Genomic DNA, 230,686 nt, shown 5'->3' with positions numbered 1-230,686 from the left:
ATACAATATGAAAGGCTCCGTGGAAGCGGGCAAAGAAGTTGCAATCATTGGCGGAGGAAACTCAGCTATCGATGCAGCCCGCACCGCCGTGAGGCTCGGGGCTAATGTTACTGTGGTTTACCGCAGAACGCAGTCTGAGATGCCTGCTTATGCAGAAGAGATCGAAGAAGCCCAGCAGGAAGGAGTGCGGATAATTGAGCTCGCCTCCCCAGACAGAATCAATACAGAAGACGGCAAAGTTTCAGGGCTTAAGTGCAAGAAGATGAAGTTGGGAGACTACGACGCCTCCGGCAGGAAGAAGCCCGTAGCAAGCGGCGAGGAATTCACGCTTGAGGCAGATCAGGTTATCTTTGCTGTAGGCCAGACGATGAACCTTGAACCGATTTTCGGTAAAGTGATTAACCCTCAGGGCGAAACAGGCTACGAATATTTCGTTGAAGTGGGCAATGAGAAGCTCCGGCTCAACGGCAAGAGCAAGATCAGTGCAGGCCACCAAAACGCTCAAACCTCAATCAACTGGCTCTTCTGCGGCGGCGATGCTGCAATGGGAGCTGCTTCAGTGGTAGAGGCTATCGGCGAAGGCGAGAAGGCAGCTGTGGGCATTGATGAATATCTCACCGGCGCCAATCACGCTTTCTGGCGAGAGGATGAGCCTGTGGATACATACTTCGACCCCGACGAAGAGCCGAAGAGCTATCCTCGCAAGAAAATGGAGCTGCTTTCAATTGAAAGAAGAGTCAACAGCTTCGCTGAGGTGGAGCAGCCATGGGATAAGGCTGAGGCCGTAAGGCAGGCTCAGAGGTGCCTCAGATGTGATTACGGCAAATATAAGTGTCCTGCTGCTAAGATGCAGGCTGGTGTTGAGTAATGCTTATCGATAAAAGCAAATAGAAAGGTGAATTTATGATATCACTAAAGATAAACGATAAAGATATTCAGGTGCAGGATGGGGCAACCATCCTCGAAGCGGCAAAGACCTGCGATATATACATCCCTACGCTCTGCTACCTCGAGAACCTCAAGCCCCGCGGGCTTTGCAGGGTTTGCGTTGTGGAGGTGGAGGGTGCGAAGAATCTCGTGCCTGCATGCAGCACGCCGGCAGCTGAAGGGATGAACGTAAAAACCAATACGAGACGGGTTCGTGAATCACGCAAGATGATTGTAGAGCTTCTGCTTTCTGAACACAACGGCGAGTGCACTACCTGCGAGAGAAACAACGACTGCGAACTCCAAAAGCTCGCAAGAGACCTCGGCATTGAAGAGCTCAGATACGAAGGCGAAAAGACCCCTTCCCATATCGATGAGAGTACGCCAGCAATATACCGTGATACGGGTAAGTGTATCAAATGCAGAAGATGCGTTGAGGTTTGTCAGGGAGTAGAGTCGGTAGGTGCGATATCGCCGCAGTCCCGCGGATTTGATACAACGATCGCCCCTGCATTCGACCACGCCCTCTCCGATGTAACTTGTGTTCAGTGCGGGCAGTGCGCAGCTGTTTGCCCGGTTGGAGCGATCACCGAACGCAACTACATTCAGGAAGTTTGGGATGTTTTAGACGACCCTGAGAAATACGTAGTAGTGCAAACGGCTCCCGCTATACGTTCTGCTCTTGGAGAGGCTTTCGGGCTCGAACCCGGCACTCCCGTAACAGGAAAGATGGTTGCAGCTTTGAAGGAGCTGGGCTTTGATGGGGTGTTCGATACCAATTTCACAGCAGACCTTACGATTATGGAAGAGGGAAGCGAGCTCTTGAGCAGGCTCACCAAGGTTCTCCGCGATGGCGGTCAGGCAGACCTGCCGCAGTTTACAAGCTGCTGCCCGGCTTGGATCAATTTCGCAGAGCATTATTACCCGGAGCTTCTAAAGAATCTCTCTACATGCAAATCTCCACAGCAGATGTTCGGCGCAGTTGCTAAAACCTATTACGCTGAGAAGATTGGTGTAGCACCTGAGAATATGGTGGTTATATCTGTAATGCCTTGCACTGCAAAGAAATTCGAATCTCAGCGCGAGGAGCTCACAGACAGCGGATACGCTGATGTGGACTACGTGCTTACCACCCGTGAGCTTGCAAGGATGGTCAATCAGAGCGGAATCGTTTTCAGTCTTCTTGAAGATCAGAAGATGGATTCTCCATTCCCCGAATCTTCCGGTGCGGCGGATATCTTCGCAAACACCGGCGGTGTGATGGAAGCAGCAGTTCGTACTGCTTATAAGATTGTAACTGGAAGAAACCTGCCTACAGATAAAATGCACCTCAAAAACATTATGGACCTTGAAGGAATCAAGGAAGCTTCGCTTAAGATTGAAGACCCGGTTAAAGAGTGGTCTTTCCTCGACGGGGCGGAGCTGAATGTAATGGTTATTCACAGCCTTGCGAATGTGAGGAAGGTGCTCAAAGAGAAGGATATTTCCAAGTATCACTTTATTGAAGTGATGGCCTGCCCGGGCGGCTGCATCAGCGGCGGCGGACAGCCGAGATTCACCGATAATAACATACGCCAGAAGAGAATTCAGGCGATCCTTACAGAAGATGAAGGCAAGGAAATACGCAATTCCTGCGAGAATCCGTTTATCCAGCAGATTTATGCAGAATATCTTAAGCAGCCGCTGGGAGAAAGGTCTCACCATCTGCTGCATACTGAATATTTCGAAAAATCTCCTGTTGAATAGAAAATAACAAGACACCCGATTCGCATAAGGGGCGCACCGCTTGGTGCGCCCTTTTTTCTGCCTGTCTTGAAAACAGTGCCCCCAAAACCTCCGAAAATATACAGCGGCCAGCTGAAAAATAACACATCTTTGGAGACAGACCAACCCCCCTGACGGGGTTGAAAACGCACTTTTTACCCCTTAAGCGAAAAATCGGGTACAGAATTAAAAATAATACGGATTTGGCAGCAGGCCATTCCGGCAAAGTCTTCACGTACAATTCAGATCCTTTCCTGCCCTTTTATGTCGATTGCAAAATTCAGGGGCTTTGCTCAAAAAAAATTGTTTTTAGTAAAATTACTTTTTAATTGCCGCCTTTAAATGGTATGTTGGATATTAAAGGTTTCGGGACATTAACGGCTAAAGGTAGTCTCAAAAAATGGAATTAAAAAAAGTATGCTTACTCTAATATTAGCCTTGACGGCAAGCAAATTTTCTGGATAATATACCTCCGTCGGAAATTGTAGGGGGAAAGATGAAGGATTTTAACGGAAATGAAAAGAGAATCCTCCTCTTATTCAAGACCCACCAGCAGAAGGATAAAATGCTTTTAATGGGGCTTGGAAGAGCTGCAAGGATTTTTGGTAACTGGTTTTTTTTAGGAAGACAAGATCTTTCGAGTATTTGTTATGATGGTATAGACTGGAACAAACTGAGAGTTGATATCCTCAAACAGCGGGTTGATGCTGTAATATCAAGAAATCCGCTTCATAACAGGCTAATTCAATATATCAATCTGCCTATTATTCTTTTTGGGGGTGAAGACAGCAGCAGACCTGATATACCCGCAGTTGTGCCGAATGCTGAGCTAACCGGCAAGATGGCCGCAGAGCATTTTCTTGCAAGAGGATTTCGAAACTTCGCCTACTGCGGCTGCGAGGCAGAATCCTGCTCAAAGTCAAGAGGAGAGAGCTTCTTAAGACATATACGCAAGACAAGCTATGATCTTTTTATATACGAACATCCCTCACGCTGCGATTACAGCTGGGATGAGAGATTCGAACACCTTCGAAAATGGGTTGAATCTGTGCCCAAGCCGGCAGCTTTTTATGCCTGCAACGACTGCAGGGCAAAGCAGGTTCTCTCAATATGCAAAAAGAACGGTATCGAAGTGCCCACTCAGGCATCCGTGCTGGGTACGGGCAATGATATGACGTTATGTTCCCTGGCATCTCCGCAGCTTTCGAGCATTCAGCTTGACCTCACAACTGCAGGGCTGAAAATGGCCGTTCTTTTAGACAGACTCCTCAGAGGCGAGCCAATGAATGGCCAGCGGGTATATCATTCCCCGCTCAGAGTTATCACTCGCGAATCCACTAATATAATTAACGTGGAGGATGATGTTGTAGCGAAGGCGCTGCAGTATATCCACAGCAACATCTCAAGGAGCATACAGGTTACAGATGTAGCCGAATATGCGGGGGTTTCCCGCTGGACACTCTCTAACAGATTCAGGAGGAATATGGGCTGTTCTGTAAATCAGCAGATCGGCAAATCAAGAGTGGAGCTTATTAAAAATATGATTGAAGACGGCTATCCAATCTCGGATATCGCAAGGCTCGTAGGATTTACCAGCGAAGCACATATATCACGTCTTTTCAAGCGGGAAACAGGATTTACTCCCCGCGAGTATAAGAAGAACGTGGAAGAACATTTGCTTCCGGAAAGATCTTTATTTTGAGCGGTTTGTTTCAGCAGGTGTTAATTGAATAATCAGTCAGGCGTTATTACCAGAATCTGCTTATTTGTTTTGATATTAGTATGTGCCGGAAAAGCCCATACACTGAGAATCGATGATTTCCTGAATAAAAATAATAACGATATATACGCATCATTCGAAAAAGCATTCACGGAGGCTCAGGAGCTGCCCGGAGAATCGATTATTGAGCTCTCTGGAAAAACCTACACTCTCCCGGAGCGTGAAGACAGCTGGTGCTGCCTGAAGCTTCATGGCATCTCTGATTTAATAATAGAAGGAAACGGGAGCACTGTTCTGCTAAAGCCCGGGAATAATTTTCTTTATCTAAGCGATTGCAGCAATATAGAAATCCGCAATCTCAAGATAGATTATTCGCCCCTTCCTTTTATTCAGGGCAGGGTTTTAAAGACGTTCCCGGAAGACGGAGTTCTGCTCGGGAAAACAGCCGATGGCTTCAGTCCGGTAACTATAGAAGAAAACCTCAAACACTGCGCACTGCTTGAAGAGAACAACTACACGCATAAATGGTTTTACCTAAGCTCAGTGGAAGAGCTTTCAAAAACAATTATAAAACTCAAGGCCAAACCAGACCACAAAGACAGGATATCCAAAGTGAAGGAGGGGATGAATTTTGTTTTTGCTGCCCCTCAGCTTTCTGAAAGCAGCAGGGAAAAGCGGTTCGACACAAAAAAACTCCGCGGAAGCAAAGTTTTCCAGACAACGCCGTCAGGAGTGATTCAGGCCTCCGGCTGCGAGAATTTGAAGTTCCGAAATATCCGCCACTACATAAGCCCCTCTATGACCTACCGCCTCACAGGGTGCAGGAAAGTCCAGTTGGAAAGGGTGCAGATACTCAAAAAGCCCGGCAGAGAAAGGCTCGCCGCTTCGCTCTCAGATGGTATGCACATAAAAGACTGCGACGGAGTTCGTATTGAGAGCTGCCATTTCGAAGCCCTTCTGGATGATTCGATAAATATCTCGTCTATGGCATATAAGGTGCTCAGGCAGCTTTCCCCAGCCGCCTATAAAGTTCGCTACAGCGATATAGTATGGTACGATGCTCCGGTAAAAGAAGGGCAGACTGCTCTAATATTTGATCCTCTCAGGGCTGAAATTACAGACCGCATAAAAATCGAGCAGGTGAAATTTACCGCTAACAGAGAGCGGATTATAACCCTTGCCCGTCCGCCGGAAAACCTCGATTTAGAGGGAATGAAGGCCGAAGGCCTGAGCCCCAGCTTTTTTATACAAACAGAAGACCCTGCAATAGTTACAAACTGCACCTTCCGCAATCAGATGAAGGTAGGGATTGTTGTGAGAACTCCCGCACGTATCAGAAACTGCGATTTCAGCAGAACAGCTATGGGCGTGCACAGCTTCAATTCGTTCAAATTTGCAGAAGGCCCGATCCCAGAAGATCTCGTAATAAGAAACAACACCTTCTCCGATATCCTCTACTGCCCGATTTCTGTAAGCAGGCTGGGGAAGGGAGAGATAACCCCCGCCGGCGGGCCGGTAACCATAGACAGCAATCAGATTACAATGCACTCAGACTGCGGAATCTCTGTGAGCGGGATTAAGGACGTTAATATTGTGCGAAATATCATATACCCCTCAGACAGGCCTCTGCCAACCCTTGAGCCGATTAAAATCAGAAACTGCTCCGATGTTACGCTTGTACCTGTGGGCAAAGGATTCTTCGAACTCTCAAAATAAGCCTGCAAGCGGTCTGCTATTCTTGCCCGTCTGATACTTTTCCGAAAAGGGTGAGCGCTGAGGTTTTCTCTATAATAATATCTGCAAATTTTCCAGTAAGCTCTTCTTGCCCGTTAAACACAACTATGTAATCCCCGGCAGTTCGGCCGATGAGCTGGGGAGATTTTTCGTTATCGGCATTGTTGAGGTGTCCTTTGCTGCTCCTGCCTTCCACGAAAACCCGCATCTTTCTGCCCTCAAATTTTTTATTGTCCTCGCTGCTGATTGATTCCTGAAGGGCGAGAAGTTTGATGTTTCTCTCCCGCTTGATCTTATCGGGCACATTATCCTCAAGCCTTTTTTCAGTGCTGGTTCCCGGTCTCGGGGAATACTTAAAAGCAAAGATGTTTTTGTATCGAATCCGTTCAACGAGCTTCTCAGTCTCGCGGAAATCTTCCTCGCTCTCTCCCGGAAAGCCTACAATAAAATCCCCTGCAACAGCAATCTCCGGAACGTGCTCTCTGGCCTCATCTATCAGGCGGATATAATCCTGCGGCGTGTATTTCCTGTTCATAGCCTTCAAAACCTTTTCAGACCCGCTCTGAGCAGGCAGGTGCAGATACGGACAAACCTTGTCAATCTCTGCGACAGCCTTGAAAAGGGGGGTGGTGTAATCCATATACGGGTAGTTGGTAACGAAGCTTATCCTATCGATCCCGTCTATCTCGGCTGTTTTCTCAAGCAGGTTGTGCAGGCGGTATTCATTGCCGTTTTCTGTATGCCTGTAGGAGTTTACGGTCTGCCCAAGCAGGGTAACCTGCTTAACGCCTGATTCTGCGAGCCGTCTTATCTGATTGAGGATTTTATCAGGGCTTCTGGATACCTCCGGGCCGCGTACAAAAGGCACGATGCAGTAGCTGCAGAAGTTGTTGCAGCCCCTCATAACCCGCACAAACGCCTTGTTCTTATGTTCTGTGAGGTTTGGCGAATTCTCAAGCTCAAACTCATCAAGCATAGCTGAGTTCTTGGCTGAAGGCGATTTCCGGATTTGCGGCGATACGTTTATAACCCCGCCTTTGCTGCCTTCCAGCTTTTCAATCACCATCTTTTTGAGCTCTGGAATCTGGCCTGGGCCGCAAACAACATCCACTTCCTCACGTTCGAGCAGTGAATTCCCGAGCCTCTGCGCCATGCAGCCTATCACGCCCACAACCACCTTCCGCCCGCTGCGTTTGAGGTGTTTTGCATATCCAAGGCGGGATAGAACGCGATGCTCTGCGTGCTCGCGCACCGAACAGGTGTTCATAAGTATAACGTCAGCCTCGGTCTGGTTATCCGTGAGCTCAAATCCTGATTTTGTGAATTCCGCCTCAACAAGGCTTGTATCCAGTTTGTTCATTTGGCAGCCGAAGCTGACTATGTAAAGTTTCATTTTATTCATATGCAGCGAAGTATACTCAGCACAGCCGAGAAATCAATTTTGCCCTGATAAACACCCTGCAGCCGTCAGCGAAAATTTGCTTTGAAGCATTAGTTTGTTGCAAAAATTAAGCTTATGTATATCCTAATAATTTTATAAACCCAACTCAGTTCTGGAGATAAAGCAATTTGAAGCTTAATATACTTTGCATTGGAGATATTGTGGGAAGACCGGGCAGGGAGGTTCTCGAGAAGGTTCTCCCCCAGCTTAAAAGTGCGCACGGAATAGACTGCGTTATAGCGAATGCGGAAAACAGCGCAGCCGGCTCCGGCATCACTCCAAAGCTCTACAAATCCATCAAGGCTTGCGGAGTTGATATAATCACCCTCGGAGACCACGCCTACAAAAGACGGGAGATCGTTCCAATTCTTGAAGAAAACCGAGATATAATAAGGCCTGCGAATCTTAGCCGGTCTGCACCGGGCTGCGCGGAGGTGATTTTCAATACGGCCAAGGGGGCCTCAGTGGGGATTATTTCTCTTATCGGCAGGGTTTTTATGCAACCTGCAAACTGCCCCTTTGAACACTGCGATAATATCCTCGGCAGGCTCAAAAAGCAGGCTGATATCATAGTAGTGGAAGTTCACGGAGAGGCTACCAGCGAGAAGGCTGCATTAGCTCATTACCTCGACGGAAAGGCGAGTTTCGTATTCGGAACTCATACCCACGTGCAAACTGCGGATGAAAGGATTCTGCCCAAAGGTACGGGTTTTATCACCGATATCGGTATGACAGGCCCGTTTCATTCTATAATAGGGCGTGATATTGAAAACGTTATAAAATCAATGCGTACGCAGGTGAATTTCCCATTTGACGTTGCAGGCGAGGATCTAAGGCTTTCGGGAGCTATTGCAGTGATTGACACTGCTTCAAAGAAGACTGAATCAGTTACACGCGTAATTGAGAAATCCTAACTTGAAATCCGCCTTTGCTAATGATATAAAAATACATTGAATATTATAAGCTGAGATTCTTATTACTCATTCAGCTTGAAGAGGTTAGCGAAATGAATGATTTTGAAGGAAAAAATCTGCCTGAAACAAGGGCGGTTATAGATATAGGTTCAACCTCCATCAGGATGGTGATTGCTGAGATCAAAATAGACGGCATCCGGCAGATAGAAACTTTGAGCAAAGATACCAACCTCGGCAGGGACACTTTTAAGAAAGGTATGATAAGCATCGAAACAGCAGAAAGCTGCGTTTCAGTGCTGAGGGGATTTAAGCGTGTGCTCGCTGAATACGGGATTGACAGCCCTGAGAGAATCAAGGCAGTGGCTACAAGTGCAGTACGAGAGGCGAGAAACAGCGAAACTTTCGTTGACCGCATCTATATGGCAGTTGGAATAAAGGTGGATGTTATAGACGGGGCAGACGTAAACCGCCTTACATTCTTCGGTCTTCAAAAGTCATTCAGTGAGGAGCCTTTTCTTTCAAATAATAAGGTGCTCGTAGTGGAGGTCGGAGGCGGTTCGCTTGAGCTTATAGGGATGGACAGCGGGAGGGTTTCCTTCTCGCAGACCTACCGTCTCGGGGCATTCCGGCTTCGGGAAAGGGTGGAAAATATTTCTGCAGGGCCTGAAGAAACCCTCGAGATGTATGAAGCTGAGATCTTGAAAACCGTTCGCCAGATTCATGAGTATGTGGGCAGAGCATCGAATCAGAAGCTCCTAGCGCTGGGTGGAGATGCAAGGTTCGCTGCCTCTATGCTCAATAAAAATTGGGACGGAGAGTCTATCTCTTCTGTTAATCTCTCGCGTCTGAACAAGCTTGTGGAGTCTGTTATAAATCAAAGCGAGGAAAGCCTCGTTCAGAAATACAATATGTCTTTTGCAGATGCCGAAACACTCGCCCCAGCTCTGAAGATCCTTGCCTGCCTTGCAGGCGAGCTGCATATACGTTCTATTCTCGTGGGCACTTCCACCCTGCGCGACGGGCTTTTGTATGAGCTTGCAAACGGGGGTGCATGGACAAGAAGCTTTATGGAGCAGGTGGAATATTCCGTGAGGAGGGTAGGGGAGAAATACGGCTATACACGTGAGCATGCTGATTTTGTAAAGGATATATCTCTGAGGCTTTTCAAAGAAATGAAATTTGAGCATAAGCTCTCCCGCCATTATGAAGGCATACTTGTCGTAGCATCTCTTCTGCACGATATAGGAAAGTATATCAGCAACAGAAGCCATCATAAACACAGTCAGTATCTAATTGAAAACAGCGATATTTTTGGCTTGAGCGATAGAGACACTTCAATTGCTGCCCTTGTTGCAAGGTATCACAGGAGGTCTTTGCCTAAGGCCTCCCATGATAAGTATGTATCTCTGGATAAAGATACAAGGCTCACCGTAAAAAAGCTCGGCTCTATACTCCGCGTTGCAGATGCTCTGGACTACAGCAGGCAGTTCAAGGCCGAAGATATTTGCATAGAAAGAACAGACAGTGAACTTTTGTTCAAAATTTCAACTAATAGAGATATAGCCGCTGAGAAGGTCGTGGTGAAGGAGAAATCTGAATGGTTCGAAAGGGTTTACGGGCATAAAGTGAAATTCGTTGCCTGCTGAACTTCGCCAAAGCTGAAGGAGCTGATTTATGAGCAGAGAGATACCTTACACTAACAGAGAACTGAGCTGGATAGATTTTAATTTCAGGGTGCTTTATCAGGCATTCGACAAGAATAACCCGCTCTTGGAGAGGCTGAAATTTGCAGCCATTACCGCCTCAAATCTTGATGAATTTATTATGGTTCGTGTGGGCGGGCTTATGTATATGCGGAAAAGGGGCAAACGCAGAAAAGACCCCTCCGGCATGACACCTTACGCCCAGCTGAAGGCGATTAACAAGCGGGTTAATCAAATGTACTGCGAGCAGTACACCCATTACACAAAAACCCTTGAGCCCGCTCTTGCAGGCAAAGGCTTTAAGCGCAAGAGATACAGTGAGCTCAGCTCGGAACAGAAATCGTTTTTGGATGATTATATTTCAAGAGAGCTTGCCCCTGTTCTAACGCCCTCTGCTGTAGAGCTGGATGCTGTTAAGCCTTTGATACACAATCTCGAGCTGAATATGCTGGTTCGTATTGAAGGAGAAAAAAAGAACAAAGATAAATATGCGGTAATGCCTCTGGGCATTGAGACTAAGCGTTTTATACTGCTCCCCTCCGATGTGGGCAGATGCGAGTTTATCCTCCTTGAAGATGCTGTTAAAGAGCATATCTCAAATTGGTTCGAAGGCTGTAAAGTTCTCGAATGCTGTTCATTCCGCCCAACCAGAAACGCCGATATCGAACTGCAGGAGGATGAAGCTCCTGATTTGCTTACGGGTATGGAAGAGGTGCTCGAAGAGAGAAAGAGCAGCGACTGCATCAGGGTTGAAATTGAAAGCGGGGTGTCAGCGAGGGCAGAGGAATTTCTGCGTGAGCTGCTTGGATGCGACAAGAAATGGACATTCCGACTGGACGGGCCTTTAGATCTGAAGGCGTTTATGGAGATGACTTCTGTGGAGGGCTTTGAATCGCTCAAGAATGAGCCTTGGCATCCTCAGCCCTCAGACCAGATTGATCCCTCTGCGGGCATATTTGAGCAGATTCAGAAAAAAGACATTCTGCTGTATCATCCGTACGAATCTTTCGATCCTGTAATTCGGTTTGTTGAAGAGGCAGCAGGGGATCCTTCAGTATTATCGATAAAGCTGGTGATATACAGGACAAGCTCAAAAAGCCCCATGGCCGCAGCCCTTAAAAGGGCGGCGGAAAACGGCAAATATGTTACCGCTCTTGTGGAGCTCAAGGCAAGGTTTGATGAGCGCTCAAATATTGAATGGGCAAGGGTGCTTGAGAATTCCGGAGTGCAGGTGATTTACGGGGTGAAGGGGCTCAAAACGCATTCCAAGGTTTGCGTGGTGGTTCGGAGGGAGGAAACTGGCGTTGTTAGATATGTCCATTACGGCACCGGAAACTATAACGACAAAACAGCCAAGCTCTATTGTGATATAAGCTATATGACATGTAATGAGGCTCTAGGCTTTGATGCCACGGCCTTCTTCAACTCAGTGAGCGGCTATTCTCAGCCGCAGAACCTCAGGAGGCTTTATATGTCTCCAATTACCCTCCGAAAAAAAATAACCCAGTTGATAGAGGCGGAAACAGAGCGTGCTAAAAACGGCCAGCAGGCTCAGATTACAGCAAAGATGAATTCTCTGGTGGATGAAAAGCTTATTGGGAAGCTCTATGATGCCTCGAAGGCGGGTGTTGAGATTAAGCTGAATGTGCGCGGGATATGCTGTCTGAAGCCCGGAGTGGAAGGGCTCAGCGAGAATATCACAGTTACAAGCATCGTTGACAGATTCCTCGAGCACGCAAGAATTTACTGCTTTTATCAGGGCGGCAGCGAGAATATTTTTATTTCAAGCGCAGACTGGATGACAAGGAATCTCGATAAACGCGTGGAACTGCTTGTGCCAATAGATTCAAAGCACTGCAAAAAACGCTTAAAGAGCTTCCTCGAAACTCATATGGCGGATAATGTAAGCAGCTGGACTCTCCTCCCGGACGGAAGCTATAGGAAAAACACCCCTCGAAAAGGCGAGAAGCGTCTCAGAAGCCAGGAGGAGCTTTATCTTCAGGCTTGCCGCAGAACAGAGAGAAAAAGGCAGAAGGTTATTGATAAGTTAACGCCTCACATGGGCGAAAATTAGTCCAAAAAATTGTTTCACTTAACAATAAGGCCTGCTTGATTAGAATATCATAAGGCTTATTACGGAAAGGCGAAAAAATGAAAAAAGCAGCATTATTAGTATTAACCGCCGCAGCGATGGTTTGGGCGGTTCCCGGAACAGTAGTACATCACAAGAAGGCCGATTCCGGTGTTTATGTGGGCTCCCCAGGGATAGCGGTTCTTCAAAATGGCGATTATATTGCAAAATGTGATAATTTCGGCCCGAAGGCAGATCCTCAAACTTTAGTTTTCCGCTCAAAGAATCAGGGCAAAACATGGCAGAAGATTTCCGAAGCGCCTTGTTATTGGGCGAATATTTTCGTGCACAGCGGCTCTCTGTATATGATGGGTACAAGCCGGCCGCACGGCGATGTGGTTATCCTCCGTTCCGATGACGGGGGGGATAACTGGACCACCCCAGAAGACGAGAATTCCGGTCTCCTGCTTACCGGGGGGAAATACCATACAGCTCCTGTGCCTGTAATATATTCTCACGGCAGGATCTGGCGAGGATTTGAGGATGCTATGGGGATCGGCGGCTGGGGCGACCATTTCAGAGCCTTTATGCTGTCAGCTCCAAACGGTTCCAATCTCCTCGATGCCTCAAACTGGAGAGTTAGCAACCGAATCGGGGCAGACCAAGACTGGCTCGGCGGGAATTTCGGCGGCTGGCTGGAAGGAAATGCCGTGGCTGGGCCTGATAACAATATCCTCAATATACTCCGCGTGGATACCGACGACCGCAGGCTCGGCAGGGCAGCAATAGCTGAATGCGGCTGGAACGGCAGAAAACTTACATTCGACCCCGAAAGCGGTTTTGTCAATATGCCCGGAGGCGGGAAGAAATTTACAATCCGCTACGACAGTGAAACAGAAAGCTACTGGACGATTTCCAATGCTGTTATGCCTGCAAATACGCACGAATCAAAGAACAACGAGAGAGTGCGAAACGCAGCTGCTCTGCTTAGTTCAAAAAAACTGAGAGACTGGCAGATGAAGTGCGTTTTGCTGTATCACAAAGATGATAAGAAACACGGATTCCAGTATTTAGACTGGCTAATTGAGGGGGATGATATCATTGCAGTTTCAAGAACGGCCTTTGATGATGCCTACAGCGGCGCAGACAACCAGCATAATGCAAATTATCTTACCTTCCACAGATTCGAAGATTTCAGAGAGCTTGAGATGGAAGATTCTGCCGATGGTGCGCGCCCGGGAGAATATGCATGGGCAGGGAAGGACTGGAAAAAATGGCCGAATTTAACTGCTCCTGAAAACCCCGCCAAACCCCCGAGGGAATCACTAAAGAGCATAACCAATATTGATGTACCCGCAGGCGAGGCGCTCTGGATCACTACATACGTTAAAATCCCCGTAGACTGGCAGGACAAAAAGGTTTGGGTTTTTGCAGGCAGGATTGATGATGTCGATGATACATACATAAACGGCCTGAAGGTTGGCAGCACCGGACGAGGTCAGCAGGCTTGGGATGTTAGAAGGGTTTATGCTGTCCCCAAGGGAGCTCTTCTAGCGGGCAAATGGAATAAGGTGAGCATCAGGATTGCAAATAACGACGGTGCAGGCGGACTTGAGGAAACCCCGTCTCTATACACAATTGAGCAAGAGATTAAGCTTACCGGCAAATGGAAGAGCTCGGATATCGATGATACAGCCAACGCAGCCAGCCAGTATTACAGCGATATAAAAGCTGAGGCAGAGCAATATATGGAAAATGTCGTTGCGGAGCGAGAAATCTCTGCGATCAGCTATTAAACTTCCAGTTATCTGAAGGCGAAATGAAAAAGGCAGGGCTTTTTAGTTCCCTGCCTTTAGTTTTTCGGTTTTGACCATTTCAGGCTATTCGGTTTGGATGGTGCTTTCGCCTTGATCCTGTTGGTCTTCACCCTGCTGCTGAGCGTTTGTCATATAAACGTAAGACATACGAAGCTGGCTTAGCGTATCATCAATGTGCTTCTTCTCGTCTTCGCTGAGATTTTCTCCGCATTTTTCCTCAAGCACGCTTATAAGGTCTATATGCAGCTTGGAAACGGGCAGATTCATTACAGGGTTACCCTTCTCATCCGGCACGAGCCCGAGCCCGTATGCCGCCTGAGTGGCCAGAAGGTTCACCAGCACCTCGAAGCTCGCTTCAGGCATCTGGTTTTGATCCTGCTCGCCCTGCTGCTGATTCTCTTCTTCCTGCTGAAGCTTTTCCTTCTCTTTCTTTACTTGTTCTTTCCAGTCTGAGTCAACGTGAATGTTTTTCTCTTCACTCATAAATTCTCCAAACGTTTTCTAAATCCAAATTTGCCCACGAATTTTCGTGAGGCAGTCATTATAATATTTTCTACTGTATTATGAAGTTTTAGTTTGCCGGCAGGGGGGCAAGCCGGAAAATTTTTCTCCAAACACCTGTATGGTAAAATCATTTGCTCAATCTGCAATATTTTTCTGTATTTTTATATTTTCCAAGCTGAGCTGACTTTAAATCAGTTTGATAAGCTCAGTTTTCTTTATGCAAAAAAAAAGGCGGCTGTTCGAAAACGGCCGCCTTTGAATTTTTGGGGATAGTATTGATTATCCGCCGCAGAGAGCGAGGAGCACGCCCGCTGCTACTGCCGAGCCGATAACGCCTGAAACGTTCGGCCCCATTGCATGCATAAGCAGGAAATTGTGCGGATTTTCTTCCACACCAACCTTGTTCGCAACTCTCGCAGCCATCGGCACAGCTGATACACCAGCGGCACCAATAAGCGGATTGATTTTGTCTTTGGCGAATTTGTTGTACAGCCTTGCGATAAGAAGCCCTGAAGCTGTACCAATGCAGAACGCCACAACACCCAGAACGAGGATTCCTACCGTCTGGATGGTGAGGAATTTATCGTATGCCAGCTTTGAGCCCACAGCGAGCCCGAGCATTATCGTTACGATATTGATAAGTGAATTCTGCATCGTATCTGAGAGCCTGTTCACAACCCCTGATTCCTTGCAGAGATTACCGAACATCAGAGCACCAATCAGCGGACATGCCGAAGGCAGAAGCAGAACGCAGAGAGCCAGCACGATAATTGGGAACACTATCTTTTCGAGCTTTGTAACGTGTCTTAGCTGCTTCATCTCAATCACTCGTTCTGACTTGCTTGTGAGAGCCCGCATAATCGGAGGCTGAATCACCGGCACAAGAGCCATATAAGAATACGCCGCCACAGCTATCGCCCCGAGCAGATCCGGCGCTAGCCGGCCGGAGAGGAATATCGCAGTAGGACCGTCTGCACCGCCTATAATTCCGATTGCCGAGGCATCAGAAAGGCTGAAGCCAAGAGGCGTAATAGCAAGAGCCATCAGCAGTGTTGAGAAAATGCCGAACTGAGCAGCAGCGCCGAGTATTGCCATTTTCGGGTTTGCTATAAGCGGGCCGAAATCTGTCATAGCGCCCACACCCATAAAGATGATAAGCGGGAAAAGCCCGTTTTTCACGCCCATATCGTAGATTATGTACAGAAAGCCGTCCGGATTGCCCGGAAGCCCGGGCTCTGCAATCCCCGCGACGGGAATGTTGGCGAGTATGCACCCGAAGCCTATCGGCAGAAGGAGCAGAGGCTCGAATCCCTTGTTTATCGCAAGGAATATAAGAACAAGCCCCACGATTATCATAAGAAATCTTCCAAGCCCTTCCCCGCAGAAGCTTTCCTGCTCTTCAGCGCTTTCTGCCTGCTGCTTCCTTTCAGCAGCCGCAGCTCTTTCCTGAGCCTTTTCTGCATCTGTGGCAGGATTGAAGAATCTGTAAATCCCTGTTTGTTTCCAGAGAAGGCCGAGCTTTTCGCTGAAGCCCCCGGATTCTTCGGGAGGTTCCGAAGCAGCTTTTTCTGATTCAGTTTGTTCAGCAGCTTTCAGCACATTTCCCGCTTCTTCCTGAACGGATTCTTCGGCCTTTTTAAGGGCATTATCTGCGAAAGCAAAACCGGCTGTGATAAGCCCCGCTGCAATCACAAATATAAAAGCCCTCAGGCCGGTCTTTTTATTTTCGTTAAGTAATTTATTCACTGACCACCCCTTACATACTTATCTTCACGAGTAACTGGTCTGCCTTAACGCCGTCGCCTACTGATACTGCGATTTCTTCAACAGTTCCGGCGACATGTGATTTAACTTCCGTTTCCATCTTCATCGCTTCGAGAATCATAAGGGTCTGCCCTTCATCAACCTCATCGCCCTCGGAAACGAGAATCTTCACAACGTTGCCCGGAAGCTTTGCATTTACATTGTCCGTCTGTGCGGTTGCGTTAGAAGAGCGTTTGAAGCTTGCCTGATCAACCTCGCCTTCGGAGCAGTCGAAGTTGTAGGTCTTGCCGTTCACTACCGCCTGAGAACCCTTGACAGTAACGTTGTACTGCTTGCCCTCAAGGTTTACGCAGTATGCTTTAGGTGCGTCTTTGTCATCTGAGCCGCTCTCTTTCTTTGGCTCGTTCTTCCTGATATTGAGCTTCGCTTCGCCCTTGAGGAATGTAACGCCCTTATCCTTGCAAGTTGCAACGATGAATACGTTCTCTTCTGTCGGCTCTAAGCCTTCAGCCTCGCAGGTTTTGCGTGCCTGTTCAAGACCCTTGCTAGTGTCGCGGTCGTTGATGTCAACGGGCAGCTCTTCAGTTGGTTCAAGGTTGAGCTGCTCAGAGGCCTTCTTGATTACCTCAGGGTCTGGTTTGCAAGGGGTTTTCCCGAAGTAGCCGAGAACCATCTTGCCGTAGCCTTCTGCTATCTTTTCCCAAGGGCCGAACATAACGTTGTTGAATGCCTGCTGGAAGTAGAACTGTGATACGGGCGTAACTGAAGTGCCGAAGCCGCCTTTGCGAACTGTTTCGCTCATAGCTTCGATAATCTCTGGATACCTGTCCATCAGGCCGTTATCGCGAAGCATCTGTGTGTTTGCAGTAAGAGCTCCGCCCGGCATTGGAGACCACGGAATAACCGGCTCAACCCTGCCTGCCTCAGGCGGGAAGAAGTAGTCTTTCATGCAGTCTTTGAATACTCTTTCAGCCTCACGTACCTTCTCAGCGTTAAAGCCCAGCTCGTACTCTGTTCCGCGAAGAGCATGCCACATTACAAGGGCATCTGTCTGAGCTGTGCCGCCGGAAACGGGAGACATCGAGAGATCCAGGGCGTCTGCTCCGCCGTCGAGGGCTGCTCTGTAGCACATTACGCCGTTGCCGGCCGTTTCGTGTGTGTGCATGCGAAGCGAGATCTCCTCGGGAAGCATCTTCCTTGCAAGTTTCATCGTGTCATACACCTTAGCCGGTGTCGAAGTTCCCGAGGCGTCCTTGAAGCATACTGAATCAAACGGTATGCCCGCATCAAGTATCTTCTTCAAAACCCCTTCGTAGAATTCCGGCGTATGAGCGCCGCTGCATCCAGGAGGAAGTTCCATCATTGATACAACCACTTCGTGCTTGAGCCCCGCATCGTGAATGCACTGGCCTGAATATACCAGATTGTTCACGTCATTAAGGGCATCAAAGTTTCTGATTGTTGTGATTCCGTGTTTCTTGAAGAGCTTTGCATGAGCATTGATAACATCCCTGCTCTGCGATTCAAGCCCCACAACGTTTACCCCTCTTGCGAGGGTTTGAAGGTTCGCATCAGCTCCTGCTGTTTCGCGGAACCTGTCCATCATATCAAAAGCACTTTCGTTGCAGTAAAAGAAAAGAGACTGAAAGCGGGCTCCTCCACCTGCCTCAAAGTGCGTGATTCCTGCCTCTTTTGCAGCGGCTACTGCCGGCAGGAAATCCTCTGTTAATACTCGCGCTCCGTAACAGCTCTGGAAGCCGTCGCGGAATGCAGTTATCATAACTTCAATTTGCTTTTTCGCCATTTTATTGCTTTCCTGTACCTTTCTTAAAGTTATTGCCTTGACTTTGCTATAGCAATTACAGCTGCCAGTTTCGATTTTTCGTTTACGCTTCCAGCAGAGCTCTCTTCAGCGGCCTTCTCCGGGAAGAACCGGCTGATAACACCTGCTGATAAGTTCATTACTAAAATCATCAGAACAAGGAATATAAAAACCATCCCCATCCCGACGAGCATAAAGATAAATCCTTCGCCTATGAGATTCACAGAATTCCCCTTATCTTATCTAAAGCATAATATATATATAAAAAATGCGCAAGCGCACATTCCCCGTATTTTTAAATTCCGTGGTATTAAAGTGATATTATTGTGAAAAGTCAATACTTATTCGGCCGATTTTGGAATTTAATCAAATTTTAATGAAATTAAAAAAGCAAAATATAAAAACACCGGCAGGGTGGTTTTTGCGAATTTTTGAATAAAAAATTGTCGCACACATCTTAAATACTATCAGCCTAATGAGAAAAATGGAACAGAACAGCAAATGCGTGTCGTATATAGCCAACTATTTTACGTAATTTGTCATTTTTTTTGGTGCTCTCAGGATATACAATTAGAACTATAGAAAGAATTAGTTTTTTGAGGTTTCTGAATGAAATATGGATTTGCCGGAAAATCCATTGCTTTTCAGGATATAAATATTGAACCACAAGGCACATAATCTTAAAATTGGTTATTTAAAAATTATTATTTCATAGGGATAATCACAATGCAAAGACGTACCTTTTTCAAGTCTGCAGGCCTTGCAGCGGTTTCACTTGCCGGCCTTGGCAGCGGAAACTTATTAGCAAAGCCCGCAAAAAAGCCTAATTTCCTTTTTCTGCTTATAGACGATCTCGGGTGGAAAGATTTAGGCTGTTTTGGAAGCGATTTCTACGAAACACCGAACATAGATGCTCTGTGCGGAGAAGGAATTAAATTCACAGATGCCTATGCAGCTGCTCCGGTATGTTCCCCCACAAGGGCGAGCATAATGTCGGGAAAGTATCCCGCTCGCCTTGATACAACCGAATGGTTTGGCGGTCCGGGTGGGGAAGTGCCGCTTGAAAAATACAGATGGGCGGTTAATAAACCTCTTTTAACTGCTGACTTTAAGGAGTCTCTGCCTTTGAGCGAGCTTACTGTTGCTGAGGCTCTCAACCAATCTGGCTACTCTACGTTCTTTGCTGGAAAATGGCATTTGGGGGCAGAGCAGCGTTACTGGCCGGAACATCAGGGGTTTGATATAAATAAAGGTGGATGGGAAGTTGGAGCGCCGAAAGGTGATGGATATTTCCCGCCTTACGATAACCCAAGACTGGAAGACGGACCCGAAGGCGAACATTTGCCTGACCGGCTGGCGGATGAAACCATAGAATTTATCCAATCTAACAAGAAGAATCCCTTCCTTGCGTTTCTTTCTTTCTATTCTGTACATACCCCTTTGATGGCCCGAGAGGATCTGAAGGAAAAGTACGAAAAGAAGCGAAAGGCTCTTGGATTGAAAACAGAATATGGAAGCGACAGAAATCGCAACATTCGGCTGACCCAAGACCACGCTGTTTATGCCGGCATGGTTGAGGCAATGGATACTGCTTGCGGCAAGGTGCTTGATAAACTTAAAGAGATGAATATAGATGATAACACTATCGTCTTCTTTATGTCGGACAATGGAGGCCTCTCCACGGCTAAATGGCATCCTACCTCTAATATCCCTCTGCGAGGGGGGAAAGGCTGGATTTACGAAGGCGGGATTCGTGAACCGATGATAATCAAATGGCCGGGCGAAGCAGAGCCCGGAAAGGTTTGCAAGAAGCCGGTAATAAGCACTGATTTCTATCCAACAATTCTCGAAATGGCGGGTTTGCCTGCCCGTCCTGAACAGCATAAGGACGGCAAGAGTTTGGTGCCTCTGCTTAAGGGAGAAAATATGGACCGCGGCCCGATTTTCTGGCACTACCCGCATTACAGTCCTCAAGGATGCTCACCTGCTTCTGCAATTCGCGAAAATGAGTGGAAACTGATCTTGTGGTATGAAGACAGCCGGAAGGAATTATTCAATCTCAGAGAGGATATTGGAGAAAAGAACAACCTTGCAGATAAAAAGCCTGAAATCACTGAAAGATTATTTAATAAGCTGTTAAATTGGTTCAAAGAAGTTGATGCTGAGATGCCGCAGCTGAATCCGGGTTATAAGCAATAATGCTCAAATAAAGGATAAACATAATGCAAAGACGTACTTTTTTCAAGTCTGCCGGCCTTGCAGCGGTTTCACTTGCCGGCCTTGGCAGCGGAAGCTTATTAGCAAAGCCTGCAAAAAAGCCTAATTTCCTATTCCTGCTTATAGATGATCTCGGCTGGAAAGATTTAGGCTGTTTTGGAAGCGAATTTTACGAAACGCCTAACATAGATGCTCTGTGTGGAGAAGGGATAAAATTTACAGATGCCTATGCGGCCGCTCCGGTATGTTCCCCCACAAGGGCAAGCATAATGACAGGAAAGTATCCTGCAAGGATGGACACCACAGACTGGTTCGGCTCACCTCAGCCTTACAAAATTAACAGGCACTGGGCGGTGAATAAGCCGATCTTAACTGCAGCATCTAAGCACAATATGCCTTTAGATGAGCTGACAGTGGCTGAGGCTTTAAAACAAAATGGCTACTCTACGTTCTTTGCTGGAAAATGGCATTTGGGCGAAACGGCAGATTACTGGCCGGAACATCAGGGGTTTGACATAAACAAAGGCGGTTGGCGTTTAGGCGGACCATACGGGCCAGGAAAATATTTTGTCCCATACGGCAATCCGCGTCTTGAGGATGGCCCGGAAGGCGAGCATTTGCCTGACCGGCTGGCAGATGAAACAGTCAAGTTTATGAAAGAAAACAAAGACAAGTCGTTTATGGCATATCTGTCTTTCTATTCTGTACATGTCCCCCTCGTTACCCGTGAAGACTTAACCGAAAAGTACAGAAAAAAGAGGGCTAAGATGGGCATTGAAACCAAGTGGGGCAAAGAGGGTGAATACAAAGCCCGTCTCACCCAGGAGCATGCAGTGTATGCCGGTATGGTTGAATCTATGGACTTGGCTTGCGGCAAGGTTCTTGAGAATTTAAAGAAGTTGGGGCTGGATGAAAATACGATCGTCTTTTTAATGTCGGACAACGGCGGGTGTTCTACTGCCGACCCAGGACCGACCTCCAACCTGCCCCTGCGCGCAGGGAAAGGCTGGATTTACGAAGGCGGGATTCGTGAACCGATGATAATCAAATGGCCGGGCGAAGCAGAGCCCGGAAAGGTTTGCAAGGAACCGGTGATAAGCAATGATTTCTATCCAACAATTCTCGAAATGGCGGGTTTGCCTGCCCGTCCTGAACAGCATAAGGACGGCAAAAGTTTGGTGCCTCTGCTTAAGGGAGAAAATATGGACCGCGGCCCGATTTTCTGGCACTACCCGCATTACAGCCCTCAGGGAGGTTCGCCCGCTTCTGCAATTCGCGAAAATGAGTGGAAACTGATCTTGTGGTATGAAGACGGCCGGAAGGAATTATTCAATCTCAGAGAGGATATTGGAGAAAAGAACAACCTTGCAGATAAAAAGCCTGAAATCACTGACAGATTGTTTAATAAGCTGTTAAATTGGTTCAAAGAAGTTGATGCTGAAATGCCGCAGCTGAATCCGGGTTATAAGCAGTAATAATGATATTCAAATAAAGGAGCATTACAATGCAAAGACGAGTTTTTCTCAAATCTGCCGGCGTTGCGGCGGTTTCACTTGCCGGCCTTGGCAGCGGAAACTTATTCGCAAAGCCTGCCAAAAAGCCTAATATTGTTTTCTTCCTGATAGACGATCTCGGCTGGACAGACTTAAGCTGTTTCGGAAGCGAGTTTTACGAGACACCTCACATAGATGCCCTCTGCAAAAGAGGAATGAAATTCACAGATGCCTATGCCGCCTGCCCTGTATGTTCTCCCACAAGGGCGAGCATTATGTCCGGCAAGTATCCGGCAAGGCTCAATACCACAGACTGGTTCGGAGCCCCGCAGCCTTACAATGTTCAGAGGCACTGGACAAGAAACAAGCCTCTCCTGCCCGCAGAGTACAAAGAGCGTCTCCCGCTTGAAGAAAAGACTATGGCAGAGGCGTTTGATGAAAACGGCTACAACACATACTTCCTCGGTAAATGGCATCTCGGCCCTGAGGGCTTCTGGCCGGAAGACCAAGGGTTTGATGTGAACGTTGGCGGAGGCCATGCCGGCAATCCGGGAAGCTATTTCGCCCCTTACACTAAAGTGAACGACCTTCCAGCTCCCAAGGGGGAATATCTGCCCGAAAGGCTGCGGAAAGAAGCAGCAAAGCTGGTGCGCAAAGACCAGAAAGGCAATCCCTTCCTTCTCTATTTCTCAATGTACTCTGTCCATACGCCCCTTCAGACAAAGCAGGTGCTCAAGAAGAAATACAAAGAGAAGAAAAAGAATATGGGAATTTCCAACGAATGGATTACCCAGAGCGGAAGAAGAGTCAGAGGAGTTCAGGAACATGAAGTGTATGCCGGCATGATTGAGGCGATGGATAATTCTGTGGGCAAAGTTGTGGAGGCTCTAAAGGAAGAAGGGCTCTACGAAGACACTGTGTTCGTTTTTATGAGCGATAACGGGGGGCTCTCCACCTCCGAAGGACGCCCAACCTGCAATCTCCCGCTCAAATGCGGAAAGGGCTGGATGTATGAAGGCGGGATCAGAGAGCCGATGTTTGTAGTATGGCCGGGAGTTACAGAGCCCGGGTCTGTTTGCGATTTCCCAGTTACCAGCACGGACTTCTACCCCACGCTTCTTGAGATAGCCGGCCTGCCCCTGCAGCCCCGGCAGCACGTTGACGGCGTTAGCTTTGTACCTCTTCTCAAGGGCGAGAAAAAGCTTGAGCGCAAAGCAATCTTCTGGCACTATCCCCATTATGGAAATCAGGGCGGTTCGCCTTCCTCAGCGGTTCGCTGCGGCGACTACAAACTCATCGAATGGTTCGAGAGCGGAAAGCTTGAGCTTTTCAACCTCAAAGAAGATATCGGCGAGAAAAACGACCTCGCTGATAAAATGCCCAGCAAAGCAAAAGAGCTGCATAAAATGCTCGTTGACTGGCGAAAAGAGGTGGATGCAAAGATGCCTATGCAAAACCCGAGGCATAAAGGCTGAATTTGAATAACAGTTAGATACATAGCAGCTGCTTTCACAGGCGGCTGCTTTTTTTTTGCCGGTTTTCTCTTTTGACAATTGAAAATCATCTGCTAAAATATTCAATATATAACAACAAAGTTCATATATGAATAATAGCTCGGTTTTATATGACCGCAGGAATAGGCTTGTATGTCAAGAACAGACCATTTCAGAGAAAGTAAAAGCCGGAAGCTAAAGCCTTCCGTTGCAGTTAATAAATTACATTTTTTTAAAGGGTGGAAGAAATGAGACAGCTAACTATCTTTTTGTTTGTTTTTATTTCAGGGTTCTCTATTGCAGCGAGCTCTCAGGATTATGTGAGCGTAAGCGGCAGCGGCGGCTGGTGCTGGTTCGGCGATCCTCGAGGAGTATGCTATAACGGCAATGTCTATACCGGCTGGGTGTCTGGAGACGGCTCAATATTTGCCGGCAAATATAACATCGAATCCGGCATTACAGACACTTACAACCTGCACCCGAAATTCCAAAAGGACGACCACAACAACCCCTCAGTGCTTATTACCCCTTCCGGAAAGATTGCCATGTTCTACACAAAGCACGGCGGAGGCCCGATGTATATGCGGGTAACTCACAGGCCGGAAGATATAAGCGTTTGGGATGTCGAGCAGGAAATCAAGAATTTCAACCATCCGGAAAACAGGGGAATAACATACCCGAATCCCTATATGCTCTCAGAAGAGGATAACAGGGTGTATATGTTCTGGAGAGGCATAAACTACGAGCCTACAGTTTCTTACAATGATGATGTTTATAACGTTAAAACTTGGAGCAAGCCGGAGCAGCTTTTCAAAAGCGGCCCTCACCCTGAACACGGCAGAAATGTCCGGCCTTACACTAAAATAGCTTCAAATGGAAAGGACGAAATCCACTTCGTCTTCACCGACGGCCACCCAAGGCAGTGGCCGGAGAACAGCATTTACTATATGTATTACAAGGCTGGAAACTTCTACAACGCCGAGGATAAGAAAATAGGCTCTATAGAAAATCTGCCTATTGAAAAATCAAAGGCAAGCGTTGTTTACAAGGCAGATAAGCAAAAGGGCAGAGGCTGGAACTGGGATGTAGCTCTGGACAGCAGTGGCAATCCGGTAATTGTTTACGCCCGTATGCCCGAAGAAACAGACCACAGATACCATTATGCCCGCTGGGACGGCAGCAAATGGGTTGACAATAAGATCTGCGATGCAGGCAAATGGTTCCCGCAGACACCGAAGGGCAAGAAAGAGCGGGAGCCGCATTACTCCCCCGGAATTGCCCTCGACCATTCTAATCCGAATGTGGTTTACCTCTCAAAAAGGCGGATTAACGGAAATCTCGAGATATATCGCTATGAGACAGAAAATTTGGGTAAAACATGGAATACCGAATCGGTTACCGAAAACTCGGCCTACGGGAATGTCCGTCCGTACGTTATCCGCAATCACCCCGAAGACGGGCCCGCCCTTATGTGGGAGCAGATACATTACTACCAACATTACACAAAATTCAATGCAGCAATAAAGATTGATGTTTTAAGAGATGAAAGAAACCTCTCGGCTGAAAAGCCTTCTGCAAGGTCTGTTCGAAACTATATGAGGCGCGTTGCAGATTGGCAGATTAAAAATCCCTCCCGCCATCACACCGCCGACTGGACACACGGCGCTCTTTACGCAGGTATGACAGAATGGGCGGAAATGGCCGCAGACGATAAATATTTTGATTATCTGATAGAGATGGGCGAGAGAAACAACTGGGCTCCCCACCGGAGAAAGTATCACGCCGATGATTTTACCGTATGCCAGATGTATCTTAAGCTTTATGAGAAATACCGCGAGAAAAAGATGATTGAGAAAACCCGCCAAAGGCTCGACTGGATCCTCAAGAATCGCTCAGATGTTGAGATCGTTCCGTTCAGCGGAAAAACTCAGGAGAGATGGAGCTGGTGCGATGCGCTGTTTATGGCCCCGCCTGTTTGGGCGAAGATGGCAGCTATTACAGGCGAAAAGAAATACGAAAACTTTATGATTGAGGAGTGGAAATATACCACCGAAAAGCTCTTTGATAAGAAGGAAAATCTTTACTACCGAGACTCCCGCTACTTCGACAAGAGAGAGAAAAACGGCGAGAAGGTCTTCTGGTCTCGCGGGAATGGCTGGGTAATGGGAGGCCTCGTGCGCACAATGGAATACCTCGGCAAAGACCACCCGCAAATCGGCTACTTCGAAAATCTATACAAGAAGATGGCCAGGAAGATTGCCTCAATCCAGCAGCCCGACGGTCTCTGGCATTCGAGCCTTCTTGACCCTGAAACATACAGCACGCCCGAATCCAGCGGCTCAGGCTTCTATTTATACGCCCTCGCATGGGGCGTAAACCACGGCCTGCTGGAGAGAGAAGAATACCTGCCCCATATTATGAAAGGATGGAACAGCCTCAGCAGCAACGTTCATTCAGATGGTATGCTCGGATACACCCAGCCAATCGGGGCAGACCCAAGAAATATCACCGAAGAGCAGACAGAAGTTTACGGCGTAGGCGCGTTCCTTCTTGCAGGCTCCGAGGTGTATAAGATTGCCGTTGAAGAGAAGATTTCTGAAGCCCAGGAGCTTCGGGTTTCCAATTATGCGAATGTTGATGTGAGCTATGGGGCTGTTTCCATTGATCCGGACGAAATTAGAGGGATAGATCTGAGCAAAGCGGGAGTTATCTCGGCGGAAAACTATAAAATCTCTCAGACTCAGCTTGTGGATAATGATCTCGACGGGGAAATGGATGAGTTTCTCTTTCAGGCCAGCCTTGATGCCGGCGAAAGCAAAAAATACTTCATCATCAAAGACGCTAAAATAACTCTTCCAAACCTAAGAACTTACAGCAGATACGTGCCTGAGAGAAAAGATGATTATATGTGGGAAAATGACCTGATCGGTTTCAGGGCGTACGGCCCGAAGCTCGCAAAAGAAGGAGCAAACAGCGGCTTCGACTGCTGGCTCAAAGAGGTTGAATACCCCACTACAAACAATCGCTATTTTACCGCCCAGCACGGCAGAACCTATCACTCCTACTTCGGCGAGGGCTACGACCCGTATCACGTGGGCTCATCAGCCGGCTGCGGCGGCCTATCGCTCTGGGAAAACGGCAGACGAGTTCATTCCAGCGTTTACGATGAATACAAACGCATTGCAAACGGGCCGATTCGCTCAATCTTCGAGCTCACCTACGATGATTCGTGGAAGAGAAACGGAAAAAGCCTGAAGGAAATTAAAAGGTTTACCATTGATCTAAATTCATGGTTTACGAAGATTGAAAGCTCTTTTTCCGGCGAAGACGCAAGCTCTCAGCAGTTTGCTGTAGGGATTACCACGCACAACGGCAAGGCTTCCGCTGAGCTTGGAATAGCCAGCATCCTTTGCTCTGAGATGATTGACGGCACATATCTTGGCGCCGGAGCTGTGCTTGCAGAGCCTCAGCCTGAAAAGACTATGGAAATCAGGGTTGATAAACCCGATCAGAGCCATGCATTTATCATCACTGAGCCCACCGATAAACCCATAGTTTACTATACAGGCTTCGGCTGGGAAAAGCAGGGAATTGAAACAGAAGAGCAGTGGCAGGAAGAAATTAACGAGCTTAAAGAAAGAATAAAAAATCCTTTGAAAGTTGAGATTCATAAATAAATCAGCCTTTCAATGATTAGCAGATTGTTTCTATGAAAAAATTATGATAAAAAATTGTAAAAATTTCATTGCTGATGCTATTTAATATAAAGATGAGTCTGTCAAAATTGAAAGGAATATAGATGAATAAGATATCAAGGCGAAAATTTCTTCAGCGAACCTCTGCTGCTGTTGCAGCAACAGCAGCGGCGAATTTCGGCTATGCTATGCCGGAGAACAAACCGAATATTGTTTTTCTGTTCGCTGATCAGCTCAGATACGCTTCCTGCGGATATGCAGGCGACGAGAAGGCGCATACTCCAAATATCGACAAGATGGCCAGAGACGGGGCGAATTATCGTCAGGCGGTTTCAAGTATGCCGGTATGCTCGGCTTACAGGGCTTCGCTTTTCACGGGGAAATACACCTCCTCGACCGGTATGGTGATAAATGAGCTCCGGATGAACCCCAACCACAGGTGTATCGGCCACGTGGCCACAGACGCCGGCTACAACACAGGCTATATCGGCAAGTGGCACTTGTATGCCAACGAACTTGGAGACCATTACAATCCTGACAATTCATTTATTCCCCGCGGCAAACACAGGCTCGGCTTCGACGGCTACTGGGCTGCCTACAACTTCCACCACGACTACTACGGCGGCGCCGCATATTACCATACTGAATCTAAGGAAAAGATTCATTACGAAGATAATAAATTCGAGCCCGATGCCCAGACGGATATGGCCATAGACTATATCAAGAAGAACTCCAAGAGCAATAAGCCCTTCTATCTTACCGTATCCTACGGCACTCCTCACGACCCGTGGCAGCCAAACAATGTCCCTGAGGAATATATGGATATGTATAAGGATGTCGAGTTTGATCCGCCCAAGAACTATTCTCAGAAGAAAGACCCATACGGCGACGGCTGGTCTAACGTAGATCAGAACCCCGAAAAGCTCCAAAACTGGATGCGCTGCTATTATGCTATGACAGCCAACCTCGACTGGAACATAGGCAGGATTATGAGCTCGCTGAAGGATCAAGGGCTGCTTGAAAATACGATTGTAGTTTTCACAAGCGATCACGGCGAGATGTTCGGCGGACACGGCCGTATGAAGAAGAATATATTCTACGAAGAAGCCGCACGCGTTCCGTTTTTGGTTTACTGGAAAGGCAAAACAAAGCCTGTTGCCACAGATGTATGTATGAACACTGTTGATATTATGCCCACCATCCTCGACCTTGCTGGCCTCAAAACTGAGATCCCTGATGAGGTAGAGGGAGTGAGCCTTGCGAATGCTGCTCTTGGTGAGAAATGTCCGGCAGAGCCGGAAGCTGCGTTTCTTATGAACACAGGGGCATGTGCAGTATGGGCAAACGGCCACGAATGGCGGGCAATGAGAAGCCCGAAATACACTTACGGCGTATTCAGGGGCGGCGGAAGAGACAATCTTCCAAGAAAAGAAGTTTTCTACGACAATAAGAAAGACCCTTATCAGCAGAACAACCTTGTCAATGACCCGGGGCACAAGAAAGAGGTTGAAAGGTTCAGAAGAATGATGATGGCCAAGATGATAGAGCTCAACGACGATTTCCCCGCCTCCACATGGTACAGAGAACATTGGACTCAAAACAGGATTATCAAGGCCTCTGCAAGGGGTAAATTCAAGACTATATAATTTTCGCAAAAGCCCTATTTTAGCCCCGCCATTCGAACAGACGGGGCTTTTTAATGTACTCATCTAAAAGTAAATCAAATTTTCAGGACTATTATGAAGCAAAAATCCTTTTTCAAGTTGGCCGTTTCGGCATTTGCCTTGTGCGGCGCATTGCATTTGTTCGCAGCTGATTACAAACAAACATTTGTAAACCCGATTTATGAAGGGGCAGACCCGTTCGTATATAAGCATACCGACGGATTTTATTATTTCTGTCAGTCTGAGGGTGATAAGGGAATCGCTGTTTGGAAATCCCCCAAGCTTACAGACAAAGGTGTTAAAAGAGTGGTCTGGAAGGCCCCGGACACCGGATGGAACACAAGCCAGGTCTGGGCGCCGGAGCTGCATTATCTTCAGGGCAAATGGTATATCTACTACGCCGCAGACAGCGGGAAAAACATCGACCACAGAACCGGCGTTCTGCGCAGCAAAACTCAAGACCAGCAGGGCGAATATGAAGATATGGGGATCGTTTACACAGGCGATGAAATTGAAACGAAGAAGAATAATCGCTGGGCGATTGATGCAACCCCGCTTCAAATGAACGGAAAGCTATATCTGATATGGTCTGGCTGGGAAGGCTATGATGATGATATTCAGTCGCTTTATATTGCCGAGATGAAAAACCCATGGACAGCCGCGACAAACCGCGTGAAGATGGCCGAGAACGATACATATGTATGGGAGAAGGTGTCTGAGAAGGCAAATCAGCGAGGGCTGAATGAAGCCGCTCAAATCCTCAGAAATGAAGATAAGATTTACGTTATATACTCGTGCAGCGGCTCTTGGGAGCCAACCTACAAGCTCGCCCAGCTTTCTATAGAAAAGGGACAGGACCCGATGAACCCTGAAAACTGGAAAAAGAAAGACGAGCCGGTTTTTCAGGGAACAGACGAAGTTTACGGCACGGGCCACTGCTGCTTTACCAAATCGCCGGATGGAACAGAGGACTGGATGATGTATCACTCCAAGATTTCCAAGCGGCACGGATGGCAGCGAAATGTGCGGATTGAGAAATTCGGCTGGAATCCAGACGGTTCTCCGGACTTCGGCAAGCCCACTCCCGAAGGCACTGTGCTGCAAAAGCCCTCAGGCGAGAAGCTGCCCGAATCGGCAAGCCATTTCACCGATTCATTCAGCTCAGGACGCTGGGATAACTGGGTTTACTACGGCTACAATCGCTTTATCGATGTGCGCAGCGAAAAATTAGTTCTCGGAATCAATCCGGGTTGGGGCATAGCCAACAACTACCGCAGCGGCGAAAAGGCGGTAATCAGGGATATGCTCTGGGATGATTTTGTCTATTATGCAAAGGTGAAGGTGGTTAAAGGCGGAAGAGATGCCGGGCTCATATTCAGGGTTAATCATCCTGCAGTGGGCTATGATGCGATGAAAGGCTATTTTGCCGGAATAATCCCGCAGAATAATATAGCAGTCCTCGGCAAGATGGACGGGGAAAACTGGAAAGAGCTTGCCCGCAAAGAAATCCCCCTAAAGCAGGGGAAAGACTATCACCTGAAAGTAATGGCGAAAGGCGAAAATATTGAGTTTTTCATCAATAATGAAAAGCAGATTGAGGTGAAAGACGATGACTATTCCAGCGGCTTGGCCGGCGTTCGGGTTATAGACAGCGAAGCAGAATTTGACAATATTAAAATCAGAAGAAGATAGAAACGCATAAAGCCTCCTCAGATAATTGGGGAGGCTTTTTCGATATCGAACTGTTAGGTATTGAGATTCTTCACATATACAATTAAAGCTTCTCTCATTTTGTTTGCCCTTAATCTATACCATTACCGACCAGTACTTTTTGACGGCCGCAGTAAAATCAAAGGTTTTTTAGAAAAACTACTGGATTTACACACTTTTTTTTTCTCGAAACAAAAAAAACCCAATTTTTTTAAAATTTTGTTGACTTGAATTTTTAAAGTGGTATAAGAGTCAAATGTAGTGAATAATATTTAACCATGTTGTTAATTAAAGGATGTGGAAATGAAAAAAATTATCAAAAAAAACAGGAGTGGTTATCCTACTGGCAGTTGTTGCACTGCTTTGCAATGTTGCTCATGCAGAGTTCATTGAGATAAACTTAAACTTTGGCGACACAGTACAGGATACTTTCCCAGACTCAGACGACCTTAGAATGGAATTTGGGCAGGTTGGCAGTTACACTAATGGATCAACAATCGATATATACGCAACACTTGAAGCAGACGCTCCGTGGTCAAGCAACAATCCATCCAATAATGGCTCTGTAAGCGACGACATCAGGGTTCAGGTAGAAAACGGTTCATCTGTAGAGCTTACGTTGAATCTATGGTCGGATGATACTTACGAAACAGCATTCTCTCCCAGTGGTGATTACGAATGGATGCTCGGATTTTATGACATTGACGGAACGAGTAGTGGAACTGCTGATATATTAACCTTGAAAACGGCGGGTACTTACACAGTTACGCAAGATACCTTTTTGGCTATAGATGACAGCGACCCCGCTCAGCCCATATTCGATGGCTCAGACGCTGAAGGAAATATACCTGGAGAGTTAGGGATTGTGCCTCCCCTCACAGAGGATCAAGCAGATGTTGCCGTACTCTACACACTGCAGAACACAAATTCAGTGAGCTTTGCATATGAAGTAACAGAGGGTGGAGATACTGGTAGAAATCTTCTTGTTGACGGAGGTTCTTTGAGAGGAGCATTAGATGCTTTTGACCCTGTTACTGTAACAATTCCCGAACCAGCAACAATGGCCTTGCTTGGAATCGGCGGATTGTTCTCTCTTAGAAGAAAACGCTCAAGCTGATAACTATTCGGCTAAATAAAAGATAAATAAACCGCCTTAATTGTTTAGGGCGGTTTTTTTGATTTGCCCTGAATGTTCATTAACCTTGCGGCGTGAAAATTCTTCGAAAAAAACTTAAGCCTATTGCTTTCTCACTGCCTTTTGTCCACTTATTTCGTCCCGCCTGCGGCGGGCCTACATGGGTGGCTCGGTTTAAATATCTCGTTTTGTGAAATCGCTGCGTAATACTAATGACAATCAGAGCCGTGCGTGGAGGTCCGCCTGCGGCGGATTGCCCGTGGCAAAAATCATTAGCGAAAATTAGTGGCTTTAAAAGCTTTGCCAAAAAATAATGCCGCACACCTTGCCTTCACCGAATCCTTATTTCATTTGGCAATTCTGCGGGGATTGCTAAAATACCCCTTATGCCAGAAAAACCAAACAGAAAGAAAAGCAAAAAGCCCGTTTTCGAGAAGCCTGCTCTGCAGAGGGAAGTTACCACGCTCTGGGACTACCCCTCGCAAAACTACGCCGGCCCAGAGCAGGGCGATACCAGCTTCGTTGGAGCCACACCAAGCTATGTAATATGGAATCTGCTCGAGCGATATACGAAAAAGAATGATCTCGTCGTTGATCCGATGTGCGGCAGCGGAACAACGCTGGATGTAGCCCGAGACCTCGGCCGAAAAGCCCTCGGGTATGATGTAAGCCCAACTCGGCCGGATATATTCAATGTGGATGCACGCAAGCTCCCGCTGGAAGATGAGAAGGCCGATTTCGTTTTCGTAGATCCGCCATATTCCACTCACATCGACTACAGCGAAGATCAGAGGTGCATCGGCAAGCTGCACGCCGGCGAAGATGAATATTACCAATCAATGCGGCAGGTGTTAGCGGAGATTCACCGCGTTCTAAAGCCCGGCAAATTTATGGGGCTGTATGTCTGCGATTCATTTGAGCTGAAGAAGGGCTTCTTCCCGATTGGCTTCGAGCTTTTCTCAATTATGCGGGAAAAATTCACGCCGGCAGATATAGTATCCGTTGTCCGCCGAAACAAAACCCTCGAAATGGGCAACTACAGAAAATCAGCAGACGAGCAGAACTTCTTCCTCCGAGGCTTCAACTACCTCTTCATTATGCAGAAGCCCAAAAAGAAAAAATCCCCAAATCCGGGCAAATCTGCAAAACGTAAAAGACCTGCGAAGAAAAAATATGCAGGAGAGAGAAACAATAGAAAAACAAGGCATAAGTATCGCAGCAAATAGGATTAGCTGCCCCGATTAAAAGCCGAAAAAGAGGCTCAATTCGGGATTTGTGTTTCGATTTCATTAACATATAATAGAAACCAAAATTGTACATAGTTATTAGTTAAGCAAGGTAATTGATGGATTTACAATCAACTTGGGGCACATATAAGCCTGCCGGTGGAAGCCGTTTATTAAGAGCGTTTGTTAAAATTGGCTTAAGCAGAGGCAGCATCAGAAAAAAAATCGTTAGCAAATGGATTAAAGATTTCGGCCCGATTATTGATATTGAATCTGGAGGCATTAAATACCGCTTAAACTTGCAGAATAATGTTACCGACAGGAAGATATATCTTTCTTCAACCAAATACGATCCCGAAGAGCTTGATTTTCTAAGGAAATACTGCAAAGGCGGGGTTTTTGTAGATATAGGTGCTAATATAGGATTCTATTCTTTGGAGATTGCTAAGAGCGGTGCGAAAAGTGTTGTTTCTTTCGAGCCCAACCCGCCAACTTTAGAAAGACTGAACTACAACATATCCCTCAACGAGCTTCAGGATAAGATAACCGTTATCCCTGCGGCGGTGGGGGAAGAAGGGGAGCTTGAGTTGCATTACTCAGTGGGATCGCTTGGCAGTGCAACTGTTTGCGAAGGCGACATAAATCAAGATATAAGCACCAAAGTGGTTGTTAAATCTTTGCTTAAAACTCTGAAAGAGATGGGCGTTGATAAAATTGATGGACTTAAAATTGATGTCGAAGGCTTTGAAGATAGGGCTTTGCTGCCTTTCTTTGAAAAAGCTCCAGTAGAGATGCTCCCTAAATGCCTTATAACTGAACACAGTAGCAGGGAGCAGTGGGATACGGATTTAATCAGCAGCCTGAAGGCTATAGGCTATAAAGTCGCCTGCATGAAGAAAAATAATACGGTACTGATGATTAATAATTAACTCTTTGTAATATTGTTTTGTGGAATTTACGTTGAATATTTGGATTGTAAATGAGGGCAGCCCAGGGCATATATCTCAATCAAGGGGTATTGCAACGGAGATAGCTGAAAAGCTTAATTCTGGGCTTTATGAAGTAAATGCCAGAATGACTTTGCCTGGCATCCTAAGGCCTCTCATAAGATTTATGGGTAATCTTGGTTATTTGCCGTGGCCGGTTGTGAAAGCTTCTTGCAATATTGGCTTGCCAAAAGGAACACCCAATCCCGATATTATAATTTCAAGCGGCGGTAAAAGCGTTGTTCCGGGAAGATACTTTGCAGAAAAGTACAAAGCTCACTATATTTATATAGGAGAGCGAAAACATTATCCGGCGTCGTGGTTCCATACTGTGCTTACCCCGGTACAAAGTGAGCGAAGCCATAACAGTATTATACTAGATGTTATACCTTCAATGGTTTCCCCTGATACGGCAAAAAAAGCTGCTGATAAATATGAACTTCCAGATGGTCGTTATTGGACGCTTATAATAGGAGGCCGTTCCAGAAGTCACTGTTTTGAAGATGAAGACTGGCTTAATATTGCCGAAGGTGCGAACCGACTTGCTCAAAAAAACAATATAAAATGGCTTGTTACCACTTCGCGTCGTACGGGCGAGAAGGCTGAAAAAATTCTGCGGAGCAATATAAATACGCAGCATATTCAAAAAGCGGTTTGGTGGTCAGAGAATCCTGAAAAATGTGTGCAGGCATTTTTGGGAAAAGCAGAATTTGCATTCGTTACTCAAGACAGTGTAACAATGATAACGGAGGCCGTTTCTTCAGGAACACCGACGGTTGCTATAAGGCCATTAAGGACAGCTTTTGATAGCCGGAGCTTTTTAGTGGAATATTATCATAATTTAGATGAAAAAAAACTGATAATCCCAAAAAATTGTTCAGATTTCGGGGGCTACAATTGTGATATTGGCGATTTTGAAATATGTAATCCTAAGGTAATACAGGAAAAAATTTCAAAAGCAGTTTTAAAGAGAATTTCTGCTGTTTGATGTACTATTACTTCTTTTTTGCTATGCAAACTATTGTCTTGCCCTCTTTTCCCTGTTTTTTTTCAATTTTATCGCCCGGGTACTGGTACAAAATATCGACAACTTTGAACCCGCAGGTTTCGAGAAGGTTGCGAATATCTTCAGTGGTATAATGCCTGAAATGATATTTATTAACATCCCTGCTCCATGGCCGAATGTTCTGATTGGGCACAGAACAGATAAGTGTGCCGCCGTCTTCCAAGTGGTTATAAAAATTCTTTATTAGTTTCTTGTCGTCTTCAAGATGCTCTATCGTCTCAAAAGATACTATTTTGTCAAACCTTTCTGGCCACTTGAAAACGGAAGCATCTCCTTGTTTGAAATCATTGTTGTCTCTCTTGAAAAATCTATTAGCCCATTCAATACTGCCTTCTGAAAGATCGACGCCTAAAACGATTTTCACTTTCTCTGCAAGAATGAAAGAGCCATAACCCACACCGCAGGCGCAGTCCAGAATAGAATCGTTCTTTTCAACAATTTTCTTCGCAAACATATATCTTGTCAATTGGCTTTTTGGTGCCTCTTCAGGCCTGAATACTATCTGTCTCTCAAGTTGGAAATCGCTGTCAGTTATGGAAAGACCAGCTTGGTGCCTGAAAACGCAGTTGGTGCAGTAGATTATTCTGTCGAGTTTCTGGTTGATTTCTCTGATATCTTCTTTTGAGGCCAGACGAAGTTGTCTGCTGATTTTTTTAAGGGCTCTTTTGAATTTTGCGAATGCGATCTTCATTTTGACAATCCCAGCATGGTTTTAATTAAGGGTTTATTTCCAATGTTTTTTTACAAAAGGTGCCTGTCTCCACCTTCCATAATGATTATCTGAAACTTGCTCAGGAGAAGGCTCACCGTGAAAAGAAACTAAAGCGGCTCCTTTTGGAGGCTTAGCATTTCCGAATTTTGCAGTATTAAAAAGTTCAAAACTGCCGATTTTCCATATGTGTCCTTTTGATCTGCAGTGTTTTTTGAAGGATACCACTTTATCTAAAGGAAAATAATTGAAAGAATTATAATGAGCATTGAGCCAATTTTGCTCTCCAATTAAACGGTTTTTTCCGTGATATTTATCTATAGCCTTTTCAGGGTTTGAAATAAAATTGTTCCATATCTCGCAATGCGAGCCAACTCTAAGACGATATAAACAGCCGCTTGCTTTTGCACCTTTACGGCTCCAGTTTTTGGCTACAATAAAATCTTTATCAGGTTCGTTTGCTAAAAAATCAAGAGAGCCAATAACAACAACATCTATATCAATACTCACAACAAACTGATTTTGAAGCCCTAAGAAATTTGGTTGAAAAGTCATTAATTTGCGCCAAATTCCTTCAATACCGTAATCAGGCAATTTGTGAACAAAAATTCCGTCAGAAATTCCTTCAGGATCGTCTGTTATACAATGGAATTTGTGAGGTGTGCTTAGATTTCGTTTTACCATTCTGTATAATATATTAACATAATATGGCGAATAAAGATCCCCCCATTTATAGCAAATTATATTCAAATTTTTTATTTTTTCAGCCATTTTATTTTCCTAGTGCCAGTAATCTTCAATCCATTTAGCTGGTCTTGAAAAATGGTTCAGTTTTCTGCCTCTGTATCCGGCTAGTGCTTCGTGCGGGTCGGGTTTGCCGTGAAAAGCAAGTATAGATGCATTTTCTGGGATCTTTGGGGTAAGAAGCAAATTGAGAGGGAATACAGGCCGGCAGTGTCTCTTGAAACTTCGTACCCATTGCTCAGGCCAATAAATCATTTTCGGCCTTATGCAGTGGGTGAGATAAGTTTGAGGAGGTCGAAAATTCTCTAAAGCCCATTCTTTCTCTCTTAAAAACTGTTCATAAACAAAGGTGCATTTATTAGCCTCAAATCTGAAAACTGAAGAGTTTCCTATTTCTGGCCTCTTTCTGAGGATTGTTTTGTAAGGTTCAATCCAATTGTGAATTATAGGTATCTGATCATCTTCGCCGTAATCAAAGAATTTATCAATTGAATTCAGTATAAGAATGTCGAGGTCTAAAAAAAGGCAGATTCCCTCTATAGGTAAATCCGGCCTGAATAGGCAAAGCTTTCTCCAACCTGTAACCTTAGGCTGCGGGGGAAGGTCTATTTCTGGTATTGGGTAAGGCTGAATGCTATTATTCAATCCTGTTTTGTCGTCTGTGAAACAGATAAAATTATGCTTTATGGATAAGTTCCTCTCAACAGCCTTTTGGAGTCTGTTTACATATTCATATCCGTAAAGATTACCCCATTTCAGGGTAATTATATTTACCGGCTCTTTAGGAGTCATAGTGTTCCTATTCGACTTTTTAATCTTAAAATTATGATTGCAGAAAAATATTACCTTATTAACTGTCAATGTCAAGTAAGTATATCAGCGGGTCCTCTAAGGAGTTCGTGATAAACCTCAAGCTCTTTATCGACCATAATCCTGAGGCTGAAGTTGTCATCAATATATTCCCGCAGGCCGGTGAAGCTCATATTCGCCGCAGTTTCAATTTTCTCTGCGAGCTCATCGGCATCTCTGGGGTTGAAGAGCAGGCCGGTCTGGCCGTCTTTAATGATATCGAGCGTTCCGCCGTGCCGGCTTCCTACAACGGGCGTGTTCATAGCCATCGCCTCGGCTGCTACCCTGCCGAACGATTCGGGCTTGCTTGATGCCGCTGATACTGTTAGATCGCTCATTGCGTAAATCTCACGCACGTTCGCCTGAGGGCCGGCGAATTTGAACGCCTCTTTTCCACCGAGCCGTTCGGTCATACTGTGAAGCTTTTCGAAATAGTCTCCCTTATTTCCTGCCTTACGCCCAACGATAAGCCCCACTGCCTCTGGGTGCTTTTTCCGGTATCTGGCAACTGCGCTGATAAAATCCTCGTGGCCTTTCAATTCAGTAACCCTTCCCACAATCGAGATCACGAATCTGCCGTCAAGGGCGTACTGTTTTTTGAACGCCTCGATAAAATCCGTGTCCAATTTCTCAGGATCGAAGTAGTCCATATCCACGCCGCGGGGAACGTATCTTAGTTTTTCGTAATCGAATTTATAATTCTTTACCACAAAATCCCTGATAGCGCTGCTGCCGTAGATAACCCTGTCGCCGCCGGTCATAATCTTGCTGTAGGCGCTTACGCTGTTGAATCCGTGCACGGTTGTAACGAACGGAATCTTCATCCCCCTCAGGGCAAACCAGCACATCCACGCAGGCACGCGGCTCCTCGCATGCACGATATCAGGCTTTAGCCCCTTGATAAATCCCCGCAGTCCCCATGTTCTAAGCGGGGCTGTGATCGGGTTTTTTGAGCATACGTCCATTGTTATATGCTTTCCGCCCTCTGCGTTTATTTTGCCCGCGAGTTTGCCGCCTGCGCTTATCACGAAGCTTTCGTGCCCTCGGGCAGCGAGCTCACGGCTCAGCTCCACAACGCCCCGTTCAACGCCGCCCTGATTCAGCTCTGGAAGTATTTGGAGAATTCTCATACTGTTACACCAGCCTTTGCGTTTGTGATTGTCATTATTTCTCGCCCCGCGTATGCTGATTCTGTGAATATTTCTTTTCGTATATATCCGATCTTGAGAAAACGCCGGCAAATGTTCGCAGCAGGATTTTCAAATCGGTAATCAGTCCTCGTGTTTCGATATACTGCACATCCAGCTCAAGCTTTTCCTCGATCGTAAGCGAACCTCTGCCGGAGATTTGCGCGAGGCCTGTAATCCCGGGCTTGGCCTCAAGCCTTCGTTTCTGCCTGTCGTTCCATTCTGCTATCTGGGAAACATAAAGCGGCCTCGGCCCAACCAGAGACATATCTCCCTTGAGCACGTTCACAAGCTGGGGCAGCTCATCAAGGCTCGTTTCACGCAGAAATCTGCCCGTCCGTGTTACCCGCGGGTCGTCGCTTGTTTTGGGCGAATTGCCGAAAGGATCCACATCGGCTCTCATTGTGCGGAATTTGATCATCGTAAAGGGCTTTGCGTTTTTGCCGGCTCTTTCCTGCAGGAAAAAAGGATTGCCCCTGCTCTCCAGCCGAACAGCCGCTGCAATAAGCAGTATCACAGGCCAGAGCAGAAGCAGGGCGGCAAGCGAGGCGAGCAGATCTATGAGTCTTTTGCAAAAATCGCTCAATTTTCCTCCGCTTTGGTTTTCCGCCTTCGTTTCACGTCTTCCGGCCGCGTCTTCCAGCGGCGATGTATCCACCAATACTGCTCTGGAGCCTTGCGGATAAGCTTCTCCAGCTCACTGGTATATTCCTGCGTGAGCCATTTGAGCGGCTCATCTTTATCCTGCCATTCTGCAGGCATAATAATCCGCCCGCATTCGATCTCGAAGAAAAACTCACCCATCCGCTGCCGGCATACGCCTACAACAATGGGCAGGTTTTCCGTTATAGCGAGCAGGCCGATGCTTTTGTATGTGCTTGCGGGCTTGCCGAAGAAATCAGCGAATATGCCCTTCCTGCCGGCGTTTTGGTCTGCAATGAAGCCCAGCGTGGCCCCTTTCTTCACCAGCTCCGGCATCACCTTTGCCGCTCCCTTTTTGTTGATTATGTGCTGGCCGTGCCTCTCACGTACCGAATAGAGCCATTTATTTACATATGGGTTGTCTATCGGGCGGGCAATGCTGTACACCTCGAAGCCGAAAAGTCCCATCAGATAGCCCATAATCTCGAAATTTCCGTAATGGCCGGTGAGCATTATAAGCCCCTTGCCTTCGGCCATCATCCACTTTGCCCGCTCTGCGTTGATAAACTCTGCATACTCTCGCCAATTATCGCGGCGGACGAGCTTCGTTGTGAAGAAAACGTCTGCGGCAAGCATCACAAGATGCTGAAAGCTCTTGATGCAGGTTTGCTTGATCCATTCATCATCCTTCTCGGGGAAACTGCTGCGAAGATTCTCCACAGCCTTTTTCCTTCCTTTGGGGTAATGGTCCCACATAATCTCGCCAATCTTCATAGCGAGCTTCAGCGAACGGCGAACACCGAGGGTATGCAGCACCCCCGCGGCAAACCGAACACCGAGATATTCGATATAATGCTCAGCAGCGCTGCGCTTTCTCTTGTTCTTTCTTTTGCTTTTTCCGGGCATAGACGGGTATTTTAATAATTCCAGTACAATTGCCAAATGAAATTAGGCTTCCTATACATTATACCTGTCCAGCCGATTTTATTTGAGAGCCACAAAACAAAAAAAGCTTTTGAGGAAAGTCAAGCTTATTGGAGATTTTAGAGGCTGGTTTAATTCTGTAAAGCTATCAGAAAAGCCCAATTTTATTAAAAGCCTTGAAAGGGTTGTCTATCCTTGGTTGCGAATAAGTCTAAAGGGTTTAATTTTGATTATGTTTCTTTTAAGTAAAGTTAAGTTGTCCGTAAGATAAATGTATGTTGTTTTAATAATTTTGTGCTTTTTTAACGTTTTTATATGTCAATGCTTAATTTTAACAACATCCCTTCCCTTTTGCTCGCTAAGATATGTTTAATAATCTGCGATCCTGTAAACTTTTAGAAAACGAGGTGTTTTTTTTGGGCTTAATTGAAAAAACTTAGAAATTTTTTTTAAATTGCTTGACTTGCAAGAGCTTAAAAGATAAACTTAGTTTTACAATATAAGGTTAGTAAGCTTAGTCTTTGTAATTTTGAGATTTAATTATGACCAAATCGAAAAAAGGGTTTACGTTAATTGAGCTGCTTGTTGTCATTTCGATAATAGCTCTTCTGATGGCGATTCTTATGCCTGCTCTGGGAAGAGCACGTGAAAGCGCAAGGATTATCGTCTGCAATTCTAATTTGAGGCAGTATGGCTTTGCAATACAAATGTATGCAAACAGTAATGACGGATATTTTCCTTACGTATATAACTGGCTCTATTCGCAGGAGAATCTAAGCAATATAAGCAAGGGCCAGTATCTCCAACCCGACGGTTCTTATGAATCCGGCCCAGCTTGCCCGCCCCAATGCGTTTGGCATAACAGTTTGGCAACTCCTGATGGAGGTCTTTGGCCTTATCTTGAAAATGAGGCAGCGCATTTATGCCCTTCATTTCCTTCTTTCGCCAAAACCTACGGCTCAGATCACCATCCTGGCCATCAGCCTGCAATACCTATTGAACCGCAGTACAGCTACAGCATGAATTATTGGCTGGGGGTAGAATCGAATAAATGGAATCCGTGGGTTACATCTGTACCGCCCCCTGCTTCACATCCAGACAGCTTAGAGGCCAGCGGGAGAACCATAAAGATGCTGAGTGTCGATAAGCCTGCTGAGATTGTGGCTTTTGCAGATGAGAACGCATGGACTATTCAGGGGGTTAGTGATTACGGCTTGGATGACAACTCATTGTATATTCTGCGGTCAAGACCTGTGAATTATTTCGGAACTTTCCATAAGGTTTTCGGAGAAGAAAAGAATAGGGGTGAGGGGAATGTGGTTTTTCTAGATGGCCACTCAGAGACCATAGGTTTTGGTGAAAAAATTTCGAGGAATGATTCTCCTTCCGATGTGAGAGAAGAGGCATTCAGACTTGTCTGGCCAAGATGAGATTTGGAAAAAATGAGCAATGGGCTCAGAAAATAATTGTCGTTTAATTTGGAGTGCAAGAAAATGAGAATTCTAAAAAGAGAGAATCACTTGCTGATGTTATTGATGATTGTGTGCGTTATTAGTTCCGCTGCTCCGGCTGCCTATGTCCACCACTGGAAAATGGATGCGTGGGCAGATGGGCTTTATATAAACGGGAGTACGGATACCCACGGCATACTTGACAGTGCTGATGGGGCAGGTCAGGGAACCATTGCAGGAAACTCGGGTGATCCAAATCCTGCACACGACCCCTTGTATGTATGGGGTGATATGGAGAATCCTGACTCAGGGGGCGGAGAAAATGCTTTCAGCTCTGATGCTGCGCCTTCTAACCTGCGCAACGGGATTTCATCATCCCACTCCTTCAATTTTAATGCTGTCAGGGAAGTTGGAGGAAATATGTTTTATGCTGCTGATCAGTATGGAAATGAATATGATTCTGGGAGTTTTACCGCCGAACTGTTTTTCAAGCAGATAGGGGATACATCAGGAACTCAGACTCTGCTCTGGGCAAAAGAAGGGCACGCCGCAAGCCATCTACAGCTCAACACTGGAGCCTCAGGCGATGGAGGACTTGAGTTTTGGGGATATGACGGCAATGGTTTTGTGAACCTCGTTTTGACAAAAGACGACAGGGCAGCCGGTTTTCAGGATGGTATGTGGCATTATGCCGCTGCAAGGTATGATCAGGTGGCTAATGAAATGAGCCTGCTTGTTTACAGTGAAGACGGCAACGCCTATTTTAAAGACCAGACTCTCACTAATGATATACTCATCAGCGGAGGGACCAATAATATTATGATTGGACGCAGGGAAGCTGAAGTTGAGCGTTTTGCCGGTTTGATTGATGAGGTAAGGCTTTCAAATGAAACGCTTAGCAATCCTGATCTTATAGGTGTCCCTGAGCCGACTACCGCCGTTTTGTTTGGTATTGGCAGCTTGCTTTACACGAGAAAACGCAAGGCTTGATTTTGTTGAAATTGATGAAACACGGATGCAGTTGTCTGCACCAGTTGTATTCGTTAATAATTCTATGTGCATGTTAGAGGTTTTATATATGAAAATTAATAGATTAGTTTCATTACTGTTTCTGCTTGCGGCGAGCATTATGGTTTCCGCTGCTACTCCAATAAGTCATTGGAGTATGGATTACACCGGAGCAGTTAATCCTGTGGTTAATGATTCCGCTACTGAGACAGGCCAAGGGAACTTGAGTGGTGGATTGCCTGTCGAAGAATCGGAAGATCACCTTTATTTCTTCCCTGAAAACGGATATGTATCTGGTTATGATACACCGCCCGCTAGTATGTTCAACGATGGATTTTCTGGCGGCGAAGAATCGTTTTATGCTGGATATATGCAGGGTCAGGACGGCGTTTTGTTTTTTCCTCAGGACGGCTACGGAAATGAATTCGATTTCGCTGATTCTTTTACGATTGAAGGATTTTTCAAAACTGATGGAGACCAGTCTCAAAATGGATTTCAGCAAATTCTGATTCAGGATGAAGCTGGATTCAGTTATAACATCACGCTTAACGAAGGCGGTGAAGGAGCTTTAATGTTTGCTGTAAACACGATAGCCTCTGGAACCGGCCAGATCACCACAGTATATGCAGGGGGGCCGGGAGTCGCGAACTTCGCGGATGGTACATGGCATTATTTTGCAGCCCGTTTCGATGACCGCAACGACCGTTTTTCTTTAACTGTAATGAAAGAGAATGGTTCGGTTTACTCCGCAACACAGGCCCTTCCAGGCGGTTCTGAGCTCCTTCATGAAGGAGCGGGGAATATGCTTATCGGCAGAGAAAACTTTACAGGCGGCCGGAATTTTAACGGGTTTATAGATGAACTTCGTTTCAGCTCGGGGATTGTATCTGATACGCAGCTTATGGGTGCAGTGCCGGTTAGCGTAAGCGTGATCCAGCCTCAGGACGGTCAAGAGAATGTTGTGGCTGAGGATGCCTATCTTGAGTGGTGGGGTGATGAAGAGGTTATCGCTTCTTATGATGTCTATCTTGGAGAATCACAGACCAGTATGTCCAAGCTTGATAATGTTTCTCAGAGCTTTTATGATTCTCTCTCAGGCCTTCAAGAAAACACCACTTACTACTGGAAGGTTGATGGTTTGGATGCCTCAGGGAATGTTGAGGTTAATGGCCCTGTCTGGACTTTCACGACACGTCAGGCTCCTCAAAAGGTTCTTGAATGGAAAATGGATGAAAGCTCAGGCCAGACCGTACAAGACACTTCTGGAAATGGTAATGACGGCAACTTTGACGGATGGGCAAATCCAACATGGACAGAGGGCTTTGAAGGGAACTGCCTTGAGTTCAACGGGGGAGGTTCTGTAGTGAATCAGAGCCCTGTTAATCTGCCTCTGGGAAGCGAAGATTCATGGACAATGAATATCTTTGTGTATATCGATCAGCCTCTTGATGAAGAAACCATCATTGCTGGAATGGGCGACCAGATGTTTACCTCAAGCGAAAACACAGAAGACCCTTCAGCAGATCCTAATATGTTCGGTTCATTGCGCTATATTTCTTCTTTCCCATGGAGCGGGATTACGTTTTACGGCAATCGGACAGATGTTGAATCGGGCGTAGATTTTACCACAGGCACATGGCAGATGATTACAGCAACCTATGACGGATGGACTAATCAGTGCGTTCTTTATAGAAACGGATCTGAGTTAGCTTCAGCACAGTTTGATTTGAATGATTCCAGTTCTCAGGTGAAGGCCTCTACTTATCAGAATATATGGTCAAATACTTTGAATTTTGTCGGCAAACTTGATGAGTTCAGCATCTACGACCAGAAACTTTCGCCGGCGGAAGTGGGTGGTATGTCTCCATGGGCATACAGCCCGTATCCTGCAGACGGGGCTCAGGGTATTGATATTGATGTCGAACTGAGCTGGAATGCAGGGAAAGATGCAGTAAGCCATGATGTGTATTTCGGCACCGATCCCAATAACCTTACATTCCAGGGGAATCAGAGCTCTACAACTTACGACCCTGGCAGTCTTGACTGGTCTGCCACATATTACTGGAGGGTTGATCAGGTTGACAGTATGTCCAATACTCTTCAGGGTAAAGTTTGGAGCTTCACCACTGTTATTCCTCAATGTGATCCGCCATTACCGGGCGATGCTGACGGAAACTGCTATATTGACTTAATGGACCTTGCTGTGATGTCATCGAATTGGCTCAAATGCAACCTTGTGCCATCCGAAGCTTGTCCATAGAAATTAAGACTTAAACAGCAGGGGAACCCCCTGCTGTTTAAGTTTCCACAGAGGTGATGCAAAGTTGAAACTCTAATGTTTCATATAAAACCTCACTCTCACAACACTGAGGACGGCTCTAAGCTGCGATTCTGTCGGAAAGGCGGGAAATTACATTTCTGTAAATGGAAAAAATTTTAATAATCCAACTGATAAAATTGAAAAGCAATTCGAAGGGAGAATGTTTTTGAATCGTTTGTTAGAGAAAACAGCTTTCATTGCGATGATAATTGCAGTATCAGTTTGTTTTGCCCAGACAACTGCACGCTGGTCTATGGAGTGGACTCATCTTGCAAATCCTTCTGTTTATGATATCGCATTTGGGCTTGGCCAAGGCACGATCGGCGGGTCGGGGGAAAATGTTGTCGAATTCGACCATCTCTGGTATTTCGGTAACGCAGGCTTTACTGAAAATTCTCTGCAGCCTCCGCAAACTCTCTTTTCCGATGGTTATTTCCCGAGAGGCGCTTCCTATGATTCAGGTGCGCAGTTTGGTGATGGGGTGCTTTTTTTTCCGCAGGATCAATATGGTAATGAATTTGATTATTACGACTCCTTTACAGTGGAAGGTTTTTTCAAGACTCACGGGGATCAATCGGAAAGCGGTCCTCAGCAAATTCTTCGTCAGGCTGAGAATGATTACAGTTATGGAATATCAATCAATGAAGGTGGAGCAGGCTGTCTAAGGTTCGCAATTGATTCGACTATTGACGGAATAATTTTTGCGGATACGAATTTGGGCAATTATGCTGATGGGCAATGGTATTATTTTGCTGCCCGTTATAATGACCCCTCCGATGAAATTTCTTTAACAGTTTTGTCGCAGGACGGGCAGGTAGAACAGAAGAATGTGCAGCTTGCTTCAGGTTCTGAGGTGCGAAGAGGCGGAAGTTCGAATATGCTCATCGGACGTAAAAACTACAGCGGAAGTTGGCAGTTTGCGGGCCTTATTGATGAATTAAGGCTGAGCGGGGGCTTTGTTTCAAATACCAATCTTATTGGCAATCTCCCTGCTTCTAAGAACCCGCAGCCGAAACCAAGGCAGGATGATGTTGATTTGGACGTGCAGTTACAGTGGGAATCAAGCCAAGATATATACGCTTACAATGTGTATTTTGGCCAAACAGACCCACCTGCTTTTAAGAAACAGCAAACACAAACTGTTTATTCTCCGGAAACATTAAATCCGGGCACAACCTATCTCTGGCGGGTTGATGATATCCTCAAAGATGGGACTATTGTAAAAGGAGAGGTTTGGTCATTTACTACAAAACGGCCTTCTTGCGATTTTTTTACAGTTCATGATTATAATGATGACTGCGTTATAGATACAAATGATCTTGCTCATTTTGCTGCGGCTTGGCTGGATTGCGGAATAGTTCCTGAAAGCGACTGTTTATAAGATTTTCTGAGGTAATATTATGCATAGATTGGGACTGGTGATTTTTATATTAGTTTTTGTTGAATTTGTCTGCTGTTTAGGCTGTGCTGAGACGGTTGGATTTTGGTCTATGGATCCTTTATCCGGAAATCCGGTAGTAAAAGATTCAAGCGGGCATGGGAATAATCTCTGGTATATGGGAGTAGCAGGGTACACCACGTCTAACCAGACACCGCCCGCTGAGATGTTCAATGCCGGTTTCAGCGGCGGTGTTCATTCTTATGCCCCCTCACAGCAGTCAGGATACGGGGTACTGTTTTTTCCACCTGATCAATATGGAAATAATTTGGACTTCTCAGGTTCATTTACAGTTGAGGGGTTCTTCAGGACAAATGGCGAGCAGTCTCTTGCCGGCCCAATGCAGATTTTTCTACAGGCAGACAGCGATTTCAGCTACAGTATGGTGCTAAATGAGAGCGGAAGAGGGGCTGCCGACTTCAACATCAATATGCTTCCTGGAGGTATCCAGTCTGTTACTCTAAACAGCAGAAATTATGCCGATGGAAACTGGCATTATTTCGTTGCGAGGTACAATAATGTATCCGACAGGCTAACCTTCGGTATCCTAAACCCAGACGACAGCTTTGATACCAGTATGAAGCAATTTTATGACGGAAGCCGTTTGAATCAAGGGAATGACGAATCAATGTTTATAGGCAGGGAAACTTCCGGCGGCGCAAAAACTTTTAATGGCCTGATAGATGAGCTGCGTTTCAGTTCAGATATTCTCACTGACGATCAGCTTCTAGCCGCATTGCCTAATAAAAATGCTGCCCTTAAACCTTCCCCTGCCCATTATGAAAAGGAAGTTTGGATAAATAAATCTCTTCAGTGGATACCTGCTGCTGGTGCAGAAAGCCACAGGGTTTACCTCGGCAGTGAATTTCCTCTGCAGCTTCGTTCTGAACAGCAGGGAACTTCCTATATTACAGGAGAACTTGAAGCAGGAAGAACGTATTATTGGAGAATTGACGAAGTCTTTGAACAGGAAGTTGTTACGGGCACTACTTGGCAGTTCTCAACGGTAACCTCGACCTGCAAATTTCCTTCAGTTCACGATGAAAATGGAGACTGCTATGTAGATTATGTTGATTTTACTGGTTTTATGGGTCATTGGCTAAACGGGTTTGATGTAACTCCCTATCGAAATGATATGAATTATGATGATGCTCAAGTGGTCTTGGACTTTGAAGAAGCTAATGGATACCAAACTTACGACAAAGTCTCGGATTCAATGCTGAGAATAAACAGTCCGTTTTATGAGCCTGAATGGGAAAAAGGTGTTTATGGGAATGCTCTTCGCTTAGACGGGGGAACAAACTGGATAACAAAATCTATAACTCAAGACAAACTTCCCGACGATGAGCTTACGGTTGAGTCTTGGGTAGCAATTGAATCTTATCCTGTAGATGATGCTGCGATTGTAAACCAATATACACATCCAACAGCCGGCTATTTTCTTGGCCTTACTAAGTATGGAAGATGGAATTTTTCTGTTTCTGTAGATGGGAATTGGTACACATGCTGGGCGACGATGGAGCTGCCGAAATATAAGTGGAATCATATCGCAGCTTCCTTTCATAAAAATAACGGCCTTAAACTTTATCTTAACAGCCGCCTTGTTGGTACAGCGCAAACCCCCTCAGGCGTGCCCCTTACGCCAAATTCAGAGAATGATCTTATGATAGGCAGAGACATCAATACTCAATGGTCTGGCCCTTATGCCCATGGCGCTGTAAATGGCATACTTGATGAGCTCAGGGTATACAACAGAGCCCTTTCTGCCAAGGAAATCAGAGCAAACTATTCAAAGGCCTTGCCTCTGGAAAGCGAACCAGACCTGATTCCTTCAAAAGAAAGGTTTATATCTGATTCTCAAGCACGCCCGGGATATCACGCTGGCACTTCAGCAAACTGGACCAATGAGCCAACAGGATTGGTTTACGACCCAGAACGCCGAGAGTGGCATATTTTTCACCAGAAAAATCCTTCAGGAAGTTTCTGGGATCATATACATTGGGGGCACCTGAAAAGTCCTGATCTGGCCAACTGGGACCATATGCCTAATGCTATAGCCCCTGAGCCCGGCATAGATTCAGGCGGGTGCTGGTCCGGCAATGCGGTTTATTACAACGGCACACCCACTTTAGTTTATACAGCAATTGAAGGTAAGGCGCATGTGGCCCTTGCCACGAGCGTTGATGGATGGAAAACTTGGCAGAAGCAGGGGCATGTGCTTAGTGATGTTCCCCCAGGATATATGGATTATCGTGATCCTTACGTCTGGGAGGAAAACGGTTGGTGGTATATGGTTATAGGCTCAGGTGTAGATGGTACAGGCGGTGCAGCACTGCTGTACAAATCTACCAACCTCAGAGACTGGCAGTATCTCCATCCTCTGTACAGCGGAAATATCGACGTTTCAGGTTTTTACTGGGAAATGCCTGTTTTTCTGCCGATTGGAAATGGCAAGCATATCCTTCTGATTACTACGCTGGAATCTGACGGACCGGCAAGAGAGCTTTATTGGGTTGGTACATGGCAGAATGAGCACTTCATTCCTGACCACCCCGAGCCCAGGCAGCTTGATGTGTTTAACTGGATGCTTGCCCCTGCGGCTTATGTTTCCCCTCAGGACGGGTTGCCGAGAATAATGGGGATTGTGCCGGAGCAGAGATGTCCTGCACTTATTGAAAATGCAGGTTGGCGCCATACCTTTTCGCTGCCTCGCAAATTATATGCAGCTTCTGATGGTACTCTAAGACAGCAGCCTGCCCCTGAGCTTGCAAACCTCAGAGAGTATCACCTGAATATAGAAAACCAAACGCTGGCTACCGGCATCGGAGATGAAACGCTTCGTCCAGCCTACGGCAAGATGGTTGAAATTAAAACAGAAATAGACCCTCAGGATTCTGCTATTGTTGGTGTGAAAGTATTAAGAAGTCCTGACGGCGCAGAAGAAACTTTAATATACTATGACCGTCTGGCAAGTACAATAAATTTAGATAAGAGAAACTCAACCCTTGATAAGACTGGTTCGGAGACAAACCTATTAAGCGCCCCATTTGATGCCTCTGGCGAGCCGGTTAGATTCCATATTTATGTTGACCACAGTATTTTAGATGTTTTTGTTAATGACAGGGCTGTTTTCAGTACTCGTGTTTATCCAACTCGGGCAGACAGTGAAGGTGTGCAGTTGTACTCCATAAGCGGGACTGCTCATATTAATTATCTCGATCTTTACAAGCTGCGTTCGGTTTGGGATGATTAGAAGATAAATACCGTTTGCTTAACTTGTTTTGCACGTGAATTCCTGTCGTCTTGTATTAATTGTCTTAAATTAAAAGAATCAATTGTTAAAGTATTGTTTGTTAGGATATTTGTTTGTAAAAATACGAGACCGTCCCAATTAGTGTGTCTAAAGAAAAAGGGATTCCTTTTCTAAGCTATATGCTTAGTATGTTAAAAAAAAGTCAAATTAAACAAAAAGGAACCCCTATGAAAAGGAATTATAACACAATTTTGGAAAAAGCGGTTGAAGATTTTCTTGCCCACAGCGGGAAAAGTTTGGAAGATGCAATTCGGATTACATTCGAGACTATTCTCAAAGCCGAGCAGGATGAATTTTTGGGTTACGTCAACGGCTGCCGGAAAGACAAATCCACGAGCAACAAGCGTAATGGTTACCGTCAGGCTTTAGTCCAGGGATTGCAATCCACTTTCAGGATAAACATTCCCCGAGATCGTCTTGGTAATTTTCAGCCATTTTTTCTTGATCTGTTAAATTCTCAGAGAGGCAAATATGATAATTTAGCCTTTAGGTTATACAGCAAAGGCCTTACGACTCGAAAGATCGAAGAGATTTTCCAGGAGCTTTTCGAGCAAAATTACTCCAAGAGCAGCATATCTCGCATAACCTCGAATTTCACAGAATACCGCAAGCTCTGGCAGAACAGGCCGCTGGATGAAGACTGGTACATCATTTACATTGATGCGGTAAAGGTAAAGCTTCGCAGGGACAAGGTTTCCAATGAATCGATGTACGTTGCTTTAGGGCTAAAGGAAGACCTAAGTCGAGATGTATTAGGTGTTTACAATATACCAGAAGAGAGCAGCGAAGGCTGGCATTCAGTTCTTAAAGACCTCAAAGAGCGTGGAGTAAAGAAGGTTCTTTGCTTTGCTGCAGATGGTCTAAAGGGTTTGTCGGAAACTGTGAGCAGGGTTTATCCTTCAAGCGATTTTCAACGTTGTCTTATTCATAAGCTTCGCAATGTACTCAGCAAGGTTCGCCAAAATGACAAGAAGGAAGTTGCCTCAGATTTCAAAGCGGTCTTCAAGCTTGAAGATGGCAGCTACCGTTTAGAAGATGGTAAATGCGAGCTGGATAAATTTGTGAAGAAATGGGCAAAGAAGTACAGCAGTTTTGAGAATATTTTCCCTGAGCAGGAGAGGGATGATTATTTCACATATTTGAAATATCCGACTAAACTGCATCGTATGATGTACACCACCAATTGGATAGAGGCTCTTAACAGGATAATCAGGAGAACCGTTAAAATACGCTGCAGCTTTCCTACAGAAGAAAGTGCGTTGAATCTGATCTGCGCCCGTTTAATGGAGCACAGTGAGACGAAATTGATGAGGTATAAAGTTACGAGTCTGTTTGCATGCAAGGATGAACTTGATACAATGGCAAAAGAAAGGCGGAAAATTTCACCTCAGGGTACCCTGAGGTGAAATAAGGAGCTAAGCATAAATGCTGAAAAGATCCTTCAGACACACAATTTGGGACACTGCCAAAAATACTTGTTTTTTAGCTTCAAGAAAACTTTTTATTTTTTTATCTAATCATTCGCAATGCGAAGAAAAAACTGTTGTTTACGCTTTCAAAACGGCCTTTTTGATAATTTAATAAAGCCCTAAAGCGGGTTTTTGAGTTGATAATCGGCTGCTGAGTTTCAATAAAAAACTTTACAACTGAAATCTTTCGTGTTATAAATACTGTTTAATCTGCCCATTATTAGCGGTAGTTAGTGTTCTGACAGGCTCAATTTGCAGTCGTGTCAGTTATTTTTCTGAGGATATCGTGCGGCTTTGCCGCTGAATTGTGGGCGAGTATTAGCTTAGCACGTTTACTTTGAAATTGGAAAATTAAATTAAGAGAGACAGGTATGTCAGTAATTCAAGTTAAAAACCTTTTCAAGGTTTTTGGAAGGAATCCCTCAAGGGTTTTCCCTCTGATTGAAAAGGGAATGAACAAAGAAGAGATTCTGGCCAAAACCGGCTGCACCATAGGCGTTAATGATGCCTCTTTTGAGGTGCAGAAGGGAGAGACCTTCGTTATTATGGGTCTTTCCGGAAGCGGTAAATCCACGCTGGTTCGCTGCCTGAACCGTCTTATCAGTCCGACAAGAGGTTCAGTAATAGTTGACGACAAGGATATAATGGATCTCGACCAGAAAAACCTCAATAAGCTCAGAAGCCAGAAGATGTCGATGGTTTTCCAGCACTTCGGCCTACTGCCTCACAAGAACGTGTTGAATAACGTTGCTTTCGGGCTTGAAATCAGAGGTGTTGAAAAGAATAAAAGATACGAGCTTGCTGAAAAGGCCGTTAAGCTTGTTGGCCTTACAGGCTATGAAGACAGCAAAACCGCAGAGCTCAGCGGCGGTATGCAACAGAGAGTGGGGCTTGCAAGGGCTCTGGCCGCTGATACCGACATAATCCTTATGGATGAGGCTTTCAGTGCTTTGGACCCGCTTATCAGGACTAATATGCAGGATGAGCTGCTTGAGCTTCAGGCTAAAATGCACAAGACGATTGTCTTTATTACTCACGACCTCGACGAAGCACTCAAACTCGGCGACAGGATCGCTATTATGAAAGACGGTTTCATTGAACAGATCGGTACGCCGGAAGATATACTTATCGCTCCTGCATCTCAGTATATCCGTGATTTCGTTGAGAATGTTGACAGGTCTAAGGTGATTACAGCCAAAACTGTTATGAGGAAGCCGGAAGTGATTGCTTCTCATAAAGACGGACCCGCTCAGGCTCTCAGGCAGATGGAACGCTCCGGACTTTCAACTCTGTTTGTTGTTAATGAAAACAGAGAATTCATCGGTCACGTGAAAATTGATGATGCAATCAGGCTTTCTAAAGAGAATAAGAAAAAGCTTGATGAAATTATCATAAAAGATGCATACACAAGCACGCCAGATACCGCTATTGCCGAAATGATACCGGCAGCCTCTGAAACCGCTCTGCCTATTCCTGTAATAAGCGAGGACGGACACTTTGAGGGGATTGTTACCCGCGCCAGCATTCTGGCAGCAATGTCATCGGAAGGAGATAATAATGAATCTTAAGATAGGCGATACATTTGAAAAGGGAATAAACTGGCTTACCGACAACTTTGAGGGGTTCTTCGACGGAATCAATCAGGGCGTTGGTACGCTTATCGATACTCTTGAAACCACATTTACCGGAACAAACCCTTGGGTTCTGATAGGTATTCTTGTGGTATTGGCGTGGTATCTTAAGGGCTGGAAACACTTCCACTACCCCATTATGACTCTTATCGGCTTTGCTGTAATTGTCGGAATGGGGCTCTGGGAAGCTACAGTGCAGACTCTCGCCCTTGTTCTTGTAGCTACATTTATAGCCCTTCTTATAGGTATCCCTGTGGGGATATTTGCAGGAAGAAGCGAAAAGGGCGAAACCGTTATCCGGCCTATTCTGGACTTTATGCAGACAATGCCCGCTTTTGTTTACCTGATTCCTGCCGTGCTTTTCTTCGAGCTCGGTAAGGTTCCCGGCGCTATGGCAACGGTGATTTTTGCTATGCCCCCGGCAGTAAGGCTCACCAGCCTCGGCTTGAGGCAGGTGCCTGAAGAGGTGATGGAAGCGGCAGTTTCCTTCGGTTCAACAACAACTCAGCAGCTTGTTAAGGTACAGCTGCCCTCCGCTCTTCCGAGTATTCTTGCAGGTATTAACCAGACGATTATGCTTTCATTATCTATGGTTGTTATCGCTGCAATGATTGGCGCCGGCGGACTTGGAAAACAGGTTCTTTTTGGAATTACCCAGTTAAAAATTGGATTAGGGTTTGAAGCCGGGCTCTCAGTTGTTATACTTGCTATTTACTTGGACAGAGTAACCCAGGCTATGGGTGAAAAGTGGGGTAATCGTTAGAATTATTTTTGAAAGGAGAAATCCGAAATGAAAAACAGACTACTTAAACTCACATTACTATCGTTTGCAGCGGTATCGCTGATCGCATTCAGCGGCTGCAAGAAACAGACAACCGGCGGCGAAGAGTCGCAGGGCGCTTCTTCAAGCAGCTCTGAGTCTGCTGAGGCACAGTCCGGCAGCGGCGGCGAGTCAAAGGTTGTGAAAATCAGCTACGTAAACTGGGCCGAAGGCGTTGCTCTTTCGCAGCTGGTAGAAGAGATGCTCACAAATATGGGCTATGAAGTAAAGCTTACTATGGCTGACGTAGGCCCGATTTATGCATCTGTTGCAAAAGGCGATCAGGACGTTATGCTTGAGACATGGATGCCTGTAACCCACAAAGACTACTGGGATCAGTACAGCGATGATTTCGAGCAGCTCGGCGTTTGGTTCGAAAATGCAAAGATCGGCCTCGTTGTCCCTGAGTACATGGAAATCAGCAGCATAACAGAGCTTAACTCAATCAAAGATAAGCTCAAAGGCCAGATTACTGGTATTGATGCAGGTGCTGGAATCACCAAGACTACCGAAACAGCTATTGAAAAATACGGCCTGGACTATACCCTTCTCACTTCAAGCGGACCTGCTATGACGGCCTCTCTAAAATCAGCCATCGATAAGAACAATCCTATCGTGGTTACTGGCTGGGCTCCGCACTGGAAATTTGCTAGATACGACCTCAAATTCCTCGACGACCCGAAGGGTGTTTACGGAAGCGCTGAAGAGATCCGTATGACTTGCCGTGAAGGTTTCAAGGAAGATATGCCGAAGGTTGCTGAGTTCCTCTCAAGCATCAAATTCAATAATGCCCAGATTGGAACACTCATGGACGCTATGGCTAATGCCGATGGCGACAAAAAGGCAGCTCTCAAGGCTTGGATGGCAGAAAATCAGCAGCTGATTAACAGCTGGAAGTAGTTAATTTAAAAAAAGTGAATATTGTTACAAATTGGAAAGGATTCATTGATGAAGACCCTAAAGACTCCTTTAGCGGCCGCACTGATGGTTGCGTTTCTGGCTGCAGGCGCGTTTGCTGCGAGTGAGCAGGATATTGATTCTGCTTTCAGCGGCATCAAATTCGGGGAGACTGACGATGCTAACGCCTCGTTTGACAAGCAGGTGCTCCCTATTACCGCAGGCCCTCTCAAGATTGGCGGATTCATAAGAGCAAATTACGCTTACAAGAGCTGGGCAAAAGATTACGAGCATGGCGGCGAGCTCGCGCTGGACACAATTGGCGTTAATGTTAACCTTCAGGGAACTGACCCGATTATCGGTTCATTCCAGTACAGGTATTACAGAACCCACCACGCTGATCCGGGGCACTTCTACCACTTCCTCCATCACGGATGGCTGGGGTATAAGTTTGATGACACCAAACAGATTCAATTCGGTGTTCATCAGGTGCCTTTCGGTATCCAGCCTTACGCATCTCACAACTGGTTCTTCCAGCTTCCCTACTACGTAGGCTTTGAAGACGACTACGACCTTGGTGTTAAGTGGATTCAGGACATGGGCAACACAAACCTGAAACTTGCCTACTACTACGGCGATGAAGGAAGCTACTACGGCGACAGCCGCGATTCTTCAAGGTACTCTTACGATCTTGTAAAGGGCGATGAATGGCCTGGTGTTGAAAGCTATAATACTGAGCGCAATCAGGTAAATGCAAGAATAGCCCAGACACTTGACCACGGCGACGGCGACAAGACCGAGCTCGGCCTTTCTCTCCAGTATTCTCAGATTCACAACAGCAAGACCAATGATGATGGCGATCACTATGCTATCGGTACTCACCTCGACGGGTACTACGGAAAGTGGAACGCCAAGCTTGAAGCTATCAGGTATGGCTACGATGCAGAAAATCCTGCAGGCGTGAGCGATGACTACGTAGTAATGGGTGCTTACGATGCTCCGTATCAAGTAGCAGCGGATGGCACAATGCTTGTAGCTGGTATCAGCAGAGATCTCGACGTAAACTTCGGCCCGATCAAGACTGTTACCGTTTACAACGACTATTCTATTCTTCTGAAAGACAAGTCTGACTACAACGATACTCAGCAAAACGTTCTCGGTATGTCTTTCAGCGTTGGAAGGTTCTTCACAATGGTTGACCTTGCAATGGGTAAGAACCACCCGTGGTTCCATACTGCCGGCCAAAATTGGACTGATGGACTATCAGCAGCTTCTGAAGATCAAGGCTGGCACACGAGATTTAACGTAAACATTGGCTACTACTTCTAAAAACTAAACCTTGCATCTTAATCATCCGATAAAAGGATTTCGGGCAGCCTTGTGAGGGCTGCCCTTTTAATGCGCAGGGAATAGAAAATGTTTCAGCCTTTTTAATCCTTTATCGGGCTGCCTTGGAGCAGTTAGATTTTAATTTAGAAAGGAATGTTATGAAGAAAAGATTAATTAGTGTTATGGTGATTTCGTTTTTGGCAGCGGCTTTAACAGCTTTCACAGGCTGCAAAAAACAAACACCCGCACAGGATGACGGCCAGCAGGCTCAGCAGCAGGAAAGCTCGGAGGGCTCCAAAGAGATAAAGCTCAGCTACGGCAACTGGGCTGAGGGTGTTGCATTTGCTCATCTGATGGAAGTAATGCTTACGGATATGGGCTATGACGTCCAGATGACTCTCGCAGACCTCGGGCCGCTTTTTGCCTCTGTGGCTGAGGGGAATCAGGATATTATGGTAGAGAGCTGGATGCCCGCCACCCATGGACATTACTGGGAGCAGTATGGCGAGGACTTCGACGAGCTGGTTACGTGGTTCGATACAGCGAAGATCGGGCTGGTTGTCCCTGATTATGTGAAAATTGACAGTGTTGCAGATTTGAACCAGATCAAAGAGGGCATCAAAGGCCAGATCACAGGCATTGATGCAGGTGCGGGGATTATGAAGAAAACAAAGCAGGCTATCCAGGATTACAACCTCGATCTCGAACTGCTTACTTCAAGCGGCCCTGCGATGACGGCCTCTCTCAAATCAGCAATCGACAAGAAAGAGCCGATCGTGGTTACAGGATGGGCTCCGCACTGGAAGTTTGCAAGGTACGACCTCAAATTCCTCGAAGACCCCAAAGGCGTTTACGGAAGCACCGAGAGGGTTGTGGCTATATGCAGGAAGGGATTCAAACAGGATATGCCGGAAGTGGCTGAGTTCTTCTCGAAGATCAAATTCAACACCGCTCAGATCGGCTCGCTGATGGACGTTATGGCAAACGCAGATGATAAGGAAGAGGCCGCAAGGCAATGGATGATGGATAATCCCGCTCTTGTAGCAACTTGGACAACAGTTCAGTAAGATTATACCAGAATTGAGTATTAAAAATTTAATGCTCAATCTATTAGAGTCTGAAGCTGAATTCAATAAGATAGCATCAGGATTCTGAATTAAAAACCCGCCTGATTTTTCAGGAGGGTTTTTTAATCCTTCCGCCGTAATTCTACAGGTGTAAACCTGTAGATGGAAGTATCCGCTGTCTTCGATTATAATGCTCTTATGGAATACAATAAGCAAGGACACAGCGTATATTATACCAGATACCACTTGGTGATGTCGACCAAATACCGTCGAAAGATATTTCGAAGCGGTATTGGCGAATATTTAGAACAAGTGGTTGAAGGGATTGGAAGAAGGGTTTCCGATTTAGAAATAAGGGAAATTAACACAGATGAAGATCACGTTCATATATTGCTCTCAATACCGCCGAAATATTCTGTGAGTGAGATTGTAAATAAGCTAAAAGCCAATACCGGCAGAGTCCTGAGAAGGAAATTCACGTGGCTTGATAAGGTATACTGGGATCAGGACGGTATTTGGTCGGTAGGCTACTTCGTTTCAACAGTCGGAATTAATGAAGAAACAATAAGGAAATATATTGAACATCAGGGTAGAGAAGACAGCGGGGAAGCGAAGCTTCTATTCTGAAAATGCCACGGGCGTAAGCCCGTGGTAGTTTACTTTGCGGCAGTTCAGAATCTTTTCTGTAAATTCTGTTCAAAGTCATTATTTGTGTGAATCCTTGCAGCCCCGCAGGGGCGACCAATGCATGCGTCCATCTTTGCTTTTACCCTTCTGCCGTTAAAATACTTAGCTGTAATAAATCCGCAGGCGGGTTAACCAAAAACGGCGCTGAGCAGTTTATCGAGATCCATAGGCACTTCATTCTCCCAAACCTCCAGCACGGTGCCGTCTTCAATAACTATAACCAGCGGGGTAGCCGTGAGCCACTGCCTCTCATTAACAATCTCGCCTGTAAGGCATGTTGTATCCTGCGGAACCGGATCAGGAGCAGAGCTCTCATGGGAGGGCAGATGAATGAATGCGATCTTCACATCCTGCCCTGAAGCCTGCATCACTTGATTAAACTCCTCGTAAACCGGAATCGCCTCGCGGCAGTTCGGGCAGTCGTTGTGGTAGAAGAGCATAATTGAGAGCCCTTCAGCTAGTTTATCTGCTATGCTTATATCGTAGAGGTATTCGAAATACTCCCCTTCCCACTTCTCCTCTTCCACGAAGAGATAATCCTCGGTTTCGGCGGGAGGTTCGAAATGCACCATCGTCCAGCTGATAGAGGCAAGCAGCAGTGCTGTTGGCAATGCGGTTGAAACCAGATGTCGGATGTTCGGCCATGGCGGTGGCAGAAGCTTCTCGCCCCGAGGCCTGAAAACCACAAGCAGAATCACAATAGGCACATCAATCGCAAAGACCGTAATCCATGGATTAACTGCCACCTCCCCGAAACATCCGCAAGACGCTGCCCCGCTGAGCCCTTTGTAGAGGCTGTCGAGCGTGAAGGCGGTGAAAGCCAGAACAGCGAGCAGCCAGCCAGCCTTTTTGAATATCCCGCAAATAAGCCAAATCGCAAGCCCTGTTATCAGCACCGTCTGAATGATTACAAATTCCCGCGTTTCAAATATATTCGCAGGCACAATCGGTTCGCTGAGAACCATCTTGAATTTTGCAGCCGCTGAGAAAATCAAAACAGCGCTTGTGAGCCAAAGGGTTATTTCGCTGAGGAGATTCCTGTTTTTTTCGTTCATTTAAGATGTCCAGTGATAGTGTTTAATGCCCTTGCTGGTGATAACTCTTTCATCTCTGCAAGTTTTCGGCAGTCGCTGAATTCGGGTTTGCAGAAAACCTGCTCTCCGTTATAGAATCCTTTTTTGAGCCTAACCTCGCAGCCTTCAATCTCTGCTGTTTCAAACTCCCTCTGGAGGGTTATCCTGTCCATTGTCTGGTATCTTATTCCGAGCGTGATCCCGCTGCGAAAGACAATTTCAGCTATCTTGTCGAGGTCTTCGGCTCGGCAGAGAACGCAGAACTTCACCCCGGGCCTGCCTTTCTTCATATACACAGGCTCTGTCCAAACATCTAGGCAGCTTTCGTTTCCTGCAAGCTCGCCTGCGAGTGAACCAACAAGCTCGCCTGTGCTGTCATCAACATTTGTTTCCATCATCACAGCCTTCTCCATAAGCTGCTCATCGCCCGAGCTGCCCTCTGTAAGGCGGATTATATTTGCCATTTTAGCAAACTCTTTGCTGCCGGCGCCGTACCCGCTGCGCACGTTGTTGTAGGCGGGAGGCTCGCCCGGCAAACAGAAGTATTTCAGAATCGCTGCGCCGGTGGGCGTTAGCAGCTCGGTATCTGCCTCGCCCCTGAACACATTGAGCCCTCTGATTAAAATTTCAGTTGCTGGGGCTGGAACGGGCATCACGCCGTGAGCGCACTGGACGGTTCCGCTTCCGATTGCCACTTTCGGGCAGTACATCTTCTCGAATCCCAGCAGGTATATACCGAAGCAGCAGCCTACGATATCCGCGATGGAATCGGCCGCCCCAACTTCATGGAAATGCACCTTCTCAGGCGTTGTTCCGTGAACCTGAGCCTCTGCCTTGGCTATCATTGAAAACACCGCTTTGGAATCCTGCTGAACCTTCTCAGGCAGATCAGCTGCATCAATCATCCGCTCGATATCCGGAAGATGACGATGCTGGTGATGATGATTCTCACCCTGGCTGTGGTGATGGTGGTGGCCGATTAAAGGCTCAAACTTCACCGCTCTTACGCCGCTGCGGAATACCTCTTTTATCTCAACCCCTTCAAGCTCTTCTACCCCAAGAGACATCAAGGCAGATTCTATCCTCTCAGAATCCGCCCCGCAGTCTATCAGTGCGCCGAGGATCATATCTCCAGCGGCTCCTGACGGGCAGTCGAATATACCAATTTTCATTCCCTTTTTCCCTCCTTACATCTCTTCATATTTTATGTTTTCAGGAAGCTGTTTTTGTATTTGCTCGGCCCTGAATTTGTCTTCTTCAATTGGGTCTGCTGCGAAGATGCGGTTTTGGATGTATGCAGGAGTTGATCTGCTGAAAATAGAATCTGCTTTCTTAAGCGAAAGGCCTTTAACAATGCCCGCTTCAATCCCGAGACGCAGAAAGCTCAAATGCCTTTCAGTTTCATGGAAGGTAATAAGCTTTGCGTTTTTAAGCACTGCACACGCCCTTTTTATGCCGTCTTCTACAACAATGCTTTTCTTTTGAATCACCTTCTCACGCAGGAATCTCTCACGCTCGGAGATCTGAACGGCCGCAGTTTCCATTCGGACTATTATCTCATCTTCGCTTATGCCGATTTTCTGCTCGTTTTCGATCTTGGAATAATCGGAGATTCCGGAAGAATCTCTGATTGAGTTTTCGATGGAGAGTTTATACTGCTCGCAGAAGAAGTCGAGGTCTTCATCCTCCGCCTCAGCGGTGAGCATTGGTATATGCAGGAAGTAGGTAACGGTAAAACCGGTGCCGGCGTTTGATATTTTACTGCAGTGGTAGCCGTATTTAGGCCCGAATGAGAACCCGAGCCTTTTTTCAAGCTCATCATCAATATCAGAGAGTGTTTCCCAGCTCTCGAATATGTCGTCATCCTGGCCGTTTATGAAAAGGCTTATGTGGTCTTCTCCGTTTATCACGAGAGTTATTTTGCGGTTTCTGCTCACGAGAATAACGCCGAAGCCGCTTTCCTTAAACTCTTCATCTATAAAGCCCTTCTCGAGAAACATTTCTATGGCATCGAAATCGCAGTTTTCCATGCTGAAAACTGTCCCGCCTTTGAAGACATCAAGCTCAAGGGCGGCATTGAGAACCTTTTCCTTAATATCGTTCAGCTCGGAGGTGCAGGCAGACTTCCTGAAGCGGTGATTGATTAAATTTCGCCTCAGATTTAGCTGCGTGCCCATTACTACATTGGGCATTTGATACAGTTTGTACATATTTTCTTTAAGCATCAAAGGCTCCTGAGCCTGTCTCTGATTTGAGCAGCGCTTTCGTAGTCTTCATTTTCAAGTGCTTTTTCAATACGAATATTCAGTGTCTGCCTGATATTCTCATTTACAGTATCTTCAAGGCTTTTTGAAGGGAGTTTACCAGAATGAACTGGATTTTCTATTTCAGAATTGCTCAGCACATCATTGATGCTGTTATTGAATACGAAATAATCTTCCGGGCAGCCGAGAAGAGTGTTTTTGAAAAAGCCCGAATATGTTTCCCCGCAAACGGGGCATTCGTAGGTTTTTTCCGCTTCCGGTGTCTTGTTTTGTTCATCTTCGCCGTCAGACTGGCTCACTGAGCCTATCAGCTTGCCCATCATTTCGCTTAAAGACCCCTGATTGAGGGCTTCTGAGAGGGTTTCCTGAACGCACTTCTCGCAGAAATGCACTTCTCTCTGCTGGCCGTTTATATATTCGGCCATATGCACTGAGGCCGGCCTCTTTTTACATCTCTGGCATAACATTTTTTCACCGCCTTTGCAAAAAATCAATCTTTGCTGTAACGAACTAAGCAGCCCTTTTCCTCTTCAATTTCCACATACTCAAGCTCTGCCGAATTCAGCAGGACCTGCATTTTATCGTAGAAATGCTTGCATACAAGTTCTGTGGTCGGGTGCTGCCCGTTTAATTCAAGTTCGTTGAGATTCTGCCCGATATTGCTTATAACTATATTGAGGGCTTTTCTGAAATCCTTAAATTCGAAAGCAAATCCGTATTCATCCAGTTCTTTCGCTGCTGCACATACCCGAACACGCCAGTCGTGTCCGTGGCTCGGCTCAATCTCGCCTCCGGGCATCTTAACTGCATGCTCTGCGTAAAATGTGTCTTCAACAGTTACCTTATACATATTACGAACTTTCGCTGGTTTTAGTTTGAAGCCTCTTGAATACATTATGAGGGATCAAATTGGACACGTCCCCGCCGAGGCTCGCCATTTCCCTTATTAGTGTAGAGCTTACAAAGCCAAATTGTTCACTCGTCATTACAAAAACTGTTTCAATACCCGCAACTGAGCGGTTGGTCATGGCAAGCTGAAACTCATACTGAACATCGGTAAGGTTTCTCAGGCCCCTCAGCATTACGTCGGCCTTGATGCTCTTTACGTATTCAACCGTAAGGCCGTCGTATTTCTCCACGACCACCTCAGGACGGCCCTCAAAGAGCTCTCGGATCATCTCAACCCGCTCATCGCCCGTGAAAATCGGAGTTTTTACAGAATTCTCGCCTACCGCAACCACAACACGCGAGAACATCTTCAGCCCTCTCTCGATTACGTCTATGTGGCCGTTGGTTATCGGGTCGAATGAGCCCGGAAATACCGCAGTGATGTCTTTTCTATACACGTCTATTATCCCTTTTAGATATTATCCTCTTCAATAATCCATTGTATAATGTTAATTCGAAATATCAATCAATTCGGTTGCTTGGATTATAAAAGGGTGTAGAATTGAAGGGAGTTTGAAATTAAATATTTCAGGACGATAAATCCAAATAGATATAAGCTAACTTTTCCGGCTTACAGCAATGGGGCTTGAGGCAGATTCATATCCTAAAATCAATTGAATGGAAAGTAGCCTTTCACAACCAATGCTTCCTGTAAATGTGTAAAAATAATCACTGCATATGTTGGAACTCGTAAGCCCCCGCATCAACTTTATCCCCTGAAGATCTTTTGTTTTTGCGAATATCTTTCTTGGGTGCTTTTTTGCTCGAACCTGCATTTATTGCAGGAGATGTTTCGGCAAGTCTTAAGTCGTATTCAGAGGCATTCACGAAAAGAGTTTCCAGATTTTCAGCTATTATGTTATGGTCTGCCTTTGTTCCGCTGTCAGGCCTTATCCTGCCGGCAATATTATTTCGTATTAAACATTTTGAAGAAGGCCTTCCATCTTTGTGTTTTGTGATTTGTATCCATGGAGGTCCATGTCTTTTATTATTCGGGTCTATAACTGTATTGTTTATTATCGTACAATTCTTTGCCCCCATCAGAGTAATTCCGTGCCAGTGGTCTGTTATTATCACATTATTTTCTATGCGCCAGTTGACATACATCCCGTCAAAGCAGCCAATAGCCTGTAAATATCCCCTGTGAGGCTGCTGCGGGTCTTCATAATTTATAAATGTATTTCCCCTGAGTACAACATCCCTAACTTCTCCGCCGCCATCTTTCCGTGCCCAGCTCTGAAAACCATCATCGTGATTGTTGTTTACATCGTAACAGTTCTTCACCACATTATACTGAATTACGTTTCCGTTTCCGAGAGAGCGGAGCCCGTCTCCTGAAAAGTTTTCTACAACATTGCCTTCTACAAGACAATCTGAACCGACGGCGTTTATCCCAAAATCAACGTTCTTTAGCTTATTGCCCCTAACTGTTATATTCTTCCCTTCCGCAGCAATGCCCCTGCGGCTGAGATTGTTCCAGTCTTCAGCAGTCCATTGCGAGCTGTCCAGTGTGGAACTGAGCGTGCAATTTTCTACTAAAACATCCTCTACATGCCCTCTGAAGCCGTGAGATTGAATGCTTATAAGATGATTGGCGAGCTTCTTATCTTTTCCATATTCAGGGCATACGTAAAGCCCTTTAAACGCCCATTTACTGCTCGAACGAATAAGTATTCCGGAGAATTTCGGTTTGTGGCCGGCTTTCGCTGCTATTGTTATGAAGCCTGAGTTGTAGTAGTCTGTTATATAAAGGCTTCCATAGAAACCGTCCATAAGCCAGATTGTATCTCCGGGGGCAATCACGGCTCCTGTGTTTTTGCTGATTAAAGATTTCCCCTTTTTGTACGGCAGGGATTCCCAGCATCTGGTTTCAATCATACCTGAATTATTCTCGAATATATGCGATAAGCTTTTCCAAGGCTTTTGCTTACTGCCGGGATTGCTGTCTAAACCGTTTACAGGATCAATAAAGAAATTTTTAGCTTGAGATATAATTGTCAGAAGGCAGACAAGGGCTAACAAAGTAAGTTTTGGTTTGAGTTTGTTTTCCAGTAATATGTGTAGCATTCTTAAGCCTCTTAAAAAAGTGTTTGCTCTTTCTTGCAGGATTTTTTAGCCCTCAAATCACCCGAGAGCTAAAAATCCTGTAAAACAGAAGGCAATTTTGTTATCATCTACTTTTAAACTAAAAAAGCAATGCTGTTTTGTTTTCTGCTCAGGGGGCATAAAATGAAAAAGATTACAATTGAACAATTAAATACTATCAAGGGTATATTCCAGAGGATTATGCCGGAATGTGAAATTCGGTTCTTTGCGGAAGAAGACGGCCTCCCCGAGCTTTCACCGGGTATTGACGTGGTTTTAATGGGAGACAGCGAGCCGGATAAAAAGAAACTGAGGCAGATTAAAAAAGAACTTGCCCAAGAGATGCCTTTTAATGTAGATATATGTATCTGGGCAAAGCTGCCGGACGAGCTCAGGCAGGCTATGATAAAAAAAATCAAAAAAATATGATAAAACACCTGCACAGGAGAAAAATATGTGGGACTATACAGAAAAGGTAAAAGAACATTTCCTCAATCCTCGAAATGTGGGCGAGGTGGAAAATCCCGACGGCGTTGGAGAGGTAGGCTCGCTTGCCTGCGGGGACGCACTGAAGCTTACGTTCAAACTCGATGAAGAGAGCAGGATTGAAGACGTGAAATTCCAGACATTCGGCTGCGCTTCTGCGATTGCCTCCTCCTCAGCCCTCACTGAGCTGATAAAGGGCAAAACGCTCGAAGAAGCAGAGAACATCACCAACAAGGATATAGCCGATTATCTTGGCGGCCTTCCAGACGAGAAGATGCACTGCTCTGTCATGGGCAAAGAAGCCCTTGAAGCGGCAATAGAAAACTATCGCACAGGCGAAACGGTTACCCACCAGATGGAAGGGAATGTGGTATGTACGTGCTTCGGCATAACAGACACCGAAATTGAAGACGTAGTTCGCGAGAACAAGCTCGAAACGGTGGAGCAGGTAACAAACTACTGCAAGGCCGGAGGAGGCTGCGGCGGCTGCACAGGCGAAATTGAAAGGATAATCCAGCAAGTCCGCGGGGAGAAAAAAGAACCCCGAGAGCAGCAGAGCAAACGCCCCAAAAACCTTACCAACATCCAGAAGATTCAGCTTATTCAGGAGATTATCAATGAGCAGGTTCGCCCATCGCTCAAGGCAGACGGCGGAGATCTGGATCTGATTGATGTTGTGGGAGATGATGTGATTGTCGCTTTTCGCGGGATGTGCGCAAACTGCAAAATGGCAGAGCTCACGCTTACCGACGTGGTTCAGGCCAAGCTAAGGGAGTATGTAAGCGAGGATATTAACGTTTACGAGAATAAATAAACCGTTTTTTAAGCTTGAAAATTCGCTCCCGAAGGCAAGCAATAGGAGAAACATTATGGATACTATATACCTAGACAACAACGCCACAACCCGAGTAGCTGAAGAGGTGTTTGAGGAGATGAAGCCGTATTTTACAGAATACTACGGCAACCCCTCAAGTATGCACACATTCGGCGGTCAGGTGGGCGGAAAATTAACAGAGGCAAGGGAACGCTGCGCATCGCTTATCGGCTGCGACCCGTCGGAAATAACCTTCACTTCAGGCGGGACAGAAAGCGACAACTGGGCGATTAGCGGAATACTCGCCGCCACTCCGAACAGAAGAAAGCTTATAACAAGCAGGGTTGAACACCCCGCAGTACTTACTATGTGCCGGTCTATGGCTCCGCACGGATACAATGTTGTGGAGATTGATGTTGACGAGAAGGGAAGGCTCGATCTCGACCAGCTCGAGAAAGAGGTTGACGAAGATACTGCCCTCGTTACGATAATGTGGGCTAATAACGAAACCGGAACAATCTTCCCTGTGGAAAAAATAGCGGAAATAGCCCATAATTCGGGTGCTGTTTTCCATACAGATGCCGTTCAGGCGGTAGGAAAGATCCCGGTTAATATGGCCGAGAGCAATATAGATCTATTGAGCGTTTCCGGCCATAAGCTCCACGGACCGAAGGGCGTTGGCCTGCTCTATGTGAGAAAGGGTGTTATGCTCAGGCCGTTTATAAAGGGCGGCCATCAGGAGAGCGGCCGGCGAGCCGGCACTGAAAACACCGCAGGGTTAATCGGGCTTGGAAAGGCCTGCCAGCTTGCTGAAGAAAATATAGACCGAGAAAACAGAGAAGTGAAGAGGCTGCGCGATAAGCTTGAATCCGGCCTGCTTGAAAAATGCTCCGATGCCTTTGTGAACGGAGACAGCTCGAAAAGGCTTCCGAACACAACCAGCATCAGTTTCGAATACATTGAGGGCGAGGCAATCCTGCTTATGCTGGATAAGTACCAGATATGTGCCAGCAGCGGAAGCGCCTGCACGAGCGGGTCTTTGGAACCGAGCCACGTGCTCAGAGCTATGGGTGTGCCCTTTACAGCCGCACACGGATCTATAAGATTCAGTCTGAGTATATACAACAAGGAAGAAGAAATAGATAAAGTTATTGAAGTTATGCCGCCTGTTATAAAAAGGCTCAGAGAACTCTCACCTTTCGGCAGGCAGCAGAAATAGGAATTAAAAATTATTTTTCCCTGGTAAAAGCCGGGGAATGTTTTGCCAGAGTTTAATCAGGCTCAATCCCTAAAGCGTATGCTAAAAAGAGCAGAGGCTCGGAGTATGCGCTGAAGTGATAGTCGTTCGTTAATATTGTTTAACCGAAGGAGTATAATTATGAGAGAAGCCTGGGAAGGTTTTAAGGGAGAAAGATGGAAATCGCAGATAGATGTGCGGGATTTTATCCAGTGCAACTACACTCCCTACAAAGACGGCAGCAGTTTCCTCGAAAAACCAACGCAGCGCACGAAAGACCTGCTTAGTCAAGTAGAAGAGCTTCAGAGGCTCGAGCAGGAAAAGGGCGGTGTTTTGGACATTGATACTGAAAGGGCATCGAGCATAGCGGCGTACCCGCCGGGGTATATCGATAAGGAAAAAGAGCTTATATTCGGTCTTCAAACTGACGCTCCCTTGAAGAGAGGGGTTAGCCCTTTTGGCGGCATCCGGATGGCTCAGCAGGCCTGCGAGGCCTATGGCTATGAGCTCAGCGATAAGCTTGAAGACATCTTCAATAACTATCGCACTACCCACAACGACGGTGTGTTCCGTGTGTATACCAAGCAGATGCGTACAGTACGCAGGAGCGGGCTGATAACAGGCCTGCCGGACGCATACGGCAGAGGCCGGATTATCGGTGATTACAGAAGGCTCGCACTCTACGGCCTTGAATTCCTTATGAACGAGAAGCTCAAAGACAAAGACCAGATCGGCGAAGGCCCTATGACAGAGCAGAGGATTCGTCTGCTTGAAGAGCTATTTAAGCAGGTTGATTTCCTCCAAAAACTCGGCCAGATGGCCAAATCTTACGGATTCGATATCAACAAACCCGCAAGAAACGCTAAAGAAGCCATCCAGTGGACGTATTTTGCATATCTCGGGGCTATTAAGGAGCAGAACGGCGCTGCGATGAGCCTCGGACGCACGAGCACATTCTTCGATATCTACATTGAACGTGATCTTGCTAAAGGACTGCTCGACGAAAGCGGTGCTCAGGAGCTGATTGACGATTTTGTTTTGAAGCTTCGCCTTGCCCGCCAGCTCAGAACACCTGAATATAACGAGCTCTTCGCCGGCGACCCAACTTGGGTTACAGAAGCCGTAGGCGGCATGGGAGAAGACGGCAGGACGCTTGTTACAAAGAGCAGCTTCCGCATACTCAACACCCTCAACAACCTAAACCCCTCGCCAGAGCCGAATCTTACCGTTCTCTGGTCTGATAAGCTCCCCGTGGAGTTCAGAAAGTTCTGCGCTAGGATATCGGTTGACACAGATTCTATCCAGTACGAAAATGACGACCTTATGAGAAGAGGGTTTGGCGATGATTACGGCATAGCCTGCTGCGTTTCAGCGATGAAAATCGGCAAGCAGATGCAGTTTTTCGGTGCCAGAGCGAATCTTCCTAAGGTGCTGCTTTGCGCTCTCAACGGAGGGCGAAATGAAATCACAGGCGATTATGTGGCCCCTGAGAGCGAAGCGATTGAGGGTGATATCCTAAATTATGATGAGGTTATGCAGAAATTCCTCAGCTATATGGACTGGCTGTGCGAGCTGTATGTAAACACAATGAACGTAATCCATTATATGCACGATAAATACGCCTACGAAAAGCTCCAGATGGCGCTGCACGATACCTATGCAGAGCGGTTTATGGCGTTTGGCATAGCGGGAATGAGCGTTATTGCCGATTCGCTCAGTGCGATTAAGCACGCTGAGGTTAGAGCGGTTCGTGATGAGAAAGGCCTGATCAGAGATTTCGAAATCAAGGGCGATTTCCCTAAATTCGGCAATGATGACGACCGCGTGGATTCAATCGCTGAGCAGATTGTTGAAGGCTTCTACAACCGCCTCTGCAAGCACGAAACCTACCGTGACGCAAAACCAACGCTCTCAATCCTCACAATCACATCGAATGTGGTTTACGGGAAGAAAACCGGCTCCACGCCGGACGGCAGGAAAGAAGGCGAACCCTTCGCTCCAGGAGCAAATCCCATGCATAACAGAGACAGCCAAGGCGCTCTTGCCTCGCTGAATTCTGTTGCCAAGCTGCCATATGAGGCCTGCCTTGACGGAATATCCTGCACCTTCAGCGTTACCCCGCAGGGGCTCGGAGCCGAGGAGGACGAGAGAATCTCGAACCTCGTTAATATTATCGGCGGATACTTCAAGCAGTACGGCCATCATATGAATGTCAATGTCCTTAACAGGGAACGACTCGAAGACGCCATGGAAAATCCGGGCAAATATCCAAATCTCACTATAAGGGTTTCCGGATATGCGGTGAACTTCAACCGCCTTTCAAGGGCGCAGCAGGAAGAAGTTCTCGCCCGAACTTTCCACGATAAGATTTAAAATTTATTAAATAAGCGGCTCTGAAACGGGGCCGCTTTTTTAATTTTCCATTTCTGTGGCTGCAAGGGCGATTTTAGGCTTGTATTTGTTTGGAAGGCGCTTATATTTCTCGGCCGTTGATTAACAGGAACTCGGAAATGAACAATAAGAAAACTCTTCTGAATATAAAAGCCGGCAAAACGGCGATAGTAAGCTCTATCAGCTCCGGCCACAGGCTCCAGAGAAGGCTCTCTGAGATGGGTGTTGTTCCAGGTACAGCAATCAAGGTGCTGCAGAACAGCTCTGCGGGGCCGCTGCTGTTAGAAATAAAAGGAACTAAAACTGCTCTTGGAAGAGGCGCCTCAGATGCTATAATTGTAAGGGAGATTGGTGTTTGAAATTTAGGTGGCAAAAATGGAAGAAAAGAGCAGACAAAAAATTATTGAGCTTGCAGAAAATGCCGTAGAGGCGGAGATTACAGGAAAGCCTTTTTCCCCCGTAAAGCCGGAAGATACCGAGCTTTCAGCTCGCAGAGGCTGTTTTGTTACGCTCAAAACCGGCGGAGAGCTCAGGGGCTGCATAGGCTGTTTTACCTCGGATGAGCCTCTCTACAAGACTGTTTGCAGTATGGCAAGATCGAGCGTAAGCTCTGATCCGAGATTTGCTGGCAGAAGGCTAAAGCCCTCAGAGCTTGAAGAGCTTGAGGTTGAGGTGAGCGTGCTTTCAGAGCTCAAGGAAACTGATAACCCGCTCTCGCTCAGGCCTGGTATAGACGGGATCTACATCACAAGAGGTTTCGCTTCAGGCTGCTTTCTCCCGCAGGTGATAAGCGAAACAGGCTGGAGCAAAGAGCAGTTCCTCTCATACTGCTGCTCGCACAAGGCCGGCCTGCCCGCTGATGCTTGGAAAGACAAAGACACAAAGGTGTATCTCTTTACCAGCGAGATTATCAGCAACCGCTCGTGATAAGCCTTTGCTTAAGGCCTGAGATTTTCAAATTTCAGAGAAAAAGGTTTGACAACTGCAAGCTTCGTGTTACCCTTAAGTCCTGTCTGTATTGTGATTTGCAGTTTCTGTGTCCAGCAGACGGGCGTAAATAGTTTATAGAACTGGTTTATAACTGGAGACGAAAAAATGAGGCAATTAAGTTTTCTCGCTGCACTTATTTTCGTTTCTGCGGCCGTTATGGCCACAGGGCACGATTTCCCTTATAAGGCAAAAGTTGCCGGCGAAAATGTATTCGTGCGATCAGGCGCAGGAATGAACTACTACCGTTGCGCAAGGGTTTCATCGCCGGAGGAAGTAACTGTAACAGCAGAACGGTTCGGGTGGTCCAGGATTCAGCCGCTGGATACCTGCTATTCCCTTATCGCAAAGCAGTATGTGAAAAAGAGCGATTCCGGCAGCGGAGTCGTTGAGGCGAGCAATGTAAATGTATGGGCAGGTTCACCTTACGTTTCCCCCGTGCATTCAACAACCCGCCAGCTAAAGCTCAACAGCGGGACGGAAGTTCAAATCATCGGCATAGACGGAGACTACTACAAAATCAGACCGCCAAGAGGCGCTTCATACTGGATCAACAGCGCATACCTCGAAGCTGCTGAATCAGAAGAAAAACAGCAGAGTTCGGAAGAAAGCGGCGAGCAGGCAGATGAAAGCCAAGCCTCCGCTGAATCCTCTCAAGACCAGCAGAGAAGCTCTGCTGAATACGACAGTGAAAATGGCGCTGGAGAGGTGAGCGAAGGTGAAGCCGGCACCAGCAGCGAAGAAAAAGACCAAGACAAAGAAGCAAAGCCCGAGCCACAGAAGCCGCAGCTCACTCCCGAGCAGGCAAAAAAACGCAAGCAGGCATACCAAGAGTATCTACGCTGCGCAGAGCTTGTTTCAAAGGAGAAGGAAAAGCCTATCGAAGTGCAGGATTACAAGCCTGTTAAGAAAAGGCTCAAAAAGATCATAGAAGGCGAGCAGAGCGGCAGGGCAGCAGTTTATGCAGAGGCTCTTCTTGGCGAGGTAAATCGCTATGAAGCGGCCAAGCTTGCTGATGAGATGCTCAGAGATCAGGATTCAGAGCTTGCAAGAAGAAGAAGCGAAATTAGAAAGAAATACAGTCAGAAGGAAAACCAAATCACCCGTGAAGAGGGTTATGCCTATACAGGCGTTTTAGCAAAGAGCTATGTTTACACTGGAGAAGATAGGGATTTCCGCTTTGCTGTAAAGGATCGCAGCGGCTCTATCAAGGCTTATGCCGAGCCAGCAAACAGTTCAGTGAAAGCAAGGGCTATGGATATGCTTGGGAAAACGGTCGGTTTCAAGGGCGAGATAATCGCAGATCCCGCTACATCCAAAGTGGTTGTGCATTTCTCTCAGGTGTTTGAGATATGGGAGCCCAAAACCGGCAGTGATTCCGGGGAGGACTCTTCTTCCGAACAGGAGAACGGCTAAGTTAAAAACTGATAACTTCAATTCTCCAATCCCGTTTCAAACTCGGGCAGAGGGGCTCTTTTTGAAAAATTATTTACGGATACCATTATGCCAAGCCATATGCTCAGCACAGTAAAGACCGATAAATACAATATTTTCGGCTATTCGGTGGCTGGTGAGGAGTCTATTGTTGCAGTACCTGAGCTGGGCGTTTGCTTTGATGCGGGCAAAGCTCCCGAACATATTATACCTATAGACAATCTCCTGCTAACCCACGGTCATATAGACCATTCAGCAGGGATTGCCTACTACCTCTCGCACAGGCAGTTTTCTGACCAAACTCCGGGCACTGTTTTCGCTGAGGGCTCTGTGATAGACAAGCTCAAAAAGCTAGCTGAGATTTGGTCGGAGCTCGACGGAAGCCGGATTGAGGCTAATTACATCAAGGTTCAGGCGGGAGAATACTACCCGCTAAAGCCGAGGCTTTATGTTGTGCCGTTCAAAACTCGCCATAATCGAGATTCATACGGATATACCGTTGTGGAGGTGAGGCATAAGCTCAAAGAAAAATATCTGGGGCTCAGCTCTCCGGAGATTGTGGAGCTCAAGAAAAAGGGCATAGAGATTACATATCAGCTCGAAATACCGCTTGTCAGCTACACCGGCGATACCGCATACTCCGATTACGCCTCAAACGAACTGGTGAGGAGAAGCGAGGTTTTCATAACTGAATGCACCTTCTTCGAGCAGGACCATCTGGACAGGGCAAAGGCAGGCAAGCATATGCACATTTCCCAGCTTGAAGAGATGCTCGCCCCGCTGGAGAGCGAAAAAATCATTCTTACCCACTTCTCACAGAGAACAAACATCGGCGAGGCAAAGAGCATACTCAGAAAGATGCTTCCGGAAGAGATTTACCGGAAGATTATCATACTTATGGACGGATACAGGAATAACGGTTATCAGAAAGTTTAATAGAGGAAAGAAAAATGCCGCAGGTAAGCAGTAAGGAATTCGGCAAAATTGAAGGAAAAACGGTTGAGCTTTATACGCTCGCTAACGACAGCGGTGCTAAAGCTGAAATAATTACTCTCGGCGGAACGCTTGTTTCGCTTTATATGCCCGATAAGAACGGTAAGTTCAATGATATTGTTCTCGGTTTCGATAATCTTGAGCAGTATCTCAAGGAGTCTCCTTATTTCGGGGCCAATATCGGCCGAGCAGCAAACAGGATTGCCGGGGGCAGGTTTACACTTGAAGGAAAGGAGTATCAGCTTGCGGTTAACAACGGCCCGAATGCCCTCCACGGAGGCGAAGAGGGCTTCAATATGAAGATTTGGGATGCAGAAGGCTTTACCAGCGGCGGTTCTGCCTGCCTCAAACTCACTTACACCAGCCCAGACGGCGAGGAAAACTATCCGGGCGAGATGAACGTTGAAGCTGTTTACTCACTCACAGGCTCAAACGAGCTTAAGATTGACTTCAAGGCCTCCTGTGATAAAACAACCATAGTAAACCTAACTCACCACAGCTACTTCAATCTTGCAGGGCATAATTCAGGGAAAATATACGACCATTCGCTTAAGATTGAAGCGGATCAATATACGCCAGTGGATGAGAACCTTATCCCCATCGGCGAGCTGAAGTCTGTTGAAGGAACTATTTTTGATTTCAGGAAAGCAAAGCGAATCGGCGAGGATGCAGAAAAGGCCGCTAAAGACTATACCAGCGGATTTGACCACAATTTCGTTTTGAACAATCCGGAAAATCAGTACGGCCTTGCTGCAAGCGTTTATGAGCCGAAATCCGGCAGGAAAATGGATGTTTATACCAATCAGCCCGGCCTGCAGTTTTATGCGGCTAATTTCGTTGAAAACCTCAAGGGCAAGGATGGAGCGTTTTACAACCCGCACTGCGGATTGTGCCTTGAGCCGCAGAAATTTCCCAATGCGGTAAACACTCCGAACTTTGCTTCACCGGTACTGAAGCCGGGAGAGGTTTATAAACACAGCATTTCGTATTCCTTCAGCACTGAATAGCTTTTAACGGCCGGCAATGCCGGCCTTTTTTAACTCAGAATTTATGATTTATCTTATTGCAGTATCTTTGATCTGGTCTTTTTCATTCGGCCTTATCAAAACAAATATGTCCAGCCTCGACCCTGCATTAGTGGCCTTTTTGCGGCTTCTTCTCTCGGCTGCTGTTTTTCTCCCTTTTTTGCGGGTGAAGGGCATGAGGCCGAAGATGAGTGTGCAGGTTTTTCTTATCGGGGCATTGCAGTTTGGGCTTATGTATATTGCATACATTTATTCGTTTCAGTACCTCAAGGCGTATCAGATTGCCGCTATGACAATTTTTACACCGCTGTATGTAGAGATTATCAGCGATTTTGCAGAACGCCGGTTTGTCCTGCGGCCTTACCTGTTTGTGCTTATGGCTGTGTTCGCCTCTGCGCTTGTAACGTGGGATAGTCTGAACGTGTTTGAGTTTCAGAAGGGCTTTTTCCTCGTTCAGCTCTCGAACCTCTGCTTTGCAGGCGGTCAGGTGCTCTACAGGAAACTGCTCAAGCCTGCGAACGTGAAAGACAGGGAGATTTTCGCTGCCGCTTATTGCGGGGCAGCAGCGATAACATTCATAGCAGTTCTTATTCGGGGAAGCCTGCCTCAGATAGCTCAGATAAGCGGTAATCAGTGGGCGGCGCTGCTTTATCTCGGGATAATCGCCTCGGGGCTCTGTTTCTTTCTCTGGAATAAAGGCGTTCGAATCGCAAACATCACAAACGCTGCGATCTCAAACAACCTCAAGATGCCGCTGGCTGTGGCGGTTTCTTTGTTTGTATTCGGGGAGTATGAGTCCCAGAGCCCTGAAACGATGATTCGCCTCGGGCTCGGGATAGTATTGCTCGCAGCGAGCCTTATCCTCAATTCAAGGCAGAAACCTGCCGGCTGATTAGAGCGAATTCTCTTTCGCCCATTCTCTTGCCCGATTAAAGATCTTCAGGTTCAAATCAATCAGTTTCTCTTTTTCTGCAAAGCTGTCCTTTATTGCCTGCTCGTATTTCTCTGGCGAGATTCCCGTATCGCATACCTCTATCATAACGCCCAGCATAAAGGTATTTGCTGCTTTTGCGCTTCCCAATTCTTCTGCTGTTTTAATCGCTGGAACAGCTATGCCCCTTGCATTTTCAGGCAGCTTCGGTCCTTCTGCTGTGGAGTCGTACAGGATGTAGGCGCCGTTATGCACGTCTGATGCGAATCTCTCAAGCGAGGGCTTGTTCATCGCTATGAGTATATCGGGATGATAGACCACAGGCGAGGCTACAGCCTTTCCTGCTGCCACTACTGAGCAGTTGGCCGTTCCGCCGCGCTGTTCAGGACCGTAAGAGGGGAACCACGATACGTGCCTTCCGTCTGCGCAGGCAGCCCTTGCCGCCATCACTCCCATGCTCAAAACGCCCTGCCCTCCGAAGCCTGCTATCTTCAGCCCAAAGCCTTCAAAGCTGCTGTCGTCTGCGGGGTTGGGGGCGTTTTCGGTTTCGAGGTTGAAAAGGGCGTCTATTTTGGATTTTTCGAAACAGCTTTCCATCCGTCCAAGCGGCGGTGTCTCTTCGATTTTGTCTCTAAAGCAGCCAAGCGGGAACACCTTCTCCATCTGCTCATCCACAAACTTCATGCTGGACTGCGCATCCTGCCTGAGATTTGTGGGGCAGTTAGAGAGAATTTCAACAAAGGCATAGCCCTTTCCGTCCCGCTGGATTTCAATCGCTTTCCGGATCGCCTTCCTTGCCTTGCGGATCTTTTTGATATTCGAAACAGAAACCCTCTCAATGAGTACAGGTGCATTTAAACTGCTGAGAATCTCGCACATCTTCAGCGGATATCCCGCTTGTCTGGGGTCTCTTCCTTCAGGGCAGGTTACGGTCTGCTCGCCTACAAGGGTGGTTGGTGCCATTTGGCCGCCGGTCATTCCGTAAACCGTGTTGTTTACAAAAAACACCGCAAGCTTTTCCCCGCGATTAGCTGCCTGCATAGTTTCGTTCAGCCCGATCGAGGCAAGATCCCCGTCGCCCTGATATGAGATCACAACCGAATTATCCTCAGCGCGGGATACGCCCGTGCCGACTGCCGGTGCTCGCCCGTGAGCAACTTGCAGATTGCCCGTATCGAAGTAGTAGTATGCGAAAACTGAACAGCCTACAGGGCTGATCATTACGGTTCGCTCCTGCACGCCGAAATCGGAAATCGCCTCTGCGATAAGTTTGTGTATGATTCCGTGTCCGCAGCCGGGGCAGTAGTGAGTTGCTGTGGGAGCTGCTCCGCCTTTGCGATCAAAAACGTCGTACATTGAGGACGGTTTTTTTATTACTTTTTCTGCCATTTTTATACCTTCAAGCGGAAAGCTCCGCAATTTTATCCATTACCTTTTCCATAGTTATCAGATTACCGCCGAGCCGGTTTACAAGATGAACAGGGCGACGGAATTCAACTGAGGACTTTATGTCCTCGGTCATCTGGCCGTTGCTCATTTCCACTGAGATAAATTTAACGTCTCGCTCAGCGATTCGCTTCAGCTCATCCTTTGGGAATGGGTAAAGGCTTAGAGGCCTTAAAAGCCCCGCTTTGATGCCTTGCTTTCTTGCCTGCTCAACTGCGCCTTTTGCTATCCGGCTGCTGATTCCGTATGAAACAAGCACAACATCTGCGTCTTGAGTATCGATAAGTTCGCAGCTCTGTTCGTTCTGCTCGATTTTTTTGTATTTTTCCTGAAGCCTGTAGTTGAATTCTTCAAGCTCGCTGAAATCGAGGAAGATGGAGGTTATAAGGTTTTTCATAGTTTCCTTATTGCCGGAAACCGCCCACGAATTGTCTATCTTCGGCTCCGCTGCCTTCTCAGGGAATCTCACTGGCTCTATCATCTGCCCCAGAACACCGTCTGCGAGCACGTAAGCTGGATTTCTGTACTTAAAGGAAAGCTCGAATGCCTTCATTGTAAAATCGCACATCTCCTGTACGCTGTTTGGAGCGAGTACGATCGTTCGGTAGTTCCCGTGGCCTCCTCCTTTGACCACCTGATTATAGTCTCCCTGCTCCGGACCTATATTTCCGAGTCCAGGCCCAGCACGCATAATATCCACTATCACAGCAGGCAGCTCTGCCCCAGCTATGTATGATATGCCTTCCTGCTTGAGGCTTATGCCCGGGCCGGAGGAGGCTGTCATCACTCTCCTGCCTGTTGAAGCGGCTCCGAAAACCATATTTATTGCAGCCTCTTCGCTCTCGGCCTGTACAAAATTTCGCCCGAGCTTGGGGAAATAATGTGAGGCCTCGTGGAGGATTTCGCTTGCTGGTGTTATAGGGTAGCCGAAGTAGCAGTCGCAGCCGGCATAAAGCGCCCCTATGATTACTGCGGTGTTGCCCTTTGCAAGTTGTGTAGCCATTCTTTATATCTCCCTAACTTATGACTCCTCGCCGGAGCCTTTATTGTTATCATTTTTATCCGGCAAATGAACTTCGATAGCACTCGGTTCAGGGCAGGTATAAAAACAGTTACAGCAGCCGATGCATCCGTCGCCTTTGTATTTTACGAAGTGGTAGCCTCTGTCATTGAGCTCTTTGCCCATTTCAAGCACGTTTACCGGACAGTCGAGTATGCATCTCCCGCAGGCCTTGCATTCAATTGCCCGAATTACGGGGTAGGGCTTCTTGCCTTTATCTTTTTGCATTTAGATTCCCTTAGTGTTAAAAAACAATAATCAGGCATTTTCCGCCTGATTTCAGATGCACCCTCTCCTCCGAATGCATATTTCCGTAATTATAAATTTTCCTCAGTTCTTTTCAAGATATGCCGGCAAAGAAAAACTGCCAAGATTAAATTGACAAGAAACAAAAATGACTGAAATCAAAGAAAGATACAACCTATTTTTCGATTTGCCTGCACTGTTTTGTCCAGTCTTCGGCGAAAGCATTCAGGTCGCAAAAGTCTATCTTAGCCTTTTCTTCCACAAAGTCTGGAATCCCGTTATCCCCCGAAATGTTTGCTGTTGAGTGCCGAGAGCCGGTGGGGCTCTGATGATTCATCCAGTTGCGGGCAAGTATGGAAAAATCCTCCATATCTGCTTTGTTGTTTTGATTGAAGTCTGCGAGGATGCGGTTGCCGATATACAATACTCCGCTCCCGTATGGCTCTGAATGAATGTACTGCCCGGGAGGCAGACTCTTAAGCGGTATAACCCCCTCATTTTTCTCGATTGCAGCCCGAACATCATAAACTGGATAGAATTCATTCAATCCGTTCGGGTCTTCTGATGTGCCTCGGCATCTTGTCTGCTGGAATAAAATTGAACTGCCGCCGAATGCAGGGGCCTCTCCATGGAATGTGAATTTCAGATTATTGGAAGTTTGCTCTGCAAAATTTCCCTCGCTGCTGAGTTTGAGGTAGTATGGGGCTGTGCTGCCTTCTGAACGCACGTCAAGCGATAAGCTGTTGGGCTCGTTGGGGTCGTTGTAATGAGTAACATCCGAGTAAATAACTGCCTCCTCAGTTGTATCGCATAAACACTTGTCTGAGAGGTCGTATCCGTCTTTGGCGTTTGGGTATCTGTCGTCTTTCCTGCTTATATCCATCTCTCTGGAAATTATCTGAGAGTCTGAAAGGCTTAAATTGTTTTTTATTCTCAGTCTCTGCGGCAGGCCTGCATAAAAGTTATCGAGCATAAAATAACTCTTGTAAATACGGTCGTTTCGGTCGTAAACCCCGCAGGTGAGGTAGTATTCCCCGGCAGTATCTTCGGTGAATTCATATTCGAAGGTGTTCCAGTTTTCCATAGACCGAAAATCACCCACAGTTTGCACATCTATCTCAGTCTTTCCGTTATGGAATTCAATTTGGATGGGTGAAAGCTCAGTTTCCCTCTCCCTGCTTGCAGGGTTGAGTGTTATTTTTGCATAGTCGTTCCAGCCGAGATAATCGCCTGTCGCAAAAAAATATGCCCCTCCGAACACCTCTCCGGGCTCAAATTTAATTTTCTGGCGTATCTCTGCCATAATTGAATCGTTGTCGCTTGAGCCGGTGTCTCCGGTTGAAAGAACCGCAAAGTAATCGCCATGCACAGCATATGCAGGGTTTAAAGGCCACTCCACCTGCGAGTTCTGACTGTGCTCGAAAGTTACGTTCTCAGTCCCGAATGAAGAAACGCAGCGCACTGAATTGGTGGTTTCCCATGTTTGCTCGAACACGTTTGGGTCGTTTTCATCAAAAGTCTCAAAACTGCCGTTTAGAAGTTCCGCACCGTATAAACAGAGGCTGCACAAAACAAAAAGGGAAAAGACCAATTTATTTGTTGTATTTTTCTCGGAAAAATTCAATTTATTTATTAAATAATAACACAATTTGTTACGATAACATATAAAAAAGCTACGCCTTTTTGGCTGTCTGGTTCATTAAAAAGCCAATTATATTTCCTGTTTCGAGCTCAACAACTCATTTCTGCCCAATTGCGGCATTTTTTGAGTACGTCCCTGTAAAATCTGCGTATTATCTAAATTGTACGGATTTAATCCTTGTTTTTGCGATTACATCTTAACAGCTCACGAAAATTTGTTTGAGATTCGTTGGTTTAAGCTGAGGCTCTGTGTGGGAAGTGGGGGCGAAACATTGCGTTCGCACAGATTTGAGCCTGCAAATAAATAAAAAAGAGCACGAGACGAAGGCTTTAGCTATTAAACGCATAAGCGGTTTTTTATGCAAGTTTCTTAATGACGTATTGTTTTTGAAGTTTTTATGATTATTATTTGAAATACGGGAGTAATACTCGCTGAGCTGATTTCTCAAGTTTACTTCAGGCAGGAAATGTTTTACTATTACGACGACATAATCCCTCAGGGCAGGGGGCTGATACTCCATCCGGGAGCCTTGGGCGACTGTATATTAACCCTCAAGCTTGCTGATTTTCTAAAATCTCAGCTTGGCCTCTCCAGCATACACTTCTGCGGGCAGATGCAGAACATCTCTTTCTTTCCGGGCAGAACAAGCATAGACAGGATAAGCGATATCGCCTCAGCGAACATATCGAGGCTTTTTCTCCCAAGCAAAGACTTCGACCCCTCAGTCGAAAGCAGTCTTGCAGAGAAATTCAGCTTCTACGACTGGATAATCAGTTTTATGGGCGAGGAAGGGAGCGATTTCGAGGCAAATCTTGCGGTAACTGCCTGCCTAAGCTGCACGCCTGAGATATCGATTATTCCTGCCGCCGCACCGGGCGATTATGAAGGGCATATAAGCCATTTTTATCTGGAAAGTTTCTTCAACCGCAAGCTGGTGTCTTTAGAGGCTTTCGGGATTGATAATCCGCATAAATACCTCCATCAGCAGCACGAATCGCTTATATCGCCAAACCTGAACGACGTGCATGCCGGCCGTGAGATACTCCATGCCAGCAGAGTTGAGCTGAAAGGCTCGGAAAGGCTTGCCGTGATTTGTCCGGGCAGCGGCGGGGAGTTTAAATGCTGGCATATTGAAAACTTTATTCAGGCTGCGAAAATGCTTGCCGCAGAGGGGCTCAAACCAATTTTCCTTCTCGGATATGTTGAGCAGGAGCGGCTTTCCAGCTCCGATATAAACCGCCTTGAACATGCAGGTGCTGTGCTTTCTGGTCTTGATATAGATCAGGTAGTAAGCCTGCTTACTCATACAGACATTTTTCTCGGGAATGATTCGGGAGTAACTCATCTGGCAGGGCTTATGGGTCTGCCGGTGCTCGCTGTGTTCGGCAAAACAGAGCCGAACAGATTCTCGCCGCTGGGAGGGCGGGCCGAGATAACGGTTCAGCCGGAAAAAAGCTTTGCGGAATTCAGCGAAGAAAGCGTTATGGATGTATGCGGAAGGCTCAAGACGATGCTTGATTAAGGTCTTTTATCCGCCAGCCTGCTTTACTTTGTATCCTTTTTCTTTGAGGATTTTCTCAAGCTCGTCCCTCTTATCGCCCTGAATCTCGATTTGCCCATCCTTCAGGCTTCCCCCGCAGCCGCATTTTTTCTTGAGTTCGCTGGCGAGGTCTTTAAGCTGAGAATCAGTTAGTCCGAGCCCTGTAACCACGCTCACTCCCTTGCCTTTGCGGCCTTTGGTTTCCCGTTTTATACGAACGATTCCGTCTGTTGGGCGGGGCTTTTCTATTTCAGAGCAGATGCATTCATCCAAGGGCTTGCCGCATTCCGGGCACATCCTGCCTGAATCTGTAGAAAAAACTATCCTGTCTTTCATTTGCAGCCTCCTGATTTACTTAAAAATTCATCCAAAGCACTTCCGTTCTGGCCTGCCCTGAATTCTTCATATACGATTTCGTTTCAAGCTCATCTTTTCGCCAGTTACTGAGCTTTTCTGTGTAAAGCTTCGAATTGTATCCGCTGAGAATAACCTTGCCTCTGCACTCTCTGAGTTTCTCAAGAAGCTGGGTATGCTCTTCAACGCTCATCTCAAAGCCGTAGGTGTTTGTGTTTTGGTTTCTCGTTTCAGGCAGGTAGGGCGGGTCGCAGTATATCAGGCTGTCCTCACGGTCGTATTTGGTGATCAGCTTTACGGCATCTAAGTTTTCAATTACCACGCTCCTGAACCTCTCTGCGATTGGTTCGAGCCCTTCAATAGTTGATAGATACTTCGATACCGGCTCAGCCATCTTCCGCCTCGTTCTAAGGCTCATCACCCAGCTTGCAGGACTGAGCTTGCTCATTCCCGTGCCCCCCATGCTCTGCCTGCATTTTATGAAGAAGTTGTATGCCCTGTGTACCGGCTCTTCGGGTTCGGGCTCTGCAATAACCTTCTCGAAAACCTCTCTTGAATATGGGGTTAGAGCAAGTCTTCGTTCCAGCTCTGCGAAAAGTTCTTTTTCCCTGAGCACGTAGTAAAAATTTGTGATCCGGCTGTCCAAATCGTTAAATATCTCTACTTCGCTCTCGATTTTGTTAAGCAGTATGTTGCCAGCGCCCCCGAAAGGCTCAATAAAGATGCGGTGTTCGGGGAAGTTCTCTAATATCCACTGTGAATAGTAATACTTCCCGCCGTACCATGCAAAAGGAGCCCGCCTGCTGCCTGCGTAATAATTTGTATCTCCGCTGAGAGGCTGGTCAAAGAAACCTCTGAAACTGCTTTTAGTTTTAGACATATTCATATTTCCTGAAAAAGGTTTATTTGAATACTCTAAGGCTGATGAATATTAATTCAAGAGATTTGTTTTTCAGGGATGAAGGAGAATTGAAAGCGCAGAAATCTCCTGCCGCCTCCCTGAATCTCAATAAACACTCAGGAAGATGGTAGCAGCGGTTATTTGCTCAGGAATCGCTGAACAGTCTTTTTGCTGAGGATATAGAAAAGTTTGCTCAAAAACAAACCAATAATTATCCCTGCCAGATTAAAGAGCAAATCCAGCCAGTCTGCATTCCTGCCCACAAGAGCCTGCGTCCCCTCATCCACTGCCGTAAAAACAAGCAGTGCTGCCAAAAGGCGGTGCAGGGCCTTTCGCGAAAACTCCGCGAATCTCGCAGCTAAAAAGTATAGAAATGCAACCCCGCCGTAGGCAAGCAGATGAAGTGCCTTATCCCCCAGAGCATGGATAAATCCCCCGTAATCTTGTTTGAGCTGCTCCATTGGAGCGTGCGTAAGATACACAAGGAGTATCGTTGCCAATACCGCAAGCGAAAATACCAATCTGGAGATAAACAGGGTGCTGAGCTTCATGGAGTAGAAAAAAAGCGGAGCAAATAAGCCCCGCTTTTAAAATTTTGATTAAAGGTCCTGAGGCTTAACAGTGCTTCTGTTGTTAGAATCTGTTCTGCCCATAGCATCATCAAGCATAGCGTAAATCTTTTCGTTGATAGCATCAAGAGTTTCTGATGCCGTCATCTTTCCGCCCTCTTTGATGTAGGCCTTAACCTTGCTCGCTACAATAAGCGGCTCTTTTGGTGCTGATTTCTTTGCTGGTTTTTTCTTGGTTGTCTTCTTCTTGGTTGTCTTCTTTGCAGCACTTTTCTTGGTTGATGTCTTCTTTGATGTCTTTTTGGCAGTTTTCTTAGCAGTCTTCTTTGCCATAGAGTAAACCCCCGGTTTTAAATAAAGTTAATAAACACTTAACAACCCTAAACACATGTTTAGCAGTTTTTTAACGTATGTTTTAAAGAACGTATGCACAGACAGCACCGGCCCTCTGTTCATTCCGGCCAATGCATAAACTACTTGAATCCCTCTACCTGGTTGTCCAAATACTTAGATATGACGCTTTCCAAGTCAACGCCGTTGATGTTTGCCAGTGTGCAAAGCCATGCAAACACGTCAGCGAACTCCTCCTGCTTGTTTTCAAAGTCGTCGCCGGAGAGCGCGGTAGCAAGCTCACCAACCTCTTCTATAAACCAGAGGAAGGTGGCGTTAGTGCCGCGCTTCCGGTCAACTTCGCCATACTTTTCTTCAATAAATCTTTGGAAGTCTGATATTTCCATCGAAGAAAAGTATTAACCTTTGATCACTGCAGAAAGCTTAACATTTACCAAGACATTCTTTGTCTTGTCAACTGCCTCTTTGCAAGCATCTGTAATGTGCTTCATATATGGAAGCTCATCACATCTTTCCGGCAGCTGAATCTCGCTGTTAGCTGGGCCGTCAACTGCTTCGATAATTTCGAGCAGGTTGATATCGCCCGGCTGCTTTGCCAGATAAAAACCGCCTCTCGGACCTCTCTTGCTTCTGAGAACATTTGCTCTTACAAGATTCTGAAGAATCTTAAGCAAATACTCGAGAGGAATGTCGAATTCTTTGGCAATGCTTGATGCAAGAATAGCCGTCTTCGGATCACCATTCTTAGCAATGTAAGCTGCCGCAATTAAACCGTAACCTGTAGATCTGCTGAATTTCATTTAGTAACCCTCCGCAAAATCTAAAAACTATTAACAATAACGGGAACCGACCGGCTAATCGATTCGCCTGGTTTCTCAAACGTCAATTTATAATACACTTCCTACGTAATATTTCAAGTTTATTTTGTGTTTTAACAAAAAAAAATAAATATTTTCTGCAACGGTATAAATATCCGTTAATTCTGAAATCCCTCGTCCCAGTCTTTCCATACCGGCTCAAAACCCATTTTGCTTATCACCTTGGCAACATCCTCAGGCGTTCTGTCGTCGTCTATCTCAAACTGAGATACAGTTTCATCTTCGCTGCCTGCATACCCTCCCGGGTTGGTCTTCGAACCAGCGCTAATCCTTGTTACACAGATATTTAGAGTGTTTTCTCTGAACTGGGGCGTCTCTCTTGTGGAGATGGTTATCCCGATATCCGGGAAGCATAGCCTCAGAGCAAGCATCATCTGAACGGTCTCTCTGTCGGAGACAAAGCTCACAAAATCCTGCGGCTCCACCTGCTCAGCAGGCCGGATTCTCGGAAATGAAATCGAAACCTGAGACTGCCAGAAATTTTTTATAAAAAAATTGCTGTGTTCTGCCATCGCGAGGGTTTCTCTTCTCCAATCGCTTATCCCAAGCAGTGAACCGAGCCCTATTCTTCTAAAGCCTGCTTCAGCTGCACGCTGGGGGGTATGAAGCCGCCAGTGGTAATCTTTTTTCGGGCCCTTGGTGTGCAGTTTGGAGTATATATCGGGGTCGTAAGTTTCCTGATATATCGTTATTCCGTCTATGCCTGCATCGTAAAGCCGCTGGTAGCTCTCCACGCTGCATGGGTAGATTTCGATATCTATCGCTGCAAATAATTTGCGGATTCTGCGTGCAAGCTCCTCAAAGTATTCCACAGACGCATAATCAGGATCCTCGCCGGAAAGCAGAAGGATATGCCGAAAACCCATTGAGCGGATAGCCTCGGCCTCCCTTACCGCCTGCTCTATGCTGAGCCGCGTACGTTTGATCTTATGTGTACAGTTGAATCCGCAGTATGCGCAGTTATTTTTGCAGTAGTTGGATACGTACAAAGGTGCATAAAGCTGCCTTGCCCTGCCGAAACGGCGTAGAGTAATATCCCTTGCCTGCCTTGCCATCTCCTCCAGATAGCCTTCAGCGGCAGGAGAAAGCAGTCGGGCAATTCTTACAGCCGAATACCCCGCAGGCCTTTCCAGCTCAGAAACCACCTCGCTGTCGCTGGTATTTTGCAGAGTTTGCGAGATTTTGCTTTCTGGATTGAATATTTCTTCCGGCACGCTGAATTTCTTGTTCTGCATTTATCTCTCCTTTAGTCCCTGAGGAAGCCGGTTAGCGGGCTTGAGGCGTTAGCTGTTTCGCTAACACACCCCGGGCCTGCAAGATAAGCCTGCCTCCCGGCCTCCACAGCCTTCCGGAAGGCCTCAGCCATTGCCACAGGCTTATCGCATACTGCGATTGCCGTATTCACGAGCACTGCATCTGCCCCAATCTCCATCGCATCACCGGCATGGGAGGGAAGCCCGAGTCCCGCATCTACCACCACAGGCACAGAAGCTTGCGATATGATTATCTCTACGAGATCGCGGGTTTTTATCCCCTTGTTTGAGCCGATCGGCGCCGCCAGCGGCATAACCGCAGGGCAGCCTGCATCCTCGAGCTTCTTTGCGAGAACTGGATCCGCATTTATATAAGGCAGAACTATAAAGCCCTCATCAATGAGCTGTTTCGCTGCCTCGAGCGTTTCCACAGGATCCGGCAGGAGGTAGTACGGATCTGGAGTTACCTCAAGCTTAACCCATTCAATCCCGCTTGCCGCACGTGCAAGCTTTGCAAGACGAACAGCCTCTTTCGCATCCCTCGCTCCAGAGGTGTTTGGCAGGAGCTGAACGTTCTCCCGCATAATCGCCGAGAGCATATCGTCGCCGCTGTCTTCTATATTCACCCTGCGAAGCGCAACGGTTACCATCTCAGACCTGCTTGCCTCTATCGCATTGCTCATGAGCTCGTTTGAAGCGAATTTCCCTGTCCCGATAAATAAACGTGAATCAAATTCTTTTCCTGCAATTACAAGTTTATCTTTCATTATCCGCCTCCTACGAATCTGATAAGCTCTATTTTTTGTGAATCTTTTATAATGGCGGTTTCGAAATTGCGTTTTTCCACAATCTCCCCGTCCACTTCCGCTACTACTGCCTCGCTGTTGAGGCCGAAGAGGTCTATAAGCTCCTTCACAGTTGCTGGAGCCTCATTTTCGGGAAAATCCATATTTTCGCCGTTTACTCTTATTCGCATAATCTCTCCTCTAAAACTTCTAAAACGCAGTTTGCCTGATGCGCCGCTGCTAAAGCTACCCTTGGAGCCCAGAGGCTGCCCATCTGCTCCACGCTGCTTTCCAAATCGCCGGCTACATACATCCTGTCAGAGATTTTGGTTGTTTTTACCATATTGCTCTTGCCAAAACCGGCCGCTCCGCTGCCTGCGATTACGGTAAACCTGCCGGCCTTCAGGAGCGTTTCGATCAGTTCCTGCTTGCTTTCTGCCTTATCGAGGCATTCGCATACAATATCGCACTCGCTGAAAATCCCGCAGGCGTTGGTGCTGTCTATGCGGACGTTATGTTTCTCTATCAGGCAGTTCGGGGCGATATCCGAGGCAAGCTGCTCTATTGCATCTGTTTTAAGTTTGCCGACATCAGAAAGCCGGTAGCATTGCCTGTATAGATTCGACCTGTCCACTCTGTCAAAATCGGCCGCTTTAAGCCTTCCGGCACCCGAGCGAATCAGCATCTGCGCAACATTGCTCCCCAGCCCGCCGAGGCCTGCAATACCTATGCAGCAGTTCTGCAAAACTGTTTTTAATCTTTTGTTTCTTATGGCCTGTCTTTCGGTTATGTTTGCCATATTCATTTTTCCCATAAAAAAAGCACGCCCGCAAAGGACGTGCAAATTTTTCTTATTTTTGCCTTCCTTCGCTGGTCTTAACCAATCAGGTTCGAAGGGTCGCCGCTGATGCGGCCTCTCAGCTCTAATAAGAGCTCCCCCGGCCAATTTCCCATTCTAACATTTCTCCCGCTGATTTCAAACACAATTAGCTGAAAATATTGCAGCACCAAGCTGAGCAGCGGTATCTTTTTATTTTTCCCTGAATTTCTAAGTTACTTAACTACCGCTTTTTTACAATTCACAAGCCACTCGGCGTGCATTGATTTCAATTCCTTAACAACTTCCGGATAATTTGCCGAAAGGTCGTTGGTTTCTGTCTTATCGTTTTCCATGTCATACAGAGACCACTTCTTTTCCCATGCGACAAGCTTCCACTTGCCTTTCAGCACTGCTTTGCCCTTGCCCCATTGCCAGAATATCGGTTTTCTGCGGCCGGCAGATTTACCCTTGAGAACCGGCAAAAGGCTTTCGCCTTCGTAAGGAGTGATGGAAAAACCATTGTGTTCGGTCGGATAAGAAGCACCTGAAGCCTCTATAAACGTAGGCATAAAATCAATAAAGTGCCCCGGGTGGTCAGTGATGCTTCCGGGCTCTTTTATAACTCCAGGCCACCAAGCAATCATCGGCGTACAGATGCCGCCTTCATAGCTGTAGTTCTTAAACATACGGTACGGCACATTGCTTGCATTAGCCCAGTTGCCGCCGAGCGATGTCCAGCGTGTCATACTTCCGATCTTACCGATTTGGTTCTCAAGCCGAACTACTTCAGCAGAACAGCCATTGTCGGAAGCGAACACAATTAGCGTATTTTTGTCTTTGCCCACTTCTTTAAGCTTAGCAATCAGCTTGCCGATGTTCCTGTCCATACAGTCAATCATTGCTGCATAGACTGCCATCTTACGTGCTTCTGTCTTTTTCTCTTCATCACTCAAAGAATCCCAATCTTCATATGTAGGTTCAGAAAGCGGCATTGACTCATCCACAAGGCCAAGCTTAATTTGCCTTCGGTATCTTTCCTTACGCAGAACCTCCCAGCCATCTTTATATCTGTCTTCGTATTTCTTTATATCCTCCGGCCATGCCTGCAGCGGGTCGTGAGGAGCGGTATAGGCCAAGTAGAGGAAGAAAGGCTTTTCTTCATTTTTATACTCTTCAAGATAATCGAGAGCGTACTTGGTAAAGTAATCTGTCGTGTAGAAATCTTTTTCTTTAGGAGTGTAACCAACTATGGTCTTATCATCGATAACCCACACGCGTTGGCCGGGCCTTTTCTGAGCGGGTACACCTTCGCCGGCCCTTTGCCTGCCCGGATTAAAATAGTTACAGCACCCGTCGCGCAGGCCATAGTATCGATCAAACCCCTGATCGTATAGGCTGTCAAGGCTGTGATGCTTGCCCGCCGCCAGTGTTCTGTAGCCGGCTGCTTTAAGCACATCGCCAAGGGTTACACTGTTTTTGGAGAAATGAACCGGCCTTTTATCCATGCCGCATTGCTGAGCGTAGAGTCCCGTGAGCAGGCACGCACGTGAGGGCATACATTTTGCGGTGTTGTGAATTTGCGTAAAACGGATTCCGCCCTTGGCAAGGGCGTCAAGATTGGGTGTCGATATCTCGCTTCCATAGCACCCGAGATCAGACCAGCCCATATCATCAGCAAGGATAAAGATGATGTTTGGTTTTTTAGCGGGGCTTTTAATTGCGTTTTCAGCATAGCCGGGCACAAGCGACGCCACAATACCTAATGCACCTGCCTTTAAAAAATTCCTGCGTTTCATTATTATTGCTCCTTTATTTAGTTGAGCCGGCATTTCCTTGGATTTTAATCCCCTTTAAAGCGCAACGCTTTGCTGCGCTAATTGTTATTTACTAAAATCCTCAGCGGAGTTTTTTAAAGGGGAAATTCGGGTCTTTTGTCCTGCTGGATTCCATAAGTTTTACCATTTGCTTTGCCTTTTCAGGGTATTCAGCGGAGATATCATTATTCTCGCCCGGGTCTTTGCTTAAATCATAAAGCTCAATGGGCTTGCCCTTATAACGAACCGCCTTCCATTTATCCTTACGCACCGCCTGAACAGGCCCCTGCCGCTCATTAAATTCCCAATACAGGCAGTTATGACTAAGCTGAGCTCTTGTATTGCCCTTCAAGGCCTGAAAATATGAGATTCCGTCGGTTTGAGCCTTGGGCTCGATCCCCGCAATATCGCAGGCAGTTGGAAGGAAATCCCAAAACGCTGATATATGCGAAGACTTTGTTCCCGGCCTTATCATTTCCGGCCAGCGTGCTGCAAACGGAATATGGATACCGCCCTCGTAGAGGTCTCGTTTTTTGCCGCGATACACCCCATTGCTGTCGAAAAAGCCCTTGTCGTAGTGGTGGCCGTTATCGCTTGTGAAAATAACGAGCGTATTTTTATCAAGCCCCTTCTTCTTTAGAAGCTCCATCAGAGAGCCAATATCCCTGTCCATCCTTGAAACCATACCGGCATAAGTAGTATGGCCTTCTTTATCGTGGTAGTAATGCCCCTGTTTCATAGGGCGTTTTTTCCAGCCGAGTTTCTGGTAAGGCTCTTTTGAATCTTCGGGCACTGTAAGCTCGTAATGAGGTATGGTATATGCAAGATACAGGAAGAACGGATTGTTTTTGTCCTGCTTGCTTATGTACTTGAAGGCCTCTTGCGTGAACAAATCGTGTACATAAAGCCCTTCTTTCTCCTTTGTCTTATTCGGCAGGCTTACCTGATGTTCATTGCGCCAAACCTTTTCGGGGTAGTAATGATGGGCGGGGCCGTGCCTCATAAATCCGAAAAACTCATCAAATCCCTTTTTAGTGGGCATTGCGTGGCTTAAGTTTTCAGCAAGCCCCCATTTGCCGATTGCGCAGGTGTTGTAGCCGGCACGCTTGAGCTCCTCTGCAACTGTAGGCTCCTCTTTTCTGATATCAACAGGCTTTCCGTCTGAAGTCCAGCGGGGATTCCCGCGAACTGAGGCATGCCCTGTATGCTTGCCGGTCATCAGGCAGCAGCGCGAAGGGCCGCATACCGTGGAGCCGGAGTAATGATTTGTAAAAACCGCGCCTTGCTTTGCTATATTGTCAATATTAGGTGTTTTGATCCTGCTCTGGCCGTTAAAGCCCACATCTCCATAGCCAAGATCATCTGCCAGGATAAAAACTATATTAGGCTTTTCACTTTTGCCCGCAAAAACTCGGCCTCCTGAAGCGGCGAGAAAGCAGCCGGCCGCCTTCAAAAAATTCCGTCTATTCATAATCACCTCTTAGAATTATTTAATCTTGTTACTAATAGTATCTCTGAAAGGCAAAAATTACATAAATATTTTTTTTTGTGTTGAAATTTATGGTTTCGTATCAGAAGCAGAACGCAAATATCCCGGTTGCGCGACAATTTTTCCTGACTTCGGCGGTTGTATTGCGGAAAACTCATCGAAAAGTGCGTTTTGAGGCTGTTACGGGTGGTGTTTTGGGCTGGCTTCCTTGTAGTGCCTAATTTTATTTTTATATTGACATAATATTTTTATTTCGTATAATCTGTGTTTATGTTTATACGAGTAAAAAAATCAAAAAACAGCCCAAAGAGATCTGTTCAGATTGTTGCGAGCTATCGCAACGAGAAGAATCAGCCTCGCCAGCGTATAGTACGTCATATGGGCACTGCCTTCACAGAAGAGGATGTTACCCGTCTCAAAGATCTCGCCGAATTCGAGAAGGCTAAACTTGAGGCGGAGATAACGCCGGCACTTTTCAAGCCTGAGCAGCTTGCAGAGGCTGCTATAGAAGCCCGCAAAAAGATCGATGATGAGCCTATAAACGTAAATCTGAAGGATATTAAGGAGCAGGCACGCATCACCACCGGCATCCATGAGGTGTTCGGAAGCATCTATGACGAGCTCGGATTTAACAATCTTTTTGATAAACGCAAAGAGGCTGCTCGCAGAAACCTTCGCCACATTACCATGGCAAGGCTTGCAAATCCGGTCAGTAAGCGAGGCAGTGTTCAGGATCTATCTAAAGACTTCGGCATCAGTCTCTCTCTTGACAGCGTTTACAGGATGATGGACAACATCACAGATGATATTATCAGCAAGGCTCAAAACCACGCTCACAAGGCTGCTAAAGGGCTTTTAGGCGAAGAGATAAACCTTCTGTTTTACGACTGCACCACCCTCTATTTTGAATCATTTACAGAAGATGAGCTCAAAAAGAACGGCTACAGCAAGGATATGAAGTTCAATCAGCCGCAGGTTGTGCTTGGCCTTCTCTCAACATCAGAGGGGCTTCCAGTTGGTTATGAGGTGTTCCCCGGCAATCAGTATGAAGGGCATACTCTGCACACTGTTATTCCTAAGATCAAAGAGAAATACAACCTCAAGCGTGTTATATTTACCGCAGACAGCGCAATGCTGAGCAAGGCTAATCTGGATTACCTTGAAGAGCAGAAAGTGGAATATATCGTAGCAGCGAGGCTAAAAAGCCTCACTGATCAATGGAAAGCAAAGATTACAGAATCCGTTGCTCCTCTCAGAAGCTTTGATTACGGCAAGAACAGAAGGCTAATTGTTACCTACAGCGACAAGCTCGCCAAAAAGAATAAACACGACAGGGACGAAGCTATAAGAAAACTTCGTGAGAAGCTTGAAAAGAGCAGTAACCCCAAATCCCTTATAAGCAACTACGGCTACAAGAAATTTATGCGAGTTACCGGCGAGGTAAACTGCGAGATAAATGAAGAGAAATATGCTCAGGCAGCGAAATTTGATGGCCTTCACGGCGTTATAACGAATGTTAAGGATATGGATGATTCGGCAGTAGTAGAGCATTACAAGCAGCTCTGGCTAATTGAGGAGTGCTTCAGGATCAGCAAGCACGAGCTGAAGATACGGCCGATATATCACTGGACACCGAAACGAATCAAAGCCCATATACTGATATGCTTTATCGCTCTAACCTGCGCGAGGAATCTGGCATACAGGGTTAGGCTAAGATTCGAGGCGATGTCTGTGGCAAGAATGGTAAATGCGCTAAACCACGTGCAGCTTAGCATCCTCTGGGATAAGAAAAGCGAATGCAAATATGTGCTGCCATCAAAGATTAACGAGGACGCAAGGAAACTCTACAAAACAGTTAATCTGAGCGCAGATACCACACCCTATAAGATGTAACACAGACCCTGAAAAAACTCAAAAAAACAGGGTTGTAGTGCCTGCGCAAAAAATCGAGTCCTTTATTGACAGGCACTTATGAAAATTTACCGCCGAAGTCAGGAGATGATGTTTGGTTTTTTAGCGGGGCTTTTAATTGCGTTTTCAGCATAGCCGGGCACAAGCGACGCCACAATACCTAATGCACCTGCCTTTAAAAAATTCCTGCGTTTCATTATTATTGCTCCTTTATTTAGTTGAGCCGGCATTTCCTTGGATTTTAATCCCCTTTAAAGCGCAACGCTTTGCTGCGCTAATTGTTATTTACTAAAATCCTCAGCGGAGTTTTTTAAAGGGGAAATTCGGGTCTTTTGTCCTGCTGGATTCCATAAGTTTTACCATTTGCTTTGCCTTTTCAGGGTATTCAGCGGAGATATCATTATTCTCGCCCGGGTCTTTGCTTAAATCATAAAGCTCAATGGGCTTGCCCTTATAACGAACCGCCTTCCATTTATCCTTACGCACCGCCTGAACAGGCCCCTGCCGCTCATTAAATTCCCAATACAGGCAGTTATGACTAAGCTGAGCTCTTGTATTGCCCTTCAAGGCCTGAAAATATGAGATTCCGTCGGTTTGAGCCTTGGGCTCGATCCCCGCAATATCGCAGGCAGTTGGAAGGAAATCCCAAAACGCTGATATATGCGAAGACTTTGTTCCCGGCCTTATCATTTCCGGCCAGCGTGCTGCAAACGGAATATGGATACCGCCCTCGTAGAGGTCTCGTTTTTTGCCGCGATACACCCCATTGCTGTCGAAAAAGCCCTTGTCGTAGTGGTGGCCGTTATCGCTTGTGAAAATAACGAGCGTATTTTTATCAAGCCCCTTCTTCTTTAGAAGCTCCATCAGAGAGCCAATATCCCTGTCCATCCTTGAAACCATACCGGCATAAGTAGTATGGCCTTCTTTATCGTGGTAGTAATGCCCCTGTTTCATAGGGCGTTTTTTCCAGCCGAGTTTCTGGTAAGGCTCTTTTGAATCTTCGGGCACTGTAAGCTCGTAATGAGGTATGGTATATGCAAGATACAGGAAGAACGGATTGTTTTTGTCCTGCTTGCTTATGTACTTGAAGGCCTCTTGCGTGAACAAATCGTGTACATAAAGCCCTTCTTTCTCCTTTGTCTTATTCGGCAGGCTTACCTGATGTTCATTGCGCCAAACCTTTTCGGGGTAGTAATGATGGGCGGGGCCGTGCCTCATAAATCCGAAAAACTCATCAAATCCCTTTTTAGTGGGCATTGCGTGGCTTAAGTTTTCAGCAAGCCCCCATTTGCCGATTGCGCAGGTGTTGTAGCCGGCACGCTTGAGCTCCTCTGCAACTGTAGGCTCCTCTTTTCTGATATCAACAGGCTTTCCGTCTGAAGTCCAGCGGGGATTCCCGCGAACTGAGGCATGCCCTGTATGCTTGCCGGTCATCAGGCAGCAGCGCGAAGGGCCGCATACCGTGGAGCCGGAGTAATGATTTGTAAAAACCGCGCCTTGCTTTGCTATATTGTCAATATTAGGTGTTTTGATCCTGCTCTGGCCGTTAAAGCCCACATCTCCATAGCCAAGATCATCTGCCAGGATAAAAACTATATTAGGCTTTTCACTTTTGCCCGCAAAAACTCGGCCTCCTGAAGCGGCGAGAAAGCAGCCGGCCGCCTTCAAAAAATTCCGTCTATTCATAATCACCTCTTAGAATTATTTAATCTTGTTACTAATAGTATCTCTGAAAGGCAAAAATTACATAAATATTTTTTTTTGTGTTGAAATTTATGGTTTCGTATCAGAAGCAGAACGCAAATATCCCGGTTGCGCGACAATTTTTTGTGGCTTGTGGCAAAATTATTAGTGAAAAATTAGCGGGGATTAGCGGCTGAAAATTCTCTGTGTAATCAGTGGATTATATTAGAGCAGTATCGCAGTTTGGGGCGAACGCCCAAGCCCGCCCCTGCACTGCGAATGCTTAATTATCTGCGTTTTATTTAGCGAATTCCACGCATCTAACCTCACGCAGGAGTGTAACTTTAATCTCTCCCGGGTAGGTCATTTCGTTTTCGATCTTATTTGCTATATCTCGTGCGATCTTCTCAGCGGAATTATCATCAATCTCGTCGGCATTAACAATTACCCTAATCTCTCTGCCTGCCTGAATCGCATAGGTGATTGAAACGCCCTTGAAGCTGTTTCCAATCTCCTCGAGCGAACGCAAACGCTTGATATAGCGTTCGAGGGTTTCGCGTCTTGCACCGGGCCTTGAGGCGCTTATGGCGTCTGCCGCAGCTACAAGAGGCGTGTATGGATTGTCCGGAGCGATATCTCCGTGGTGTCCCGCTACTGCATTGAGAACCACGGGGCTCTCGTTGAATTTCCGCAGGAATTCAGCACCTATTGCCGGATGGCCGCCATCGTGTTCGTGGTCTATGGCCTTGCCGATATCGTGCAGGAAGCCTGCCCGCCTTGCCATACTTCCATCAAGCCCGAGCTCATCAGCCATCACCTGAGACAAATACGCCACCTCGATACTGTGCTGAAGGGCGTTCTGGCCGTAGCTTGAGCGGAACTTCAAAACGCCGATCTTTCCGAGCACTTTGTTCGAAAGCCCGCGAACATCCAGCTCTGTGGCTGTTTCCTTGCCTATCTGGAGCATACGCTGATCAACGTCCTTCCTCGTCTGCTCAACGAGCCCTTCAATATGGGTAGGATGGATCCTGCCGTCCTGGATGAGCCGCTCCATTGTGAGCCTTGCCACTTCCCTGCGAACCGGATCAAAACCGCTTACTACAATAACCCCCGGGGTGTCATCAACGATCACATCCACGCCGGTAGCCTTTTCGAATGCCCTGATATTCCGGCCTTCTCTTCCGATAATACGGCCTTTCATATCATCGTTGGGGATGTCAACAGTGGATACAGTGGATTCGCAGCACTGCTCAGCAGAAAATCTCTGGATAGCGGAGCTGATAATCTCCCTGCTTTTTCTTTCAGCAGTTTCGTTTGCTTCCTCAACCTTCTTGCGTATCACAACATTCATATCGTGTTCGCACTCATCTTCGAGCCTTTGCAGGAGCAGCTCTTTCGCCTCCTGAACATTCATCCCCGTAATCTGAAGAAGCACCTTCTTCTGCTCGGCAATAATGTCTGTGAGGGCTGATTCCCTTGCGGAAAGTCGTTTCTGCCTTTCCTGAATCTCGTTTTGGGAAACTGCTATCTCTTTTTCCTTCTCGGCAAAGAGCTCAGTCTGTCTTTGGTTTGCATCTTCTCTTTTGCTGAGCCTTTTTTCCTGATCACGCAGTTCTTTTCGAACCTGATTGCATTCCTTATCGAATTCCTCCCGCCTTTTCATAAATTCGGAGGAGGCATCGATTCTTGCAGTTTTAAGGATTTCTTCAGCTTCTTTTTTTGCTTCTTCGGTTTGTCTGTCTAATTTATGCTTTAAAGTCTGCTGTTTTGCAACAGCGATCGAATGAATTACGGCAAAAGTTGCAATTGCCGAAACAACTGCAGCGCCGCCGCCAACTAATATTGGCGAGACTGCTAATATATTTATTAACATACCAGATTACCTTTCAATTGAAAATCACTCAAAAGTGCAATAGACAATCCGGCGTGGTGAAAAGTATAATAGACCCGCAGGGCCTATTGAGAACACAATTCCGCGCACAGCGGCACTAAGGCCTGCGGAAAGGCTTCAAATAGAAGGATGAAAAACGTATATTTGAACAGTTATTCAATATTTAGTTCCTGTAGATACAAATTTTCTGCCTACTTTTGATTTCAACTATTATTACAGACCACCACAAGGTCTGAATGCTATTACACTTATTAAATTTATGTAAACTGTTTCCCAACAAAGGGAAACGGTTAGATAATAAATTTGAGGAATGGAAAAATCAAGTAAAATGTTTTGATTTTCTTTCAGAAAGTTAAGCGAAGTGTGAAAAAATCGTTTTTATCGAGAGAAACAGCGATTACTGCTTTTCTGAATCTTTCTCGTGTATGCTGTCGTACACTTCCTGTCTGTGCACAGAAACATCCTTTGGGGCCTGAACTCCCAGCTTCACCTTGCCGCCCTTAACATCAACAACTTTTATTACCACATTGTCGCCGATAACTATAGATTCATCTTTTTGTCTGCTCAAAACCAGCATCCGGGGACTCCGTTCACCGTAATATTATACTTTAAGTTGCAAGCATTATAAACTATCGGTTAATGAGAACAAAGAAATTATTTAAACTAAATAACTTTTTTATTCATATCCGATAAAATCAGGCCGCCTCAAGCCTTGTAAAATCAAAACTGATCAAGAAAACGAAGGTCGTTTTCGTAGAGCAGTCTTATATCGTAAATCCCGAACTTCCGCATTGCGAGCCTCTCGATGCCCAAACCGAAAGCCCAGCCCGTATATTTCTCGCTGTCTATACCGACAGAATCAAACACGTTTGGATCTACCATCCCGCAGCCGCCGATCTCAATCCACTGCTCCGAGCCGTCTTTGTTGTGGAAAAGAAGGTCTATCTCAGCGCTTGGCTCAGTGAATGGGAAAAAACTCGGTCTGAAGCGCCATTCGGTATCCTCGCCGAAAAACGTGCGTACAAACTGATCGACAGTTGTTTTGAGGTCTATCATTGAAACACCCTCATCAACAACAAGCGCCTCAATCTGGTGGAACATAAACATATGCGTTGCGTCCACCGTGTCCGGCCGATAAACCCTTCCAGGAGCCACAACCCTTATCGGGGGCTTCTGAGACTCCATAACCCTGATCTGAATTGTGGATGTCTGGCTTCTGAGCAGGGTGTTGTCGTCTATATAGAAATTATCAGCGGGGTCTCTTGCGGGATGCTCTTCGGGGATATTCAGGGCGATGAAGTTGTGCCATTCATCTTCAACCTCCGGACCGTATGCGATCCCGAAGCCCATTCTTCCGAATATATCCAGAAGTTCGTTTACAGTGCTCGAGATTACATGCTGCTTGCCCACCTCCGGCTTCAGCCCGGGGAGGGTAACATCTTCAACAAGCTTCTCGGACTTGCCCGAACCGCTGCCGAGGCTCTCCTGCTTATGCTTGAAGGCCTGATTCACTTCGTTCTTAATCTTGTTTGCAAGCTTGCCGGCCTCTGCCCTGTCCTCCGGGGCCACCTGACCAATCTTGCTGAGAAGCTTGGTAATCAGTCCCTTTCTTCCCAGATATTTAATTCGGTACTGCTCTAAGGCTTCGCTGCTTTGAACCTTTTCAAGCTCCTGCAGGGCCTCTTTACCGGTGTTTTCAAAATCTTTAAGCATAAAATGGCTCTGGGCTTTATTAACTAAAGAGCAGCTTTTGCCTCTTCTGCAATCTTCTTGAAAGCTGCCGGATCATCAATAGCTATCTCGCTGAGCATCTTTCTGTTGAGGTTTATGTTTGCCTTTTTCAGCCCGTTAATGAAATGGCTGTATGAGATATCGTTGTTTTTGCAGGCGGCGCTGATACGTGTTATCCAGAGCCTGCGGAAATCACGTTTCCTGAGCTTTCTGTCGGTTGTTGCCCTTGCTCCTGCACGAACCGAGGCCTCCTTTGCAAGTCGTATCTGACGACCTGAAGGGCCTCTGTATCCTTTAACGCTCTTTAGAATCCTTTTGTTTTTGCGCCTTTTTGCAGCGCCTATTCTTGTACGTGGCATTTCAGCTTTCCTTTCATTAAATTTTCGCTGCTGGCGGCAAGCTGTAGGAGCCGAGAAGCAGCATTTCCCCGCCGGAAAAACGCCGGCAAATAACTATTTCGCTTTCTTCAATCCAAGCATATCGCGGCATTTGTCTGCATACTCATCGCTGATATATCCGTCCTTGCCGAGCTTGCGGCGCCTTTTCGGGCTCATCGCACTCATAAGGTGGTTGCTGCCGGCACGCTTATACTTGAACTTGCCCTTCGCTGTGATCTTCACACGCTTGGACAATCCCTTGTGGGGTTTCATCTTAGGCATAATAATCTAACCTGTTTCCGATTAAATAATTCAACCTGCCCGAACGACCGCCGCTCAGGCAAATGGAAAACGTGATTATCTGAAAAAAAGACTCAAGGTCAAGTGATATTTTTTTAAAGGGGCAAACGCAGAAATGCAAAAACAAGTTACCCCGTAAACCCGATTAGGATTTACGGGGCAAGAGCCTGCGCAGTACTAAAAGTACTACTTGTTATGACAAGACTCACAGACTCGGATCAGTTACAATAATTGAATTATATTGAATATATATTATAATGTCAAGATGTATGTATAAATATATTCAATTTTTATCGCAGGAGATTTAAGTATTATGATTACGCTTGGATTGGACATTGGAACGAACAGTGTTGGATGGGCTCTTATTGATGAAAAAAACAATGAAATTTTGCGTACAGGTGTACGGGTTTTCCCTGAAGGAGTTGACCGAGATACAAAAGGGGCAGAAAAGTCCAAAAATGAAACTCGGAGACTTGCAAGGGGAAGCAGAAGAAACAGGGCTCGTATGAAATACAGGAGGGACAAGCTTGTAAGAATGTTAAAGAGAAACGGCCTGCTGCCCGCTTCAGATATAGAATTTTCAGAGCTTTTAAGAGAAGACCCTTACAAATTGAGGGCTAAGGCTATACAGGAAAAAATATCACTTCACCAGATTGGGCGAGTATTATTCCATATAAACCAGCGAAGAGGCTTCAAGAGCAATCGCAAATCGGGCGACGAAAAACAGGGCAAGGTGATAAAAAATGCTAATGAACTCCAGGATGAAATAGACAAATCGGGGCTCAAAACCTTAGGGGCATATTTTGCCTCCTTGGACACTTCAAAGAAACGAATCAGGGATAATTACACACTTCGCTCAATGTATGAACACGAATTCGAGGAAATCTGGAAATTTCAAAGCAGGTTTTATCCTGAGATTCTTACTGACCGCCTTAAAACAAAAGTAAAAGATGAAACTATATTCTACCAAAGGCCGCTTAAACCATGCGATGATTTAATAAAAGATTGCGAACTTGAGGAAGATGAAAAGGTATGCCAGCGGGCAGACTGGTTCGCTCGCAGATTTCGCATACTCCAAGACGTGAATAACTTAAAGATACACAATCCAGAAGGCACGATTAAAGAACTCTCTCAAGACCAGAGAGATACTATTACCCAAATTTTATTATCCAAGGAGAAAGCAACTTTCGAGAGCATAAGAAAAAAGCTCGGGCTAATTGATTCTCAAAAATTCAACACAGAAGAAGGCAGTTCAAACAGGAAAAATCCCCATTTAAAAGGCGATGTCTTTCAGGCCAAGCTTAAAAATATTAACAAGAAAATCTTTGCAGGCCTTGATGAGGAAGCAAAGATCGATATCAACAATATTCTTATCGACCAGACAATTGATGATGAGGAATTCATTTCAGAGATATGCGAAAACTATAACTACAGCAGGGATGAAGCAATCAAAATATCGAAAATCCCCTTGCCCAACGGCTACACCAACCACTCAAAAAAGGCAATACTCAAGCTTTTACCTTATATGGAAAAAGGATTCTTAACATCAGATGCGGTAAAAGAAGTTTATGGAAGATGGCCAAGCGAGCAGAAAACGGAAATTTTAGACAGGCTCCCCCTCCCGCCTGATTTCAGAAACCCAATCGTAAATCAGGGCATAAATGAGGTTAGGAAGGTTGTGAATGCTGTAATCTCCGCATACGGCAAGCCGGACAAGATAGCAGTGGAGATGGCAAGAGACGTAAAGGGCTCTAAGGCAGAAAGAGATGAAATAAGAAAGAAAAACTGGGAAAACGAGCAGAAAAATGAAGAGGCAAGAAAAATACTTGTAGAAGAATTCGGTTTCTCAAGGCCTGCAAGAGAAGACATAATAAAATACAAGCTCTGGATCGAATGCAGAAAAACCTGCCCCTACACAGGCAAGCCGGTTCCCCAGCATTTACTTTTCAGTCCTCAGTCTGGAGTTCAGATTGAACATATCATTCCATACTCAAGATGCCTGGACGACAGCTACATGAACAAAACGCTATGCTATGCAGATGAGAACAGGAGAAAAGGCGAAAAGACACCATACGAATATTATTCCAGCAAACCAGAGCAGTACGAAGAAATTCGGCAGCGAATTGCGCCTCTGCCCTTTCCGAAAAGATCTAAATTTAACCAGAAAGAAGTTAAGCTCGACAACTTCATCGAAAGACAAATCAACGACACCAGATACATAAGCAGAGCGGTAACATCATACCTTAAGCAGCTCGGGTGCACGGTTATTGGAACTAAGGGAAAAATAACCTCAGATCTGAGAAGAGCATGGGGGCTTAATTCAATACTAAACACAATCGGCAGCACGAAAAACAGAGATGACCACCGCCATCACGCAGTTGATGCGGCGGTTACTGCGCTTACCAATCAGCAGCATCTTCGAGACCTTGCATATACAAAGAAAAGGACAGAAGATTTGGCAATGACTGAGCCATGGAAAGGTTTCAGGCAGGAGCTTAAAGAGTCTATTAATTCTATAAATGTTTCCCATCGGGTGCGCAGGAAGGTATCAGGCAGGCTCCATGAAGACACGGCTTACGGGCCTACGGGTATAACAAATGAAAACGGCGATGAATATTACGTGTACCGAAAACCCCTCGAGAGCCTTACTCTGCCTATGGTGCATAAAGTGGTTGACCCGACAGTGCGGGAGATACTTCTTGAAAGGCTCAGAGAAAACGGGATACACACTGAGGGCAAAACTAAATCAATACCCAAAAAAGTCTGGGAAGAGCCTGTGTATATGAAGAGCAGGAAAGACGCCAGAGTGCCTATAAAAAAGGTAAGGATCAGGACAGTTTACAACAATGTTGCAAAAATTAAAGATGAAGAAGGCAAACCATACAAAGCCGTTACTCTTGGCAGCAACCACCATATCGAGATATTCGAATTTACGGACAAAAAGGGAAACACCAAAAGGGAGGGGAAAGTTGTATCGTTGTTCGAAGCCGCAAGAAGAAACAAAGAAGGCCGACCCATTGTATGCAGGGATTACGGAGACGGGAAAAAATTTATCTGCTCGCTTGCGAAAAATGAGATGTTTATGATGAAAATGGATGACGGTTCATTTAAGCTCCATAGAGTACAGGTGGTGTCTCTTATCGTTAATCAGCAAGTAATAATATTAAGACCAGCAACATTTGCCGGAGCAGGAAAATCTTCGGACAGCCCTCCAATTGTGCAAAGAAAAAACGCTAACACTCTGAAAGGATACAAGGTAACAGTGGACCCGCTGGGGAATATCAATCCCGCTAACGACTGAGCAGTTATGATTAAAAGGATAATAGAGATATCTGAGAGCCCATGCTCTTTGAGGATTAGAAACGGCCAGCTGATTGTTGGAAGGAATGATCTGCCTGAAAAACAGATACCCTGTGAGGATGTAGGGGTGCTGCTGATAGATAATCAGGCCACAACCTACACCCACAGCGTACTTACAAGACTGCTTGATTTCGGGGCTGCGGTGGTTTTGTGCAATGGCGAGCATCATCCGGCAGGCATGCTGCTTGCCATAGATTCCAACAGTATCCAGACAGAGAGACACCGCCACCAGATAGAAGCATCACTGCCGCTTAAGAAAAGGCTTTGGAAGCAGCTTGTTCAGGCCAAAATATCTCATCAGGCTGCGGTTGTTAAAACAGAAAATCCCCGTGCATCCAAATCAATAGAGCAGCTCGCTGCAAAGGTGCGTTCGGGCGATAAATCGAATGTTGAGGCAAGGGCAAGCAAGCTCTACTGGAAATATTTTCTGGGCTCTCGAAATTTCAAAAGGCTAAGAGGCGGAGCACCGCCGAATAACCTGCTCAATTATGGATATATGATATTAAGGGCGGCAGTGGCAAGGGCTATCTGCTCTTCCGGCCTGCTTCCCTCATTGGGCCTTCACCACTGCAACAGATACAACGAATACTGCCTTGCGGATGATATTATGGAGCCCTTCAGGGGTTTTGTTGAGAAAGAGGTGAGATTGATGTGGCGGGAAAATCCTGATGAAGAATATTTTGCCAAGCTTTCTCAGCTTCATAAAGCTAGGCTTCTGGAAACACTTCACAAATCGGTAACAATATCGCAAAGCTCCGGCCCGCTAATGGTGGGTCTTCACAAAACGGCAGCCTCTCTCTATAAGTGTTTTGCGGGCGAGGAAGATTCTTTGGAGCTTCCTGATTTCTAAGGACTAACAATGGAATTAAGCGGGTACAGGATGATGTGGATTTATGTTTTTTTTGATTTGCCTACTGATACAAAAAAGGCAAGAAAAGATTACTCCGAATTCAGAAAAAAGCTTTTAAAAGACGGCTTCACAATGGTACAATATTCGGTGTATGAAAGGCACTGTTCAAGTGAAGAAAATGCAGATGTACACCTTAAAAGAATCAAATCATTTCTTCCCCCTGATGGAGAAGTTCGAATCCTCACCATCACTGATAAACAGTATGAAAGGATGCACATTTTCTGGGGAAAAATGCGCAAACCTGCACCTCCAGCCCCAAAGCAGCTTGAATTATTTTAACTGCCTATCCTGCCTAAAAGCTTGCTGCACAGATTCTTATGAAAAATGTATTGTAACTGATCCGAATCTGTGAGCAAGCCACAACGACCAGATTCACGTTTCTCTAAGTCTGCGATTGTAACTGATCCGAATCTGTGAGCAAGCCACAACATATTCTGCCCAGCGTTCTTGGTAACCAAATTGTAACTGATCCGAATCTGTGAGCAAGCCACAACAAATAAAAGCAATTGACCAAATCGAAAATTATTGTAACTGATCCGAATCTGTGAGCAAGCCACAACAATTTTAGTTCTTTGTACATTTTGATACCTATTGTAACTGATCCGAATCTGTGAGCAAGCCACAACTTGATAAAGGTAGTGAAGCTGCTGGATTTATTGTAACTGATCCGAATCTGTGAGCAAGCCACAACCACGGTGTCAGTCGGACCAGTTAACATCAATTGTAACTGATCCGAATCTGTGAGCAAGCCACAACTTCTACCCCTTTTTTTGTTATTGGAATGTTATTGTAACTGATCCGAATCTGTGAGCAAGCCACAACCGTGAAGCCGAGAAAGAAAAGCAAAAATCTATTGTAACTGATCCGAATCTGTGAGCAAGCCACAACTAACAAAGCGGCTTAATGTTTGGACGACTCATTGTAACTGATCCGAATCTGTGAGCAAGCCACAACAGAGAACTCGCCGGATTCAGCTTGACCAGCATTGTAACTGATCCGAATCTGTGAGCAAGCCACAACAAAAACCTCCTCATCAGCTGAGCTCCCATCATTGTAACTGATCCGAATCTGTGAGCAAGCCACAACGCGACATTTAAGGTGTCTGGCTTACCTACAATTGTAACTGATCCGAATCTGTGAGCAAGCCACAACTTTTAACGCCGATGGAAAAGCTCAATAAGATTGTAACTGATCCGAATCTGTGAGCAAGCCACAACACGGGCTGAACAAGAAAATATCTGATAAAATTGTAACTGATCCGAATCTGTGAGCAAGCCACAACTGTGCAGCTATTGCAAACAGAAGCTTCCTGATTGTAACTGATCCGAATCTGTGAGCAAGCCACAACATATTTTTCGTTCCTTATTGCTACCACACCATTGTAACTGATCCGAATCTGTGAGCAAGCCACAACCTGCCGGTGGTGCGAGTTTAACCGATAGGCATTGTAACTGATCCGAATCTGTGAGCAAGCCACAACTGTCTTGCTTTTGCTGCCCACTACAACGTGATTGTAACTGATCCGAATCTGTGAGCAAGCCACAACGTTATTTTTTGGGTCGCTGTAAAAAGCTTATTGTAACTGATCCGAATCTGTGAGCAAGCCACAACTCCGGACTTATCAAACCACTGTAAAAAGCATTGTAACTGATCCGAATCTGTGAGCAAGCCACAACGCGGACAGTGGTCTTTGGCGGGTTTGGTCTATTGTAACTGATCCGAATCTGTGAGCAAGCCACAACCTGGGATATAGTTTTAATCTCAGTCAATGCATTGTAACTGATCCGAATCTGTGAGCAAGCCACAACATCCGACTCCTGCGGACTTTCCATCTCAGGATTGTAACTGATCCGAATCTGTGAGCAAGCCACAACCGACTGATGTTGTAGATACAAGCGAGTCCGATTGTAACTGATCCGAATCTGTGAGCAAGCCACAACAAAGATACACCTGGAAGCTTCCCGATTGGTATTGTAACTGATCCGAATCTGTGAGCAAGCCACAACCCAAGCATAGAACGAGAAGGACCTTTTATATTGTAACTGATCCGAATCTGTGAGCAAGCCACAACGTGAAGCTTTCCAAATTCAGAAGCTTTTAGATTGTAACTGATCCGAATCTGTGAGCAAGCCACAACAGGGAAGCCATATCTATTGATATATTGTGTATTGTAACTGATCCGAATCTGTGAGCAAGCCACAACAAGGTTGGCGTGAGCGTCTCGGCGGTAAAATTGTAACTGATCCGAATCTGTGAGCAAGCCACAACCGATGGGCGGAGATTTCGTTTCCCGCTCTATTGTAACTGATCCGAATCTGTGAGCAAGCCACAACCCAAGCATAGAACGAGAAGGACCTTTTATATTGTAACTGATCCGAATCTGTGAGCAAGCCACAACGTGAAGCTTTCCAAATTCAGAAGCTTTTAGATTGTAACTGATCCGAATCTGTGAGCAAGCCACAACTGGTCATCGCTCATTTCGTATTTACTCGAAATTGTAACTGATCCGAATCTGTGAGCAAGCCACAACCAGCCGAATTCTTCAGCTTCCTTGCTGTCGATTGTAACTGATCCGAATCTGTGAGCAAGCCACAACTGAATAATCTACAAGGTTATAGATACCTTGATTGTAACTGATCCGAATCTGTGAGCAAGCCACAACCGGCGATATGCAGCTTGTGATAATACTATGATTGTAACTGATCCGAATCTGTGAGCAAGCCACAACTGGACTTCCTCTGCCACGTTACTATACCATATTGTAACTGATCCGAATCTGTGAGCAAGCCACAACTCAACTCTGTCCATATACTTGAACGATTCAATTGTAACTGATCCGAATCTGTGAGCAAGCCACAACAACAGGCACAGTGTCCGGCACTTCTACTTATTGTAACTGATCCGAATCTGTGAGCAAGCCACAACGCAGATGTATAACTTCGAGATATAAGTCCTATTGTAACTGATCCGAATCTGTGAGCAAGCCGCTAATTACTATAAATATCTTAATAAAATTAGCGGTTTTTCTGTAAAATGCCCAGCTTATTGCAAATAATAATTTTTAAGCAAAATCTGCGAATATCAGCTTACGATATTGAAAAACAGATACGCAAACGGGGCGGTGAACACGAGGGAATCTACTATATCGAGGATTCCTCCAAAGCCCGGGAGCTTATCGCCGGAGTCTTTAATGCCTGCGTCTCTTTTAAGCATAGATTCGGCGAGGTCTCCAAGCTGACCTGCAAAGGCGAATATTATCCCGAAAATCACCCCTTGCCACCAGAGCATCACAGAGAATATAACGGAAAATGCAGCACCTGAGACAGCAGAAAAAATGCAGCCTCCAATCATTCCTTCCCATGTTTTCTTAGGGCTCACTGCAGGGGCAAATTTTGTATGCCCGAACATCTTTCCGAATGTGTATGCCCCCACATCGCACATCTTCACCACAGCAATAAACACAATCAATGCCGAAATGCTGTGTTCCACTCGTATTGCCAGGAAGAATGAGCTGAAAAACCCCCAATACATCACAGTGAGCACGGTTGCCCCGCAGTTTAGTATTGTTCCTTCGTTGCTTTTTGTTCTGCCCTGAGCAACGAAAGAGAGCAGTACAGCCGAAAGCACAGCGGCAAACATAATGATAAGATGAAGGTATGCCTGAGAGATGCCGAATGCAAAACCGAACTGCTTGAGGAAGTAGCTCAGGCAGAAAAGGGTTGCCCCTGCCATTGAAGCAATGGGAAACACCCTCGCACCCTTGCCTTTTACCAGTCCTGAAAATTCATTAACCGCAGTGATTAAAACTGCCTCTGCGATAAGAGCCCAGATAAACCCCTGCACCTGCTCCCCGCCTGTTCGCCAAATCAGCACGCTGTCCAGCCAGCAGAGGAGCATAGCTGCTGCGGCCATAATTATGCCGAAAATAATGCGCTGCTTTACCATACTCGCCTTCTTAGAATACCCCGCCGGAGAGGCGGGCTGAATAAAAGTTTATCTCAAGCTTCTCAGAAATCCATAGCCTCTGCTATCTGCACGGCGTTCAAAGCAGCTCCCTTGCGTATCTGATCGCCGCAGACCCAGAGATTGATTCCTCTGCCCCCCGAGATAGACTCATCGCGGCGGATTCTTCCCACGTAGATATCGTCTTTACCGTCTGCGTCTATGGCGGGCATCGGGAAGCGGTTTTTCTCGCGGTCGTCGATTACTGTAACGCCCGGGGCATTTTTCAGCACTTCACGAACCCATGCAGGGTCTGCCGGCTTTTCAAACTCGAGATTGATGCTTTCGCTGTGAGCCCGCATTACCGGCACACGCACGCAGGTGCAGGTGATCCCGATCTGCGAATCATCGAATATTTTTCTGGTCTCGTTTACCATTTTCATCTCTTCTTCGTTGTAGCCGCTTTCGCCAATTTTGGAATCATGGCAGAAAACATTAAACGCAGCCTGATAGGGCAGGGCCTCGCATACCGGCTCTTTGCCTTCAAGGATATCGCCGCTTTGCTTCTTGAGCTCGTTCATTGCTGCAATTCCCGCTCCGCTGGCTGCCTGATAGGTGCTTATCACCATACGCTTAACTTTGTTCTGCCTGTGCAGCGGCCATACCGGCACAAGGGCAATAATCGTAGAGCAGTTTGGGTTTGCGATGATCCCCTTGTTTTCCCTGATTGCCTCGGGATTAACTTCCGGAACAACGAGCGGCGCATTTGGGTCCATACGGAAGGCCGAGGAGTTGTCTATCATTACAGCTCCGCTCTGCACGACCGCATCCGCAAATTTTTTGCTCTGCGAACCGCCCGCGCTGAAAAGCGCAACATCAACACCCTTGAAGCTGTCTTCTGTCAGTTCTTCTACCGTATATTCCTCGCCCATAAACTGAATCTTCTTGCCGGCCGAACGTGAGCTTGCAAGCACCTTGAGCGAATCGAATTTGAAGTTTCTCTCTTCTATGAGTCTCAAAAATTCCTGGCCTACAACGCCTGTAACACCAGCTATAGCAATATTGCGGCTCATAATATTTCTCCGTTTTCTTTAAATGATAAAATGCTGAGTTCCTGCGGGTGCGGGATTATAGCAGAACAAGCTCGATTAAGCAAAACAATTCGCCAGCTAATGAGCGGAGGGTGTGCGACAATATTTTTGGGCAAAGCTCTTTAAAGCCGAATCTATCCGCTTGCTCCGTCCGCCTTCGGCGGACTCCACGCACGGCTCTGATTGTCTTTAGTATTACGCAGCGATTTCACAAAACGAGATATTTAAACCGAGCCACGCATGTAGGCCGCCGCAGGCGGGACGGAATAAGTGGACAAAAGGATGCAGAGGAAAAAGATTTAATCCACAATAAATGGGTAACTGTCCCTATTTAAACTTGGAAGTTAATCGAACGGGCAAAGGCAAATCTAACACATATAAAACCGGTACAAAAATGAGACCGGTTCAAAAACCAGACTGGTCTAAAAACTGTACCGGTAGTGGTCTAAAAAATAGACCGGTTTAAAAACCAAACTGGTCTAAAAACTGCACCAGTAGTGGTCTAAAAAATAGACCGGTTCAAAAATCGGACTGGTCTAAAAACTGCACCAGTAGTGGTACAAATATTAGACCGGAACCGGTTCAAAAATTAGACCATAAAAGAATAAGAAAAGAAAAGAGTAATGTGGACGAGCCTTCCGGATATGCTTTTGTGCTGAAGGGAGGAAAAAATTACTCACTTCCAAAAGCCAAACTCGAAGAGTACCAAAAAACGTTCACAGCATTGTGGGAGAAAATTCCACACCCCCAAAGTCTGACTGTGGGAAAAACTTCCAAGGCAGTGTGGGAGAAAATTCCACACCCCCAACGCTTGACTGTGGGAAAACCGTTCACAGCAGTGTGGGAGAAACTCCTACACCCCCAACGCCTAACTGTGGGAAAAACTTCCCAAAGGTGTGGGAAAAACGTTCACAAAAGTGTGGGAGAAATTCCCACGTAAAAGAAAAGAACTATGAAAAGAGTAATGTGGACGAGCCTTCCGGATATGTTTTTGAGCTGAAGGGAGGGAAAGATTACTCACTACCAAAAGCCAAACTCGAAGAGTATGAAAACACCTTCGCAGAAGTGGATATTGACAGCGAGTTTCGCAAGGCTCAGCAGTGGCTGCGGGATAATCCGGCCAAACGGAAGACCGCAGCGGGGATGCCCCGTTTCCTCGGCAGCTGGCTTTCCCGAGCTCAAGGCAGCCTGAAGCCAAAAGCTCAGCCTGCCGGCGAAATCTTCCAGCGCCGAGATCCTACGCCGGAAGATCTCGAGATTGCCTTCGGAAAGCGAGGGCTGGACTGATGGGCTTTGCAGACCTTCGCAAGAGGGACCGGGCGGCGTTGGCCGCAGAGCTTGAGGCCGCCGGGGCTCAGCTTAAAGGCGATTCCTGCTGCTGCCCGTTTCACGAAGACAAGCACCCCTCAGCGGGCATTTACCAGAACGAGGCTGGCTTCTGGATGTACAAATGCCATTCCTGCGGCTTCTGCGGCTCTGTGTGGGACGTTGAAGCGGAGAGCAGGGGTGAGGCTGCCCCCGAGCTGATTAAGGCTGCACAGCGAAACTCAGAGCCCCTGAGAGGCAAGCGAGAGAATAGCCCCGAGCCGAAGCTGGCAAAGGCATATCCGGACATCGAGAGCTTAAAGGCAGCCTGCCGGCGAAATCTTCCAGCGCCGAGATCCTGCGCCGGAAGAAATCGAGATTGCCGCTGGAACTGTTTGCAGCTCCATAAACCGGCTGGAATCCGCTGGGCTTCTGGAAGTTCAGCAGCAGTGTATCGGGAAGTCAAACATTTACAAAACCTGCCCGAAAACCCGACCGGTAGGAAAATCCGACCAGTCCAAAAATCAGGCAGGTACCTGCCCGAAAACCAGACAGGAACCTGTCCGAAAATTAGACCATAAAACAATAAGAAAAGAAAAGAGTAATGTGGACGAGCCTTCCGGATATGCTTTTGTGCTGAAGAGAGGGAAGGATTACTCACTGCCAAAAGCCAAACTCGAAGAGTATGAAAACACTTTCACAGCTGTGGACACATATAATCCACAGGTTACACAGAGGTTATTAAATATGAGAAGCAGCCGCTAAATTCCGCTGAGATTTATAAGCCACTAAGCAGCGCTAAGCAGCACTAAGGATTTACTAACCACTAATCAACACTAATTTTTCACTAATGATTTTGCCACTCGCCATCCGCCGCAGGCGGACTTGCAGCTCTGCCACTCGCCACAGGCCATATCTTTATCTCATCCTGTAAATCCTTGCCCCGCAGCCAAAGCGGTTCGGGGTTGTTAATCCTGTCTAATTTATCACATCCCTCCCCCTCTGCGGCGGACACTCTAAGCATTCTCTGCGAAGAGGTTTTTCATTTGCCGATACAATCTGTCTTTGAATCCGGCCAAAAATATGCAAGAAAAAAATGATGAAATCAGTGAGTAGTTTTATATAATCGGACTCTCAGAGAAATCAAAAATAATTACAGAGGTATAAAAATGGCGAAAGCCCACGTTTACAAGCGAGACCACATTAATACAGACGAAATAATCCCCGCGAGATATCTCAATACAGACAGCCGCGAGGAGCTTGCAAAACACTGCATGGAAGATTTGGATCCTGCATTCGTTAATAAGGCGGGAGAGGGTGATGTAATTGTAGGCGGACACGACTTCGGCTGCGGGTCGAGCAGAGAGCATGCCGTATGGGCGATTCAGTCTGCCGACCTCGGAGCGGTTATAGCCGAATCATTTGCAAGAATCTTCTACCGCAACTGCATCAACTGCGGATTCTACCCGATCGAGCTGGAAAACGCTTCTCAGCACATAAACGACGGCGACGAGCTCAAGATAGACTACGAAAACGGCAAAATATTCAACAAAACTCAGGGCAGTGAGATTGATTTCAAGCCGCTTCCGGATTTCGCACTTGAAATCGTTCGCGACGGCGGGCTGCTCAACCATATAAGCAAGAAAGTTTAGAGCCTGCAAGAACGTTTTTTCAGGGAAATCAGCTTTTTATTGCTGAAAGCCCCAAAAAAATCAAAAAAAGCAGCAAAAGCCTGATAAAATTGTTTGACATTGAAACGGGGAAGTGGTAAAAATATATTTGGCGAATGAGAGAAGAGAGATGTGCTAAAGCATTTATTTCCAAAAGCCATTATATTAAAATCATTATTTTCTATTATCTCACCTCTCTTGCTCCTCATATGCCCCGTTTGCTTCGTGCGGATAATTGAAGCAAAAAACATAAAGGGCGTTCCATTCTCTGACGGGCGTTTAAAATGAGTCTGTTTTACTGTACGCCAGGAATTTTTTGTAAAATTTAGTTTTCGCCAGAGAATGATTAGACAGATTCAGTACATTTTTAATGTAAGGAGCAATTACAATGAAAAGAAAAGGTTTCACATTGATTGAGCTTTTGGTGGTAATCGCGATTATCGCTATGCTCATGGCAATTCTTATGCCTGCATTGGGCAGGGTAAGGCGTATGGCACAGCAGCTTGTGTGCGGTACGAATCTCAGCGGTCTGGGCAAGGCCTGCGTTCTCTATGCCAACGACAACGATGAGGACTACCCCATCGCCGGCGGCAAAGGAGACAACTCATGGACATCTCAGGGCTACATGAACGACTGGAATCAAGTTGACAAGAACTGGACCGATGATGACGAGGTTACAGTTTCTGCTTCTCTCTATCTGTTGATTCGTGAAGCGGACGTATCGCCAAAGCAGTTTGTATGTCCTTCAAGCAACCAGTTTGAATTTACTGGTGAAAAGATGGACGAAGGCGCAGGTTCCAACATCGTTGAACTTACAGACATCTGGGACTTCGGCGACGGCGACGGCAACCTGAGCTCAAACAGCACAGAGAGCCCGAGAAACTGCTGCAGCTATGCTTATCACTATCCATATCAGGATGCAGCGAACTACTCTTTCCCTCTTACTGCAAGCAGCAAGTCCGGCAAGGCAGTTCTTGCAGACAGAAGTCCATGGTACGATAACAACCTTGAAGAAGGAAGCAGCCCGGACAACGACAACTACATCACCATGATTGACGAGCTCAACCTCGGTCAGAATCCTCAGGATGACGACTGGTCAAGCATCACTAAGTGGAAAAGGGAAATCAACAACTCTAACGCTCACCAGCGTGAAGGCCAGAATGTTCTCTATGCAGACGGCCATACTTCCTTTGAGAAGAGGCCGGACGTTGGTATCCAGAGTGACAATATCTACTGTGCGTTCGACGGCGGAAGCCCTGATGAATGGGATGCGGTAGGAAGAAGAATCGGCGCTGACTGGTCTGGCAAGAGACTTTCTCCAGGCGAGAATAATATCAGGGTTAAAAGCGAAGAAGACAACGTTCTCGTGAACGACATCAAAGAGCTTTAATAAGCTGATTAGCTTTTAAGCACGATTATCAAAAGGCTGCGGGCATTAAGCTTGCAGCCTTTTTTTAGGTTTTGATGAAAAATATTTGAAAAACTACTCAGATCATAGTCCATAGGCAGCATAGATATTACACGGATTTGCTCTAATTTTTTCCTCCAAGATAGCGGGGATAATGGAAAGAGAAGGGCACAATCAGCAGGTTGCATAGGTTTGACAGATTTATGCATCTTTTCAGTAAGTGCAGGATCCCCGCACTGCAATGGATGCAGGGCAAGGATTAACAGCATTTCTGCAAACGACTATTGCGCAAAAAAGCAGGGGCGAACCTGACCGGCCGCCCCTTGATTATATTTTTCTGAGCATTGCTCTAAGCGATTGTTACGTTATCATCCAGATAAACATCCTGGATTGCGTGGAAAATCTTCACTCCTTCATCCATTGGCTTCTGGAATGTTTTCCTGCCGCTGATAAGCCCCATTCCGCCTGCACGCTTATTGATCACAGCACTTTTGACCACCTGCTGGAGGTCGTTTTCGCCTGAAGGGCCGCCGGAATTTATCAGGCCGGCTCTTCCCATATAGCAGTTGGCCACCTGATATCTCGTGAGGTCTATCGGGTTCTCGCTTGTGAGCTTATCGTAAACCAGATCGCTGGTTTTTGAGAAGCCGATATCCTTAAACCCGCCGTTGAGCGTTGGCTGTTTCTGTTTGATAAGGTCGGCCTCTATTGTAACGCCGATGTGATTAGCCTGACTGGTCATATCAGCGGAGGTGTGGTAGTCTTTTCCGCCGGTTTTGAAATCGCTGTTCCTCAGGTAACACCAAAGCACAGTGAACATCCCGAGGCTGTGGGCGATTTCGAATGCGTTTGCAATCTCTTCAATCTGCCTGTCAGACTCTTCCGAGCCGAAGTAAATCGTAGCTCCAATGCCGGCAGCGCCGAGATTGTAAGACTGCTCCACGCTCGCAAACAGCCTCTGGTCGAATGTGTTTGGATAGGTGAGCAGTTCGTTGTGGTTTATCTTAACTATAAACGGAATCTTATGGGCATATTTCCTTGAAACCGCCCCAAGCACCCCGAACGTTGAGGCTACTGCATTGCAGCCCGCCTCAATTGCAAGCTTAACGATATTCTCAGGGTCGAAGTATATCGGATTCGGTGCGAAAGAAGCCCCCGCAGTGTGTTCAATCCCCTGGTCAACTGGAAGGATCGAAAGATAACCCGTTCCGCCCAGTCGCCCGTGATCGAACACATTTTGCAGATTTCTGAGAACTCTCGGGCCGCGGTCTGTCTGAGAGACCACCCTGTCAACAAAATCAGGGCCGGGAAGATGGAGCATCTGCTTATCAATCGTTTTGCACTGGTGTTCGAGAAGCCCCTGCGATTCGCTTCCGAGAATTGATTCTAAATTATTACTCATATAACTCTCCTTTTTGTAAAAAACTTGTTAATTTCAGCAAACATCTTATTTTGAGATATTAACATATAAACCTGCAAATCAAACCTTTAAAAAATAAAAAACTTCAAATTTCATACTTATTTTTCTTTGACAAGTTCATACTTACGTTATAATTATCTGTGTTTCAGTCTGTAAACAGGCAGTCTGAGACGCCTGATTCACGAAACCGGATGTGATAAAAGGCTCAGCGGATTTGGTCTTGCGGGCTTGCGATGCTCTGTTTGCTTTTAGAGAGGCTTTCAGGGGCGCAGGCTGTCGGCCGTGCGTACTGCTGGGCTGTATATAGCTAAAATAAAGTTAGTCAGGAGAATATAATGAAAAATTCTTCTAATGCCCCTGAAATGCAGGGAGCGCAGATTATTGTTGAGATCCTCAAGGAGCAGGGTGTAGATACTATGTTCGGCTATCTTGGGGGTGTAGTCCTTCCTATATTTGATAAACTTTACGATTCAGACATAAGGTTTATCACTCCCCGCCACGAACAGGGCGGAGCTCATATGGCCGATGCTTATGCACGGTGCACAGGGAAGACCGGCGTTTGCATTGCAACCTCCGGCCCGGGAGCAACAAACCTCACCACGGGAATCGCCAACGCTATGATGGATTCTGTGCCAATGGTTGCCCTTACCGGGCAGGTTCGTACTGAGCTTATTGGAGGCGATGCCTTTCAGGAAGTTGACACAACGGGCATAACCCGTCCGATCACTAAGCACAACGTTATAGTAAAAGACGTAAACAACCTTGCCGAAGAGCTCAGGCAGGCCTTCTACATAGCCTCAACAGGCCGCCCAGGACCTGTTCTGGTTGATATTCCGGTAGATGTTTCTGTGGGCACAGGAAGGCTCAATCCCCCCTCCGACATTGATATGCCGGGCTACAAACCGAGAGTTGAAGGGCATAAAAAGCAGATTGAGGCGGCTGCTGATGCGATAAACAAGAGCAAAAGGCCTGTTCTGTATATCGGAGGCGGAGTTATTATTTCTAATGCTTCCCGAGAGATCACAGATTTAGCCGAGAAGGCCAACATACCTGTTACAACTACGTTGATGGGCATGGGAGCTTTCGACCAGAACAGCCCGCTTTCGCTGGATATGCTCGGTATGCACGGAGCGGCTTACGCAAATATGGCGGTTCAGAATTCCGATCTGCTCATCGCTGTGGGTTCGCGCTTCGACGACAGGGTTACAGGGCAGCTAAAGAGGTTCTGCCCGAATGCAAAGATCCTGCATGTAGATATAGACCCCGCAAGTATATCCAAAAACGTTCAGGTTCACGTTCCGGTGGTAGGAGATGCCAAGCTCGTTCTCCCCGAGATAACAGAGCTGCTTGAATACAGTGACCGCGGGGAATGGTTTGCCCAGATTAGCGAATGGAAGAAGGCTCATCCTTTCACCTACGATAAAAACGCTACTTCAATAAAGCCTCAATACGTAATCGAAGAGCTCTGGAATCAGACAAAGGGAGAAGCCACAATCACAACAGGCGTAGGCCAGCATCAGATGTGGGCAGCTCAGTTCTATAAATACAAGTATCCCCGTCAGTTTATAACCAGCGGCGGGCTTGGAACTATGGGCTTCGGCCTTCCTTCAGCTATCGGCGCTCAGGTTGCAAGACCAGACAGCACAGTTATAGATATTGATGGAGACAGCAGCTTCAATATGACGATGACAGAGCTGTCAACAGCGGTAATGTACAAGCTGCCTGTGAAAGCAGTGGTGCTGAATAACGGATATATGGGGATGGTAAGGCAGTGGCAGGAGCTTTTCTACCAGAGAAGATATTCCCACAGCCACCTCTTGAATCCAAACTTTGCGGATGTGGCAAAGGCTCTTGGGGCAGGCGGAATAAGCATCGAGAAAAAGGATGAAGTGCAAGGAGCGATTGAAAAGATGCTTTCCTACGACGGGCCGTTTGTCTTGGACTGCCGCATAGAGCCCGAGGAAAATGTGTGGCCTATGGTTTCGCCGGGCAAAGCTCTCGACGAAATGGCAGGTCTGGAAATTTTCGAAAAAATGCCTTAATTCTGGGAGATTGAAATTGAAGCACGTAATAAGCGCTCTGGTTCAGAATAAGCCTGGAGTACTGGCGCACGTTGCCGGTATGTTTGCTGCAAGGGCTTTTAATATAGATTCCCTCGCAGTTGGAAGAACAGACGACCCGAACCTAAGCAGAATGACTATCGTGGTAGTTGGCGGAAACGAAGTGCTTGAGCAGGTTAGAAAGCAGCTTGGAAAGATTGTTTCTGTCGTGAAAATTCAGGATTTTGCCGGAAGAGATATCGTGGCAAGAGACCTTATGCTCATAAATATCCATTGCCGGCCTGAAAAGAGGGCCGAAATTCAGGCTCTTGTTTCAATGTTTGAAGGCAAAGTGGTGGATATAGGGCCGAAAAACGTTATGGTTGAAATTTCAGGTCCTGAGAGTAAAATGGAAGCCTTTATAGATGCCTGCCGGCATTACGGCATAAAAGCTACTGCCAGAACGGGCACTATCGCTATGCCCAGATATCGCAAGGGCGAAAAAAATTAGCAATTAAGAAAAAATTTGTTTACAGGAGATAACAATGGCAAAAGTATTGTATGAAAATGATGCACCTATTGATGCCCTCAAATCGGGCAAGGTGGCGGTTATTGGCTACGGAAGCCAGGGGCATGCCCACTCGCAAAACCTCAGAGACAGCGGGATTGAAGTGGCAGTGGCAGAGGTTCAAGGCTCTGATAATTATAAGCTTGCCCAGGAACACGGATTTGAACCAAAAGACATTCCGGGAGCAATGAAAGGCGCAGACCTTATCATTATGACCCTTCCTGACGAGATTACAGCTAAGATATTCAACGAAAACATCAAACCTAATCTCGAGCCCGGCCAGACAATCGGCGTATGCCACGGATTCAACATCAACTTCGGCCTTATCGATGTGCCGGTGGATAACAATGTGGTAATGATAGCCCCGAAGGGCCCGGGTCATCTTGTAAGGAGCGAATTCGTTAAAGGCGGCGGAGTTCCGTGTCTTGTGGCGGTAGAGCAGGATAAATCAGGCAAGGGAAGAGAAGTGGCTCTTGCGTGGGGCAATGGAATCGGCGGCGCACGCGCCGGCATCCTCGAAACCACCATCAAAGAGGAAACAGAAACAGACCTCTTCGGCGAGCAGGTAGTCCTCTGCGGCGGCCTTACATCGCTGATAAAAGCAGGCTTTGAAACCCTTGTGGAAGCGGGATACCAGCCTGAAATCGCATACTTTGAATGTATGCACGAGGTGAAGCTCATCGTTGACCTTATGTATGAGGGCGGAATCAACTATATGAGATACAGCATCTCAAACACAGCTCAGTGGGGTGATATGATCTCCGGCCCGAGAATCATCACAGACGAAACCAAGAAAGAAATGAAGAAAATTCTTGGAGAAATTCAGTCTGGAGAGTTTGCAAAAGAGTGGATTGATGAGTACAATAACGGCCTGAAAAGATTCAAGGCCCTGTATGAAGCCGATCATGACTGCCAGCTTGAAGTAGTAGGCAGAAAGCTGCGTAAAATGATGAGCTGGATTGATTCTAAAGAAGTTTGAGTTTAACTTTACAGGAGCTGAAAAATGCTCCTGTATTTATTTACAGCAAGTTTTCCTTGTAAAAAGAAAGGGATTGCTTTGAGATTATCGCTTAGCGTATTAGCCTTATCGGTTATGGTTTTGTTTGCAGGCGGCTGCGGCAGCTATAACAACGCCTCTGCACCGGCAGATGAGCTTATTTTCGACCGTTTTCAGGAGATGCAGATCAGCTTTGATACCTCCACAGACATCCTTCCCGAGATAAAGAAGGACGAGATGGGAGAGTATGTATCTGAGAATCAGAACTCCATCGCTTCCTGGGGACAGAAAGATGACGGGGAAGCAATTTGGATGAATGCCGCAGTGTTCGGGCAGGATAACAACCGCCTTGCACGCAAATATGCCTTTGTTTTTGAAGAAAAACAATCAAACTTCGGCCTATACGGCGGAACAGCAGGCAGAGGAAGGGTTGAAATGGAATACTCCCTCCCGGGCGACTTCGATGATATAACCTACGCAAATGAAGCTGAAAGACGCAAGGAAATCATCATTACCGGAATCAATATGTTCATTGGAGATATCGACCCCATCCGTCTGGACAGCGATTACGTGTATTCAGGAGCAATGCTTGTGAAAAAGGCCTTCTCGCTGATGATGTATGAGATTGAGCAGAATCCATCAAAGATTGCTATGCTCAAAGAACCCAGAGGGCTCGATTTCGATTTCCCAACCTTCGGCCCTGCAAGGGCGAGAATGCTTGTTAATGATGAATACAGGGTGAGGGTGAAGATCAAGATCGGCAAATACACTAAGGACTTCGAGAATCATCCTGATGTGGTAGAGATGGATAAATTCGTAAGGCCGAACGAAATGCTGACTCCTCAGCCGCAGGCTCAGCCTGCTGAAGAAGCAGAAACGGGCGGCTCGAATTTCTTAACTGATTTCTTCAGCAATCTCTTCGGCGGCGGAGGCGGCGAGCAGCCGGCACAACAGCAATCTGCCCCAGAGCCTCAAACCGGCGAAACACCTGATGTTTCCACGGAGATTGGCGAGGTGGAAAACGAACAGGCAGCTCAGCAGCAGGAGCAGACTGAAGCTGAGGCCGAACCCGAACCTGAAAATGAGCAAACTCAAGCTGAAGCTGACGACCAGCAGACCCAGCAGAGTGAGCCGGCCGAGGCCGGAAATGCTCAGGAAGAAAATGCCGAAGAGCAAACTCAGGAGAATGCTTCCGAGCAGGAATAATTTCAAATTTGACTAACAGAAAAGGTCGTATTGGGAGCATTTTTTCCAAGCGGCCTTTTTTTATGGTGTTTATTCCAAATTAGTTCTTTGCAAAAAGCCGGTTAGAAAGTAAATTAAGATAGATGGCAAAAGAAGAAAAGAAATCACGCTGGCCCAGGATAAAAAACAAAAAAGCATTTCACGATTACGAGATTCTTGATAAAATCGAGGCAGGCCTGGAATTAAAAGGCAGTGAAGTGAAATCGCTCAGAAAGGGAAGCGCCGATCTAAACGCAGCTTATGCAAGGATTTACAATAATGAATGTTTTCTCATAGGCTGCAAGATTGAGCCCTATAAAGAAGCTACATACAACAATCACGATCCAGAGAGAAAGAGAAAACTGCTTCTTCACAAGGCTCAGATTAAGCGATTGCACACAAAACTCGAGCAAAAGGGCTATTCGCTGATTCCTCTTGCGATTTATTTCAACGACCGCGGGACAGCAAAGCTTGAACTCGCCCTTGCAAGGGGAAAGAAGAAGTACGATAAACGCGCTGCTATCAAAGAAAAAGACCTCAAACGGGATATGCAGCGGTATGCGAAATATTAAAATTAGGTTCAGCAGGAGAAATTATGGAATGCAAAAAACAAGATAATCTGAAAAACTGCAACTGCACCTACGAACCCTGCCCTAGAAAGGGAGTTTGCTGTGATTGTATTCAGTATCATCTGCGGATGAAGCAATTGCCCGCATGCTGCTTCCCTGATGATGTGGAAAAAACCTACGACAGGAGTTTCAAGGCCTTCGCTAAGGCATGGAATCTATAAAAATGTTTTTAAGGAGCAAAGATAATGGATGATGATTACAAAAACGAAAATAACAATGAGAACCAGCCTTTCGAAGAGCAGGAAGGCCGGCAGGGGCAGGATAATTCATCAGAAAATGAAAGATTAAATCTAACCCCTGAACCTGAAGAAACCCAGCCTGAAGGACCTTCCGGTTCTGTGCAGAAGGAGGAGGCCGCAGCTGTTGGAGCAGGCGTTGATGCCTCTGATTGCAAGCAGGAGCCAACTTCCGGCGGCAGCAAAAAGACCGGAAAGAAGAAAGAAAAATCCGGGGAAAAGAAAAAGGGTTTCTGGGGCAGGCTCTGGTCTGCGCTGAAATTCATCTATATGGTGATTACAGTGCCGTATTTTATTATGGTGGTGCTGTTTATCGTGGCATTTCTTGCCGCAGTGTTCAGTCAGGATGATTTGATTGATATTGAAAAGGGTTCAAGATTCGCAAGAGGCGGCTTCAACGAAACTGTGGTCATTGAAGGCGAGAGGGACGAAAGAATCGCACTTATAGACGTGCAGAACCTGATTACTTTCCAAACCAGCCAGCAGTTCAAGAGCAGAATCAAAAAGATTGAAAAGGATGATTCTGTCGCCGCTGTGATTGTTAGGGTAACCTCTCCGGGCGGTTCTGTATCAGCGAGCGATCAGATCCACCATTACATCCAAAGCTTTAAAGAAGACACCGATATTCCCGTATATTCTTATATGTCCGGTGTGGCGGCTTCCGGCGGGTATTATTTATCTGCTGCCTGCGACCAGATATACGCCGAGCCCACAACGATTACCGGCTCTATTGGCGTTGTGCTTCAGTCTTTCAATCTGGAAACCCTTATGAACGAAAAACTCGGGGTTAAGAATATCACCGTAAAATCGGGGGAGAAGAAAGACTGGCCCAAGATGTTCGGAGAGCTTACGCAGGAGCAGCTTGATTATGTGCAGAACAAGCTGATAAACCCGCCATACCAGCGTTTTGTTTCGATTGTGGCCGAAGGACGCGATAAGCTTTCAAAAGAGCAGGTGCTCAAGCTTGCTGACGGAAGCATATATTACAGCGAAGAGGCGGTGAACAACGGCCTGATAGACGGAATAAGCTATCTTGAAGACCTCAGAGATGTGATTGCTGAGGAAAACGGGCTTGAGAATCCCGAGGTCTTCGGGTTCAGAGAAACCTTCAGCCTTGATTATCTGCTTAGGAATACCGCAGAAGAAACAGGATTTTTCCCAAGGGCAGAAGAAACCTTGGAGAAAATCAGCAGACCTGAGCTTATGTATCTCTGGAGGCTTGATAATTAACGCTGAGAAGAGATATTTGCCTAACTTAAAATAACAAGATATTTAATTTGTTCTCCTTAAATTAAATAAAACTTGAAACAGGCCGGAGCGTTTCCCTGCCTGTTTCTTTTTTGGATTAGCTGTGGATAACTTTACCGTAATTACAAAACTCCCGGGAAGGCTGGTCAAATTCAGCTCGCCGGAGGAAGTGATAGATTTGAGCTCTGAGAATTTCGCAGAGGCCTTTAATTTTGCGCAGGAATATGCGGAAAAAGGCGGGTATGTGGTTTCGGTTTTGAATTACCGGCTCGGAGAATATTTAGTTAATCAGGCGGGAGGTACGAACCTCGGCACCCTGCTTTTCTACAAATCATACTCAAGGCCTCAAATAAGGCCCTGCAATGATTTTGCTGTTACGGGGATCAGGCTTTCCCAGTCTCGAAGTGAGTATTTCAATGCCATTGCGGAGATTAAATCCGAGCTTGAGGCGGGAAGAACTTATCAGGTGAACTACACAACGAGCGTTGAGTTCAATTTCTTCGGCTGCCCGCTCGCCTTCTTCATTCATTCACTGAAAACCCAGCCAACAGCCTACAACACCATCATAAAACTGCAAGACAAACACATCATCTCGGCAACGCCTGAGCTTTTCTTCTGTGCAGAAGGCCGCAGTATATACTCAAGGCCGATGAAAGGTACTTGCAGGCTTGACCAGGGCGAAGATTTCCTCAAGAATGATGAGAAAAATATTGCCGAGAACGTTATGATTGTTGATCTGCTCCGCAACGACCTCAACAGGATATGCGATAATGTGCACGTTCCCGAGCTGCTTGAGGTGGAGGAGTATAAATCGCTCTATCAGATGACGTCCAAAATTTGCGGAACACTGCGGGAGAAGTCTTTCCGGAAAATAATCGAGGCGCTTTTCCCGTGCGGATCTATAACAGGAGCCCCTAAAAAAAGCACGATGGAGATTATACGCCGTGTGGAAAGCTTTGAGAGGGGGCTGTACACAGGCTCAATCGGACTCAACAGCAAAGACCGAATGCTCCATGCAATCGCCATACGAACGGTTGAACTGGAAAACGGCAAAGGCCGGATGGGGGCTGGCAGCGGGATAACCGTATGCTCCGAGCCGGCAGAGGAATATGAAGAAACGCTTCTGAAAGCCAAATTTATCGAGACAAAAAGCGAATTCTGCGTATTTGAATCAATCCTCTGGGACAGCAAAAAACGGGAGTTTGCCCGCCTGAATGAACACCTTGAAAGGATTGCAGAATCTCTTGGCTTTTTCAAGATCCCCTGCAGCAGGGAGGCTCTCAGAGAAAAGCTTATCTCAGAAGCACCAGGCCCCTCCTGCGATAAACGCGTGCGGCTTTCGGTTAATTCAATAGGCGAAATTGCTGTGCAGGTTTTCCCGTTTATCCCCTGGCAGCAGGGGCGGATTGGGCTTCGTGAAGTGCGGGAAAGGCCGAAGGCTTTCACTTTGCACAAAACCTCCAGAAGGCTCAATCTCGATTTGAAAAATTTTTCCGAACACATACTCCATACACGAGCCGGCGAGCTTCTGGAGGGCTCGATTTCGAATCTCTTCCTGCGATTTGGAGAGGAATACTTCACGCCTCCCGTTGAGTCCGGACTCCTGCCGGGGGTTGAAAGACAAGTTTATATCAAACAGAGAAATGCGAAGGAAAAAAGGCTTTACCTCCAAGACCTCCTCAAGGCCGATGCGGCGGTGTTTACTAATTCTGTACGCGGTCGGATTGAGCTGAAAATTCCCGATGCAATCCAGCCCCGTTCATCCGCTCTCCCAGCCTCACTGCGAGGAAGTGGGTTGTAAGCAATCTCAAAGATTAAAGCCTTTTCGCAGAGTTATCCTGTTAGCCGGTTTTCTCGTTCCGCTGCCGCAAGCGGATTTTTCACCAGAGCAAACCGAGTTCGCTGCGTCCAAAGGGTCTAATCGGCAATCTCAAAAATTCAGTTTTTATAAAGCTTTTACAGTAATAAAAAAGGGTGGGTTTAGCCATAGCAGGGAGGCGATGCGAAAATTAAATTCAGGATAATTTCAAGTTTCGTTTTCCTGACTTCGGCGGTTGTATTGCGGAAAACTCATCGAAAAGTGCGTTTTGAGGCTGTTACGGGTGGTGTTTTGGGCTGGCTTCCTTGTAGTGCCTAATTTTATTTTTATATTGACATAATATTTTTATTTCGTATAATCTGTGTTTATGTTTATACGAGTAAAAAAATCAAAAAACAGCCCAAAGAGATCTGTTCAGATTGTTGCGAGCTATCGCAACGAGAAGAATCAGCCTCGCCAGCGTATAGTACGTCATATGGGCACTGCCTTCACAGAAGAGGATGTTACCCGTCTCAAAGATCTCGCCGAATTCGAGAAGGCTAAACTTGAGGCGGAGATAACGCCGGCACTTTTCAAGCCTGAGCAGCTTGCAGAGGCTGCTATAGAAGCCCGCAAAAAGATCGATGATGAGCCTATAAACGTAAATCTGAAGGATATTAAGGAGCAGGCACGCATCACCACCGGCATCCATGAGGTGTTCGGAAGCATCTATGACGAGCTCGGATTTAACAATCTTTTTGATAAACGCAAAGAGGCTGCTCGCAGAAACCTTCGCCACATTACCATGGCAAGGCTTGCAAATCCGGTCAGCAAGCGCAACAGTGTTCAGGATCTCTCCAAAGACTTCGGCATCAGCCTCTCTCTTGACAGTGTTTACAGGATGATGGACGGAATAACAGACGATATTATCAACAAGGCTCAAAACCACGCTCACAAGGCTGCTAAAGGTCTTCTTGGAGATGAGATTAGCCTTCTGTTTTACGACTGCACCACCCTGTATTTTGAATCATTTACTGAAGATGAGCTCAAAAAGAACGGCTACAGCAAGGATATGAAGTTCAATCAGCCGCAGGTTGTGCTTGGCCTTCTCTCAACCTCAGAGGGGCTTCCAGTTGGTTATGAGGTGTTCCCCGGCAATCAGTATGAAGGGCATACTCTGCACACTGTTATCCCTAAGATCAAAGAGAAATACAACCTCAAGCGTGTTATATTTACCGCAGACAGTGCGATGCTGAGCAAGGCTAATCTGGATTACCTTGAAGAGCAGAAAGTGGAATATATCGTAGCAGCGAGGCTAAAAAGCCTCACTGATCAATGGAAAGCAAAGATTACAGAATCCGTTGCTCCTCTCAGAAGCTTTGATTACGGCAAGAACAGAAGGCTAATTGTTACCTACAGCGACAAGCTCGCCAAAAAGAATAAACACGACAGGGACGAAGCTATAAGAAAACTTCGTGAGAAGCTTGAAAAGAGCAGTAACCCCAAATCCCTTATAAGCAACTACGGCTACAAGAAATTTATGCGAGTTACCGGCGAGGTAAACTGCGAGATAAATGAAGAGAAATATGCTCAGGCAGCGAAATTTGATGGCCTTCACGGCGTTATAACGAATGTTAAGGATATGGATGATTCGGCAGTAGTAGAGCATTACAAGCAGCTCTGGCTAATTGAGGAGTGCTTCAGGATCAGCAAGCACGACCTGAAGATACGGCCGATATATCACTGGACACCGAAACGAATCAAAGCCCATATACTGATATGCTTTATCGCTCTAACCTGCGCGAGGAATCTGGCATACAGGGTTAGGCTAAGATTCGAGGCGATGTCTGTGGCAAGAATGGTAAATGCGCTAAACCACGTGCAGCTTAGCATCCTCTGGGATAAGAAAAGCGAATGCAAATATGTGCTGCCATCAAAGATTAACGAGGACGCAAGGAAACTCTACAAAACAGTTAATCTGAGCGCAGATACCACACCCTATAAGATGTAACACAGACCCTGAAAAAACTCAAAAAAACAGGGTTGTAGTGCCTGCGCAAAAAATCGAGTCCTTTATTGACAGGCACTTATGAAAATTTACCGCCGAAGTCAGGAAAAAGGGTGGGTTTAGCCATAGCAGGGAGGCGATGCGAAAATTAAATTCAGGATAATTTCAAGTTTCGTTTTCATTGCGGCGTATTTGTCTTGAATCTTCGGTTCTCTTGCATATACTTCTGAAATTCGCTAATTCGTAGCGAAACGTGATATAAGCTGTCTGATTAAGCAAATATCGGAGTCAAAAGATAAATGAATATCGTAAGATTGTTTAAGAAAAGACGCCATACCATAATGGTTTGGCTGCTGGTGTTAATAATGATAGCCTTCCTCGGCGGAACTGCGCTTCAGCAGGTTCTTTCTGCCCGCGGGCCGAGCAATAAGGTTGTCGCCACGTTTGACGACGGCACGGAAATTCGTGCCAAAGACAGGGTGTCAGCGGCAAATGAGCTTGAAGTGCTCCGTGCGGTAGGCGGGGGGCGTCTGCTTCAGCAGACAGGCCTGAACGGGCTGATAATAGCGAACCTGCTGTTCCCGGATGGCGGCACATCTTCAATGCTCGAAACACAGCTCAAGTATGCTGCAATGCAGGGCAACCTCACGGTGAGCGAGAAGGTTGTCGATGAGTTTTTCAATGCAGAAGAGATTGATCCGATCTCCGCATGGATGATGCTCAATAAAGAGGCCTACAAATACGGGGCTTCTGTTTCATCCAGTAATGCATTGGAACTTATGAAGCGTTATATGGGTGAAAATGCCGCAACGATGATAAAAAGGGCAAGCCGAAAGATGCAGACCCCTCAGGAAGACATTGTGGAAGTGTTTGCTAAGATGCTTTCGGTTGTGAATTATGTAGATATGTCCGTTAGAAACAGCAATGTAACGGCAAAAGATCTGCAGGCAGCGGCAGGTTTTAAAAACGAGAAGTTTTCTGCCCAGTACGTTCATTTTCCAGCAAGCAAGTACACTGACCAGACGCCAGAGCCTTCTCAGGAGCAGATGAAAGAGCTTTTCGAGAAGTATAAGAACTTTACCGACCAGAGCTTCAGCAGCGATAACCCATATGGTTTCGGCTACAAGATCGAAGATACAGTAAAGCTGGATTATCTTGTTGTTCAGAGCGATGATGTTAAGGCTGTCGTGGATAAGCCTACTGAGAGCGAAAAGGAAGAGTACTACTCAGATAACAAATCCAAATATACCCGTGAGCAGCCGAAGAATCCCGAAGATGAGAATTCAGAGAAGGTTGAGGTAACTCAGCCATATTCCAAGGTTATAAGGCAGGTTGAAAACGATATTATCAACATGCGCAAAGACGCTTTAATGAAGGATATCTTCAACGACCTTACAGATATAATCGAGGCCGGCTACGAAGACAGAAACCTTGATAATCTTTCCGGCGACCAGCTCAAGGAGCTTTCCGGAAGCTACAAGGATGCCGCTGAGAAGGTGAGTAAGAAGTACGGCATAAAGATTTATTCCGGACGTACAGGCTGGCTCAACAAGGAAAGGCTCACCTCAGACCGCAACCTCGGCAGGCTTTCGCTTTCAAAAGAAAGAAGGCTGCCTGTGAATATCGTAAAGCTCACCTTTTCTGTGAAGGGGCTTGAAGCAGAAAATCTCAGCGAATTCGACCGCAAAACACCGAAGGTCTATGAAAATATCGGACCGCTTGAGAATATGTGGCCGCAGAACAAGGCTCTTATAAGGGTTGTAGATTTCAAAAAATCTTACGTGCCTGAAGATATAGAGGTTGCCTTCGAGATAACCGGTTCGCTTATCAACGAAACTGATGCCCAGAAAGAATTCTACACAGTAAGAGAAGAGGTAAGCGAAGACTATAAAACACTCGCTGCTATGGATACAGCAGAGCAAAAGGCAAACGCCTTTCTTGAATCTGCCGGGGATAAGTCTTGGGGCGAGTTCTTGAAAGAATTCAACGAGAAAAACAACGCAGGGCTTACGATTAAGAAGCTTTCGGATAAATCGCGTATTTCTCAGCTCCAGCTCTACGAAACAAAGGTTAAAAGCGGATTGCGTGCTGCAGGAAGACGGGCTTATGTAAGCCTTCTCAAAGACCACAATCTCTACGAAGCAATGTATAAAATTGCCGACGGGGATCTGCCTGCAAAGGTTAAGGTGCCATCGAAGGAAACGGTTTATGCTGTGCAAAGCGTTGATATAACACCTGCTCAGCCGCTTGAGGATAAGATGAGCGAAGCAGACCGCATTAAATCTGTGTATTCAGGCGAGTCTGCCCTTGTTTTCCTTAATCCGGAAAATATCGCTGCAAGAACGGGATTTGAGTTTACAGAAGATCAAGAGCAGCAAGCCCCAGAAGCTCAGGATGAAGGCTGACGGAGGCCTTTTCTGAACGCGGTCTTTAATTCAGGAGCGTAAATTGGCTCAGAAAAATTCAACATTCACCGACAGGATTATGTTTGCAGCCTCAGTTGCACTGGTGGGCTGGGTAGTCCCGGGCGGCGGCTATTTTCTGGTAAGACAGAAGAAGAAGGCCGCAGCGGTGTTTGTGAGCCTTACTGTCCTGTTTATTGCAGGCCTTTATATCGGCTCTATCGGCGTTGTTGACAGGGTGAATTCAATATGGTGGTATTATCCGCAGATGGTTTTTTCGCCCGTTGTGGCGTTTATAGGCAATATCACTGCTTCAGGAGACTTCCCTGTTTACGGAAAGCCCGCTGAAATAGGCCAGCTCTATACCGGCCTTGCAGGGCTCTTAAATCTGATATGCATATTCAAGGCCTCAGCTGTTGCCCTGCACGGCGACGGCGTTTTCGATGAAGAAAGCAGTAAAAACAGAGCCGCCGGAAAGGGGAAAAAATGATAGCTTCTTTCACTGCCCCTATCGATATAGGCTGCAATCCGCAGCAGTTTCTCTGGGCTATTCCCCTGTTGATTATCGTTTGCTTTATTGTGAGGCTCGAGAAGAATCCCGTTTTCGACGGACCTAAGATTTTCAGGGAAACTGTGCGTCTTTCGCTATGCGCAGCTGGGGTAATGGTGCTTCTGGCACTGATAATCTTCGGGATAGTGGAATTTTTCTGCTGATTCGGATTTCTTTCGGAGAGTCCGTGCGAAAATGAAAACAATCGATAAATACATATCCCGCAATTTTTTCGCCGGATACATCATCTCTGCGGCTGTCCTTGTAGGCCTCAGGATGCTGATAGACCTTTTTGTAAACTTCGATGAGTTTGCAGAAACCGAAGGTCTCCTGCCCATGCTCAATAATATATTCACCTTCTACGCAGTTCAAAGCGCCGTTTATTTCCGTGATTTTGCGGGAGTGATAGCGGTTTTCGCTGCCGCCTTTACCCTTGGGCGAATGACAAGAGACAATGAGCTTGTGGCTATAATGGCCTCGGGGATAAGCCTAAAACGAGTTATAGCTCCAATCCTTGCCGCCGCTGCCCTCATGACAGGGCTTTTGATAATCGACCAAGAGATAATCATTCCGGGCTATGCCAATCTGATTGTCCGCTCTCACGACAGCATAAATCAAGCCAGCGAGATGAGCGTTGAATGCCTTACAGACAGCTCGGGGAATATTATTTATGCTGGCAGTTTTTCAGAGGCAGATAAGAATATGAAAGATCTTACTGTAGTATTAAGCGACGAGGATGGCACCAGAAACACAGCAGAGGGCTGGATTAAGGCTGATATGGCTGTTTATAAGGGCAAAGGCGAATGGAAGCTTTACTCTAAGGCAGGCAAAGACAAAGAAAATAAGCCTCTGTACAAGGCCGGAACTGAAATCGAGCTCTTCAGCAAGCAGTCCGGCAGCAGGCTTGATACCACAAAGAAAATGGTTTACAGCTACAATACCGACCTAACCCCGGAAACCATACCCGTGCGGAACAAGCAGAAGAATATAGACCTGCTCAGCTCTGCTCAGCTTGCAAGGCTTGCTGAGAGCGGAGCGAGGGTGCGCGACAGAGCGAGGCTATATGTGCAGAGGTATTCAAGGTTTACCGACCCGATTATCAATTTCGTGATGCTGATGGTCGCCCTGCCTGTGCTTGTTTGCAGAGACAAGAAGCAGATGAAATTTGCTGCACTAAAGAGCTTCAGCATAACCGCAGCTTGCTTTATATTCACCTTCGCTTGCAAGATAGTGGCAACAGAGCCGATTATGGGAAAAATAATGCCTGATTTCTGGGCAGCGCTTCCCGTGATTGTGTTTATGCCCATAGCTGTGGTAGAGATGAGCTCAATAAAAACGTAGAAATTTGGTGAGCGTTTTATCTTAATACAGTATGCTTAACAACAGAAATGTTTTGTTGACAGGGAAACGGTTGCTGGTTATCTTTATCAGAATAATTTTCATATAATAATTTAACAGCATTTCCAATTACGATTAGGAGCAAAAGTGAAGATATCAGTTGTCGGTGTCGGATACGTAGGGCTTGTAGCGGCGGCCTGCCTTGCAGAAGGCGGGAACAACGTTATATGCGTTGATAAAGACGGAAACAAGATCGAGGGGCTAAAGAAGGGCATTATCCCGATATACGAGCCCGGCCTCGAGGAGCTTGTAGAGCGGAACAGCGAAGCCGGCAGGCTCGAATTCACCACGGACATCGCCTACGGCGTGCAGAATTCCGGCGTAACGTTTATCGGCGTTGGAACTCCGAGCAGCCCGGACGGCTCGGCGGATATATCTGCGGTGAAGGCGGTATCGGAGGCTATCGCAAAGTATATGACAGGCCGGCATGTAATCGTTACCAAGAGCACCGTGCCTGTGGGCACGCATAAGGTGGTTTCGGATATCATCAAGGAAAACACCAACCACCCCTTCGATTACGTAAGCAATCCGGAATTCCTGAAGGAAGGCTCCGCTGTGCAGGATTTCCTCAAGCCGGACAGGGTAATCATAGGGACAACCAAAACTGAAATCTTCGAGCTTATGACGAATATCTACGCCCCGTTTATGCGTAAATCCAGCAGGATGATCTTTGTGGATCCGGCCAGCGCGGAGATGGCCAAATACGCCGCTAACGCAATGCTCGCCACGAGAATTACCTTTATGAACGAGCTTTCCGGCCTGTGTGAGCAGTTTGGAGCGGATATCGAGAAGGTGCGGATCGGCATCGGCTCGGATTCAAGGATCGGCAAGGAATTCCTCTTTGCAGGTCTCGGCTACGGCGGGAGCTGCTTCCCGAAAGACGTGAAGGCTCTTGCGTATATGGGGGATGAGCAGGGCATTGAGATGACTATCGCCAAATCTGTGCAGGCTGCAAACTACCGCCAGCAGGACAGATTCGCTGAGAGGATAATCAAATACTGCAGAGAAAACGGTCTCAGCCAGATATCCGCTTGGGGGCTCGCTTTCAAGGCCAAAACAGACGATATCAGAGAATCGCCGGCAATCAGAAGCCTGAAGAAAATCACCGAGGCAGGGCTGAAAGTGAAGGCGTTTGACCCGGAGGCAATGGAAAATGCCGCAAGAGAGCTTGGTGAAGCGGTTGAAATGTGCGAGGATGTATACCAGACGCTCGAGGGATCGGATGTGATGGCAGTGCTTACCGACTGGCAGGAATTCAGATCGCCGGACTTTGATACGATTAGAGAAAAGCTTTCAAGGCCTGTAATCTTCGACGGCCGAAACCTCTACAGCCCGGACTTCGTCGCCGGCTGCGGCATCGAATACCACAGCATCGGACGATAGATAAACCCGATACCGAAAGTTTCCTGCCCACTTTCGCATTTTTAGGGAGCTGAAATGGGCAAAAATGGCAGGGCAAAAAACGTTCTTGCAAAGACCCTTCTAAATGAATACAAGGTTAAAAGCAGTCTCACTTAGCTTGTCCCATACAGAACCGGAAGATTCTGTCTTGCAAGCTTATAGCTGGTGAAGATTGGTTTTCTTGCTTTTATTCCCAGTCAACCTTTTGCTTCTTTGATTCCTCTACGAGCTCTTCCATGCGACTTTTTATCAAGGAGTCCCGCTGGTCATCGAGGGTTTCGAGGTCGTTTTGCTGTTTATTTATTTCTTTCTCAATCTGCTTGAGTTTTTCTTTCAGGTCTTCAAGCTTCAGACGCCTCTTTTCAAGTATCACATTGAATCTCATTGAAACAATATCCCTAAGCTCATTCTTGAGCTCTTTCTTTTCCTGCTCATCCTCGCACGAGCGGAGCTGTTTTGTGATTTGATCTCTTCGCTCTTTTAGCTCCAGATCGTTTTTCATAAGCTCTGCCATTTCAGGATGTCTTTTTTCAATTTCAAAGATCCGCCGATACTTGTTTCTTATATAAGCTGTGTTTTTGAAGGCTGAGTTAGGGTCTGCTTCGAATGCCTTTTCCATCTTTTCGGCTTCTTCCGGGAAGTTTTCCTCGAGCCATTCAATAAATTCATCGTTGCGTTTGGCAAATCTTTCCTTGAATTTTGCTCTGAACCTCTCGCCCGGCTCAAAGCGGCGTTCACCTGGCCGATGGTGATCATCATGGCCGCGGAAATCCGGCCTGCCCATTTTCCCCTTTAACATTTCCTTCATTTCTTCGTGAAATTCCTTGGGATTTTCTTCTCTGAGTGTTCTGAGCTTTTCTGCTCGAGCCTTATCTTCTTCGGCGATCTTCTCGAGCATTCTGTTATACATTTTGCCAGTCTGCTGCTTTTGCATTCTGCCTCTTTGTTTGCCGCCGTCGGGCTCATCAAAGACCTCATCAGCCGCGATCAGCAGAGATGCTGTAAGAATTAGAAATAAAGCTGTTTTTCTCATTTACCTATCCTTTCCAGAATTGCTCAGAGCTGAGCTGCTGTTTTATCGATTCAATTTCGCCTTCTATTTTTCCGGATGCTCCGTTTTTATCTGCAAGGCTGTATTCTATGTTTTCCAGTTTTGTTTCAAGAAGGCTGAGATCGCTGTCTGCCTGCCAGAATTCATTAGCGGGAGCTTCCAGAGCCACCTCTGCTTCTGCTGCTTTCTCCGGAGCGGCACTGCCTGGATGCATAAGGCTTACTGAAACGGAGAATACAACAGCGAGAATCGCTGCTGCTGCCCAAACGCTTCGAGTGAATAATCTTGCTCTCCTCTCTTTCGCCAGCCTGTCTGCAATTTTATCTTTCAGCGAAGATTTTACATCTTCATTGAGAGGGAAGTCTGCCGCCTTGCTGAACTGGGAAGATTCGAAAATCTCCCGTTCCAGCGGCTGAATCTCGCCGATTTTTTCGAAATCTGTTTTTTCGTTATCTGCTTTCATTTTCTATCACCGTCTTCATTTTCTTAAGTGCTCTGTGGATTTTCGTGAGAACTGTTCCCACAGGTCTGCCTGTTGCCTCTGCTATCTCCTTGAAGCTCATATCCGAATAATACCTGAGCATTACAAGGTTTCTGCTGTCTTCATCAAGCTCCGAGACCGCCTTATCTACATCCGTCTCCGGCTCGGCTGAATCCTGCCGGCGGTCTAAGTATTCTTTTTCTTCGCAATACCTGCTGTAGTTCTCTCTTTCTCTGATGATTTTTCTTAAATAATCGTAGTAAACGCTGCCGGCAATCTTAAAAATCCACGCTTCAAAGGAGCCGTTTTTATAGCTTTTGATGCTTTTAAGCAGTTTAAGGTAAAACTCGCTCAAAAGCTCTTCTGCCGCCTCGGGATTTCTTGTACAGGCCGCAAAGTACCCATATATTTTGTCGGAATACATATCAACAAGCTGCCGGTAAGCATCTTGATCACCTTTTTTGCAGCCAGCTATTAGATTTTCTTTGTTGATATCTCCGGCGTTCACGGTTATAAAGACGTCCTTAGGAAAAAAATTATTTCAAAAAAATCAGTGTTATCAGAAATCATATTTTTCGTAATCTTCCTCATCCCAGTCTGGTGATTCAGGGTCATCTTCTTGGTCATCAAGGTATTTCCAGCCATCAGCGTCTTCCATGTCGTCTATTTCACGTTCCACATATTTAATGATTTTGTCCTGTATATCGTTTAGCTTGGAATTTGCCCTTGCCTGCGAGGTCTGTATTGAAAGCAGCTCATTGAGTTTCATAATCTGCCATTTCTGCAGGCATTCCGGCTCTACGATATACTTGAAGGGGTTGCAAAGAAAAATCATTTCCCCGTTTGCCCCTTCTTTGCAGTATTTACAGTCTTTACATTGAATCATAACCTGCTCCTTTTAAAATTAAAAAAGTTCTTGCTTTTTAAAGTGTAACCGATATCCTCCCAGTTCTAAAGATAAAATAAGAAATAATTGCAGAACGATAAACTGGAGCGATAAATGAGCAAGCCAAGACGCAGGCGTAAAGTCGGCAGCAAGAAAAGAAAGGCTCGCTGGAAGGTAAGAAACAAGGTTTCATAGCCGGCCGGCGAAAAAATAAAAAGCCCCGCGGGAATAAGGCATTCTTCGGGGCTTTTTAATTTTAAGACGTAAGTGTTCATTCCGAGGGCAAAATCAGGCCTTGCTTCTCCTTCGGATAAGCCCCGCTGAAAGCATGGCAAACAGGCTGATTGAGGCTGGCTCGGGAACTATAGTGCCATATCCGCTTGCAGAATCAATGGCAATCCCCTCCGAGCCTTCAGCCTCGTAAAAGCTCCACTGCATCTCAGTGCTGCCGGCGGTTTGGTAATCTGTTTGCGCATTGCCTATCTTCTGGCTCGTCCCGTTATCATACGTGTCCGATTCATACTCATACACATCACCATCCAATGAGTCAGCGATTCCCATCATCAGCTCAACATCCTCTCCTACAATCACATCAAGTATGATATCGAAAGAATAAGTTTCATATTCGCTGCCCTGGCCGTTTCCGTACTCAGTGTAGTTATCCAGTACCTGAGTTCCCTGTACTTCCGCCTGTTCGGTGAATCCGTAAGAGCTAACCTTAAACTTCGCATCGAAAAGCTTATCTCCATAGGTATAGCCGAGATATCCGGGTTCAGGATTTCTGCGGTAAAGGCAGTAGTTGAATTCTGTGAGGCCGGTTTCGGCTTTGAGGGCTTCTGAAGACGCAGCGGCAGTGATATCCAGTCTCACACCGATCTGCGCTGATGCGCCTTCAGAAAGGCCGCTGTTTCCAGCCTCAATACTGAATGTATCGTAGTTGGCAGCGCTGTAGCAGGTATCAAGGCCAACTCCGCTGCTTTCCCAGCCGGCATAAACGCTGGATGTGGTAAATTCAATTTTCCCCGAACTAGGGGCAATGTCCCATTGTGCTGCTGCTTCTGCCCGGGCGAGCTCTCCGTTTGCTTCTACCTCCTCGGCTATAGAATTGTACCCGTCGAGTCTTCCCTCCTGAGCTTTTCTTTCCATATCTCCGGAAGGAAAATTTAGATCTACCACTGAAAACTGTCTGAAGGCTGCCAACGAGCTGACACTGAAAATGCCTAAAATAAGAACCAAAAATAAGAACAGCTTTACCGAACGCATAAACTCTCCGTAATTTAAAACTAAAAAATTTTCACAGCCAATAATTTAACATATAATCTTACGATTACAAATAGAATTTAAGGTTTTTCAATTCTTCACGACTAAAATTATTCGCCTGCTGATGATAAAAAATATTGAAACTTTGGCTTAAGCAAATTAAAGTGTTTTGCTGATTACAAAAATCTGCTGCTTGTTTTTTTTCTTTAATTTGGTTTGCTTTATCAGAAATCATAAACTTGAGCCTGGCAGAAGTGTATTTTCCGCATATATTCGCCGCAAAAAAAGAAAAAATGCTGGAAAGGTATAATCTTTTTTTTAGAATCTCTGAGATTATGAAGTTTTCGTTAATAGATAAAATAACAGATATAGATTCAGGCCGGCGTCTGGAAGCGGTGAAGAACGTAGCTCTTGCAGAGGAATACCTCCAAGACCACTTCCCTGCATTTCCCGTACTCCCCGGCGTGTTTCTTCTGCAGGGTATGATTGAATCTGCCTCGTGGCTTGTGAGGGAATATCAGGGCTTCACCAACAGCATGGTATTGCTAAAGAAGGCCAGAAACGTAAAATACAAATCCTTTGCGGCTCCCGGGAGCACGATAAGATACAGCGTTGAGGTTAAGAGCCTGGAAGATAAGACCAGCAGCTTCAAGGCTTCCGGCGTGGCTGGGGACGAGGCGGTGGTTGAGGCAAGGATAGACCTCAAGCACTTCAACCTTGCTGATGATAATCCCGAGATGGGGTGTGCGGATAAGGAAGTAATCGATAATTTGAAGAAAAGATGGCAGCTGCTTACGCAGTAACAATAAACAGAAAGTAAGGAGATTTAGAAATGGCGATGAGTCGTGATGAAATTTTTGAGAAGGTGCAGGAAGTTCTCGCTGATGCACTCGGGCTCGATGACGATGAGGTAACACCTGAAGCTACTCTAATGGGAGACCTCGGAGCTGAGAGCATCGATTTTCTCGATATTACGTTCAATCTTGAGAAGGCTTTTGATATAAAGATTCCGAGGGAAGAGCTTTTTCCTGCCGATTCAATCATGGAAAACGGCGAGTATGTGCAGGACGGCAAACTGACAGAAGCCGGCCTCGCTGAGCTCAAGGACAAAATGCCGCATACTGATTTTAGTGAGTTTGAGGCAGATCCCGATATCAACAAGCTTCCGGATCTTTTCACCGTTGAATCAATTGTGAAATTCGTAGAAACCAAAGTAAGCTAAGGTTTAAGCTTACAAACAAAATTATCAGCAGAAGCTTCTTTAGGGGAGCTTCTGCTTTTCGGTTTGCCCTGAATGTTTATTAACTTGGCTGTGAGAGCCCAATGCAGGCTCGGCAGCAGGAACTCTCAGCAGATGGCAGGGGTGTCCTTGGTGAGATCGAATCTGAGGTATGCCTAATGCAAAGCATCGGCCTGACAAACAGGAACCCAGAGAGTAATATTAAACACAATTTACAGAAAAGATTTTACCCTACTGATATAATTCAAGAATTTCCCCGAAAACTTTGATTTTCAGGGACGACTAAATATTTTTCCCTGAGCTTCACAACGCTTATTTAATTTAGGTCTGCAAGAGCCTTCTAACGGTTATGCCGCTGCTGATATATCTCTCATTGTTTTATAAGCGTTTTTTATATTACAACGACTGGAGGCGGAGGGAATTGAACCCTCGTCCCGTGATACTTCATCCCAAGCTTCTACATGTTTAGTTTCTCATTTAATTCTCGTTTCCGCGGTAGGCTGAGAAACAGGCCTTCGCAGAAACCAGCCCTCTAAATTTCACCTGAGAACCGAAGGCAGCTTTCTCAGGCTATCCCGTAAGTTTTGGCGCCAAGACCTTCAAGCACGGGCAGCTTTCAGGTTGACGGGCTGCAATTTTTTAGGCAGCCATAGCAAAGTTATTTTTGCCATATAAAAAATAGTCAGCAGATTTTTTACCAGGCCAACTGCCATCCTGGACATGCCGCTTGAGAGTCAACTTATCCGGTCGAAGCCAGTCGCCCCCAAGAGTTATTGTATTATACCGCATTTGCGGCACATTTCAATTACTCAGTTTCTTGAGAAATGTTCGGCTGAGCTCTGTCCTCGTGGAGCTGCCATATCTGTTCGGGGGTGAATAGGATAGAGTATGAATTGAGCTCCTTGTCGAGGGCCTTTGCAGATCGCTGCCCGCAGCAGTCATCCAATAGATGCCAGAATTTCTTGCAGTGCGATTTAACCTTTGTATGGGCGAGTTCGTGGAGGATAAGATAATCCTGCAGGTATTCAGGCAGAAGAACCATATTGATATTCAGGCTGATATTGTTTTTCGATGAGCAGCTTCCCCACCTTGTTTTCTGGCAGCGGAATGTGATTTTGCTGTAATCAAACCCAAATCGGTCTGCGAGCCGCTGTGCTTTGCGGAAGATCTCCTCCTGCTGCTGATACAGATCGAGCCTCGGCATCTCTTTCAAACGAGAATTGAGGTTCTCCTTGCGTTTTTCTACTTTCGCAAACGATTTTCGGAGCCAGTCCCGTTTTGTTTTGAGAAATTCAATCGCCCGCCGGCTGGAAACGCCTCGAGGCACACTGAGCCTCGCCCCGTTCTGCGAAACAGTGAGCCGGAGATGCTTGGCACGCGGGGATGTTACCACCCTTATCTCAATCCCTTCAAGGTTTGCTGTGAAGTCCATTATTTACCGCTGAAGTACTTGATTATCCAGGAGATAAGCGTAAGCAGGAGTGATATAACAATGCAGCTCACCACCGGAAAGTATATCTTCCAGCCCTTCCCGCTGATGTTTATATCGCCCGGGAGTCTGAAGAGGTTCAGCCTCGGGGCAAACACCATAATCCCGCCAATTGCGGCGATTATAAGGCCTGCGATAATCAATATTTTTCCGATTTGAGTGTACCCTTCCGGCAAGATATCCCTCCGCTTATCAAACCTTTGAAAGCTCTTCGCTTCTCTGCTTAGCCCGTGATACGGCAAGCATAACCAATGCCCCGAGCTGATTGTTTTCCAATTCTTTCAGGGCAGCTTCTGTAGTGCCTCCCGGGGAAGTAACCTTCTTCCTCAGGTCTTCAGGGGTTTCGCTGTCATTATTGCCCTGTCTTGCAAGCATTGCGGCGCCGATCGCAGTTTGTATCGTAAGATCTGAGGCCAGTTTTTCGTCAAGCCCGAGTTCGATCCCTGCGTTTATCATCTCCTCCATAAGCAGGAAGAAATATGCAGGCCCCGAGCCGCTCAAAGCAGTTACGATATTCATATCATCCTCGCTTGAAAGCACAAAAGCCTCGCCTATTGCAGAGAAGATTTTTTTTGCAAGCGGGAGGTGTTTCTCGCCCTTTTTGTTAGCGAATATACCTGCCGCTCCCCAGCCGGCAAGGGCGGGGGTGTTCGGCATAACGCGAATCACCGGCCTATCGCCCAGCAGTTTTGTGATTTTCTCAATCCTCAGCCCAGCTGCGATGGAGATAACGGGCTTATCGACAGGGAAATCGTCGAGAGCCTCCATCACTTCCCCCGCCACCTGCGGCTTAACCGCCAGCACTGCAAGATCGCTTGAACTTACCAGAAGATTGTTATATTTGAATGTATTTATGCTGTAGGCAGACTGCATATATTCGAGGCGGTTGTCGCTGATATCGCTGATATTGATCTCATCGCAGTTGTAAACCTTATTAGAGATAAGCCCCTTGATTATAGCCTCAGCCATATTTCCAGCACCGATAAAACCTATAGCCATTTCTCGCTCCGTTTTGATTTAACTGAAAACTGTCAATTGCAAACGATAATATATTTTATAACAAAAAGGGCTTAATAAAAGAAAAATCAGCGGCTTGCCTTTACGAGGTGTGCAACAATATTTTTTGGCAAAATGCAAATCATCATGCTGCAATGCTTTGCAGAATTTATTGCTGTTTATTTGCTGCGCCAGTCCGCCTGCGGCGGAAAACTCGCAAAGGATTTTTTGTTTGCGGGTTTTGTTGGCGAGCAGGGGCGAACCAGCGTTTTCGCCCGGCTGGGCAGCGTGAAAATTCTGCGAAAAAAAAACTTATGCCTTTGTCTTCTGCATATTCTCAATTGGTCTGTATCCACTTATTCCGTCCGCCTTTGGCGGATTCTTGCGTGGCTCTGATTGTCATTAGTATTCCGCAGCGATTTTACGAGGCGAACATTTAAACAGAGCCGCACGTGGAGGCCCGCCTCAGCCGGTCCGTCCGCTTGTCTTCGCCTTCGGCGGACTGGCTCGGTTTAAATATATATTTACATTGGAGGGGACAGGTACATAAATGAGGGAAAGCTCTATGCCGGCAAGTACGCTGCCACCGCAATACATAATCCTGCTCTGATGTGGAGAATGTTTTTTCTACACAGATAGTCCGCCTGCGGCGGAGAGGGGAGATTTTTTGACAAGGTTAACAGCCTCGAATCGCTTTGGCTACTGGACAAAAATCCTTAGAGCATCTCAGTGGTGCTAAGTGTCTTATAAATCTCAGTGTTTCTCAGGGGCGAGAATCACAGAAGCGTTTAAAAAAGCAGAAGAGGCTCACCTCACGCGAGGCGCCTCTTTTGCCTGTCCGAATTAGTTTTATGTAACTTAAAAGAACGAAGGTTCTTTTGGTATGCTTTTTAAGGGGTGAAAGAATCAGAATCCTTTCAGATTTTTTCACCCTTCTGCCTTTTTATTATTCAGCAGTCTCCTCTTCTTTAACAGCCTCTGCCTCATTATCCTCTTCAAGGAGGCCTTCCTGCGAGATTATCTTGGTTTTAATTTCGTCAATCATCTCGGGGTTCTCCAGCATAAACTGCTTTGCATTGTCTCTGCCTTGCCCGAGCTTTATGTCGCCGTAATTCAGCCATGCCCCGCTTTTTGAGATGATGTCTTTATTCACCGCAGTATCTATAATATCGCCTACCCAGTTTATCCCGCCGGTAAACAGGATATCAAATTCTGTCTGACGGAATGGCGGGGCCACCTTATTCTTCACCACCTTAACCCTCGTGCGGTTTCCGTACGCCTCGCCGCCGGAGTCTTTAAGCGTGGCGATTCGCCTTACATCAAGTCTCACAGAGCTGTAAAATTTTAGTGCGTTCCCGCCGGTGGTGGTTTCAGGATTCCCGAACATAACGCCGATTTTCTGCCTTATCTGGTTGATGAAAACGAGGATCGTTTTGCTCTTGCTCATAATCCCTGTAAGCTTTCTCATCGCCTGGCTCATAAGCCTTGCCTGAAGCCCAACGTGATTATCGCCCATCTCGCCTGTGATCTCCGCCTCGGGCACAAGCGCTGCCACAGAGTCCACCACGATAATATCAACGGAGTTGCTCTTCACCAGAAGCTCTGCAATATCCAGAGCCTGTTCGCCTGTCTCCGGCTGACTCACCAGCAGCCCTGATACATCAACGCCAATCTTCCTCGCCCATGTGGTGTCCAGAGCGTGTTCGGCATCAATAAACGCCGCTACACCGCCTTCTTTCTGCGCTTCTGAGATCATATGCAGAGCGAGGGTGGTTTTTCCGGATGCCTCAGGACCGAACACCTCTACCACTCTGCCTCTTGGAATCCCCTTTCCTCCAAGGGCGATATCCAGAGAAAGCGAACCGGAGCTGACGCTGCGTACGTTAAGGTGCCGAGATTCGTTCATCTTCATAATCGCACCCGCACCGTACTGCTTTTCGATCATTTCTATTGTGCGCTGCAGATTTGGATTACCCTCATCCTGCTTTTCTTTCTTGGTATTTTTCTTTGATTTAGCCATTTGCTGAGCTCCTGAATTATCAAGTTTTCATTAACCAACTGAAGGGTATTATAATACCGAACAAAAACCGAACAAGAAAAAAATCAAAAATTTTGAAAATTTTTTCAAAGCTTTTTCTTTTTTCCTCTCTCAAACCCTTAAAACACAAGATAATCTGCTTGTATATTGCAAAACAGGGGCGTTAGTTTATACTAATGCCTTTGAATAATTTTACTGCAAAGCCAAAGTTTCTGCCGGCATAATTTTCGGGCTTGATAGAGAATGCTGTACCCGCTATTTTGCCGGCATAAAACTTCCGGAGAATATATAAATCGATGAAAGACAGAGGCATAACAGTTCTTATAGTTGACGAAAACTCCAGACGCGCCGAACGCGTTGGAAGTCTTCTTGAGGGGCTCTGCGAAAGGGTTTACTACGCCCAGAGCGCAGAAGATGCGGCTAATGTGATGAACCGCGTGAAGGCTCCGCTGGTGCTTACGGATATGATGGCCGGGGCTGAGATAGACGGTTTTGAGCTTATCAAGGGGCTTAAGCGTCAATACAGGGCAGCGAGGTTTGTAATGCTTGCCTCATCTGCCTCAATTGATGCCTGCAAGCAGGCGATTTGGCTCGGTGCTTATGATTTTCTCGAAAGGCCAGTAACTCGTGAATCTCTCGAAAAGCTTTTTGAAGGGCTCAATAAGAGTTTCAGCCTCAGCGCGCCCGATCCAATTCAGGCCGCCCGATCCGGTCAGGCAGGTTCAGACCGCAGCTTTTATTTCGAGGGCGTAAAGAGCAAATCCCCCGCAATGCGGCATATTTACAAGGTGATAAGCAAGGCCGCCCCCACCAATCTCAGCGTTTTGATAGAGGGCGAATCGGGAACTGGGAAAGAGCTTACTGCCCGTGCTATACATATGAACTCAAACCGTGCGGGCAACGAATTCCGCCCAATAAACTGCGCTGGGCTGAATGAATCACTGCTAGAAAGCGAGCTTTTCGGCCATGTAAAAGGTGCTTTCACCGGCGCCGCCACAGACCGAAAGGGACTATTCGAGGTGGGCGATAAAGGCACTTTATTCCTCGATGAGATTGGCGATATGCCGATGAGTATGCAGGCAAAGCTCCTTCGCGTGCTTGAGGATGGGATAATCATTCCAGTCGGTTCGAACAAGCCTGTGAGAGTGGATGTAAGGGTAGTAAGCGCAACAAACTGCGACCTTTCCAAGCTCGTAGAGCAGAAAAAATTCAGGGAAGACCTCTACTTCAGGATCAAGGGGGTGAGCATTGTTTTGCCTCCGCTTCGTTCTAGGCAGGAAGACATCCCTGATTTATTGTATTATTTCCTCGAACAGGCCTGTTCTGAGCTGGGAGTGGATACCAAGGACATCTCGAAAAACTGTATGGATATACTTCTGAGCTACCCCTGGCCCGGAAATATAAGAGAGCTTAGAAACGTTGTTAGGACGATGGCTCTGATGAGCGAGTCGGACGTGATTGAGCCCGGGGATGTTCCGCCGGAGGTTAACTCAATGCCCAAGCTCAGCAGCCCCAAGCCCGAGGCAGAGCCGAAGCTGCTGGCAGGGCAGTCTCTTGAGGAGATTGAAAAGCAGGCAATCCAGAGCACTCTCGAAATGACCGAGGGCAACAGAGAAAAGGCCTCCAGTATCCTCGGCATAGGCGAGAGAACGCTTTACAGGAAGATAAAAGAGTACGGACTAAATTAGATTTCGAAGGAGATCTCAGATGCAGCGAAAAGCGGATAAAGATATAAATCCAGTATTTCTGGAGAGATGGTCGCCAAGGGCGTTCTCAGATGAACCTATAACTCAGGAGCAGATCCTCACTATCCTTGAGGCTGCAAGGTGGAGCCCGTCTTGCTATAATGAGCAGCCTTGGCGGTTTGCAGTTGCCCTGAGCGAGGAGAAAAAGAAGGCCTTTGTGGAAACTCTTGTAAAGCCAAATCAGGCATGGGCAGGCGGTGCGGCCGCTCTTATTTACATTGTCTATAAGAAAACATATATGCAAAGCGGAAACCCGAATGAATGGGCGTTTTTCGATGCGGGCGCAAGCTGGATGGCAATGGCTCTTCAGTCGCAGATGATGGGGATAAGTATGCACGCAATGGCTGGCTTCAAACAGCAGAAGGCAGCAGAGCTTCTTGGGCTAAGCGATGATTATGCAGTTGCTGCTGCGGTTGCAGTGGGGCGGAAAGGCGATAAAACAAGGCTTCCCGAGCAGATTCAGGCGATGGAAGAACCGTCCGGAAGAATGCCGGCTGAAGACTTGCTGATTGATTTTTAATTTTAACGAGGATTTGTACTATGTTATCACGGAGAAATTTTATTAAAACTGCTGGCGCAGGCGTATTAGCCGCTTCGATCGGAGGCGGAAATCTATTTGCAGAGCAGAGCAAAAAACCAAACATACTTATGATTCTAATTGATGATTTGGGCTACAGCGATGTTTCCTGCTACGGCAGCGAATCTTACCATACCCCGAGCGTTGACAAGCTCGCAAGGGAAGGGCTGAGCTTCAGCGATGCCTATGCAGCCTGCCCAGTATGCTCGCCTACAAGGGCAAGCATACTCACAGGCAAACACCCTGCAAGGCTTCATCTTACAGACTGGATACCCGGGCATAAACACCCCCACGAAAAGCTGCAAATTCCAGACTGGCAGAAACGCCTTCCCGACAAAGAGATAACCATCGGAGAAGCCCTCAAGGAAATTGGCTATAACACCGCTTGGCTTGGCAAATGGCATCAGGGCGGCAGTGCGCACCCTACAGAAATGGGATTCGACCGCGGCGGTGAAAACTGGAGCCTCAACAAGAAGAGAACAGACAAAGACCCCAAAGGCACAGTAACTCTCACCCGTCAGTGTCAGGACTTCATCCGAGACAGCAAAAAGCAAAACAAGCCGTTCTTTGCCTGCCTCTCGCACTACACTGTGCATACGCCGGTTTACGGCTCAAGCGATACTAAGGAGAAGTACAAAAAATACTTTGACCGTCTCGAGCCGAGGTATCAGGACAGAGCGGACTATGCTGCGATGGTGGCCGATATGGACAAGAGCGTTGCAGATATGCTAAGATTCCTGAAGCACGAAGACCTTGAGGATACAATCGTGATATTCTTCTCTGATAATGGCGGTCTTTTCGGCAAGACGCATAATTATCCCCTCCGTGCCGGCAAGGGAACGCTTTATGAAGGCGGAATACGCGTTCCGCTTATCTTCAAATGGCCTGGAGTAACAAAAGCCGGCGAGGAAACAAAAGAAATCGCAACGAGCCACGATTTATACACTACAATCCTTTCAATGGCGGGGATAAACAAAGTTGACAGAACACTCGACGGCGTTGACCTCTGCCCGCTTCTAAAGGAAGGCAGGCCTATTGACAGAGAGGCAATTTACTGGCATTACCCGCATTACCACAAAACCAAACCTGCAAGTGCAATAAGAAAGGGCGACTACAAGCTCATTGAATATCTCGAAGACGGCAAGAAAGAGCTCTACAACCTCGAAAGGGATATCTCCGAGAAGAACGACCTTGCAGAAAAGATGCCGGAGAAAACAAAAGAGCTCTACGAAGATCTCTGTCGCTGGCGGGATGAAGTGGGTGCGCAGGAAATGAAGCCCAACCCAAACTACAAACCAAATAAAGCGAAAAAGAAAAACGTTAGTCTTTAATACAGAAGGCAGAAGATAACTATTTTTAATCTGGAAATTTTTATATGAGAGTTTATTCGGGAATAGATTTAGGCGGTACCAACGTGAAGGTTGGTTTAATTGATGATAATTTCAGGCTCCTCTGCAAGAGCTCTATCGAAACAATGCCGGAAAAAGGGCCGGAAGATGTTTTTGAAAGAGTTGCAGAAGAGCATAACAGGCTCGCCTCAGAAAACGGCTTGCAGCTTGATGATATCTGCATAGCAGGTATGGGGCTTCCCGGGCCTGCAAACCTGAGCGAAGGGATTCTGATAAATCCGCCTAACCTTCCCGGATTTGAAAACTGCCCTGTACGCGATATTTTCAGCAGCAAGCTCGGGCGTGAGGTGGTTATCGAAAACGACGCCAACGCCGCCTGCTGGGCGGAGTATGAATGCGGCAAGGGCGAACAAAGCGAAGATATAGCCTTCGTAACCCTCGGTACAGGCGTGGGCGGAGGGATTGTCTGCGACGGCCACCTCCTTCACGGATTCAGGGAAAGTGCAGGCGAAGTTGGCCATATCATAATCTATCCCGACGGCAGGCTCTGCGGCTGCGGACAAAGAGGCTGCGCTGAGGCGTATGCCTCTGCATCAAATACTGCCGAGCGGGCGAAGGAATTCGTTCAGGCAGGGGTAACCAGCTCGCTCTCGGCTTATGACCAGATCACCAGTGAGGCCGTTTTTACAGAAGCTCAAAAAGGCGACAGGCTTGCCCTGAGCATTGTGGACGAAACGGCGAAGGTGCTTGCTTTGCTCGCGATAAATCTGCAGAACGCTGCCAACCCCGAGAGGGTGATTTTTGCAGGCGGGATGATTCAAGCGGGCGATTTCCTGCTCGATAAAATCAAATTCTATTTCGATAAATATTGCTGGCCGAGCAGAAAAGGCGAAACAGACCTCGCCTTCTCAACCCTCGGAACAGAGTCTGGGATGATCGGAGCTGCTGCCGTTGCAAGACGCCATTTTCTGGCTTGAGATAACTGCGCCGGCGCTGCGGGGCGAAGCTGATATAATCCAAACGTCCCGCTGATTGCAGGGATTCTAACCTGAAGCGAAAAAAAAACGGCAGAGCGTGTTTGCCCTGCCGTTTGGTGTTTGGTTATATTTTAGCCGCTCAGCCCTTGAGGATGGTCTTCGCTGCATCGTCCTGAGCTTCGCTCATAAACTTGATGCCTGTTTCGTCTGCTGTTTCCTTGTTGGCTGCCATAAGGTCGTCGCGGTCTATCTCGCTGATGTTAAACTTCCTCGCACCTGCCATAAACTGCTGAAGGCCGCAGCCGAGTTTGTCTGCATATCCCTGCATAGCGATAGCGCCGAATGGAATATTCTTCATCTCATTCGCACCCACTTTGTCCTTAACGGCTTCCCAGCCGGCAAAAATCTCTTCAGGTTTTGTTCCGATGTCTTTTACATTCTTAGGCAGTTCGTCCCAGTGGCCGTTGAGCTGCTTCTTCTTCTCGGGATAGAAAACGCCTTCGATATTGCTTCCCAGATACCCGGGAATCATCGGAGCACGCCCCATACATACCAGCTTGGTAAACGGAGCGCCCAGAGCGATTGCCTTGAAGAGGTGGTCTTCTCTTGCAAATCCGCCGGCAAATGATATATCCGGCACCTTCATACCCTGTGCTTCGAGGATCTTGCAGTATTCGTATGCCTTGGCATGCAGACTCAGAGACGGGATGCCCCAGTGGTCCATCATATTCCACGGGCTCATACCGGTACCCCCGCCTGCGCCGTCGATCGTAAGAAGATCGAGCTTGGCTTCTGATGCGAGCTTGATGCTCAGAGCCAGAGCTTCCATTCCGTAAGCGCCTGTCTTAAGTGAGATTCTCTTGAAGCCGAGCTTGCGGAGGTATTCAACCTTATCCATAAAGCCCTTGCTAACGCCTTCAACTGAATCGATATCTGTAGCTCCGAGGCGGCTGTGCCTTGCGAAAGAACGCAGAGACCCGTCGTTGTAAGAAGCCTCTACAACAGGGTCGTACGGATTCGGATCTACAACATAGCCCCTGTCTTTGAGGAACTTGGCGTATTCAATGTCTTTCACCTGAATCTCACCGCCAATATCCTTTGCGCCCTGTCCCCATTTGAGCTCAAGGATCACTTTGTCGCCGTATTTCTCAGCGATGTATTCGGCTACGCCGTTTCTGGTGTCTTCTACATTCATCTGAACGATAACAGCGCCGTAGCCGTCGTAGTATCGCAGGAATGTGTCAATTCGTCTTTCAAGCTCGGGGGCTGATCTGATGCGTCCGTCTGAGTAGTCTGATTTTCTGTCAACGCCTACAACGTTCTCGCCGATAACAATTGGAAATCCGCAGAGAGCAGCGCCCACAGCAAATGAGTCCCAGTATTTTGCGGCGATAAATGTTGAGCCAAGAGCACCTGTCATAATAGGCAGGCGGCATTTGGTCGTTATTTCATTGCCGAACTCGGTTTCGATGTTTACATTCGGGAAGATGCAGTCGTCAGGATCTTTGGTGAGCCCTTCTGCAAGTCCCCTTGAACCGTATGCATACCCCTGAATCCGAAGGGAATGATAGCCCAGCCCGAGGCTGGTTACATTTGCTGAACCTGATGTGATATTTCCGAATTCCCTTGGGTAAAGCAGTTTCCTGCCAACCAGAGAAGACATCCAGGTTTCGCATTTGCCTTTGCATGAAGACAGACACAGAGTACATAGACCCGACTCGCACGGGTTGCCGCGGTTTACGGTGCCCAGTGCGTCATTAGATTTTGGCCATTGAATCATAAAACAATCCTTTCACTTATTTGTTTTATCTTATAACTGCCGGTTCCGCCCAACCGGCTAAGATTTTTTTCTTGCGCATACTGTGAGACTGTAACAAGATGGATTAACCCTAAGCGCAGGTAGGAAATTCTAAGAAATCAAACCCGTTTGTAAACAACTAATATGCCTCTCCCCTGTTTTTGTGTGCGATAATTCTTTTTGGCAAAGCTCTTTAAAGCCGAATCTATCCGCGTGTTCTCCGCCTGCGGCAGGCCTCCACGTGCGGCTCTGTTTAAATGTTCGCCTCGTAAAATCGCTGCGGAATACCAATGACAATCAGAGCCACGCAAGAATCCGCAAAAGGCTTCAAGCCCAAGGCTGTGAACACCAGGGCAGGGAAGGTGAGCGGGGCATTCCAAATTTTTTCTCAGAGCCTGATTCCCCTTGCTGGGGCTTAAAGTGAAAGCTTTGCTCAGTTCAAAGATTCGCAGCTCTTTAGTGAAAATACCTTTTTGCACAATCTGCAGTTTTTATCGCTGCATGCCCCAAGAATCAGTTCAAAAAGCCGAAAAAAACGAATAGCTTTTTAAGGCAAATACGTTTTTGCATTTACTGTAAATTCTTGTAATGCCTTGATTTAGGCCTTAAAAGTGGTTTTTACTTTTGAGCAGGCAATAGAAAATTGAAGATAATTAGAAAATCTGCTTGACAGCAAATACGTTTTAGCATATATTGTTATAAAAATCAGATAATTGAGTTTTGAATATAATGCAGGATTTGCATTATTGTTAGTAAAAACAGGATTTAATTTTAAAGGGGGCTTTGGCAATGCCATTTATTAGCACAAAAAACACTCGCCCTACATTTGGGTTCACTCTGATCGAACTGTTGGTTGTAATTTCGATTATCGCGCTGCTTATGGCAATCCTTATGCCGGCCTTGTCCAAGGCCAGAAAACAGGCACGCTACACAGTATGCGCATCAAACCAGCGGTCTATCGTTACTGCCACGCTCACATACGCAGCAAACAACGACCACAGCTTTATGAAAAACCAGCTGTACTACAGAGGTGAGTGGATAGATTATACCATCCCGTATGAATGGTCTGTGACGCTTGTTGACAGGCTTCTGCCCTACATTGGGGAAGACAAGGATGTTATCAGCTGTCCGGGGAACAACTCGATCTACCAGAAGCCAGTTCGACCTGTATGGGATCAAAGCGGAGAGCAGAGGATGTGGGCTACAAGCCTTCTGTATCTGCCCGGCCTTTACGACCCGCAGGACCCGGAAGGCTGGAACGACAGGAACCCTAAGGCTGCTCTGCCGAAAGTGGAAAAGAACGATTCAGACGCCCTTATCACAGCAGACTGGAACATCTTCAACAAGCAGGAAGGCTGGGGGAATGTCAACCACGCCGAAGGCGGGAGCAAGTTCGGCTCTATCGAGACATCAAGCGGAAATTACAGACTGGAAGATATACTTGATGCTATGGAAGGCGGAAACCGAGGGTATGTCGACGGGCATGTTGAGAAGGTTGACCCGGAGGTTATGGGTAAAAACGATATGCCGGTAACGAGCGAGGAAGGCCGTGACGGACATTATTCCCATGCATCCGGAAACAGCCGTCCTTATTTCTGGTGATTTTAGAAGAACGTGTTTGGGTTGGCTTATTCGGTCTATCCTGCGTGTATGAATAGTATTGTTAGCTTTAATACGGAGAGTGATGCCTATGGAGAATTCTTTATTCCAGTAAAATGGAATGTTGTTATGCATGTTATGTAATTAATGTATTTTTAAAGGAGTCAATTATGATGACAAGAAAAAATTATCTAATGATCGCGTTAGTTGTTTTTGCAGCAGCAGGCATTACTTTTGCCTCGCCGCACTGGGAAAACAACACTGGAGACTACCTGTGGAGGACATGGGAGAATTGGAGTCAGCCTGATGACATGGAGGACTACAGTGACAACGCCTATATAGACATTGGCCAGGACGAGGATTACGACGAATATCTGCCTGTTCTGTGTACGCCAAGCGGCGATCCCGCTGTCTATTGCGGTACAGGTCGGTTCCGCCTTGGAGATGATTGCGACGAAATGGGCGAATTGATTGTAAAGCCCGGAGCCTATCTGGAAATTGATGACGACTTCCGCTTTGGAGACGACGGCGACTTTGACCCTGATTACCCCGGCGGAGTTATAGCAATTTGCACGATGGAAAACGGAGAGATTTATGTTGACGGCGAGCTTCGCATGCTTCATGAAATGAAGGCAGGTCAAGCTTATTTAACTCTTGCCAACGGTCTTATGACGGTTAATAACGATGTTAAAATCGACTCAGCCGTACCTCAGGACGTTGCAGATCAGGGCGGATACAAGGACATCAATATCGATATTTCCCTTGCAACTCTCAAGATTGCCCGAAACTACACAGACGACGGCGAGGGCGACGGCCAGGCTCAGGACTGGGTTGATGAAGGTATTCTTACCGCTTATGAATACTTCAACGTACCAGGCCGCATTGTGATTTCTGAATGGGACGGCGCTTGGTTCACAATTACTGCCAAATCTTACTATGCTGTAGCAAAGAGTCCTGCCGACGGCGACACTCAGGTGCCGATTGATACTGATCTGAGTTGGCATGTTCCTACTGAGGAACTTGCAGACAGCCACTATTATGAGGTTTTCCTCTCAGATCAATCAGATCTTACAGGTGTTTCACCGATCGTTGTTGACGGTCCTGATACAACACCTGGTGAGAACGGGAGAATTAAACTTGATCTTGCTGAAGACCTTACCGCTAATGAGGAATACTACTGGCGTGTTGACGTTGTTGACCCAAATGAGACCACAGGAGACGAAACTGTTTATACAGGCAACGTTGCAAGTTTCCATAGCTTCATCTACAGGGAAGATTTCATTGATCCGAATGGTCTGGCCGAGGATGATGTTGATCCGGTCGATGTTACGCTCCAGTGGACAAATAACTACTCTACGGAAAAATATGAAGTTTACTTCAGCAATGATGAAACACTCGTAGAAAACGCTGATCCAAGCGTGAAAGTTGGCGATGTTACAGGAAACAGCTTGAATATCGGACGAGTCGATTACAATGAGACATACTACTGGAGGGTTGATGCCGTTATTGACGGTGAGATTTACCCGAACGTGGTTTGGTCGTTTGATACCATTGAACCGATTTGTAATGAAGGAGACCGGCTGCCCGGCGATGAAAACGGAGACTGCCGCGTGAACCTTGAAGACCTTGCTGTTCAGGCTATGGGATGGCTGGGCTGCGGCTATGTTCCTGAAGATGCCTGCGATTACTACAACCTGTAAATAAAAAAGCTGCATTTATATGCAGGCTTAAATAATAACTAAAAGATTATGGCTTATTGCGGCGAGCTGTTCAGCCCCGCAATAAGCCATTTTCATTTGTTATAAAACTTTGAATAGTCTCAGTTTTTTTTGCCTTGGAGCCAGAATCCTTCCCTTCCACAGCTGCAAATCATCAATTCACGCTGAATTTCCACTAATGATTCTTATTCGATAAGCAAGCCAGAGCGAGCGCTCTGATTACATTCCATACCTCCCGCAGGAAATCAGAGACAGGTATGGAGAAACTCAGGGGGAATCGGTTATTCAATAAAAAACGGATAGTCCTGCAGGCCAGGGGATTTGCCGTCAAGTGGAGTTTTTCGGAGGGTTAAAAGCCTCTCAGACGCAGATGCGCAGCGAAAGCTCCAGTCAAGTCTTTGAATAGATATAAGCCAGTTCAACTGCGGGATATTCTCGAAGCTTATGCTGATTTTCCCGGGCTCCGAGGAGTCCCCAGCAGAACGATGATAGTTTTTTCTTTCTTTGTAAATACGTTTTTGCGATTCCCGCTGGTTTTCTCGATTCACACCGCATCAGCTCGGTTTAAAAAACTGCAAACAAAAATATTTTTTAAAAGCAAATACGTTTTAGCATTTCTTGTAAATTCTTATAATTCCTTGTGTTAGGGCTTAAAAAAGCCTGCTTGCTTTTGGAAAGTGAGAGAAAATCAGGAAAAAATTGAAATTTTGCTTGACCGCAAATACGTTTTAGCATATGTTATTATTCAAGTCAGATAACTGAGTTTTGAAAATATGCAGGATTTGCAAGATGGATATTAAAAAAATAAATTTCATTTCAAAGGGGACTTTAACAATGTCATTTCTTCGCACAAAAAAAACTCGCCCTACATTTGGGTTCACCCTCATCGAACTGTTGGTTGTAATTTCGATTATCGCTTTGCTTATGGCTATTCTCATGCCGGCATTAGGCAAGGCGAGGAAGCAGGCACGCTATACAGTTTGTGCTTCAAACCAGCGGTCTATCGTTACTGCCACGCTCACATACGCAGCAAACAACGACCACAGCTTTATGAAAAACCAGCTGTACTACAGAGGTGAGTGGATAGATTATACCATCCCGTATGAATGGTCTGTGACGCTTGTTGACAGGCTTCTGCCCTACATTGGGGAAGACAAGGATGTTATCAGCTGTCCGGGGAACAACTCGATCTACCAGAAGCCAGTTCGACCTGTATGGGATCAAAGCGGAGAGCAGAGGATGTGGGCTACAAGCCTTCTGTATCTGCCCGGCCTTTACGACCCGCAGGACCCGGAAGGCTGGAACGACAGGAACCCTAAGGCTGCTCTGCCGAAAGTGGAAAAGAACGATTCAGACGCTCTTATAACTACGGACTGGAACATCTACAACGCAAATGAAGGCTGGGGTAATGTAAATCATGCCGAAGGCGGGAGCAAGTTCGGCTCTATAGAAACTTCAAGCGGCGATTATAGGCTCGAAGATATCTTGAGGGCAATCGAAGGCGCCAACCGCGGGTATATTGATGGTCATGTCGAGAGGGTTGACCCGGAAGTAATGGGCACAGACAACAAACCTGTAATGAGCGATGAAGGAAGAAAAGGACACTACTCCCATTCATCAGGGAACAGCCGTCCGTATTTCTGGTAATCTCACATTTACGCATGTGAACTGGCGTATGCATTCAATCTTGTGGATTCGAAGGTAATGAAGTTTTTTATAAGGAGAGTGATGCCTATGGGGAAATTTTAATGTCAGGAAAATGCGAAGTTTATTTACGCATGATTTAATGTTAATTTTTAAGTAAAGGCTAAGAAAATGTTTAATCAAAGATATGTATTGATTGCCCTTGCGGCAATAATGGCTCTTTCGTTCGGTGTTTACGCTGAAACAGTTATCAATACTGATGTAGTATGGACAGAGCGGACAGCAGTACAAGATGAAGCCGATCCGGCAGACGGTATTTTGAGGATAGCTGCAGGCGGTTCGATAACGACAGATGACCGCACTGATCATGACCGTATAGAAACTGACGTACCATCCAAACTTATTCTTGACGGCGGCACGTTTACCAGTACTAATGAAAGCGATGGATATAAGTTTCCTGATAACGACGGCCCGGCTGAGATCTGGCTGAATGAGGGAACTTTTACAACTTATGCCATGCAGGCGAAAACAGATGAAGGCTGCAAGATATATGTCGGCGGCGGTGTTATGATAATCCAGAGCGGCTTTGGTGAAGGCGGGGGTTCTCCCAGTTATGATGCCCAGGATTGGTACGACGCAGGTATGTTTGAGCTTCAGAGCGGATATGACGCTCTGGTATTAAGCGATTTGGGCGATGGTGCAGTGCGGATTGAAGCAGCAACCGGCCCTGTAAACCCATCGCCTGGGAATAACGCTGAGGTTGCCGACTTGAATTTATCGCAGCTTTGCTGGGATAATTATAAGTATGGGTCTGCTGATGTATATTTTGGAGCAGGCGATGCCACAGTGAACAATTACAGCACCATGCTCACAAAGATCGACTCAACCGGCACCATTGCAACAGACGGTACGCAGGTTTGTGTTGATATTCCAGCCAGCTTCCTTCCCCTCCAGGCTCCCCAAACTTATTCATGGGCAATAGAAAAGACCAGCGGCGGGGATCCGAACACTGTTGTTTATCAGTTTGAAACTGTCTCTATTCCGGTAGTTGACAGTCAACCAGCTCCGGCAGTTCAGTCTGTTCAGCCGGGCGAGACGGCAGAATTTACCGCAATTTTCACGTCGAATGCGGGCGTAAGCGGAGCTACATGGTATTTGGATGGTGATGCGTTAAGTGCATCTCCTGTTATTACATCTCTTGGAAACGATCTCTATGAGGTTGCATTGACCATTAACAATGCTGCGGCCGGCGATGATGGGGCTTACACTTGCGTTGCAGAAAACAGTGCTGGTTCTTCTTTAGAAACCGAACCGGCATACCTCACTGTTGAGCGCTTGATTGCTGAATGGAAATTCGACAACGACCTTACCGACACCACCGGCAACTACGACGGATTTATGCCAGTGATTGACCCGCCGGTTTACGTAGAAGGTGTGAATGTAGGAGACGCTGCAGGACGCACTGCGCTGGAATTCCCAGATACTGAGGGCTTAGGCCAGATCGTAGAAGTGCCTGAAGGCTTTAAGAATTTTACTTCAGGGATGACTCTCTCTACATGGGTTTACTTAGACGGCGAAGCTTCAGACCGTGATGCACGAATCTTGCATCTAACCGGCGGCGTGGGTGATATCGTAATGCGTCGCTACAGCAGCGACCAAGACCTTCGCGTCTATTTCGGCAACGAAGACATAAGAGTCGATAATTTCTTCGAAGAAAAATCTGACCAATGGGTTCACATCGTGGCTACGCTTGATCAGGATCTGAACTGGAAAATTTATGCAGACGGGGAGGTTATCGAAGATGGTGATTTCGACGACACCGAGCGTCCTGATTATGGAGAACGCAATGATAACCTGATCGGAGCCAGCGATACATTTGACCGTGATGATCAGTTTGTGGGACGTATAGATGAGATTAAAATCTTAAACTATGCGATGAGCTATGAAGATGTTCTTGAGGATTACCACGGCGTCATTGGCGGCTGGACATGCGTTTATAACGCTGAATATGACCTCGCAGGCGATGACTGCATCGTTGATGTGCAGGATTTAGCTGCATTGGCAGCAAAATGGCTTAACTGCGGCCGTGTTCCAGCAACGGAATGTCCGTAATATCAATTTATAAGAACTATGCTTTGAAATGACAGCGATGAAGTTTGAATAAGTAACCCTGCTGGGAAGGTCAGAATCATATCCGGCCTTCCCGGCATTCTAAGGCATCACTGTTCTTTTGTGAATACAACAGCTCTTGCATTCATATGCAGGCTTAGAAGAAGATCTAAAAAATCAGGGCTTATTGCGGCGAGCTGTTCGACCCCGCCATAAGCCCATATTAAACAAAAAAAAATTATGGCGCACTGCAAAGCTGCACGGGAAAAAGATTAATTTCTAATTGAAAGGCTTTGCACGGTTTTATTGCAAACAAGAAGAGCGGAAGGAAGCTGGAATTATATGTTCATTGTCTTAGGGAGATATTCTCTTGCTCAGCAGCAAGCAAATAATCGAATTGCAAAATTGGGTGCTGCTTTGCCTTTATTCCTGTTCTTAAATCGAACTCCCCTTTTCAATCTGCCGCTTTTTTTACATCAAAAAAGAATATTCGAGCATTGTTTGTTAGCAATGTATCCAAGGCGGTCTGCAGCGAAGGCCTCTTTAGCATTATAAAGAAAAAAACATTTTAGACTTTAGTCGGGAGAAATTAAATGTTAAGACATACTTTTAACTCAGTCTCATTTGCAATTTTATTTATTTTTATTCAATGTTTTTCACCGTCATCGCTTGCTGAATCAAAAACAGCAGCCAACTCAATTGATATGGAGATGGTACGCATTCCCGCAGGTACATTCCAGATGGGAAGTGATTTGCCGAGGGATTACTGGGATGAATGGCCTGCCCATGAGGTTACCATCAGCGAGCCCTTCTATATTTCCCAAACGGAAGTAACCGTTGAGCAGTACAAGCAGTTTGACCCGGACTGGGATATTGAGGGCAAATTCGGAGATTATGTTTGCGGCGTGAGTTGGTATGATGCAGCTGAGTTTTGTGAGTGGCTTAGCGAAAAGGAGGGCAAGCCCTATCGTTTGCCCACTGAGGCGGAGTGGGAATATGCCTGCCGCGCAGGGACCACAACGCTGTATGCCAGCGGTGATGATGAGCCCGAGCATGAGTGGAGCAATGCTTGGGGCGTTAAGAATATGCATACAGGTGCAAGGGAGTGGTGCTACGACTGGTACGGTGATTATCCCAGAGACCCGCAAATTGATCCAGTAGGCTCGGAGAGCGGGATGGCTCGTGTAATCCGCGGCGGCTGCCCTGATAACGACAGCCGCTATGAAGAGCGAGAGATGTTCAATACCTCCAGCAGCCGAGCTTCTATTGCCCCTGCATTTGGAGTGATTGAAGGCAGCAGTAAAGACGAGCAAGACATAGATTTGCAAGAGGGGTATAAAACCGGCCTTATCGGCACGTGGTACGGGGAGTCTGATTTAACCAACCCTAAGGGTGAGTCGATTTTGAGCCGTCCGGATAATAACTGGATTAACGATAAAAACAAAGGGCGGAACTGGTCTGCCTGCTGGCGCGGGTACATTGAAGCCCCATACACCGGCGAAGTAACTTTTGCCATGCGGGTTGCAAACGGCGGAAAGCTCATCATTGACGGAGAGGAAATTATCGATGAGTGGGACGAAAAAGGCGATTACCGGGCAAAAATGGATATGGTGGAAGGCGAGAAGTATCCAATTGAGCTTTCCTACAACCGCGATCGAAGCAGGACTTATCTGCGTTTGTCTTGGAGCTGGCCGGGCGAGGATTTACATGTAATCCCTGAAGATGCATTTTCATACGGACAGGAAGAGGCAGCGATGGTGGAAGGCCCTGAAGAAGAGATCCCGGGGAGTCACTGGATCGGATTTCGGGTTGTGCAGGCTCCGATGCCCGACACAAAGCCGATGCCTGTCAAAGAACCTTATGTGCGGGAAGGCATTCGCAAAAATGAGGGTATTGCAAAGATCGGACCTGATCCTTCTGAGCCCTATTTCCGCAAACGTTATCTGCTGCCGGTACCTTTCGACAACAGCTCCAATGAGGAGATCGACAGCGCGGGGATGCATCCGTCCTTCAGAGGCCATAATCACAGCCCTGCGATGGAGGTTTGCCCGAACGGGGATGTTCTGCTTATCACATACACCTCTTATGATGAATACGAACCGGGCGTAACACTTGCTGCAAGCAGGCTTCGCTTCGGGGCGGATAAGTGGGATATGCCGGATCCGATGTTTGATTTTGCCGCTGTTAACGACCATGCCCCGATGCTTTGGACAGACAGCGATACGATGTACTTTTTCTGGGGAGGCCCGAATCTGGAAGGGGCGTTTCCGTTCCAGTGGAGAACCTCTAAGGACAGCGGAGCCAATTGGAGCGAAGTTCATTTTCCACATTTCAAAGGAGAAATCGGCGCTCATTCCAAACAGCCTATAAATACAGCACTGCGTGATAAGTACGGCACGATGTACGTTGCCAGCGATGGTTCGGGCGGTCGCTCAGTTTTATGGGCAAGCTCAGATAAAGGCAAAACATGGTACGATACCGGCGGGCGCAGCGCAGGACGCCACACCACATACGCCCTGCTCAGCGACGGCGAAACGATTCTCGGGATGGGCGGAAAGAACACCGATATCGATGGATATATGCCCAAGGCCGTTTCTTCAGACGGTGGGAAAACTTGGGAAGTGAGCAAAACACCGTTTGCTGCTCAGGGTACGAACCAAAGGCCGAGCGTTTTGCGTCTGGAGAGCGGCAGGCTGTTTTTTGCGGGGGATTATCAGCACTTCGACGGCCACAAACCAGACGGCATCAAAGAGGATGGTTCGTATGTGGCCCTGTCTGAAGATGATGGCGAGAGCTGGATAATCAAACCGCTCGTTGGAGACCAGCAGCACGAGAGATCCAATAAACACGGCGGTCATGAAACTCTTGGGTATTCAGTAGCTCGTCAGGCGCCGAATGGTATGATCCATCTGATCGCCACAATGACTGAACCGTGTCTGCATTTCGAGCTGAATGAAGCTTGGATACTCTCGGATGAAAATGAGAATCAATCTTATTCTGAAGAACAGATTATGTCTTCTTCCGCCGAAACGATTGAGGATGTGAAAAAATACAAAGAAACATATCCCGACGGAACGCTGAAGCTTGAGTATTCCGGCGGAATTGCCGATGACGGCCGCTTCCTTCTGCACGGAAAGGAAATCTGGTACTACCCAAGCGGCAGTAAAAAGCGTGAAGCAAGATACGAATTAGGAAAGAAGATTGGTCAGGAAACATACTGGTCTGAAGATGGTCAGGTATGTTGGCGCTGGGACCATCAGGCCGACGGCACTAGCTACTGGACTCAGTACTGGCCGAATGGTCAGATGAAAGCCCGCTCCGAATGGCGTGATTTCAAATGCGACGGAATCGCTGAACGCTGGAGCTCTGACGGTGAGCTGATTAGCCGCGTTGAGTTTGAGAACGGCGAAATTGATGATTAGAGCTGATTAAGCATAGAGATTAAAGACAGGATGGTTAATGGATAGTTCTATTGAGAGAATTGTACAAACTGCGCACCCGCAAACGCTGGTATTCGGCAGCGGGTGCGCCTCTCAGCTTGCAGATATGCTCAGCAGTCGCGGCTGCACGGGAATACTTTTGGTAACGGCGAAGGCAATTCGTCCGATGGTCGAATCGATAGCAGCTTCAGTCAAACAGGCGGGGATATCTGTATTGATTGACGATTCTGTTAACACAGAGCCCACTATCGATATGTTTGAGCGGCTTCTTGAAGACGTTACAGACCATATTGATGCGGTGATTGGCATCGGAGGCGGAAGCGTTCTTGATGCAGCCAAGCTTGCAGCCGCAGTGCCGGGATCTGGACAGCAGATTGATGAGCTTTTCGGAACCGGTAAGATCAGGTCAAGAAAGAAAATGCTGATTTGCCTTCCGACAACCGCCGGTACCGGCAGCGAGGTTTCCCCGAATGCTATTTTGCTTGATGAAAAGGCCGACCTGAAGAAAGGGGTGATAAGCCCGTATCTTGTGCCAGATGCTGTTTACGTTGATCCCGAACTAACGCGTTCGATTCCTCCCGAGATTACAGCGGCTACCGGTATGGATGCTTTGTCTCATTGTGTTGAGGCATACGCTAATCTGCATGCACATCAATTTGTTGACACCTATGCCATCAGGGGCATTGAGCTGATCGGAAAGAACATAGAAACTGCCTTTTCAAACGGCGAGGATATGGATGCCCGAAGCGCTCTTTCGCTTGGAAGTATGTATGGCGGGTATTGTCTTGGGCCGGTAAACACGGCAGCAGTGCATGCCTTATCTTATCCGCTTGGAGGGAAATTCCATATCGCCCACGGAGCGGCAAATGCTATATTGCTGCCGGAGGTTATGCAGTTCAATCTAACCGCTGCGCCGAAGAGATATGCTGAAATTGCAGTAGCTCTTGGCTGCCCGGCGCAAAGCTCTGATATGGAAACGGGGCTGCTTGGCATTGAACGCGTTCGGGAGATTTGCCGCAGATGCAAGATTCCTGATTCACTTTCGCAGTATGGTATTGCCAAAAGTGATGTGCCGGCTATGGCGAAATCTGCTATGTCTGTAACGAGGCTTCTCAAGAATAATGTTCGAGAGCTAACACAGGAGGATGCGGAAAAAATCTATCAGCATCTTTTAAAGTATTAACCTTCAGCAAGTCAGAGATTCGGCAGATTAAATAACAAATTGATATTCATTAACCACAGGCAGATGAAACTTGACAGGGAAAAATATGAAAACAAATGCTAAAGAAAAATATTCAGGAGTTATAGTTCCAATGGCAACTCCCTTTACAGAGCAGGGGGAAGTTGATCTCTCTGCAGCGCGGAGAATTATCGATCACCTTTGCGAGGGTGGTGTATCGGGAGTTTTTGTGCTGGGAACAACAGGGGAGTCGGTATCAATAGCGCAAAGCGAGAAAGAGAAGCTGGTGGATACTGTTGCTAACCACACAAACGGCCGTGCAGTCGTTTATGCGGGGATCTCGGATACCTGTTTTGCCCAGTCCGTTCAGGCGGGGCGGAGTTATTTGGAATCGGGTGCTGATGCAGTGGTTGCTCATCTGCCGTGGTATTATCCACTCGACGGCGGGGAAATGTGCAGCTATTTTTCCAAGCTGGCTGAGGAAGTGCAAGGTGCGCTGATGCTTTACAATATCCCTAAAACCACCCATATGTCTATTCCGGTGGAGGTTGTTGAAAAGCTCAGCACTCATCGAAATATCGTGGGGCTTAAAGATTCTGAGAAAAATCCTGAACGCATGGAAGAAATAATTGGCATGCTCTCCGGACGGGACGACTTTTCATTTGCAGTTGGCTGCGCTCCCTTGAGCTCACAGGCCGCAAGGCTTGGTGCAGATGCCATAGTTCCCAGCTCGGGCAATTTAGTACCTAAGATGTATAAGGATTTATTCGATAACGCCCGCCAGAGCAATGACTCTGTCGCAGAAAATCTCCAGGAGCAGACGAATATGGTTTCTGCGATATATCAGAAAGGGCGGTCTTTGGGGCAGTCCCTTGCGGCTCTTAAAACTATGATGAGCGTGCTCGGCCTTTGCAGCCGAATGGTGCTTCCGCCCCTGGAGATGCTAAGCGACCATCAGAGAGCCGAGATTGAAGAGCAGATGAAAAGTGAAGGTGTTTTTCAGCCTATTTCGGGAGCAGCGGAGAAATGAGCAGCAGCACAAAACCGATTCTTGGGATTACCATGGGAGACCCTGCCGGCATAGGGCCGGAAGTGATCGCCAAAGCATCGGCTCAGCAGTCCGTATATGAGCTCGCTCGGCCGATAGTGGTGGGGGATGCCGCTGTGATTCGGGAGGCTGTGAAAATCGCAAATGTTGATACGGCTGTTAATCCGGTTGGCAAAGTGAGCGAGGCACGTTTTGAGTTTGGTGCTGTTGATGTACTTGATTTGAAGAATGTAGATATCGCATCGCTCAAGCTCGGCGCTGTTTCGGCAATGGCAGGGGAGGCTTCTTTTGATGCAGTTACCACTGTAATATCGCTGGCTATGAACCACGAAATTGATGCTACAGTAACAGCACCGATAAACAAGGAATCAATAAATAAGGCAGGGCACCACTTCTCAGGCCATACAGAAATTTACGGTGAATACACCAGCACAAAAGATTATACTATGCTTCTGGTTGACGGGAATTTGAAGGTCGTGCATGTTTCCACCCACGTCTCGCTTCGCAAGGCATGCGATCTTGTTAAAAAGGAAAGGATTCTTAAAGTCATTCAGCTGGCCAATGAGGCTTGTTTGCGTTTTGGCATTAAGTCGCCTTTGATTGGGGTTGCCGGCCTTAACCCGCACGCAAGCGATGGAGGCCTGTTTGGCTGGGAAGAAGAAAAAGAAATAGCTCCGGCTGTTGAGCTGGCAAGGCAAATGCACATTAACGCTGAAGGGCCGATACCTCCGGACACATTATTTTCCAAAGCTCGAGGCGGGCAGTACGATATTGCAGTGGCGATGTATCACGACCAGGGACACATCCCGCTGAAGGTTTTGGGCTTTCTCTGGGATGAGAAGATGAAGAAGTGGGAGTCAGTTAATGGCATCAATATCACGCTCGGGCTTCCTATAATTCGAGTGTCGGTAGATCATGGAACGGCGTTTGATATTGCAGGGCAGGGCAAGGCCAGCGAACAAAGCCTGCTGCATGCGATTGAGTATGCAGCGAAGATGGCCGAAGGAGGACAAGTGGAATGGTGATTGCGATAGCAGACGATTTTTCAGGAGCCGCCGAAATTGCCGGCATTGGACGGGAATACGGTATGAACGTTGAAGTGCAAACGCATTTCGCTCCAACCGAAAATGCTGAGCTTATAGTGGTTGATACAGATTCAAGACTGTGTTCAGCCCATGAAGCCGCAGCGAGAGTGAGGGAGATTGCTTGCCGGATAAAGGAGGCTGATCTGAGTATAGACTGGATTTACAAAAAAACCGATTCGGTTTTGCGCGGGCAGGTTAAAGCAGAATTAGAAGCGCTTCTGGAGGCATTTGAATATAGAAGGATTCTGCTCTCCCCTGCCAACCCTTCAAGAGGGCGGGTTGTAAGCGAAGGGGTGTATTATATTAACGGCAGGCCTTTGAGCGAAACAGGATTTGCCAGAGACGATGAATATCCTTTCATCTCCTCGAATGTTGCTGAGCTGTTGGATTTTCGAACCGCTTCACAAAATGGACTGCTCCGCAGAGGCAAGTATATCCCCAGCGACGGGATTTGGATTGCTGAGGCGGAAACTGATGATGATTGCCGCTGGTGGGCTAGCAGTGTTGATGAACAAACGATTCCTGCCGGCGCTGCTGATTTCTTTTCTGCCCTGCTCAAAGCAAGAGGTATGCAAGCCAATCCAATTCAGGAGCAAACGTTCCACGGCAGCGAATTTCCGGCATTCTTTGTTTTCGGAAGCAGTTCGGACTACAGCCGAAGAATGCTTCGCAATGCCGAAGAATCCGGCTGCAAAGCAGGAAGAATGCCTTTAGACGCCTTGCGGTTTACAGGGCATGTAAGAACTTATATCGAGCAATGGGCATCTGAAATTGAAACTGCCCTGAGAGAAGACAGTATTGCGATTGCAGCCATTGATCAGCCCGAATTAAAGAGAGCTGAATGCGCCCGTCGGCTGACAGCTCTAACTGCATTGCTGGTTTACGAGGTTCTTTCTGATATCCCAAGGATTCATTTGTATATTGAGGGGGGAGCAACCTCTTCTGCGATTGTTCGAAAAATGGGCTGGCAGCAGCTCCGAGTTTCGCATCAGGAAGCTGGAGGTGTTGTTGAAATGCGCGTGGAGGAAAGCCCGAATCAAATTCTGACAGTTAAGCCGGGAAGTTATGCCTGGCCTCAAAAAATAAGCGAGATTCTTATGAAAGGTAAATCTTATGCCAACTGAAACACTACATTGGGTTGACTGGTCAATTATTATTATTTATATGGCTCTGATTGCCTATTTGGGCAATATATTTGCCAAGCGAGGCAAATCTACGAGTAATTATTTTAAAGGTAATAAGTCTATACCGTCCTGGGCGATAGGGATCTCCGTACTGGCCACTTTGATCAGCAGTGTTACTTTTCTTGCCTACCCGGGCCAAGGGTTTGACGGCAACTGGATCCTATTGGTTCAGGGGTTGGCTGTTCCTATCACGTTGATTGTTTCGATATGGTTTATTGTTCCTTTATACCGGCGATTTATCGGACTCAGCGCTTATGAATACTTTGAGAAACGTTTCGGTTTCTTCGGTCGTATTTACAGCTCTGTGGGATTTTCCGTGATGCACTTTACGAAAATGGGAACCGTTCTTTACCTTATGGGTCTGGCGCTTGCTGCAATGACAGGCCAGAACACATATCTGGTTATCATCATCGTTGGTGCTGTAACAATTATCTATACCCTTGTGGGCGGAATAGAAGGCGTTATCTGGATGGACGTTATTCAGGGGCTGATTCTTTTCGGCGGCGGTATTGTTTGTTTTCTTGTTTTGCTGTTCAAGCCCGAGCAGGGGCCAATCGGGGTTATGGAAACTGCATGGGAGAGCGGAAAGATGAGCCTCGGCCCATACGCTTGGGATTTTACCCAGCTTACATTTTTCGTAATGGCTATTAACGGCGTGTTCTACGCACTCCAGAAATACGGTACAGACCAGACAATCGTGCAGAGGTTCTTAGTTGCCAGATCAGATAAGGAAGCGGTTAAGGCTGCCCTCACGGGAGCATTCTTGTGCGTTCCGCTTTGGACTCTGTTTATATTGATAGGCACTCTGCTCTGGGTTTTTTACGGCACTCCTGCAGGGGCATTGCCGGAGGGAATTGCCGGCGATGAGGTATTCCCATATTTCATTATGACGCAAATTCCGGTGGGTGTAACCGGTTTGATCATAGCTGCATTATTTTCAGCGGCTATGTCTAGCTTGAATTCAGATTTGAACTGTCTGGCAGCGGTAGGTGTTGAAGACTACTACAAGCGATTCAAAAAGAATCTCACAGACAAAAAGAGCCTTAGAATGGGTAAGCTGATTATCCTTGTATGCGGTATTCTGTCAGTTGGTTTTGCCTGTCTTTATGTCCTCTTGGGAGGTCAGGCAATTCTCGGCACTGTGTTTGGATTGTATGCAATCTTTTCCGGCGGTGTTGTGGGTATTTTCCTCTTAGGCATACTCACCGAAAGAACCAATCGAAAGGGGCTGAATATCGGAATTATTGCCTGCATCCTTTTTACTGCTTATGCCCTTCTCACCTCTACTAAATTTGATTTAGGAGGCCATGAGAAAACACTTCTTCTTGATTTAGGCGATTTAAATTTCAATCAGCATAAGTATATGATGGGTGTGTACAGCCATCTTGTGGTGATTGTTGTGGGGTATTTTGCAAGCTTCTTCTTTAAGCCCGATAAAAAAATCCGACATATGACCATTTACGGGTGGTCTAAATACAGGAATGAAAGCTATCTGGAAAGCGATGAATAGCAGGGCTGCTGCAAACTGTATTGATGAAATTTGATTTCTTTGGAGAACGATTAAAAATGAAGATTAATATTATTTGGCTGTTTGCTATCGCAGGTTTACCGGGACTGCTCACAGCAGGACAAAACGGCTGGGAGCCGGTTTTGGATAAAATCGAAACCCCATGGGCCAGTGAGGTGAACCCAAAAAATGTTTTGAGTGAATACCCCCGGCCGGCAATGGTGCGGGAAGAATGGAAAAATCTTAACGGGTTGTGGAATTATTCTATTACCTCAGCCGGTGCTGAGAATCCTGGGGAATATGAAGGCAAGATACTCGTGCCCTTCCCTGCTGAATCTGGATTGAGCGGCGTCTGCGAGCACCCGGGGCTTGAGAGATGTCTTTGGTATGAGCGTACTTTTGAAGTGCCGAAGAAATGGGATGTTCAGAACCAGCGGATACTGCTGCATTTTGGAGCGGTTGACTGGCATGCGCAGGTTTGGGTAAACGGCCGTTTTGCCGGCGAGCATAAGGGCGGATTCGATCCGTTTACGTTTGATATAACAGATTTTCTCAGCGGAGGTGGCAGTGAGAAGATCGTTGTTAAGGTGTGGGACCCCACCGACCAAGGCTCGCAGGCGCGGGGCAAACAGGTAACAGAACCCGGAGGCATTTACTATACGCCCGTTACAGGAATCTGGCAGACCGTATGGCTTGAGAGCGTTCCCAGCAGCTTTATCGAATCGCTCAAGCTTACCCCGGACATTGATACAGGGCAGTTGGCGATTAGCGTAGAGGCAAGCGAGCTTAATAACAATGTGATAAAGGCTGATGTTTATATGGATGGCCAATGGCTCTCCAGCGCTGCGGTTGCGGCGCAAAGCGGGGATATGAAAATCTTTTCTGTTTCTGTTCCCAAGATGCGCCTTTGGCGCATAGATGACCCTTTCCTGTACGACTTGAAAATTACCCTGCGAAAAGACGGGAATATTGTTGATAAGGTCTCCAGCTACTTCGGAATGCGTGAGGTTGGGATGAAACGCGATGAAGACGGCTTTATGCGCCTTACCTTAAACAAAGAACCCATATTCCAATACGGTGTTCTCGATCAGGGATGGTGGCCGGACGGATTGTACACAGCTCCAACAGATGAGGCCTTGAAGTATGATATTGAGGTGCTCCAGAGCATGGGCTTTAATATGCTTAGAAAGCACGTGAAAATTGAGCCGGCACGTTACTATTATCACTGCGACCGGATGGGTATGCTCGTTTGGCAGGATATGCCAAATGCAAACCCCGATGGAGAATTGCGGGTTGGCTCAGGAGACTCTGAAGACGCCGTGCGGGATGATGCTTCAGCAGCGCAGTTTGAAACTGAGCTTAAGGCAATGGTGGACAACTATTACAATTATCCTTCTATTGCTGCATGGGTGCTCTTTAACGAAGGATGGGGACAATACCAAACCGAATCAATGACCGAATGGCTTGAAAACTATGATCCCACGCGCATCTGCAATGCCGTTTCCGGCTGGGCAGACCGTGGTGTTGGCGATGTGTACGATATCCATGTTTATCCGGGCCCGGGGATTGAATCGGATCCGGACAGGGCAGCGGTGCTTGGCGAATTTGGCGGGCTCGGATGGCCTGTACCCGGGCATCTATGGAGAGACAAGAAGAACTGGGGATACAGGAATTTCTCAAGTCAGCAGGAATTATGGGAGCGTTACCGTTCTCTGATGGATGATACATGGGGCTTGAAAGGCCAGGGCCTTGCAGCAGCGATATACACGCAGACTACGGATGTGGAAGGCGAGGTCAACGGCCTGCTCACATACGACAGAAAGGTGATTAAGCTGGATCCGGAAAAAATGACAAAACTGCATCAGCGTTTTTATGAGCCGGCAGGGCCTTCTGTAACGATTATGAAAGATTCGGAAGAAAGGCGTCAGCTTTGGAAGTATTCCCGCTCTTCAGAGCATGAAGGCTGGCATAAGCCTGATTTTGATGATCGAAGCTGGTCGTCTGGAGAGGCGCCGTTCATTGAGCGAGAGAATACATACATCCCGAAAGGAACAACATGGGAGGAAGGAAACCTGCGTTTGAGGCGAACCTTTAATCTCGAAGAAGTGCCGTCAGATCTGCGAATGAAGGTGTTTTACAACGTGGGTCAGGCAGACGTTTTTATTAATGGGATAAAGGTAAAACAGCTCCGCGGACGTTGCAAACGGCACTATCAGCATATAGCAGTCCCAGAGGCTGTTGGCGCTTTGAGGGAGGGAGAGAATATCGTTGCAGTTCAGTGCAGCGCGCCCGACCGCCGAGCAGCCTTCGACCTTGGGCTGTATTATGTGGCAAATGAAAAATAGCCTGAAAGGGTTTTTTATGAAAACGAAAAAACAAAAAGCAATTTGTCTTTTAGGACTGATTTTGAGTGCGGGCTTGGTGTTTGGATCGGTGCAATTCGATTCAATGGCCTGGTATCACTCGCATAACCCCCAGCGGCTGGAATTAAACGACCGCGGGCAGTTGGTCTGGTATCCGGGCAAACCCCACCAGCTCACAGCTCATCTGCCTGAGCAAAGCCTTGAAGAGGTGGGAGATTCTCTAACTCTGCGCTACTTCTGGCAAAGCCGCGGCGATAAGCTGGGCTGTGATTGCCATGATAATATCTCAGGCGGGGGAGACTGCGATTTCGATGACGACGTTACCTGCCTTGCCGGAACGGGAGATTTCCGGATAGGCCTGTTCGACTCAAATAGTCAGGGATACATCAGCAGCGATAATTACGGCGAAGAAAACGGCATATTCACCGGCTACCTTGGATACCAGTGGCGCTTTCATCCACACATTTGCGATACGGAGCGGTTTTGGGAACATAAATCCGACGGCTCTCGTGAATCCCATACCAACGTAAGCTGCTGGAAAAGAGATGAGCCTTTCATTGACGAAATTGATACTGAACCCTGGCCTTGCAGCCGTGAACTGCTTGGAGATTGCGATCCTCGATCATGGACACGAATTTTTGACCCTGTTCCGGCGTGCTTTGCGCTGGGGTTCGATCAATGGGCTGAGCTGGTTTTGAAGATTGAGCGTGTCAGCCAGGGGATTAAAACTACGTTCTCTTTCAACGGCCTCAGCTACAGCGTTACCGATACCAGCAGTTCCTATCAGCCCCAGAAAATTGACACCTTGGCAATACATTTCTCCAACGCTCGGCCGTATGATTATGTAGTTCTCGCTGCAGAAGAACCGCTGAAGGCGGATATCAATGATGACTGTGTTGTGGAAAATGGCGATTTAATGAAATTTTCAGAAGGCTGGCTTGAAAAAGGCGACTGTCTGCTGCCTTCCCTCAATTCGGACAACTTGCTTTTACGGTATAAATTTAATGAGTCTGCTGGTGAAACTGCCGCAGATTCTTCGGGGCGAAATATGGATGGCCAAGTCAGCGGTAATGGAGATTGGATCGATCAAGGCTGGGAAGGAAACTGCTTGCAGTTTAACGATGACACGTCAGTCAGCCCGCCGCCGGAAACGCTGAGCAATCTCGGTGAGGCGGTAGTTTTCACTTGCTGGCTTAAAGGTGGAGATGCAAGCGGGCGGGATAACTGGGTCTTTGATGTTGGAGATGACCCATATATCAGCGCAAGAGTGCCTGATGCTTTGGGCAATGTGGTTTGGCATGCGGCTGGAGACACGCTCGTCTGGAAAGACTCCACCGCCGCGGACTGGCGTGGGAGCTGGGTGCATTACGCATTTGTGAAAAATGCCGCTGCGGGACACATGGCCATTTACCGCAACGGTGAGAAAGTGGCAGAGAGAACTGACGCAAACGGTTCTCTGGCCAGTATCCCCAACACCGGCTTTGATATCGGCGCAAAACGAAGCCACGCAAATGATTATATTGGCCTGATTGATGAATTCAGAGTGTATAATTTAACCATAGACGACCCAGGCCCAGATCCGGATAAACTGATGCTGTGGTATAAATTTGATCAATCTGAAGGAAACATTGCTGCCGATTCTTCCGGGCATAATATGGATGGCAATATCTCCGGATCTGGCGATTGGAGCTCAGAGGGCTGGAAAGGGAGATGTCTGAAGTTTGACAATGACACTGTAGTAAACCCTCCTAACGCCACGCTAAGCAATATTGGAGAAGCGGTAACATTTACCTGCTGGGTAAAAGGAGGAAATTTCTTAAGCCATAACAACTGGCTGTTTGATGCAGGCCATTATCCGTACGTGAATGCAAGGGTGCCTGATTCTTCAGGGAATGTGGTCTGGCATGCGGCTGGAGATACGCTGATTTGGGAGGATGCAGCCTCTTCTGACTGGCAGGGCTCATGGGTACATTACGCCTTCGTGAAAGATGCTGATGAGGGTTTTATGGCCATCTACCGCAACGGGGAGAAGGTTGCCGAAAAAAACGATGCCTATGGTTCACTTGCCGGCGTTCGCAGTACAGTATTTGACATCGGGGCAAAGCGAAGCCATGCGAATGATTATATCGGGCTTATCGATGATTTCAGGGTGTACAATTATGTTTTAAGCAAAAGCGAAATTAATTCACTGATTTCCAATAGGCGATTTTCAAAGATTGATCTTACCGGCGACGGCCGCATAAATCTGAATGATTATGTCTTGCTTGCCTCTCACTGGCTTGATGAATGTTTTGAGGTGCAGGTTGATAAATTTTTAGCCAGAGATTCATAGCGTGGAGGGAGCTTTGCTGCCCGCTTCGCTGAAATTGTGAAAGTTAAAAAAGTATTCACGATAAATGAAATAAGAAAGGGTTAAACGAAGATGAGAAATGCAAAAAGATTGAACAGAAGGATGTTTCTCCGTCAAAGCGGTGCAGCAGTTGCGGGCGGGCTTTTTGTTCTGCCGGCAATGAGCCGTTTGGAAGGCGCCTCTATGCATAGCATGGAAAAGGGCTTTGAGCAAGGGCTTATCGGAACTTGGTATGGCGACCCTGATCTGTCGCGTCTGAAGGGCAGGTCAGTTCTGAGCAGCCTTGATAACGACTGGAGCGATAATGAGGAGAAAGGCAGCACTTGGTCTGCCCGCTGGCACGGCTATATCGAGGCCCCTTACTCAGGCGAGGTTACATTTGTGATGCGTGCTGCAAACGGAGGAACGCTCAAGATTGACGGTAAAGAGCTGATTGACGGATGGGATAAAACCGGCGTTCACCGCAGAATGATGAAGATGGAGAAGGGCAGGAAGTATCCGATTGAGATTACCTACAACAGGAGCCGCGGCAAGTCTCATCTGCGTTTGTCTTGGAGCTGGCCGGGCGAAGAACTGCATATCATACCTGAGAAGGCCGTTTTCCATGCTCCCGTTGTTTCTTCGGATATAAAGCATGTGGTTGTGGCAAGCAAGCGCGGCCGCTATTACGGCTGGCCGGCAAACAACGGCCTTTGGACTTGGGACGGCGGAAAAGAGATACTGGTCGGATTAACCGACGGTCCTCATAACAAAGAAGGCGGTTTTCATGATATCGGCGAGCCGCAGTTGAGCCGCCTTGCAAGAAGTATGGACGGCGGATATACGTGGAAGAGTTACGATCCTGATAATTACGTGGGTGACGGGAAAGAACCCGAGCCTTCTCCGGGCGGCATCCATTTCGGGCATAAGGATTTTGCAATGCGTGTGGCCGCTACGGGCTACCACGGGACAAGCGATTCGAAAGGACGGTTCTTTATTTCATACGATCGGGGCAAAACATGGACCGGCCCTTACAGATTTAACGGCTTGAATGAAGATGAAAATCTTGATGACGTGCAAATCACTGCCCGAACGGAGTATTTAGTTACCGGCCCGATGTCTGCCCAGATCTTTATGGCAGCGAGAAGAAGAGGAATTCCCAATCATACGCGCAGAGACAAGCCGTTTATGGTGGAAACCAGAGACGGCGGGAAGACGTTCCAGTTTGTTGCTTGGATTGCACCGTGGGCAGATAATCCAGAAGAGGAGGAATGTTATCGGGCTGTTATGCCATCGACGGTTAGAACAAGCAAAGGTACACTGATTACTGCGGCTCGTCGTCGCAATCCGTTTGATGGAGACCAGCACTGCTGGGTTGATTCGTATATATCCCATGATAACGGCAGGTCTTGGTCGTTCCGCAGTGAGGTAGGGCTTACCGGCCTTGACAACGGTAACCCGCCTGCGCTTGCTCTCTTGTCTGACGGGAGATTGGCCTGCTGCTACGGAAACAGAACGCTGCGTCAGTTGATCGTTCGTTTCAGCGAAGATCAGGCAGCAACTTGGGGCGAAGAGATTGTGATTCGCGATCAGCCGCTGAGCCATGATTTTGGATACCCCCAGCTTACACAAAATGCAGACGGGGATATGGTGGCAATGTATTACATCGCAACAAAAGAACGTACGCATTCATATATTGAAGCGGCAATATGGACCCCTTAACCTATTAACTAAAGCCTTAGGCATCCTCCGCTGTAATATCAGCAGCGGATGGATGCCTTTACTGTCCTCTTGGAATCGCCGGAAGAGGCAGTCTGATTCTGGATTTATACGGCTTAGGAGCATTATGCTTAAAAGAATTCTATCGATAACAGTTCTGCTCTTATTGCCTGTGCTTGGGCAGGCGCAGCAGTTGAGTATCGAATTCAAGAAAGGCCCTTATCTAATTCTTCCCGAGAATGCCTCAGGGATGAAGGTTTGCTGGCAGATGGAATCAGCCGCTGCCTGCTCGCTGAAGTGGGGCAGGGATAAAGCCTTTTCAGAAGGCAAAGCAAAGGTGCATCCATACGGAGATAATCAGTATCAATATACTATCTCTAAACTTGCTCCGGGGGCAAAGTATTACTACACCGTTTACGGGCAGAACAATCATCGAGAGGGAAGCTTTCTTACCGCTCCGAAGGAGAACACAAACAAGTCCCTGAAGTTCATCGTTCATGGAGATATCCAGAAGTCTGCGGCGAACTATGACCGGCTTTGCAGCGGGATCTTGGAAGAAATAGAAAAAGACGGCAGCTTTCAGACGCTTTGCCTTATGACAGGAGACTGGATCGAAGACGGCATATACAGCGGATGGCAGGAATTAGTTTTCAATCAGGATTATGATAACACAGCTCGGCTGCAGGCTCTTTTGCCAATAATGGGCTGCATGGGGAATAACGACAATCTGGCTTCTCTCCGGAAATACTGGCCGTATCCTTATCAAAGAAAGGGCTATTATTCATTCACCTACAGCCGAATGAAGGTGTGGGTGCTTGATTCAGAGCAGAGCTTAAGCGGAAAGCAGAGGAAGTGGCTTGAAGAGGGGCTTAAAAATTGCAAGAAGCCTTGGCGGATATTGGTGTATCATAAAAACGCTTATTCTGCCGGCAGCGGCAATTCCTCGGCGAGACGAAATATACACCCGCTTGCGGTGAAGTATGGTGTTGCGGTTGTGTTTGGGGGCCATTGGCACACCTATGCCGATCAGGCAGTTGATGATGTGCTCTATGTTAATACAGGCGAGGGCGGAACAAAAAAAGACGGGCATTACTGCCTTGCCGAAATCAAAGGGGATACAATAAAAATAACAGCAAAGAGGCCGCTCAGCGGTGAGGTGCTCGCGGAGGTTGAGAAAAGTTTGCCTGAATCTGCAGGCAGCGGGGCAAAGCAGCCGGACGAATAATTTGCCTAAATAAAATGAGAAAAAGTGATGTTTTATTGAACATTAATTAAAATTTTTTACAGGGGTATAAGATGATGTTTTCAAATCAATTTTCCTTCTTGCTGTTTTTGATTACAGCTTACTTAGCGGTAATTACGCTGAGCTTTGCCGGGCAGGATAATGGCGAGGCTTTTGAAAACTCTCTGGGAATGGAGATGGTGTCCATTCCGGAAGGTTCTTTTATGATGGGCGAGGGTAAGGGCGATTACGGCTGGGACGAGCTGCCCGTGCATAAGGTGAAGATTTCATCTTCATTCTATATGTCTGCCACAGAGGTAACCAATGCTCAGTATGAGCAGTTTGACCCATCCCACAAGAAGCTGCGCGGGAAGAAAGGATTCTCTACAGAAGATGATGAAGCTGTGATATTTGTAAGCTGGGAGCAGGCCGGCGAGTTTTGTGAATGGCTCAGCGAAAAGGAAGGTAAGCCGTATCGTTTGCCCACAGAGGCTGAATGGGAATATGCCTGCCGCGCTGGAACAAAGACCTCTTTTTCCACAGGCAGCAGTTTGCCGAAAGCTTATCATAAGAACCAGCAGCATATGAGAACTTATAAGCCCGTTGGACTTGAAGTTGGGCAAACTCCCGCAAACCCATGGGGGCTTTATGATATGCACGGAAATGTGGAAGAATGGTGCTGGGATTGGTATGGGGAGTATCCGGAAGAAAAGCAGATTGATCCGGTTGGACGTGAAGGCGGGATTATGAAAGTAACACGAGGCGGGAGCCACAGCACTGATCCTTATTATCTGCGCTCCGCAAACCGCATGGGAACGCTCCCCGAAGACACAAGCTGGCTGATCGGATTTCGCGTTGTGATGGCAGAGTTTCCCGGCAGCGAACCGCTCCCGCAGACGGAGAAATCGCGCTGCTTGAAAACGGATTCTCAGAAAGATTATGACTGGTCTAACGGGCCTGATCAAACCGAGCCCTACTTCGAAGGGCCGATTCAGTATCTGCGCAGGCCGGCTGAAAACGACGGAGAACCCTTCTACAGCCACAATCACTGCCCCAGCATTACTTGGTGCGATAACGGGGATTTGCTGGCAGTCTGGTTTTCGACGAAATCCGAGAAGGACCGCGATATGGTAATCCTCAGCTCACGCCTGAGGGCGGGAAGCAGTCAGTGGGAACGTGCCTCGCTTTTCTATAAGGCCCCGGATCGGAATATGACAGGTTCGTCCCTTTTTAACGACGGAAACGGAACGCTCTATCATTTCAACGGGCTGGATGTGGCGTATCACTGGCGTCATCTCGCCATAACCCTGCGAACCAGTACCGATAACGGAAGCACATGGTCTCGTCCGAGGCTAATCAGCCCCGAACACGGATTCAGAAATCAGGTAATCAGCGGTACGATAATGACCTCGGACGGGGTGATGGTTCAGGCCTGTGATGCCGGCTCGGGAGGCAGCGACGGCACTGCTGTGCATATCAGCACAGATCACGGGAAAACATGGACAGACCCTGCAATACCCCAGATGGATGGCAGGGAGCCGGAATATAAACAGGGCAATACCGGCTATAACATTGCCGGCATACACGCAGGTGTTGCAGAGCTGAGTAATGGAAACTTAATGGCATTTGGCCGAAGCAACAACATCAATGGATATATGCCCTGCAGCATCTCCGAGGATATGGGCAAAACGTGGAAGTATTCGGCCAGCGAATTTCCCCCGATAAGCAGCGGGCAGAGGTTGGTTTTAATGCGGTTGGATGAAGGCCCGCTTCTGTTTGTTTCCTTTACTGATACACGCAAAAGCAAAGAGGAGGGTTGGCCTTGCCTTAAGGGAATGCTTATGAAGGACGCCGAAGGTAATGAGCATTGTATGTGCGGGATGTATGCTGCGCTTTCATTTGATGAGGGCAAGAGCTGGCCTGTGAAGAAATTGATCACCGCCGGCGACCCGCCCCGCGAGATCTACGGCGCAGGCTGGACAGGCAAGTTCACTATGGACCAAAGACATGCCGAGCCCGGCGGTTACCTCGCTGCCACACAAACGCCCGACGGCGTTATACATCTTATTTCCAGCGCTCAGCATTACCGCTTCAATCTAGCATGGCTCAGAGAGCCTATGGTGATTGATGAAGAATAAAGAGAGCAATAAATCGCTTAGATTTTAATGCGTTTGTTTTAACCAGACTTAATGATTTTACGATTGGCCGGCAAATGAGACGAGAAAATAGGATTAACTTAAAAGGGCAGGATTGATGTATCGCTTTCTGATCCTCATATTGTTTCAAATATTGCCTCTAACGCTTCCGTGCGAGGGAGGGGCCGCTCCGCGTCTTTGGTACAAATTCGAATCCTCATCTGGCTATGTTAAAGACGCCTGCACCGGCAGACAGGAACCCATAGAGGGGTATTATCGTTATGAAGAAGGCGTTTACGGAAAGGCCATAGTTTTTGACGGCCAAACGACGAAAATTCTCTGCGAGGCCAAATACGCCCCAAAGCTCGCTGATGCGTTTACAATTGATGCATGGATAGCTCCGCAGACGTATTCATGGAATTGGGCTGGTATTGTTAGCCAAAAGCCCGCTCCCGCCTCTGATTCTAATGATGAAGGCTGCCAAAGCCGATTATTTCTGGGCATAAATCACGAGGGCAGGATTGGTTTCCGGCTGAATCTCGGCGGCGAAGAGCAAAGCTGCGCAACAAAACAGCCTGTTGATCTTTTGAAATGGGTTCATATTGCAGCAGTATATAGCCCCCAAAGCGGAATGAAGCTTTATATTGATGGGAAATTAGCTGCTGAAAATGCTGCGGACGGAAGGCTTTCTGCTGGCGGGGGCGATCTTCTGGTTGGGCAGAATCACTGCCGGATGTCTCCGGTGCAAAGCGAACGCGAAGCAAGCGACCGGCTCAAATCCCGAATGGTTTTTGACGGCCTGCTTGATGAGGTTCGTATCTTCGATTATGACTTAACCGAGGCTCAAATAAAAGCTTATTACAGCCGCTCAAAGCCTGATGTGAAGCAGCCGCTGCAATACCGCCAGATGCCTTCCGGCGCAAATTCCGGCAATAACAAGTTCGGCGCATTTTACACCACCCTATCCTACAGCCCCGAATGGGACGCCCATTGGCCGATCGGCCCTTATGCTGATATTGTTGTGGCGTTTGATAAGCATCCCGCTGAAATGCTTTTCTGGCACGGAACCGGTTACGGAGCTGTATGGAGCAGCGAAAACGGCAGATTGATGGCAGATCAAAGCCTTGAACGCGTTGGAGGGGATAAGAGCCCGTGGGGTTGTTCGGAGCATATGAGCGATAAGCAATGCCGCTACTCTCACGTGCGGCTTATTGCAAACAGCGATGCAAGGGCGGTGGTTCATTGGCGATACGCCATAAGCGATATCAAATACAATATATTCGGTATGGAGGATAATGATCAGTCGTTTGGTGAATGGGCAGATGAATACTACTACATCTACCCCGACGCCGCTGCAACGCGGCATCAAAAGCTCTGGACTGATCATCTAAGGCATGAATGGCAGGAGACGATAGCGCTGAATCAGCCCGGGACAGCTCCGGAGGATAATATCGAGCTGGATGCGATGGTGTTTGCAAACTTGAAAGGTGAAAGCTGCGTTTATTCATGGAGGAAGCGGCCGGATAGAAAAGTCTCAAAGCCTGAAGACTCTGTTATCCAACTGGTGAACCTGAAGAGCTGTTATAAGCCGTTTATTATTTTCCCGCCGGAGAATAATCTAAAGCTGTTCTCGCCGGATGCGATAGTAGAGGGGCAGCATTTTCCGTGGTGGAATCATTGGCCTGCAGCTCAAATACCAAACGACGGACGCAGAACTCAGATTCCAGACCGTCCGAGCCATTCTTCGCTGAGCCAGTCTTTGGAGGATTCTGATGCTATTAAACAGACATCGGAAAACACCTTCGAAGCGGTAACGCTAACCGGTATGACAAATCAGGGAGTTGAGGGGCTTGTGCCCCTTGCCAAGAGCTGGAATAATCCCCCAGTGATTGGGCAATTGAGCGATGGTTTCAAAAACGAAGGATACAGCCGCAAGCAGCGGGCGTATATTATTCAATCGCTAAAAGAATCGCAGACCTCTACGCTTGAGTTTACGCTTGCCGCAAACAAGGACAGGCCTGTTTTTAATCCGGCCTTTTTGATTCGAGGCTGGGGAGCAGAAGAAGCTGTTGTGCATTGTAACGGCAAAAAGCTCGGCTCAAGCGTTCTTCGCACTGGGTTTGAGCCTCACCCGGGCAGAACCGATTTGGTTGTGTGGGTTGAGAAAGAATTTCGAAGCTCTGTGCAGTTTGAGATTGAACCTGCGAAGAATGAGGCTCCTGGGTCTTGCCCAAAACGGAAAAATTTCGGCGCATTTTATACAAAGATAGATTCAGGCCAAAATGAGATGTCTTGGCCGGTGAGCGGCGAGCCTGATGTGGAAATCCTTTTCGATAATTCCGCAAGCCGGTTTATTTTCTGCCGAGAGAACAGCTTTGTGCCCGCCTTTTCAGTGAAAGAAGGGTTGTGGTATATCAATGCATTTATGCAGGAGGGCTTAAATCAGAAGCCTGCGGAGAGTTTTTATTCGCCGCTTTTAGATAAGCGCTGCCTGTATTCTCGGGCGAGAGTTATTGAAGACAGTGATGCCCGTGTTGCAGTACATGTGCGGCATGCGCCTGTTGATGAAGATTCCCTGCTCACTGAAGCAAACCCGCTGACGGGCTGGTCAGACTGGGTGGATGAGTATTATACCTTTTACCCCGACTCGATAGGTGCTCGAAAAGTTGTTTTCCACTGCCGCTCGTCGCTGAGCGGAAGGCGGGTCTATCAGGCTGGCATACTGCAAAACCTCCCGCAAAAGGATGAGTCTGATTTTCAAGACGGCTCATTTATGCTGGCGAATCTGAAAGGACAATCAGCACAATTCAAATGGGCAGCAGGGCAGAAGGATTTTGAAAGCATTCCGGAGCGAGCCTTTTTGCAGGCTTTCAATGTGAATAACGAGGCCTCTCCATTTATTATAGCTGATCCGGAAAAGGGTGAGTTTGCTTTTCATCATCCGCCCGAGCAGCCGGGCTTTGAGGATGGGGCGTTTTCGTCTTTAATTTGGCAGCCTCACGAGATTCGGGAAGGTAGTAATACGTGGAGTAATACGTGGAGTATGTTGTTTGGAGCGGCCAACTGCAGTTCTGATGAGCTTGCTCGGCTGGGCAGGTCTTGGCTGAATGCCCCAAAGCTTGAGATCGTGAGTACCGGCCGGGCGCATCAGAACGAAGGCTACGACCCATCTCAGCGGGCATACATCATTGATTGCCGAAGCGATAAGCCTGAATCTGATTTCTGCTGCAAACTCTTGGGCTCGAAAGAAAGCCCTATATTTAATCCTGCGCTGGTTTTGAAAAACTGGGGCACAGATAATGCGCAGCTTTGGCTTGATAATCAGAAGATGGAAGAAGGGAAAGATTATCGCTTGGGGCATCAGCGGAATAAAGAAGGCAATAATCTTACTGTCTGGCTGGACATCGCCAGTTTCAAAGAGATTGAGATAAAATTAAAACGTTTGTGAATATAATTGAACAAAACTGATAAATGATTTGAAATTTAGGAGAACAATTCTTATGGACAGAACGACGAAAAAAATCTTAGCTTGGCTGTTGTGCCTGATCCTCGCAAATGCCGTTTCCGGAAAAACGGCGTGTATCGACGATATGGGCTTGGAATTTGTACCTGTAAAGGCGGGCAGTTTCGTTATGGGAGCTGATTTATCCGCCGACTGCATCACCGCAGAGCGGGCGATTTTCATTCAGGATGAACTCCCTGCACGAAAGGTTAGGATTACAAAGGATTTCGAAATCGGCAGGTATGAGGTTACCAACGCCCAATACGAGATGTATGACCCGGGGCATGCTGCTATGCGGGGCAAGGCATACGGGCTCAGCGAGAAAGATAACGAAGCAGTTGTTTACGTGAGCTGGAATGAGGCGTCAGCCTTCTGCGAATGGCTTTCGGCTAAGGATTCTGAGTATGATTATCGTCTGCCGACAGAGGCCGAATGGGAGTATGCCTGCCGCGCAGGAACTCGTACGCCTTACAACGACGGCAGGGAGGGCGATATTTACGAGATGAATCCGGTTGGTAAATTGGCCGAAAAGCAGCGAATCATAACAGACTGGCTGATTACCCGCGGCAACCGCAACGCAGACGATATCGCATGGTCAACCCCTGAGGATGTAGATTTGACGGTGGGGCAGGAAGGCCCTAACGCTTGGGGTATATATGATATGATGCTCGGGGTTCAGGAATTGACGCTGGACTGGTACGGCCCTTATGACCCTTCAGATACTGTTGACCCTGTCGGCTATAAGAGCGGTTCTTCCAAGGCGGTGCGCGGAGGCTGTCATAACGTGCATATCCAGACTCTTCGTTCAGCAAACCGCTCTTCCTCTAACCGGACAGACAGCCATTTTTTGATGGGATTCAGGCTTGTCCGCGTGCCTGAGGGGCGTTCTCTGCCTTCTCCCACCCTCACTCAGCCGGTAAAGCGTTGGGCTGAGGATGTATCTCAGGAAAAGCATCACTGGGATTCAGACACCCCCAACCCCTATTTCGAGATGAAGTCTTTATACGATATGCACGAGGAGTACGGCTCGGACGAACTCGCAGAGCAGTTCAGTATCCCGCTCTACACCCACAACCATTCCCCAACCCTTACGTGGATGGAGAACGGTGATCTTCTTATGATTTGGTTCACTGGCGAGAGCGAAAAGAGCCAGGCACTCACAACCCTTGCCCTGCGAGGTCGCAGACAGGAATCAGGGGAGCTGGTTTGGGATGAGCAGCTTGCAGAGTTTTATAAAGAGGCAGACCGCAATATGCACGGAACTCAGGTGTGGAATAATAAGGTTCGATTAGACAACAGCTTCCAAGAGCCTTTCACCCTCTATCTGCTCAACGGCATCTGCACCGACGGACGCTGGTCTAAGCTGGCTATGTCTTTTCGGAAGAGTACCGATAATGGAGCAACATGGACAGAGCCCAGGGTAATCAAGAAGGGCAGAAACTCTTTCCATCTGGATAATGACGGCAATCAGCCTCAGGGCAACGCCTTTACAATGAAAGACGGCACTCTGCTTTCATTTACCGATGGAGGGTTTGATGAGGGAACAAGAACCACCGCAAATATCAGCCTTGACGGAGGCGATACGTGGTTTGTGAGTACACGTCGAAACGGGCCTCCGGGGATTCATACAAGCGGCATTGAGCTTGATGACGGCAGGATTCTGGCGTTCTCCCGAGATAAGGGCGAAACCTTTGGCGCTATGCCTGTGAGCGTATCCACAGACCACGGCTCAACCTTCATTAATCAGAAATCTGAGTTTCCAGGGATTGGTACTGTTCAGCGATGTGAGCTGATTAGATTGGATTATGCCTGCCGCGAGCTGGATCCCAAAGGGCTCGGACGCAAGCCGATTGTTTTGATCAGCATTGCCTCAGACGGGATCAATGGCAAAGATGCCAACGGTAATGAGACGACCATTTACGGTACGTTCGCTGCAGTTTCTTGGGATAACGGCAAAACGTGGCCGGTAAAGCGGGTGCTCAGCGATGTTCGTGAAGGCGAGGAGAAATATTTCGCCGGCCCATGGAACGAGCAGATAACATTGGACGCTGCCCACGGACAGAACAAGGCCTACTGGGCGGCTGCGCATACGCCGGATGGGGTGATTCATTTAAGCGACAGCCGCTTGTATTATGCGTTCAATCTGGCTTGGCTTGTAGGGGAATAAGAAGGCATTTTTCGATTGGCGGATTTATCTCAGAAAGCAATGAGATTCCGCTCGATTGCAATATTCTGCAGCTTTAAGCCTGATAATAAACCTAAAAAATGAAAGGTTAGAAAAATGAAAATGCGTTTATATTGTGCAGCTATTTTTGCCCTTGCTCTTTTTGTATGCAGCGCTGAAGCTGGGTTTGAATTGGAGCTTAAAGGCAGCGATCAGAAGCTGCAAATGAGCTTCTCGGGAGATAAACTGAAATCTGCTGTTGAGATAGAAGAATTCTTTGTCAGAATCGATGATATCAACTACGACATTGAAGGCGAGCCTTTATCCCTGAGGGAAGATAAGGGCGGCTTTACGGGGGTTTGGAAGCTGGGCAGCCGTAAAGGAACGGTTTCGGTAAAATCTTTATCCAACCGCTTCAAAATCACGGCAGACCTTGATAACGACTACCGCCTTCACCGCATTGGTATGAAAATACGTGCAAGTGAGAAAGAATATTTCACCGGTATGATGGAGCGCGTTGTTGATGGAGATCAGGGGCTGTCTTGGCAGAAGGGCATCACTCAGGCTATGAACCTGCGGGGCGAGTCTGTAGAGATGCGGGTGAAGCCGTCTCTGGGGCTCTACGCCCCGTTTTACATATCTTCAAGGGGCTACGGCCTGTTCGTTCACGGCACATGGCAAGGGCGCTGGAGCTTCCCAGACAAGGGCGACGAGGGCGAGGTATCGTTTTATTTTTACGGCGAACCCCTGGAGGTTACTGTCTATACCGGAGGGGTGCGCAAGGCGGTTGAAAATCATATGATGGATACTGGTCCGCAGTTTTTGCCGCCGAAATGGGCATTTAAGCCTTGGCGGTGGAGGGATAACCATCACCACAGGGACAGCTATTTCGACGGCTGCGAGGCAAACGCACCGTATAACAGTGAGCTGGTGGAGGATGTGCTTATGTGCGAGGCGCTGGATATTCCCCTCGGTGTTTACTGGGTTGACAGGCCGTGGGGAGAAGGCCCTTGGGGATACGACGAGCTCGAATGGGACAGGCAAAGACTCCCTGAGCCGGGAAAAATGATACAGTGGCTTAGCCGGAAAGATATTAAGTTTATGCTCTGGCTCTCACCTTGGACAAAGGGGCCTGTTATGGAAAAGACGGCCGACGAGAACGGCTGGATTGTGCCCGGAACTAACGACTGTATTGATTTTTCGAATCCCGAGGCAGCGAAATGGTGGCAGGAGAACTACATCAAAAAACTGCTCGAAGACGGCGTGGCAGGCTTCAAGCTCGATAGAGGCGAAGAACGAGACCATGCCCAGCGCGGCTGCGGTACAATAGACGATGGAAGAGACTGGTTCGAGGCATATAACGACTACAGCCGTATGTATGCAGAGGCTGTTTATGAGATTAGTAAAGAGGTGCGGGGAGATGATTTTTGCCTGCTCCCGAGAGCCGGATACACCGGCAGCGCAAAATATGCTGCCTTCTGGGGCGGCGATACCGGAGAAGGCCCATGGGGGCTTCGCTCAGCGATTGTGGCTGCTCTTCGCTCTTCCGTGATCGGCTATCCAATCTGGGGCTCGGATACAGGCGGCTACCGCTACGATGAGGATCAGCCCGATACAATGATGAGATGGCTTGCATTCAGCTGCTTTACGCCAATTATGGAAGTTGGGCCGAGCGATGACAAGGGGCTTTGGGACTTGAAAAACGGCAGAGAAATCACAGCGGTATGGCGGTTGTATGCAACTTTGCACGATCATCTGGCCGACTATACCTACGAATCTGCAAAACAGACACAAGAAAAAGGAACGCCTGTGATCAGGCCTCTGTTTCTCACCTTCCCGGACCAGCAGGATTGCTGGGACGACTGGCAGAGCTATATGTACGGCCCTGATATTCTCGTTTCGCCGATTTGGAAGGCGGGGCGTGAGGTTGCCCGCAATGTTTATCTCCCGGCAGGCGAGAGCTGGGTAGATGCGTGGACAGGCAGGGAATATGAAGGCGGAAAGCGGGTTGAAGTGCGGTGTTCTGTGCATCAGATTCCGATCTTTACTCGCTCCGGCGCAGCGGTTGAATTGCCGAACTTGAATCAGCTTTGGGAAGAATCGCTGGAGAAAGTTGAAAACTTGCCGAAAATGAGCGAGCTGGAAAAGGGGGCGAAGTGGTGAACACCAAATCGGGCTTTGATTAAGCCTGACTCTGATGCAGAGCCGTCGATAGGATTTTTGCCGGCAAATGATTTTGAAGCTGGCTGAAAATCAAACTGGGGTGAAAGCGGATTTGCTTAACTCTTGTTGTTTTTTCGGCTGTTTTAGGCAAAATGTATCCGACTGATTCGAATGCCTTAAAAATAATTAACAAGGGAAAGGAAAGATATGATTATCAATACGTTAGAGCAGGCAGATTCTTATTACTCTGTGAACCCGTTTTTCGAGCAGGCCTTTGCTTTTCTGAAACAGCCCGGTTTGGCTGAACTATCCACGGGCAAGTATCAGATTGATGGGAATCGCTTATTCTGCAACATTGCAAAGGAATCCGGCCGCACAAGAGAAGAGGCGAGGCTGGAGGCGCATCAAAAATATATTGATATCCAATATGTGATCAGCGGAACCGAAGAGATGGGATGGAAGCAGATCTCCGATTGCAGCGTTGTTCGCCAGCCGTATGACCCTGCAAAGGATGTTGCTTTTTTCAAAGATGAGCCCGAGATTTGGGAAACGGTGAGGCCTGGGTCTTTTGCTATATTTTTTCCCGAAGATGCCCACGCTCCGCTTGTGAGCAATGGGGAGATTCACAAAGCGGTTGTTAAAGTTTTGATGAATTCTTAACTCCGAAAAGATTGTGGTTTTTTCAGTTAATTCTATGAGGATTTGATTATGATTTTCAGCCGGCGAAGATTTTTGAAAAGTTCAGGTGCAGCAGCAGCTTCATTCCTTTTGGCAGGCGGAAATTGCGGCTCTGTTTTTGGCAGTCAGAAGCTGCGGGGCAAGCCCAACATCATTTTCTTCCTCGCAGACGACTTGGGCTGGCATCAGGCAGGCTGTTACGGCAGCACTTTTTATGAAACGCCCAACATTGATAAGCTCGCTTCTGAGGGGATGAAATTCACAGATGCCTATGCAGCGGCTCCGGTATGCTCTCCCACAAGGGCAAGCATTATGACGGGCAAATACCCCGCAAGGCTCCATCTTACTCAATATATCAAGGCGAGCAGTCCGTCCGACGAAAAGCTGCTTACGCCCGATTGGACAGCCTGTCTCCCGCTTGAAGAGGTAACAATTGCCGAGCTGCTCAGGAAGGCCGGCTATGCCTCAGGCCATTTCGGCAAATGGCATCTGAACAAGGATAAAGATTACCGGCTCGGCCGGCCGGGCGATCCGGGGTCGCAGGGCTTTGAGGATGTGCTTACTACCCATAAACCCGGAGCAGGCCCTGAGAGCCCCTATGAAAACGATGCCCATCACGTTCGCCAGATTACAGAGCGGGCAGTTTCCTTCATAGAGGCAAACAGGGAAAATCCCTTCTTCTGCTATATCTCGCATAATTCAATTCACGACCCCGAAATCGAGCGAAAGGAATTGATTGATAAGTATCGGGCTAAGCCCGGGGCAGATAATGATACGGGCCATGGCCATAATAATCCTGTTCAGGCTGCAATGCTCGAAACCCTTGACAAGAGCCTCGCTTCTGTGTTAAAAAAACTCGAAGAGCTTGATTTGCAAAACGATACGCTGGTTGTCTTTTACAGCGACAACGGCCACTTAGGGCCTAAAGATTGCAGACCTTTGCGAGGCAGCAAGGCCGATCTCTATGAGGGCGGCATACGTGTGCCGCTGATTATTCGCTGGCCTGATGTGATTAAACCCGGCAGCGTATGCAGTGAGCCGGTTATCAGCACAGACTTCCTCCCAACTTTTGCAGAAATCGCCCGCTCATCAATCTCCAGCCTTACCGTTGACGGGGAAAGTCTTATGCCGCTGCTAAAGCAGAGCGGAATGTTAAAACGCGAAGCAATTTTCTGGCATTATCCGCATTACCACCACGACGGCGTTGCCCCTTCAAGTGCGGTGAGAAAGGGAGATTACAAGCTCATTGAGTGGTTCGAAAAAAGCATTGACGGCATACATACCGAAGCGGCCTTTGAGCTCTATAACCTAAAAGCCGATCTCAACGAAAAGAACAATCTTGCCGAGAAGAAGCCCGAAAAGGTTAATGAGCTTTATGAGGACTTAAAAAACTGGCGGAAAAATGCAGGGGCGCAGAAAATGCGTCTAAATCCAAAATATAAGCCTGCCGATGAGACAAAATCTTCATCTGCTGCCTATGATTCTGGACAAAATCGGGCTGACAGGACTTGAACCTGCGACCTCTTGACCCCCAGTCAAGCACGCTACCAAACTGCGCCACAGCCCGATTAGAAGCGGGGATTGTAACAAAAAGCAAATAATTTACAATCCGAAAATCTCGTTGCTGACCGAAAGTGTGCGACAATTTTTTGTGGCGAGCGGCGGATTGCCGCAGCAAAATCATTAGTGAAAATCAGCGCAGATTAGCGAGTGGACAAGGTGGACTCGGTCAGCGGAAATTATAGAAGCAAAAAAACTTTTGCCTTATCATTGCCTTTTGTCCACTTATTTCTTCGCCGAAGGCGGATTCATGCGTGGCTCTGATTGTCATTAGTATTCCGCAGCGATTTTACGAGGCGAACATTTAAACCGAGCCGCACGTGGAGTCCGCCGAAGGCGGAAAACAAGCGGATAGATTCGGCTTTAAAAAGCTTTGCCAAAAAATATTTTCGCACACGCCCGAAATTAGAGGGGGCAGTCTTTCCCGAGTGTCTTATGGGTAAACTGTCTCTGGCCGGAGGCGTATTCGCCTGCGGTTTGTCCGTTCCCAAGGAGCAGCCATTTGTATATCAGCAGCCCTTCCAGCCCCACTGGTCCGCGTGCGTGAATCTTGTTGGTGCTTATGCCCACCTCAGCCCCGAGTCCGTAGCGGAAGCCGTCGCTGAAGCGTGTGCTTGCATTCCAGAAAACATCCGCCGAATCCACGAGCGAGAGGAATTTCCTCGCCGCCGCCTCATCAGAGCTCACAATCGCATCGGTATGGCCGGAGCCGTACTTATTGATATGTTCTATCGCATCCTCCATCCGGCTCACTGCCTTAATCGAGAGCTCATAATCGAGATATTCGGTTTGCCAATCGTCCTCGTCTGCCGGCTCGCATTCGATAATCTTCTGCGTTTTTTCGCATCCCTTGAGCCTGCAGCCGTATTCATCGAGCGCCTTTTTCGCTGCCGGCAGGAACTGCTCTGCGATATCTGTATGCACAAGCAGGGTTTCCATTGCGTTGCATACCGCCGGATACTGGCATTTCGAATCAGCGGTAATCTCCGCCGCCATATCCAAATCCGCCTGCCGGTCAACGTACACATGGCAGATTCCGTCGGCGTGCCCGAGAACGGGGATATTCGTGTTGTTCATTATAAACTGCACAAACTCATTCGAGCCGCGCGGCACGATAAGGTCAACGCAGTTATCCAGCCCCAGCATCGCCGAAACATCCTCCCTCGTTTCCAGAAGGCCGATCCAACCATCCGGCAGCCCCGCCTCCACGCTCACCCTGCTGATTATATCGGCAAGGATGCGGTTGGTTTTCGCTGCCTCAGAGCCGCCCTTGAGAAGTACGCCGTTCCCGCTCTTCAGGCACAGCGAGGAGATCTGCACGAGCGCATCGGGGCGGGATTCGAATATCACCCCCACAACCCCCAGAGGACAGGCCACCTTGTACAATTCGAGCCCGCTGTCGAGCTCTGTTGAGGCGAGCGTCTTGCCCACAGGGTCTTCCAAGGCGGCAAGGCTCCGCAGCCCGCGGCATACGCCGGCTATTTTATCCCCGTCAAACTTGAGCCTCTTGAGCAGAGCACGGGCGAGATTTCCCTTCTCTGCTCGCTCTAAATCTTCCTTGTTCGCCGCAGTGATTGCATCTGTATTTGCCTCGAGGGCCTCAGCTATCTTGCCGAGGGCATCGTTTTTTGTGTTTGTATCCACAGCGGCCATCAGCTTTGAAGCCGCCTTCGCTTTTTCTGCTGTTTGCTGAATGCTCATTATCTAACCTCGCATTAAATCTTTCATTTTCCCCGATTATAATGATTTCAGCCGGCTTTGAAATCCCCTCCCCGCAGCCTGTTAATTATCAGCGGGCGCAAAAACCTCCGAATACAGGCAAATGGAGTGCCTCTCTGCCTGCCGCCTTTTGAAATCATATTTTCAGCTTTGAGCCTTAATCAGCAGCGCCCTGCATGCTCTCGCCGGCACGCTCTATATCTTCGCCTAAGCCCTCGAAGGTATTGCAGCCCGATACGCTGACAATGATCATCATCGCTGCGAGGATTGTGAGAATCTTCTTCATTTCTGTTTCTCCGCGTTGTTTGAGTTAATGTTTTATGCTTGCCGGCAGGAAGCTCCAAGCTCCCCGCCACGCAACGCTGTATATTACCAAAAACCGCAAATCTGCAAAATAAAATTTACCCGCTCAATCTGCGTGTCCAATATTTTTTAAGCTGCATTGAGATATTACAGCCGCTAATCTTCCGCTGAGATTTATTAGCCGCTAAGCAGCTCTAAGATACACTAAGGATTTATTAGCCACTAAGCAGCACTAATTTTTCACTAATGATTTTGCCACGAGCTATCCGCCGCAGGCGGACTTGCAGCTCTGCCACTTGCCACGAGCAACGAATCTATCCGCTTGCTCCGTCCGCCTTCGGCGGACTCCACGCACGGCTCTGATTGTCGTTAGTATTTCGCAGCGATTTCACAAAACGAGATATTTAAACCGAGCCACGCATGTAGGCCCGCCGCAGGCGGGGCGAAATAAGTGGACAGCAGAACGGAGAGAAAAGATATATATTAACCACAGAGAGGGGCACAGAGGGGAGATATTTTTTTTAACCACTAATCAGCACTGATTTTTCTCTAATGATTTAATTGCTCGCTACTCAGCTACTTGCCATCCGCCGCAGGCGGACTTGCAGCTCTGCCACGCATCAATAAATGGGTAACTGTCCCTATTTAAATTTCCCGCTGAAAAAATAAAAAACCCCGCCATCCCACCAAAAAACCCACCTAACACCCCCACTTGATACCCAAAGCAGTTGTTAAACTTTGGGTATTATGAAACTGAAAAACATAAACCAAATTGCAAATGAGCTGGACTTGCCGCTCAGCTGGATCAAAGAGCAAGTGGAGGCGGGGAAGATTCCTTGTCTCAGGATTGGACGCAAATACAAATTTGAACTGGAGGCAGTTAAAGCAAGCCTCGCTGAAACGGCAGCGGAGGCGAGGCAAAAGCGATTCAGGCTGATAACACCAGACAGATACGATTTCAACCTCTGCTTTGCAAATGCTGAGCTTCAGCAAAGACAGCAGAGAATAAAAAGGAGGCGGATTGAAGATGTTCTTTAAATTAGATGCCGATACAGCAGCACGGAAAGACCTGCGGGCAAGCGATAAGATAATCCTTGCGATTATCCAAAATTATGAAAATCAGGGCGAGGCTTGGCCGGGCAGAAGGAAGCTTCAGGAAAAAAGCGGGCTTGCCGGATCTACGATTTGCGATTCTATTCAGAGGCTGAAAAACGCAGGACTTCTGGAGGTTCAGCAGCAGGGTATCGGGAAGTCAAACATTTACAAAACCTGCCCGAAAACCGAACCGGTAGGGAAAACCGACCAGTCCGAAAATCAGACCGGTACCTGCCCGAAAACCCGACCGGTAGGGGAAACGGACCAGTCCGAAAATCAGACCGGTACCTGTCTGAAAACCCGACCGGTAGGAAAATCCGACCAGTCCGAAAATCAGGCAGGTACCTGCCCGAAAACCAGACAGGAACCTGTCCGAAAATCAGTCACTAAAAGAATAAGAAAAGAAAAGAGTAATGTGGACGAGCCTTCCGGATACGCTTTTGTGCTGAAGGGAGGGAAGGATTACTCACTACCAAAAGCCAAACTCGAAGAGTATGAAAACACTTTCACAACTGTGGACACATATAATCCACAGATTACGCAGAGGTTTTTTGACAGGATTTACAGCCCCGAACCGCTTTTGCTGCGGGGCAAGGATTCACAGGATAAATATTTAATATGGGAATGGCGGAGAGGAATTTTTCAGCCGCGAATCTGCGATATTTTTTTCGAAACTCAAAATCCGCCTGCTTCAAGCATTAGAATATCTAATACCAGAGGCGGAGCATTCAGCAGCGTAATAGGAAAAAAAAGAAAATTGTCAACCTTAAACCGGCACTTGACATAGACACATAGTCTGTTGAGCTTTATAATTTGAAATAGTATGAGGCTGCCAAAGTAAATCAATGGATAGAGAAGTGAATGGAAGATTCTGTTTGACGAAATTTTTTTATGGGAAACAGGAGTATGAGAAAATATTTATTATCAATACTTTCGGTTTTGTTGTCTGTTGTAACTGCATCCTTCGGGTCGGCGGTTATCAATGTGAATGGTGCCAGTGAGGGCAGGAGTTTCGACGGAATGGGTGCGTGGAGTTCCGGTGGTAATTCGCGGCTTTTGATTGATTACGAGGAGCCATACCGCAGTGATATACTGGATATGCTTTTCAAACCTAATTTCGGTGCATCTCTGCAGCATTTGAGGGTGGAGATCGGTTCGGGGTTTAATTCGACCTCTGGTGCGGAACCATCTCACGCAATAACCAGAGATGAGCTTAGTGATCCTGTTTCGAGAGGTTATGAATTCTGGCTGATGAAAGAGGCTAAAAGCCGTAATGCCGATATCGTGCTGGATTGTATGCTGTTTGCGTTTCCGTACTGGTTTACCGGCCAGTTTTCACAGGATACGGCTGATTATATTGTTGCGTTCTTGGATGAAGCCAAAAATGAATGGGGTGTGGAGCTGGACTGGATAGCTCCTACGAAAACCGAAACGATAAATGATTACGATGAGATCGTGGAGAACCTTTCGTGGTGTAAAAATACCTTTATCCCTACCATGAACTCTCATGGCTATGACCTTAATATTCTGCTTCTTGACGGGGGCTGGTGGGCATGGAGGATATTCGAGGTATTCCAGACGCATCCGGAGTATGAGCCGATGGTCGATGCCTGCGGGGGACATAATATCGACCAGAAGCCAAGTAACGCTCCGTGCACATATCCTTCACAGGAAATCATTGATACGGGCAAGAAGCTGTGGAGCAGCGGGGACACTGCCGGACATGGTACATGGAATGCGGCTACCGGCATCGTGGAGCGGATGAACAGGCTTTACATTAAAGGCAAAATAACCAATATGCAGGTTTGGAACGTTGTTGACGGATGCGCTGAGGGTGTGAATTGGACTAAGTCGGGGTTAATAAAAGCGGACCGACCCTGGTCGAATCATTATGAAATTTACCCGGCAGTTTGGGGTGTCGCTCATTATACCCAATTTACCGAAATCGGCTGGAAATATTTGAAAGACGGGTGCGGGTATTTGTCTGGTTCGGGTAATTATGTTACTTTAAAAGACCCGGATACTGATAACTGGAGCACGATAATTTACAGTGAAAATCCTGAAACTTTAGAGTTTAACCTAACGGGAGTTTCGGCGGATACCGTTCACGTGTGGAGAACAACATCGAGCAGACACTTTGTAAAGACGGCGGATATTACGGTAACAAACAACAGTTTTACCCTGAATACATTACCTGACGCGATGTATTCGGTAACAACTGCTGCGGGACAGCGCAAGGGTGAGCCTTCAAACGCAATACCTTCTTATGAACCTTTTCCGATGCCCTACAGCGAGGACTTCGAGGAGTATAACGACGGAGCGACAGCAAAGTATTTATCGGATATGCAGGGAACATTCGAGACGGCAGCTTGTAAAGGCGGTCGAGAAGGCAAGTGTTTGGAGCAGATCGTGCCGAGGGTGAACGAGAGTTATCTTTGGTGGCCGCAGGTGAATCCGTCAGCGGCGATGTCCCTGTTTGGCGATATGACTTGGCGGGATTATGAATTTAGCGCGGATGTTTTTATCGAGGATGGGTTTGTATATGTTGGCGGCAGGAAGGGCGATCATCAGGTTAAGAGCGGGTATTGTTTTGTGATCAGTGAAGCCGGCAGCTGGAAGGTAACGTATGATGATGTGGCTGCGGATGATAATGTTTTAGAAAGAGGCAGTAAAGGCGGGTTTGACAGCAGTAAATGGCACAATCTGAAAATTCGATTTATAGACGGCCAGATCAGGTGCTATCTTGATTCGGAAAAAATCTGCGAGATAGAGGATACCAGGCGAAAGGCTGGTCAGGCCTGCTTTGGCAGCAGTTTCGATCTCAACCAGTTTGATAATTTGAGTGTGAAACCGATCGGCAGATGGTCTATGGTTGATGACAAAGACCAGAGTGTTTACTGTCCAGGATGGAGGAGTTTTAACAGCGATGAGCTCTACGGGAACAGCGCGATGTACAATGATCAGGCTGGAGGTACTCTGAGTTTCAGCTTTGAGGGCAGTGGTTTTCGGATATTCGGTTCGAGGAGAGCTGACGGGGGGATAGCGAATATTTATGTTGGCCCGCATAAAATCGACAGTGTGGACTGTTATAATCCCAGTATGAAAATGCATGAGCTTTTGTATGAATCCAATAATCTCAGCTTTGGCAATCATAACGTGAGCGTGGTTGTTTCCGACCAGAAGAATTCTGCGAGCAGCAACAGTATGCTGGTGATAGACGGGTTTGCCAAAAGTGAAATTTCAAAGCCGATCAGGCCTGAACCCAAGGTAAACCTGGCGACCGGTGCGATGACGAGCGCTTCAAGCAGCTGGGATTCGGATTACTCACCAAAGAAGAGTATTGACGGAGATCCGGAAACAAGGTGGAATGCGGGCGCAGGTGAGCTCAATGGTTCGTGGCTTTCTTTGGATTTTGGACGGAAGGTAACGTTTAACAAGGTCAAAATAAAAGAGTTCAGAGAGCGGATTCAGGGCTATAAATTGCAGTATTATGATGGGGGCTGGAAAGATGCCTTTTTTGGGGGGTTGATCGGATCTGACAAGACAGACATCTTTCCAGCAGTCTCATCAGATCGCATGAGATTGTATGTAATAAATGCTCTGCTTTCGCCGAGTATTTACGAAATAGAGGTATATTCGACACAGGAAGATCTTGATAACGACGGACAGGTAGATATGGATGACATATTTTTTTTAGCTGCCAGTTGGCTTAACGGCGAGTGTTCGACTTATTATGACTGTTATAATGCTGACCTGAACAGCGATGAGAGGGTAGATATTAAGGATTTTGTTGAGCAGGCAGAAGAGCTGACTTATTAGAAACTGCTCAATTTGTATATGCTAAGGCTGTTGCGGAATATATGGCGGCGTTATACCTTGAATTGAAAATCATAATACTTTTTTTACAGTTGTAATTGTCAAAATTGTGCAAAGTAAGGGAAATTTTGGGGTATGTCCGGAAAACTGAGCATACAAACTGCTTTAGCTTTTTTTTTGGATTAAACAGGAGCAGAAAGGCGAACAATTAAGCCTTATAAAGGTATAGAAAATGGTTGAGATATTTTAGGCTTACAACGCTGGTACTATAAAATTCAAAGCAAATAAGGTTTTCTATGTGGTTGAAATGGTTTCCATGGAAATTTCTAATATCATACGCAGCTAAAAGACACGGATTTTTAGACCCTGTAGTTTTGTGGTCTTATTTTCAGAGGTTTTCTCAGCCTTCTGAAGTGGCCGGTCCTATCGAGCTGATAAGAGATAATATAGTTTTTCATTCACGCGGTCTGATCAACAGCAGGGCGATCCCGCAGAATTCAGACTGGGTATGGCCTTACTGGATTCAAAGGCAGTTTAATCCCTCTGATAAGTCATTCGTTCCAAGCGCGTTTTCTCTAACGTACATCAACCTAACCCATCGTAACTGGACAGCAGCAGGCCTGCCCGGGCTGGGGCAATTGCCCATCGTAGATCCGGCTGGTATGGTAACACCCCACTGGGACGGCTGGTCTCTGGATTTTTGGCTTGTCGATAAACAGGGCAATGTGCTTTCGTCTTCAAAGACTGACGGGAAAACAATGCAGAGGCTCTGCTTTTTCGGCAACCTCGCTGTGGTTACAAAGTCCGAGTTTGATTCGGGCAAAATTATCTCCGCTGTTCAGGTTCGTCAGAGAAAGGGCGAATATGTTTGCGATGTGAAGCTGCGTGTTCGTTCTTCTGAAAGGCTTGCAGTTTCCCTTCGTCCATACAATCCCGAAGGCGTGAGCTTCGTGCATACGGTAAAGCTGGATGATTCATCCCGCAGATGGGAGGTTAACGACAAAACCTCAGTCCTGTTTGACAGGCGGGTTGATAACAACTATATGCAGCGTTATGCAGACGGCGATGTCTCAACAAGGCTTGCCGGCAAGTCCGGCGAAACTGAAGACTCAGTTAAATGCAAGGTGGGCATGGCCACAGCGGCCGCTGTTTTCGAGCCGGATGAAGACGGCCAGCTCGATATGAATCTTTTTATCCCGCTGAAAAAACAAACCTTCTTTGGCGACAGGTCTTCCCCGAAAGGCAACAAGCCGGCGGGCAAGGCTATTTCATGGAAAGATTCGCTCAAGGGCAGGTGCAGGATAGTTATTCCCGATAAGAAGAAGCAAAGACTTTACGAAACTGCCTTGAGAAGCGTTGCACTTCACGTTGCAGGCGAGGATGTTTATCCTGGCCCGTTTACTTACAAACGCTTCTGGTTCAGGGATGCCTCGTTCATTCTGGATTCCCTGCTATGCGCAAACCTCTCCCATCTCGCTGCTCCGGTGCTGAATTCATACCCTTCAAGACAGAAGACAGGCGGCTATTTCCGCTCTCAGGACGGCGAATGGGATTCCAACGGTCAGGCAATATGGATCATCCACAGAAACTGGAAGATGACCGGCCGGCCGCTTTCAGCGGATATTTTCGAATCGGTATGCAAAGCCGCAGACTGGATCTGCAGGAAATGCACCAACCCGGATAAAGACTCAATGCACGCAGGCCTGCTGCCGGCAGGTTTCAGTGCAGAGCACTTCGGCCCGAACGACCATTACTACTGGGACGATTTCTGGGCGCTTGCCGGTCTGCACTGCGCTGCTGAGATTGCAGAATCTTCGGGGATGATAAGCAAAGCGGAAAAGTATCATCAGCAGGCACGTACACTCCGCAGGGCAATAGATTCAAGCATTGAGAAGGTGTGTGCAAAATTGAATCAGCGGGCGATTCCCGTATCGCCTTACAGACGGCTTGATGCAGGTGCAGTAGGCTCTGTTGTATGCGGATATCCCCTCCAGCTTGTCGATCCAGAAGACTCCCAGCTTCTTGCTACGGTGGAATTTCTAATGAACAGCTGCAGGGTAAAGGACGGATTCTTCCTTGATATCTCTCATTCGGGGATAAACCCATACCTAACTCTGCACATAGCTCAGATTCTCCTGAGAGCCGGAGATAAAAGGCATTTCGAGCTCGCTGAAACGCTTGAAAGGCTTGCCAGCCCCACAGGGCAGTGGCCGGAGGCGGTACACCCGATAACCGAAGGCGGCTGCATGGGAGACGGCCAGCATATCTGGGCGGCAGCTGAATGGGTGAACTATATGAGAAGCTGTCTTGTTTATGAGCAGAAAACAAATAATCAGCTTATTCTCGGAGCCGGCATCCATCCTGATTGGACAAAGGCAGGTGAGATTATCAGCGCAGGGCCTGCCCCAACTCTCTGGGGAACAATCAATCTTACGCTGCATTTTGAAGAGAATTCAGTTTCTGCTGAATTCAAAGCAAACTGGAACGGAAAAGCACCTGAAGTTGTTTTGAAGATTCCCGGATTCGAACAAAAAACAGCAGATCCGAACGCGGGCGAGATCTCTGCGGAAAGGATGGATTGAAAGCTATGCGTATTCTTATGGTAACCAACAGCTATGCCCCTTATGTGGGGGGGATTGAGAAATCCATACAGTCCTTTGCTCAGTATTTCAGAGCGAAGGGGCATTCGGTTTTGGTTATTGCTCCAAAATCTGATAAGCCTGTAGAAGACGAGCAGGATGTGATGAGGGTTTCAGCTATAAACAACTTCAACGACACAAACTTCCCTGTAACCATCCCCCTGCCCGGGGAGATACGCTCAAGGATAAAGGATTTCAAGCCCGATATCGTTCACTCACACTTCCCCTTCATTATCGGCAGCACAGCCCTGCGCATTGCCGCTGCAAGAGAGATTCCGCTCGTATTTACCTACCATACGATGTATGAGCGGTATATACATTATATCAATGCAGATTCTGAGCGTGTGAAGCGATTTGTCCGTTCAGTTACCAAGGGCTATTCGAACCTCTGCGATAAGATAATAGCCCCGAGCAGGGCGGTGAAAAATATGCTTCTCAACAGGGGAGTCAAAACTCCGATCGTCGTAATCCCTTCGGGTATTGAAGTTCAGCAGTTCAAAACGGGCAGAGGGCAAGAGCTTAGAGAGAGCTGCGGCCTGCCGAGAGACAGCTTTCTGATTGGCCATATTGGCCGTTTCGCTCCGGAGAAAAATTTAGACTTCCTGCTCAGCTCTGTGATAAAAGTGCTCAAGGCAAATTCTAATTCCCGTTTCCTCGCTGTTGGAGACGGCCCGCAAAAAAGCGAGTTAGAGAAGAAAGTTCGAGAGGAGGGCGTTTCGGACAGGGTCGTTTTTACCGGTATGCTGTCAGGGCAAAAGCTGTATGATGCCTATGATGCTATTGATGTGTTTGCATTCTCATCCAAAACAGAAACTCAGGGTATGGTTCTCGCAGAGGCTATGGCCTCGGGGACGCCCGTTGTGGCCTTGAATGCCCCGGGAGTTGATGATATCCTTGAGGACGGAAAAAACGGGCTTATGGTGCAGAATGAAAATGCCGATTCATTTGCCGGAGTAATAAGCGAATTCAAAGAGCTGCCTGATACTGAGAAGAACGATATGCGGAAAAACGCAGAGAAAACAGCCGAGAAGTTTTCGATTGATGCATGCAGTGATGCCGTTTTGCAGCAGTACACCGAGCTTTGCAGCAACCGAAAAGACGCGCTTACCGAAAAACATCAGGACAGCTGGCAGAACTCCATGGAGCTGATAAAAGCCGAATGGGAGATTTTCCGCAATTACGTCAGTGCTGCGGGGATGATGTTTTATTCACGCCGCAGCAAGGGGCAGTTTAAGGAATAATCATTACGGCTTGAAGTCGTCTGCGTTCTTGAGCCAGTACGGGCTTTCAGAAATCGTGAGTGCGGTATCTATCAGCGAGATATGGGAGTAACCTTGCGGAAAATTCCCGAGCAGACGCTTGCTTTGAAAATCTATATCTTCGCTGAAGAGCCCGAGATGATTGCCGTAGCTGAGCACCCTTTCGAAGTTTTCAGTTGCCTCTTTTCGCCTCCCTATAAGGAAAAGGCTCTTAATCATCCAGAAGGTGCAGGTGGTGAAGCTGGATTTCGGAGTGCCGAAATCGTCGGATGTCTTATATCGATACATCAGCCCGTCTCTGCATAGGTCTTTATGAGTTTCAAGCACAGTATTTACGTAAGTTGGGTCGCTGGCCTGAAGAAAGCCGTATTCATTAGCGAGAAGGTTAGCCGCATCGATAGAATTTGAGCCGTAAAACTGGGTGAGAGTGTTGGTTTTCGGGTCTCTGCCTTTTTTGAGGATGTCTTTCTTTATCACCTCACGCAGTTTTATGTAGCTGTTTGCTTCTTCGCTTTTCCCGAAGAAGTTTGCTATCCTGGCAGCCCTGTCCATTCCAACCCAGCAAAGGAGCTTTGAGAAGGTGAAGTGTTTCTGCTCGGTGCGGAATTCCCAAATCCCTGAATCGAGCTTTTGCCAGTTGTTTTTGATATGCCTTGCGAGTGTTCTGGTAACTGTCCATAGGTCTTCTTTGTTGTCTATGGAGTCGTGGAAGAATACGAGGCTTTCCCATATAGCATCGAGCACAATCCCGTAGATATCGTTCTGTTTCTGCCTTGCTGCAGCGTTGCCTATGCGCACCGGCTTTGAATTCTCATACCCGTCCAGCCAGGGCAGCTCTTTTTCTTTCAGCACGCCGCGGTGGTTTATCGGATACATTATCTGAATCTTTTCGTTTTTGTACGGGATTATGTCAAGCAGGAATCTGAGGAACCGCCTTGCAACGTTGTAGTGTCCGAGCCTTGTGAGAATGCTGATTGTCATCGAGGCATCTCTGAGCCAGCAGTAGCGGTAGTCCCAGTTGCGAACCTCGCCGATTGATTCGGGGAGGCTTGTCGTGGCGGCTGCGAGAATCGCCCCTGTTTTCTGATATGCTAGCAGCTTGAGCACAAGCGAGCTTCTCTCAACCTCTTTCTGATAGTTTGTGTAAACCTTTGTCTTAGAAACCCAGCCCATCCAGTAAACTCTCGTTCGCTGGTATTCCAGTTCAATCCAGTCTAAGTCAGGGCGGAAAAGCTTCTGATTGTAGCCCAGCAGAAGGAAGTGGTTTGTGGTTATCTTTACAGGCTTGGAGGCGATTACATCATCAAAGCTGAAATCCGTGTATAAATAAACAGACTCGTATGCACCTTTCTTTGTGGAGTATTTTATATATTCGCCGTTCTTGCTTACTACCGTTTCGTCCTTGGCGTAGGCGGGGCGAGGGTCGCATTTGATTACAACCTCAGGCTGGCCTTTAATATGCCGGATGAATCTGACAACCTCTGGCGGACAGTGATAAAATCCTGCCTCAGTTTTGTATCTGGGCATAAAATCGTAAACGCAAAACGCATCTTCACCGTTGCTGTATTCGGTGGCCAAGACGTTTGTTTTATCGATATATTTTTGGGTTATCTGGTAGTTGTTTGAAACTTCAAAAGAAAAACTCCCTCCGATATTCTTGTCGAGTATCTTCGCAAATACCGAAGGTGAATCAAAATCCGGAAGGCAGCACCAGTCTATACTGCCGTCTTTGCTAACTAATGCCGCGCTCTTGCAGTTGCCTATAATTCCGTAGTCGAGATTCTGCATTGATTCCTCAAATGGTTGTGTTGTTATTTAAGATTTTTTAGAAATTCACGAAGCTGCTGGGGCTTATTGAGTTTATATTTCGCTGCAGATATGCCTTTGCCGATCTTGCAGGAAACAGCTCCTTCAGGCATAGCTTCAAACATATCCTCATCTGTGCAGTCGTCGCCTGCACAGAAAATGAAAGCCCAGTCTTCCTTTGCTATCCAGTATCCTGCGGCCTGACCTTTATTCACGCTCACCGGCTTAACTTCAACGATCTTGTTGCCCTCGAAAACCCCGATATTGAGATTCGCAGCCATCATCATCAGCGTATCCTTAAGCTCCTGTGTACGCAGCTTTGCAAGATCCGGCTCGCTCTTTCTGAAATGCCATACAAGCGAGGAAGACTTTTCCTCTATAAGCGAGCCTGGGGTTCTGTCAACAGTTAGTTCCAAAATGGGCTTTATCATCTCTTTCCAGTTGTTTTCAGCATTCACGGCTGATTCCCAGTCTCCCCCTGCGCTCTTATAGAATGCCCCGTGCTCTGCAACGAGATTCAGGGGCAGCTTGCCGAGCCAGTTGGAGAGCGTGTCTTTATCTCTTCCGCTTATTACCACAACGGTGTTCTTCTCATTCGCGCAGAGCCCTTTGAGCGTTTCTATTATATCTTTGCAGGGCATTGCGTCTTCGGGCAGTCTTGAGAATGGAGCGAGGGTGCCGTCGTAGTCGAGCATAATGAGCCGTTTTTCAGCTTTGTTATACTCCTGCACAGCCTTCTGCTGATGCTGACGAGTGAAGTATTTGGTTCTGAGCCTTCCCTGCTCTTTCTTTATCTCCTTCAGGCTAACTATGAACTCTGTTGCCCACCGGCCGACTGTGTATCTCGAGATCCTTCCCTGCATCATTTTGTTTCTCTTTGCCCTCTCCTCCTGGGGCATATCGAGAGCGGTTTTTATCGCTTCCACGATCTGGTCTTTGTGGTGCGGATTGATCACTATAGACTCTGAAAGCTCGCTTGCTGCCCCTGCCATCTCGCTGAGAATCAGAACAGCCTGATGTTCTTTGTTCTTCTGGGCGGCTATAAATTCCTTCGCCACTAGATTCATCCCGTCTCGCAGGGGGGTAATAAGCCCTACATCCCCGCGGTAGTAGAATTCCGAGAGCTCTTCAAAAGGAAGGCTGCGGAACATATAAGAAATCGGTGTCCAGTCAACAGTGCTGTACTTGCCGTTGATTCGTCCAACGTCCTTTTCGATTGTTTCCCTTAGGCTTGCATACTCCTCTACCTCCGTCCTCGTGGGCACGGCAATCATAACAAGACGCACCTTCCCGTGATATTCGGGGTATTTGCTGAGAAAGCTTTCGTATGCCTCGAGCCTGTTTGGGATGCCTTTTGTATAATCAAGCCTGTCAACCGAGAGTATTATCCTCGGCTTTTCTTCCTCAACCGGCTTGTTTTTGAATTTCGCGGGGATTGAGGCGTATTTCTCGTAGTCTATCCCCATCGGGAATGCATCCACCCTTATTTGGCGGTTGTCAATCTGAAGCTTGCTCAGGTTGTGCTCGCAGCCGCATATCCTGTAAACACTGCTCAGAAAGTGCCTCACATAATCATACTCATGGAAGCCGATTAGATCTGCCCCGAGTATGCCGTTGAGCAGCTCGCTTCTTCTGGGCAGCTCCCTCATAATCTCGAATGAGGGGAACGGTATGTGCAGAAAGAAGCCTATCTGCGCCTCAGGCAGCTTTTCCCTTATCATCTCCGGCAGGAGCATAAGCTGATAATCGTGAACCCAGATGAAGTCGTCCTCGCTTACGTGCTTGATCAGTTCATCGCAGAAAAGCTGATTGGATGATTTGTATGCCTGCCAGAACGATTCATCATATATCGAAAGCTCTGAGAAGTAGTGGAAAAGCGGCCAGATCGTCCTGTTGCAGAATCCGGAGTAGAAGTTGTCTATCTGGCTTGTTGACAGAAATACGGGATAGCAGCCTTTCTGCGAGAGCGTTTCAGAGGCCTCTTTCTTTTCTCTTTCAGTTAGAGCTTCTGCCGGTATGCCCGGCCAGCCGAACCAGATCTTCTCGCCGTGGTCGGTGAGAGAAGAGATCCCCGTAGCCACGCCGCCTACGCTGTCTCTGTATCCGAATTTCCCGTCTTGCTTGGTAACATTTACCGGAAGCCTGTTTGATATTATTACTAATCGGGACATATTTACCCCTTTCTTGATTGAGCCTTATTTTACATACATTCAGTTTATCGGATTTAGCGATAATATCAAATCAGATGTTCACAAACTTTCAAATTATCTATGACCTTGGCGCCCTGCCCGAAGCTCACAGTACAATTTTCATCCGCTGACCAGCACTGAGATATCTCAGCCACTAAGCAGCGCTAAGATTCACTAAGGTTTTTTAATGCGAGAATTTTCAGCCGCTAATCTGCGCTGATTTTTCACTAATGATGATTTTGCCACTCTGCCACTCTGCCATCCGCCTCAGGCGGACTTGCAGCTCTGCCACTCGCCACAGGCCATATCTTTATCCCATCCTGTAAATCCCGTCAAAAAAATCTCACCTCTCCTCCGCAGGCGGACTCGCCACTTGCCGCCCGCCGCAAAATCGGTGGGTAATATCTCCTTGCAATCTGCGTAATGAATGTATTCCTGTGGATTTTGGTATGGTTAAAAATGCAATTTTTGTTAAAATATCCGTCTGTGCAGGCTCATAAAGAGCTGATTAGTATTATTAGCGAAAAAGAAAGGGTGCTGAATTGAGTATTTGGCGTTTTGAAATATCCAGCAAGATAGGCTGGCCGGACGTACACGGGAAGGCAGTTCTTGAGGAGATAAAGGAGCTGGGCATAGAGGGCGTTGAAAATGTGGAATGCACAAAGGTATTCCTTATTGATGCGGATTTCGATGAGTCTTTTGCAGGGCGCGTGGCAGATGAACTGCTCACCGATACTGTCTGCGAAGACTGCTTTGTGGGCAGGAAGGCCGAGAAGGAAACTGCAAACCGCAGGGTTGTAGAGGTTCATCTCAAAAGCGGCGTAACCGATTCGGTGGCCGGCTCCGTAACCGCAGCCCTTGCCGATATGGGGGCGGAAGCCGCCGGCGTGCGCACAGCAAAAAAATACGCCATCACCGGCTCGCTCAGGGACGAGGATATAAACGTTATCACAAGAAGAGTGCTTGCAAACGATTGTGTGGAAGAGGTAATCTATGGCAGCGATTCCGAGCCTCCTTCCCCTCATACCGATGAATACCAGCTCAAAATAACAGAAATAGAGCTCCTCTCGCTTAGCGCAGAAGGGCTTATGAAGCTCAGCAAAGAGATGGACTTGTTTCTCGATGAGAAGGAGATGAGCGAGATCCAGCAATACTACCAGCGAATCGGGCGCAACCCCACAGACGTGGAGCTGGAAACAATCGCCCAGACTTGGAGCGAGCACTGCGTTCACAAAACGCTGAAAAGCAGCATTGATATGGACTGCGACGGCGAAAAGATCCACTTCGATAATCTGATCAAGGAAACCGTTTTCAAGGCCACAAAAGATCTCGCAAAGAAATGGTGCGTTTCGGTGTTTGAAGATAATGCAGGTGTTGTAGAGTTCGATGAGGATGATGCGGTATGCTTCAAGGTGGAAACTCACAACCACCCCTCTGCTCTCGATCCCTACGGCGGCGCTTCTACCGGTATCGGGGGGGTGCTGCGAGATCCAATGGGCACAGGGCTCGGGGCAAAGCCCGTAGCCAACACTGACGTATTCTGTTTCGGGAAGCCTGACACAAGGCTTGAGGACGTTCCGAAAGGCACTCTGCACCCAAGGCGGGTGATGAAGGGTGTTGTGAGCGGCGTTCGAGACTACGGCAACCGTATGGGCATCCCAACCGTGAACGGGGCGGTATATTTCGACCAGCGATATATGGCCAATCCTTTGGTATTCTGCGGGACAGTAGGGCTTATCCCGCGGGATAAATGCTTCGGCGAGGCGAGTCCAGGCGATTATGTGGTTGTAGTGGGCGGAAAAACCGGACGCGATGGAATTCACGGAGCCACATTCTCCAGCGGCCAGATGACCCACGAACACGAAGACATATTCTCGCACGCCGTGCAGATTGGTGATGCGATAACTGAAAAGAAGGCTCTGGATACAATCCTCAAGGCAAGAGATGCAGGGCTGTATGATGCCATCACAGACTGCGGCGCAGGCGGGCTCAGCTCGGCTGTGGGAGAGATGGGGGAGAAAACAGGCGTGGATGTGGAGCTGGAGAGGGTTCCGCTGAAGTATAAGGGGCTTTCCTATACAGAGATATGGATCAGCGAGGCGCAGGAACGGATGGTGCTTGCTGTGAAGCCGGAGAACCTCGAGAAGATACTGGAAATCTTCCGCTCTGAAGACGTTGAGGCAACGCATATAGGGCGGTTTACCAGCGACAAAAAGCTCACCCTCAACTACAACGGAAATCAGGTGGGCGAGCTTGAGATGGAATTTCTGCATAACGGCATACCGCAGTATTCAAGGACAGCCGAATGGAGGACACCCAAGCTCAGCGAGCCGGAGGCAAAGAATAAATTTGACTATAATGAAGATTTGAAAGAGATCCTCAGTTCATACAACGTTGCGAGCAAGGAATGGATTATCCGCCAGTACGACCACGAGGTCCAGGGCGGCAGTGTTGTCAAGCCGCTGGTGGGCGTGGCGTTAGACGGGCCGTCCGATGCAGCAGTCATAAGGCCGAAGCAGGCCAGCGATAAAGGCGTGGCGATTGCCTGCGGGATGAACCCGCTATACGGCGACATAGACCCATACTGGATGGCACTTTCAGGCATCGATGAGGCGGTACGTAATGTGGTGTGCGTGGGCGGCCGGCCGGACAGAATCGCACTGCTGGACAACTACTGCTGGGGCAACTGCCGCAAGCCGGAAATCCTTGGCGGGCTCGTGCGGGCATCGCAGGGCTGCTATGCCGGCGCTATGGGCTTTGAGGCCCCGTTTATCTCAGGTAAAGACTCGCTCAACAACGAATTCAAAACCGAAGACGGCACAGAAATAAACATCCCGCCGACCCTTCTCATAAGCGCCCTCACTCAGGTGGATGATGTGCGGGAGTGCATAACGATGGACCTCAAGAAGCCGGGCAATGCGGTTTACCTCGTGGGCAAAACCTTCAACGAGCTCGGCGGCTCGCATTACTACAGCATAAACGGCAAGCTCGGGGCCAATGTACCGAAGGTGGATGCCGCAGCAGCTGTTAAAACCGCAAAGAAAATGCACACAGCAATCTCCTCCGGCCTCGTTCGCAGCGCACACGACTGCTCGGAAGGCGGATTCGCCGCTGCCGCTGCTGAGATGGCCTTTGCAGGCGGGCTCGGCCTGGAGTGCGATGCAGGACTTATAAAGAGCGAAGAAGGCTTAAACAATGAGGCAAGGCTGTTCAGTGAATCGAATTCACGGTATGTTGTAGAAGTGCAGGCGGATAAAACTGCCGACTTTGAGCGTGCCCTTGAAGGCTGCGTGTTTGCACGGGTGGGCAAAGTAACAGATTCAGCTCGCCTTGTGATAAAAGGCGGGGATAATGAGCTGATAAACGCCTCCAACGAATCGCTCAAGAAGGCTTGGCAGAAGCCGCTTGCATTTTAGGCGGGCTTATGAATTAGGGATTCAGCGTGATATTGTCTATAAGCCTCGCCGGACCGATTTGAACCGCTATCGCTGCAAGTGATTCGGCGGTTATATCCTCTTCTGACTGGAAGGTGTCTTTACGCACGATTTCGATATAGTCTATATCTGCTGAAGGGCAGGTCCGGATTGTTTCACGGATTTTGCTCTTAAGGCGGGCAGTATTCCGCTCGCCTGAATCGAAAAGCTCCCTGCAAAGCTCCAGAGATTCGTAAAGCACGCCCGCTTGCTCTCTCTGCTTCTCGCTGAGATAATCATTCCTGCTGCTCATCGCAAGCCCGTTTTCCTCCCGCACAATTGGGCAGCCTACAATCTCCAGAGGCATATTGAGCTGCCTTGCCGCTGCCCTTATCACTGCAAGCTGCTGGGCATCCTTCTCACCGAAATATGCCCTGTCCGGCTGGACGATATTGAAAAGCTTCGTGCATACCGTAGCCACGCCGCGGAAATGTCCGGGGCGGCTCGCCCCGCAGAGAGTTTCTGTGAGCGGGCCTTCAACATCCACCCAAACCCTCTGAGGCTCGGGATACATACTGCTTACCAAAGGGGCAAACACCACATCCGCTCCTGCCTTTTCGCTGCGTTTCAAGTCTTCCGATAAATTTCGGGGGTAGCTCTCAAGGTCTTCATCCGGTGCGAACTGCGTTGGATTAACAAAAACGCTCACAACAACAAAATCACATTCGGAATTTGCTTTCTTTATAAGCGAGAGATGCCCTTCGTGCAGAGCTCCCATAGTGGGCACAAGGCCTGCGGTTTTCCCTTCAGCCTTAACGCTCGAAACAATTTTGCGAATCTCGCTTATTGTTTGAACTTTTTTCATTTCAGATAATACCTCACTTTCAATGCAATATCCTCCGCTGCTTTCTGATCTGTGAAATCAACGTGATCGCTGTTTATCTCGAGTACAGGCGATTTTTTCCAGTTTCTAATGAGCCTTAAATACTCAGAGTTCAGTTTGTAAACCAGATCTTCCGGGAGCCGTGATTCCATTGGCCTTTGCCTCTGCTCGATCCTCTTAAGGCAAACCTCCGGCGGGCCTTTTATATGCACAAGCAAAGAGGCAGGCCAGAAGTTTATCGCTGCCCGTTCAAACTGTTCGTAGAAGATTAGCCTTTCCTCCTGATTGAGCCAGAACTTCGGGAAGATAAGCGATTTCTCGGGCAGGTAGTCTGTGATGTATATGTTATCCGGCCGCAGGCTTGTGCGGCTGAGCTGCTGGAGCGATTTGTCCAGGAAATAGAGCTCGCTGTTCAAAGCGAGATCATCCCTGCCCTGATACACAAACGGCAGGAACGGATTGTTCTGATAATCTTCAAGCAGAAGCTCAGTTTCGAGCTTTGCAGAGAGAATCTTGGCGAGCGTGGTTTTCCCGGCACCGATAGTTCCTGCTATGCAGACAAGGCGGGGGTTGTGGTTTTCGTTGAAAAAGCTCCCGCCCCGTACATTCACAAGCATTTCCAAGGTATCCAACCCCAAAACAGGATGTTTGAACATTGGGGCTATCTGGGAAAGCGGAGAGAGAACAAAGCTTCTAAGGTGCATCTGCGGATGAGGCACTTGAAGCTCGGGGGTGTTTATCACATCCTCGTTATAGTAGATAATATCCAGATCGATTGTTCTCGAGCCCCATTTCTTCTGCCGTTCCCTGCCAAGAGAATCCTCGATTCTCTGGAGAAACTCAAGCATTTCTGAAGGTGTAAGGCTTGTGGAAATTTTTGCAGCGCAGTTGCAGTAGTCTGGCTGATTGGAGCTTGAGAGCGGGGAATTTTGGATTATCCGGCTTGTTTTCTCAAGCTTGCAGGACGGGCTTGCAGCAATCTTCTCGAGGCTCTTGCGGATGTTTGCCTGCTTATCTCCGAGATTGCTTCCAAGAGATATATAAACCGTATTCTGCATAGCTTCTGCGTTTTTCACAATGAGCTACTGGGTTTTAATAACGTTTTTCTCTTCAGATTTGGGGTTTTGCGGCGTGCCGAAATCGGTGATGTCTGAGTCTGTTCGCTGCCAAATTTGGCCGTTGCGTGTGTCTAAAATAAAAACCGCCTCGGCATCACCCGAAGAAATCTGGTAAGTTCCCTCTCGCGGGGCAACCGCCTGACCCATACATACTGCAAGGCCGATGCCTATGCCAAAACCGATAAGTAAATTTTTGATTTTTGACTCTTGCTTCATTTTTATTCCTTTTTTTATCTTAGTTAAAAATGCAGAGCCCGCTACAGCGATGCCCTGCATATAAATTCTCTAAAATTTTGCGGCTTTTGTTGGTTTTTCGTTTATTAAAGAGCGCCTTCAAACACCTTTATGCCATCGACAACCTTGCATACATGCACAGCATACTTATCAGCAAAGTCCGGATGGCTTCTGGGGTATCCGTTATCCACGGCCTTTCTCAAATCGTCCACTGCTTCCGCCCTTGCCAGAGCTCCTGCAGCGCCTTTATCGCCTCCGCCGAGCATCCTTTCGCCGAGTACGCCGTCAACGGTTCTTACAGTATCGCACATCGTTTCAAGCTCAGGGCCGGAAATTACGTAGTCATCGCGAAGCCCAATCCCGTCTTCGCGGAATATCTTGCCCACTGTTTCAATGTCGCCATCTCTCCAAGCATTGAGCATCTGATAGAAACGCTTCTGGGCATTGTATATATAAACGAGCCTTTGAACAAGCTCGGGGTCTGTTACGATGAAATGATTGTAAATACGGTTGAACAGGCTCTCTTCTTTTACGTCTGCAAGGCAGCTTATCTCGAAGCCCGCTTCCTGTGCCTTCTCTACGAGCTCCTCGCATTCAGCCCGCCTGATCTTGTATGTGGATTTCTCGAGCCCAGGCCTTACAGTTCCTGTGTCGAGCCCTACAATCCTGAATTCATCGGTGTCTCCGCCCATCGGTACATAGCTGATAGACCTGTCTGCAGGGTTGTAGTGGGTGCCCATGCCCTCTTTGGCGAAAAGGATCATAATCTGATCGAGCTCCCCGCATGGCGAGCCGATATATTCATTCTCTATACCCACAGCTATATCAATTACATCGAGCTGGTTTTCAATCTTAATCCCGCTTGCATCGCACATAGAAAGGATCAGATTCAGGGCAAGTGAGGCAGACCGGCTCATACCTCCGCCAGGGATATTCCCGTAGATCACTGCATCAAAGCCTTCCTTGAGCTGATAGCCCTTCTGCCGGAGCATATAATCCGCTCCGTAGGGGAATCTGCTCCACGAATCACGAACCGAATAAGGGCCGGGTACGCTGCCGATTTCGAATTCCACAATCCCGTCTTCGGGGAAGTTGCCGCTGTAAAGACGGAATTTGTTTGTTCCATTTGGTTTGTAGGCCATCCAGATGAACCGATCTGTACCAACGCCGAACAGCTCTGTTCCGTTGTAATCGCCGTGTTCTACTCCGAGACAGAAACGCGAAGAGCTCCGGCGAACCTTACCGCCGCTGATATCAAGCCCCTGCTCCTTGGCCATCTCGTTGAGATTTTCGACTACCTGCTTATCCTGTTGGGATAAATCCATAATTTCACCTCGTTAGTTTTTCAAATGAGAATACGTTCCAATTAGTCTTTGTTAATACCGGACGTAAGCTTGCAAAGAATCTTGAAGGCGTGAGTATAATTACTATGCTCATTTCAGCAAGCAAAAAGCTCCCCGCTGAGCCGCTTTGTGTGCGACATTATTTTTTGGCAAAGCCTTTTAAAGCCGAATCTATCCGCTTGTTCCGGCCCGCCTACGGCGGGCCTCCACGTGCGGCTCGGTTTAAATGGTTCGCTTTGTAAAATCGCTGCGGAATACTAACGACAATCAGAGCCACGCATGAAGTCCGCCTACGGCGGACGAAATAAGTGGACAAAAGGCAATGAGAAGCAATAGGTATAAGTTTTTTCCGCCGAATTTTCACGCTTCGCAGGCAAGACGATCGCGCAGGTTCGCCTCTACTTGCCAACAAAACCAGCAAACAAAAAATCCTTAGCGAGTTTCAGGGTAATATAGATAGCAATAAATTCTACAAAGCATTGCAACATAATGATTTGCATTTTGCCCAAAAAAATTGTCGCACACGCCGCTTTTCACTTCGGACAAAGGGGCTTCGCGAAGCTCCTTTCGTGATTAAAAGAGGGCTAGATAAATACAATCCTTGGGAATATGGTTGTGCAGCCGTAAAGATTACGGACAACACCTTCTTGACGCTTTATAGAAAGGCTTTGAGTAATGCCGCCTTCAAAAGACAGCATAAATATTACTGCTGCTTTACAGCTCTAAAACCTGTATCGCTTATTGTATTCTCAGGCGAATCGCAATATGTGTTTGCTGCAGAGCAGCTTTTCCCGTCGTAGCTGAACCAGCCTCCGCCTGCAGCAATTCGCTTATCGTCTGCGCAGCTTGTCAGCGTCCATTCCCAAGCGTTCCCAGCCATATCGCACAGCCCGTAGCCGTGAGCCGGATAATGGCCTGCGGGGGTGGTATAAGGATAGTGTGATAGTCCGAGTGGGTTTTTGCGGGCGTAGTTGGCTCTTGAATGGTCTATTATCTCTCCGCAGCCGAAATCGAATGTGCCGTCGTAATCTGCTGTACCTTCCCACTGGCCTAAAGTGGGCAGGCTGAAGCCGTAAAAGTTGCAGAATGCCTTAGCTCCGTACCAGCTTACCTTCGTAACTGGATGATCGGCCATATTAAAGCCGTTACGGGTTTGGACATAAAAATAGCCGGAAGAAAAATCTATTTGAGCATTTGAATCGCTCATATCATAGTAGATTTTACCTGAATAATTCCCGCCGGCAGCGAAAACCTGCTCTTCTATAATCTCCACCTTTCCGGCAATATAAGCATCGTTGAGAAAATCGCAATACTGCTGGTTTGTGGTTTCGTATTTACTCATATAGCCGGTAAAGTTTGGGTCGCTGATGTAAACCCAGGACATACCGCTAACCCTGTTTTGATCTCTCGTAGAGACGGTTAGAGCTACTGCTTCGCCCGAGGAAACTGTTCTTCCCGCAAGGGGATACTGGCTGATTACTGTCCCATCTGGAAACGACAGGCTGTGCTGCTCGGATAATGAGCCGATCCTCAATCCTGCATTAAGAATTACGTTTTCCGCCTCGTTCTTGTCAAGCCCAAACACCGCCGGCATCTCTAAATAGGGCGTTTCAAGCCAGTGAAGAGCAAGCTGGGAAAAATCGCTTAAGTCTACAATCTCATTGCCGTCGAGGTCGTATTTTGAATCCCACTGAGAGAACGAAGATACGCTCAGAAGAAGGAGCATAATAAATAACGGTATCTTTTTAGTTAACTGCATAGCCTTTCCTTTAATAGGATATAACAACTTAAAAATCTGTTTTTCAAAAACAGAATTGACAGCTCTTACTTAATATAATACTTCTCGAGGATGGATTTTTTCAAAAAATATTTCTCACCCTTTAGAAGCATACTATATTTTTGTGATTGAATTTACAGTTCAAAAATTCATAATGCTCTCTCAATTAATTGAAACAGCAAATAATAGCTGAGAAGCTAATAGGAGCAGAAATGGCAAAAGTAAGACTTCAAAAAATACTTGCTGATGCAGGTATAGCATCAAGACGCAAATGTGAGGAGATTATCCTTGAGGGCGATGTACGGGTTAACAGGGAGGTAGTTGATGAGCTGCCGGCCTTTGCCGATCCCGAGGTTGACCGAATCACTTATATGGGCAGGCGGATAAGCAGCGAAACGAAGGTGTATTTCCTGCTGAACAAGCCGAAGGGCGTGTTATGCACAAACAGCGACCCCTTGAACCGGAAAATAGCGATAGATTTTGTGCCCGTAAGGCAGAGGGTGTTTTGCGTTGGCCGGCTCGATAAGGAAACTACCGGCGCAATCATCATCACAAACGACAGCGAGCTTGCCAACCGGCTCACTCACCCCAGATACGAGCTCTCCAAAACTTATGAGATCCTCGTTAAGGGGCAGCTCGACGGCGAATCAATCGAAAAGCTCAAGAAAGGCATCTGGCTGAGCGAGGGAAAGACAAAACGCTCAATAATAAAGGTGCTCCATCGCGGCCCGAACGAAACTCTCTTGGAGATGACTATATTTCAGGGGAAAAACAGGCAGGTGAGGCGAATGCTTGCAAGGCTTGATTTCAAGGTGAAAAGGCTCAAAAGAACGAAGATCGGGAATATCAGCCTGAAGGGGGTTGGCATCGGCAATTTCAAGCAGCTTACAGGCAAGCAGATTGCATACCTCCGCAAGGCAACAAGGCTGGAGGGAGGCAAGGACGGAAAATGAGAACTTTCGTTGCTGTTGTGCCTTACCCTGAGGTCCTCGATAAGATAGACAGGGTGCAGAAGAGAATCGCTCCTGAGCTGGGACATTTCCGCAGGGATATAAAATGGGTTAAGCCTGAAGACGCCCATATCACTCTCGCTTTCCTTGGAGAGGTGGCAGATAACAACCTCCAGAGTGTTTGCGATATCGTTAGAAACAGCGTAACCGGCAGGGCGGATTTCACGATGTCCCTTCGGGGCACGGGAACATTCGGGAAAAATGCCCATACTTTCTGGGCAGGCGTAACCAAGGGAGCTGAAGAGCTCAAGGCTCTGCGGGAAGCGGTTTGCAGACCGCTCGCTGAGAAGGGCTTTTTCAGTCCGTCGAAAAGATTCGAGCCGCATATAACTCTTGCAAGAATTAAATCGCCTCGTCCTGCGAGAATCATCAAAAGCATAGATCGCTCCCTGAAGAAGCAGTCTTTCGGGAGCTGTCCGGTGGAAAGCGTATGCGTATTTACAAGCGAGCTGACAAAAAAAGGGCCAGAATATACCCTCGCTGCTCAGTACTTCTTTGCAGGCCCGCAGTAAGAGGAGATTTCAGATTGCTGTTAAAAACTTGAAAACGATAACGCAAATTCAAACAGAAATCAAATTTACAGAAATAATCTTGCATTATCACTTGCTCTTTCAGTTGTAAAATGCGGCAAGGGATATACCGTGTTCAGCTGGCGAATCAGTGATCTCTAAAACAGCTCCTCACCCCTGAAAAATGGAAATGAAAAGCGGCTGGCTTGAACTTCAGCCGACAAGCTCATTGCCCACTTTTCGCGCTCTTTCCGCTTTATCAAGATTTATGTCAAGCTTCATACCAACTTCGACAAGTATGTTCCAGCCGGCGGCAAGATACGTATAGCCCTCTGCTCCCTGTACCGGCGATACTCTGATGGTTGGGAATATTGTTTGTTCGTCTGAAACCGCTATAACATTAAGCCCAACACCGTCGGCAAGTGTTTCTTTGATCTTTTCAAGCTCTGATTTGAAAGGATTCATAAGGATAACAACATCACCCTTATTCATCACTTCCTCGATTCCATGGACGGCATAAGTTCCTTCAAGGTAGTCGCTTTTCTTTCTTGTAATCTCGTTTGTTTTGAGCGTAAGCTCTTCAGCAACACCATCATTTCTGCCGGCAAAATATACGGTTCCGGCATTTGCAATCGAATCAGTAATCTGTTCCGGTATTTCAGTTTCCAGAGCATCCTGCACCGAGTCTGCAAGTTCTGAAAGCAGGCCTGAAATGCTGCTTCCTTCAACCTGAGAGAGCAGTTCCTGATAGAAGAGTGCCTGTTCAGCTACGCTTTTAGTTGCCGCAACAGCTTCTTCCCAGCCGCACGTCAATACAAAGGTGTCATCAGAGATTTCAGAAAGTTTTGTGTTCTCTCTTGCTGTAAGACCGAAACAATGCGTATGCCCCTTTGCTTTTAGCTGGTTCATAAGACAAATAACTTCTTTTGTAGAGCCGCTGTTAGAGGCGCCAAACACAATACTTTTCGAGAGATCATATTCGCTTGCCTGCCTTGCTCCTTCAGTTGAAATCCTTAAGGGCGAACCTTGAACCATAGAATGATATACAGCATTTTTAGCTGGGAAAATTCGGCTCGAGCCCTCACCGGTAAGAAACAGGCTTCCGATTTCTTTTATAGAATTTACAAGGTCCCTGCACCCTAAAAGTGAGAAATTTCTTATTATTTCAGGTGTTTGAAGCATTTCGCGGCAAAGCGCGAATTTGTCATATTTTGTTTTATAATCCATTTATATATATCCTTTCAAGACACCAATGAGACTGAAGTTGTCAATATTTTTTGATTTCAAAGCGTTTTCTATAACGCCGGAAAGAGAGGCGTTTATAACTGATGTTGGACTGCCGGACTTGCCAATAATTGCATTTCCTTTTATCATAACTGTTCCTTGACTATCATATTTCTTTCGTTAGCCATTTAAGAATATTGCTGAAAAACTGTGTGTAATAATTTCCAACTTCAATAGCTTCAGCGCCATCTGCCTGCGCATTCACGCGGGCATCCCCCCAGTCAATCAGCGGTCCAGCCCAGTGCGGGGCAACATCAGAAGTAAAGGCAGCCGTTCGGCTTTTGCCGCAGAAACCTGTAATAAGGAGCGGATAGCTTTCGCCTTGAGTGAAGGTGTAAGAAGATTCTGTCTTGCTTGCGGTAAACTTGACACCCCTGAGGATTACCTCTGAATTCGGTTTAGGAGTAACTCTGTTGAGTCCGCCTATTACGGGAGCCTGCTTATCAAATGGCAGTTCAGAGATTACAGGATGGGGCAGCTCCCTTGAGATCAATAACGGGCTGGAAACATTCATTCTGTCATCACTGTCTGAAATGTTTACAGGCAGAATGTCCGCAAGGGGGGTGCTGCTGTAATTGCCGTCCAGTCCCTGAAAAGACTCCCATCCTCCTATCATTATCAAGCCAGTCCCGTCTTTTACCATTTCCGCTAACTTTTCTAATTGGCTTGCAGTGAAATTTGAAGAAGGGTAATCGCTTAATACAACAGCCTTGTAACTGTTTTTCAATAGCTTCTCATCGAAAGATAAGTTTGAGGGAAGGTAATCGAAACTAATCCCGCTGCAAGACATAACACCTGCAAGGTATCCTGCCTGCTGCCTGAGATCGGTATCGCCTAAATATAGAATATCCTTTATGCTCATCTCTGCCCCTGCAAATAATAATGATGGCTGCGTTCAAACATAGCATAGTAGGCTTCAGGGTGATACAGTTTATACTTTAATTCACGCAGATATTCGTAGGGACCTGATTTCCTAACTATTTCAATAAGTGAGCTTACCTGCCTTTGTGATTTGAACTTCTCAGCTGCCTGAACCTTTTTTTCGAGCATAGAAAATGGAGCCTTAACCCTTAAATGAGGCGGCGTTGGGAAGTCGCAATACACACCCATCTCATGGACGTAAGGAACCTTGCTTACCGGCTCTCCAAGCTCCGGCCAGATATCGCCGGCGGCATGAAAAAGGCTTATCAAAAACTCTTGATGTACGATCTTGTGGTCTGGATGAATATCACTTGAGGTAGGCAGGAAACACTGGGTTGGTGCGATTTTTCTAATCCAATGAGTAAATGAATTCTGAAGCCCAACTGCACCCTTAAGCGACATCTCGCTGTTATCAAATCTGCGCCCCTGAAAGCTGTTTAATCGACAATCCTGAAATCCGAGCCAGATTATATTCTCGCGAGGTATGCCGAGAGACATATAGCAATCATAGGTCTCTTTCTTTCTGAGTTCTGTAATCGAATTTTTCTCATTCTCATCACAATAACCCATTGAACCGTCTGTAACGATCATTATATATACAGGCACTTTTTCTTTAACAGCAAGCTGCATAAAAAGGCCTGCACCTAACAAAACATCATCATCATGAGGACTTATAAAAAGAAACCGCTCTCTTTCACCCTGCCAGCTCCTTGAGACATCGGCAAGGGTTTCCCCTGTTCTTCTCTCATCGCCGACAAGACGGACATACTCTGTTTTAGTTTTAAACTTTTCGCTGTATATCATATAGCCCCTTTTATCTTTCAGTCTTCCATAATCTCTATTTAATTATCTCATGATTATTCTTGACTTCCATAGAGCCAAGTAACATAATGATGGATATAAGTAACTTTAAGGAAGGATATGAAAAAGAAAGAGCAAATAGAAAAGAAAACGCATCTCGCACTTGAGGGAAGCGTAAATGATGAGAAGTCAAAATATTTCTTTTTTGACACAAGGCCGGATACAGAAGAGAAGCTGGCTGTTGTATTTGGTGGATATGAACAATGCGCTCCTGACTTTGAGATACAGAGGAGAACCTATCCGTATTATGTCTTAGAGTTACCAATCAGAGGCGAATGCTTTTTTGAAATTGGTTCGCAGAATTATAATCTTAAAAAGGGCACGATAGGTGCTTTTGCTCCGGGTACCCCTCACCACTACCGTTGCAATCAGGATTATCCGATGGAGCATATCTTTATAGCATTCACCGGAACTTACGCAAGTGAGCTGTTCGAAACCGCAGGATTCGGCAAAGGAAAAGTAGTCAAAGTTACAAACTTTTCCCGAATCGACTTTCTAACGGAAGTGATCCTTGAGAAGGGGTTAGAAGAGATGGAACTTTCGCCAAGACTATGCAGTTTGTATCTTGAAGCTATCATCCTTGAGCAAGCGTTAAGCTTTTCCCCCTCCGAAAAAAAACAAACTTTAGCCCTTGAAAAATACAGGAAGTGTAAAAAGTACATTGACAGCAGCTTCTCTGAAATCCTTTCCCCTGTTGATGTCGCTGTTGCGTGTTCTGTCAACATACGGTATATGTCGAGATTGTTCAGGAGGTACTCAAACACTACGCCCCAGCAATACATTATGAGGCTCAAGCTGAACAAGGCTGCAAGCATACTGTTAAAGTCAAACCTGACAGTTCGCGAGGTGGGGTATGAAGTAGGATTTGAAGACCCTTACCACTTCTCAAGAAACTTCAAAAAGTTTTACGGGATCTCCCCGCTTCATTTCAGAAACACCCACATCGGAGACTTGTGATAAAATTCAGCTCGAGCAATAATAGATTACTCAAAAATCAGCGTTCCGAAGTATTCAGGCCTGTGGAAGTCTGGCTGCGGCTTGTCAACATAAGACCATGTCAGCCAATGCGGATTAGAAGTATTATCAGCGCATTTGTAGAAGTTAGCTTTCCATTTTGCCCCTGATTTAGGCTTGGTTAATGCAGAATGGCTCTCCAGTATGCTCAAAGGCAGGCGATATTCCAATGTCCATGTTATCGGCGTCTTTATCTCTTCCTTTACTAAGCCCGGCATTGAATGGGCTATTTCTATCTGATCGAGCTTTGCTTCGCTCATCGGCTTGGCCTTTACGCCGCGTTCGAGCTGGTGGTACATCAGGATTGTGCCTGCGCAGTTGGCTTCCAGATTGAAATAGCCGTCTGCGATTCGCTCGCCCGGAGTGAAAAAGAATTCCACACAACTGTCCAGACAGACGGGTTCGTTATAACTTTCAGCCACGGCCTTAACGTACTTGTCGTCAACTTTGAATATGACATATATATTATCGTTGTCATAGGCAAGCTTTGCCTTCACAGTTGGGAAGTATTCAGGCTTCTCACCCATATAAAATCCAAGTGTAAGCGGCTTAATATCCTGCCATACAGACTTATCCCAGTTTGCATCAATTTGCAAAGGCTCGTCAATGCGTTTAACCAAATATGACTTTTCTTTAACTGCGGATATTTCTGACACAGTACACGAAGCTCCAAATAAAAGTATTGAGAGAAGCAGAACAAAATTTACTGTCTTTTTCATACAAGTTCCCTGTCAAAATTTTCAATTAAGCATTAAGGCCAATGCATCAGTCCCCTCACAAGTTTGCGTTAGTTTTATTGTGTTTAATATGACTAATCTCCGTGCTAAACTTGCCGTGAACAGGCTGCTGTATTTCTTGCCTTATGCAGTAACTAATTAAGCTTTGTTTGACTTAACAGCATTACTGACCTTGGCTGCCATCATTCGAAGTTGGCTTGGCTTCATCGCTCAAATTATGACTGTTTATTACCCTGCCGTCATCCAGATCATTTCTCTTAAGTGTTTTGAGGTCGGAGAACATCTCTATCATATTTTTAATTCCGCCTATAAGAAGCCATATACTCACGATTACGGATACTGCAATTAATATCCAGAACTGAAGCTGCCAGAATTTTGCCCAGCCCATAGTCGTTGTATTGCCAGAGATCAAAGCGTACGCTGTTCCAACTAGAAATACTGCCATCCACCCCATAGACCAGAATATTGTTATAAAGTAAATAAATTTATCTGTTTTGGAAAATTCTTCTGTGACACCAAAAATTTTCAGGCCGCGTTGAGGTTTTTCTCTGGTGGACTGGTCAGATTCTATTTTGTATTTGCCCCTGTGGAGCATCTTTTCGAGATTGAAATTCCCTTTGCAGGTAAGAAGAGAAACCATAATATATGTAAGTATTGCCGAAGCCATTGCCACAGCAAACATCCATTGGCCGTTAATTGGAATCCTGAGCCAGCTCTCGAACATGCCGTGTTTTTCAATTATATCAGGGAAATGATTTGAGACATAGCTGTTGATGCTTGAAACAGTGGCAGGCATTTTAGAGATCATATAGTCTCGAAGTTTTGTGAAGAGAGCTTCCTGGTCCAGTATTATTTTGCCAAGAGAAAGCACGGCTCCAACTATCATTGCTGAATAAGCTGCGGGAGTTGTGCCTTTTCGCCAGTACAAACCACCGATTATTACTGAACCTGCTCCTCCTAAAACTATAGCACCGGTGAGCCCGAAAAACAGAAGTATGTCTTCTGTCTGCTTGTATAACATCCCGAAACAGAATACAAACAGTGCTACAAAAAGTATTGATCCCCTCAGAGCCCAAATATGTTTTTTGGCATTGAAAGGTTTGTTTCTTATCGGAATAAGTACGTCCTGAACAAAAATACTGCCCCAAGAATGCATGTATGTATTCAGGGTGCTGATTGAAGCAAGCATCATTGTGGCTGCGAACATCCCCATAAGGCCTGTTGGAAGCATTCGGGATATGGCAAGGGTAACTTTTACCTGATTTGTCAGTGCTTCGTTATCGACGTTCTCAGACACAGATTGTTGTATAACCTCAGCACCTTGAGAAAACTCAGGGTTGTTCATATATACAAATGCACAAATCGGTAATACAGCAAAGAAGACCATGTTAGGGACACCTCGCCAGTTGGCTATAATACGTGCCATTCTGGCTTCATGAGGGCTTTTGGCTGAGGCGTTATATCCCTGCGAGCCCTGCCATGCCATGTGATTGTAAACGAGGCTGAAGCCTGCGATAAGATAGAACCAGATATTAAAATCTTCGACTTTGTTCGTCAGCATCGGGTTTATCATTTCGGGGTTATCATCAATCAAAGTATCAACGATAAATGACCAGTCGCCGAACATGAAGAAGAAAAAGAAAATTGTAAGGCAGACAAACCCTATGTTTGTAAAAGAGCCCTGAACAAAGTCTGTTACAAGCACACCGATCTGTCCACTGAACAGAAGCAGTGTTAATGCAGAAATCAGCAGGAAAAACATTACCAGCCAGTAAGTTGGAAATGTAACAGAGCCAAGAGTGAGCTCTAAAGGCAGGTTGCAGAAGTAAACGAAAAACCGTGCCGTTACAGCAGGGAAAATACCCATGTTGATAATGCCTGCAACCCATTGCAGAATTCCGGCAAATATTCTGAAACGTCTGCTGTATCTCATTTCAAAGAACTGGGCAAGAGTCAGAGCTCTTGTTTCCCTGTATCGGTATATAATCCAGCCCGATAATGAGATCAGCAGTAATATTGGAACGTGAATCTGCTGCCACCACAAGGATGTAAAACCGGCTTTGTAACCAGTCTCAAATCCAGCTATAATTGAAACAGCTCCAAGCCATGCTATTCCTTCGGCTATACACAGCATATATCTGCCGCCTACTCTGCCTGCGGCAAGAAAGTCTGCAACGCCCTGCATATATTTTCTAGTTGTACCTGCGATTAAAAGTACGGTAAGAACTGATACAATAATTATCATCCAGTCAATTAGATGCATTTGGAGTCCTTGTTAAGAATAATATTTTACTAACTTCAAGCCTTGTCAAATCAGCCAGATGCCCGGCTGCATTTTATTTGAAAAGAGATTCCCCGTTCGTCTCAATTAATTCTTTGTACCAGTATGCCGAATCCTTCGGAATTCTTTGCAAGGTGGTATAGTCAGTGTAGATAAGGCCGAGCCTCTGTTTTACGCCTTCTGCCCATTCAAAGTTGTCCATCAAAGACCATAAGAAGTAACCTCTTATATCCACCCCTTCTTCGATTGCCCTATGTAATTCAAGGATGTATCTTTTAAGGAAATCAATCCTTTGAGTGTCGTGGACTTTGCCGTCGAGCATAACCCAGTCGTTATTCGCCATACCGTTTTCAGTGATGTATATGGGCTTATTATACTTTTCATAGAAAAACTTCGGCCCCCAGTAAAGGCAGGATGGTGTTACCGGCCAGTCGAATGAGGTAAGGCCGTAACCCATCTCTCTTTCGGCAGGCTGTGGTTTTGAATCCGGACCCATTTCTGTTTCTCTCCCGTTATAAATATTAAGACCCAGAAAATCTATGTCTTGTGAAATGATTTCCATATCCTTTAAGTCAATATCAGGCAGATATTCCTCGAAAGTTTTCACTCCGTCCTCTGGATATCTGCCTGTTAAAACCGGATCAGTCCACCATGAGTTGTTCCAGTATCCGATTTCTTCAACCGAAAACATGGCCTGTCTTGCTGCTTCAATATCTTCTTTGCTGTTAGTTGAAGGAATTTTTATTATTCCTACAGGCGCATATCCGACATTGGGTGTTTTTTTAGCAAATGATCGTATAACCTGCACGGCTTTGCCATGGGCAACAAGTGTATTATGAGCTGCCTGAAGGAATTGAGCAAATCCGAGTTTATCGCCCGGTGCATTAATTCCATCAAGATGCCCCTTTCCCAAAAAGATTTGAGGCTCATTCATTGTAATCCAATTGCTTACTCGGTCCGACAATCGCTCTACAACTGCTTTGGCGTATTCAGCGAACCAGTCAGGGCTCTGAGGGTTTAGCCATCCGCCGCGGCGGTAGAGTTCATAAGGATAATCCCAGTGAAAAAGGGTAATATAGGGCTCAATGTCCTTTGCGAGAAGTTCGTCAACTAATCTCTCGTAAAATGAAATCCCTTTTTCATTCAGCATCCCAGTGCCTTCCGGAAAAACGCGCGGCCAGGAAATGGAAAACCTGTAAGATTTATACCCAAGTTGATGCATTAGCGCAACGTCTTCCTTGTAGCGATTGTAATGGTCGCAGGCCACGTCGCCTTTCTGATTTTCCCAGATAGCATCTGGTTTATTGCAAAACATGTCCCATACAGAATCGCCTTTGCCGTCTTGTGAACGTGCTCCTTCAATCTGATAAGAAGCTGTGGCTGTGCCCCAGACAAAATTGGCGGGGAATTTTTTTGTGTTTTCCATGAAGATTCCTGTATTAGTTTCCTATAATATTTTTACATTTATGCTTTTCAAACAATTCAATCATTTCAACTTTAACCGGTTTTGGTATTGATTTTCCAAAAGGCATTTCGATATTGAGTTTCCCTCTTGATGTTGAACGGTAAAATTCGTGTGTTTTATTTTCCTCTCCGTAAAGAATTATTTTTACAGGTACAGCGGCATCAAATATTCCTTCGTTTTCTGAGTATATCTCAGCGGAAATATTTAACTTGTCGCCTTCAATATCTGCCTTTTGTACCTTTAAAGAGCCTATTTGATTTTCGCAAAGAGCAAAAACTTTCCACCCGCCGGGAGGCAGTGAAAGGCTGAAACTAATTGGATTCTGGCCTTCGGAAACTAATTCAGATTTTTCTATATCATAGACTACATTTGGCAGATTTCGGCATGTAACATTGAAAGTGTTTTGATTTCGCTCATCGGCATTGTATACAAACAGATATTTGGCTCTTCCATTAGCCAATAGGGTGTAGGCTGATTCTGTGCTGTCAATTTCAATATTTGGCGATACTTGCGGGGTTACATGTTCTTCTAAAACATCTACTGCATTGCTAATGTGTTCTTCACTTAGTTTTCGCTGTTTCTTATAATTTTCTTCGGTAGGCCGCTGGGTAGGTCGTTTGCCCTCGGCTATATCCTGATGCCATTTGGAGAAGTCCACTGGCAATGTTTCGGCGCCGGGTATCTCTATTTCTGCTGATTGATCAAGGTAAACCTTTCCGCCTTTTTCGATGTATTTATTAATGTTGTCAACTACACCCTGTCTGGAATAAATTGCCCCGGGCAGCATCACGGCTTCTTGTTTGAATAACTCTTTACTCATAAGCTGCTTTTCAGTTACAAATTCTGGGTAAATGCCTGCTCTCATTGCAGCTGGTCCGGCGATTTCCGAAATATGTATATTCCACCAAGGTGTTTCCTTGTTGTAATTGGAAGTTTCCTCTGGCGGTATGTGCAGGTAATTATCGAAACTGTTCACCCAAAACCATCCTGATAGAATCCACATATCTGCGGGCTCTTTTTCTAATTCCAGAAACATTGGGCCGAATTTATGCAGGTAATCGCCTATAGCTTCCGCTTCACTTTCAAGCCACGCATGTCCCGGATGCTGGAAATACTGTCCCCAAAGATTGACGTAATTCCAGAGGATTATCCCTTTTGCACCGCTGCCGAGGCAAACCCCTGTGGTGAGTCTCAATGTTTCGGGATAGATTGATTTATCCTCAGGCATCCTGAATATCCCAACCATTGCCCATACAGGTAATTCTGTCCTGCTTGAGTCCATTCTGAAATTGCTTCTCACGTCCATACGTTCAATTGCCAAAAGGGGGCTTTCCCGCCAGCAGTCGAGGTAAACCTCCTCAATCATCAAGCCGGTGTTTCCTTCAAAGCCCCCAGGGTAGTTACTTACAAGAAAATCCTCACGGTAACTTCTTGCCGTTTGAGTAACCATTTCATTATATTCTTCATAAGCGTCCTGACGAATCAGCTCGCACCATTTGAGCCATAAATCGTCTTCCGGGGCAATATACCCCTTTTCTTTGTATTCAGGGGCAGGGGCTTCTTTTCCGGTCAGTTTCTTGAAACGTTTATTTACCCAAGGGCTGTAACATCCAATTCCCTGACCGCCTTCGTAAGGGTTTCTATAGCCGAGAGTCCAAGCCCATTCATCCTCTGGTACAATTCCCCTTATTCTCTGGAATTCAGAAAGTACAGGCATGTACTGTTTCATTTGCTCTTTTGCGTATTTCTGTACATATTTGTTGTAGGGGCATGGTTTGTAGCCTCCGTAATGGGAAGCAAATTCTCCGGAAGGCAGAACCTTTTGAGCCCATTGATTTGGGTCAGGTATGTGAAATTTGACAGACTCTGCCATTGCCGGCCTTGCTATCATACTTAAATTGTTTTCTTCAAGGGCTCTAGTATGCTCTTTGCACCATTCCAAAAGAGACTCAGGGGTATCCTGATAGTCGAGCTTGCCTATAGAATGGTATCCCTGCATCACAACATTGTTAAAGTTCAAGTCATTGATGTATTTATAGTTCAGATTAAGTATATTATCAGGCATTGCAGCGTCTAATACGTGAGCAATATAAGGGTATTCGCCAAGGCGTGCCCCAAAGGGCAGTTCCTGAGGGCCTGATGCAAGATTTTTGTACTTTTGGACTAATTGAGCTTCTTTTTCTGAGGATTGAAAGGGAATACCCATTGCCCATCTTATAATTCTGTCCCAAAGCACAGCTTCTTTAGACCATATAGGATTCAGAGCATTTTTTTCATTTTTCACCAGTATGTTTGCTCTTGGAGCAGCAGTTACAGCTGCTACACGGCCTTCGTTTACCTGCCATCTGCTTATTAAGGGGCGGTTGTCCAATAATGCAAGATTTTCAGCTCCCTTCTTTTTACGGGTTTTGTGATAAGCATTAGCGGGCCAGTTTTTTAAGTTTATTGAGCCCAACAGCTCTGAATTGCATGTTTTTTGGATTTGCTCTCTGTCCATCGCGGCAATAGTAACATCGTCTCGAATTTCCAGAGGAAGAACAGCCCTAAGGGGGGATTCTCTGTATCCAATGTACTTCCTTTTGCCTTCCCCTGCATCAGTACTTGCACCTGTCAAAGGGTGGCCGTTTCCATAATTAACCACGCCTCCAGCCACTACTAATGCCCCGCCGTTTTTTACGTAATCAACAATCTTTTCCGCTGTTTGTTCATTTATTACGTCAACATCCTTGTGGTAAGGGTCATCATTGCGGGAGTCTTTTATATAACAGGGAGCCTCCCATAGGATTACAGCATCATAATTTTCGCATTTATTAAGGTGCTGCTGTGCTTTAGACCAGTTAACTTGCGTTACATTGAAACATTCGTCAAGTATTCGCTCTGGAGAGAAATATCTTTCCATCAGGTACATATAAGCACCTGCATCGTTGTAATAATATCTTTTTGTCGTTTCTGTGGTTTCACTTATGCAAAGAACATTTTTAGCCAAGCTGAAATTGGCTGCGATAAGAGAGAAAGTGCAAATTATTAAACATAGTTTAATATTTTTCATTTTTTAGAAACCTCGCTAATCTGAAATATTAAAATCAACAGGTGCTCTCAACGGATAAAAATCTATTTTCATTCAGTTCAAATTTTCTTAAATATGCTGCTTTGATTATCATCCAATTTTTGGTATCATAATGATTAGCAGTGCATTTAACAAGGCTAAAATTAATTTTATTGCATTTCAATGAAGTAAAATAATTTAATGCAATAAGGCGTTTAATGCGACAAATAGCGGTTTTTTGTTTAATTTAGAATAATTTAGCAAGGTAAAAAAAAATTTTTTTGCTTGACAATCAGTTATGTTTCACGATATAGTAATAAAATGAATTGTTTCTTAGAGAGGTAATTAAAATGGATCAGACTTTAACACAAGATGGACACCAAGAGGAATTGAAATCTTCAAGGACTCTGCAGGATCGTGTGCAAAAATATCTTATCGAGGAGGTGAGAAGAGGTAATCTCAGAGAAGGCGATAGAGTGCCTACCATCAAAGAGGTTTCCAATATTCTTAACGTGAGCACCAAGGTGGCTTTTCTCGCTGTAAAAGATATGCGTGATAAGGGGTGGTTTGAAAAAGTCTCCGATCGTAAGCAAGTAATAGCACGGGGTGTTGAGCGGCTTTTGCTAAACCAGCCGGTTAAACTGGCTTTTGCAAGCTGCGGAAACGGCCATATCCTCAGAGGGGTTTATCAAACTATTTTCAATCATTTGCAGGAAATGCTTGATGATTCAAATGCAGAAATTGAGTGCCTCCTTGAGATGGACCCTCATTCAAAGGAAATTCCGGAAAAGCCTTTTGATGCGATGATCGTTTCAGATTGGGAGCCCAACCAATTACGAGATTATGTTAGCGGTCCGATTATCGGCCTTGATACTTGGGAAGAGCTTGAGTTGGATTACCTTGTAAAGACAGACCACTTTCACGGCGGCGAAATGGCAGCAAGACATTTGTATGAAAGCGGCAGACGAAGTGTTGTTTATTGGGATCTGGTGGAAAAAAGATCACGGATCTACAGCGGTACTGATTATCGTCGTCTTGGTTTTCAAAAGGCCTGGATAGATTGCGGCGGGCATTTGTCAGATATAAAAGTCCTGCCTGTTCTGGCTGGTGATGAAAAAGTTTCTTCGTATGCCGATTACGCAAAAGAGGCGGATGCATATTTCTTTACTTGTGATTTCTGGGCGTTACAGGCCTGGGAGGAATTTAAAGAAATAGGAATACGGGTGCCGGAAGATGTAGCATTTATGGGTTTCGACGGCAGCTATGAAGCATTGAAGCATGACCCTCCATTGAGCACGATGGAGCAGCCATGTGAAGATATTGCCAAAAAGGTGCTTCAGATTGTCAACAGCACTGTTTTGAAGGGCGAAGAAATCCCTAAAGAAGAAGTTCTTGTTCCGCCCAGGTTACGTATTGGCGGCTCTACATAATTGTATTTCTAAAGCAAAAGGCATAATGCCGAAACAAGTATTTTAACTTTTTTAAGGAAACGCGGAATGAAATTTAAGACTTTTAAGCTCTCAGTTGCGATGTTATTCTCAGTGTTGTTTACCGTTTGCACTTCGAATTGCTTCGGTGATGTTGTCAGTGTTAATTTTGGATTCAGCAGTACCGACGTCGCTGGTGCAGCCGGAGCTTACCCGTATGCTGCAAACAACTGGAACAATGCCACTTCGGGCGCAGCCGGTTCAATGACCGATTTGATTGATTCCTCTGGCGTCTCTACTGGAATCAGCATTAGCTGGTCTGCCAATGAAGTCTGGCACAGAAGCTCTTCCGCTTCTGATGACGATGAGAAGCTTATGAAGTCTTTCCTCAATGATACTCCTCCAGGCGGGGATCGCAGTCAAAGTTCAACAGATCCTTCAACAGTTACAGTTTCTAACCTGCCGGGCGGGGGTTATGATCTAGTGATATATTCCGACGGCGACGAAACTAATATTGAAAAATCAACGATTTTCAATGTCAATGACGGCTCTGGCGTTATCACCAAGACCGCCAATGATTTAGTCCAGTATCCAGATGACGGCTATGTGCTTGATTCAGGTTTGAATTATCGTTCTACAAACAATGATTCCGATTACGGCAATTATCTTGTCTTTGAAAACCTTCAAGGCACTTCTGTTCAGATAGAATTTCACGGTGAGAATGATATATCATGGCGAGGTCATTTAAATGGTATTCAGATAGTTTCTAATCTCGGTATCGTCCCGCCTCAGAATTTATCAGCATTTGACATTTCAAGCAATAAGGCCCATTTGAGCTGGGAATCAGCGGGAGCCGGCTCAGCAGTTGATGGCTATAAAGTATATCGCGACGGGGTAAATATAGCGGATGTAACAGCAGCCGAATATGTTGATTATTGTTTGAGCCCTGATACCCAGTACAGCTATCAGGTAAGTGCCTATAATTCAGAGGATGAATCTGATTTAAGCCCTTCATTGGCAGTTGAGACAATGAGTTTTGGTGATTTAGCCGGCGACGGCGCAGTAGATACGAACGACCTTAGGGTTCTTCTCTTTAACTGGCTGGAAAGCGGGATGTGCATTCAGGGTGATCTGAATAACGACAGCATAGTTAATTTGGTTGATTATTCCGAGCTGCTTTCTCATTGGACTTACCCTGATATTACAGCCCCGAGTGTACCCCAAAATCTATCAGTATCGGATGTAACAAGCGCCAGCGTCTCATTGACCTGGCAGAGCTCAGCGGACGATACAGCAGTAGCTGGTTATTATGTATATCGTGATGGGGCACAGGTAAGTTCAAGTGGGGATAACGTCCAAACAGATGCTCCGCTCGATGCCCAAACCTCATACAGCTATCAGATAGCAGCTTATGATGAAGCCGGTAATGTCTCAGATCTCAGTGATCCTGTTGATGTTACCACTACAAACGAAACATACAGTGTAGCTGGTGTACCACATAAGGAGCTTGATTTTTCCAAAGAAGTCAAAACTTGGTGGTCTGAATTAAGCTACAACCCTGATTCAGTAAATTATGACCCGACAATCCCTTCACCTGAGTTTGTTCTTAATGCAGGTGATTTTGATGGAAGTATCCAAGATGCAATTGACGCCCTGCCTGAAGAGGGCGGCACAGTATTTGTTCCAAACGGCGTGTACACTGAGAATTTCGGTATTATAGCGCGGGATAATGTGCATATTGTTGGTGAGAGCAAAGAAGGTGTTATAATTCGTGCCCCTGCATGGGACCCAAATCAGTCGAATGAATACCACAGTGATGATCACCATATGATTAAAGTGGCAGGTCATGAATCTGCAATACTCTACCCTGTATTTGACTATCACTCATCGCTTAACAAGGGTGATTTCAGAGAGGAGGAATGGAATGCACTTGTAAACAAAAAACGCAACATTGCTTTTCGGAATCTGACTTTTGACGGGCATGGAACTGTCAATGGTGCGATTGATTTTGCAGCAGTGATGGATATCTTAGTTGAAAATTGTGAATTCAAAAACTTCACTCATTCTGTTGGTTACCATGAACCGGCTATCACAGGTCATGCCCATATTGATAATATTATCGTACGTAACTGTACTTTCCGTGAGGCTATAGATACTCCGCTCCAATTCTACATGGACGGCGTTCACGGCTGCTATATGATTAATAACGTATTTGAAGGGAAATTGCTGTTCCTCTGCAACGATGATTTTACCGAGGACCTCAACGAGAATGGCGTTACGGATGAGTATGAAGAGCGTGAATCAAAATATGTTGTCATCTACGATAATGAGTTCGTTAAGGATACATGGGATCCGATGTCGTTTACTGGTTCTAACCTTCTCTTCAAGAAGAATCATCTGCCTATCAATATAGTAACAATTGCTACATGCACTACCCGTTACTCACATCAGGCCCCTGATCTTGTTTATGAATTTTTCAACTTAAATTTCCTCGAGAATGATATAAAGAGCGTCGGCACCACTCTGGTCAGGCTGAATAATAACTCAAACCCGGCCCCGGAAGAGTATTCAGATCCGCTCATGGGCTATATAAACATTGAAGACAACTACGTAGGCAGCAATCCAACTGATGATGCATATCTTATAGTTGAACCTCCGGTTATGGAAAGCACTATTACAGTTAATGGTAACATGTATGGTCAGCCTTGGCCTCCGGTTGAGCCTGATACACAGGCTCCAACTGCACCATCTGGTCTGAGTGTAACGAATGTTTCTAGTTCAAGTGCTGCACTTTCATGGAGTGCTTCGACAGATAACATCGCTGTAGAAGGTTACAAGGTTTACCGGGACGGTGTTTATATTGATTCTACAAGCTCTACAAGCTATATAGACAGCTCTCTAAACCCTGAAACCGCTTACAGTTATTCAGTTTCAGCATTTGATGCAGCAGATAATGATTCCAATCTGAGTAATTCAGTAAATGCTCAAACCGAATCTGCGGATACCCAAAAGCCGCGGGTAGTCGTGATGACAGATTTTGGAAGGCTTACGAGTGAAGGTGATGCTTGGATAGGCGATCCTGATGATTACCAGTCTATGACGCGCCTTTTGCTGTACAGTAATATGATAGATTTGCAGGGGCTTATTTGTGTAACAAGCACAAGTGTGAAATATGATTTATATCCTGATGAGCTCAAAACGCATATTGATGCATATGGTCAGGTGAAAGACAATTTACTGCTTCATGAGAGCGGTTTCCCAACTGCGGGATATCTAAAGAGTATAGTAAAAAGCGGTAATGTTGATTCGAGTGTTTACGGTATGGATGCCGTAGGTTCGGGAAAAAGCTCAGAAGGCTCAGACTGGATAATTTCTCTTGTAGATTCGGATGACCCGAGGCCGTTGTACATTTTGGCATGGGGCGGCACTAACACACTTGCGCAGGCCCTTTGGGATGTGCAGGCAAACCGCAGTCAAGCTGAGCTGAATGAATTCCTCAGCAAAATTCGTGTTTATCCTATTGCAAAGCAGGACGGTTCTTATAACTGGTTAGTAAGTAACTTTGTTCAAGCCGGCGATCCTGACAAGCAGCTTTTCTGGATTGATGGCGCTGCGGGTGCATGGAAAGGTATTTCAGCCGGTCCGAGTACTATTTTTGATGTCCAGGGAGGCGATGAGAGCCTGGTTTCTCATCAATGGATTGACGATAATATAAGAAATAAAGGCGCTTTGGGTGTTCCGCAAAGATACCCTTATCATACCTATATAATGGAAGGTGATACGCCCTCGTTTATGTATATGCTGCCTGTAGGGATTGGTGATCCTGAGCGTCCTGAGCTTGGAGGATGGGGCGGAAGATACAGCTCCGACGGGCCTTTGCATACCGCCGAGATCGATACCGTAAATGGAATATCTGAAATCTACGCCAGCGTCTGGCGATGGAGGCAGGCTTACCAGAATGATTTCTCAGCCAGGATGGACTGGTGTGTTGAATCATATAATCTTGCTAATCATCCGCCGGAGGTAGAGGTTGAGGCTGCTCTGGAGAGGACAGTGAACCAAGGGGATCTGGTAGCTTTCGATGCCCAAAACAGCTACGATCCGGACAGCGACAACTTAAATTACCAATGGTACAGGTACTCTGAAGCAGATACCTATTCCGGTTCAATCAATATAAGCAATCCTGATACTGCGACTGCAAGTTTTACTGCCCCCGGAGTCAGCAGTACTGAGACAATTAATATCATTTTGGCCGTAACTGATAATGGTTCGCCAAACCTGACGAGATATAAACAATTCGTAATAACTGTTAATCCTTAATATAGAATCTTTCTGAAAAGACTTACGATGTAACATGTATTTTTTGGGCTTGCTTGCGTTTTGGCTCAACAAAACTCTGACCAGAAGAGGCTCATAAGAATTATATAACAGGCATACACGCTAAGTAAGAGTATGACGTATGCCAAAAGGTATAAATTAGAACTAAAAGGTATTACTGAATGAATCCTGAAATACATAAATTGACAGTTGCGTTTTTATTTTCAGTGCTTGCTGTATTTACTTCAAACAGCTTCGCTGAAACCATCAGCTTTAATTTTGGATTCAGCAGTACCGACGTCGCTGGTGCAGCCGGAGCTTACCCGTATGCTGCAGGCAACTGGAACAATGCCACTTCGGGCGCAGCCGGTTCAATGACCGATTTGATTGATTCCTCTGGCGTCTCTACTGGAATCAGCATTAGCTGGTCTTCCAATGAAGTCTGGCACAGAAGCTCTTCCGCTTCTGATGACGATGAGAAGCTTATGAAGTCTTTCCTCAATGATACTCCTCCAGGCGGGGATCGCAGTCAAAGTTCAACAGATCCTTCAACAGTTACAGTTTCTAACCTGCCGGGCGGGGCTTATGATCTCGTGATATATTCCGACGGCGACGAAACTAATATTGAAAAATCAACGATTTTCAATGTCAATGACGGCTCTGGCGTTATCACCAAGACCGCCAATGATTTAGTCCAGTATCCAGATGACGGCTATGTGCTTGATTCAGGTTTGAATTATCGTTCTACAAACAATGATTCCGATTACGGCAATTATCTTGTCTTTGAAAACCTTCAAGGGACTTCTGTTCAGATAGAATTTCACGGTGAGAATGATATATCATGGCGAGGCCATTTAAATGGTATTCAGATAGTTTCTAATCTCGGTATCGTCCCGCCTCAGAATTTATCAGCATTTGACATTTCAAGCAATAAGGCCCATTTGAGCTGGGAATCAGCGGGAGCCGGCTCAGCAGTTGATGGCTATAAAGTATATCGCGACGGGGTAAATATAGCGGATGTAACAGCAGCCGAATATGTTGATTATTGTTTGAGCCCTGATACCCAGTACAGCTATCAGGTAAGTGCCTATAATTCAGAGGATGAATCTGATTTAAGCCCTTCATTGGCAGTTGAGACAATGAGTTTTGGTGATTTAGCCGGCGACGGCGCAGTAGATACGAACGACCTTAGGGTTCTTCTCTTTAACTGGCTGGAAAGCGGGATGTGCATTCAGGGTGATCTGAATAACGACAGCATAGTTAATTTGGTTGATTATTCCGAGCTGCTTTCTCATTGGACTTACCCTGATATTACAGCCCCGAGTGTACCCCAAAATCTATCAGTATCGGATGTAACAAGCGCCAGCGTCTCATTGACCTGGCAGATCTCAGCGGACGATACAGCAGTAGCTGGTTATTATGTATATCGTGATGGGGCACAGGTAAGTTCAAGTGGGGATAACTATTTCACTGACTTCCCGCTCATCTCTCAAACGTCCTACAGCTATCAGGTAGCGGCTTATGATGCAGCAGGCAATATTTCACAAAGGAGCGATTTATTGAATGTAACCACTGATGATTCTGATGCCGAGAGTCTCATGACATCTGAACTCCTTGATAATCCCTCATTCGAAACAGGTGGGAGCTCTCCGGATAACTGGGTTATGGCTGGTTCAAAATCTGTGTTGGACTCTTCTGTATCACATACAGGCAGCCGCAGCATAAGGCTTGAAGGCTCTGCCGATACCCAGATTCGTCAGACGGTTGAGCTAAACTCTAATTCTTACTATCAGCTCAGCGCACACGTTAAATTAAACGGGCTGCTTGACAAGGCTACCTCAGCAAAAGGCGTTTCGATAAGGATTCGAAGAGCGGATAATTCGGTCTTGACTTTCAGTGAATGGGATACCACGGACATGAACTGGGAGAAAAAGAAAATAGCTTTTGTAACCTCATCCGGCGGTGATCATTATATCGAAATAGCATTCAATCTTGAAGATGGGGAATACTTCCATATTGATGATATCTCGCTTAGAGGGATTGTTAATCCCAGTTCTCCTTCTGCGCAGACATCTGGCTTATCTGCTGATTATTCAGGTTTCCCTGAAAACCATTTCTTTGATTATGCCAACCCTTTGACGGTTCCTGTAAAAGTAACAAACAGCGGTGATTCAACGCTTCAGCTTATCGCAGTTGTAACGTTGGACCACTTCTCAACACGCAAGAGCCTTATAGCTGATACGCACAGCATTCTCTTTGAGATTGAGCCGGGGCAGACAAAAACACTAAATGCGGCTTTCGAAAATGTATCAGCAGGCGGCTATGAAATCACTGCAAGTCTGATATATAATGGTGAGGTAGTTCTGGGCGATGTGAGGACTCATCTTATTTTCGACCCCTACAACTATGATCTTGTTGATTACAAACCAGCAGATTTTGACCAGTACTGGTCGCAGGCAATGGCTGATGCCAGGGCAGTGCCGCTTAATCCGATAGTTGATTATAATCACAATCGCCCGGGTGTATCCAGTGAATGGGCGGTTGTAGAGTTTAATGCTAACAGCAATCGCAAGGGAAGGGGCTTTCTTTTGATACCACCTCACAACCCCGGCGATAAGCTGCCCGTTAAGATCAGCTGCCCGGGAGCCGGCTACTCAGCTTCTCCCCTCGATACTTCCGGTTTATATGAAGGCTATGTCTATCTTGCGATGTCCGTGCATGATTTACCTTTTGACCATCCAACTATAGGCCGCGCACATAGTACAGAACACTATAACACAAGCGATGCCGGCGCATATATGAGAACAGGTCTTGAGTCGAGAGATACCTATTTTTACCGAGATGCCTATATAGCAATGGCACGTGCAGTGGATTTTGTACGCACTTTGGATATGGTCGATCCGGACAGGGTAGCGGTAGGCGGCGGAAGCCAGGGCGGCGCGTTAGCCTTTGCTGCTGCGAGTCTTGTCCCGGATGTGGCTTTAGTAACTGTGAACAGTCCGGGCAGAGCGAGATGGGATAAATGCACTTGGGATCCGGCTTATTATACGCCTCACCAGTCTTATACACCTCCGGAAGGAATGTCCAAAAGAGACCTGTTCTTAAACGTCTTGGCTTATTGCGATTCAGCCATTCATGCATCAAGGATAACCGCACCAGTTGCTGTTGGAATTCCGCTTGCCGATGAAATTGATTCGTCAGTCCTGCAGTGGAAGGCGTTCGATTCGATTGTTAATTCCCCAGACAAACGCTTTGTTGTGAATCCTTACGGACCACACCTTGATGTTGATATGAGCAGTCTCGTGCAAAGTATGGAGACGCTATATTTATTTAATGAGGATAATTGATCGTTGTAATAAATATATTAAATGGTTTTTGTGTTTTTAAGACTTAATATGAAAGGATGGATTATGCGTAAATTACTCTGTTTCATGGCTTTAATGTGAATGTTATCAATTTGTATGGTGATAGAATTACTGAATGATTAGTTATTTTTAGAGAAATAAAAATTTAATATGAAAGGACAGATAATGAAAAAGATATTCTGTTTTATGGCTTTTTTGATTGTTACAGCAACATTGCTGGCAGTCCCAGTACCCGAACCCAAAGTTATTTATGAAGAAAATTTCAATGACGGTACTATGTCTGATTACTGGACAGTATTTAATGGTGATATCACCGCTGACGGTACAACACCTGGTGTACATTTTGGCGATGACCCCCAGAGCGGTTACGGCAAATTGTCTTTTGGAACAGCTGCAGACACCCAGATTTTATTCGATCTCTATGAGCTGATCGTTACAGATTTGGGGTATCCTGAAAGTGAACTCGCTAATATGACCTTAAGCTATGACCTAGCGCAAACAAATGGCGCAGGAGGCTGGTATCCTTTTAGTGGCGGGTTTGTCAATGGTGGACAGATGAGGCACTCTCAAATGTTTCCTGCAGGCGGTTCCGATGGCTTTAGAGGTTCCGAAGCCGAAGCTAATGGTGACACAGACGGTTGGATGTTTTCAGGCGAAACAAGCTTTGGAAGTTCTTGGGGCGGCATTCCGGTTAGCCAACAGGGAGCTATACATCAGGGTATTGAAAAATACCATCGTTTGAACAGGGCTCCATGGAAATGGCAGAGGCTCAAGCACGAATTTGATGTTGATGAATATGTAACTATGAAGCTTTACCAAGACTATAACTTGGATGGCGAATACGTTTACGTAGCCGGCACTGAAAATGTACATCCCAGTGCGGGCAGCCCTTGGCAGTATCCTGAACAATATACAATGAAAATTGGAAATACTGGCGTAAGCTGGTTTGTTGACAATGTAACCGTACAGCTGAATAATCCATTTGTTGACTGGAACCTTATCTTTGAAGACAATTTCAACTCAGACTCAATTGACCCTCAATGGACTACAAGCGGAAACTGGACTGTGCTCGGCGCCGACGATCCGAATGCTGTGAATCCACCATGGGGAGCAATCTCAGGCAGCATGGCTGCTTCTGAACCAAATGCATTTTTTACAACAAATATCCCTGCAACCAATGCAGGCGAGCTGACAGCATTATCGTTCGACGTTGAACAGTCCAACGGCAGCGACGGCGACTTCCCTATCTTCTTCGGCTTTGGCGATGCAGAAAGCGATGAGTATTATGTTGAGTATGCAAGCCCTGCTTTGGTTTACAGCGATACTTCAGGCGCAATGGTAATGCAGTCCAGCACTGAAGGAAACGGCTCAGATCCATTCGACCTTACAACAGACAGCTGGTGGAGCTTTGGAGCCGGTGTTGAGGGCATGGCGATCAACCATGAGACATCTACACATATTGATATGATAATTAACCCATGGGAGAATTATCCAAACGGATCTGTAAGCGTTTACTTCGATGGAGAACTGGCCGCTAAATGGGAAGACTTCAGAGGTATTTTTAGCTTTGATGAAATATTCTTTGGTATTAGAAATAATGTTTGGGAAGAAGGGCTCAATGAAGGAGCCGGCGGCTATACACCCACATGGAATTTCGATAATATCAAGGTTTATACCAGAGAGTCCAAATGCGGCGATGTTGGTTATTACAACCCGGTTGACTTCAATGAAGACTGTGTTGTTGATATAATCGACTTTGCAGAATTTGCTTCAGAATGGATGTCTTGTACATTTCCTAATATGACTTGTTTACAGTAAGTGTATAATAGCAGCGGGCGGTCCTTTCGGACCGTCCGCATTAAAAACGAATGAGAGTATATAATGAAAAAGAAAGCTTTTACATTAATCGAACTGCTTGTGGTTATATCCATAATTGCACTATTGATGGCAATACTTATGCCGGCTCTTAACAAAGCTCGTCAAATGGCCCGCAGAGTAGTATGCAAAAATCAAATGAAACAAATAGGCCTTGCGTTTTCGATTTATGAAACCGAAAATGATGATAAGCTGCCGCAAAGCATTGATGGTAATCCGGCAAATGTAGAAGATGCCCTTAATAAGACATGGTGGGGCTTGCTTGGACCTTCCTTAGGCCTTGAATCAGGAAGTATGAAAGATATGGATAGATTCAGAGAAGCCAGTGTTGGTACGGTCGGAAACTGTCCTTCCCATGGAAAGATTTCCAAAGACCCTGCTGCAGGCGGAAAGGAAAGCTTCAGCTATTGCGCAAACGCAAACTTAGTAACAAGGTGGAGCCAAGATAACGGCAGTCTTGGTGGAGCTAGTTTAAATCCAGTGAAGTCTGCTTCAATAAGAAGACCGCACTCAAAGGTCCTTGTATATGAGATATTTCATGCTGCGGATTGGCCTCTTGCTCAGTTTGGGAACTGGCGAGGTTCTTATCACACTGGTTTAGAAAGAAACAGTCCAGGTCTCCTTGCATACGATGCTTATGGCGAACTTGAGGGTGCAGGCTGGGGACCGACTCATATGGATTCCTTGAATTATCTCTTTGCCGACGGCAGCGTTGATTCTGTAGATCATATGGAAAAGATGCTGGACGGACATTTTAAACCTTAATTGCAGTTATTATTAAGCTTGAGTGATTTTACGATGAATATTAAAACTGCTGCATTGTGTTTGTCAGTTTATCTGACTCTATCTTTGACGGTTTTGGGTCAAACCTTGATAATTGAAGCCAGACCTACGATTTCGGACAATCAATTTGTCCAATCTGGCGAAGATTATTACCTTTTGTCTGAAATAGAGGACATCAAAACAAAAAGTACTCAGTTTGATCGGGTAAGCTCGAATGAAGCTCAGTATCAGGATTTCTATTTCATACGGCCGAACGGATATGTGGAATGTCAAATTGACATTCCGGTCTGTGGCAATTATAACATTTTTACCCGTCTTTATCAGCACGGTAATACAGGGCCTAAGGCAGAAGTTTATGTCAACGGCTCATGTAAAAATGAAATAAGCGGCAACAAGACGTGGGCCAAGACAAGTGTATATCTTGAAGCAGGCATCTGCACAATAAGATATAAAGAATCCGGCAGCGGCAGTACAGAATGGCCATTAAGGATGGTCGGCTTGGATGCTGCAGCTGTTACCAATGACCTTGATTGGAATCCGCCCGAATGCCTGAGCACCCATCCCTACAACGGCAACCAATACTGGTGGGAGAGACCAAGTAATGAGGTTGACCAAATACAGGTAACCGCAGGCAGCAAAACTGCCGAATTTGACGGCAGCTGGGGTTATACGGATATTCTAATGATAGACGACTCGGGTCAATATCAGGCAACTATTGATGATTTGAGTGTTGCTGGAGATTCTCTGGCAGGTGAAGATCTTTCCGCAGCGAATGTTAGTTCAGACACTCAAAAGAGGATGCATGATACGGCTGTTTTGGCTGAGCGGGATAATAATAGAATCAGTCCTAATTATGATTTAATCAAAGATGAAGTAAGTGTTTCAGTGCCGGAGGAAGAGTCGGGATATATCAAAATCAAAAGATTCAATAATACCACCATCCGCCAGATGCCTGAGGGGCAATATGTTTGGGATGGTCGGCTTGAAAATGAAATATATTCAGATTTCGCGCAGAAGAACGGCTACATATTGGAGTTTACGCCCGTTTCAGGCGGGTCGAGATCTTTGCTGTCTTGTGTATATTCAGACCCATCTGTTGTTTCAATGGTGAGCCCGAGATGTCTTGAGTTTAGTCCAAACGATGATGATGTTTACGATACTGCTCAGGTGAATCTGAACACTCAGTCCGGCTTCAATTTCAATTCCTCAGACAGCGTTGTAGTTAGAAACAGCAGCGGAGAGACTGTTAGAAATCTGCCAAAAACCGATCCGATCCAATGGGACGGTAAAGATAATA

180 protein-coding genes, 1 tRNA gene, 1 other RNA gene, 1 pseudogene, 1 CRISPR repeat array and 1 riboswitch (2 of these 185 cut by a window edge) are annotated in these 230,686 nt (G+C 46.7%); of the genes and pseudogenes, 106 read left to right on the top strand and 77 right to left on the bottom strand.

Annotated features, from left to right (window positions below):
* From STSP1_RS12770 to STSP1_RS06295, 4 genes are all read left to right on the top strand, one after another.
* On the top strand, window positions 1-868 hold the final stretch of the coding sequence (locus STSP1_RS12770) for an NADH-ubiquinone oxidoreductase-F iron-sulfur binding region domain-containing protein (RefSeq protein WP_118158587.1). The gene continues 2,336 nt to the left of window position 1, outside the view; 868 of the gene's 3,204 nt are visible here — the last part of the coding sequence; the start codon falls outside the window, past its left edge; the stop codon is at window positions 866-868.
* Window positions 869-903: 35 nt separating this feature from the next.
* A complete protein-coding gene (locus STSP1_RS06305) occupies window positions 904-2,673 on the top strand; it encodes an NADH-dependent [FeFe] hydrogenase, group A6 (RefSeq protein WP_085755538.1) in 1,770 nt (589 codons plus the stop codon).
* Window positions 2,674-3,187: 514 nt separating this feature from the next.
* Window positions 3,188-4,393 (top strand): AraC family transcriptional regulator, encoded by a 1,206-nt coding sequence (locus tag STSP1_RS06300; protein ID WP_085755537.1) that lies wholly within the window; start codon window positions 3,188-3,190, stop codon window positions 4,391-4,393.
* A 24-nt stretch (window positions 4,394-4,417) separates the two neighbouring features.
* Window positions 4,418-6,127, top strand: a complete 1,710-nt coding sequence (locus tag STSP1_RS06295) for a right-handed parallel beta-helix repeat-containing protein (protein ID WP_085755536.1) — start codon at window positions 4,418-4,420, stop codon at window positions 6,125-6,127.
* 16 nt (window positions 6,128-6,143) lie between these two features.
* On the opposite strand, the gene miaB is transcribed toward STSP1_RS06295, so the two are convergent.
* Window positions 6,144-7,538 (bottom strand): tRNA (N6-isopentenyl adenosine(37)-C2)-methylthiotransferase MiaB, encoded by a 1,395-nt coding sequence (gene miaB, locus STSP1_RS06290; RefSeq protein ID WP_161491640.1) that lies wholly within the window; start codon window positions 7,536-7,538, stop codon window positions 6,144-6,146.
* Between the two features lie 176 nt (window positions 7,539-7,714).
* On the opposite strand from miaB, the gene STSP1_RS06285 reads away from it, so the two are divergent.
* The 4 genes from STSP1_RS06285 (at window position 7,715) to STSP1_RS12610 (ending at window position 14,070) form a co-directional block, all read left to right on the top strand.
* Window positions 7,715-8,500, top strand: a complete 786-nt coding sequence (locus STSP1_RS06285; RefSeq protein ID WP_085755534.1) for a TIGR00282 family metallophosphoesterase — start codon at window positions 7,715-7,717, stop codon at window positions 8,498-8,500.
* Between the two features lie 92 nt (window positions 8,501-8,592).
* Entirely contained in the window at window positions 8,593-10,146 is a 1,554-nt protein-coding gene (locus STSP1_RS06280) for a Ppx/GppA phosphatase family protein (protein ID WP_085755533.1), read from the top strand.
* A gap of 28 nt (window positions 10,147-10,174) precedes the next feature.
* Window positions 10,175-12,277: a polyphosphate kinase 1 gene (gene ppk1, locus STSP1_RS06275; RefSeq protein ID WP_085755532.1), complete on the top strand. Its 2,103-nt coding sequence runs from the start codon at window positions 10,175-10,177 to the stop codon at window positions 12,275-12,277.
* Window positions 12,278-12,354: 77 nt separating this feature from the next.
* Entirely contained in the window at window positions 12,355-14,070 is a 1,716-nt protein-coding gene (locus STSP1_RS12610) for an exo-alpha-sialidase (protein ID WP_193432575.1), read from the top strand.
* Window positions 14,071-14,154: 84 nt separating this feature from the next.
* On the opposite strand, the gene STSP1_RS06265 is transcribed toward STSP1_RS12610, so the two are convergent.
* The 4 genes from STSP1_RS06265 to STSP1_RS06245 form a co-directional block, all read right to left on the bottom strand.
* Entirely contained in the window at window positions 14,155-14,574 is a 420-nt protein-coding gene (locus STSP1_RS06265) for a DUF1844 domain-containing protein (protein WP_085755531.1), read from the bottom strand.
* 300 nt (window positions 14,575-14,874) lie between these two features.
* Entirely contained in the window at window positions 14,875-16,086 is a 1,212-nt protein-coding gene (locus STSP1_RS06255; RefSeq protein ID WP_418314534.1) for a sodium ion-translocating decarboxylase subunit beta, read from the bottom strand.
* A 265-nt stretch (window positions 16,087-16,351) separates the two neighbouring features.
* Window positions 16,352-18,163, bottom strand: a complete 1,812-nt coding sequence (locus tag STSP1_RS06250) for a biotin/lipoyl-containing protein (RefSeq protein WP_085755529.1) — start codon at window positions 18,161-18,163, stop codon at window positions 16,352-16,354.
* 29 nt (window positions 18,164-18,192) lie between these two features.
* On the bottom strand, window positions 18,193-18,405 hold the full coding sequence (locus tag STSP1_RS06245; RefSeq protein WP_204845081.1) for an OadG family protein: 213 nt from the start codon (window positions 18,403-18,405) through the stop codon (window positions 18,193-18,195).
* Window positions 18,406-18,907: 502 nt separating this feature from the next.
* Here STSP1_RS06245 and STSP1_RS06240 point away from each other — a divergent pair.
* From STSP1_RS06240 to STSP1_RS06195, 10 genes are all read left to right on the top strand, one after another.
* Entirely contained in the window at window positions 18,908-20,380 is a 1,473-nt protein-coding gene (locus STSP1_RS06240; RefSeq protein ID WP_085755528.1) for a sulfatase, read from the top strand.
* Between the two features lie 23 nt (window positions 20,381-20,403).
* Window positions 20,404-21,873: a sulfatase gene (locus STSP1_RS06235; protein ID WP_085755527.1), complete on the top strand. Its 1,470-nt coding sequence runs from the start codon at window positions 20,404-20,406 to the stop codon at window positions 21,871-21,873.
* 29 nt (window positions 21,874-21,902) lie between these two features.
* On the top strand, window positions 21,903-23,366 hold the full coding sequence (locus tag STSP1_RS06230) for a sulfatase (protein WP_085755526.1): 1,464 nt from the start codon (window positions 21,903-21,905) through the stop codon (window positions 23,364-23,366).
* A gap of 266 nt (window positions 23,367-23,632) precedes the next feature.
* Window positions 23,633-27,061, top strand: coding sequence for a glycoside hydrolase family 88 protein (locus STSP1_RS06225; RefSeq protein ID WP_085755525.1), 3,429 nt, complete (start codon window positions 23,633-23,635; stop codon window positions 27,059-27,061).
* A gap of 122 nt (window positions 27,062-27,183) precedes the next feature.
* Window positions 27,184-28,725 carry a sulfatase family protein gene (locus STSP1_RS06220; protein WP_085755524.1) on the top strand — a complete coding sequence of 514 codons (1,542 nt, stop codon included), beginning with the start codon at window positions 27,184-27,186 and terminating at the stop codon, window positions 28,723-28,725.
* 93 nt (window positions 28,726-28,818) lie between these two features.
* Entirely contained in the window at window positions 28,819-30,435 is a 1,617-nt protein-coding gene (locus tag STSP1_RS06215; protein WP_085755523.1) for a family 43 glycosylhydrolase, read from the top strand.
* A gap of 349 nt (window positions 30,436-30,784) precedes the next feature.
* Window positions 30,785-31,570 carry a PEP-CTERM sorting domain-containing protein gene (locus STSP1_RS06210; RefSeq protein ID WP_085755522.1) on the top strand — a complete coding sequence of 262 codons (786 nt, stop codon included), beginning with the start codon at window positions 30,785-30,787 and terminating at the stop codon, window positions 31,568-31,570.
* 404 nt (window positions 31,571-31,974) lie between these two features.
* Complete coding sequence (locus tag STSP1_RS06205; protein WP_085755521.1) at window positions 31,975-32,814, top strand: TRM11 family SAM-dependent methyltransferase; 840 nt, start codon at window positions 31,975-31,977, stop codon at window positions 32,812-32,814.
* A gap of 119 nt (window positions 32,815-32,933) precedes the next feature.
* Entirely contained in the window at window positions 32,934-33,743 is an 810-nt protein-coding gene (locus STSP1_RS06200; RefSeq protein ID WP_085755520.1) for an FkbM family methyltransferase, read from the top strand.
* A gap of 31 nt (window positions 33,744-33,774) precedes the next feature.
* Window positions 33,775-34,788: a mitochondrial fission ELM1 family protein gene (locus tag STSP1_RS06195; protein WP_161491639.1), complete on the top strand. Its 1,014-nt coding sequence runs from the start codon at window positions 33,775-33,777 to the stop codon at window positions 34,786-34,788.
* 7 nt (window positions 34,789-34,795) lie between these two features.
* On the opposite strand, the gene STSP1_RS06190 is transcribed toward STSP1_RS06195, so the two are convergent.
* From STSP1_RS06190 to STSP1_RS06165, 6 genes are all read right to left on the bottom strand, one after another.
* Entirely contained in the window at window positions 34,796-35,557 is a 762-nt protein-coding gene (locus STSP1_RS06190) for a class I SAM-dependent methyltransferase (RefSeq protein WP_085755518.1), read from the bottom strand.
* A gap of 33 nt (window positions 35,558-35,590) precedes the next feature.
* The gene (locus tag STSP1_RS06185) at window positions 35,591-36,346 is read right to left on the bottom strand and encodes a hypothetical protein (RefSeq protein ID WP_085755517.1); all 756 of its coding nucleotides are present in this window, start codon (window positions 36,344-36,346) and stop codon (window positions 35,591-35,593) included.
* 9 nt (window positions 36,347-36,355) lie between these two features.
* Window positions 36,356-37,111 (bottom strand): glycosyl transferase, encoded by a 756-nt coding sequence (locus STSP1_RS06180; RefSeq protein WP_085755516.1) that lies wholly within the window; start codon window positions 37,109-37,111, stop codon window positions 36,356-36,358.
* 71 nt (window positions 37,112-37,182) lie between these two features.
* Window positions 37,183-38,298: a glycosyltransferase family 4 protein gene (locus tag STSP1_RS06175; RefSeq protein ID WP_085755515.1), complete on the bottom strand. Its 1,116-nt coding sequence runs from the start codon at window positions 38,296-38,298 to the stop codon at window positions 37,183-37,185.
* Between the two features lie 34 nt (window positions 38,299-38,332).
* Complete coding sequence (locus tag STSP1_RS06170) at window positions 38,333-38,941, bottom strand: sugar transferase (RefSeq protein ID WP_085755514.1); 609 nt, start codon at window positions 38,939-38,941, stop codon at window positions 38,333-38,335.
* On the bottom strand, window positions 38,938-39,939 hold the full coding sequence (locus tag STSP1_RS06165; RefSeq protein WP_123807001.1) for a lysophospholipid acyltransferase family protein: 1,002 nt from the start codon (window positions 39,937-39,939) through the stop codon (window positions 38,938-38,940). Before STSP1_RS06165 ends, STSP1_RS06170 begins: the two co-directional genes overlap by 4 nt.
* A gap of 524 nt (window positions 39,940-40,463) precedes the next feature.
* Between STSP1_RS06165 and STSP1_RS06155 the strand changes: the two genes are divergently transcribed.
* From STSP1_RS06155 to tnpA, 12 genes are all read left to right on the top strand, one after another.
* Window positions 40,464-41,351 carry a type II secretion system protein gene (locus STSP1_RS06155; RefSeq protein WP_085755511.1) on the top strand — a complete coding sequence of 296 codons (888 nt, stop codon included), beginning with the start codon at window positions 40,464-40,466 and terminating at the stop codon, window positions 41,349-41,351.
* Window positions 41,352-41,414: 63 nt separating this feature from the next.
* Entirely contained in the window at window positions 41,415-42,362 is a 948-nt protein-coding gene (locus tag STSP1_RS06150) for a LamG-like jellyroll fold domain-containing protein (protein ID WP_085756672.1), read from the top strand.
* Between the two features lie 88 nt (window positions 42,363-42,450).
* Window positions 42,451-44,640: a LamG-like jellyroll fold domain-containing protein gene (locus STSP1_RS06145; protein ID WP_161491638.1), complete on the top strand. Its 2,190-nt coding sequence runs from the start codon at window positions 42,451-42,453 to the stop codon at window positions 44,638-44,640.
* A 226-nt stretch (window positions 44,641-44,866) separates the two neighbouring features.
* Complete coding sequence (locus tag STSP1_RS06140; RefSeq protein ID WP_161491637.1) at window positions 44,867-46,081, top strand: LamG-like jellyroll fold domain-containing protein; 1,215 nt, start codon at window positions 44,867-44,869, stop codon at window positions 46,079-46,081.
* Between the two features lie 19 nt (window positions 46,082-46,100).
* Window positions 46,101-49,391 (top strand): LamG-like jellyroll fold domain-containing protein, encoded by a 3,291-nt coding sequence (locus STSP1_RS06135; protein WP_085755508.1) that lies wholly within the window; start codon window positions 46,101-46,103, stop codon window positions 49,389-49,391.
* A gap of 227 nt (window positions 49,392-49,618) precedes the next feature.
* Entirely contained in the window at window positions 49,619-50,857 is a 1,239-nt protein-coding gene (locus STSP1_RS06130) for an IS256 family transposase (protein WP_161491560.1), read from the top strand.
* 434 nt (window positions 50,858-51,291) lie between these two features.
* Window positions 51,292-52,488: a quaternary amine ABC transporter ATP-binding protein gene (locus tag STSP1_RS06125; protein WP_085755507.1), complete on the top strand. Its 1,197-nt coding sequence runs from the start codon at window positions 51,292-51,294 to the stop codon at window positions 52,486-52,488.
* Window positions 52,478-53,314, top strand: coding sequence for an ABC transporter permease (locus STSP1_RS06120; protein WP_094759732.1), 837 nt, complete (start codon window positions 52,478-52,480; stop codon window positions 53,312-53,314). The genes STSP1_RS06125 and STSP1_RS06120 overlap by 11 nt, the downstream gene beginning before the upstream one ends.
* A gap of 27 nt (window positions 53,315-53,341) precedes the next feature.
* Window positions 53,342-54,271, top strand: coding sequence for a glycine betaine ABC transporter substrate-binding protein (locus STSP1_RS06115; protein WP_085755506.1), 930 nt, complete (start codon window positions 53,342-53,344; stop codon window positions 54,269-54,271).
* Between the two features lie 48 nt (window positions 54,272-54,319).
* On the top strand, window positions 54,320-55,597 hold the full coding sequence (locus STSP1_RS06110) for a hypothetical protein (RefSeq protein WP_085755505.1): 1,278 nt from the start codon (window positions 54,320-54,322) through the stop codon (window positions 55,595-55,597).
* Window positions 55,598-55,755: 158 nt separating this feature from the next.
* Window positions 55,756-56,664, top strand: coding sequence for a glycine betaine ABC transporter substrate-binding protein (locus STSP1_RS06105; RefSeq protein WP_085755504.1), 909 nt, complete (start codon window positions 55,756-55,758; stop codon window positions 56,662-56,664).
* Between the two features lie 162 nt (window positions 56,665-56,826).
* The gene (gene tnpA / locus STSP1_RS06100; protein ID WP_085755503.1) at window positions 56,827-57,291 is read left to right on the top strand and encodes an IS200/IS605 family transposase; all 465 of its coding nucleotides are present in this window, start codon (window positions 56,827-56,829) and stop codon (window positions 57,289-57,291) included.
* Between the two features lie 188 nt (window positions 57,292-57,479).
* Here the strand turns inward: tnpA and STSP1_RS06095 are convergent, their stop codons facing one another.
* The 7 genes from STSP1_RS06095 to STSP1_RS06065 form a co-directional block, all read right to left on the bottom strand.
* Entirely contained in the window at window positions 57,480-58,406 is a 927-nt protein-coding gene (locus STSP1_RS06095) for a MauE/DoxX family redox-associated membrane protein (protein WP_085755502.1), read from the bottom strand.
* A complete protein-coding gene (larC, locus tag STSP1_RS06090; protein ID WP_085755501.1) occupies window positions 58,403-59,596 on the bottom strand; it encodes a nickel pincer cofactor biosynthesis protein LarC in 1,194 nt (397 codons plus the stop codon). The genes STSP1_RS06095 and larC overlap by 4 nt, the downstream gene beginning before the upstream one ends.
* 15 nt (window positions 59,597-59,611) lie before the next feature.
* On the bottom strand, window positions 59,612-60,649 hold the full coding sequence (locus STSP1_RS06085; RefSeq protein WP_085755500.1) for a hypothetical protein: 1,038 nt from the start codon (window positions 60,647-60,649) through the stop codon (window positions 59,612-59,614).
* Window positions 60,649-61,155: a UvrB/UvrC motif-containing protein gene (locus STSP1_RS06080; protein ID WP_123806999.1), complete on the bottom strand. Its 507-nt coding sequence runs from the start codon at window positions 61,153-61,155 to the stop codon at window positions 60,649-60,651. The genes STSP1_RS06085 and STSP1_RS06080 overlap by 1 nt, the downstream gene beginning before the upstream one ends.
* Window positions 61,156-61,178: 23 nt before the next feature.
* Window positions 61,179-61,538 (bottom strand): 6-pyruvoyl trahydropterin synthase family protein, encoded by a 360-nt coding sequence (locus STSP1_RS06075; protein WP_161491636.1) that lies wholly within the window; start codon window positions 61,536-61,538, stop codon window positions 61,179-61,181.
* A gap of 1 nt (window position 61,539) precedes the next feature.
* Window positions 61,540-62,034 carry a pantetheine-phosphate adenylyltransferase gene (gene coaD, locus STSP1_RS06070; protein WP_204845079.1) on the bottom strand — a complete coding sequence of 165 codons (495 nt, stop codon included), beginning with the start codon at window positions 62,032-62,034 and terminating at the stop codon, window positions 61,540-61,542.
* 271 nt (window positions 62,035-62,305) lie between these two features.
* Window positions 62,306-63,703 carry a right-handed parallel beta-helix repeat-containing protein gene (locus tag STSP1_RS06065; protein ID WP_085755497.1) on the bottom strand — a complete coding sequence of 466 codons (1,398 nt, stop codon included), beginning with the start codon at window positions 63,701-63,703 and terminating at the stop codon, window positions 62,306-62,308.
* 162 nt (window positions 63,704-63,865) lie between these two features.
* Here STSP1_RS06065 and STSP1_RS06060 point away from each other — a divergent pair, with 162 nt between their 5' ends.
* The 10 genes from STSP1_RS06060 (at window position 63,866) to STSP1_RS06015 (ending at window position 73,980) form a co-directional block, all read left to right on the top strand.
* A complete protein-coding gene (locus STSP1_RS06060) occupies window positions 63,866-64,150 on the top strand; it encodes a hypothetical protein (RefSeq protein ID WP_085755496.1) in 285 nt (94 codons plus the stop codon).
* 25 nt (window positions 64,151-64,175) lie between these two features.
* Complete coding sequence (gene nifU, locus STSP1_RS06055; protein WP_085755495.1) at window positions 64,176-65,021, top strand: Fe-S cluster assembly protein NifU; 846 nt, start codon at window positions 64,176-64,178, stop codon at window positions 65,019-65,021.
* 55 nt (window positions 65,022-65,076) lie between these two features.
* Window positions 65,077-66,240 carry a cysteine desulfurase NifS gene (gene nifS, locus STSP1_RS06050; protein ID WP_085755494.1) on the top strand — a complete coding sequence of 388 codons (1,164 nt, stop codon included), beginning with the start codon at window positions 65,077-65,079 and terminating at the stop codon, window positions 66,238-66,240.
* A gap of 159 nt (window positions 66,241-66,399) precedes the next feature.
* Window positions 66,400-68,631: a formate C-acetyltransferase gene (gene pflB, locus STSP1_RS06045; protein WP_085755493.1), complete on the top strand. Its 2,232-nt coding sequence runs from the start codon at window positions 66,400-66,402 to the stop codon at window positions 68,629-68,631.
* A gap of 137 nt (window positions 68,632-68,768) precedes the next feature.
* The gene (locus STSP1_RS06040) at window positions 68,769-69,008 is read left to right on the top strand and encodes a FeoA family protein (protein WP_085755492.1); all 240 of its coding nucleotides are present in this window, start codon (window positions 68,769-68,771) and stop codon (window positions 69,006-69,008) included.
* Window positions 69,009-69,024: 16 nt separating this feature from the next.
* Complete coding sequence (gene amrA / locus STSP1_RS06035) at window positions 69,025-69,576, top strand: AmmeMemoRadiSam system protein A (RefSeq protein ID WP_085755491.1); 552 nt, start codon at window positions 69,025-69,027, stop codon at window positions 69,574-69,576.
* Between the two features lie 168 nt (window positions 69,577-69,744).
* Entirely contained in the window at window positions 69,745-71,052 is a 1,308-nt protein-coding gene (locus tag STSP1_RS06030; protein ID WP_085755490.1) for an SH3 domain-containing protein, read from the top strand.
* A gap of 87 nt (window positions 71,053-71,139) precedes the next feature.
* Complete coding sequence (locus STSP1_RS06025) at window positions 71,140-72,006, top strand: MBL fold metallo-hydrolase (protein WP_085755489.1); 867 nt, start codon at window positions 71,140-71,142, stop codon at window positions 72,004-72,006.
* A gap of 14 nt (window positions 72,007-72,020) precedes the next feature.
* Window positions 72,021-73,070, top strand: coding sequence for an aldose epimerase family protein (locus STSP1_RS06020; RefSeq protein WP_085755488.1), 1,050 nt, complete (start codon window positions 72,021-72,023; stop codon window positions 73,068-73,070).
* Window positions 73,071-73,113: 43 nt separating this feature from the next.
* A complete protein-coding gene (locus STSP1_RS06015) occupies window positions 73,114-73,980 on the top strand; it encodes a DMT family transporter (protein WP_161491635.1) in 867 nt (288 codons plus the stop codon).
* Here STSP1_RS06015 and STSP1_RS06010 read toward each other — a convergent pair whose 3' ends face one another.
* From STSP1_RS06010 to STSP1_RS05995, 4 genes are all read right to left on the bottom strand, one after another.
* Window positions 73,981-75,408, bottom strand: coding sequence for a 2-oxoacid:acceptor oxidoreductase family protein (locus tag STSP1_RS06010; RefSeq protein ID WP_085755486.1), 1,428 nt, complete (start codon window positions 75,406-75,408; stop codon window positions 73,981-73,983).
* 10 nt (window positions 75,409-75,418) lie between these two features.
* The gene (locus STSP1_RS06005; RefSeq protein WP_085755485.1) at window positions 75,419-76,468 is read right to left on the bottom strand and encodes a 3-methyl-2-oxobutanoate dehydrogenase subunit VorB; all 1,050 of its coding nucleotides are present in this window, start codon (window positions 76,466-76,468) and stop codon (window positions 75,419-75,421) included.
* A gap of 18 nt (window positions 76,469-76,486) precedes the next feature.
* Window positions 76,487-76,753, bottom strand: a complete 267-nt coding sequence (locus tag STSP1_RS06000; protein ID WP_085755484.1) for a 4Fe-4S dicluster domain-containing protein — start codon at window positions 76,751-76,753, stop codon at window positions 76,487-76,489.
* A gap of 193 nt (window positions 76,754-76,946) precedes the next feature.
* Window positions 76,947-78,362 carry a hypothetical protein gene (locus STSP1_RS05995; protein ID WP_123806998.1) on the bottom strand — a complete coding sequence of 472 codons (1,416 nt, stop codon included), beginning with the start codon at window positions 78,360-78,362 and terminating at the stop codon, window positions 76,947-76,949.
* A 517-nt stretch (window positions 78,363-78,879) separates the two neighbouring features.
* On the opposite strand from STSP1_RS05995, the gene STSP1_RS05990 reads away from it, so the two are divergent.
* Complete coding sequence (locus tag STSP1_RS05990) at window positions 78,880-79,935, top strand: glycosyltransferase family 9 protein (RefSeq protein ID WP_085755482.1); 1,056 nt, start codon at window positions 78,880-78,882, stop codon at window positions 79,933-79,935.
* A gap of 6 nt (window positions 79,936-79,941) precedes the next feature.
* On the opposite strand, the gene STSP1_RS05985 is transcribed toward STSP1_RS05990, so the two are convergent.
* From STSP1_RS05985 to STSP1_RS05930, 12 genes are all read right to left on the bottom strand, one after another.
* On the bottom strand, window positions 79,942-80,289 hold the full coding sequence (locus STSP1_RS05985) for a translation initiation factor Sui1 (protein ID WP_085755481.1): 348 nt from the start codon (window positions 80,287-80,289) through the stop codon (window positions 79,942-79,944).
* Window positions 80,290-80,308: 19 nt separating this feature from the next.
* A complete protein-coding gene (locus STSP1_RS05980; RefSeq protein ID WP_161491634.1) occupies window positions 80,309-81,187 on the bottom strand; it encodes a DNA adenine methylase in 879 nt (292 codons plus the stop codon).
* A gap of 158 nt (window positions 81,188-81,345) precedes the next feature.
* Window positions 81,346-81,759 carry a VanZ family protein gene (locus tag STSP1_RS05975; RefSeq protein ID WP_085755479.1) on the bottom strand — a complete coding sequence of 138 codons (414 nt, stop codon included), beginning with the start codon at window positions 81,757-81,759 and terminating at the stop codon, window positions 81,346-81,348.
* Between the two features lie 48 nt (window positions 81,760-81,807).
* The gene (locus STSP1_RS05970) at window positions 81,808-82,110 is read right to left on the bottom strand and encodes a hypothetical protein (RefSeq protein ID WP_085755478.1); all 303 of its coding nucleotides are present in this window, start codon (window positions 82,108-82,110) and stop codon (window positions 81,808-81,810) included.
* A 140-nt stretch (window positions 82,111-82,250) separates the two neighbouring features.
* Window positions 82,251-82,514 (bottom strand): MazG nucleotide pyrophosphohydrolase domain-containing protein, encoded by a 264-nt coding sequence (locus STSP1_RS05965; RefSeq protein ID WP_085755477.1) that lies wholly within the window; start codon window positions 82,512-82,514, stop codon window positions 82,251-82,253.
* Window positions 82,515-82,526: 12 nt separating this feature from the next.
* Window positions 82,527-82,928 carry an RrF2 family transcriptional regulator gene (locus STSP1_RS05960; protein ID WP_085755476.1) on the bottom strand — a complete coding sequence of 134 codons (402 nt, stop codon included), beginning with the start codon at window positions 82,926-82,928 and terminating at the stop codon, window positions 82,527-82,529.
* 176 nt (window positions 82,929-83,104) lie between these two features.
* The gene (thiH, locus tag STSP1_RS05955; RefSeq protein WP_085755475.1) at window positions 83,105-84,241 is read right to left on the bottom strand and encodes a 2-iminoacetate synthase ThiH; all 1,137 of its coding nucleotides are present in this window, start codon (window positions 84,239-84,241) and stop codon (window positions 83,105-83,107) included.
* A gap of 11 nt (window positions 84,242-84,252) precedes the next feature.
* Entirely contained in the window at window positions 84,253-85,026 is a 774-nt protein-coding gene (locus tag STSP1_RS05950; protein WP_085755474.1) for a thiazole synthase, read from the bottom strand.
* Window positions 85,026-85,235, bottom strand: a complete 210-nt coding sequence (thiS, locus tag STSP1_RS05945) for a sulfur carrier protein ThiS (protein WP_085755473.1) — start codon at window positions 85,233-85,235, stop codon at window positions 85,026-85,028. The genes STSP1_RS05950 and thiS overlap by 1 nt, the downstream gene beginning before the upstream one ends.
* Window positions 85,226-85,858, bottom strand: coding sequence for a sulfur carrier protein ThiS adenylyltransferase ThiF (gene thiF / locus STSP1_RS05940; protein ID WP_085755472.1), 633 nt, complete (start codon window positions 85,856-85,858; stop codon window positions 85,226-85,228). Before thiF ends, thiS begins: the two co-directional genes overlap by 10 nt.
* Before the next feature lie 31 nt (window positions 85,859-85,889).
* A riboswitch (TPP riboswitch) is annotated at window positions 85,890-85,994 on the bottom strand.
* A 103-nt stretch (window positions 85,995-86,097) separates the two neighbouring features.
* Complete coding sequence (locus tag STSP1_RS05935; RefSeq protein ID WP_085755471.1) at window positions 86,098-87,660, bottom strand: arylsulfatase; 1,563 nt, start codon at window positions 87,658-87,660, stop codon at window positions 86,098-86,100.
* Window positions 87,661-87,760: 100 nt separating this feature from the next.
* Complete coding sequence (locus STSP1_RS05930; protein ID WP_085755469.1) at window positions 87,761-89,149, bottom strand: arylsulfatase; 1,389 nt, start codon at window positions 89,147-89,149, stop codon at window positions 87,761-87,763.
* Window positions 89,150-89,437: 288 nt separating this feature from the next.
* On the opposite strand from STSP1_RS05930, the gene STSP1_RS05925 reads away from it, so the two are divergent.
* Complete coding sequence (locus STSP1_RS05925; RefSeq protein ID WP_085755470.1) at window positions 89,438-91,060, top strand: IS1634 family transposase; 1,623 nt, start codon at window positions 89,438-89,440, stop codon at window positions 91,058-91,060.
* Window positions 91,061-91,158: 98 nt separating this feature from the next.
* Here STSP1_RS05925 and STSP1_RS12335 read toward each other — a convergent pair whose 3' ends face one another.
* The 7 genes from STSP1_RS12335 to rpmI form a co-directional block, all read right to left on the bottom strand.
* Complete coding sequence (locus STSP1_RS12335; RefSeq protein WP_161491633.1) at window positions 91,159-91,275, bottom strand: twin-arginine translocation signal domain-containing protein; 117 nt, start codon at window positions 91,273-91,275, stop codon at window positions 91,159-91,161.
* A gap of 100 nt (window positions 91,276-91,375) precedes the next feature.
* Entirely contained in the window at window positions 91,376-92,764 is a 1,389-nt protein-coding gene (locus STSP1_RS05920; protein WP_085755469.1) for an arylsulfatase, read from the bottom strand.
* Window positions 92,765-93,059: 295 nt separating this feature from the next.
* Window positions 93,060-94,634, bottom strand: a complete 1,575-nt coding sequence (gene rny, locus STSP1_RS05915) for a ribonuclease Y (RefSeq protein WP_085755468.1) — start codon at window positions 94,632-94,634, stop codon at window positions 93,060-93,062.
* A 415-nt stretch (window positions 94,635-95,049) separates the two neighbouring features.
* Window positions 95,050-95,229 carry a carbon storage regulator CsrA gene (gene csrA / locus STSP1_RS05910; RefSeq protein ID WP_085755467.1) on the bottom strand — a complete coding sequence of 60 codons (180 nt, stop codon included), beginning with the start codon at window positions 95,227-95,229 and terminating at the stop codon, window positions 95,050-95,052.
* Window positions 95,230-95,372: 143 nt separating this feature from the next.
* Window positions 95,373-96,365, bottom strand: a complete 993-nt coding sequence (gene pheS, locus STSP1_RS05905) for a phenylalanine--tRNA ligase subunit alpha (RefSeq protein WP_085755466.1) — start codon at window positions 96,363-96,365, stop codon at window positions 95,373-95,375.
* A 23-nt stretch (window positions 96,366-96,388) separates the two neighbouring features.
* On the bottom strand, window positions 96,389-96,742 hold the full coding sequence (gene rplT, locus STSP1_RS05900; RefSeq protein ID WP_085755465.1) for a 50S ribosomal protein L20: 354 nt from the start codon (window positions 96,740-96,742) through the stop codon (window positions 96,389-96,391).
* Between the two features lie 93 nt (window positions 96,743-96,835).
* A complete protein-coding gene (rpmI, locus tag STSP1_RS05895; RefSeq protein ID WP_085755464.1) occupies window positions 96,836-97,042 on the bottom strand; it encodes a 50S ribosomal protein L35 in 207 nt (68 codons plus the stop codon).
* A gap of 331 nt (window positions 97,043-97,373) precedes the next feature.
* Here rpmI and cas9 point away from each other — a divergent pair, with 331 nt between their 5' ends.
* The 3 genes from cas9 to cas2 are packed head-to-tail and all read left to right on the top strand — an operon-like array spanning window position 97,374 to window position 101,609.
* Complete coding sequence (cas9, locus tag STSP1_RS05890) at window positions 97,374-100,361, top strand: type II CRISPR RNA-guided endonuclease Cas9 (protein ID WP_085755463.1); 2,988 nt, start codon at window positions 97,374-97,376, stop codon at window positions 100,359-100,361.
* Window positions 100,362-100,367: 6 nt separating this feature from the next.
* The gene (gene cas1 / locus STSP1_RS05885) at window positions 100,368-101,270 is read left to right on the top strand and encodes a type II CRISPR-associated endonuclease Cas1 (RefSeq protein WP_085755462.1); all 903 of its coding nucleotides are present in this window, start codon (window positions 100,368-100,370) and stop codon (window positions 101,268-101,270) included.
* Between the two features lie 9 nt (window positions 101,271-101,279).
* Complete coding sequence (cas2, locus tag STSP1_RS05880; protein WP_085755461.1) at window positions 101,280-101,609, top strand: CRISPR-associated endonuclease Cas2; 330 nt, start codon at window positions 101,280-101,282, stop codon at window positions 101,607-101,609.
* A 49-nt stretch (window positions 101,610-101,658) separates the two neighbouring features.
* Window positions 101,659-104,321: direct repeats of the CRISPR family, unit length 36 nt; unit sequence ATTGTAACTGATCCGAATCTGTGAGCAAGCCACAAC.
* A gap of 90 nt (window positions 104,322-104,411) precedes the next feature.
* Here the strand turns inward: cas2 and STSP1_RS05875 are convergent.
* On the bottom strand, window positions 104,412-105,275 hold the full coding sequence (locus STSP1_RS05875; RefSeq protein ID WP_085755460.1) for a phosphatidate cytidylyltransferase: 864 nt from the start codon (window positions 105,273-105,275) through the stop codon (window positions 104,412-104,414).
* Between the two features lie 62 nt (window positions 105,276-105,337).
* Complete coding sequence (locus STSP1_RS05870; RefSeq protein WP_085755459.1) at window positions 105,338-106,345, bottom strand: aspartate-semialdehyde dehydrogenase; 1,008 nt, start codon at window positions 106,343-106,345, stop codon at window positions 105,338-105,340.
* Window positions 106,346-107,146: 801 nt separating this feature from the next.
* Between STSP1_RS05870 and STSP1_RS12395 the strand changes: the two genes are divergently transcribed.
* Both STSP1_RS12395 and STSP1_RS05855 read left to right on the top strand, forming a co-directional pair.
* On the top strand, window positions 107,147-107,650 hold the full coding sequence (locus tag STSP1_RS12395; RefSeq protein ID WP_123806997.1) for a hypothetical protein: 504 nt from the start codon (window positions 107,147-107,149) through the stop codon (window positions 107,648-107,650).
* The gene (locus tag STSP1_RS05855) at window positions 107,650-108,249 is read left to right on the top strand and encodes a CHC2 zinc finger domain-containing protein (RefSeq protein WP_085755456.1); all 600 of its coding nucleotides are present in this window, start codon (window positions 107,650-107,652) and stop codon (window positions 108,247-108,249) included. The genes STSP1_RS12395 and STSP1_RS05855 overlap by 1 nt, the downstream gene beginning before the upstream one ends.
* Window positions 108,250-108,515: 266 nt before the next feature.
* Here the strand turns inward: STSP1_RS05855 and STSP1_RS12480 are convergent, their stop codons facing one another.
* Window positions 108,516-108,692 carry a hypothetical protein gene (locus STSP1_RS12480; protein WP_161491632.1) on the bottom strand — a complete coding sequence of 59 codons (177 nt, stop codon included), beginning with the start codon at window positions 108,690-108,692 and terminating at the stop codon, window positions 108,516-108,518.
* Window positions 108,693-108,837: 145 nt separating this feature from the next.
* Here STSP1_RS12480 and STSP1_RS05850 point away from each other — a divergent pair, with 145 nt between their 5' ends.
* On the top strand, window positions 108,838-109,320 hold the full coding sequence (locus tag STSP1_RS05850; protein ID WP_085755455.1) for a 3-isopropylmalate dehydratase small subunit: 483 nt from the start codon (window positions 108,838-108,840) through the stop codon (window positions 109,318-109,320).
* Here STSP1_RS05850 and STSP1_RS12670 read toward each other — a convergent pair.
* On the bottom strand, window positions 109,317-109,589 hold the full coding sequence (locus STSP1_RS12670) for a hypothetical protein (protein WP_085755454.1): 273 nt from the start codon (window positions 109,587-109,589) through the stop codon (window positions 109,317-109,319). The genes STSP1_RS05850 and STSP1_RS12670 overlap by 4 nt on opposite strands.
* A 137-nt stretch (window positions 109,590-109,726) precedes the next feature.
* Between STSP1_RS12670 and STSP1_RS05840 the strand changes: the two genes are divergently transcribed.
* A complete protein-coding gene (locus tag STSP1_RS05840; RefSeq protein ID WP_085755453.1) occupies window positions 109,727-110,728 on the top strand; it encodes a type II secretion system protein in 1,002 nt (333 codons plus the stop codon).
* A 367-nt stretch (window positions 110,729-111,095) separates the two neighbouring features.
* On the opposite strand, the gene STSP1_RS05835 is transcribed toward STSP1_RS05840, so the two are convergent.
* Window positions 111,096-112,148, bottom strand: coding sequence for a class I fructose-bisphosphate aldolase (locus STSP1_RS05835; protein WP_085755452.1), 1,053 nt, complete (start codon window positions 112,146-112,148; stop codon window positions 111,096-111,098).
* 353 nt (window positions 112,149-112,501) lie between these two features.
* Here STSP1_RS05835 and ilvB point away from each other — a divergent pair, with 353 nt between their 5' ends.
* From ilvB to STSP1_RS05765, 14 genes are all read left to right on the top strand, one after another.
* Window positions 112,502-114,208, top strand: a complete 1,707-nt coding sequence (gene ilvB, locus STSP1_RS05830) for a biosynthetic-type acetolactate synthase large subunit (RefSeq protein ID WP_085755451.1) — start codon at window positions 112,502-112,504, stop codon at window positions 114,206-114,208.
* Window positions 114,209-114,224: 16 nt separating this feature from the next.
* Window positions 114,225-114,716 carry an acetolactate synthase small subunit gene (gene ilvN / locus STSP1_RS05825; protein ID WP_085755450.1) on the top strand — a complete coding sequence of 164 codons (492 nt, stop codon included), beginning with the start codon at window positions 114,225-114,227 and terminating at the stop codon, window positions 114,714-114,716.
* Window positions 114,717-114,750: 34 nt separating this feature from the next.
* Window positions 114,751-115,752, top strand: coding sequence for a ketol-acid reductoisomerase (gene ilvC / locus STSP1_RS05820; RefSeq protein ID WP_085755449.1), 1,002 nt, complete (start codon window positions 114,751-114,753; stop codon window positions 115,750-115,752).
* 78 nt (window positions 115,753-115,830) lie between these two features.
* Window positions 115,831-116,976, top strand: coding sequence for a hypothetical protein (locus STSP1_RS05815; RefSeq protein ID WP_123806996.1), 1,146 nt, complete (start codon window positions 115,831-115,833; stop codon window positions 116,974-116,976).
* 122 nt (window positions 116,977-117,098) lie between these two features.
* Window positions 117,099-117,566 (top strand): SsrA-binding protein SmpB, encoded by a 468-nt coding sequence (smpB, locus tag STSP1_RS05810; RefSeq protein ID WP_085755447.1) that lies wholly within the window; start codon window positions 117,099-117,101, stop codon window positions 117,564-117,566.
* A 23-nt stretch (window positions 117,567-117,589) separates the two neighbouring features.
* Window positions 117,590-117,784: a DUF6485 family protein gene (locus tag STSP1_RS05805; protein ID WP_085755446.1), complete on the top strand. Its 195-nt coding sequence runs from the start codon at window positions 117,590-117,592 to the stop codon at window positions 117,782-117,784.
* 24 nt (window positions 117,785-117,808) lie between these two features.
* Entirely contained in the window at window positions 117,809-119,089 is a 1,281-nt protein-coding gene (sppA, locus tag STSP1_RS05800; protein WP_085755445.1) for a signal peptide peptidase SppA, read from the top strand.
* A 121-nt stretch (window positions 119,090-119,210) separates the two neighbouring features.
* The gene (locus STSP1_RS05795) at window positions 119,211-120,908 is read left to right on the top strand and encodes a bifunctional chorismate-binding protein/class IV aminotransferase (protein ID WP_085755444.1); all 1,698 of its coding nucleotides are present in this window, start codon (window positions 119,211-119,213) and stop codon (window positions 120,906-120,908) included.
* A 385-nt stretch (window positions 120,909-121,293) separates the two neighbouring features.
* Window positions 121,294-122,916 (top strand): IS1634 family transposase, encoded by a 1,623-nt coding sequence (locus STSP1_RS05790; protein ID WP_085755443.1) that lies wholly within the window; start codon window positions 121,294-121,296, stop codon window positions 122,914-122,916.
* Between the two features lie 296 nt (window positions 122,917-123,212).
* A complete protein-coding gene (locus STSP1_RS05785) occupies window positions 123,213-125,318 on the top strand; it encodes a hypothetical protein (RefSeq protein ID WP_123806995.1) in 2,106 nt (701 codons plus the stop codon).
* A 43-nt stretch (window positions 125,319-125,361) separates the two neighbouring features.
* Entirely contained in the window at window positions 125,362-125,805 is a 444-nt protein-coding gene (locus STSP1_RS05780) for a DUF6677 family protein (RefSeq protein WP_085755441.1), read from the top strand.
* Entirely contained in the window at window positions 125,802-126,029 is a 228-nt protein-coding gene (locus STSP1_RS05775) for a hypothetical protein (RefSeq protein WP_085755440.1), read from the top strand. The genes STSP1_RS05780 and STSP1_RS05775 overlap by 4 nt, the downstream gene beginning before the upstream one ends.
* 31 nt (window positions 126,030-126,060) lie before the next feature.
* Entirely contained in the window at window positions 126,061-127,206 is a 1,146-nt protein-coding gene (locus STSP1_RS05770; RefSeq protein WP_085755439.1) for an LptF/LptG family permease, read from the top strand.
* 144 nt (window positions 127,207-127,350) lie between these two features.
* Window positions 127,351-128,646, top strand: coding sequence for a UDP-glucose dehydrogenase family protein (locus STSP1_RS05765; RefSeq protein ID WP_085755438.1), 1,296 nt, complete (start codon window positions 127,351-127,353; stop codon window positions 128,644-128,646).
* 205 nt (window positions 128,647-128,851) lie between these two features.
* Here STSP1_RS05765 and STSP1_RS05760 read toward each other — a convergent pair whose 3' ends face one another.
* The 6 genes from STSP1_RS05760 to STSP1_RS12475 all read right to left on the bottom strand — a co-directional run bounded on the left by STSP1_RS05760 (window position 128,852) and on the right by STSP1_RS12475 (window position 132,577).
* Window positions 128,852-129,697 (bottom strand): hypothetical protein, encoded by an 846-nt coding sequence (locus STSP1_RS05760; RefSeq protein WP_085755437.1) that lies wholly within the window; start codon window positions 129,695-129,697, stop codon window positions 128,852-128,854.
* A gap of 4 nt (window positions 129,698-129,701) precedes the next feature.
* Window positions 129,702-130,178: a hypothetical protein gene (locus STSP1_RS05755; protein ID WP_085755436.1), complete on the bottom strand. Its 477-nt coding sequence runs from the start codon at window positions 130,176-130,178 to the stop codon at window positions 129,702-129,704.
* Window positions 130,165-130,704 (bottom strand): RNA polymerase sigma factor, encoded by a 540-nt coding sequence (locus STSP1_RS05750; protein ID WP_085755435.1) that lies wholly within the window; start codon window positions 130,702-130,704, stop codon window positions 130,165-130,167. The genes STSP1_RS05755 and STSP1_RS05750 overlap by 14 nt, the downstream gene beginning before the upstream one ends.
* Window positions 130,705-130,755: 51 nt before the next feature.
* Window positions 130,756-131,082, bottom strand: a complete 327-nt coding sequence (locus tag STSP1_RS05745) for a hypothetical protein (RefSeq protein ID WP_085755434.1) — start codon at window positions 131,080-131,082, stop codon at window positions 130,756-130,758.
* 288 nt (window positions 131,083-131,370) lie between these two features.
* On the bottom strand, window positions 131,371-132,228 hold the full coding sequence (locus STSP1_RS05740; protein ID WP_161491630.1) for a PEP-CTERM sorting domain-containing protein: 858 nt from the start codon (window positions 132,226-132,228) through the stop codon (window positions 131,371-131,373).
* Window positions 132,229-132,409: 181 nt separating this feature from the next.
* Entirely contained in the window at window positions 132,410-132,577 is a 168-nt protein-coding gene (locus STSP1_RS12475; RefSeq protein WP_161491629.1) for a hypothetical protein, read from the bottom strand.
* A 100-nt stretch (window positions 132,578-132,677) separates the two neighbouring features.
* Here STSP1_RS12475 and STSP1_RS05735 point away from each other — a divergent pair, with 100 nt between their 5' ends.
* Window positions 132,678-133,145: an ApeI family dehydratase gene (locus STSP1_RS05735; RefSeq protein WP_161491628.1), complete on the top strand. Its 468-nt coding sequence runs from the start codon at window positions 132,678-132,680 to the stop codon at window positions 133,143-133,145.
* Window positions 133,146-133,174: 29 nt separating this feature from the next.
* Window positions 133,175-133,564 (top strand): acyl carrier protein, encoded by a 390-nt coding sequence (locus STSP1_RS05730; protein ID WP_085755431.1) that lies wholly within the window; start codon window positions 133,175-133,177, stop codon window positions 133,562-133,564.
* 421 nt (window positions 133,565-133,985) lie between these two features.
* Here the strand turns inward: STSP1_RS05730 and ssrA are convergent.
* The 5 genes from ssrA to recA all read right to left on the bottom strand — a co-directional run bounded on the left by ssrA (window position 133,986) and on the right by recA (window position 138,087).
* Window positions 133,986-134,347: a transfer-messenger RNA gene (ssrA, locus tag STSP1_RS05725) on the bottom strand.
* Window positions 134,348-134,387: 40 nt separating this feature from the next.
* Window positions 134,388-135,014 (bottom strand): M48 family metallopeptidase, encoded by a 627-nt coding sequence (locus tag STSP1_RS05720; RefSeq protein WP_085755430.1) that lies wholly within the window; start codon window positions 135,012-135,014, stop codon window positions 134,388-134,390.
* Window positions 135,014-135,247: a DUF2905 domain-containing protein gene (locus STSP1_RS05715; protein WP_204845071.1), complete on the bottom strand. Its 234-nt coding sequence runs from the start codon at window positions 135,245-135,247 to the stop codon at window positions 135,014-135,016. The genes STSP1_RS05720 and STSP1_RS05715 overlap by 1 nt, the downstream gene beginning before the upstream one ends.
* 16 nt (window positions 135,248-135,263) lie before the next feature.
* Window positions 135,264-136,070, bottom strand: coding sequence for a pyrroline-5-carboxylate reductase (gene proC, locus STSP1_RS05710; RefSeq protein WP_085755429.1), 807 nt, complete (start codon window positions 136,068-136,070; stop codon window positions 135,264-135,266).
* A 943-nt stretch (window positions 136,071-137,013) separates the two neighbouring features.
* The gene (recA, locus tag STSP1_RS05700; protein WP_085755427.1) at window positions 137,014-138,087 is read right to left on the bottom strand and encodes a recombinase RecA; all 1,074 of its coding nucleotides are present in this window, start codon (window positions 138,085-138,087) and stop codon (window positions 137,014-137,016) included.
* Window positions 138,088-138,401: 314 nt separating this feature from the next.
* Here recA and STSP1_RS05695 point away from each other — a divergent pair, with 314 nt between their 5' ends.
* Genes STSP1_RS05695 through STSP1_RS05680 form a run of 4 tightly spaced genes read left to right on the top strand, consistent with a single transcriptional unit; the run spans window position 138,402 to window position 142,753 of the window.
* A complete protein-coding gene (locus STSP1_RS05695; RefSeq protein ID WP_085755426.1) occupies window positions 138,402-139,793 on the top strand; it encodes a sigma-54-dependent transcriptional regulator in 1,392 nt (463 codons plus the stop codon).
* A gap of 19 nt (window positions 139,794-139,812) precedes the next feature.
* Window positions 139,813-140,370, top strand: a complete 558-nt coding sequence (locus STSP1_RS05690; protein WP_085755425.1) for a nitroreductase family protein — start codon at window positions 139,813-139,815, stop codon at window positions 140,368-140,370.
* Between the two features lie 20 nt (window positions 140,371-140,390).
* Window positions 140,391-141,758, top strand: coding sequence for a sulfatase-like hydrolase/transferase (locus STSP1_RS05685; protein WP_085755424.1), 1,368 nt, complete (start codon window positions 140,391-140,393; stop codon window positions 141,756-141,758).
* 44 nt (window positions 141,759-141,802) lie between these two features.
* Entirely contained in the window at window positions 141,803-142,753 is a 951-nt protein-coding gene (locus STSP1_RS05680) for an ROK family protein (RefSeq protein ID WP_085755423.1), read from the top strand.
* A gap of 139 nt (window positions 142,754-142,892) precedes the next feature.
* On the opposite strand, the gene STSP1_RS05675 is transcribed toward STSP1_RS05680, so the two are convergent.
* Window positions 142,893-144,533 (bottom strand): glutamate synthase-related protein, encoded by a 1,641-nt coding sequence (locus tag STSP1_RS05675; RefSeq protein ID WP_085755422.1) that lies wholly within the window; start codon window positions 144,531-144,533, stop codon window positions 142,893-142,895.
* Window positions 144,534-144,841: 308 nt separating this feature from the next.
* Between STSP1_RS05675 and STSP1_RS12740 the strand changes: the two genes are divergently transcribed.
* From STSP1_RS12740 to STSP1_RS05665, 3 genes are all read left to right on the top strand, one after another.
* Entirely contained in the window at window positions 144,842-144,970 is a 129-nt protein-coding gene (locus STSP1_RS12740; protein WP_257789396.1) for a hypothetical protein, read from the top strand.
* Window positions 144,971-145,340: 370 nt separating this feature from the next.
* Window positions 145,341-146,153 (top strand): type II secretion system protein, encoded by an 813-nt coding sequence (locus tag STSP1_RS05670; RefSeq protein WP_085755421.1) that lies wholly within the window; start codon window positions 145,341-145,343, stop codon window positions 146,151-146,153.
* A gap of 167 nt (window positions 146,154-146,320) precedes the next feature.
* A complete protein-coding gene (locus STSP1_RS05665) occupies window positions 146,321-147,850 on the top strand; it encodes a fibronectin type III domain-containing protein (protein WP_085755420.1) in 1,530 nt (509 codons plus the stop codon).
* A 299-nt stretch (window positions 147,851-148,149) separates the two neighbouring features.
* Here STSP1_RS05665 and STSP1_RS05660 read toward each other — a convergent pair whose 3' ends face one another.
* Window positions 148,150-148,416, bottom strand: a complete 267-nt coding sequence (locus STSP1_RS05660; RefSeq protein WP_085755419.1) for a hypothetical protein — start codon at window positions 148,414-148,416, stop codon at window positions 148,150-148,152.
* A 286-nt stretch (window positions 148,417-148,702) separates the two neighbouring features.
* Here STSP1_RS05660 and STSP1_RS05655 point away from each other — a divergent pair, with 286 nt between their 5' ends.
* The 18 genes from STSP1_RS05655 (at window position 148,703) to STSP1_RS05570 (ending at window position 180,852) form a co-directional block, all read left to right on the top strand.
* Window positions 148,703-149,515: a type II secretion system protein gene (locus STSP1_RS05655; RefSeq protein ID WP_085756668.1), complete on the top strand. Its 813-nt coding sequence runs from the start codon at window positions 148,703-148,705 to the stop codon at window positions 149,513-149,515.
* 168 nt (window positions 149,516-149,683) lie between these two features.
* Window positions 149,684-151,624 (top strand): LamG-like jellyroll fold domain-containing protein, encoded by a 1,941-nt coding sequence (locus STSP1_RS05650; RefSeq protein WP_085755418.1) that lies wholly within the window; start codon window positions 149,684-149,686, stop codon window positions 151,622-151,624.
* Window positions 151,625-152,325: 701 nt separating this feature from the next.
* Window positions 152,326-155,043, top strand: a complete 2,718-nt coding sequence (locus tag STSP1_RS05645) for an SUMF1/EgtB/PvdO family nonheme iron enzyme (RefSeq protein WP_161491627.1) — start codon at window positions 152,326-152,328, stop codon at window positions 155,041-155,043.
* Between the two features lie 37 nt (window positions 155,044-155,080).
* Complete coding sequence (locus tag STSP1_RS05640) at window positions 155,081-156,244, top strand: iron-containing alcohol dehydrogenase (RefSeq protein ID WP_085755416.1); 1,164 nt, start codon at window positions 155,081-155,083, stop codon at window positions 156,242-156,244.
* An 85-nt stretch (window positions 156,245-156,329) separates the two neighbouring features.
* Window positions 156,330-157,271 carry a dihydrodipicolinate synthase family protein gene (locus STSP1_RS05635; protein WP_085755415.1) on the top strand — a complete coding sequence of 314 codons (942 nt, stop codon included), beginning with the start codon at window positions 156,330-156,332 and terminating at the stop codon, window positions 157,269-157,271.
* Window positions 157,268-158,314 carry a 4-hydroxythreonine-4-phosphate dehydrogenase PdxA gene (gene pdxA / locus STSP1_RS05630; RefSeq protein WP_226997518.1) on the top strand — a complete coding sequence of 349 codons (1,047 nt, stop codon included), beginning with the start codon at window positions 157,268-157,270 and terminating at the stop codon, window positions 158,312-158,314. Before STSP1_RS05635 ends, pdxA begins: the two co-directional genes overlap by 4 nt.
* Window positions 158,308-159,498, top strand: a complete 1,191-nt coding sequence (locus STSP1_RS05625; protein ID WP_085755414.1) for a four-carbon acid sugar kinase family protein — start codon at window positions 158,308-158,310, stop codon at window positions 159,496-159,498. Before pdxA ends, STSP1_RS05625 begins: the two co-directional genes overlap by 7 nt.
* Window positions 159,488-161,068 (top strand): sodium:solute symporter family protein, encoded by a 1,581-nt coding sequence (locus tag STSP1_RS05620; protein WP_085755413.1) that lies wholly within the window; start codon window positions 159,488-159,490, stop codon window positions 161,066-161,068. The genes STSP1_RS05625 and STSP1_RS05620 overlap by 11 nt, the downstream gene beginning before the upstream one ends.
* Window positions 161,069-161,124: 56 nt before the next feature.
* The gene (locus STSP1_RS05615) at window positions 161,125-163,410 is read left to right on the top strand and encodes a glycoside hydrolase family 2 protein (protein WP_085756666.1); all 2,286 of its coding nucleotides are present in this window, start codon (window positions 161,125-161,127) and stop codon (window positions 163,408-163,410) included.
* A gap of 16 nt (window positions 163,411-163,426) precedes the next feature.
* A complete protein-coding gene (locus STSP1_RS05610; RefSeq protein WP_161491626.1) occupies window positions 163,427-165,760 on the top strand; it encodes a LamG domain-containing protein in 2,334 nt (777 codons plus the stop codon).
* Window positions 165,761-165,850: 90 nt separating this feature from the next.
* The gene (locus STSP1_RS05605; RefSeq protein ID WP_085755411.1) at window positions 165,851-167,479 is read left to right on the top strand and encodes a PA14 domain-containing protein; all 1,629 of its coding nucleotides are present in this window, start codon (window positions 165,851-165,853) and stop codon (window positions 167,477-167,479) included.
* Between the two features lie 124 nt (window positions 167,480-167,603).
* Window positions 167,604-168,701: a purple acid phosphatase family protein gene (locus STSP1_RS05600; RefSeq protein WP_161491625.1), complete on the top strand. Its 1,098-nt coding sequence runs from the start codon at window positions 167,604-167,606 to the stop codon at window positions 168,699-168,701.
* Between the two features lie 188 nt (window positions 168,702-168,889).
* Complete coding sequence (locus tag STSP1_RS05595; RefSeq protein WP_118158586.1) at window positions 168,890-170,836, top strand: SUMF1/EgtB/PvdO family nonheme iron enzyme; 1,947 nt, start codon at window positions 168,890-168,892, stop codon at window positions 170,834-170,836.
* Window positions 170,837-170,951: 115 nt separating this feature from the next.
* Window positions 170,952-174,281, top strand: a complete 3,330-nt coding sequence (locus tag STSP1_RS05590; protein WP_085755409.1) for a LamG domain-containing protein — start codon at window positions 170,952-170,954, stop codon at window positions 174,279-174,281.
* Window positions 174,282-174,333: 52 nt separating this feature from the next.
* Window positions 174,334-176,502: an SUMF1/EgtB/PvdO family nonheme iron enzyme gene (locus STSP1_RS05585; RefSeq protein ID WP_085755408.1), complete on the top strand. Its 2,169-nt coding sequence runs from the start codon at window positions 174,334-174,336 to the stop codon at window positions 176,500-176,502.
* 114 nt (window positions 176,503-176,616) lie between these two features.
* On the top strand, window positions 176,617-178,662 hold the full coding sequence (locus tag STSP1_RS05580; RefSeq protein WP_085755407.1) for a TIM-barrel domain-containing protein: 2,046 nt from the start codon (window positions 176,617-176,619) through the stop codon (window positions 178,660-178,662).
* Window positions 178,663-178,869: 207 nt separating this feature from the next.
* Entirely contained in the window at window positions 178,870-179,322 is a 453-nt protein-coding gene (locus STSP1_RS05575; protein ID WP_085755406.1) for a NanQ anomerase/TabA/YiaL family protein, read from the top strand.
* Between the two features lie 72 nt (window positions 179,323-179,394).
* Window positions 179,395-180,852, top strand: a complete 1,458-nt coding sequence (locus STSP1_RS05570; protein WP_161491624.1) for a sulfatase — start codon at window positions 179,395-179,397, stop codon at window positions 180,850-180,852.
* Here the strand turns inward: STSP1_RS05570 and STSP1_RS05565 are convergent.
* From STSP1_RS05565 to STSP1_RS05555, 3 genes are all read right to left on the bottom strand, one after another.
* A tRNA-Pro gene (locus tag STSP1_RS05565) sits at window positions 180,834-180,907 on the bottom strand. The two genes, STSP1_RS05570 and STSP1_RS05565, sit on opposite strands and share 19 nt — an antisense overlap.
* A gap of 398 nt (window positions 180,908-181,305) precedes the next feature.
* Window positions 181,306-182,601 carry a glutamate-5-semialdehyde dehydrogenase gene (locus STSP1_RS05560; protein ID WP_085755404.1) on the bottom strand — a complete coding sequence of 432 codons (1,296 nt, stop codon included), beginning with the start codon at window positions 182,599-182,601 and terminating at the stop codon, window positions 181,306-181,308.
* A 175-nt stretch (window positions 182,602-182,776) separates the two neighbouring features.
* Window positions 182,777-182,905, bottom strand: coding sequence for an entericidin A/B family lipoprotein (locus tag STSP1_RS05555; RefSeq protein WP_085755403.1), 129 nt, complete (start codon window positions 182,903-182,905; stop codon window positions 182,777-182,779).
* A gap of 764 nt (window positions 182,906-183,669) precedes the next feature.
* On the opposite strand from STSP1_RS05555, the gene STSP1_RS05550 reads away from it, so the two are divergent.
* From STSP1_RS05550 to STSP1_RS05530, 5 genes are all read left to right on the top strand, one after another.
* On the top strand, window positions 183,670-183,960 hold the full coding sequence (locus STSP1_RS05550; protein WP_085755402.1) for a MerR family transcriptional regulator: 291 nt from the start codon (window positions 183,670-183,672) through the stop codon (window positions 183,958-183,960).
* The gene (locus tag STSP1_RS05545; RefSeq protein WP_085755401.1) at window positions 183,950-184,804 is read left to right on the top strand and encodes a helix-turn-helix domain-containing protein; all 855 of its coding nucleotides are present in this window, start codon (window positions 183,950-183,952) and stop codon (window positions 184,802-184,804) included. The genes STSP1_RS05550 and STSP1_RS05545 overlap by 11 nt, the downstream gene beginning before the upstream one ends.
* 119 nt (window positions 184,805-184,923) lie before the next feature.
* On the top strand, window positions 184,924-187,836 hold the full coding sequence (locus STSP1_RS05540; RefSeq protein WP_161491623.1) for a discoidin domain-containing protein: 2,913 nt from the start codon (window positions 184,924-184,926) through the stop codon (window positions 187,834-187,836).
* Between the two features lie 293 nt (window positions 187,837-188,129).
* Window positions 188,130-190,415 carry a PH domain-containing protein gene (locus STSP1_RS05535; protein WP_085755399.1) on the top strand — a complete coding sequence of 762 codons (2,286 nt, stop codon included), beginning with the start codon at window positions 188,130-188,132 and terminating at the stop codon, window positions 190,413-190,415.
* Window positions 190,416-190,420: 5 nt separating this feature from the next.
* Complete coding sequence (locus STSP1_RS05530) at window positions 190,421-191,713, top strand: glycosyltransferase (RefSeq protein ID WP_123806993.1); 1,293 nt, start codon at window positions 190,421-190,423, stop codon at window positions 191,711-191,713.
* Between the two features lie 3 nt (window positions 191,714-191,716).
* Here the strand turns inward: STSP1_RS05530 and STSP1_RS05525 are convergent, their stop codons facing one another.
* Both STSP1_RS05525 and STSP1_RS05520 read right to left on the bottom strand, forming a co-directional pair.
* A complete protein-coding gene (locus STSP1_RS05525; RefSeq protein ID WP_085755397.1) occupies window positions 191,717-193,519 on the bottom strand; it encodes a glycoside hydrolase family 15 protein in 1,803 nt (600 codons plus the stop codon).
* A gap of 23 nt (window positions 193,520-193,542) precedes the next feature.
* Window positions 193,543-195,708: a bifunctional alpha,alpha-trehalose-phosphate synthase (UDP-forming)/trehalose-phosphatase gene (locus STSP1_RS05520; RefSeq protein ID WP_085755396.1), complete on the bottom strand. Its 2,166-nt coding sequence runs from the start codon at window positions 195,706-195,708 to the stop codon at window positions 193,543-193,545.
* Between the two features lie 560 nt (window positions 195,709-196,268).
* Between STSP1_RS05520 and purL the strand changes: the two genes are divergently transcribed.
* Complete coding sequence (purL, locus tag STSP1_RS05515; RefSeq protein ID WP_085755395.1) at window positions 196,269-199,142, top strand: phosphoribosylformylglycinamidine synthase subunit PurL; 2,874 nt, start codon at window positions 196,269-196,271, stop codon at window positions 199,140-199,142.
* Between the two features lie 13 nt (window positions 199,143-199,155).
* Here the strand turns inward: purL and panC are convergent, their stop codons facing one another.
* The 5 genes from panC to STSP1_RS05490 all read right to left on the bottom strand — a co-directional run bounded on the left by panC (window position 199,156) and on the right by STSP1_RS05490 (window position 204,476).
* A complete protein-coding gene (panC, locus tag STSP1_RS05510) occupies window positions 199,156-200,004 on the bottom strand; it encodes a pantoate--beta-alanine ligase (protein WP_085755394.1) in 849 nt (282 codons plus the stop codon).
* Window positions 200,001-201,080: a 2-amino-4-hydroxy-6-hydroxymethyldihydropteridine diphosphokinase gene (gene folK / locus STSP1_RS05505; protein WP_085755393.1), complete on the bottom strand. Its 1,080-nt coding sequence runs from the start codon at window positions 201,078-201,080 to the stop codon at window positions 200,001-200,003. The genes panC and folK overlap by 4 nt, the downstream gene beginning before the upstream one ends.
* 24 nt (window positions 201,081-201,104) lie before the next feature.
* On the bottom strand, window positions 201,105-201,356 hold the full coding sequence (locus STSP1_RS05500) for a hypothetical protein (protein ID WP_094759654.1): 252 nt from the start codon (window positions 201,354-201,356) through the stop codon (window positions 201,105-201,107).
* Between the two features lie 104 nt (window positions 201,357-201,460).
* Window positions 201,461-202,699, bottom strand: coding sequence for a galactokinase (locus tag STSP1_RS05495; protein ID WP_085755391.1), 1,239 nt, complete (start codon window positions 202,697-202,699; stop codon window positions 201,461-201,463).
* A gap of 721 nt (window positions 202,700-203,420) precedes the next feature.
* The gene (locus STSP1_RS05490) at window positions 203,421-204,476 is read right to left on the bottom strand and encodes an SUMF1/EgtB/PvdO family nonheme iron enzyme (RefSeq protein WP_085755390.1); all 1,056 of its coding nucleotides are present in this window, start codon (window positions 204,474-204,476) and stop codon (window positions 203,421-203,423) included.
* Between the two features lie 230 nt (window positions 204,477-204,706).
* Here STSP1_RS05490 and STSP1_RS05485 point away from each other — a divergent pair, with 230 nt between their 5' ends.
* Entirely contained in the window at window positions 204,707-205,447 is a 741-nt protein-coding gene (locus STSP1_RS05485) for a pseudouridine synthase (protein WP_085755389.1), read from the top strand.
* Window positions 205,444-206,016 (top strand): RNA 2',3'-cyclic phosphodiesterase, encoded by a 573-nt coding sequence (gene thpR / locus STSP1_RS05480; RefSeq protein WP_085755388.1) that lies wholly within the window; start codon window positions 205,444-205,446, stop codon window positions 206,014-206,016. Before STSP1_RS05485 ends, thpR begins: the two co-directional genes overlap by 4 nt.
* Window positions 206,017-206,226: 210 nt before the next feature.
* Here the strand turns inward: thpR and STSP1_RS05475 are convergent, their stop codons facing one another.
* The 4 genes from STSP1_RS05475 to STSP1_RS05465 are packed head-to-tail and all read right to left on the bottom strand — an operon-like array spanning window position 206,227 to window position 209,022.
* A complete protein-coding gene (locus tag STSP1_RS05475) occupies window positions 206,227-207,240 on the bottom strand; it encodes an SIS domain-containing protein (protein WP_085755387.1) in 1,014 nt (337 codons plus the stop codon).
* On the bottom strand, window positions 207,241-207,387 hold the full coding sequence (locus STSP1_RS12470) for a hypothetical protein (RefSeq protein ID WP_161491622.1): 147 nt from the start codon (window positions 207,385-207,387) through the stop codon (window positions 207,241-207,243).
* 16 nt (window positions 207,388-207,403) lie between these two features.
* Window positions 207,404-208,159 (bottom strand): glutamine amidotransferase, encoded by a 756-nt coding sequence (locus STSP1_RS05470; RefSeq protein WP_085755386.1) that lies wholly within the window; start codon window positions 208,157-208,159, stop codon window positions 207,404-207,406.
* Window positions 208,156-209,022, bottom strand: coding sequence for a PIG-L deacetylase family protein (locus tag STSP1_RS05465; RefSeq protein WP_085755385.1), 867 nt, complete (start codon window positions 209,020-209,022; stop codon window positions 208,156-208,158). Before STSP1_RS05465 ends, STSP1_RS05470 begins: the two co-directional genes overlap by 4 nt.
* A 117-nt stretch (window positions 209,023-209,139) precedes the next feature.
* Between STSP1_RS05465 and STSP1_RS05460 the strand changes: the two genes are divergently transcribed.
* A complete protein-coding gene (locus STSP1_RS05460; RefSeq protein ID WP_085755384.1) occupies window positions 209,140-210,036 on the top strand; it encodes an AraC family transcriptional regulator in 897 nt (298 codons plus the stop codon).
* Window positions 210,037-210,062: 26 nt separating this feature from the next.
* Here the strand turns inward: STSP1_RS05460 and STSP1_RS05455 are convergent, their stop codons facing one another.
* From STSP1_RS05455 to STSP1_RS05440, 4 genes are all read right to left on the bottom strand, one after another.
* Window positions 210,063-210,812: a carbohydrate-binding family 9-like protein gene (locus tag STSP1_RS05455; protein WP_085755383.1), complete on the bottom strand. Its 750-nt coding sequence runs from the start codon at window positions 210,810-210,812 to the stop codon at window positions 210,063-210,065.
* Window positions 210,813-210,993: 181 nt separating this feature from the next.
* Window positions 210,994-213,093 carry a sodium:solute symporter family protein gene (locus STSP1_RS05450; protein WP_085755382.1) on the bottom strand — a complete coding sequence of 700 codons (2,100 nt, stop codon included), beginning with the start codon at window positions 213,091-213,093 and terminating at the stop codon, window positions 210,994-210,996.
* A gap of 73 nt (window positions 213,094-213,166) precedes the next feature.
* Window positions 213,167-214,537 carry a GH1 family beta-glucosidase gene (locus STSP1_RS05445; protein WP_085755381.1) on the bottom strand — a complete coding sequence of 457 codons (1,371 nt, stop codon included), beginning with the start codon at window positions 214,535-214,537 and terminating at the stop codon, window positions 213,167-213,169.
* A gap of 13 nt (window positions 214,538-214,550) precedes the next feature.
* Window positions 214,551-217,475 carry a hypothetical protein gene (locus tag STSP1_RS05440; RefSeq protein WP_123806992.1) on the bottom strand — a complete coding sequence of 975 codons (2,925 nt, stop codon included), beginning with the start codon at window positions 217,473-217,475 and terminating at the stop codon, window positions 214,551-214,553.
* A 497-nt stretch (window positions 217,476-217,972) separates the two neighbouring features.
* Here STSP1_RS05440 and STSP1_RS05435 point away from each other — a divergent pair, with 497 nt between their 5' ends.
* The 7 genes and pseudogenes from STSP1_RS05435 to STSP1_RS05410 all read left to right on the top strand — a co-directional run.
* Window positions 217,973-219,052 (top strand): substrate-binding domain-containing protein, encoded by a 1,080-nt coding sequence (locus STSP1_RS05435; protein ID WP_085755379.1) that lies wholly within the window; start codon window positions 217,973-217,975, stop codon window positions 219,050-219,052.
* A gap of 66 nt (window positions 219,053-219,118) precedes the next feature.
* Window positions 219,119-223,369, top strand: coding sequence for a nucleoside hydrolase-like domain-containing protein (locus STSP1_RS05430; protein ID WP_085755378.1), 4,251 nt, complete (start codon window positions 219,119-219,121; stop codon window positions 223,367-223,369).
* A gap of 179 nt (window positions 223,370-223,548) precedes the next feature.
* On the top strand, window positions 223,549-226,713 hold the full coding sequence (locus STSP1_RS05425) for an acetylxylan esterase (RefSeq protein ID WP_085755377.1): 3,165 nt from the start codon (window positions 223,549-223,551) through the stop codon (window positions 226,711-226,713).
* Window positions 226,714-226,896: 183 nt separating this feature from the next.
* On the top strand, window positions 226,897-228,549 hold the full coding sequence (locus tag STSP1_RS05420; protein ID WP_085755376.1) for a hypothetical protein: 1,653 nt from the start codon (window positions 226,897-226,899) through the stop codon (window positions 228,547-228,549).
* A 63-nt stretch (window positions 228,550-228,612) separates the two neighbouring features.
* Window positions 228,613-228,657, top strand: a pseudogene (locus tag STSP1_RS12830) (prepilin-type N-terminal cleavage/methylation domain-containing protein); the annotation flags it as partial.
* 57 nt (window positions 228,658-228,714) lie between these two features.
* Window positions 228,715-229,371: a DUF1559 family PulG-like putative transporter gene (locus STSP1_RS05415; protein ID WP_204845077.1), complete on the top strand. Its 657-nt coding sequence runs from the start codon at window positions 228,715-228,717 to the stop codon at window positions 229,369-229,371.
* A gap of 174 nt (window positions 229,372-229,545) precedes the next feature.
* A protein-coding gene (locus STSP1_RS05410) for a LamG-like jellyroll fold domain-containing protein (protein ID WP_161491621.1) crosses the window boundary here: on the top strand, window positions 229,546-230,686 show its 5' portion. 2,648 nt of this gene lie beyond the right edge of the window; the window shows 1,141 of its 3,789 coding nt (coding positions 1-1,141); its start codon is at window positions 229,546-229,548; its stop codon lies beyond the right edge, outside the window.

This window comes from Sedimentisphaera salicampi (assembly GCF_002117005.1).
GTDB lineage: Bacteria > Planctomycetota > Phycisphaerae > Sedimentisphaerales > Sedimentisphaeraceae > Sedimentisphaera > Sedimentisphaera salicampi.
This window is presented reverse-complemented; position numbering and strand designations above follow the sequence as displayed.

What these genes read in the sequence shown, in the direction of transcription:
- STSP1_RS06305 (WP_085755538.1), top strand. Translation starts at nt 904, where the DNA reads ATGATATCACTAAAGATAAACGATAAAGATATTCAGGTGCAGGATGGG.
- STSP1_RS06300 (WP_085755537.1), top strand. Translation starts at nt 3,188, where the DNA reads ATGAAGGATTTTAACGGAAATGAAAAGAGAATCCTCCTCTTATTCAAG.
- miaB (WP_161491640.1), bottom strand. Translation starts at nt 7,538, where the DNA reads ATGAAACTTTACATAGTCAGCTTCGGCTGCCAAATGAACAAACTGGAT.
- STSP1_RS06280 (WP_085755533.1), top strand. Translation starts at nt 8,593, where the DNA reads ATGAATGATTTTGAAGGAAAAAATCTGCCTGAAACAAGGGCGGTTATA.
- ppk1 (WP_085755532.1), top strand. Translation starts at nt 10,175, where the DNA reads ATGAGCAGAGAGATACCTTACACTAACAGAGAACTGAGCTGGATAGAT.
- STSP1_RS12610 (WP_193432575.1), top strand. Translation starts at nt 12,355, where the DNA reads ATGAAAAAAGCAGCATTATTAGTATTAACCGCCGCAGCGATGGTTTGG.
- STSP1_RS06265 (WP_085755531.1), bottom strand. Translation starts at nt 14,574, where the DNA reads ATGAGTGAAGAGAAAAACATTCACGTTGACTCAGACTGGAAAGAACAA.
- STSP1_RS06250 (WP_085755529.1), bottom strand. Translation starts at nt 18,163, where the DNA reads ATGGCGAAAAAGCAAATTGAAGTTATGATAACTGCATTCCGCGACGGC.
- STSP1_RS06240 (WP_085755528.1), top strand. Translation starts at nt 18,908, where the DNA reads ATGCAAAGACGTACCTTTTTCAAGTCTGCAGGCCTTGCAGCGGTTTCA.
- STSP1_RS06235 (WP_085755527.1), top strand. Translation starts at nt 20,404, where the DNA reads ATGCAAAGACGTACTTTTTTCAAGTCTGCCGGCCTTGCAGCGGTTTCA.
- STSP1_RS06230 (WP_085755526.1), top strand. Translation starts at nt 21,903, where the DNA reads ATGCAAAGACGAGTTTTTCTCAAATCTGCCGGCGTTGCGGCGGTTTCA.
- STSP1_RS06225 (WP_085755525.1), top strand. Translation starts at nt 23,633, where the DNA reads ATGAGACAGCTAACTATCTTTTTGTTTGTTTTTATTTCAGGGTTCTCT.
- STSP1_RS06220 (WP_085755524.1), top strand. Translation starts at nt 27,184, where the DNA reads ATGAATAAGATATCAAGGCGAAAATTTCTTCAGCGAACCTCTGCTGCT.
- STSP1_RS06215 (WP_085755523.1), top strand. Translation starts at nt 28,819, where the DNA reads ATGAAGCAAAAATCCTTTTTCAAGTTGGCCGTTTCGGCATTTGCCTTG.
- STSP1_RS06205 (WP_085755521.1), top strand. Translation starts at nt 31,975, where the DNA reads ATGCCAGAAAAACCAAACAGAAAGAAAAGCAAAAAGCCCGTTTTCGAG.
- STSP1_RS06200 (WP_085755520.1), top strand. Translation starts at nt 32,934, where the DNA reads ATGGATTTACAATCAACTTGGGGCACATATAAGCCTGCCGGTGGAAGC.
- STSP1_RS06190 (WP_085755518.1), bottom strand. Translation starts at nt 35,557, where the DNA reads ATGAAGATCGCATTCGCAAAATTCAAAAGAGCCCTTAAAAAAATCAGC.
- STSP1_RS06185 (WP_085755517.1), bottom strand. Translation starts at nt 36,346, where the DNA reads ATGGCTGAAAAAATAAAAAATTTGAATATAATTTGCTATAAATGGGGG.
- STSP1_RS06180 (WP_085755516.1), bottom strand. Translation starts at nt 37,111, where the DNA reads ATGACTCCTAAAGAGCCGGTAAATATAATTACCCTGAAATGGGGTAAT.
- STSP1_RS06175 (WP_085755515.1), bottom strand. Translation starts at nt 38,298, where the DNA reads ATGAGAATTCTCCAAATACTTCCAGAGCTGAATCAGGGCGGCGTTGAA.
- STSP1_RS06155 (WP_085755511.1), top strand. Translation starts at nt 40,464, where the DNA reads ATGACCAAATCGAAAAAAGGGTTTACGTTAATTGAGCTGCTTGTTGTC.
- STSP1_RS06150 (WP_085756672.1), top strand. Translation starts at nt 41,415, where the DNA reads ATGAGAATTCTAAAAAGAGAGAATCACTTGCTGATGTTATTGATGATT.
- STSP1_RS06145 (WP_161491638.1), top strand. Translation starts at nt 42,451, where the DNA reads ATGAAAATTAATAGATTAGTTTCATTACTGTTTCTGCTTGCGGCGAGC.
- STSP1_RS06135 (WP_085755508.1), top strand. Translation starts at nt 46,101, where the DNA reads ATGCATAGATTGGGACTGGTGATTTTTATATTAGTTTTTGTTGAATTT.
- STSP1_RS06130 (WP_161491560.1), top strand. Translation starts at nt 49,619, where the DNA reads ATGAAAAGGAATTATAACACAATTTTGGAAAAAGCGGTTGAAGATTTT.
- STSP1_RS06125 (WP_085755507.1), top strand. Translation starts at nt 51,292, where the DNA reads ATGTCAGTAATTCAAGTTAAAAACCTTTTCAAGGTTTTTGGAAGGAAT.
- STSP1_RS06120 (WP_094759732.1), top strand. Translation starts at nt 52,478, where the DNA reads ATGAATCTTAAGATAGGCGATACATTTGAAAAGGGAATAAACTGGCTT.
- STSP1_RS06115 (WP_085755506.1), top strand. Translation starts at nt 53,342, where the DNA reads ATGAAAAACAGACTACTTAAACTCACATTACTATCGTTTGCAGCGGTA.
- STSP1_RS06110 (WP_085755505.1), top strand. Translation starts at nt 54,320, where the DNA reads ATGAAGACCCTAAAGACTCCTTTAGCGGCCGCACTGATGGTTGCGTTT.
- STSP1_RS06105 (WP_085755504.1), top strand. Translation starts at nt 55,756, where the DNA reads ATGAAGAAAAGATTAATTAGTGTTATGGTGATTTCGTTTTTGGCAGCG.
- tnpA (WP_085755503.1), top strand. Translation starts at nt 56,827, where the DNA reads ATGGAAGTATCCGCTGTCTTCGATTATAATGCTCTTATGGAATACAAT.
- STSP1_RS06095 (WP_085755502.1), bottom strand. Translation starts at nt 58,406, where the DNA reads ATGAACGAAAAAAACAGGAATCTCCTCAGCGAAATAACCCTTTGGCTC.
- larC (WP_085755501.1), bottom strand. Translation starts at nt 59,596, where the DNA reads ATGAAAATTGGTATATTCGACTGCCCGTCAGGAGCCGCTGGAGATATG.
- STSP1_RS06085 (WP_085755500.1), bottom strand. Translation starts at nt 60,649, where the DNA reads ATGCTTAAAGAAAATATGTACAAACTGTATCAAATGCCCAATGTAGTA.
- STSP1_RS06080 (WP_123806999.1), bottom strand. Translation starts at nt 61,155, where the DNA reads ATGTTATGCCAGAGATGTAAAAAGAGGCCGGCCTCAGTGCATATGGCC.
- STSP1_RS06075 (WP_161491636.1), bottom strand. Translation starts at nt 61,538, where the DNA reads ATGTATAAGGTAACTGTTGAAGACACATTTTACGCAGAGCATGCAGTT.
- STSP1_RS06065 (WP_085755497.1), bottom strand. Translation starts at nt 63,703, where the DNA reads ATGCTACACATATTACTGGAAAACAAACTCAAACCAAAACTTACTTTG.
- STSP1_RS06060 (WP_085755496.1), top strand. Translation starts at nt 63,866, where the DNA reads ATGAAAAAGATTACAATTGAACAATTAAATACTATCAAGGGTATATTC.
- nifU (WP_085755495.1), top strand. Translation starts at nt 64,176, where the DNA reads ATGTGGGACTATACAGAAAAGGTAAAAGAACATTTCCTCAATCCTCGA.
- nifS (WP_085755494.1), top strand. Translation starts at nt 65,077, where the DNA reads ATGGATACTATATACCTAGACAACAACGCCACAACCCGAGTAGCTGAA.
- pflB (WP_085755493.1), top strand. Translation starts at nt 66,400, where the DNA reads ATGAGAGAAGCCTGGGAAGGTTTTAAGGGAGAAAGATGGAAATCGCAG.
- STSP1_RS06040 (WP_085755492.1), top strand. Translation starts at nt 68,769, where the DNA reads ATGAACAATAAGAAAACTCTTCTGAATATAAAAGCCGGCAAAACGGCG.
- amrA (WP_085755491.1), top strand. Translation starts at nt 69,025, where the DNA reads ATGGAAGAAAAGAGCAGACAAAAAATTATTGAGCTTGCAGAAAATGCC.
- STSP1_RS06030 (WP_085755490.1), top strand. Translation starts at nt 69,745, where the DNA reads ATGAGGCAATTAAGTTTTCTCGCTGCACTTATTTTCGTTTCTGCGGCC.
- STSP1_RS06025 (WP_085755489.1), top strand. Translation starts at nt 71,140, where the DNA reads ATGCCAAGCCATATGCTCAGCACAGTAAAGACCGATAAATACAATATT.
- STSP1_RS06020 (WP_085755488.1), top strand. Translation starts at nt 72,021, where the DNA reads ATGCCGCAGGTAAGCAGTAAGGAATTCGGCAAAATTGAAGGAAAAACG.
- STSP1_RS06015 (WP_161491635.1), top strand. Translation starts at nt 73,114, where the DNA reads ATGATTTATCTTATTGCAGTATCTTTGATCTGGTCTTTTTCATTCGGC.
- STSP1_RS06010 (WP_085755486.1), bottom strand. Translation starts at nt 75,408, where the DNA reads ATGGCAGAAAAAGTAATAAAAAAACCGTCCTCAATGTACGACGTTTTT.
- STSP1_RS06005 (WP_085755485.1), bottom strand. Translation starts at nt 76,468, where the DNA reads ATGGCTACACAACTTGCAAAGGGCAACACCGCAGTAATCATAGGGGCG.
- STSP1_RS06000 (WP_085755484.1), bottom strand. Translation starts at nt 76,753, where the DNA reads ATGCAAAAAGATAAAGGCAAGAAGCCCTACCCCGTAATTCGGGCAATT.
- STSP1_RS05990 (WP_085755482.1), top strand. Translation starts at nt 78,880, where the DNA reads ATGTTTTACTATTACGACGACATAATCCCTCAGGGCAGGGGGCTGATA.
- STSP1_RS05985 (WP_085755481.1), bottom strand. Translation starts at nt 80,289, where the DNA reads ATGAAAGACAGGATAGTTTTTTCTACAGATTCAGGCAGGATGTGCCCG.
- STSP1_RS05980 (WP_161491634.1), bottom strand. Translation starts at nt 81,187, where the DNA reads ATGTCTAAAACTAAAAGCAGTTTCAGAGGTTTCTTTGACCAGCCTCTC.
- STSP1_RS05975 (WP_085755479.1), bottom strand. Translation starts at nt 81,759, where the DNA reads ATGAAGCTCAGCACCCTGTTTATCTCCAGATTGGTATTTTCGCTTGCG.
- STSP1_RS05970 (WP_085755478.1), bottom strand. Translation starts at nt 82,110, where the DNA reads ATGGCAAAGAAGACTGCTAAGAAAACTGCCAAAAAGACATCAAAGAAG.
- STSP1_RS05965 (WP_085755477.1), bottom strand. Translation starts at nt 82,514, where the DNA reads ATGGAAATATCAGACTTCCAAAGATTTATTGAAGAAAAGTATGGCGAA.
- STSP1_RS05960 (WP_085755476.1), bottom strand. Translation starts at nt 82,928, where the DNA reads ATGAAATTCAGCAGATCTACAGGTTACGGTTTAATTGCGGCAGCTTAC.
- thiH (WP_085755475.1), bottom strand. Translation starts at nt 84,241, where the DNA reads ATGCAGAACAAGAAATTCAGCGTGCCGGAAGAAATATTCAATCCAGAA.
- STSP1_RS05950 (WP_085755474.1), bottom strand. Translation starts at nt 85,026, where the DNA reads ATGAAAGATAAACTTGTAATTGCAGGAAAAGAATTTGATTCACGTTTA.
- thiS (WP_085755473.1), bottom strand. Translation starts at nt 85,235, where the DNA reads ATGCGAATAAGAGTAAACGGCGAAAATATGGATTTTCCCGAAAATGAG.
- thiF (WP_085755472.1), bottom strand. Translation starts at nt 85,858, where the DNA reads ATGGGAAAAATGAATATGGCAAACATAACCGAAAGACAGGCCATAAGA.
- STSP1_RS05935 (WP_085755471.1), bottom strand. Translation starts at nt 87,660, where the DNA reads ATGAAACGCAGGAATTTTTTAAAGGCAGGTGCATTAGGTATTGTGGCG.
- STSP1_RS05930 (WP_085755469.1), bottom strand. Translation starts at nt 89,149, where the DNA reads ATGAATAGACGGAATTTTTTGAAGGCGGCCGGCTGCTTTCTCGCCGCT.
- STSP1_RS05925 (WP_085755470.1), top strand. Translation starts at nt 89,438, where the DNA reads ATGTTTATACGAGTAAAAAAATCAAAAAACAGCCCAAAGAGATCTGTT.
- STSP1_RS12335 (WP_161491633.1), bottom strand. Translation starts at nt 91,275, where the DNA reads ATGAAACGCAGGAATTTTTTAAAGGCAGGTGCATTAGGTATTGTGGCG.
- STSP1_RS05920 (WP_085755469.1), bottom strand. Translation starts at nt 92,764, where the DNA reads ATGAATAGACGGAATTTTTTGAAGGCGGCCGGCTGCTTTCTCGCCGCT.
- rny (WP_085755468.1), bottom strand. Translation starts at nt 94,634, where the DNA reads ATGTTAATAAATATATTAGCAGTCTCGCCAATATTAGTTGGCGGCGGC.
- csrA (WP_085755467.1), bottom strand. Translation starts at nt 95,229, where the DNA reads ATGCTGGTTTTGAGCAGACAAAAAGATGAATCTATAGTTATCGGCGAC.
- pheS (WP_085755466.1), bottom strand. Translation starts at nt 96,365, where the DNA reads ATGCTTAAAGATTTTGAAAACACCGGTAAAGAGGCCCTGCAGGAGCTT.
- rplT (WP_085755465.1), bottom strand. Translation starts at nt 96,742, where the DNA reads ATGCCACGTACAAGAATAGGCGCTGCAAAAAGGCGCAAAAACAAAAGG.
- rpmI (WP_085755464.1), bottom strand. Translation starts at nt 97,042, where the DNA reads ATGCCTAAGATGAAACCCCACAAGGGATTGTCCAAGCGTGTGAAGATC.
- cas9 (WP_085755463.1), top strand. Translation starts at nt 97,374, where the DNA reads ATGATTACGCTTGGATTGGACATTGGAACGAACAGTGTTGGATGGGCT.
- cas1 (WP_085755462.1), top strand. Translation starts at nt 100,368, where the DNA reads ATGATTAAAAGGATAATAGAGATATCTGAGAGCCCATGCTCTTTGAGG.
- cas2 (WP_085755461.1), top strand. Translation starts at nt 101,280, where the DNA reads ATGGAATTAAGCGGGTACAGGATGATGTGGATTTATGTTTTTTTTGAT.
- STSP1_RS05875 (WP_085755460.1), bottom strand. Translation starts at nt 105,275, where the DNA reads ATGGTAAAGCAGCGCATTATTTTCGGCATAATTATGGCCGCAGCAGCT.
- STSP1_RS05870 (WP_085755459.1), bottom strand. Translation starts at nt 106,345, where the DNA reads ATGAGCCGCAATATTGCTATAGCTGGTGTTACAGGCGTTGTAGGCCAG.
- STSP1_RS05855 (WP_085755456.1), top strand. Translation starts at nt 107,650, where the DNA reads ATGGGCTTTGCAGACCTTCGCAAGAGGGACCGGGCGGCGTTGGCCGCA.
- STSP1_RS12480 (WP_161491632.1), bottom strand. Translation starts at nt 108,692, where the DNA reads ATGCTTAGAGTGTCCGCCGCAGAGGGGGAGGGATGTGATAAATTAGAC.
- STSP1_RS05850 (WP_085755455.1), top strand. Translation starts at nt 108,838, where the DNA reads ATGGCGAAAGCCCACGTTTACAAGCGAGACCACATTAATACAGACGAA.
- STSP1_RS12670 (WP_085755454.1), bottom strand. Translation starts at nt 109,589, where the DNA reads ATGTTTTTTGCTTCAATTATCCGCACGAAGCAAACGGGGCATATGAGG.
- STSP1_RS05840 (WP_085755453.1), top strand. Translation starts at nt 109,727, where the DNA reads ATGAAAAGAAAAGGTTTCACATTGATTGAGCTTTTGGTGGTAATCGCG.
- STSP1_RS05835 (WP_085755452.1), bottom strand. Translation starts at nt 112,148, where the DNA reads ATGAGTAATAATTTAGAATCAATTCTCGGAAGCGAATCGCAGGGGCTT.
- ilvB (WP_085755451.1), top strand. Translation starts at nt 112,502, where the DNA reads ATGAAAAATTCTTCTAATGCCCCTGAAATGCAGGGAGCGCAGATTATT.
- ilvC (WP_085755449.1), top strand. Translation starts at nt 114,751, where the DNA reads ATGGCAAAAGTATTGTATGAAAATGATGCACCTATTGATGCCCTCAAA.
- smpB (WP_085755447.1), top strand. Translation starts at nt 117,099, where the DNA reads ATGGCAAAAGAAGAAAAGAAATCACGCTGGCCCAGGATAAAAAACAAA.
- STSP1_RS05805 (WP_085755446.1), top strand. Translation starts at nt 117,590, where the DNA reads ATGGAATGCAAAAAACAAGATAATCTGAAAAACTGCAACTGCACCTAC.
- sppA (WP_085755445.1), top strand. Translation starts at nt 117,809, where the DNA reads ATGGATGATGATTACAAAAACGAAAATAACAATGAGAACCAGCCTTTC.
- STSP1_RS05790 (WP_085755443.1), top strand. Translation starts at nt 121,294, where the DNA reads ATGTTTATACGAGTAAAAAAATCAAAAAACAGCCCAAAGAGATCTGTT.
- STSP1_RS05785 (WP_123806995.1), top strand. Translation starts at nt 123,213, where the DNA reads ATGAATATCGTAAGATTGTTTAAGAAAAGACGCCATACCATAATGGTT.
- STSP1_RS05775 (WP_085755440.1), top strand. Translation starts at nt 125,802, where the DNA reads ATGATAGCTTCTTTCACTGCCCCTATCGATATAGGCTGCAATCCGCAG.
- STSP1_RS05770 (WP_085755439.1), top strand. Translation starts at nt 126,061, where the DNA reads ATGAAAACAATCGATAAATACATATCCCGCAATTTTTTCGCCGGATAC.
- STSP1_RS05760 (WP_085755437.1), bottom strand. Translation starts at nt 129,697, where the DNA reads ATGAGAAAAACAGCTTTATTTCTAATTCTTACAGCATCTCTGCTGATC.
- STSP1_RS05755 (WP_085755436.1), bottom strand. Translation starts at nt 130,178, where the DNA reads ATGAAAGCAGATAACGAAAAAACAGATTTCGAAAAAATCGGCGAGATT.
- STSP1_RS05745 (WP_085755434.1), bottom strand. Translation starts at nt 131,082, where the DNA reads ATGATTCAATGTAAAGACTGTAAATACTGCAAAGAAGGGGCAAACGGG.
- STSP1_RS05740 (WP_161491630.1), bottom strand. Translation starts at nt 132,228, where the DNA reads ATGGAAAGAAAAGCTCAGGAGGGAAGACTCGACGGGTACAATTCTATA.
- STSP1_RS12475 (WP_161491629.1), bottom strand. Translation starts at nt 132,577, where the DNA reads ATGATTTCTGATAAAGCAAACCAAATTAAAGAAAAAAAACAAGCAGCA.
- STSP1_RS05735 (WP_161491628.1), top strand. Translation starts at nt 132,678, where the DNA reads ATGAAGTTTTCGTTAATAGATAAAATAACAGATATAGATTCAGGCCGG.
- STSP1_RS05730 (WP_085755431.1), top strand. Translation starts at nt 133,175, where the DNA reads ATGGCGATGAGTCGTGATGAAATTTTTGAGAAGGTGCAGGAAGTTCTC.
- STSP1_RS05720 (WP_085755430.1), bottom strand. Translation starts at nt 135,014, where the DNA reads ATGGACTTCACAGCAAACCTTGAAGGGATTGAGATAAGGGTGGTAACA.
- proC (WP_085755429.1), bottom strand. Translation starts at nt 136,070, where the DNA reads ATGGCTATAGGTTTTATCGGTGCTGGAAATATGGCTGAGGCTATAATC.
- recA (WP_085755427.1), bottom strand. Translation starts at nt 138,087, where the DNA reads ATGGCTAAATCAAAGAAAAATACCAAGAAAGAAAAGCAGGATGAGGGT.
- STSP1_RS05695 (WP_085755426.1), top strand. Translation starts at nt 138,402, where the DNA reads ATGAAAGACAGAGGCATAACAGTTCTTATAGTTGACGAAAACTCCAGA.
- STSP1_RS05690 (WP_085755425.1), top strand. Translation starts at nt 139,813, where the DNA reads ATGCAGCGAAAAGCGGATAAAGATATAAATCCAGTATTTCTGGAGAGA.
- STSP1_RS05685 (WP_085755424.1), top strand. Translation starts at nt 140,391, where the DNA reads ATGTTATCACGGAGAAATTTTATTAAAACTGCTGGCGCAGGCGTATTA.
- STSP1_RS05680 (WP_085755423.1), top strand. Translation starts at nt 141,803, where the DNA reads ATGAGAGTTTATTCGGGAATAGATTTAGGCGGTACCAACGTGAAGGTT.
- STSP1_RS05675 (WP_085755422.1), bottom strand. Translation starts at nt 144,533, where the DNA reads ATGATTCAATGGCCAAAATCTAATGACGCACTGGGCACCGTAAACCGC.
- STSP1_RS12740 (WP_257789396.1), top strand. Translation starts at nt 144,842, where the DNA reads ATGACAATCAGAGCCACGCAAGAATCCGCAAAAGGCTTCAAGCCCAAG.
- STSP1_RS05670 (WP_085755421.1), top strand. Translation starts at nt 145,341, where the DNA reads ATGCCATTTATTAGCACAAAAAACACTCGCCCTACATTTGGGTTCACT.
- STSP1_RS05665 (WP_085755420.1), top strand. Translation starts at nt 146,321, where the DNA reads ATGATGACAAGAAAAAATTATCTAATGATCGCGTTAGTTGTTTTTGCA.
- STSP1_RS05655 (WP_085756668.1), top strand. Translation starts at nt 148,703, where the DNA reads ATGTCATTTCTTCGCACAAAAAAAACTCGCCCTACATTTGGGTTCACC.
- STSP1_RS05650 (WP_085755418.1), top strand. Translation starts at nt 149,684, where the DNA reads ATGTTTAATCAAAGATATGTATTGATTGCCCTTGCGGCAATAATGGCT.
- STSP1_RS05645 (WP_161491627.1), top strand. Translation starts at nt 152,326, where the DNA reads ATGGAGATGGTACGCATTCCCGCAGGTACATTCCAGATGGGAAGTGAT.
- STSP1_RS05640 (WP_085755416.1), top strand. Translation starts at nt 155,081, where the DNA reads ATGGATAGTTCTATTGAGAGAATTGTACAAACTGCGCACCCGCAAACG.
- STSP1_RS05635 (WP_085755415.1), top strand. Translation starts at nt 156,330, where the DNA reads ATGAAAACAAATGCTAAAGAAAAATATTCAGGAGTTATAGTTCCAATG.
- pdxA (WP_226997518.1), top strand. Translation starts at nt 157,268, where the DNA reads ATGAGCAGCAGCACAAAACCGATTCTTGGGATTACCATGGGAGACCCT.
- STSP1_RS05625 (WP_085755414.1), top strand. Translation starts at nt 158,308, where the DNA reads ATGGTGATTGCGATAGCAGACGATTTTTCAGGAGCCGCCGAAATTGCC.
- STSP1_RS05620 (WP_085755413.1), top strand. Translation starts at nt 159,488, where the DNA reads ATGCCAACTGAAACACTACATTGGGTTGACTGGTCAATTATTATTATT.
- STSP1_RS05615 (WP_085756666.1), top strand. Translation starts at nt 161,125, where the DNA reads ATGAAGATTAATATTATTTGGCTGTTTGCTATCGCAGGTTTACCGGGA.
- STSP1_RS05610 (WP_161491626.1), top strand. Translation starts at nt 163,427, where the DNA reads ATGAAAACGAAAAAACAAAAAGCAATTTGTCTTTTAGGACTGATTTTG.
- STSP1_RS05605 (WP_085755411.1), top strand. Translation starts at nt 165,851, where the DNA reads ATGAGAAATGCAAAAAGATTGAACAGAAGGATGTTTCTCCGTCAAAGC.
- STSP1_RS05600 (WP_161491625.1), top strand. Translation starts at nt 167,604, where the DNA reads ATGCTTAAAAGAATTCTATCGATAACAGTTCTGCTCTTATTGCCTGTG.
- STSP1_RS05595 (WP_118158586.1), top strand. Translation starts at nt 168,890, where the DNA reads ATGGAGATGGTGTCCATTCCGGAAGGTTCTTTTATGATGGGCGAGGGT.
- STSP1_RS05590 (WP_085755409.1), top strand. Translation starts at nt 170,952, where the DNA reads ATGTATCGCTTTCTGATCCTCATATTGTTTCAAATATTGCCTCTAACG.
- STSP1_RS05585 (WP_085755408.1), top strand. Translation starts at nt 174,334, where the DNA reads ATGGACAGAACGACGAAAAAAATCTTAGCTTGGCTGTTGTGCCTGATC.
- STSP1_RS05580 (WP_085755407.1), top strand. Translation starts at nt 176,617, where the DNA reads ATGAAAATGCGTTTATATTGTGCAGCTATTTTTGCCCTTGCTCTTTTT.
- STSP1_RS05575 (WP_085755406.1), top strand. Translation starts at nt 178,870, where the DNA reads ATGATTATCAATACGTTAGAGCAGGCAGATTCTTATTACTCTGTGAAC.
- STSP1_RS05560 (WP_085755404.1), bottom strand. Translation starts at nt 182,601, where the DNA reads ATGAGCATTCAGCAAACAGCAGAAAAAGCGAAGGCGGCTTCAAAGCTG.
- STSP1_RS05555 (WP_085755403.1), bottom strand. Translation starts at nt 182,905, where the DNA reads ATGAAGAAGATTCTCACAATCCTCGCAGCGATGATGATCATTGTCAGC.
- STSP1_RS05550 (WP_085755402.1), top strand. Translation starts at nt 183,670, where the DNA reads ATGAAACTGAAAAACATAAACCAAATTGCAAATGAGCTGGACTTGCCG.
- STSP1_RS05545 (WP_085755401.1), top strand. Translation starts at nt 183,950, where the DNA reads ATGTTCTTTAAATTAGATGCCGATACAGCAGCACGGAAAGACCTGCGG.
- STSP1_RS05540 (WP_161491623.1), top strand. Translation starts at nt 184,924, where the DNA reads ATGAGAAAATATTTATTATCAATACTTTCGGTTTTGTTGTCTGTTGTA.
- STSP1_RS05535 (WP_085755399.1), top strand. Translation starts at nt 188,130, where the DNA reads ATGTGGTTGAAATGGTTTCCATGGAAATTTCTAATATCATACGCAGCT.
- STSP1_RS05530 (WP_123806993.1), top strand. Translation starts at nt 190,421, where the DNA reads ATGCGTATTCTTATGGTAACCAACAGCTATGCCCCTTATGTGGGGGGG.
- STSP1_RS05525 (WP_085755397.1), bottom strand. Translation starts at nt 193,519, where the DNA reads ATGCAGAATCTCGACTACGGAATTATAGGCAACTGCAAGAGCGCGGCA.
- STSP1_RS05520 (WP_085755396.1), bottom strand. Translation starts at nt 195,708, where the DNA reads ATGTCCCGATTAGTAATAATATCAAACAGGCTTCCGGTAAATGTTACC.
- panC (WP_085755394.1), bottom strand. Translation starts at nt 200,004, where the DNA reads ATGAAAAAAGTTCAAACAATAAGCGAGATTCGCAAAATTGTTTCGAGC.
- folK (WP_085755393.1), bottom strand. Translation starts at nt 201,080, where the DNA reads ATGCAGAATACGGTTTATATATCTCTTGGAAGCAATCTCGGAGATAAG.
- STSP1_RS05500 (WP_094759654.1), bottom strand. Translation starts at nt 201,356, where the DNA reads ATGAAGCAAGAGTCAAAAATCAAAAATTTACTTATCGGTTTTGGCATA.
- STSP1_RS05495 (WP_085755391.1), bottom strand. Translation starts at nt 202,699, where the DNA reads ATGGATTTATCCCAACAGGATAAGCAGGTAGTCGAAAATCTCAACGAG.
- STSP1_RS05490 (WP_085755390.1), bottom strand. Translation starts at nt 204,476, where the DNA reads ATGCAGTTAACTAAAAAGATACCGTTATTTATTATGCTCCTTCTTCTG.
- STSP1_RS05485 (WP_085755389.1), top strand. Translation starts at nt 204,707, where the DNA reads ATGGCAAAAGTAAGACTTCAAAAAATACTTGCTGATGCAGGTATAGCA.
- thpR (WP_085755388.1), top strand. Translation starts at nt 205,444, where the DNA reads ATGAGAACTTTCGTTGCTGTTGTGCCTTACCCTGAGGTCCTCGATAAG.
- STSP1_RS05475 (WP_085755387.1), bottom strand. Translation starts at nt 207,240, where the DNA reads ATGGATTATAAAACAAAATATGACAAATTCGCGCTTTGCCGCGAAATG.
- STSP1_RS12470 (WP_161491622.1), bottom strand. Translation starts at nt 207,387, where the DNA reads ATGATAAAAGGAAATGCAATTATTGGCAAGTCCGGCAGTCCAACATCA.
- STSP1_RS05470 (WP_085755386.1), bottom strand. Translation starts at nt 208,159, where the DNA reads ATGAGCATAAAGGATATTCTATATTTAGGCGATACCGATCTCAGGCAG.
- STSP1_RS05465 (WP_085755385.1), bottom strand. Translation starts at nt 209,022, where the DNA reads ATGATATACAGCGAAAAGTTTAAAACTAAAACAGAGTATGTCCGTCTT.
- STSP1_RS05460 (WP_085755384.1), top strand. Translation starts at nt 209,140, where the DNA reads ATGAAAAAGAAAGAGCAAATAGAAAAGAAAACGCATCTCGCACTTGAG.
- STSP1_RS05455 (WP_085755383.1), bottom strand. Translation starts at nt 210,812, where the DNA reads ATGAAAAAGACAGTAAATTTTGTTCTGCTTCTCTCAATACTTTTATTT.
- STSP1_RS05450 (WP_085755382.1), bottom strand. Translation starts at nt 213,093, where the DNA reads ATGCATCTAATTGACTGGATGATAATTATTGTATCAGTTCTTACCGTA.
- STSP1_RS05445 (WP_085755381.1), bottom strand. Translation starts at nt 214,537, where the DNA reads ATGGAAAACACAAAAAAATTCCCCGCCAATTTTGTCTGGGGCACAGCC.
- STSP1_RS05440 (WP_123806992.1), bottom strand. Translation starts at nt 217,475, where the DNA reads ATGGAAAGATATTTCTCTCCAGAGCGAATACTTGACGAATGTTTCAAT.
- STSP1_RS05435 (WP_085755379.1), top strand. Translation starts at nt 217,973, where the DNA reads ATGGATCAGACTTTAACACAAGATGGACACCAAGAGGAATTGAAATCT.
- STSP1_RS05430 (WP_085755378.1), top strand. Translation starts at nt 219,119, where the DNA reads ATGAAATTTAAGACTTTTAAGCTCTCAGTTGCGATGTTATTCTCAGTG.
- STSP1_RS05425 (WP_085755377.1), top strand. Translation starts at nt 223,549, where the DNA reads ATGAATCCTGAAATACATAAATTGACAGTTGCGTTTTTATTTTCAGTG.
- STSP1_RS05420 (WP_085755376.1), top strand. Translation starts at nt 226,897, where the DNA reads ATGAAAAAGATATTCTGTTTTATGGCTTTTTTGATTGTTACAGCAACA.
- STSP1_RS05415 (WP_204845077.1), top strand. Translation starts at nt 228,715, where the DNA reads ATGGCCCGCAGAGTAGTATGCAAAAATCAAATGAAACAAATAGGCCTT.